The sequence below is a fragment of the Ensifer sp. Root31 genome (assembly GCF_001424825.1).
In the GTDB taxonomy this organism is placed as follows: Bacteria; Pseudomonadota; Alphaproteobacteria; order Rhizobiales; family Rhizobiaceae; genus Ensifer; species Ensifer canadensis.
Window position 1 is genome coordinate 1 of sequence record NZ_LMCO01000006.1, and the last position, 230686, is coordinate 230686.

At 62.1% G+C, this 230686-nt stretch carries 206 protein-coding genes, 1 tRNA gene and 7 pseudogenes (1 of these 214 cut by a window edge); 121 read left to right on the forward strand and 93 right to left on the reverse strand.

Annotated elements, in window-relative coordinates:
• Positions 1-138 precede the first annotated feature (138 nt).
• The 3 genes from ASD00_RS06890 to ASD00_RS41505 form a co-directional block, all read left to right on the forward strand.
• On the forward strand, positions 139-348 hold the full coding sequence (locus tag ASD00_RS06890; protein ID WP_025427963.1) for a cold-shock protein: 210 nt from the start codon (positions 139-141) through the stop codon (positions 346-348).
• Positions 349-533: 185 nt separating this feature from the next.
• Positions 534-758: a hypothetical protein gene (locus tag ASD00_RS06895; protein WP_025427964.1), complete on the forward strand. Its 225-nt coding sequence runs from the start codon at positions 534-536 to the stop codon at positions 756-758.
• A gap of 37 nt (positions 759-795) precedes the next feature.
• Positions 796-1121 (forward strand): DUF6481 family protein (locus tag ASD00_RS41505; protein ID WP_244496022.1); only part of this gene is annotated, 326 nt, incomplete at its 3' end.
• 269 nt (positions 1122-1390) lie between these two features.
• On the opposite strand, the gene leuA is transcribed toward ASD00_RS41505, so the two are convergent.
• Both leuA and ASD00_RS06915 read right to left on the reverse strand, forming a co-directional pair.
• Entirely contained in the window at positions 1391-3100 is a 1710-nt protein-coding gene (leuA, locus tag ASD00_RS06905; protein ID WP_057205726.1) for a 2-isopropylmalate synthase, read from the reverse strand.
• A gap of 451 nt (positions 3101-3551) precedes the next feature.
• Complete coding sequence (locus ASD00_RS06915; RefSeq protein WP_025427968.1) at positions 3552-4130, reverse strand: ATP-dependent Clp protease proteolytic subunit; 579 nt, start codon at positions 4128-4130, stop codon at positions 3552-3554.
• Between the two features lie 244 nt (positions 4131-4374).
• Between ASD00_RS06915 and ASD00_RS06920 the strand changes: the two genes are divergently transcribed.
• Positions 4375-4953, forward strand: a complete 579-nt coding sequence (locus tag ASD00_RS06920; RefSeq protein WP_025427969.1) for a HupE/UreJ family protein — start codon at positions 4375-4377, stop codon at positions 4951-4953.
• 38 nt (positions 4954-4991) lie between these two features.
• On the opposite strand, the gene queF is transcribed toward ASD00_RS06920, so the two are convergent.
• From queF to ASD00_RS06935, 3 genes are all read right to left on the reverse strand, one after another.
• The gene (queF, locus tag ASD00_RS06925) at positions 4992-5456 is read right to left on the reverse strand and encodes a preQ(1) synthase (protein ID WP_025427970.1); all 465 of its coding nucleotides are present in this window, start codon (positions 5454-5456) and stop codon (positions 4992-4994) included.
• Complete coding sequence (locus ASD00_RS06930) at positions 5453-6373, reverse strand: cation diffusion facilitator family transporter (RefSeq protein ID WP_057206125.1); 921 nt, start codon at positions 6371-6373, stop codon at positions 5453-5455. Before ASD00_RS06930 ends, queF begins: the two co-directional genes overlap by 4 nt.
• A 154-nt stretch (positions 6374-6527) precedes the next feature.
• The gene (locus tag ASD00_RS06935; RefSeq protein ID WP_025427972.1) at positions 6528-8072 is read right to left on the reverse strand and encodes an MFS transporter; all 1545 of its coding nucleotides are present in this window, start codon (positions 8070-8072) and stop codon (positions 6528-6530) included.
• Positions 8073-8250: 178 nt separating this feature from the next.
• Here ASD00_RS06935 and ASD00_RS06940 point away from each other — a divergent pair, with 178 nt between their 5' ends.
• A complete protein-coding gene (locus ASD00_RS06940; RefSeq protein ID WP_025427973.1) occupies positions 8251-9168 on the forward strand; it encodes a LysR substrate-binding domain-containing protein in 918 nt (305 codons plus the stop codon).
• Positions 9169-9244: 76 nt separating this feature from the next.
• Here ASD00_RS06940 and ASD00_RS06945 read toward each other — a convergent pair whose 3' ends face one another.
• The 3 genes from ASD00_RS06945 to ASD00_RS06950 all read right to left on the reverse strand — a co-directional run bounded on the left by ASD00_RS06945 (position 9245) and on the right by ASD00_RS06950 (position 13818).
• Positions 9245-11434: an anthranilate synthase gene (locus tag ASD00_RS06945; protein WP_057205728.1), complete on the reverse strand. Its 2190-nt coding sequence runs from the start codon at positions 11432-11434 to the stop codon at positions 9245-9247.
• A gap of 113 nt (positions 11435-11547) precedes the next feature.
• A complete protein-coding gene (trpLE, locus tag ASD00_RS41145) occupies positions 11548-11592 on the reverse strand; it encodes a trpE operon leader peptide TrpLE (RefSeq protein WP_178385073.1) in 45 nt (14 codons plus the stop codon).
• Between the two features lie 120 nt (positions 11593-11712).
• Positions 11713-13818 (reverse strand): TonB-dependent hemoglobin/transferrin/lactoferrin family receptor, encoded by a 2106-nt coding sequence (locus tag ASD00_RS06950; RefSeq protein WP_025427975.1) that lies wholly within the window; start codon positions 13816-13818, stop codon positions 11713-11715.
• A 295-nt stretch (positions 13819-14113) separates the two neighbouring features.
• Between ASD00_RS06950 and ASD00_RS38470 the strand changes: the two genes are divergently transcribed.
• Complete coding sequence (locus tag ASD00_RS38470; protein ID WP_025427976.1) at positions 14114-15058, forward strand: extensin family protein; 945 nt, start codon at positions 14114-14116, stop codon at positions 15056-15058.
• A gap of 96 nt (positions 15059-15154) precedes the next feature.
• Here the strand turns inward: ASD00_RS38470 and ASD00_RS06960 are convergent, their stop codons facing one another.
• On the reverse strand, positions 15155-15607 hold the full coding sequence (locus ASD00_RS06960) for a YiiD C-terminal domain-containing protein (RefSeq protein WP_057205729.1): 453 nt from the start codon (positions 15605-15607) through the stop codon (positions 15155-15157).
• 228 nt (positions 15608-15835) lie between these two features.
• Between ASD00_RS06960 and ASD00_RS06965 the strand changes: the two genes are divergently transcribed.
• Positions 15836-16342, forward strand: coding sequence for a DUF1993 domain-containing protein (locus ASD00_RS06965; RefSeq protein ID WP_025427978.1), 507 nt, complete (start codon positions 15836-15838; stop codon positions 16340-16342).
• 306 nt (positions 16343-16648) lie between these two features.
• Here ASD00_RS06965 and ASD00_RS06970 read toward each other — a convergent pair whose 3' ends face one another.
• From ASD00_RS06970 to ASD00_RS07005, 8 genes are all read right to left on the reverse strand, one after another.
• Complete coding sequence (locus ASD00_RS06970) at positions 16649-18328, reverse strand: formate--tetrahydrofolate ligase (RefSeq protein ID WP_025427979.1); 1680 nt, start codon at positions 18326-18328, stop codon at positions 16649-16651.
• 122 nt (positions 18329-18450) lie between these two features.
• A complete protein-coding gene (locus ASD00_RS06975) occupies positions 18451-19674 on the reverse strand; it encodes a DUF2333 family protein (RefSeq protein ID WP_057205731.1) in 1224 nt (407 codons plus the stop codon).
• A gap of 3 nt (positions 19675-19677) precedes the next feature.
• Positions 19678-20967: a DUF6638 family protein gene (locus ASD00_RS06980; protein ID WP_025427981.1), complete on the reverse strand. Its 1290-nt coding sequence runs from the start codon at positions 20965-20967 to the stop codon at positions 19678-19680.
• A 19-nt stretch (positions 20968-20986) separates the two neighbouring features.
• Positions 20987-22903, reverse strand: coding sequence for an AAA family ATPase (locus tag ASD00_RS06985; protein ID WP_057205733.1), 1917 nt, complete (start codon positions 22901-22903; stop codon positions 20987-20989).
• A 2-nt stretch (positions 22904-22905) separates the two neighbouring features.
• Complete coding sequence (locus tag ASD00_RS06990) at positions 22906-24054, reverse strand: hypothetical protein (protein WP_025427983.1); 1149 nt, start codon at positions 24052-24054, stop codon at positions 22906-22908.
• 72 nt (positions 24055-24126) lie between these two features.
• Positions 24127-25215, reverse strand: coding sequence for a hypothetical protein (locus ASD00_RS06995; RefSeq protein ID WP_057205736.1), 1089 nt, complete (start codon positions 25213-25215; stop codon positions 24127-24129).
• 165 nt (positions 25216-25380) lie between these two features.
• A complete protein-coding gene (locus tag ASD00_RS07000; RefSeq protein ID WP_057205738.1) occupies positions 25381-25767 on the reverse strand; it encodes a cytochrome c family protein in 387 nt (128 codons plus the stop codon).
• 170 nt (positions 25768-25937) lie between these two features.
• Complete coding sequence (locus tag ASD00_RS07005; protein WP_025427986.1) at positions 25938-26531, reverse strand: thymidine kinase; 594 nt, start codon at positions 26529-26531, stop codon at positions 25938-25940.
• A gap of 271 nt (positions 26532-26802) precedes the next feature.
• On the opposite strand from ASD00_RS07005, the gene ASD00_RS07010 reads away from it, so the two are divergent.
• The 6 genes from ASD00_RS07010 to ASD00_RS07035 all read left to right on the forward strand — a co-directional run bounded on the left by ASD00_RS07010 (position 26803) and on the right by ASD00_RS07035 (position 32374).
• The gene (locus ASD00_RS07010; protein ID WP_025427987.1) at positions 26803-27759 is read left to right on the forward strand and encodes a choline ABC transporter substrate-binding protein; all 957 of its coding nucleotides are present in this window, start codon (positions 26803-26805) and stop codon (positions 27757-27759) included.
• A gap of 81 nt (positions 27760-27840) precedes the next feature.
• Complete coding sequence (gene choW / locus ASD00_RS07015; RefSeq protein WP_025427988.1) at positions 27841-28686, forward strand: choline ABC transporter permease subunit; 846 nt, start codon at positions 27841-27843, stop codon at positions 28684-28686.
• A complete protein-coding gene (choV, locus tag ASD00_RS07020) occupies positions 28683-29732 on the forward strand; it encodes a choline ABC transporter ATP-binding protein (RefSeq protein WP_025427989.1) in 1050 nt (349 codons plus the stop codon). Before choW ends, choV begins: the two co-directional genes overlap by 4 nt.
• A 90-nt stretch (positions 29733-29822) precedes the next feature.
• Positions 29823-30566: a HugZ family protein gene (locus tag ASD00_RS07025; RefSeq protein WP_057205740.1), complete on the forward strand. Its 744-nt coding sequence runs from the start codon at positions 29823-29825 to the stop codon at positions 30564-30566.
• A 119-nt stretch (positions 30567-30685) separates the two neighbouring features.
• Positions 30686-31030: a metalloregulator ArsR/SmtB family transcription factor gene (locus tag ASD00_RS07030; RefSeq protein ID WP_057205742.1), complete on the forward strand. Its 345-nt coding sequence runs from the start codon at positions 30686-30688 to the stop codon at positions 31028-31030.
• A 297-nt stretch (positions 31031-31327) separates the two neighbouring features.
• Complete coding sequence (locus ASD00_RS07035) at positions 31328-32374, forward strand: Gfo/Idh/MocA family oxidoreductase (RefSeq protein ID WP_057205744.1); 1047 nt, start codon at positions 31328-31330, stop codon at positions 32372-32374.
• Here ASD00_RS07035 and ASD00_RS07040 read toward each other — a convergent pair.
• Together ASD00_RS07040 and ASD00_RS07045 are read right to left on the reverse strand one after the other, a co-directional pair.
• Positions 32369-33505 carry a Gfo/Idh/MocA family oxidoreductase gene (locus ASD00_RS07040; protein ID WP_057205745.1) on the reverse strand — a complete coding sequence of 379 codons (1137 nt, stop codon included), beginning with the start codon at positions 33503-33505 and terminating at the stop codon, positions 32369-32371. The two genes, ASD00_RS07035 and ASD00_RS07040, sit on opposite strands and share 6 nt — an antisense overlap.
• Before the next feature lie 12 nt (positions 33506-33517).
• Complete coding sequence (locus tag ASD00_RS07045; protein WP_244496023.1) at positions 33518-35776, reverse strand: glycoside hydrolase family 9 protein; 2259 nt, start codon at positions 35774-35776, stop codon at positions 33518-33520.
• Between the two features lie 349 nt (positions 35777-36125).
• Between ASD00_RS07045 and ASD00_RS07050 the strand changes: the two genes are divergently transcribed.
• Together ASD00_RS07050 and ade are read left to right on the forward strand one after the other, a co-directional pair.
• Positions 36126-37454, forward strand: a complete 1329-nt coding sequence (locus tag ASD00_RS07050; protein WP_057205749.1) for an aspartate aminotransferase family protein — start codon at positions 36126-36128, stop codon at positions 37452-37454.
• Between the two features lie 89 nt (positions 37455-37543).
• Positions 37544-39241, forward strand: a complete 1698-nt coding sequence (ade, locus tag ASD00_RS07055; RefSeq protein ID WP_057205751.1) for an adenine deaminase — start codon at positions 37544-37546, stop codon at positions 39239-39241.
• Between the two features lie 12 nt (positions 39242-39253).
• Here the strand turns inward: ade and aac(6') are convergent, their stop codons facing one another.
• Positions 39254-39715: an aminoglycoside 6'-N-acetyltransferase gene (gene aac(6'), locus ASD00_RS07060; RefSeq protein WP_057205753.1), complete on the reverse strand. Its 462-nt coding sequence runs from the start codon at positions 39713-39715 to the stop codon at positions 39254-39256.
• The gene (locus ASD00_RS07065; RefSeq protein WP_057206129.1) at positions 39715-41352 is read right to left on the reverse strand and encodes an alpha-glucosidase family protein; all 1638 of its coding nucleotides are present in this window, start codon (positions 41350-41352) and stop codon (positions 39715-39717) included. The genes aac(6') and ASD00_RS07065 overlap by 1 nt, the downstream gene beginning before the upstream one ends.
• Positions 41353-41531: 179 nt before the next feature.
• Here ASD00_RS07065 and ASD00_RS07070 point away from each other — a divergent pair, with 179 nt between their 5' ends.
• On the forward strand, positions 41532-42446 hold the full coding sequence (locus tag ASD00_RS07070) for a sugar kinase (protein ID WP_057205754.1): 915 nt from the start codon (positions 41532-41534) through the stop codon (positions 42444-42446).
• Between the two features lie 109 nt (positions 42447-42555).
• On the opposite strand, the gene der is transcribed toward ASD00_RS07070, so the two are convergent.
• The 3 genes from der to ASD00_RS07085 form a co-directional block, all read right to left on the reverse strand.
• Entirely contained in the window at positions 42556-43986 is a 1431-nt protein-coding gene (der, locus tag ASD00_RS07075) for a ribosome biogenesis GTPase Der (protein ID WP_057205756.1), read from the reverse strand.
• A 117-nt stretch (positions 43987-44103) separates the two neighbouring features.
• Entirely contained in the window at positions 44104-44772 is a 669-nt protein-coding gene (locus ASD00_RS07080) for a tetratricopeptide repeat protein (protein WP_057205758.1), read from the reverse strand.
• A 93-nt stretch (positions 44773-44865) separates the two neighbouring features.
• Positions 44866-45453 carry an NnrU family protein gene (locus ASD00_RS07085; RefSeq protein WP_057205760.1) on the reverse strand — a complete coding sequence of 196 codons (588 nt, stop codon included), beginning with the start codon at positions 45451-45453 and terminating at the stop codon, positions 44866-44868.
• A 132-nt stretch (positions 45454-45585) separates the two neighbouring features.
• Here ASD00_RS07085 and ASD00_RS07090 point away from each other — a divergent pair, with 132 nt between their 5' ends.
• Positions 45586-46605: a polysaccharide deacetylase gene (locus ASD00_RS07090; RefSeq protein ID WP_025428003.1), complete on the forward strand. Its 1020-nt coding sequence runs from the start codon at positions 45586-45588 to the stop codon at positions 46603-46605.
• A 21-nt stretch (positions 46606-46626) separates the two neighbouring features.
• On the opposite strand, the gene sbmA is transcribed toward ASD00_RS07090, so the two are convergent.
• The 5 genes from sbmA to glpK form a co-directional block, all read right to left on the reverse strand.
• On the reverse strand, positions 46627-47886 hold the full coding sequence (sbmA, locus tag ASD00_RS07095) for a peptide antibiotic transporter SbmA (protein WP_025428004.1): 1260 nt from the start codon (positions 47884-47886) through the stop codon (positions 46627-46629).
• Positions 47887-48038: 152 nt separating this feature from the next.
• Positions 48039-49238, reverse strand: coding sequence for an MFS transporter (locus ASD00_RS07100; protein WP_164474986.1), 1200 nt, complete (start codon positions 49236-49238; stop codon positions 48039-48041).
• A gap of 82 nt (positions 49239-49320) precedes the next feature.
• Positions 49321-50073, reverse strand: a complete 753-nt coding sequence (map, locus tag ASD00_RS07105) for a type I methionyl aminopeptidase (protein WP_025428006.1) — start codon at positions 50071-50073, stop codon at positions 49321-49323.
• 87 nt (positions 50074-50160) lie between these two features.
• A complete protein-coding gene (locus ASD00_RS07110; protein WP_025428007.1) occupies positions 50161-51219 on the reverse strand; it encodes an LLM class flavin-dependent oxidoreductase in 1059 nt (352 codons plus the stop codon).
• Positions 51220-51450: 231 nt separating this feature from the next.
• Positions 51451-52938, reverse strand: a complete 1488-nt coding sequence (gene glpK, locus ASD00_RS07115) for a glycerol kinase GlpK (protein WP_025428008.1) — start codon at positions 52936-52938, stop codon at positions 51451-51453.
• 264 nt (positions 52939-53202) lie between these two features.
• Here glpK and ASD00_RS07120 point away from each other — a divergent pair, with 264 nt between their 5' ends.
• The 3 genes from ASD00_RS07120 to xdhB all read left to right on the forward strand — a co-directional run bounded on the left by ASD00_RS07120 (position 53203) and on the right by xdhB (position 57966).
• Positions 53203-53979: a 3-hydroxybutyrate dehydrogenase gene (locus ASD00_RS07120; protein ID WP_057205762.1), complete on the forward strand. Its 777-nt coding sequence runs from the start codon at positions 53203-53205 to the stop codon at positions 53977-53979.
• Between the two features lie 118 nt (positions 53980-54097).
• Complete coding sequence (xdhA, locus tag ASD00_RS07125) at positions 54098-55588, forward strand: xanthine dehydrogenase small subunit (protein ID WP_057206133.1); 1491 nt, start codon at positions 54098-54100, stop codon at positions 55586-55588.
• A 2-nt stretch (positions 55589-55590) separates the two neighbouring features.
• A complete protein-coding gene (xdhB, locus tag ASD00_RS07130) occupies positions 55591-57966 on the forward strand; it encodes a xanthine dehydrogenase molybdopterin binding subunit (protein ID WP_057205764.1) in 2376 nt (791 codons plus the stop codon).
• Between the two features lie 9 nt (positions 57967-57975).
• On the opposite strand, the gene ASD00_RS07135 is transcribed toward xdhB, so the two are convergent.
• Positions 57976-58224 carry a hypothetical protein gene (locus ASD00_RS07135; RefSeq protein WP_025428012.1) on the reverse strand — a complete coding sequence of 83 codons (249 nt, stop codon included), beginning with the start codon at positions 58222-58224 and terminating at the stop codon, positions 57976-57978.
• Between the two features lie 102 nt (positions 58225-58326).
• Between ASD00_RS07135 and ASD00_RS07140 the strand changes: the two genes are divergently transcribed.
• The 4 genes from ASD00_RS07140 to ASD00_RS07155 all read left to right on the forward strand — a co-directional run bounded on the left by ASD00_RS07140 (position 58327) and on the right by ASD00_RS07155 (position 63295).
• The gene (locus ASD00_RS07140; RefSeq protein ID WP_057205766.1) at positions 58327-59268 is read left to right on the forward strand and encodes a LysR substrate-binding domain-containing protein; all 942 of its coding nucleotides are present in this window, start codon (positions 58327-58329) and stop codon (positions 59266-59268) included.
• Between the two features lie 158 nt (positions 59269-59426).
• The gene (gene puuD, locus ASD00_RS07145; protein ID WP_057205768.1) at positions 59427-60665 is read left to right on the forward strand and encodes a urate hydroxylase PuuD; all 1239 of its coding nucleotides are present in this window, start codon (positions 59427-59429) and stop codon (positions 60663-60665) included.
• Positions 60662-61978, forward strand: a complete 1317-nt coding sequence (gene guaD / locus ASD00_RS07150; protein WP_057205770.1) for a guanine deaminase — start codon at positions 60662-60664, stop codon at positions 61976-61978. The genes puuD and guaD overlap by 4 nt, the downstream gene beginning before the upstream one ends.
• 180 nt (positions 61979-62158) lie before the next feature.
• Positions 62159-63295 carry an alpha-hydroxy acid oxidase gene (locus ASD00_RS07155; protein WP_025428016.1) on the forward strand — a complete coding sequence of 379 codons (1137 nt, stop codon included), beginning with the start codon at positions 62159-62161 and terminating at the stop codon, positions 63293-63295.
• 289 nt (positions 63296-63584) lie between these two features.
• On the opposite strand, the gene ASD00_RS07160 is transcribed toward ASD00_RS07155, so the two are convergent.
• From ASD00_RS07160 to ASD00_RS07185, 6 genes are all read right to left on the reverse strand, one after another.
• A complete protein-coding gene (locus ASD00_RS07160) occupies positions 63585-63971 on the reverse strand; it encodes a VOC family protein (protein WP_025428017.1) in 387 nt (128 codons plus the stop codon).
• Between the two features lie 99 nt (positions 63972-64070).
• Positions 64071-64433: a hydroxyisourate hydrolase gene (uraH, locus tag ASD00_RS07165; protein ID WP_025428018.1), complete on the reverse strand. Its 363-nt coding sequence runs from the start codon at positions 64431-64433 to the stop codon at positions 64071-64073.
• 13 nt (positions 64434-64446) lie between these two features.
• Positions 64447-64944: an ureidoglycolate lyase gene (locus ASD00_RS07170; RefSeq protein ID WP_025428019.1), complete on the reverse strand. Its 498-nt coding sequence runs from the start codon at positions 64942-64944 to the stop codon at positions 64447-64449.
• Positions 64945-65040: 96 nt separating this feature from the next.
• Positions 65041-65544 (reverse strand): 2-oxo-4-hydroxy-4-carboxy-5-ureidoimidazoline decarboxylase, encoded by a 504-nt coding sequence (gene uraD / locus ASD00_RS07175; RefSeq protein ID WP_025428020.1) that lies wholly within the window; start codon positions 65542-65544, stop codon positions 65041-65043.
• Positions 65544-66473, reverse strand: coding sequence for an allantoinase PuuE (puuE, locus tag ASD00_RS07180; RefSeq protein ID WP_025428021.1), 930 nt, complete (start codon positions 66471-66473; stop codon positions 65544-65546). Before puuE ends, uraD begins: the two co-directional genes overlap by 1 nt.
• 78 nt (positions 66474-66551) lie before the next feature.
• On the reverse strand, positions 66552-67352 hold the full coding sequence (locus ASD00_RS07185) for a DUF1045 domain-containing protein (RefSeq protein ID WP_057205771.1): 801 nt from the start codon (positions 67350-67352) through the stop codon (positions 66552-66554).
• 277 nt (positions 67353-67629) lie between these two features.
• On the opposite strand from ASD00_RS07185, the gene ASD00_RS07190 reads away from it, so the two are divergent.
• On the forward strand, positions 67630-68019 hold the full coding sequence (locus ASD00_RS07190; RefSeq protein WP_057205773.1) for a PRC-barrel domain-containing protein: 390 nt from the start codon (positions 67630-67632) through the stop codon (positions 68017-68019).
• Positions 68020-68084: 65 nt separating this feature from the next.
• Here the strand turns inward: ASD00_RS07190 and ASD00_RS07195 are convergent, their stop codons facing one another.
• Positions 68085-69227: an FAD-binding oxidoreductase gene (locus tag ASD00_RS07195; RefSeq protein ID WP_057205775.1), complete on the reverse strand. Its 1143-nt coding sequence runs from the start codon at positions 69225-69227 to the stop codon at positions 68085-68087.
• A gap of 38 nt (positions 69228-69265) precedes the next feature.
• Between ASD00_RS07195 and mnmD the strand changes: the two genes are divergently transcribed.
• Together mnmD and ASD00_RS07205 are read left to right on the forward strand one after the other, a co-directional pair.
• Positions 69266-69985: a tRNA (5-methylaminomethyl-2-thiouridine)(34)-methyltransferase MnmD gene (gene mnmD, locus ASD00_RS07200; RefSeq protein WP_025428025.1), complete on the forward strand. Its 720-nt coding sequence runs from the start codon at positions 69266-69268 to the stop codon at positions 69983-69985.
• 135 nt (positions 69986-70120) lie between these two features.
• A complete protein-coding gene (locus tag ASD00_RS07205; RefSeq protein WP_057205777.1) occupies positions 70121-71707 on the forward strand; it encodes a trimethylamine methyltransferase family protein in 1587 nt (528 codons plus the stop codon).
• 108 nt (positions 71708-71815) lie between these two features.
• Here the strand turns inward: ASD00_RS07205 and ASD00_RS07210 are convergent, their stop codons facing one another.
• On the reverse strand, positions 71816-72265 hold the full coding sequence (locus tag ASD00_RS07210) for a host attachment protein (RefSeq protein WP_025428027.1): 450 nt from the start codon (positions 72263-72265) through the stop codon (positions 71816-71818).
• Between the two features lie 121 nt (positions 72266-72386).
• Positions 72387-73061, reverse strand: a complete 675-nt coding sequence (locus tag ASD00_RS07215) for a YafY family protein (protein WP_025428028.1) — start codon at positions 73059-73061, stop codon at positions 72387-72389.
• Between the two features lie 96 nt (positions 73062-73157).
• Between ASD00_RS07215 and ASD00_RS07220 the strand changes: the two genes are divergently transcribed.
• The 3 genes from ASD00_RS07220 to ASD00_RS07230 all read left to right on the forward strand — a co-directional run bounded on the left by ASD00_RS07220 (position 73158) and on the right by ASD00_RS07230 (position 76429).
• Positions 73158-73457 (forward strand): hypothetical protein, encoded by a 300-nt coding sequence (locus ASD00_RS07220; RefSeq protein ID WP_057205779.1) that lies wholly within the window; start codon positions 73158-73160, stop codon positions 73455-73457.
• A gap of 19 nt (positions 73458-73476) precedes the next feature.
• The gene (locus ASD00_RS07225) at positions 73477-74580 is read left to right on the forward strand and encodes a DNA alkylation repair protein (RefSeq protein ID WP_057205781.1); all 1104 of its coding nucleotides are present in this window, start codon (positions 73477-73479) and stop codon (positions 74578-74580) included.
• Between the two features lie 298 nt (positions 74581-74878).
• Positions 74879-76429: a DEAD/DEAH box helicase gene (locus tag ASD00_RS07230; RefSeq protein ID WP_025428030.1), complete on the forward strand. Its 1551-nt coding sequence runs from the start codon at positions 74879-74881 to the stop codon at positions 76427-76429.
• A gap of 113 nt (positions 76430-76542) precedes the next feature.
• Here the strand turns inward: ASD00_RS07230 and ASD00_RS07235 are convergent, their stop codons facing one another.
• The 3 genes from ASD00_RS07235 to ASD00_RS07245 form a co-directional block, all read right to left on the reverse strand.
• On the reverse strand, positions 76543-77424 hold the full coding sequence (locus ASD00_RS07235; RefSeq protein WP_038576343.1) for a DMT family transporter: 882 nt from the start codon (positions 77422-77424) through the stop codon (positions 76543-76545).
• Between the two features lie 153 nt (positions 77425-77577).
• The gene (locus ASD00_RS07240) at positions 77578-78066 is read right to left on the reverse strand and encodes a GyrI-like domain-containing protein (protein ID WP_057205783.1); all 489 of its coding nucleotides are present in this window, start codon (positions 78064-78066) and stop codon (positions 77578-77580) included.
• A gap of 96 nt (positions 78067-78162) precedes the next feature.
• Entirely contained in the window at positions 78163-79032 is an 870-nt protein-coding gene (locus ASD00_RS07245; RefSeq protein WP_057205785.1) for a LysR family transcriptional regulator, read from the reverse strand.
• Positions 79033-79112: 80 nt separating this feature from the next.
• On the opposite strand from ASD00_RS07245, the gene ASD00_RS07250 reads away from it, so the two are divergent.
• The 4 genes from ASD00_RS07250 (at position 79113) to ASD00_RS07265 (ending at position 83618) form a co-directional block, all read left to right on the forward strand.
• Positions 79113-80201, forward strand: coding sequence for a putative sulfate exporter family transporter (locus tag ASD00_RS07250; RefSeq protein WP_081788880.1), 1089 nt, complete (start codon positions 79113-79115; stop codon positions 80199-80201).
• Positions 80202-80436: 235 nt separating this feature from the next.
• Entirely contained in the window at positions 80437-81831 is a 1395-nt protein-coding gene (locus ASD00_RS07255) for a circularly permuted type 2 ATP-grasp protein (protein WP_081788908.1), read from the forward strand.
• A 4-nt stretch (positions 81832-81835) separates the two neighbouring features.
• Positions 81836-82774 carry an alpha-E domain-containing protein gene (locus ASD00_RS07260; protein WP_057205787.1) on the forward strand — a complete coding sequence of 313 codons (939 nt, stop codon included), beginning with the start codon at positions 81836-81838 and terminating at the stop codon, positions 82772-82774.
• Between the two features lie 16 nt (positions 82775-82790).
• Positions 82791-83618, forward strand: a complete 828-nt coding sequence (locus ASD00_RS07265; RefSeq protein ID WP_025428036.1) for a transglutaminase family protein — start codon at positions 82791-82793, stop codon at positions 83616-83618.
• Positions 83619-83770: 152 nt separating this feature from the next.
• Here the strand turns inward: ASD00_RS07265 and ASD00_RS07270 are convergent, their stop codons facing one another.
• Positions 83771-84145, reverse strand: a complete 375-nt coding sequence (locus ASD00_RS07270) for a hypothetical protein (RefSeq protein WP_025428037.1) — start codon at positions 84143-84145, stop codon at positions 83771-83773.
• Positions 84146-84515: 370 nt separating this feature from the next.
• On the opposite strand from ASD00_RS07270, the gene ASD00_RS07275 reads away from it, so the two are divergent.
• The gene (locus tag ASD00_RS07275) at positions 84516-84857 is read left to right on the forward strand and encodes a helix-turn-helix domain-containing protein (RefSeq protein ID WP_025428038.1); all 342 of its coding nucleotides are present in this window, start codon (positions 84516-84518) and stop codon (positions 84855-84857) included.
• 172 nt (positions 84858-85029) lie between these two features.
• Here ASD00_RS07275 and ASD00_RS07280 read toward each other — a convergent pair whose 3' ends face one another.
• The 9 genes and pseudogenes from ASD00_RS07280 to chvE all read right to left on the reverse strand — a co-directional run bounded on the left by ASD00_RS07280 (position 85030) and on the right by chvE (position 95702).
• Entirely contained in the window at positions 85030-86616 is a 1587-nt protein-coding gene (locus tag ASD00_RS07280; RefSeq protein ID WP_025428039.1) for a GMC family oxidoreductase, read from the reverse strand.
• Positions 86617-86926: 310 nt separating this feature from the next.
• Entirely contained in the window at positions 86927-88666 is a 1740-nt protein-coding gene (gene araD / locus ASD00_RS07285; RefSeq protein WP_057205789.1) for an L-arabinonate dehydratase, read from the reverse strand.
• 162 nt (positions 88667-88828) lie between these two features.
• A pseudogene (locus ASD00_RS41510) lies at positions 88829-89223 on the reverse strand (aldehyde dehydrogenase family protein); the annotation flags it as partial.
• Position 89224: 1 nt separating this feature from the next.
• Positions 89225-89916 (reverse strand): annotated as a pseudogene (locus ASD00_RS41515) (aldehyde dehydrogenase family protein); the annotation flags it as partial.
• A gap of 1 nt (position 89917) precedes the next feature.
• Positions 89918-90549 (reverse strand): annotated as a pseudogene (locus ASD00_RS41520) (aldehyde dehydrogenase family protein); the annotation flags it as partial.
• A gap of 75 nt (positions 90550-90624) precedes the next feature.
• A complete protein-coding gene (gene araD1 / locus ASD00_RS07295; protein ID WP_025428042.1) occupies positions 90625-91620 on the reverse strand; it encodes an AraD1 family protein in 996 nt (331 codons plus the stop codon).
• 171 nt (positions 91621-91791) lie between these two features.
• Positions 91792-93000 (reverse strand): multiple monosaccharide ABC transporter permease, encoded by a 1209-nt coding sequence (mmsB, locus tag ASD00_RS07300; protein WP_025428043.1) that lies wholly within the window; start codon positions 92998-93000, stop codon positions 91792-91794.
• Positions 93000-94535 carry a multiple monosaccharide ABC transporter ATP-binding protein gene (gene mmsA, locus ASD00_RS07305; protein WP_025428044.1) on the reverse strand — a complete coding sequence of 512 codons (1536 nt, stop codon included), beginning with the start codon at positions 94533-94535 and terminating at the stop codon, positions 93000-93002. Before mmsA ends, mmsB begins: the two co-directional genes overlap by 1 nt.
• Before the next feature lie 99 nt (positions 94536-94634).
• Positions 94635-95702: a multiple monosaccharide ABC transporter substrate-binding protein gene (gene chvE, locus ASD00_RS07310; protein ID WP_057205790.1), complete on the reverse strand. Its 1068-nt coding sequence runs from the start codon at positions 95700-95702 to the stop codon at positions 94635-94637.
• Between the two features lie 280 nt (positions 95703-95982).
• On the opposite strand from chvE, the gene ASD00_RS07315 reads away from it, so the two are divergent.
• Both ASD00_RS07315 and ASD00_RS07320 read left to right on the forward strand, forming a co-directional pair.
• Positions 95983-96963, forward strand: a complete 981-nt coding sequence (locus ASD00_RS07315) for a LysR family transcriptional regulator (protein ID WP_025428046.1) — start codon at positions 95983-95985, stop codon at positions 96961-96963.
• Positions 96964-97058: 95 nt separating this feature from the next.
• Entirely contained in the window at positions 97059-97499 is a 441-nt protein-coding gene (locus tag ASD00_RS07320; protein ID WP_025428047.1) for a hypothetical protein, read from the forward strand.
• A 7-nt stretch (positions 97500-97506) separates the two neighbouring features.
• Here ASD00_RS07320 and ASD00_RS42450 read toward each other — a convergent pair whose 3' ends face one another.
• On the reverse strand, positions 97507-98073 hold the full coding sequence (locus ASD00_RS42450; protein WP_309141689.1) for a hypothetical protein: 567 nt from the start codon (positions 98071-98073) through the stop codon (positions 97507-97509).
• A 44-nt stretch (positions 98074-98117) separates the two neighbouring features.
• On the opposite strand from ASD00_RS42450, the gene iolG reads away from it, so the two are divergent.
• A complete protein-coding gene (gene iolG, locus ASD00_RS07330) occupies positions 98118-99110 on the forward strand; it encodes an inositol 2-dehydrogenase (protein WP_025428049.1) in 993 nt (330 codons plus the stop codon).
• 96 nt (positions 99111-99206) lie between these two features.
• On the opposite strand, the gene ASD00_RS07335 is transcribed toward iolG, so the two are convergent.
• Together ASD00_RS07335 and ASD00_RS07340 are read right to left on the reverse strand one after the other, a co-directional pair.
• Positions 99207-101573: an EAL domain-containing protein gene (locus ASD00_RS07335; protein WP_057205792.1), complete on the reverse strand. Its 2367-nt coding sequence runs from the start codon at positions 101571-101573 to the stop codon at positions 99207-99209.
• 132 nt (positions 101574-101705) lie between these two features.
• Entirely contained in the window at positions 101706-102926 is a 1221-nt protein-coding gene (locus ASD00_RS07340) for an ROK family transcriptional regulator (RefSeq protein ID WP_057206137.1), read from the reverse strand.
• A 576-nt stretch (positions 102927-103502) separates the two neighbouring features.
• Between ASD00_RS07340 and xylF the strand changes: the two genes are divergently transcribed.
• From xylF to ASD00_RS07365, 4 genes are all read left to right on the forward strand, one after another.
• Positions 103503-104540 carry a D-xylose ABC transporter substrate-binding protein gene (xylF, locus tag ASD00_RS07345; protein WP_025428052.1) on the forward strand — a complete coding sequence of 346 codons (1038 nt, stop codon included), beginning with the start codon at positions 103503-103505 and terminating at the stop codon, positions 104538-104540.
• Positions 104541-104880: 340 nt separating this feature from the next.
• Positions 104881-106206 (forward strand): sugar ABC transporter permease, encoded by a 1326-nt coding sequence (locus ASD00_RS07350; protein WP_025428053.1) that lies wholly within the window; start codon positions 104881-104883, stop codon positions 106204-106206.
• A 15-nt stretch (positions 106207-106221) separates the two neighbouring features.
• Complete coding sequence (locus tag ASD00_RS07355) at positions 106222-107007, forward strand: ATP-binding cassette domain-containing protein (RefSeq protein WP_025428054.1); 786 nt, start codon at positions 106222-106224, stop codon at positions 107005-107007.
• Between the two features lie 394 nt (positions 107008-107401).
• Positions 107402-107478: transfer RNA gene (locus tag ASD00_RS07365), tRNA-Arg, on the forward strand.
• Positions 107479-107768: 290 nt separating this feature from the next.
• Here ASD00_RS07365 and ASD00_RS07370 read toward each other — a convergent pair.
• Entirely contained in the window at positions 107769-108287 is a 519-nt protein-coding gene (locus ASD00_RS07370) for a GNAT family N-acetyltransferase (RefSeq protein WP_081788909.1), read from the reverse strand.
• Positions 108288-108666: 379 nt separating this feature from the next.
• Positions 108667-110118, reverse strand: a complete 1452-nt coding sequence (locus ASD00_RS07375) for a DUF1254 domain-containing protein (protein WP_025428058.1) — start codon at positions 110116-110118, stop codon at positions 108667-108669.
• A gap of 400 nt (positions 110119-110518) precedes the next feature.
• Here ASD00_RS07375 and ASD00_RS41525 point away from each other — a divergent pair.
• Positions 110519-110740: pseudogene (locus tag ASD00_RS41525) on the forward strand (hypothetical protein); the annotation flags it as partial.
• Positions 110741-110851: 111 nt separating this feature from the next.
• On the opposite strand, the gene ASD00_RS07385 reads toward ASD00_RS41525, so the two are convergent.
• Complete coding sequence (locus ASD00_RS07385; RefSeq protein WP_025428060.1) at positions 110852-111757, reverse strand: AraC family transcriptional regulator; 906 nt, start codon at positions 111755-111757, stop codon at positions 110852-110854.
• 98 nt (positions 111758-111855) lie between these two features.
• Between ASD00_RS07385 and ASD00_RS07390 the strand changes: the two genes are divergently transcribed.
• Positions 111856-112599: an SDR family oxidoreductase gene (locus ASD00_RS07390; protein ID WP_025428061.1), complete on the forward strand. Its 744-nt coding sequence runs from the start codon at positions 111856-111858 to the stop codon at positions 112597-112599.
• A gap of 33 nt (positions 112600-112632) precedes the next feature.
• On the opposite strand, the gene ASD00_RS07395 is transcribed toward ASD00_RS07390, so the two are convergent.
• Together ASD00_RS07395 and rfbC are read right to left on the reverse strand one after the other, a co-directional pair.
• On the reverse strand, positions 112633-114345 hold the full coding sequence (locus ASD00_RS07395; RefSeq protein ID WP_038577375.1) for an adenylate/guanylate cyclase domain-containing protein: 1713 nt from the start codon (positions 114343-114345) through the stop codon (positions 112633-112635).
• Positions 114346-114434: 89 nt separating this feature from the next.
• Positions 114435-114968 carry a dTDP-4-dehydrorhamnose 3,5-epimerase gene (gene rfbC / locus ASD00_RS07400; protein WP_025428062.1) on the reverse strand — a complete coding sequence of 178 codons (534 nt, stop codon included), beginning with the start codon at positions 114966-114968 and terminating at the stop codon, positions 114435-114437.
• A gap of 234 nt (positions 114969-115202) precedes the next feature.
• On the opposite strand from rfbC, the gene ASD00_RS07405 reads away from it, so the two are divergent.
• The 7 genes from ASD00_RS07405 (at position 115203) to ASD00_RS07435 (ending at position 121330) form a co-directional block, all read left to right on the forward strand.
• Positions 115203-115634, forward strand: coding sequence for an acyltransferase (locus ASD00_RS07405; protein ID WP_239637559.1), 432 nt, complete (start codon positions 115203-115205; stop codon positions 115632-115634).
• Positions 115631-116431, forward strand: a complete 801-nt coding sequence (locus tag ASD00_RS07410) for an SDR family oxidoreductase (protein ID WP_025428064.1) — start codon at positions 115631-115633, stop codon at positions 116429-116431. The genes ASD00_RS07405 and ASD00_RS07410 overlap by 4 nt, the downstream gene beginning before the upstream one ends.
• 41 nt (positions 116432-116472) lie before the next feature.
• Positions 116473-117249, forward strand: a complete 777-nt coding sequence (locus ASD00_RS07415; RefSeq protein WP_025428065.1) for a cephalosporin hydroxylase family protein — start codon at positions 116473-116475, stop codon at positions 117247-117249.
• 214 nt (positions 117250-117463) lie between these two features.
• Entirely contained in the window at positions 117464-118231 is a 768-nt protein-coding gene (rfbF, locus tag ASD00_RS07420; RefSeq protein ID WP_025428066.1) for a glucose-1-phosphate cytidylyltransferase, read from the forward strand.
• Positions 118228-119292 carry a CDP-glucose 4,6-dehydratase gene (gene rfbG, locus ASD00_RS07425; protein WP_025428067.1) on the forward strand — a complete coding sequence of 355 codons (1065 nt, stop codon included), beginning with the start codon at positions 118228-118230 and terminating at the stop codon, positions 119290-119292. Before rfbF ends, rfbG begins: the two co-directional genes overlap by 4 nt.
• 7 nt (positions 119293-119299) lie before the next feature.
• On the forward strand, positions 119300-120532 hold the full coding sequence (locus tag ASD00_RS07430) for a class I SAM-dependent methyltransferase (protein WP_025428068.1): 1233 nt from the start codon (positions 119300-119302) through the stop codon (positions 120530-120532).
• A gap of 60 nt (positions 120533-120592) precedes the next feature.
• Positions 120593-121330, forward strand: coding sequence for a hypothetical protein (locus ASD00_RS07435; protein WP_038576354.1), 738 nt, complete (start codon positions 120593-120595; stop codon positions 121328-121330).
• A gap of 192 nt (positions 121331-121522) precedes the next feature.
• Here ASD00_RS07435 and ASD00_RS07440 read toward each other — a convergent pair whose 3' ends face one another.
• From ASD00_RS07440 to ASD00_RS07465, 6 genes are read right to left on the reverse strand one after another with little or no spacing between them, the layout of a single operon-like run.
• Positions 121523-122287 carry an ABC transporter ATP-binding protein gene (locus tag ASD00_RS07440; RefSeq protein WP_025428070.1) on the reverse strand — a complete coding sequence of 255 codons (765 nt, stop codon included), beginning with the start codon at positions 122285-122287 and terminating at the stop codon, positions 121523-121525.
• Entirely contained in the window at positions 122284-123117 is an 834-nt protein-coding gene (locus ASD00_RS07445) for an ABC transporter ATP-binding protein (RefSeq protein ID WP_025428071.1), read from the reverse strand. The genes ASD00_RS07440 and ASD00_RS07445 overlap by 4 nt, the downstream gene beginning before the upstream one ends.
• On the reverse strand, positions 123114-124046 hold the full coding sequence (nikC, locus tag ASD00_RS07450; RefSeq protein WP_025428072.1) for a nickel transporter permease: 933 nt from the start codon (positions 124044-124046) through the stop codon (positions 123114-123116). The genes ASD00_RS07445 and nikC overlap by 4 nt, the downstream gene beginning before the upstream one ends.
• Positions 124043-125086, reverse strand: coding sequence for an ABC transporter permease (locus ASD00_RS07455; protein WP_025428073.1), 1044 nt, complete (start codon positions 125084-125086; stop codon positions 124043-124045). The genes nikC and ASD00_RS07455 overlap by 4 nt, the downstream gene beginning before the upstream one ends.
• A gap of 42 nt (positions 125087-125128) precedes the next feature.
• Positions 125129-126769, reverse strand: coding sequence for an ABC transporter substrate-binding protein (locus ASD00_RS07460; RefSeq protein WP_057205798.1), 1641 nt, complete (start codon positions 126767-126769; stop codon positions 125129-125131).
• A 49-nt stretch (positions 126770-126818) separates the two neighbouring features.
• Positions 126819-127874 (reverse strand): dipeptidase, encoded by a 1056-nt coding sequence (locus ASD00_RS07465; protein WP_057205801.1) that lies wholly within the window; start codon positions 127872-127874, stop codon positions 126819-126821.
• A 334-nt stretch (positions 127875-128208) separates the two neighbouring features.
• Between ASD00_RS07465 and ASD00_RS07470 the strand changes: the two genes are divergently transcribed.
• On the forward strand, positions 128209-129432 hold the full coding sequence (locus ASD00_RS07470) for an alpha/beta hydrolase (RefSeq protein WP_239637579.1): 1224 nt from the start codon (positions 128209-128211) through the stop codon (positions 129430-129432).
• 65 nt (positions 129433-129497) lie between these two features.
• Positions 129498-130514: a substrate-binding domain-containing protein gene (locus ASD00_RS07475; protein ID WP_025428077.1), complete on the forward strand. Its 1017-nt coding sequence runs from the start codon at positions 129498-129500 to the stop codon at positions 130512-130514.
• Between the two features lie 8 nt (positions 130515-130522).
• Here ASD00_RS07475 and ASD00_RS40730 read toward each other — a convergent pair.
• The 8 genes and pseudogenes from ASD00_RS40730 to ASD00_RS07515 all read right to left on the reverse strand — a co-directional run.
• Positions 130523-131052: Gfo/Idh/MocA family oxidoreductase (locus tag ASD00_RS40730; RefSeq protein ID WP_162249718.1), on the reverse strand; the 530-nt coding region annotated here is incomplete at its 5' end.
• Between the two features lie 281 nt (positions 131053-131333).
• Positions 131334-131804, reverse strand: a pseudogene (locus tag ASD00_RS39805) (Gfo/Idh/MocA family oxidoreductase); the annotation flags it as partial.
• Positions 131805-131809: 5 nt separating this feature from the next.
• Positions 131810-132571, reverse strand: a complete 762-nt coding sequence (locus tag ASD00_RS39810; RefSeq protein WP_244496029.1) for a ThuA domain-containing protein — start codon at positions 132569-132571, stop codon at positions 131810-131812.
• Positions 132563-133048, reverse strand: a pseudogene (locus ASD00_RS41530) (ThuA domain-containing protein); the annotation flags it as partial. The gene ASD00_RS39810 and the pseudogene ASD00_RS41530, both read right to left, overlap by 9 nt.
• Positions 133049-133162: 114 nt before the next feature.
• Positions 133163-134191, reverse strand: coding sequence for an ABC transporter ATP-binding protein (locus ASD00_RS07500; RefSeq protein WP_057205805.1), 1029 nt, complete (start codon positions 134189-134191; stop codon positions 133163-133165).
• Between the two features lie 11 nt (positions 134192-134202).
• Positions 134203-135033 carry a carbohydrate ABC transporter permease gene (locus tag ASD00_RS07505; protein ID WP_057205807.1) on the reverse strand — a complete coding sequence of 277 codons (831 nt, stop codon included), beginning with the start codon at positions 135031-135033 and terminating at the stop codon, positions 134203-134205.
• Positions 135033-136016, reverse strand: a complete 984-nt coding sequence (locus tag ASD00_RS07510) for a sugar ABC transporter permease (RefSeq protein WP_057205809.1) — start codon at positions 136014-136016, stop codon at positions 135033-135035. Before ASD00_RS07510 ends, ASD00_RS07505 begins: the two co-directional genes overlap by 1 nt.
• A 187-nt stretch (positions 136017-136203) precedes the next feature.
• Positions 136204-137466 carry an ABC transporter substrate-binding protein gene (locus ASD00_RS07515; protein ID WP_057205811.1) on the reverse strand — a complete coding sequence of 421 codons (1263 nt, stop codon included), beginning with the start codon at positions 137464-137466 and terminating at the stop codon, positions 136204-136206.
• Between the two features lie 362 nt (positions 137467-137828).
• On the opposite strand from ASD00_RS07515, the gene ASD00_RS07525 reads away from it, so the two are divergent.
• A complete protein-coding gene (locus ASD00_RS07525) occupies positions 137829-138848 on the forward strand; it encodes a substrate-binding domain-containing protein (RefSeq protein ID WP_025429608.1) in 1020 nt (339 codons plus the stop codon).
• A 549-nt stretch (positions 138849-139397) separates the two neighbouring features.
• Here the strand turns inward: ASD00_RS07525 and ASD00_RS41535 are convergent.
• Positions 139398-139499 (reverse strand): annotated as a pseudogene (locus ASD00_RS41535) (LysR family transcriptional regulator); the annotation flags it as partial.
• A 116-nt stretch (positions 139500-139615) separates the two neighbouring features.
• Here ASD00_RS41535 and ASD00_RS39815 point away from each other — a divergent pair.
• From ASD00_RS39815 to ASD00_RS07540, 3 genes are all read left to right on the forward strand, one after another.
• Positions 139616-139864 carry a hypothetical protein gene (locus ASD00_RS39815; RefSeq protein WP_146160911.1) on the forward strand — a complete coding sequence of 83 codons (249 nt, stop codon included), beginning with the start codon at positions 139616-139618 and terminating at the stop codon, positions 139862-139864.
• 276 nt (positions 139865-140140) lie between these two features.
• Positions 140141-141700: an ABC transporter substrate-binding protein gene (locus ASD00_RS07535; RefSeq protein WP_057205815.1), complete on the forward strand. Its 1560-nt coding sequence runs from the start codon at positions 140141-140143 to the stop codon at positions 141698-141700.
• Between the two features lie 210 nt (positions 141701-141910).
• Complete coding sequence (locus ASD00_RS07540; RefSeq protein WP_057205818.1) at positions 141911-142450, forward strand: ribonuclease H; 540 nt, start codon at positions 141911-141913, stop codon at positions 142448-142450.
• A 141-nt stretch (positions 142451-142591) separates the two neighbouring features.
• Here the strand turns inward: ASD00_RS07540 and ASD00_RS07545 are convergent, their stop codons facing one another.
• The gene (locus tag ASD00_RS07545; RefSeq protein ID WP_057205820.1) at positions 142592-142900 is read right to left on the reverse strand and encodes a hypothetical protein; all 309 of its coding nucleotides are present in this window, start codon (positions 142898-142900) and stop codon (positions 142592-142594) included.
• Positions 142901-143331: 431 nt separating this feature from the next.
• On the opposite strand from ASD00_RS07545, the gene ASD00_RS07550 reads away from it, so the two are divergent.
• The 4 genes from ASD00_RS07550 (at position 143332) to ASD00_RS07565 (ending at position 147302) form a co-directional block, all read left to right on the forward strand.
• The gene (locus tag ASD00_RS07550) at positions 143332-144939 is read left to right on the forward strand and encodes an ATP-binding protein (protein ID WP_156585491.1); all 1608 of its coding nucleotides are present in this window, start codon (positions 143332-143334) and stop codon (positions 144937-144939) included.
• Positions 144936-145535 (forward strand): response regulator, encoded by a 600-nt coding sequence (locus ASD00_RS07555; protein ID WP_025429612.1) that lies wholly within the window; start codon positions 144936-144938, stop codon positions 145533-145535. Before ASD00_RS07550 ends, ASD00_RS07555 begins: the two co-directional genes overlap by 4 nt.
• A gap of 116 nt (positions 145536-145651) precedes the next feature.
• A complete protein-coding gene (locus ASD00_RS07560; RefSeq protein WP_057205824.1) occupies positions 145652-146140 on the forward strand; it encodes a heme-binding protein in 489 nt (162 codons plus the stop codon).
• 901 nt (positions 146141-147041) lie between these two features.
• Complete coding sequence (locus tag ASD00_RS07565; protein ID WP_025429614.1) at positions 147042-147302, forward strand: hypothetical protein; 261 nt, start codon at positions 147042-147044, stop codon at positions 147300-147302.
• A gap of 164 nt (positions 147303-147466) precedes the next feature.
• On the opposite strand, the gene ASD00_RS07570 is transcribed toward ASD00_RS07565, so the two are convergent.
• On the reverse strand, positions 147467-148270 hold the full coding sequence (locus tag ASD00_RS07570) for an APH(3'') family aminoglycoside O-phosphotransferase (RefSeq protein ID WP_025429615.1): 804 nt from the start codon (positions 148268-148270) through the stop codon (positions 147467-147469).
• Positions 148271-148484: 214 nt separating this feature from the next.
• Here ASD00_RS07570 and ASD00_RS07575 point away from each other — a divergent pair, with 214 nt between their 5' ends.
• The 12 genes from ASD00_RS07575 to ASD00_RS07630 all read left to right on the forward strand — a co-directional run bounded on the left by ASD00_RS07575 (position 148485) and on the right by ASD00_RS07630 (position 156073).
• Positions 148485-148889, forward strand: a complete 405-nt coding sequence (locus tag ASD00_RS07575; RefSeq protein ID WP_025429616.1) for a VOC family protein — start codon at positions 148485-148487, stop codon at positions 148887-148889.
• 144 nt (positions 148890-149033) lie between these two features.
• Positions 149034-149360, forward strand: coding sequence for a metalloregulator ArsR/SmtB family transcription factor (locus tag ASD00_RS07580; protein WP_025429617.1), 327 nt, complete (start codon positions 149034-149036; stop codon positions 149358-149360).
• Positions 149357-149767, forward strand: coding sequence for an SRPBCC domain-containing protein (locus ASD00_RS07585; protein WP_025429618.1), 411 nt, complete (start codon positions 149357-149359; stop codon positions 149765-149767). Before ASD00_RS07580 ends, ASD00_RS07585 begins: the two co-directional genes overlap by 4 nt.
• A 76-nt stretch (positions 149768-149843) precedes the next feature.
• Positions 149844-150056, forward strand: a complete 213-nt coding sequence (locus tag ASD00_RS07590) for a hypothetical protein (protein WP_025429619.1) — start codon at positions 149844-149846, stop codon at positions 150054-150056.
• Between the two features lie 11 nt (positions 150057-150067).
• On the forward strand, positions 150068-150547 hold the full coding sequence (locus ASD00_RS07595; protein WP_025429620.1) for a DUF1801 domain-containing protein: 480 nt from the start codon (positions 150068-150070) through the stop codon (positions 150545-150547).
• Positions 150548-150720: 173 nt separating this feature from the next.
• Positions 150721-150939, forward strand: a complete 219-nt coding sequence (locus ASD00_RS07600) for a hypothetical protein (RefSeq protein WP_128090555.1) — start codon at positions 150721-150723, stop codon at positions 150937-150939.
• Positions 150940-151022: 83 nt separating this feature from the next.
• On the forward strand, positions 151023-151211 hold the full coding sequence (locus ASD00_RS07605; RefSeq protein WP_025429622.1) for a hypothetical protein: 189 nt from the start codon (positions 151023-151025) through the stop codon (positions 151209-151211).
• 415 nt (positions 151212-151626) lie between these two features.
• Positions 151627-151932, forward strand: coding sequence for a hypothetical protein (locus ASD00_RS07610; RefSeq protein WP_025429623.1), 306 nt, complete (start codon positions 151627-151629; stop codon positions 151930-151932).
• A gap of 101 nt (positions 151933-152033) precedes the next feature.
• A complete protein-coding gene (locus ASD00_RS07615; protein WP_025429624.1) occupies positions 152034-152417 on the forward strand; it encodes a hypothetical protein in 384 nt (127 codons plus the stop codon).
• 87 nt (positions 152418-152504) lie between these two features.
• A complete protein-coding gene (locus tag ASD00_RS07620) occupies positions 152505-153179 on the forward strand; it encodes a response regulator transcription factor (protein ID WP_025429625.1) in 675 nt (224 codons plus the stop codon).
• Positions 153176-154639 carry a HAMP domain-containing sensor histidine kinase gene (locus tag ASD00_RS07625; protein WP_025429626.1) on the forward strand — a complete coding sequence of 488 codons (1464 nt, stop codon included), beginning with the start codon at positions 153176-153178 and terminating at the stop codon, positions 154637-154639. Before ASD00_RS07620 ends, ASD00_RS07625 begins: the two co-directional genes overlap by 4 nt.
• 213 nt (positions 154640-154852) lie before the next feature.
• Entirely contained in the window at positions 154853-156073 is a 1221-nt protein-coding gene (locus tag ASD00_RS07630) for an adenylate/guanylate cyclase domain-containing protein (RefSeq protein WP_234907865.1), read from the forward strand.
• Positions 156074-156118: 45 nt separating this feature from the next.
• Here ASD00_RS07630 and ASD00_RS07635 read toward each other — a convergent pair whose 3' ends face one another.
• Positions 156119-156757, reverse strand: coding sequence for an alpha/beta family hydrolase (locus ASD00_RS07635; protein ID WP_025429628.1), 639 nt, complete (start codon positions 156755-156757; stop codon positions 156119-156121).
• A 153-nt stretch (positions 156758-156910) separates the two neighbouring features.
• Positions 156911-157552 carry a hypothetical protein gene (locus ASD00_RS07640; RefSeq protein WP_025429629.1) on the reverse strand — a complete coding sequence of 214 codons (642 nt, stop codon included), beginning with the start codon at positions 157550-157552 and terminating at the stop codon, positions 156911-156913.
• 105 nt (positions 157553-157657) lie between these two features.
• On the opposite strand from ASD00_RS07640, the gene ASD00_RS07645 reads away from it, so the two are divergent.
• On the forward strand, positions 157658-158095 hold the full coding sequence (locus tag ASD00_RS07645; RefSeq protein WP_025429630.1) for a low affinity iron permease family protein: 438 nt from the start codon (positions 157658-157660) through the stop codon (positions 158093-158095).
• A 39-nt stretch (positions 158096-158134) separates the two neighbouring features.
• Here the strand turns inward: ASD00_RS07645 and hutC are convergent, their stop codons facing one another.
• Together hutC and ASD00_RS07655 are read right to left on the reverse strand one after the other, a co-directional pair.
• A complete protein-coding gene (hutC, locus tag ASD00_RS07650) occupies positions 158135-158935 on the reverse strand; it encodes a histidine utilization repressor (RefSeq protein WP_082523472.1) in 801 nt (266 codons plus the stop codon).
• Positions 158936-159483: 548 nt separating this feature from the next.
• Positions 159484-159663, reverse strand: a complete 180-nt coding sequence (locus tag ASD00_RS07655; RefSeq protein ID WP_025429633.1) for a hypothetical protein — start codon at positions 159661-159663, stop codon at positions 159484-159486.
• 402 nt (positions 159664-160065) lie between these two features.
• On the opposite strand from ASD00_RS07655, the gene repA reads away from it, so the two are divergent.
• From repA to ASD00_RS07680, 4 genes are all read left to right on the forward strand, one after another.
• Positions 160066-161262 (forward strand): plasmid partitioning protein RepA, encoded by a 1197-nt coding sequence (repA, locus tag ASD00_RS07660; protein ID WP_025429634.1) that lies wholly within the window; start codon positions 160066-160068, stop codon positions 161260-161262.
• A 3-nt stretch (positions 161263-161265) separates the two neighbouring features.
• Positions 161266-162270 (forward strand): plasmid partitioning protein RepB, encoded by a 1005-nt coding sequence (gene repB / locus ASD00_RS07665; protein ID WP_025429635.1) that lies wholly within the window; start codon positions 161266-161268, stop codon positions 162268-162270.
• Positions 162271-162426: 156 nt separating this feature from the next.
• A complete protein-coding gene (gene repC / locus ASD00_RS07670; protein ID WP_057205828.1) occupies positions 162427-163734 on the forward strand; it encodes a plasmid replication protein RepC in 1308 nt (435 codons plus the stop codon).
• A gap of 1335 nt (positions 163735-165069) precedes the next feature.
• A complete protein-coding gene (locus tag ASD00_RS07680; protein WP_025429638.1) occupies positions 165070-166224 on the forward strand; it encodes an RHE_PE00001 family protein in 1155 nt (384 codons plus the stop codon).
• Positions 166225-166594: 370 nt separating this feature from the next.
• On the opposite strand, the gene ASD00_RS07685 is transcribed toward ASD00_RS07680, so the two are convergent.
• From ASD00_RS07685 to ASD00_RS07700, 4 genes are all read right to left on the reverse strand, one after another.
• Positions 166595-167773 (reverse strand): IS110 family transposase, encoded by a 1179-nt coding sequence (locus ASD00_RS07685; protein ID WP_057205832.1) that lies wholly within the window; start codon positions 167771-167773, stop codon positions 166595-166597.
• Between the two features lie 260 nt (positions 167774-168033).
• Complete coding sequence (locus tag ASD00_RS07690; RefSeq protein ID WP_025429640.1) at positions 168034-169188, reverse strand: amidohydrolase; 1155 nt, start codon at positions 169186-169188, stop codon at positions 168034-168036.
• Positions 169189-169430: 242 nt separating this feature from the next.
• Complete coding sequence (locus ASD00_RS41540; RefSeq protein WP_244496024.1) at positions 169431-170054, reverse strand: hypothetical protein; 624 nt, start codon at positions 170052-170054, stop codon at positions 169431-169433.
• 308 nt (positions 170055-170362) lie between these two features.
• Positions 170363-171187, reverse strand: a complete 825-nt coding sequence (locus tag ASD00_RS07700; RefSeq protein WP_025429642.1) for an IclR family transcriptional regulator C-terminal domain-containing protein — start codon at positions 171185-171187, stop codon at positions 170363-170365.
• A 148-nt stretch (positions 171188-171335) separates the two neighbouring features.
• On the opposite strand from ASD00_RS07700, the gene ASD00_RS07705 reads away from it, so the two are divergent.
• From ASD00_RS07705 to proC, 6 genes are read left to right on the forward strand one after another with little or no spacing between them, the layout of a single operon-like run.
• A complete protein-coding gene (locus ASD00_RS07705) occupies positions 171336-172106 on the forward strand; it encodes an enoyl-CoA hydratase/isomerase family protein (protein WP_025429643.1) in 771 nt (256 codons plus the stop codon).
• Between the two features lie 57 nt (positions 172107-172163).
• Positions 172164-173240 carry an ABC transporter substrate-binding protein gene (locus tag ASD00_RS07710; RefSeq protein WP_025429644.1) on the forward strand — a complete coding sequence of 359 codons (1077 nt, stop codon included), beginning with the start codon at positions 172164-172166 and terminating at the stop codon, positions 173238-173240.
• An 11-nt stretch (positions 173241-173251) separates the two neighbouring features.
• Positions 173252-174331 (forward strand): ABC transporter ATP-binding protein, encoded by a 1080-nt coding sequence (locus ASD00_RS07715; protein WP_057205837.1) that lies wholly within the window; start codon positions 173252-173254, stop codon positions 174329-174331.
• Positions 174328-176094 (forward strand): ABC transporter permease subunit, encoded by a 1767-nt coding sequence (locus tag ASD00_RS07720; RefSeq protein WP_057205839.1) that lies wholly within the window; start codon positions 174328-174330, stop codon positions 176092-176094. Before ASD00_RS07715 ends, ASD00_RS07720 begins: the two co-directional genes overlap by 4 nt.
• Positions 176095-176115: 21 nt before the next feature.
• Entirely contained in the window at positions 176116-177651 is a 1536-nt protein-coding gene (locus ASD00_RS07725; protein WP_025429647.1) for an AMP-binding protein, read from the forward strand.
• 47 nt (positions 177652-177698) lie between these two features.
• Positions 177699-178520, forward strand: coding sequence for a pyrroline-5-carboxylate reductase (proC, locus tag ASD00_RS07730; RefSeq protein WP_057206143.1), 822 nt, complete (start codon positions 177699-177701; stop codon positions 178518-178520).
• Positions 178521-178544: 24 nt separating this feature from the next.
• On the opposite strand, the gene ASD00_RS07735 is transcribed toward proC, so the two are convergent.
• A complete protein-coding gene (locus tag ASD00_RS07735) occupies positions 178545-179471 on the reverse strand; it encodes a LysR family transcriptional regulator (protein ID WP_025429649.1) in 927 nt (308 codons plus the stop codon).
• Positions 179472-179757: 286 nt separating this feature from the next.
• On the opposite strand from ASD00_RS07735, the gene ASD00_RS07740 reads away from it, so the two are divergent.
• Genes ASD00_RS07740 through ASD00_RS07760 form a run of 5 tightly spaced genes read left to right on the forward strand, consistent with a single transcriptional unit; the run spans position 179758 to position 184011 of the window.
• Positions 179758-180534: a 5-oxoprolinase subunit PxpA gene (locus tag ASD00_RS07740; RefSeq protein WP_057205841.1), complete on the forward strand. Its 777-nt coding sequence runs from the start codon at positions 179758-179760 to the stop codon at positions 180532-180534.
• A 16-nt stretch (positions 180535-180550) separates the two neighbouring features.
• Positions 180551-180793, forward strand: coding sequence for an acetyl-CoA carboxylase (locus ASD00_RS07745; protein WP_057205843.1), 243 nt, complete (start codon positions 180551-180553; stop codon positions 180791-180793).
• The gene (locus tag ASD00_RS07750; RefSeq protein WP_057205845.1) at positions 180790-182175 is read left to right on the forward strand and encodes an acetyl-CoA carboxylase biotin carboxylase subunit; all 1386 of its coding nucleotides are present in this window, start codon (positions 180790-180792) and stop codon (positions 182173-182175) included. The genes ASD00_RS07745 and ASD00_RS07750 overlap by 4 nt, the downstream gene beginning before the upstream one ends.
• Complete coding sequence (locus tag ASD00_RS07755; protein ID WP_057205847.1) at positions 182175-183050, forward strand: carboxyltransferase domain-containing protein; 876 nt, start codon at positions 182175-182177, stop codon at positions 183048-183050. Before ASD00_RS07750 ends, ASD00_RS07755 begins: the two co-directional genes overlap by 1 nt.
• Positions 183040-184011, forward strand: coding sequence for a biotin-dependent carboxyltransferase family protein (locus ASD00_RS07760; protein WP_057205849.1), 972 nt, complete (start codon positions 183040-183042; stop codon positions 184009-184011). Before ASD00_RS07755 ends, ASD00_RS07760 begins: the two co-directional genes overlap by 11 nt.
• Positions 184012-184105: 94 nt before the next feature.
• Here the strand turns inward: ASD00_RS07760 and ASD00_RS07765 are convergent, their stop codons facing one another.
• Positions 184106-185116 (reverse strand): GntR family transcriptional regulator, encoded by a 1011-nt coding sequence (locus tag ASD00_RS07765; protein ID WP_025429655.1) that lies wholly within the window; start codon positions 185114-185116, stop codon positions 184106-184108.
• A 563-nt stretch (positions 185117-185679) separates the two neighbouring features.
• Between ASD00_RS07765 and ASD00_RS07770 the strand changes: the two genes are divergently transcribed.
• The 25 genes from ASD00_RS07770 to ASD00_RS07890 all read left to right on the forward strand — a co-directional run bounded on the left by ASD00_RS07770 (position 185680) and on the right by ASD00_RS07890 (position 214974).
• Positions 185680-186756 carry an ABC transporter ATP-binding protein gene (locus ASD00_RS07770; RefSeq protein ID WP_025429656.1) on the forward strand — a complete coding sequence of 359 codons (1077 nt, stop codon included), beginning with the start codon at positions 185680-185682 and terminating at the stop codon, positions 186754-186756.
• Between the two features lie 60 nt (positions 186757-186816).
• On the forward strand, positions 186817-187716 hold the full coding sequence (locus ASD00_RS07775; protein WP_025429657.1) for an ABC transporter permease: 900 nt from the start codon (positions 186817-186819) through the stop codon (positions 187714-187716).
• 2 nt (positions 187717-187718) lie between these two features.
• Positions 187719-188564, forward strand: a complete 846-nt coding sequence (locus ASD00_RS07780; protein WP_057205852.1) for an ABC transporter permease — start codon at positions 187719-187721, stop codon at positions 188562-188564.
• Positions 188564-189310 (forward strand): glucose 1-dehydrogenase, encoded by a 747-nt coding sequence (locus tag ASD00_RS07785; RefSeq protein ID WP_057205853.1) that lies wholly within the window; start codon positions 188564-188566, stop codon positions 189308-189310. Before ASD00_RS07780 ends, ASD00_RS07785 begins: the two co-directional genes overlap by 1 nt.
• Before the next feature lie 14 nt (positions 189311-189324).
• Positions 189325-190098, forward strand: a complete 774-nt coding sequence (locus ASD00_RS07790) for an SDR family NAD(P)-dependent oxidoreductase (protein ID WP_057205855.1) — start codon at positions 189325-189327, stop codon at positions 190096-190098.
• 77 nt (positions 190099-190175) lie between these two features.
• Entirely contained in the window at positions 190176-191408 is a 1233-nt protein-coding gene (locus tag ASD00_RS07795; RefSeq protein WP_057205857.1) for an extracellular solute-binding protein, read from the forward strand.
• 74 nt (positions 191409-191482) lie between these two features.
• Complete coding sequence (locus ASD00_RS07800; RefSeq protein WP_057205859.1) at positions 191483-192589, forward strand: ABC transporter ATP-binding protein; 1107 nt, start codon at positions 191483-191485, stop codon at positions 192587-192589.
• A gap of 91 nt (positions 192590-192680) precedes the next feature.
• Positions 192681-193562 carry a polysaccharide deacetylase gene (locus ASD00_RS07805; protein ID WP_057205861.1) on the forward strand — a complete coding sequence of 294 codons (882 nt, stop codon included), beginning with the start codon at positions 192681-192683 and terminating at the stop codon, positions 193560-193562.
• A gap of 59 nt (positions 193563-193621) precedes the next feature.
• Positions 193622-193954: a hypothetical protein gene (locus ASD00_RS07810; protein ID WP_025429664.1), complete on the forward strand. Its 333-nt coding sequence runs from the start codon at positions 193622-193624 to the stop codon at positions 193952-193954.
• A complete protein-coding gene (locus tag ASD00_RS07815; protein ID WP_057205863.1) occupies positions 193947-195026 on the forward strand; it encodes a GTP-binding protein in 1080 nt (359 codons plus the stop codon). Before ASD00_RS07810 ends, ASD00_RS07815 begins: the two co-directional genes overlap by 8 nt.
• Positions 195023-196243, forward strand: a complete 1221-nt coding sequence (locus ASD00_RS07820; protein ID WP_057205865.1) for an extracellular solute-binding protein — start codon at positions 195023-195025, stop codon at positions 196241-196243. Before ASD00_RS07815 ends, ASD00_RS07820 begins: the two co-directional genes overlap by 4 nt.
• A gap of 11 nt (positions 196244-196254) precedes the next feature.
• Complete coding sequence (locus ASD00_RS07825; protein ID WP_057205867.1) at positions 196255-197622, forward strand: amidase; 1368 nt, start codon at positions 196255-196257, stop codon at positions 197620-197622.
• Positions 197623-197862: 240 nt separating this feature from the next.
• Complete coding sequence (locus tag ASD00_RS07830) at positions 197863-198834, forward strand: helix-turn-helix domain-containing protein (RefSeq protein WP_057205869.1); 972 nt, start codon at positions 197863-197865, stop codon at positions 198832-198834.
• 124 nt (positions 198835-198958) lie between these two features.
• Complete coding sequence (locus ASD00_RS07835) at positions 198959-200998, forward strand: hydantoinase/oxoprolinase family protein (protein ID WP_057205871.1); 2040 nt, start codon at positions 198959-198961, stop codon at positions 200996-200998.
• Positions 200991-202946, forward strand: a complete 1956-nt coding sequence (locus ASD00_RS07840) for a hydantoinase B/oxoprolinase family protein (protein WP_057205873.1) — start codon at positions 200991-200993, stop codon at positions 202944-202946. Before ASD00_RS07835 ends, ASD00_RS07840 begins: the two co-directional genes overlap by 8 nt.
• Positions 202947-203001: 55 nt before the next feature.
• A complete protein-coding gene (locus ASD00_RS07845) occupies positions 203002-203445 on the forward strand; it encodes a GNAT family N-acetyltransferase (protein WP_057205874.1) in 444 nt (147 codons plus the stop codon).
• A gap of 41 nt (positions 203446-203486) precedes the next feature.
• Complete coding sequence (locus tag ASD00_RS07850) at positions 203487-204842, forward strand: aspartate aminotransferase family protein (protein ID WP_025429672.1); 1356 nt, start codon at positions 203487-203489, stop codon at positions 204840-204842.
• A 545-nt stretch (positions 204843-205387) separates the two neighbouring features.
• Positions 205388-207016, forward strand: a complete 1629-nt coding sequence (locus tag ASD00_RS07855; protein WP_244494183.1) for an ABC transporter substrate-binding protein — start codon at positions 205388-205390, stop codon at positions 207014-207016.
• A 20-nt stretch (positions 207017-207036) separates the two neighbouring features.
• Positions 207037-208020 (forward strand): ABC transporter permease, encoded by a 984-nt coding sequence (locus ASD00_RS07860; RefSeq protein ID WP_025429674.1) that lies wholly within the window; start codon positions 207037-207039, stop codon positions 208018-208020.
• Complete coding sequence (locus tag ASD00_RS07865; protein ID WP_025429675.1) at positions 208017-208919, forward strand: ABC transporter permease; 903 nt, start codon at positions 208017-208019, stop codon at positions 208917-208919. The genes ASD00_RS07860 and ASD00_RS07865 overlap by 4 nt, the downstream gene beginning before the upstream one ends.
• A complete protein-coding gene (locus tag ASD00_RS07870; RefSeq protein ID WP_025429676.1) occupies positions 208916-209731 on the forward strand; it encodes an ABC transporter ATP-binding protein in 816 nt (271 codons plus the stop codon). Before ASD00_RS07865 ends, ASD00_RS07870 begins: the two co-directional genes overlap by 4 nt.
• A gap of 5 nt (positions 209732-209736) precedes the next feature.
• Positions 209737-210666 carry an ABC transporter ATP-binding protein gene (locus ASD00_RS07875; RefSeq protein WP_025429677.1) on the forward strand — a complete coding sequence of 310 codons (930 nt, stop codon included), beginning with the start codon at positions 209737-209739 and terminating at the stop codon, positions 210664-210666.
• Between the two features lie 22 nt (positions 210667-210688).
• Positions 210689-211165, forward strand: coding sequence for a GNAT family N-acetyltransferase (locus ASD00_RS07880; RefSeq protein WP_025429678.1), 477 nt, complete (start codon positions 210689-210691; stop codon positions 211163-211165).
• Between the two features lie 17 nt (positions 211166-211182).
• Entirely contained in the window at positions 211183-213207 is a 2025-nt protein-coding gene (locus ASD00_RS07885; protein ID WP_057205876.1) for a beta-N-acetylhexosaminidase, read from the forward strand.
• A gap of 144 nt (positions 213208-213351) precedes the next feature.
• Positions 213352-214974, forward strand: coding sequence for an ABC-F family ATP-binding cassette domain-containing protein (locus ASD00_RS07890; RefSeq protein WP_057205877.1), 1623 nt, complete (start codon positions 213352-213354; stop codon positions 214972-214974).
• A gap of 134 nt (positions 214975-215108) precedes the next feature.
• Here the strand turns inward: ASD00_RS07890 and pepT are convergent, their stop codons facing one another.
• Together pepT and ASD00_RS07900 are read right to left on the reverse strand one after the other, a co-directional pair.
• A complete protein-coding gene (gene pepT, locus ASD00_RS07895) occupies positions 215109-216341 on the reverse strand; it encodes a peptidase T (protein WP_057205879.1) in 1233 nt (410 codons plus the stop codon).
• 197 nt (positions 216342-216538) lie between these two features.
• A complete protein-coding gene (locus ASD00_RS07900; protein ID WP_057205881.1) occupies positions 216539-218074 on the reverse strand; it encodes an MFS transporter in 1536 nt (511 codons plus the stop codon).
• 171 nt (positions 218075-218245) lie between these two features.
• Between ASD00_RS07900 and ASD00_RS07905 the strand changes: the two genes are divergently transcribed.
• Positions 218246-219154: a LysR family transcriptional regulator gene (locus ASD00_RS07905; RefSeq protein ID WP_025429683.1), complete on the forward strand. Its 909-nt coding sequence runs from the start codon at positions 218246-218248 to the stop codon at positions 219152-219154.
• A gap of 133 nt (positions 219155-219287) precedes the next feature.
• On the opposite strand, the gene ASD00_RS07910 is transcribed toward ASD00_RS07905, so the two are convergent.
• From ASD00_RS07910 to ASD00_RS07925, 4 genes are all read right to left on the reverse strand, one after another.
• A complete protein-coding gene (locus ASD00_RS07910) occupies positions 219288-219680 on the reverse strand; it encodes a hypothetical protein (protein ID WP_156585493.1) in 393 nt (130 codons plus the stop codon).
• A 228-nt stretch (positions 219681-219908) separates the two neighbouring features.
• Positions 219909-221150 (reverse strand): saccharopine dehydrogenase family protein, encoded by a 1242-nt coding sequence (locus ASD00_RS07915; RefSeq protein ID WP_057205884.1) that lies wholly within the window; start codon positions 221148-221150, stop codon positions 219909-219911.
• 142 nt (positions 221151-221292) lie between these two features.
• Positions 221293-222390, reverse strand: coding sequence for a carboxynorspermidine decarboxylase (nspC, locus tag ASD00_RS07920; RefSeq protein ID WP_057205886.1), 1098 nt, complete (start codon positions 222388-222390; stop codon positions 221293-221295).
• A 50-nt stretch (positions 222391-222440) separates the two neighbouring features.
• A complete protein-coding gene (locus ASD00_RS07925; RefSeq protein ID WP_057205888.1) occupies positions 222441-223259 on the reverse strand; it encodes a hypothetical protein in 819 nt (272 codons plus the stop codon).
• A 761-nt stretch (positions 223260-224020) separates the two neighbouring features.
• On the opposite strand from ASD00_RS07925, the gene ASD00_RS07930 reads away from it, so the two are divergent.
• The 6 genes from ASD00_RS07930 to ASD00_RS07955 form a co-directional block, all read left to right on the forward strand.
• Entirely contained in the window at positions 224021-225067 is a 1047-nt protein-coding gene (locus ASD00_RS07930) for a LacI family DNA-binding transcriptional regulator (RefSeq protein ID WP_025429688.1), read from the forward strand.
• Positions 225068-225182: 115 nt separating this feature from the next.
• The gene (locus ASD00_RS07935) at positions 225183-226046 is read left to right on the forward strand and encodes an ABC transporter permease subunit (protein WP_244496025.1); all 864 of its coding nucleotides are present in this window, start codon (positions 225183-225185) and stop codon (positions 226044-226046) included.
• On the forward strand, positions 226046-226942 hold the full coding sequence (locus tag ASD00_RS07940; RefSeq protein WP_053247821.1) for a carbohydrate ABC transporter permease: 897 nt from the start codon (positions 226046-226048) through the stop codon (positions 226940-226942). The genes ASD00_RS07935 and ASD00_RS07940 overlap by 1 nt, the downstream gene beginning before the upstream one ends.
• 49 nt (positions 226943-226991) lie before the next feature.
• Entirely contained in the window at positions 226992-228416 is a 1425-nt protein-coding gene (locus ASD00_RS07945) for an extracellular solute-binding protein (RefSeq protein WP_225906381.1), read from the forward strand.
• Entirely contained in the window at positions 228403-229587 is a 1185-nt protein-coding gene (locus ASD00_RS07950; protein WP_057205892.1) for an ADP-ribosylglycohydrolase family protein, read from the forward strand. Before ASD00_RS07945 ends, ASD00_RS07950 begins: the two co-directional genes overlap by 14 nt.
• A gap of 17 nt (positions 229588-229604) precedes the next feature.
• Positions 229605-230686, forward strand: partial view of an ADP-ribosylglycohydrolase family protein gene (locus ASD00_RS07955; RefSeq protein ID WP_244496026.1) — the 5' portion only. 1027 nt of this gene lie beyond the right edge of the window; the window shows 1082 of its 2109 coding nt (coding positions 1-1082); it begins with the start codon at positions 229605-229607; the stop codon falls past the right edge of the window.

Here is a 230686-nt window from a genome sequence, read left to right on the forward strand (position 1 = left end):
ATCGATATTTGCTTGCTGAACTTTGGTTACCGCGCATTTAGCAACTGCGCCCTGACGAACCTTCCTTTCAAAAATCGCTATCTTCATCCGCAGCGCTTGTGCGCGGCGGTCATTCAATATGCTATGAAAGGGTTCATCATGACCACTGGCACAGTTAAATGGTTTAATTCCACCAAGGGCTTCGGCTTCATTCAGCCTGACAACGGCGGTCCGGACGCATTCGTCCACATCTCCGCCGTCGAGCGTGCTGGAATGCGCGAAATCGTCGAAGGCCAGAAGATCGCCTACGACATGGAGCGCGACAACAAGTCGGGCAAGATGTCTGCCTGCAATCTGCAGGCAGCCTAAATCGGTATCGGCTCTCCCTTGACCACGGATGTACTGGCACTGTCGAGAGCATGATACCCATCAAGGTCAGGCAACATGCCTGGCCTTTTTTATTTCCGCGCGCCGACTGCACGATCCCGCAACTGCATTATGCATCGGGAGTGACGTGCAACACCGTAGACGCGCGCCAAAGTCGGGGATATCCCATGACAGAGACACACAACAAATCGCGCCAGCGGGCCGAGATCGCCTTTGCCAAAGAGCAATCGCAGTTCTTTGCCCGCGACAGCGCCGTTGAAGAACTCGACTCCATCGTCCAGGCTCGCGAAGAGAAGACCCTGCGTCTGCGCGAAGCGCGGCTGGCGAAGGAATTGCAGGACCGCCTGGCGGCGGCTGCCGCCCCCGCTTCGAAACGCGTCAGAAAAACCTGACTTTCAGTCAGGGTGACACCTCAACTGGAATAGAGACTTGAGAAACATCAGAAACAGTGAACTCACCGACCGTCGCAGCGCCGCGGCCGATGCGAAGAAAGCGCTTCTTGAAGCCTACCGCGCGGCAAAGGAAGCCGCAGAACCGACCGAACTCGCCCGCCAGGCCGAGCGTCAGGCGGTCGCTGCAGCCCGCGAAGAGCGGCGCATCGAACGCGAACGGGTAAAGAATGAGGAGCGCGAGCGCTTGCAGGCCGAGGCCGCTGAGCGCGAGGCGGCACTCACGGCTGCTGCAAGAGCTGAGGCCGAAGCGCGCGAAGCCGCCGACAAGAACCGCATTTCACGCGTGATCGAGGACGAGGCTGCNGCGCGAGGCGGCACTCACGGCTGCTGCAAGAGCTGAGGCCGAAGCGCGCGAAGCCGCCGACAAGAACCGCATTTCACGCGTGATCGAGGACGAGGCTGCYCGCAAGGCCGAGCGCGACCGGCGCTACGCCAACCGCAAGGCGCGGCAGGCTTAACCGCAGCCCGCAAATGGACTTTGAAGCCCCCACCATGGCGAGCCGTGATTGAGGGTAGCGTCAAGTACCGATCGAAAACGCCGCGCGTCCTCAGGGCGCGCGGCGTTTTGATGATCAGCTACGTTTCATTTCCAACACGCGGTTGGCAGCCGAGACGATCGCTTCCAGCGAGGCTGCAACGATGTTGGTGTTGATGCCGGCGCCAAACAGCTTACCATCAGGGTGCTCCATCTCGACATAGGCGATGGCGGCTGCGTTCGAGCCGTGCTGCAGCGAATGCTCGGAATAGTCGGCGACCGAGAGATCGACGCCGAGATAGATCGACAGCGCGTTAATGAAACCGTCGATCGGACCGGTGCCCTTGCCCTCGATGCGCTTGAGCTCGCCGTTGTCGGTGATCTCGGCCGAAACCACACGCACGCCCTTGTGCTCGCCGACCGGATAGGTGTTGTGATCGACGAATTTGATGCGCGCGCCGGGCTGCTCGACATAACGCTCGATGAAGCGTTCATGGATGCGTTTGGAGGGTAGCTCCTTGCCTTCTTCGTCGGTGATGTGCTGGATGTCCTCGCGGAACTCCACCTGCAGGTTGCGCGGCAGGTTGATGCCGTAGTCTTCCTGCAGGATATAGGCGATGCCGCCCTTCCCCGACTGCGAGTTGATCCGGATGATCGCCTCGTAGGAGCGGCCGACGTCACGCGGATCGATCGGCAGGTAAGGCACTTCCCACAATGGCTTGTTGGCGGTCTTGATCGCCTTCATGCCCTTGTTGATCGCATCTTGGTGCGAGCCGGAGAAGGCCGTGTAGACCAGTTCGCCGACGTAAGGATGGCGCTCGGGGATCACCATCTGGTTGGAATATTCGTAGACTTCCTTGATCCGCTCGATGTCGGAGCAGTCCAGCTGCGGGTCCACGCCTTGCGTGAACATGTTCAGCGCCAGCGTCACCACGTCGACATTGCCCGTGCGCTCGCCATTGCCGAACAGCGTGCCTTCGACGCGGTCGGCACCGGCCATCAGGCCGAGCTCCGTCGCCGCAATGCCCGTGCCGCGGTCGTTGTGCGGGTGCAGGGAAATGATCAGGCTCTCGCGATTGTCGAGGTTGCGGCACATCCACTCGATCTGGTCGGCATAGATGTTCGGCGTCGCCATCTCGACGGTCGACGGCAGATTGAGGATCAGCTTGTTATCCGGCGTCGGCTTGACGATCGCGGTGACCGCGTTGCAGATCTCCAGCGCCACTTCCAGCTCGGTGCCGGTGAAGCTCTCCGGCGAATACTCGAAGCGAAAATCGCCACCGGCCTTGGCGGCCATGTCGGTGATCATCTTGGCAGCATCGGTCGCAATTTGCTTGATGCCGGCAACATCCTTGGCAAACACCACCCGGCGCTGCAACTCACTGGTCGAGTTGTAGAAATGCACGATCGGCTTATGGGCGCCCTGCAGCGCCTCGAAGGTCCGGGTGATCAGCTCCGGCCGGCACTGCACCAGCACCTGCAGCGACACGTCTTCGGCGACATTGCCCTCTTCGATGCACCAGCGGGCAAAGTCGAAGTCCGTCTGCGAGGCCGAGGGGAAGCCAATCTCGATTTCCTTGAAGCCCATGTCCAGGAGCAGCTGGAACATGCGCGCCTTGCGGTCATGGCCCATCGGGTCGACGAGCGACTGGTTGCCGTCACGCAGGTCGACCGAGCACCAGATCGGCGCCTGGGAAATGGTCTTCGACGGCCAGGTCCGGTCGGCGAGCGTGATCTGCGGGTAAGGCTGATACTTCACCGCCGCTTCCGGCATGCCGTTCTTGATGGAATGGGATTTCTGGATCATTGCAGCTTCTCTTCATCACTGAGCGCTCTGGCCGCTTTGCCATAACCGATCGGGGATCGGATTGCGATGGCAAATGCCGTGGCGGGCGCGTTTGTCCTAAAACTCTATTGGATTCGAGGAGCATCTGCCGGCGTGGCTTTTTCGGCCGCCGGGCGCTCCTCAGCGAACCCGGCAACCGCGAGTAAGGCCGAGAAGAAGAAGCGAGGCGAAGGCGTGCAGCGGCGCACGATTGTCATCGTGTGCGGCAGAGATCGTAGCGATCCGATATGCGCTGGCCTTGGTCATGACAAAGCCTATACACGGCTTGCCGAACCGGAGCAAGGCATGCCCGTGCGGAAACGTGAGGAGTGCGACCATCCCTCTGGCGCGAGCCCCGCCAAACGAAAAAGGCACCGGCGCTGCCGCCGATGCCCTTTGCAATTTCAACGCCGTTGCCGACGGTATATCGGTCTCAGATATCCGAAACCGAGGTGATGATGCGCGAGACGAGGCCATAGTTCTTGGCCTCTTCAGCCGACAGCCAATAGTCACGTTCGGTATCCTTGGCGATCTTTTCGACCGTCTGGCCGGTCGCTTCGGAGAAGATCTTGTTCAGGCGCTCGTTCATCTTGATGATTTCGCGGGCCTGGATCTCGATATCCGAAGCCATGCCGCGGGTGCCGCCCGACGGTTGGTGAAGCAGGAAGCGGGTATTCGGCAGGCAGAGACGACGCTCCTTGGGAACGCCGACATAGATCAGCGCGCCGGCGGACGCGACCCAGCCGGTGCCAATCGTCCAGACCTTCGGCTTCACGAACTTCATCATGTCGTGAATGCTGTCGCCGGATTCGACGTGGCCGCCTGGCGAGCTGACGAAGAGGCGGATGTCGTCATCGCTGGCCGACGCAAGCGCCACGAGCTGCGAGCAAACCTTCTGCGCCAACTCCTGGGTGATGGTGCCGTAAATGAAAATCGAGCGCGACTTGAAAAGGTTCGCCTCCGTTTCCTTGCCCAAGGGCAGTTCGGTGTTCTTGTCTTCCTCGTCGCTCATCCGTTGTTCTCCGGCGTCTCATGAATTTCTTTGTCAAAGTCAGATAATGCGACTCGACAGCGAAGACAATGCAACAAACCGAAAGGGCGACAAAGGGCGAAGCGGATTGCACTGCGCCTATGGTAAACGGCGCCACCGCCAAATGCCGTATGGACAGAGACACAGAGCCCAATAAGATCGAGCCGGTCAAAAAACTGCAAGGACAGGGCTCCCTCCCAGGTCCTGTCGATCCATGGGGACAGATATGAACAGACGCATCCTGATTGCAGCGGCCGTGCTGATGGCATCCGCGGCACCGGCCTTCGCTCACCTCAACCCTGATGAGCACGGCTCGTTTGCCGCCGGCTTCTCGCATCCGCTCTTCGGCCTCGACCATATCCTGGCCATGGTCGCCGTCGGCCTCTGGGCCGCACAGATCGGCGGCCGGGCGCTGTGGCTCGTGCCGTCGGCCTTCGTCGCGATGATGGCGGCCGGCTTTTCGCTGGCAACGGCCGGCATCCATTTTCCCTTTGTCGAGCCCGCGATCCTCGCCTCGGTTGTCGCGCTGGGCCTGCTGGTGGCAATGGCCGTGCGCCTCGATGCGGCCGCGTCGGCTGCGGTCGTCGGCCTCTTCGCGCTCTTTCACGGCCATGCCCATGGCGGCGAACTCGGCAGCGCCGGCGCCCTTCCCTTCGCCATCGGCTTCATGCTTGCCACCGCCGCCCTTCACGCGGCCGGCATCGGCCTTGGCGTGGCGCTTGGTCGCCTCTCAGGCGGCGGCACGCTGGCGCGCATTCTCGGCGGCCTTACGGCACTTGCCGGCACGGCCCTGATCTTCGGCTGACGAAACGAACGGGGAATGGCGGGTCATGCCCGCCATTTTTATCCGCGACCGCGATAGGTCGGCACGCCCTGATCGGGCAGCCACAATCCTTCCGGCGGCTTGCCGGTCTGCCAGAAAACGTCGATCGGAATGCCGCCGCGCGGATACCAGTAGGCACCGATGCGCAGCCAGCGCGGCGACAACAGGCTGACCAGCCGTTTGGCGATATCAATGGTGCAGTCCTCGTGGAAGGCGCCATGATTGCGGAAGGAATGCAGGAACAGCTTCAGCGACTTCGATTCCACCAGCCATTCATCCGGCACGTAGTCGATGACGATGTGGGCAAAATCCGGCTGGCCGGTCATCGGGCAAAGCGAGGTGAATTCCGGCGCGGTGAACCGCACCAGGAAGTCCGCGCCCTGATTGCCGCTCGGCACGCGCTCGAGCACCGCTTCGTCGGGGCTCTGCGGCAGGTCGACCTTGGCGCCCAGTTGCGACAGGCCGGATACGTCAGTCTTGCTCATTTGCGTGGTGCTCCACTTACCTTTACGCGCACGCCGTGCGCCTTTTCACCTTCCGGCTCGACATGGATCGCGATCTTGGCGCCGGGGTGAACGGCGCGTATCGCGTCCTCGATGCGATCGCAGATATCATGCGCCTCGCCGACCGGCATCATTTCCGGCACGACCATGTGGAAATCCACAAAAATCACCGGGCCTGCCTGGCGGGTCTTGAGATCGTGCACTCCAAGCGAGCCCTTGCCGTTGGCGGCGATCGCCTGCTTGATCGCCTCCTCCTCCTCGGCCGGCACCGCCCGGTCCATCAACCCGTCAATCGACCGCGAGATCACCATCCAGCCCTGGAACAGGATATTGCAGGCGACGATGACGGCCAGCAAGGGATCAAGGATCGCGTAACCCGTGGCAATGGCAAGACCAAGGCCGATCAAAACGCCGATCGAGGTCACGACGTCAGACAGAATATGATGGCCGTCGGCGCTGAGAGCCGGCGAGCGATGCTTCCGACCGGCGCTGATCAGCACATAGGCCCAGATGGCGTTGACGACACCAGCAGCAAAGTTGATCGCCAGGCCGAGCGCCGGAGCTTCCAACATCACCGGCGCCATCATCGCCGGCACCGCTTCCCAGACGATCAGCAATGCGGCAACGACGATCAGCACGCCCTCGATAACCGCGGAAAAATACTCCGCCTTGTGGTGCCCGAAGGGATGGCCGGCATCCGCCGGTTTCGCCGCATAGCCGATCATCAGATAGGCGATCACCGCCGCAATCACATTGACTGTCGACTCAAGACCATCCGACAAAAGGGCCACCGAGCCGGTAAGCCACCAGGCAAGCAGCTTCAGCCCCAGCACAGCCAGAGAAAGCGGAATGCCCCAGAAGGCAAGCCGCAGGACGGTTCGGTTATCGGATAGAGACATCTTCTTCATTCCTCATGCAGATGCAAACGAGTTGCAAACGCAAGCCCATTGAAACGCAAAACCGCCCGCGCGAATTTCGCGCAGGCGGTCAATGGGAAACATATGTGCCATCGATGCCGGCTTGTCAAAGGTGCGTTCGGCTCCTGCCCGTTTTTTAAGGGTCCGTAATCGTACCCGGCATCAGATCGGTTTCGGCGCTTTCGACTTCTTCGGCGCCCTTGCCGAGGTACAGGAAGACGACCACGGCCGTTGCCGTGGTAATGGCCGTCAACAGCCAGAGCAGCGTCCCGAACGCGCTGCTATAGGCTTGAAGCAGTGCAAGGCGCTCAACCGACGGCACTATGCTGCCGGCCGCAGCCACGTTGCCGGTGACGAGCCTCTGGGCGACATCGGCGGCGTGGCCGCCGGCTGCCGACCCCAATTTGATCTGCGTGAAGACAGAGAGAAGCGCTGTCACCACCGCAAGGGCGATCCCTTCGCCCGCAACACGGGTGGTGCTGAAGATACCCGTCGCCATTCCCGCCCGCTCCTTCGGCACCACGCTGACCGCCAGCCCATCCATCAAACCCCAGGGCAGGCTGATGCCGATGCCGACGAGCAGCAATGGTGGGACCAGCAGCCCCGGCGCCGAGCCCACGGGAAACTGGCTGAGCCAGCCAAGCCCGGCGGCTGAAACCAGCAATCCGGTCCCGCAGATGACGGCCGGCGCAAACCAGCGCGTCAACAGACCGGCGGCGATCGGCAGGAGGAGCAGCGGAGCCGAGAGCGCAATCATCATCCGCCCCCCGGCAATCTCGCTCATGCCTTCGATGCCGATGAACCGCACCGGCAGAAGAATGAGCAGCACGACGAAACCATAAGCCGGCGCCGCCGCGAGCAGTTGTACGCCGACAAAGCGCGGATACTTGAACAAGGACAGATCCAGCATCGGCCGCGCCACGGAACGCTCGATTCGGTAGAAGACAAAGAAGAAGACAACCGCAGCTACCAGCACAGCGAGGACGAAAGGATCGCTCCAGCCGGCCTCGGGCAGCTGCAGGATGCCAAATGTCAGGAATGCCAGCGCCAGCGTGAACGTCACCGCCCCCTTCCAGTCGAGGCCGCCCGCATTCGGGTCGCGCGTTTCCCGCAGGAAAACGGCACCGAGCGCAAAGGCAAAGGCCGCGAGCGCGACGACAAGCAGGAAGATTGCCGGCCAGCCGAGCGCCTCGACCACGAGGCCGGAGGCAATGGGGCCAAATGCCAGGCCGACGCCAAAGCTCGCACCGACGACGCTGAACGCCCGCAGCCGTTGCCCCTCTTCAAACTCCTGTGCCAGTGAAGCCATGCCGCCCGAAAACGCTGCCGCCGCCCCGACACCCTGCAAGGCCCTGAGAATGTCGAACAAGACAATATCGTTGGCGAAGGCAAGGCCGAGCGAGAACAGGCCGAAGGCTGCAAGCCCGCCGAGGAACATGCGCTTGCGGCCATAGCTATCGGCAAGCGCGCCCGCCGCCATCAGGGTGCTGCCGAAGGTCAGCATGAAGGCGTTCGTGACCCAGTTGAGCGCCAGCGGGCTTCCACCCAGCGTCCGGCTGATCGCGGGCAGTGCCACCGCCGGCCCGGTGAAGGTCAGCGGCATGGCGGCGGCCGCACAACAAACAGCAACAAGAACGCACAACCGTCCGGCGTTGCTCCTACTCCTGGTCTTTTCTCTCATGTCTTGCAGTCCCGATGTGTTCGAGCAAGGAAGGACCCGCCGGTCGCACTTCGTGAGGCGACCGGTCGCCGGTCGGTGGGTATCGATTGACTTGAGGAGGATAGATTGGACAGAATGGCTGGGAAATACCGCCATCATTCCACTCTTGGCGGAAAAAAACGCTCGAATAGGAGAGGCAATGGATCGCTTGGGTGGACTGACGGCCTTTGTTCGAACCGCCGATCTCGGCAGCTTTGTCGCTGCCGGACGGGTCCTTGGCCTATCCGCTTCGGCCGTTGGCAAGGCGGTGACCAATCTCGAGAGACAGCTTGGCGTTCGCCTGTTTCAGCGCTCGACACGCAGCATCCGGCTGACGGAGGAAGGGCGGCTGTTTCACGAGCGCTGCCGTCGCGTCCTCGACGATCTAGACGATGCCGAGGCATCGCTAGCCCAAGCCGTCGCGGCTCCACGCGGGCGCCTGCGCGTCAGCGTTCCGATCGTCAGTTATCACCTGCTGCTGCCGGTGCTGCCGGAATTCGTTGAGCGCTATCCCGAAGTCGAACTCGATCTCGATTTCAACGATCGCATCGTCGACCTGATCGATGAGGAGGTCGATGTCGCTATCCGCAGCGGCGATTTGCCGGATTCCCGGCTGATGTCGAGAGCCCTGCGCCCGTTCCGGCTTCTGCTTTGCGCCGCCCCAAGCTACCTCGCCGATCACGGCACGCCCGAATGCCCACGGGATCTCGATGGTCACCGGGCAATCCGCTTCCGGTTTCCCAACAGCCGCAAACTGCAGGACTGGCCGATTGTCATGTCAGGCACCATGCCGCCGATGTGCACAGTGCTGACCTGCAACAATATGGAGGCATTGCGTGGCGCCGTGATCAGCGGTCTCGGCATTGGCTGCATGCCGGACTTTCTGGCGCGCGGGCCGCTTGCCGACGGCGCGCTTAAAACGGTGCTCGACGCCCATCTCAACGCACCCGGCCAGTTTCACCTTCTCTGGCCCTCGAACCGGCACCTCTCGCCCAAGGTCCGGGTCTTCGTCGATTTCCTCAGCGAGCGGCTGTTTGCCGATCGCTGCGAAATTCCGGGCGCGCCAAGCGCCCCATGAAGGCACCTGCCAGCCCGACAACGAAAGCGCCGCCCTTTGATACGGAGGCGGCGCCTGATTGTCTGCGGTTCGTTTCTTAGGCGGCCTTGACCTTCGCCCGCTTGGCCAGATGCGCCACCACGTTTTCGATCATGCGCATGCCGGCATCGCCGCCGAGCGTCATGATCGATTCCGGGTGGAACTGCACGGCTGCCACCGGCTCCTTGGTATGCTCGATGCCCATGATCGTGCCGTCTTCACTTTCGGCGGTGATCATGAAATCGCGCGGCAGGCTCGACGGATCGGCAAAGATCGAGTGATAGCGACCGACGGTCACCTCCTTGCCGAGGCCGGAGAAGACGATGCCGGGTTCGAGCACGCGGATGCGCGACGGCTTGCCGTGCATCGGGATCGCCAGCTGCCTGAGATCGCCGCCATAGGCTTCGGCAAGCGCCTGCAGGCCGAGGCAGACGCCGAAGATCGGCAGATCGCGGGCACGCGCCTTCTTGATCGTTGCCTTGCAGTCGAAATCCTTCGGGTTGCCGGGTCCCGGCGACAGCACGACGAGATCCGGCTTCACCCGGTCGAAGATCTCTTCGGCCACCGGCGAGCGCACCGTCGTCACCGTTGCCCCCGTTTGGCGGAAGTAATTCGCCAGCGTGTGCACGAAGCTGTCCTCGTGGTCGACAAGCAGGATGTTGACGCCGGCGCCTACGGCGGCGACGTCACGGCCGGCCTTGCCGCTGTTGGCGGATTTCGCGTCACGAATGGCTGCGATCATGGCAGAGGCCTTCAGTTCGGTTTCGGCTTCTTCTTCTTCCGGGTTTGAATCGTAGAGCAGCGTCGCGCCCGCCCTCACCTCGGCAATGCCGTCCTTGATGCGGATGGTGCGGAGCGTCAGGCCGGTGTTCATGTCGCCGTTGAAGCCGACCATGCCGATGGCGCCACCATACCATGCGCGCGGGCTCTTCTCGTGGCCTTCGATGAAGCGCATCGCCCAGAGTTTCGGCGCACCGGTGACGGTGACGGCCCAGGCGTGGCTGAGGAAGCCGTCGAAGGCGTCCATATCGTCGCGCAGGCGCCCCTCGATGTGGTCGACCGTGTGGATCAGGCGCGAATACATCTCGATCTGGCGGCGGCCGATGACCTTGACGGAGCCGGGAACGCAGACGCGGCTCTTGTCGTTGCGGTCGACATCCGAGCACATGGTCAGTTCGGACTCGTCCTTCTTGGAATTCAGCAGCTTCAGGATCTGCTCGCTGTCGGCGATCGGGTCGTCACCGCGCTTGATCGTGCCGGAAATCGGGCAGGTCTCGATGCGGCGGCCGGACACGCGCACGAACATTTCCGGCGAGGCGCCGACCAGGTATTCCTGGTTTCCGAGATTGATGAAGAAGGAATAGGGCGACGGGTTGATCGCCTTCAACCGTTTGGAGATCTCCGACGGCTTGCTGTCGCAGCGCTCGAAGAACTTCTGGCCGGGAACGACCTCGAAGAGATCGCCGCGGCGGAAGCTTTCCTTCGCCTTGACCACAAGCTCGGCATATTCGCCGGGCCGGTGGTCCCCATGCGGCGGAATGATGTCGACGGTCTGGAAGGGTTCGCTGGCGATCTCCTCCGTCTTGCCTTCAGTCGAAACACCGTCCTTGGCGAAGTCATAGCGGTCGATCCAGGCCTTGGCGGCATAGTGGTCGACGACCAGGATCTCATCCGGCAGGAACAGAACCATGTCGCGCTGGTCGTCCGGGCGCTTCAGCTTCAGCTCGATGGCGTCGAACTGGAAGGCGAGATCGTAACCGAAGGCGCCATAAAGGCCGAGGCTCGCATCCTCCGCCGAATGGAAGAGGTTGGTGACGGCCCGAAGCACGGTGAAGACCGTCGGCATCTTCGAGCGCTCTTCCTCGGTGAAGACACGGTCGGGCGCGTTGATCGTCAGGTCGAGACGGGTCGCCGTCGAGGTGCCGAGCGTGATGTCGGCGACGGTTTTCAGATGGTCCGAAATGATCGACAGCAGCACTTCGCCGCGGCCGTTATAGGCTTCGATCCAGAGCGAGCGGCCGAAGAAGGAAATGCCGAGCGGCGGGTCGACGACGGCAGTGTCCCAGCGCGTGTAGCGGCCCGGATATTCGTAGTTGGACGAAAACACCGCGCCGCGACGTTCGTCCAGCCTGTCGACATAGCTTGAAATCGAATCCGCATAGGAGGCTTCGCGCCGCCTGCGGGTGACGACGATCCCGCCCCTGGTGGTATAGCTTTCCGCGCCGTCTTCGAGAATTACCGTTGCCATTCGTCTCGCTCCGTAAAAGCCCGGTTTTTCCACGCGGCCAGAATACGAAAAAGCCGCCTCGAAATCTCCGGGCGGCTTGATGTCTCAATCACGCATGACTGGTCAAGGCCGCCTCAGCGAGCCCACCACCAGATCGAAATGTTGCGTGCATTTGTCATGGGCGAAAGTGTTAGCGCGGGTTGCAGCCTTGCGCAAGCGGGAAAAAGTGCCGCCGCAGGAGCAAAAGAAAAGGCGGCCACGAAGGGCCGCCTTTCCGACTGGAGCTCGTCTGCGATCGATCAGAACTTGGCCTTCGCCGTGACCAGGAAGGTCCGGCCGCGACCGGTGTCGATCGTGCTGCCGGCAATGGTGCTCGACGACGGCGTGTAGGCCTTGTCGAACAGGTTCGTGACCGTTGCCGTCACTTCGAAGCCATTCTCGAACTTGTAGTTCGCGAACATATCGACCAGCCCGTAACCCGGAACGGTCGGCGGCGTGCGGTTGATCGCACCGACGTCGGCGCTCGAAACCGCGTAGAAGCGCGTGCCGACCGTCAGGCGCTGATCTTCGAGGAAGCGGGCGCCGAGCGTCGCGCTGACGATAGTGTCCGGCAGGTAGGTCTGCACGCCGAAACCGTTGATCTGCGATGGCAGTTTGCTGTCGGTATAGGTATAGGCGAGGTCGCCGAAGACGAAGCCTGCATCATAGGCCGCCTGCAGTTCGAAGCCCTGAACCGTCGACGTGCCAGGGTTGTTGACGAAGAAGATCTGGCGACCGCCACCAAGCATTGCCGCGGTGATGTAGTTGTCGATCCTGTTGTGGAAGTAGTTGGCCTTCACACGCAGGCTATCGCTGGAGTCGAGCAGACCGTCGAAGGAGAAGTTGGCACCAACTTCCCAGCCCTTGGAGATTTCAGGCTCCAGGAACGGATTGGGGAAGAAGGACTGACCGCTAGAGCCCGGGTGTGTTCCACCGGCAAAGGTTTCGTTGACCGTCGGCGGGCGCGAGGTCTCTGCGTAGGTCACGTAGGGCTGGAACCAGTCCGTAGGGTTGAGCGCAAGCGTGATGCTCGGATTGAGGTGTCCATCGGACTTGTCAACTGTGTAGGGACCTGCCGGAAGGCCGATCGGGTTGCCGGCGACAACGGCGCCCGAGCCGTCGAGGCTGTAGTGGTCGTAGCGCAGCCCGGCCGTCAGGTCGGCGATACCGTAGGTGAAGGTCGTCGTGCTGAAGACGCCGGTCGTGGCATTGCGACCGCCACCGTTGACACCACCGCTCGGCCGCGCCGTGCTGTTGATGACGTCGTAATCATCGCGGAAATACTCGACGCCGTAATTGGCCCTGACCGCAACGTCACCAAGATCGAACAGCGAGGTGTTGGAGATGTCGAAGCCCTTGCCGGTGTCGATGATCTGACGGCCGGCGGCAGTACCGCCACCTCTGACGTCGGTGTCGTACTTCATCTTCAACCGGTTCCAATAGGCGTTGGCGCGGAAATCTATGAGTTCGTTGTCTGGCGTATAGGAATAGCTTGCGGCCAGCGTCTGGTTCTTCACGTTCTGGAAGTAGGAGTTGGCGAAGAAGTCATTGTCATAGGTGATGCCGCTGAACTTGAAGGTATGATCCTCATCCGGCGTAATCTCGAACTTCAGCATGCCAGACAGCAGGTCTTCCTCGGTATAGGGCACCTGAACGCCATTGCCGTTGTCGTAATTGCCAGGGTCGGCCTTGCTGATACCGCCCAGTACCGAAAAGACGTCGTTGAAGCGGTAGGCGCCGATCAGCGATTCCGACCAGCCGGCACCGTTGGTGCCATAGGTGGCGGAGGCAATGCCGCCATAGGTCTTGCCGTCCTGGATCAGGTCTTCGATGTCATAGGTCCTAAAGTTGACCGAGCCGGCCAATGCGCCACCGCCGACACCGGTGACGGCGCCGCGGGTGACGTCGATCTCGGACAGGAACGCCGGGTCGAAATAGGCGAGACCTTGCGCTTCGTGACCGGTGAAGCGGAAGTTCTGGCGCACGCCGTCGATCATCATGTTGACGCGACCGGAACCTTCGAAGCCGCGAATGTTGACGGCCACACCCGGGTTCTGCGGATTGTTCGCCGTCGACGTGCCGGGAACACCGCGCAGCAGGTCATCGGTTTCAAGCCCGGACTGCAGGTCGATCTGGTCGGTCGTCACCACGCTGACCGGGCCGGCCTTTGCATAGGGGTCGCTGGTGCGCGCGCCCTTGACGACGATCGGCGAAAGGAAGGTCTCGCCCTTCTTGGCGGCCTCGGCATTCTGTTCGTTTGCCTTCGGCGCGGTCGTCGCGGTCTGCGCGAAGGCACCAGAGGCGGCGGAAAGAGCAAGTGTAGTCGTGCACGCCAAAAGTGCCAGGCGACGGTGCCGGTTGAGCATGGACCAATCCTTTTGAATTCATGGGCCGGGCTTGCTGTTGAGCGGCGAACTCAAGGGGCTGGCTGGGCGTGGGGTTCGAATACGTGGCGACATTGCGTCGCCTCATTTATGCCGCATAAAAAACATGACTATTATTGTCAAGATAGAAACGCCTCCCCAACAATTTATGGGATCGTCCCAATTCGGGGCGTTGCCGAACTGCAACGCTCTTTGCATCAAGCCGATGAAACCAGATGGCTTCCCATGCGTTCCTCCCCGTCGAGGCCTGCCCTCGCGGACATGTGAAAGGAAACGCATGCGTTGCCATATCCCCCTGATTTTCCTGTCGACATTGCTCCTCACAGGCGCGAGCCTTCCCAAAACCGGCCCCCTTCCCCTACCCAAACCACCTGCGGACGCACAGGCCGAGGCGCCGGTACCCGCTCCTGAAAAGAAGCCGGAAACGCGGGTGAAGGAAGGTGACGAAGACAAGGACCAGCAGCCTCCCAGCGGTCAACAGGGCAGCCAAGCGCCAACGCCTGAGCCGAAGCCGGCGGAAGGCACAGAAACTGAGAAGGACGGCGACAAGGGAGCCGACGGCAAGAAGGGCGACGCCGCCAGCGAGGAGAAGACCACGGACAAGCCGACTGACTACAAGGCGGAAGAGCCCCCCGTCATCTACCCGCCGGTCGAAAACGAGAACCCGACCGAATACGCCAAGTGCCTATCGGAGCTGAAAGCATTGGGTGCCGTTTTCACCGAAGCCAAGCGGATCGACGATGGCAAGGGCTGCGGCATCGACAAGCCGCTTGATGTGACAAGCGTGTTGCCCGACGTGAAACTGGCGCCGAAGGGGCTGATGCGCTGCGAGGCGGCGTTGGCATTGGCGCGCTGGACCAAGGAAGCAGTACAGCCGGCGGCCGACGTGGCGTTTGCCAAGGGTACGACCGTCAAGATGTTGAACCAGGCCTCCACCTATATCTGCCGCCTGCGCAACAACGCCCCGACAGGCAAGATCTCAGAGCATGCCCACGGCAACGCCGTCGACATCGCTTCGTTCACGCTCAGCGACGGCAAGACCATCGAGATCCAGCCTCGCGACGAGGATGGCACCATGACCGGCGCCTTCCAGCGTGCGATCACCGCTTCGGCCTGCCTGTATTTCAAGACCGTGCTCGATCCGGGCAGCGACGCGGCGCATGAGACGCACCTGCATCTCGACGTGATCGAGCGCGGGAACGGATATCGTTACTGCCGATAGAGCGTTTCCGCCTTGTACGGAGTCGCTGAACCGCTCTATCGTTTTGCTTCACGCATTTCCTGACGGAAAACCGCTTCGCGCCTTATCTGGAACGCTTTAATCCGCACCATAGCCAAGGGCGACGAACTCGCCTTCGAAACGCCCGGCAAGCTCACCGTCATCCAGCAACTCGGCGGCAACGACGATCCTTGCCCTGCCCCGACGGTGAAACAGCCGCAGGAAGCTCGGCCATTGCCCCGTGTCCGCAAGGGTTGACCGAGAGGAGAATGCACCGGCAACCGGCTTCAGATACTCCATCCGGTTGCTCTGGATCACGAGGCGGGCCGGAACGCCCGCGTGCGTCGGCCGCACGTGCAGCAGCGACCAGGCGGCAAGGATGGAGAGTGCGGAGGCACTGCCGCCGAACACCGTTTCGCGATGATTGATGTTGGGAGCGAGCGGCGCAGATAGCCGCACGTGCTCATCAATCGCTTCGTCGACATGAACCTGCATCGCTGCCGAAAGCGGAATATGGGCGTGAAGATAAGCTTCAAGGTCCAACGGGGTCATGGCGGCTCAGATCGATTTTGCTCACATCGTATCGGTGGGCAGGCACTCGCAACATCAGCACGGACGCACTGATCAGGACAATACCCTCTCCCTTTCGTCACCATCAAGCGAGCAACCCGCACGGCTTGCACGGCAACAAAGGTGGCGTAGATACCTTGCAGGATCAGGTTTCCTTCCCCAGATAGCAGCCCAGGAATATCACTGCCCCCCAAGCCCGAGGAAACCTCCATGGCGCTCACAATGTACAGGCTCTCCGTTCCCACCTTCGTCCATGGCTTCAATGTCCTCGGCAAATTGCTCGACAAGGCCGAGGCCCATGCCGGCGAAACCGGTCTTTCGCTCGACGATCTGGTCAACGCCCGACTGGTCGCCGACATGCTGCCGCTTGCAGGCCAGGTGCAGCGCGCCAGCGACACGTCAAAGGGCACCATCGCCCGGCTGACCGCGCTCGAGGTGCCGAGCTTTCCCGATGAGGAGAAGACGTTCGGGGAACTGCGCGAGCGCATCGGCAAGACCGTCGCATTCCTGGAGACCGTTCGACCGTCCGATCTCGACGGCAGCGAAACCCGCGAGGTCACCCTGACCTTCACCAAGCTGAAGATGACGTTGAGCGGCGAGGACTATCTGTTGAAATTCGTGCTGCCGAACTTCTATTTCCACCTGACCACGGCCTACGACATTCTCCGCCATAAGGGCGTTCCCGTCGGCAAGGCGGACTTCATCAGCCTCAACTGAGACGTGGCGCCTCGGGAAGCGAAACGGGAGCGGAAACGCTTTAAAATCAATCCATAACGCCTCAAATCGATCTCGGTTTGAGGCGTTATGCCTACAGCGCCGCGCGTCTTGTTAGACGCGCCAAGGTCGCTGTAGCGCTTTAAATTGCCGCTGCTTTTATCCCTAAATCGAATGCGATTTACGGAAACTTACAGTAGCCGGGAGCTCAAGCGTTTCCGATTTAGACGGAATCGCATAAGCGCTCTATCTCTTTGTTTTTACGCATTTCCTGACGGAAAACCGCTTCGCACTTTTCCTGGAACTGCTCTAGAACAGGCCTTCGATATAGCCCTGCTGATTGAGGTAGATCTTCTCCGATGACGGCACCTTCGGCAGGCCCGGCATCGTCATGATTTCGCCGGTGATGACGACGATGAAGCCGGCGCCGGCGGCAAGCCGCACTTCGCGGATCGGCACCGTGTGGCCCGTCGGCGCGCCGCGCAGGTTCGGGTCGGTCGAAAACGAATATTGCGTCTTGGCCATGCAGATCGGCAGGTGGCCGTAGCCCTGATCCTCCCAGGTGCGCAATTGATCACGCACCGACTTGTCGGCGATCACTTCGCTGGCGTGGTAGATGTCCTTGGCGATCGTCTCGATTTTGTGGAACAGCGGCATCTCGTCGGGATAGAGCGGCGAAAACTGCGAGTGGCCGCCTTCGGCGAGTGCTGCTACCTTTCGCGCCAGTTCCTCGATGCCTACAGAACCTTCGGCCCAGTGGCGGCAGAGCACGGCCTCTGCACCGAGCGTTGCGACATAGTCCTTGATTGCCTGCACCTCGGCCTCGGTATCGGAGGTGAAGTGATTGATCGCGACGATCGCAGGCACGCCGAACTTCTTGACGTTCTGGACGTGGCGGCCGAGGTTGGCGCAGCCTTTGCGCAGCGCCTCGAGGTTCTCCTTGCCGAGATCGTCCTTCTTGACGCCGCCATTCATCTTGATGGCGCGCACGGTGGCGACGATGACGGCGGCATCGGGCTTGAGCCCGGCCTTGCGACATTTGATGTCGAAGAATTTTTCCGCGCCGAGATCGGCGCCGAAGCCGGCTTCGGTTACCACGTAATCTGCGAGTTTCAGCGCCGTGGTCGTCGCGATCACCGAGTTGCAGCCATGGGCAATATTGGCGAACGGGCCGCCGTGCACGAAGGCCGGATTGTTCTCCAGCGTCTGCACCAGGTTCGGCTGCATCGCATCCTTCAACAGCACGGTCATCGCCCCGTCCGCCTTGATATCGCGGGCAAGGACCGGGCTCTTGTCACGCCGGTAGCCGATGATGATGTTGCCGAGGCGCTTTTCCAAGTCCTTCAGATCCATCGAAAGGCAAAGGATCGCCATGACCTCGGAAGCAACTGTGATGTCGAAACCGGTCTCGCGCGGATAACCATTGGCAACGCCGCCGAGCGAGCCGACGATGTTGCGCAGCGCCCGATCGTTCATGTCCATCACCCGTCGCCAGGAAATGCGCCGGATGTCGATGTTCTGCTCGTTGCCCCAATAGATATGGTTGTCGAGCAGCGCCGCAAGCAGGTTGTGGGCGGATGTGATGGCGTGGAAGTCGCCGGTGAAATGAAGGTTCATGTCCTCCATCGGCACCACCTGGGCGTAGCCGCCGCCGGCCGCCCCGCCCTTGACGCCGAAACAGGGGCCGAGCGACGCCTCGCGGATGCAGACGATCGCCTTCTTGCCGATGCGGTTGAGGCCGTCGCCGAGACCGACCGTCGTCGTCGTCTTGCCCTCGCCGGCGGGCGTCGGATTGATCGCGGTCACCAGGATCAGATGGCCGTTCTTGCGGTCCTTCTGTGCAGCAATGAATTCCGCGCCGATCTTTGCCTTGTCATGGCCGTAGGGCAGCAGATGCTCCGGCGGAATGCCGAGCTTTGCACCGATCTCCAGGATCGGCCTCTTCTTCGCGGCACGCGCGATTTCGATATCGGACTTGACCTCCACCATGGGTTTTCCCCTCCCCCCAAGCTGCATTTCTGTGCCTGACCCCATTCGGGATGAGGCGTTTCTTGCACCTTCGCCGGAAGGCACAACTCCGGCTGGAGCTGCCGCCCATCAGGCGCTGATCCTTATCGCGCGAGAATGTCGCGCATCTCGACGATGTTGGAGCGCACCCGCAGGATATAGAAGCCCATGGTCGCCAGATGCGTCGGCATGATCCAGCCGGCCTCTTCGCCGTTGGAGATGATGAACGGCTGGATGCGAAGTGCCGAGCGCAGCTGCTTGATCGTTTCCGTCCAGATCGGCGTCAGGCCGCGCTGGGCGACGACGTTCTCGAAGTCGGCGCCGGCAGCCGAAAGGATGCCGTAGTAACCGTAGAGCTGTCCGTAGGCGAACCAGAAACGGTCGTCGGCACGCGTGTCGAACCAGCCGCCATTGTGGTTTTCCGAGCGCTCGCGAATGATCGCCGAGGTGTTGCCGAGATCGTTGGCGATGCGGTCGAGGAACTCCACCAGGTTATCGGCGCGACCGTCAAAGACGGCATCGCACTTGGCAAGCGTGGTGTTGAAGGTGCGCATGTCCCGCATGGCAGCGCGATAGAAGCTCGGTGTCGGGGTCTTCGGGCCAAACGGATTGAGGCCGAAGTACCAGGTCTCCTCGTCGAACTGGATGTTGCCACGCGCCCGCTGCAGATCGTTGTTGATGCCTGACGTGCCGCGAACGCGACCGAGTGAATCGACCAGTTCAACCGAGGTACGGCGAACCGCCTGGTTGATGCCGCGCTGGAACGATGCCTTGTTGTCGAGCCAAGGCGTATCGTCCCAATCGAGACCGAAGAAGCCGACCTTGTAGAGCAGCATCGACGAAATCCAGGCATTCTCATTGACGTTGAAATCGATGAGATCGGCCGCGACATCGACGATCGCCGAGGTCTGGCACTGGGTTCCGGCGGGCAGTTGCACGGCGGCAAGTGCCTCAGGCGTAACTTCGGCCGGCGGCGTAACCGCGGCCGCCTGGTTGGCTGCCGCTGCGCCGGTCGTCGTTTGTCCGGTCGTGGCACCGGGCCCCGCCACAGGCGAACCCGCCGGCACCTTGCGCTCGGCTAGCTTGTAGCGATCAACATAGTCGGCATCGAAATTCGTCCAGGCCTGGGTCTGCCAGATGAAATAGCCGTAGAAAAAGATCAGGCCGAGCAGGATGATGCCGATCGGCCCCTTGATGATCCAGCTGCGCTGGCGATACCAGTTTCCAAGCGCAACGAACGGCCACAGCAGCCAGGCAACGGCCAGGCCGATGCCGCGACCGATCGCGGTAAAGACACGCTGGAAAAACGCGACGATCGGATCAAACATGTCCTATTCCTCTCTGAGGCCGTAAAGCTTGCGGCGGAAGGCCGCCTTGTCCTTGAGATATGTGCCGGTCAAGGTCGTCACAACATATTCCCTGAACTTTTCGCTGTAACGCTCGTAGGCGTCATAAAACCCCTGCTTGTCGAAGACGAAGCGGGAAACGAAATCGCGGGGAACGAGCTGGGCGATCAAGCGGTTGACCAGCCACTGATCGGGATGAACGGGCGCGGCCCTCACCAGCATGAAGCGGTTTGCCGGCGCGACATCCTGCATCCGGATGCTGCCCGTCGTCTGCACCATGCGCTGCATCTCCTGCAGGAAGGGATAGGTGGCATCCTGGGCAACGAGTGCCGCGTTGCGATGCATCCAGGTTTGCAGCCAGATCCGGTCGGCGCGGGCAAGATCCGTCGTCGGATCGGCATCGTTGATCAAACCGCGCACCACCATGTCGGCGCGATGCTGGTAGAGCCCTGAGTCCTCGACCCAGGACGCCTGGGGCAGTTGCAACCGCTTTGTCGAGGCCAGGAAATCGTAGATGCGGGCGTGATCGTCGATCGCGATGTAGCTGACCTGCCAGGGCCGCGACCGGCGGAAACCGGGGACCGACGGGTCGCAGATGACGGTCGTCGTCTTCTCGTCGAGGAAGACATAGACGCCGCCGAAGTGATTGGCCCAGAAGGCATCGTGGCGGAAAACCAGCTGATCCGGCACCAGCGCGTTCTGGCGGATGTCGCCCGTCACCTTCGCCAGTTCGACCATGCGGTTCAGCATCTCGTCATCAGTCCAGGCGGTCGGCACCTTCTTCAGTCGGTCGACCAGGCTCCTGAGTTCGGCCGCCTTGCCCAGCATGTCTTCTGCGGAAAGCACCCGGAAGCGCACCTCGTTGATCGACAGCAGATCATCGATGTCGTCGACGATGGAAACCGAATCCTCGATCTCGCCGTAGAGTGCATCCTTGATCGTCACTGCGTTGATCGCCCGACTGTTGGCGTTGAAGAACTCGTGCATCAACGCCGCCGTGTTGGAAAAGCTTGTGTGCACCACCGGCAGTTCCGCCTGATCCGGCGTCATGATGATGAAACGGCGGTTCACCCGGTTGGGGTCGAGATAGTCGCGATCGCCAAGCTCGTCGGCAATCTCCGGCGAGAACCCCGTCATGTCGATGCTGAAGCGTTCCAGCGCCGTCGGACGCAGGCCAAAGCCCTCCAGCGCCTTGTTGTAGCGCGCGATCAGATGCGGCTCGGCGATATCGAGCAGGCGTCCATAGATAAGCTCGGCTTCGAGCAGACGTTTCATAGCTCAGCGCTCCCCGCCATCAGCCCTGCCACCGGCCGTCGCGTTTCATCGCCTCGATCTCGCGGATCGCCTTTTCGCGCTGGCGCTCGCGGCGGATGATGTCGGTGACGGCGGCATCGTCCGACTTGTCGGTGTAGCGGAATTCGCTGTCGGCGTAGCGGTTGATTTCCTGCAGCACCATCTCGATGGTGATCGGGCCGCGAAGCGCCTCGACCATCGCTTTCTTCTCGTCATAGCCCTTGTGCATGAACGAGCCGGCATCCTTGAACCAGTCGTCGGGCAATTCGACGTCCATCGCCCTGAGCTTGACCGCGTCGGTGATGTTCTTGATCGCCCGGCCGGTAAAGCGCGGCTCTGCCTCCTTGATCATGTGCAGATAGGCGCCGACATCGGCAAGCGTGGCAAGCGCGCCCTTCTCCTTCTGGTACCGCTCCCAGACGGAAACCAGCCCCTCCTCCTGCGGTCGCGAATGCGCCCCGTAGGATTGCGACACGGCGCGCTTGATCTCCTGTCCCTCGAACAGCGCGTGCTCGCCGAGTGGGATCTTGTGGTTCTTGCCGACGAGCAGCGCGAAGATGTCGATATAGTCGTCTTCCGTCTGCGGCCCGTCGACCAGCCAGCGGGCGCCGGCGCGCTGGCGCAGCGCATCGTCGACATTCTCGGGATAGTTGGAGAACATGCCGAAGGTGCAGTTGCCGCGCACCACCGTCGATGCGCCGGCAAAGCTTTCCATCAGCACCGCCGTCACCTCGTGCTGGCCGGCCGATGCCCGGTCGTCGGAACGCTTGGCCGCGACCTGGTCGACGTCGTCGATCGTGCCGAAGCCGATGGCGCGCGGGTTGATGACGTTGTTGACGAACTCCTTGCAGTTCTGGCCGGATTTGCCCTGATAGGAGGAAATCTGGTCGACGCCGAAATTCTCGTAGTGGAAGGCGTAGCCGGCGATCTCGCAATATTCGTTGAGCATGCCGGCGAGCATCTGGATGAGGATCGTCTTGCCGGTACCCGGCATGCCGTCGCCGATGAAGGTGAAGAGGAAGCCGCCCAGCTCGACGAACGGGTTCATCTGCCGGTCGAAGTCATAGGCCATCAGCATCTTGGCGAGCTTCAGCGCCTGATACTTGGCGATATGGTTGCCGATGATCTCTTCCGGTTTCTTGAAGGTCATCACCAGCGGCTTGCGCTTCTGGCCGGGCGCGACGTCGAAGCCGTTCAGGGTGAAGTCGTCCTGGTCGAGCCGGATATGCACGTTCTCGAAGCTCTGCAGGCCGGTAAAGCGGCCCTTGCGCGCAATAAGCCCTTCGATGGCAACGCGCGAAAACGCACGGGCACGCGCCGTCAGCGCCAAATCGTCGGCCGCACCGGAAATGCTGCGGTCGAGCGCCGCGATCAGCCCCTTCAGGGCATCCTGCGGCGTATCGAACAGGAAGTCCGGCTCGACGGCATCGTCCACCGGCTCGCCCTCGCCCGACAGCGTCGAGCCGAGATAGGCGGCCAGCGTGAAGGCGGAGATATAGGCGGAAGCGTTGAGCAGCGCCTTGAACTGGTTGGCGTCCTCGCCGGCAAGCGGCGCGGTCGTGTTGCGCGCCTGCAGCTGTTCGAGGTTCGTCTGGCGCGCGAAGACGTCGGCGACAGCCAGCGCCACCTGGATGCCGCGACGGGTCCTGTAGAGAACCGCATGCTGCGCCGGCGACAGCATCTGGTCGCCCTGCCGCACCGCCTGAACCGTGCGCGCAAGCTCGACCTCGCGGGTGCGGCGCTGGCCGCCGGTCGAAACCGTCGAAACGAACCGTCGCCCGGTGCCGGCGAGCGGTGCGCCGGCTGATCCCTCGTCCCGCTCAAGGATCACCAGCTTGGTCACCAGCCCCTGCGCGACCGCCTGGTGCTTGGCGATCTCGTCCTCGTGCAGCGTCGTCAGCCCGGTATTGAGTGTCATGCTTAAACCTCGCTCACGACCTGGTTTCCGGAGATGACATGCACCTTGTAGTCACCGAACACCTGGGCCGCCTCGCCCGATGCATAGAGCGCCTGATAGGCGTCGTGCGGCACCAGCGCATGTTTCTCGTAGGACGAAACGCCCATGCGCGTGGCCTCCAGATTGTCGGTGTCGATGTGGAATTCCTCCTGCGCCGGCGTCGTCGACCAGAAGCCGCGCTGTGCGGCGCGTTCGGCCTTCGAAAACACCTCCTGCACGGTCCAGGTCAGGAGCCAGGCATTTTCGGGCTTGCGCACCTTGGACAGGATCTCGTTGATCTTCGCATTGTTCTCGGTGATCCCGGCCGAATAGAACGGGCCAAGCACGATGCGCCGCAACTGCTTGGGGTGCAGCTCGGGGAAATCCTTGTCCATATTGGTCGCGATCGTCACCGGCGTCAGCGAGTAGGTGCTGTTCTTGGAGGCAAAATCATCAAAGCGGCTGGCAAGCTCCGGATTGAGCAGGCCGCCGACCGGCAGCGGAATCTCGACCTGTGGGTTGAGCTTGCCATCCGCGGTGACGAGCATCTCGACGATCTTCTCGGAGGAATCCTCGATCGTCGCCATATAGACCATCGGCAGGGTCTGGGTGCCATCGAAGGCGCCCCAGCTTACGATGTAATAGGGCCGCATCGTCTTCGGATTGACGGCGACGCGGATCGTTTCCGGCAGGATGAACGGCGAAAAAATCTCGCCCTTGCCGATCTGCTCGAGATAGAGCCGCTCGGCCATGCGCGACTGCAGCGCCTCAGGAAAAGCCTTCTGCCTCAGGATGAAGTCGGCCATCTCCTCGCGCAGCGCATCGGCGGACGGAATATCCGCAAGCCGCTTCGGTGCCGCCTGGCGGTCGTTTTCCAGTTCGAGCACGTTCTGGAAAACCGGGAAGCCGCTCTCGGCCCGGGAGATCCTGAACTGATCGACGAAGCCGATGCGGTTCTCCCAGCAGGCGATCGAAGCTTTCAGCCGGGCGAGATAGGGAACGATCACCTCACCGACCACCGTATTGCGATAGAGCGGCGAATTGCGGTCACCGAGAAACAGCTCGAGCCCGGCAAGAGCCGAATGGATCGAGGCGAAATACTGCGTCACGGCGGGGGATGCAGCCACTTTCATGCCGTTCCCCCTGGCGCGTGCCGCAAGGCAAACTCGGACCCTATCATGTGCATGCCCGTGCCCTGCCGCCGATCACTGCTTCACGTAGTTGGCGGTGTTGTGCTTGTCCATGACCGTCTGGAAGCGTCGGGCAAACGCATCGTCGGCCAGCTTCTTGCGGCGCTGGATATCCTGCGTCGACAGCATGTTCTTCTCGTGCATTTCGAGCAAGTCGCCGATATGGCGCTGGGCGGCGGCGCCGATGCCCGCCATCGTCTCTTCCGCTGCCGTATCGACCTGGCTTCCGAGCGTATTGATCTTGTGGGCGACATCCTGCTGGGCGGCGGTCTTCAACGAATCCTCCAGCGCCTTGTAGAGCACGATGCGCTGCTCGGTATCGATCGTCAGCTTGTTGATCAGGGTGTTCTGCGCGGCGATCTGGTTGTTGAGCGAATCGACGAACGTCTGGAACATCGAGGTGTAGCGCTCGAGCGTCTGGCTCTCGGCCAGCAGCTCCTGCTCCTTCGCCTGCTTCTCGTTGTATTCCGTCGCCAGCGCCGAGCGCTCGCCTTCAAGCTCGGTGCGCACCTTCTGCTCGGTCGACGCAGCAATGCGGTTCTCGATGTCGAGCAGCAGCGGGTTGAGCTCCTCGATACGCTTCTGCACCGCTTCGAGATTGGACATCGTGCCCTTGCGGCGCTCGATCACCTGGATCAGGCTCTGCTCGGAGGTCTTGTAGCGCTGGTCGAGGATCGACTTCTGGTCCTTGAGGATGCCGACGATGGTATCGGATTTCGACAGCAGCTCCTGCAGGTTGCCGGCGAGCGACATGTTGCGCACCCGGTCGGTGCGCATGCGCTGCATCTTCTGCTTGGAGAACATGCCGATGAATTTCTCGTAGCCGGTATAGTTCTTCATGCTCTCGAATTCGGAGCCGAAGACGTTGGTCGCATCTTCGAGCCCGATGATCAGGTCGGCGATGTTGGCCTCCATCACCTTCTGCTGGCTGATGACGTCCTGGATGCGGGCGTTCTCGATATCGAAATTGACGTCGCCGAGCTTGGTCTCGGCCTTGGCGAATTGCTCCAGCACGACGCCGGATTGCTCAAGCTTGCCGCGCATCTGCTCGACAACGCTTTTCGTCTTCTCGATTTCCGCGTCAAAATTCTGAAGAGTCGCCATATCATCCCCCTGGATCGGTTGAGGCAACAGATGCCATCCGGGCCAAATTGTTCAGCCTTCGATTGCAGGTATATAAAGGGTGTTTATCGAAAGAGAACAAGCCTCGCCGGCCGGCTTTTTTGGTCAGCCGTCCCGTCGAAGTGATTGAGATATCGAAGGCATTGCCTATTTGGCCGCGGATGGGTCCTTGAGATAGGCGATGACGTCGGCAATGTCCTGCGGCTTCTTCAGCCCGGCAAAGCTCATCTTGGTGCCGCCGACCATCGCCTTGGGGCTGAGGAGATATTCGCTCAGCGTCGCTTCGTCCCAGACATGCCCCTCGGATCCGAAGGCCTTCATCGCTTCCGAATAGCTGTAGCTGGAGACCGAGGCGGCCGGACGGCCGATCACGCCCATCAGGCTCGGCCCCACCCTATTGTTGGGCTCGGTCGCCGTGTGGCAGGCGCCGCATTTACGGAAGACTGATGCCCCCGCCTTGGCGTCACCGCCAGCATGGCCGGGCGTCGCTCCGAGACAGAGACAGAGCAGAAGATAGGGAAACAGACGCGGCATCGCGAACCTCATCGGGGAAAACCGGGATCAGCATGGCATCCAGAATGCGTGGCTTTCAAGACGCCATGCAGTCGCACCGCGATGCCGCGCGTCCGATAGAACGAGCGAAGGATGCTGTAGCACTGCAAACGCGCGACATAACGCCCTGAATCGAATCCGGTTTATCGGCTTCAGGCGGGGTCGCAGCGCATCTTGTCTTCCCAATGGCGCCGGCAATAGGAGACATATTTCTCGTTGCCGCCGACCTCGACCTGGGCGCCTTCGCGAACGACGTTGCCCTGCCCGTCGAGACGGACGACCATGGTCGCCTTGCGGCCGCAGTCGCAGATCGTGCGCACTTCGCGCAGCTCGTCGGCAATGGCCAAAAGCGCCATCGAGCCCGGAAAAAGCTTGCCTTGGAAATCGGTGCGCAACCCGTAGGCCATGACGGGAACGCCGATGCGGTCGGCGACCCGCGCCAGCTGCCAGACCTGCTCCTCGTCGAGAAACTGCGCTTCGTCGACGAAGACGCAGGCAATCTGGCCCGCACCATCGGTGTTGAGCTTTTCGATCAACGCGTAGAGATCGTCGCCACCATGGAACGGAATGGCATCCGCATCGAGGCCGATCCGTGACGAAATGCGCCCGGTGCCGGCCCGGTCGTCGAACGCTGCGATCAGCATGACGACGCGCATGCCGCGTTCCTGGTAGTTGTAGGATGCCTGCAACAGCAATGTGCTCTTGCCCGCATTCATCGTCGCATAGCTGAAATAGAGTTTGGCCATATCCTGCCGTTCCCGGAAATCGTCTCGTCGGTTCATGACGAGGCTTGGGCCCGAAGGCCAGAGCCCGTTTGCGCGACCCACAGTTTTTCGCCCAACTTGACCATTTCGTGGGCATTGCGACATTCTGCGTCGCAGCGTGCATCCCGTCCGCGTATTGACGCAATACACTTCCTTCGACATCAAAGCGCTTGAATTCGCTATCCAATGGTGTTTGGCTAAAGCTCCAATGGTGTTTGGCTAAAACAATAATAGAGGCAGGGGAACGACAACGATGAACAAAGCACTCTCTCTCAAATTCATGCTCGCGGGCGCCGTTTCGGTGGCTGCCCTTGTTGCCGGAAACGCCGCGGCAGCCGAGCCTGAAAACTGTGGCACCGTCCGGTTCTCCGACGTCGGATGGACCGATATCACCGCCACCACCGCTACGGTTTCCGCTGTCCTCAAGGGCCTGGGCTACGAGACGGATATCAAGGTTCTCTCCGTTCCGGTCACCTACACCTCGCTCAAGAACAAGGACATCGACATCTTCCTCGGCAACTGGATGCCGACCCAGGAAAACGACGTGCGCCCCTATCTCGACGACAAGTCGGTCGAATCCTTCGGACCGAACCTCGAAGGCGCGAAATACACGCTGGCGACCAACGCCAAGGGTGCCGAACTCGGCATCAAGGACTTCAAGGACATCGCCACCAAGAAGGACGCGCTCGAGGGCAAGATCTACGGCATCGAGCCGGGCAATGACGGCAACCGCCTGATCATCGACATGGTCGACAAGGACACCTTCGGCCTGAAGGGTTTCGAAGTCGTCGAATCCTCCGAACAGGGCATGCTGGCTCAGGTCGCCCGCTCCGAGAAGGATGGCGCGCCGATCGTGTTCCTCGGCTGGGAACCGCATCCGATGAACGCCAATTTCAAGCTCACCTATCTCTCCGGCGGCGATGACATCTTCGGCGCCAATTTCGGCGGCGCCAGCGTCTTTACCAATGTGCGCGCCGGCTACACCACCGAATGCCCTAATGTCGGCAAGCTGCTCACGAACCTCAAGTTCTCGCTGCAGATGGAAAACGAGATCATGGGCAAGATCCTGAATGACGGCAAGGAGCCGGACGCCGCCGCAACGGAATGGCTGAAGGCCAACCCGACGGCGATCGACCCATGGCTTGCCGGCGTCACGACCAAGGATGGCGGCGAAGGTCTCGCCGCTGTCAAGACCGCGCTCGGGCTCTGACCGGCAGCAAGGCGGGGGAAGTCCCCGCCTTTTTTCACCGCATCGCGCGATAGTGTTGATCTGACGAGACGGATTCACCCTGTGGAATTTCTGACAGAATACCGCATTCCCATTGGCGGCTGGGCCAAGGCGTTCGTCGACTGGCTGACGACGAACTTCGAGTTGTTCTTCGACCAGCTCGCTCGCTTCCTGTCCGGCGTCGTCGGCGTTCTGCTTTATATCCTGCAGACGCCGCACCCGCTGATCGTGGTAGCGGTCATCACCGCACTCGCCTGGTGGTTCCGCCGTTCGCTCGGCGTGACACTGTTCACCGGCCTCGGATTGCTGCTGATCATCAACCAGGGCTACTGGAAGGAAACGACGGAAACGCTGGCGCTGGTGCTGGCGGCCAGCGTCGTCAGCATGGCCGTCGGCGTTCCGCTCGGCATTGCCGCCGCGCGCCGGGCCTGGGTCTACTCCGTCATGCGGCCGATCCTCGACCTGATGCAGACGATCCCGACCTTCGTCTATCTGATCCCCGCGCTCATTCTCTTCGGTCTCGGCATGGTGCCGGGCCTGATCGCAACGGTGATCTTCGCCATTCCCGCACCGATCCGCCTCACCCGTCTCGGCATCATCTCGACGCCGCCCTCGCTGGTGGAGGCGGCACAGGCCTTCGGCGCGACACCCGGCCAGGTGCTGCGCAAGGTCGAGCTTCCCTTCGCCATGCCGCAGATCATGGCGGGCCTTACCCAGACGATCATGCTCTCCCTGTCGATGGTGGTCATCGCCGCACTCGTCGGCGCCAACGGCCTTGGCGTTCCCGTGCTTCGCGCACTGAACTCGGTGAACGTCGCCAAGGGTTTCGAGGCTGGTCTCTGCATCGTCATCCTCGCCATCATCCTCGACCGCCTGTTCCGCTCGTCCGACGAAGGAGAGGGTGCATGACCGACGCCGTCGTTTTCAAGAATGTCGACATCATCTTCGGCAACAATCCGCAGACCGCGCTCCAGATGGTTGACCAGGGAAAGACCCGTGACGAAATCGGCGCCGCAACCGGCCTGGTGCTGGGTGTCGCCGGTGCGTCGCTCGCGATCAACGAGGGTGAAATCCTCGTGTTGATGGGGCTGTCAGGCTCTGGCAAGTCGACGCTGCTCCGCGCCGTCAACGGCCTTGCGCCCGTCGTTCGCGGCGAGGTCGAGGTCAAGACCGCAAACGGGCCGCTCAACCCCTATCGCACCACACCAAAGTCGCTGCGCGACTTCCGCATGCACACTGTGTCGATGGTGTTCCAGCAGTTCGCGCTCTTGCCCTGGCGCACCGTCGCCGACAATGTCGGCTTCGGCCTAGAGCTTGCCGGCATGCCCGACGCGGAACGCAAGGCCCGCGTCGGCGAGCAGCTAGAGCTCGTCAACCTGACGAAGTGGGCCGACCGCAAGGTCAACGAGCTTTCAGGCGGCATGCAACAGCGTGTCGGTCTTGCCCGCGCCTTTGCAACCGGCGCGCCGATCCTCCTGATGGATGAACCGTTCTCGGCCCTCGACCCGCTGATCCGCACCCGGCTTCAGGACGAACTGCTCGAATTCCAGCGCCGCCTGAAGAAGACAATCGTCTTCGTCAGCCATGACCTCGACGAGGCGTTCCGCATCGGCAACCGCATCGCCATCATGGAAGGTGGCCGCATCATCCAGTGCGGAACCCCGCAGGACATCGTCAGAAACCCGGCGAACCAGTATGTCGCCGATTTCGTCCAGCACATGAACCCGATCAGCATGCTGACGGCAAAGGACGTGATGCAGACCGGCATCCAACGCGGAGCGGCCGTGGCCGGCGTGACGGCGACCGCCAAGCCGACGACGCCGCTCGTCGATATCCTCGACGCCATGTCCCGACAGCCGGGCAGCGTCGGCGTCGTCGACAACGGCTCCGTCGTCGGCACGATCAACGCGCAAAACATCGTTGAAGGCCTGACGCGACACCGCAACAAAAGTTGACGAAAACGCACAAGAAGCCAATAAAAGCCCGGCACCTGTTCCGGGCTTTTTCGTCTGGAACCGCGCTTGAATTTCTGGAAGGACCGACGAATGACCGACAAACCGAACGTATTGCGCGAAACCGATGACGAGGCGCGCAAGCTTGCGCACACGCTTCTGCGCGGCGCACGCAGCGGCTCGCTTGCGGCGATCGAACCGGAGAGCGGTGGGTTTCCTTTCGTCAGTCGCGTTCTCGTCGGCATGGATGTCGACGGCGTGCCATTGATCCTGATTTCCAAGCTGTCGACCCATACCAAGGCACTGCTTGCCGACACGCGCGCCTCGCTGCTGACGGGCGACCCCGGCAAGGGCGATCCCCTCGCCCATCCACGGCTGACGGTTCAGTGCGAGGCCGAAGCGATCTCGCGTGATTCGGATGCCCATGCCCGCATCCGCGAACGATTCGTTCGCCGCCATCCGAAATCGAAGCTCTATGTCGATTTTCCGGATTTCGGTTTCTTCCGCCTGAACCCGTTACGCGCCAGCCTTAACGGTGGTTTCGGCCGCGCCTATGTGCTGACCGCGCAGGATCTGGTGATCGAATCACCCGCCACCGCATCGCTCGCCGCCATGGAAGCAGGCGCTATCGAGCATATGAACGCCGATCATGCCGAAGCGGTCAGATTTTACGCTGAAAAACTTTGCAACGGCCCGGAGGGTGACTGGAAAGTGGTCGGTATCGACGTTGCCGGCCTGGATCTGGCCCTTGGCGACCAACTGAAGCGGCTCGAGTTCCCCGCGCCAATGCGGGACAGCTCGGAGTTACGGCCACTTTTGCGCGAACTTTACGGTTAATCGCTCGCCAGATACCCCCATTTCTTGCAGTAGGTGGTTGCCCTTTTATGCATCACGACTAATTATCGTCCTTCGTCAACCATAACTACGTGTGATGTAATTTTCGCATGGAGCACGCAATGCAGCCACTTTCGCCTGAAAAACACGATGAAGCTGAGATAGCAGCTGGCTTCCTCTCGGCCATGGCAAATCCTAAGCGCCTTCTCATCCTCGATTCCCTTGTCAAGGAAGAGATGGCTGTCGGCGCATTGGCCAATAAGGTGGGCTTGAGCCAGTCCGCCCTGTCCCAGCACCTGTCCAAACTGAGAGCCCAGAATCTGGTCAGCACTCGCCGTGACGCTCAGACGATCTACTATTCCAGCTCGTCCGACGCGGTCATGAGAATTCTGGGTACGCTCTCCGATATCTACGGCGTCGAAGCAAATGCCGTGGCAGAAAAGACTTTGGTCCGCCGCTCGGCCTGACCTACTCAGTCCGTAACAGGGATCATGCCCTGAAGTAGCCCCACACGAGAAATCGCGCGGGGCTTACTCTTTTCTGGAAGATCGGCAGACGGGGCAAGCCATTGCCCGGCCGAAGTGCCTCGTTGCCCAGGTAACATCGACCGTCAATGTTGCCAGGGGCTTGCCTGCGATGTTTACGCGGCCTTGAGGTTTCGGGGTCAGGATGCGCCCGGACATTACAGCGCCGCGCCTCAAATATGACGCGCAAAGGACGCTGTAGCATTTTGAACCTACTGCCGGGACATCGGGTTTCACGCAATGCAAGACAAGGTCCGTTGGGGCATCGCTGGTACCGGCGCGATCGCGAACAGCTTCGCGTCCGATATCCAGTTTACCGGCAATGCTGAGCTGGCCGCTGTCTATTCCCGGAGCAAGGAGAAGGCCGACGCCTTCGCCGCCCGTTTCGGCGGCATCGCCAGCCATTCCAGCATCGATGCCTTTGCCGCCGATCCAGGTATCGATGCGGTCTATGTCGCCTCGCCAAACGCCGTGCACCTAGAGCACGCGATCGTCTTCCTGTCGGCGAACAAAACTGTGCTGGTCGAAAAGCCGCTGGCAACGTCGTTCGACGATGCGCGCTCGCTCGCAGCCTTGGCTGCAGCCAAAAGCCTTTTCGCAATGGAAGGCATGTGGACCTGTTTCCTGCCGGCGATCGCCAAAGTCCGAACCCTGCTCGGCGCAGAGGCTCTCGGCCGCATTCGGCATGTCATAGCCGAGCTTGCCTATGAAAAACCATTCGATCCCACCAGCCGCTTCTTCGACGCAAGGCTCGGCGGCGGATCGCTGCTCGACCTCGGCATCTATCCGCTGTCCTTGTGCCTCAACCTGTTCGGACAACCACGGGCGGTCGACGGACGCTGGCAAAGCGCACCCACTGGCGTTGACCTGTCGGCGGAAATGCGCCTTTCCTACACCGGCTTCCAGGCTCATCTCTCCTGCGGTTTCGACCGCGACGGCGACAATCGGTTCATCATCGACGGCGATCGCGGCACCCTCGTCATCGACGCGCCGTTTCTGAAGGCGAGCCGACTGTTTCTTGGCGACAACGGTCTTGTCCGCAAGGTCATCGCACCTCGGGGCCAGGGCCTGTGGGCAAAGATGCTGACGCGCATTGCCAGGCGCGTCTCCTTGCCCGGCCTTCAACGCTTCGATCTGCCGTTCCCGGGCAACGGACTGCAATTCGAGATCGAGGCGGCAAGTGCGGCGATCCTGGAGGGCTGGCACGAGCACATCCTGATGCCGACATCGCGCAGCATCCAGGCGATCGAAATCATCGAGACGATCCGCGCTTTACCGCCGTCATAGATCGAGCGGGCGATAGCCCTGACGACCGCTGTTGAGCGCAAGCACGATCTCGGTCAGATGGCGCGCGGTCGCGCCGGAGAAGTGCGGCGTTTCCCCACGAGCGATCGCCTCGGCCTGGGCGGCAATGCCGCCAACAAAATCGATCTTCGAGGGATAGGCGGGCAATGCGGGGGCCGTGGCCTTGGCCGGATACCGCACCCTGCTGCCGGCATAGAGCCGGAGCGGCAGCTTGCGTCCGACCTTCCACTCGACCCAGTCGAGGGTACGGTGTTGCAGCGAGCGCTTCGCCCCGAAGGCCTCCAGATGTATGGGCGAGCGGTTGTCCCAGAGATCGCGCACGACGATGGTGCCCTTGTCGCCGATGATGGTCAGCGAGCGGTCGCGCGGGGCCGCAAGCCCGCAGGTCACACGGGCCGTCACGCCGGAGCGGAAGGAAAGGCAACCGACCGAAAAATCCGGGCCGAGGCTTAAGTTTTCCGTCCCCGGCCCCTTGTCCGGGAATGTCAGGGCGGAGACGGCGCTGACTTCTGCAACCGGTCCGAAAAGCGAAACGAGCCAGCTTGCGGCATAACCTGCATGTTCGAGTGTGCAGCCGACTTCGAACTCATGCACGCCCGGCCAGCGGGCGCCGGAACGGCTGCGCCACTCGCGCCAGTTCGCTTTGAACACCGGACCGTCTTCCATTTCAGCATAGACGAGGCGCGGCGTGCCGATGGCGCCGCTCGCAAGAAGCGAGGTGCAGAGCGCGTGCGCTTCGCTGAGCGCATTGGCCGGCGCACCGGCAAGCACCATCCCCCGCTCTCGCGCCAGATCCACCAGCTCGCTGGCCTGCTCGACATCCATGGCCAGCGGCTTTTCACAATAGACATGCTTGCCGGCCAGAAGTGCTGCGCGATTTACCGTGTAGTGGCTTTCCGGCGTCGTCAGGTTGACGACGATCGTAACAGCCGGATCCGCCAGCACCGCGTCCAGTGAAGCGTAGCGGTTGACCCTCCAGTAGCCGGCAAACGCAGCCAGGCGCGCTTCATCGCGATCCCAGACGCCGGCGAGGCTCAACTGCGGATGATTGGCAAGCGTCGTCATGTAGTAGTCGGCAACGAAGCCAGTTCCGACAAAGGCTATCCCGGTCATTGCTGCAGCCCCCTAGCGTGCGTCGGCAAGGAACGACGCGACATAGACGAGCGGCGCATTCCAGTTGATGGTGATTTCATTGGAGCCATAGGCCTCGATATCGTCGGCATAGCAGGTCTGCGGCGCGCAGCCCTGCAGTCGTTGCTTGGCGATCGCATCCACCGGCGTGGAATTCGGCCCGCCGGCAAGCGAGCCAACCGGCGGATTGGGCAAGGTCGGGTCCACCTGATGCGCGTACCAGCGGCTGTGCTGGTTCTCAGGCGAGCGCGCGCCGTAGCCGGTGATGTAGGACAGCGCCAGGGCATTGCGGCCGAGAATGTAATCCATGCTTTCGCGCGCGGCATTGAGGAAGCTCTTATCGCCCGAGAGGTCGAAGGCCGTCGACAGGACGATGATGTTTTGCAGGATCAGCTGGTTCGAACCCCAGTCGTATTGATGGTTCCTCGGGCGGTAGATCTGCCCGAACGGCTCAGCTGCCTGCAGCGGTAGAAATGCCCGCGCGGCCGTCAGAACCGAACCTCGCACCATGTCGAGGTCGGCCTTGGGCAGGGCTACGCCGTAAAGCGCCAGTTGCAGCCGGGCGAAACCGGCAACATTGCGCCAGTGGAACGCGCCGGTCGACGGCAGCACATCGCCGGACCAGTGCGGAGAAGCGCGCAGCGCATCGAGGTACGTCGCCTCTCCGGTTGTCAGGAACAGTTCTGCCGCGGCCCAATAGAGTTCGTCCGACGCGTCGTCGTCATCGTAATCGCCGCCGCCCGAATTGCCTTCGGATTTCGGCGCGAGCAGGACCGGATTGGCATTGGCCGCCACCCATGCCTTGCGCGCTGCCGAAAGCAGCGTTGCGGCAAAGGTCGGGTTGTCCTTGGCAAAAAGCCGCGAGGCCTGCGCGGCGACCGCCGCCACATCGAAGGTCGCAGCCGTCGAAGGCCGGTGGAGCGCCCGCGGTTTCGGATCCTCGCTCGGCAACATCGGCGGCGCGGTCCACTCTGTGTCGTGGATCTTGTGATGCATCATCCCGGCAAGCGGCTCACCGTCCGGCACCATCATTGCAAGCAGGAACTGCAGCTCCCATCGAACCTCGTCGAGCAGATCGGGAATGCCGTTGCCGCTTTCGGGAATGCGCGAAAGCCGATCGCCGAGGACGGGCGAGGCAGCACCGCCAAAGACACGGCCGCGCTCGAATGTCGCCAGCAGCTGCGCGACCGAGATCGCACCGTTGACCGCGTATTTGCCGTGGTCGCCGGCATCATACCAGCCGCCGGATACATCGAGACGATAGGAGCAGGACCAGTCGCCATAGAGCGCTTTGGCCTCATCGCCAGTCAAGCAGCCGATAGATTTGTCGCCCTCGTTCGGAGCGACGCCGATATGACCGGCTGGCCTGGCATAGGCCTTGCCGGCGATATCGCCGCGGATCTGGATACCGCTGCGCTGCGGGTAGAACCAGGAGAGCGCGTCTACGCGCAGGCGGCCATAGAGATCGTCAGAGATCGAAAAGCGATCGCTGGTCCAGTCACCGGAGACCAGTCGGTACCCGTTGCCGGGAACGGCATAGGCGGAAAAGTCCGCCACGTGCGTCCTGACGCCGGCGGACGGATCAAACCCGCTCGGTCGCGTTGTCCCCTCGCCGACGACGGCATCGCCTGCATCGATCAGTTGGAAGGAAATGGCGCTACGAGCATCGGAGATGACCGTCGCCCGCTTTGGACCATCGGTGAAATAGCCGAGCTGGTTCACCCGAATGGCCGGCCCCTGGTTCGCTCGGCTGGCCGCACCAGCAGAGGCCTCGATCTCCACCAAGGACAAGTCATCGATGCAGAAGCGCCAGGATTTTTCAGCGCCGCCGAGCGGGAAAATCAGTTGGGCCTCATCCTCTTCGGAGGCCATGAAATCTGCCGAAAACGGCGCACGCTCCGGCGCGCCTGCGATGCTGAACTCGCTCTGCACCGTCCAGGGCTCGGCGCCACGCTGGATGCGGGCGGACACGGCACGGGAAGGATCAGCCGCGGTCGACAGCGAGAGCCTGTAGTGAAGGCCGGGCTCGAGTTTCAACCCGTTGACACCAATGAGCCTGTCCCAGGTGTCACCGCCCGCCGAAACGTCGGCACAAAGCTGCCTTCCGCTCCGGGTCAGAGCCACGCCTTCCCCGGCCCAAAAAGTGTCCCGGCCTTGCTCGAAGCGTCCGTCGACGATCAGGTCGGCGGCCGCGGCCATGCCTGGCAGAAAGAGGACGGCAATGGCCGCCGGCGCTATCCCCAACCTCGACACTGTCTCGCCACTCCGCATCTTTCGCCACCGGACCGCACCGTCGGGGGACGGCGGGAAACACTGCCATGGATCCGGCGATACACGGCGCGGTAGCGTTGACGCAAACAGGTTAAACTTGAGAAAACGTTCGGGCCCATAACGAAAAATCCGACCTTTGGAGCTCCTCGAATAGGCGGACGGTTGCCGCCAGCGGAATATACCGCTCTCGAAATCCGAGGCATGCCCTGAGCGATCACACGCCGGCGCTCCAGACTTGACCCGAACCGGCGCCCTGATAGTTTGACCAAAGGGTAAAAGAATCCAAGCGGGCGCGATCGCCCGACACGCGACCATGCCGAGGAGAACTGGAATGTCGAACCGCCTCAACACCACGCCGAACGACCTGCGCGCCTTCTGGATGCCGTTCACTGCCAACCGGCAGTTCAAGAAGGAACCGCGCCTCTTCGTCGGCGCGAAGGACATGCACTATACGACGCATGACGGTCGCACGGTCCTCGACGGCACGGCGGGTCTCTGGTGCGTCAATGCCGGCCATTGTCGCCCGAAGATCACCGAGGCGATCCGCGAACAGGCAGGCGAACTCGACTATGCGCCGGCCTTCCAGCTCGGACATCCAAAAGCCTTCGAACTGGCGAACCGCCTGGTCGATATCGCGCCTGAGGGCATGAACCACGTTCTCTACACCAATTCCGGCTCTGAATCGGTCGAGACCGCGCTGAAAGTGGCGCTCGCCTATCACCGTGCCAAGGGCGACGGCTCGCGCTTCCGCCTGATCGGCCGCGAGCGCGGCTATCACGGCGTCAATTTCGGCGGCATCTCGGTCGGCGGTATCGTCTCCAACCGCAAGATGTTCGGCACGCTCCTGACCGGCGTCGACCACATGCCGCACACCCACCTGCCGGCCCAGAACGCCTTTACCCGCGGCGAGCCCGAGCATGGCGGCGATCTCGCCACCGAGCTTGAGCGCATCGTCACCCTGCACGACGCCTCGACCATTGCCGCCGTCATCGTCGAGCCGGTCGCAGGTTCGACCGGCGTGCTGATCCCGCCGAAGGGCTATCTCAAGAAACTGCGCGATATCTGCACCAAGCACGGCATCCTGTTGATCTTTGATGAGGTCATCACCGGCTTCGGCCGCCTCGGCACGCCGTTCGCCGCACAGTATTTCGACGTGACGCCGGACATCATCACCACCGCGAAGGGGCTGACCAACGGCGTGATCCCGATGGGCGCCGTGTTCGTGACCTCGGAAATCCACGACGCCTTCATGAACGGCCCGGAACACCTGATCGAGTTCTTCCACGGCTACACCTATTCCGGCAACCCGATCGCCTCCGCCGCAGCGCTTGGCACCCTCGACACCTACAAGGAAGAGGGCCTGTTGACACGCGCCGCCGAGCTTGCCTCCTATTGGGAAGACGGCCTGCATTCCCTTAGGGATTGCCCTAATGTCATCGACATCCGCAATGTCGGCCTGATCGGTGCAATCGAACTGCAGCCGATCGCCGGCGAACCGACCAAGCGCGCCTTCAATGCCTTCCTGAAGGCCTACGAAAAGGGCCTTTTGATCCGCACCACCGGCGACATCATCGCGCTGTCGCCGCCGCTGATCATCTCCAAGGCGGAGATCGACGAGCTGTTCGACAAGCTTCGCGACGTGCTCGTCAACAATATCTAATTGCATCGTCCATCTGCGAATACGACCCTTTCCCCGGCAACGGGGAGAGGGTTAATCTTATCTACGGGTCTGAAATGAGGGGTGCAGAGATGTCTAGGGCTTTGGAACGAATGATCGACCAGGGCGTCGGCCGCGAGCCGGCCGACATCGTGCTCAAGGGCGGGCGCTTCTTCGATCTGGTGACGGGTGAACTGATCGCCTCCGATATCGCCATATCGGGTGACCGCATCGTTGGCACCTATGGCGATTATGAGGGACGCGAGGAGATCGATATCTCCGGCCGCATCGTCGTGCCCGGCTTCATCGATACCCATCTGCACATCGAATCCTCGCTCGTCACCCCGCATGAGTTCGATCGCTGCGTGCTGCCGCTCGGAATCACCACCGTCATCTGCGACCCGCACGAGATCGCCAATGTGCTCGGCACCGAGGGTATCCAGTTCTTTCTCGATTCCGCCCTCGAAACCATCATGGATATCCGTGTGCAGCTGTCGTCCTGCGTGCCGGCGACGCATCTGGAGACCGCGGGCGCCGACCTGCCGATCGAAAGATTGCTGCCCTTCCGGGATCATCCGAAGGTGATCGGCCTTGCCGAGTTCATGAATTTCCCCGGCGTCATCCACAAGGACCCGGTATGCCTCGCCAAGCTCGAGGCGTTCCAGGGTGGGCACATCGACGGGCACGCGCCGCTGCTGCGCGGCAAGGACCTCAACGGCTATCTCTCGGCCGGCATCCGCACGGAACATGAGTGCACCACCGCGGACGAGGCGATGGAGAAGATCCGCAAGGGCATGCATATCCTGGTGCGCGAAGGTTCCGTCTCCAAGGACCTGCACGCGCTGATGCCAATCATTACCGAGCGGCTTTCGCCCTATCTGGCGCTCTGCACCGACGATCGCAATCCGCTCGATATCGCCGAGCAGGGCCACCTCGATTATATGATCCGCACCGCGATCGCCGCCGGCGTCGAGCCGCTGGCGATCTATCGCGCCGCCTCGATCTCGGCCGCGCGCGCCTTCGGCCTTCGCGACCGCGGCCTTGTGGCCCCCGGCTGGCGCGCCGACCTCGTCGTCGTCGACAGTCTCGAAAGCTGCCGGGCGCAGATGGTCTTTTCCGGCGGCCGCCGCGTCACCGACGCACTGTTTGCCACCCGCAAGCCGGTCGCCCCCGTCGGCCTCGACAGCGTCAAGGCCGGCCATGTCAATGCCAGCGACTTCGGCGTGCCCTACTCCGACAGCGAGACATCCGTCATCGGCGTCCTGCCGGGCAAGATCATCACCGAGCACCGCCGCTACCGGCTGCCTGCCGATGGCAATGAGACCGGCGTCGACCTCGGTCGCGACATCATCAAGGTGGCGGTGATCGAGCGCCACGGCGTCAACGGCAACCACGCCAACGGCTTCGTACAGGGGTTTGGCCTGAAGAAGGGCGCGATCGCCTCGACGGTCGGCCATGACAGCCACAACATCTGCGTCGTCGGCGTCAACGTCGAGGACATGGCGACCGCCGCCAATCGCCTTGGCGAGATCAAGGGCGGCTTCGTCGTCGTCGAGGATGGCAAGGTCACCGGCGAGATCGCGCTTCCGGTCGCGGGCCTGATGAGCCTGGAACCGCACGAATCCGTGCGCGACACCCTGCACCATCTGCGCCAGGCGGCATTTGCGCTGGGCGCCACGCTGGAAGAGCCATTCCTGCAACTTGCCTTCCTGCCGCTACCGGTAATCCCGCACCTGAAGATATCAGACCGCGGCCTCGTCGACGTCGACAAGTTCATGCTGATCGGCTGAAGCGCGGCTCGCTCAGTTATCCGCGGCGACCGACAGCTCTTTGCGGAAATAGACGACGCGTTCGGTTTCCTCGAAGCCGAGCGCCATATGCAGGCCATGGCTTTCCAGATTGTCGATATCGGTGTCGGATGCAAGCTCGCGGCAGCCGCGACTGATCGCCCAGCGTTCCGCCGCGGTAATCAGCGCCCGCGCAACGACATGGCGGCGATAGCCCGGAAGCACATAGATGCCTTCGAGGAAGGCAACAGGCGATGTCTCGCAGCCGTTGACGTAGTCGGTGCGTAGCGACACTTCGGCGAAGCCTGCCGCGACACCGGCATCGTCCTCGCAAAGAAACGCGGCCTGTCGCTCGGCTGCAGCCAGACTGCTATCGATCTCGTCGCGGTGCACGGCGGCCGGCGTGTCGGACCAGAGCGCAAGCCGCATTTCCAGCCAGCGGCCGACCATCTCCCCGTCCATTAGCAACACACGCATCAGAGCTTCCCGCAATAGGCACTCAGAGCATCGAGTTTCAGCACGCCGCCGGCGACCCGCGCCGATTGACCCGGCAACGGCATGTCTTCGACCGCCGAATCGGAGACGAGGAATTCCTGCTGCTCTCGCGTCAGGTTGAAGACGAAGAGCAGCCGCTCGCCGTCCTTCTCGCGGATGAATGCCAGCAGGTCGCGGTTGCTCTCGATGAACGACATGTCACCATCGTGCAGGGCCGCATGCGACCGGCGAAAAGCCAGCATGGCGCGATAATGGTTGAGCACCGTGCCAGCGCCAGCCTCCTGCGTATCGACCGCCAGGCGGGCCTGCTCTGTCGGCACCGGCAGCCACGGTTTTCCGGCGGAGAACCCGGCATGCCTGGCGGCCGCCTCCCACACCATCGGCGTGCGGCAGCCATCCCTCCCCTTGAACGACGGCCAGAAGCGGATGCCATAGGGATCGCGTAAATCCTCGAAGGCAAGATCCGCTTCCGTCAAACCCAGCTCTTCGCCCTGGTAGAGGCAGATCGAGCCACGCAAGGTCGCCAGGAGGGTGATCGCCAGCTTTGCGACCACTTCCCGCTCCGCCGCGCTTTGCGCAAAGCGGCTGACATGGCGCATGACATCGTGGTTGGAAAAGGCCCAGCACACCCAGCCGTCGGTAACGGCCTTCTGGAAATTGTCAACGCAGCGGCGGATATGGCTGGCGGTGAAATCCGGACCGAGCAGATCGAAGGTGTAGCACATGTGCAGCTTGTCGCCGCCGCTGGTGTAGGCAGCGACCGTCTTCAAAGACCGCGCGCCGTCACCCACCTCGCCCACCGTCGTGCGCCCGCCATAGCCGTCGAGCAGCTTCCGGAACCGCTGGAGAAAGGCGACGTTTTCCGGTTGGCTCTTGTCGTAGAGGTGATCCTGCATGCCATAGGGATTGACGTCGGGCGCATCATTGCTCGTCGCATCCGGATCCGGCACCAGCGGCGGATTGTCCCTGAGATGGCGGTCGTGGAAATAGAAGTTCACGGTATCGAGCCGGAAACCGTCGACGCCACGGTCGAGCCAGAAGCGCGCTGCATCCAGCACTGCATCCTGAACATCAGAATTGTGGAAATTGAGATCCGGCTGCGAGGTCAGGAAGTTGTGCATGTAATATTGCTTGCGCACCCCGTCCCATTCCCAGGCCGGTCCGCCGAAGATCGAAAGCCAGTTGTTCGGCGCGGTGCCATCCGGCTTCGGATCGGCCCAGACATACCAGTCTGCCTTCGGATTCTCGCGGCTGGTCCGGCTTTCGACGAACCAGGGATGGCGGTCGGAGGAATGCGAAATCACCTGATCGATGATCACCTTGAGGCCGAGGCGGTGCGCCTCCGCCAGCATCGCGTCGAAATCGGCAAGCGTGCCGAACATCGGGTCGACGTCGCAATAATCCGAGACGTCGTAGCCCATGTCGGCTTGCGGCGAGGTGAAGAAGGGCGACAGCCAGATGGCGTCGACGCCGAGCGAGGCGATGTGGCCGAGCCGCCGCGTGACGCCCTTCAAGTCGCCGATGCCATCGCCATCGGTATCCTGAAACGAGCGCGGATAGACCTGATAGATCACAGCGCCGCGCCACCAATCGTCACCCGAAACCTGCTGAGACGCCATGCCCTGCCCCCGTGAAACCGATCTGTGCGCCAAGATGTAACCGCGCCCGGCGCGGGAGTAAACGCCGGAGGGCAGCCAAGTCATCGCTCAAATCTCAAGCGCCCTAAAAACAACTCTTGCCGAGACCGGCCTTGAACCTTATCCCGTCAGCACGGCAAATACCAAAGGGAGAGAAGACGTTGGCGGGAACGATGCTTTCGATCGGGGAGTGCATGGTCGAACTGATGCAGGCCGAGGGCGGCCTGTTGCGCAAAAGCTATGCCGGCGACACCTTCAACGCCGCCTATTATGCACACCTGTTCCTGCCGATCGACTGGTCCGTCGCCTATTGCTCTGCCGTCGGCACCGACATGGTTTCCGACGAAATGCTCGCCTTCATGGCCGAGAAGGGCATCGACACGGCGGCCGTCCGCAAAATCGAGGGTCGCACGCCGGGCCTCTACATGATCCATCTGAAGGACGGCGAGCGTAGCTTCTCCTATTGGCGCTCGGCTTCAGCAGCGAGACTTCTCGCCGATGACCCAGAGCATCTGCGCCGCGCCATCGAGGGCGCCGATCTCATCCTGTTTTCCGGCATTACCCTTGCGATCCTGGCGCCCGAGGCGGTGGAAACGCTGCTTGCCGAACTGCGCCGCGCCAAGGCCGCGGGTAAACGCGTCGTCTTCGACCCCAACATCCGTCCTCGCCTTTGGGACGACGCCGAGCGCATGCGCCAGACACTGACGGATGGCGCCCGTGCCGCCAGCCTGGTGATGCCGAGCTTCGACGACGAGGTCACGCATTTCGGTGACGGCTCGATCAAGGCGACGATCGAGCGCTACAAGGCGCTGGGTGTCGCCGACGTGGTCGTCAAGGACGGGGAAAAGGGTGTGACGCTGGCGTTCGAGGGATCAGAAGAAAGCCACGTCCCAGCAACGCCGGTCGAGCGCGTGGTCGACACCACCAGCGCCGGCGACAGCTTCAACGGTGCCTTCCTCTCGCGTCTCGTCACGGGCGACACGCCGAGTGAATCTGCAGCCTTTGCCGCCCGCATCGCTGCCGGCGTCATCGGCCACCATGGCGCGCTCGTCGACAAGAACAAGCTCGTCGACTGAGGCATCGCCGCAGCCGACCGCCGCTTGCGGATTTTGGGCATGATAGCATCCCTTGCGCGTCAAAATCGACGCGAGGGGCTGCAAAGACACAGACGCTGCCGCCGATGGCTCAGCGCTTCTTGCGCTTGTTCTCGAAGGGATTCTCCGACGCGCGATAGTGGATGCGGATCGGCACGCCCGGCAGGTCGAAATCGTTGCGCAAGCCATTGATCAAGTAGCGGGTATAGGATTCCGGCAGCGCGTCGGGCCGCGTGCACGAGATCATGAAGCCCGGCGGGCGGGCCTTCACCTGCGTCATGTATTTCAGTTTCAGCCGGCGGCCGGACACGGCCGGTGGCGGATGCTGCACCTGCTGGGAATCGAGCCAGCGGTTGAGACGCGCCGTCGAGATGCGACGGTTCCAGGTCTTGTCGGTGTCGATGATCGCCTGCATCAGGCGGTCGAGGCCGTAGCCGGTATGGCCGGAGATCGGTATGGCGCGAATGCCGCGCGCCTGCGGCAACAGCCGCTCGGTCTTTTCGCGAAGATCGGCAAGTACGGCCTGCCAGTCCTCGACCAGATCCCATTTGTTGAAGGCAAGCACGGCGGCCCGGCCTTCGCGAATGATGAGATCGACGATCTGCAGGTCCTGCTTTTCGAACGGAATGGTCGCGTCGAAGACGATGACCACCGTTTCGGCAAAGCGGATGGCGCGCAGCGCATCGGCGACCGAAAGCTTCTCCAGCTTCTCCTGCACCCTGGCCTTGCGACGCATGCCGGCGGTGTCGAACATCTTGATGGTGCGGCCGCGCCAGTCCCATTCGACCGAGATCGAATCACGGGTGATGCCGGCTTCCGGCCCGGTCAAAAGCCGGTCTTCGCCGAGGAAGCGGTTGATCAGTGTCGACTTGCCGGCATTCGGCCGGCCGACGATCGCCACGCGCAGCGGCTTGGTCTCGTCATAGGCAGGCTCGGCCTCGTCGTCCTCTTCCGCCGCTTCGCCGGTGGTAGGACGCAGGTCGATGTCGGTTTCGGCGACGTCGTCTTCCGGCGGATAGGCACGGTCTTCGCCGATCGCAGCAACGATCGCGTCGCGCAGGTCGAGCATGCCTTGGCCATGTTCGGCCGAGATCGGGCAAGGATCGCCGAGACCGAGCGTGAAGGCGTCATAGAAGCCGCCGTCGGAACCGCGGGCTTCGGACTTGTTGGCGACGAGCACGACCGGCTTGCCGCGCCGACGCAGCATCTCGGCAAGTGTGTTGTCTGCCGGCGTCAGGCCCCCCTTGGCGTCGACCACGAACAGCGACAGGTCGGCCTCGTCGATCGCGGCTTCGGTCTGCGCCCACATGCGGCCCTGAAGGCTGTCGGGTGCGGACTGTTCCAGGCCGGCGGTATCGATGATGCGGAAGCGCAGGTCGATGAGCTTGGCATCGCCCGGACGGCGGTCACGGGTGACACCCGGCGTATCGTCGACGAGCGCCAGCTTCTTGCCAACCAGACGATTGAACAAGGTGGACTTGCCGACATTGGGGCGCCCGATGATGGCGACGGTGAAACTCATGAACGTATCCGTTTCCGTCCTGAAGCGCTGCACGTCGTCAAGACATACAGCGCTCCAACACTTTGAAAATCAACATATCCTTTCCAAAGGCCGGTGCCGGCCCTCAGGGATATGCGCTTAGGCTTTGCCGCTCGCGGCAATCACGTCGAGCAGCATCTGCGCCCGGCCTGCAACATTGCGCGGGCTCTGGGGATCATCGACGATCTGTTGGAACCAGCTCTTCGCCTTGGCGGTATCGCCGGCCTTGTAGGCAGCAAGGCCAAGCGCCTCACGGGCCGAGTGGCGCATATTGTTCTGCGGCACGGCCAGTTGTTCGACTTCGGCCGAAACCTGGTCATAGGTGCCGGTATCGACCAGCAGATAGGCGGCGCGCAGGCGGGCGGCGTCGCGAAGCGCCTCAGGCAGGCTGGTGTCTTTGCCGATCTCCGAGAACGCCTTGATGGCGGCATCGGTCTCGCCCTTCTCGGCCTGCAGCGTCGCCGCACGAAGGCGAGCCAGCACCGGATAGGCGCCATAGCCGTCCTTCTGCAAGTTGTTGAGGGCGGCCAGCGCCTCGTCGGCCTTGTTTTCCTTGGCGAGGTTCAGCGCCTGGAGGAACTCGTCGCCGGACTTCGACGACGCGTTGTCACGCCAGTAGTCGTAGCCGACCTTGCCGATGGTTCCGAGAACGATGAGCACGGCAATCGCCACGATGACGCTGCCGAAACGGGCCCAGATGTTCTTCATCTGGTCCGAACGCAGTTCTTCATTCACCTCGCGGATAAAGCTGTCGTCTTGGTTCGCCATCGATTGCCCCGGCCTCTCGGCCTTCCCTGCACGCTATTAGGATTTTGCGCCTTCTACCCGATTTTGCGGCTGTTGTAAGGGGGCGCGCGTTATTTAGCCGACAACCATAGGCGAAACACCGATCACCAGTTCGTGCAACTTCCACACAATCACGCCATAAAGGGCCGCACCAAGCACGATGGCGATGAGGTCGTAGCGATAGGAAACGAACGCCGGATAGGTGATTTCGCCGGCGCGCCAGCGCTTTTTCATCGAAATGCGCAGGATCACCGCCCAGACGAGGAAGGTGCCGAAGAGCAGCACCGACGACGTCTCGCCATTGGCAAGCAGGTGGGCAAGTGCCCAGATCTTGATTGCGAGGATCGCCGGATGTTTTGTGGCCGCGCGGATCTTGCCCGGGGGCAGATAGGCGGCCACAAGACAGATGCTGGCGATCAGCATCAGGGTCAGCGCGATGTGTGCAAGAAAGACCGGGGGCGTATAGAGCATGCCGGTGGTGGCGCGCGCCTGATCGAAGCCATAGGCAATCAGACCGAGGCCAACAAGCGCACAGATACCGTGGATCGCATGCCAGGCGCCGGTGCCGCTGCTCGATATCACCGATGCGCGCAGGCCGGGTGCAAAGCTGCGAACGAGATGGATGCCCAAGAAGATCACGATACCCAATATCAGTAGCGCCATGTCGTCACCCGTCCTTCATTATTGTTCTGTCGGCTATCGACATAGCCGGAGTGCACAGAAATTTCCAGACAGATCAAAGGATTGCCGCATTCCTGGATAAAGGGACGGCATACGCAAATCGTCGCAGATATCATGATCCGAACATTTATTGCCCTTTCCCTCGCCCTTTGCCCTGCCCTCGTCGCGGCTGCCGAACCCACGCCCGATATGGCCGCACCGACCGTTCCTGCCAAGGACAAGCAGCTCGTCATCGTGTCTTTCGATGGGGCGCATGACAACGCGCTGTGGGAGAAAAGCCTGGCGATGGCCAAGCGCACCAATGCGCATTTCACCTATTTCCTCTCCTGCACGTTCCTGATGACGCGCGCCGACGGCAAGCAGAGCTACAGACCGCCGGGGCTGAAACCGGGTCGTTCCAATGTCGGCTTTGCCCAGAGCCGAGAGGAAATCGCGGCCCGCGCCGGTCACATCTGGCAGGCCCATCTCGACGGTCACGACATTGCCAGCCACGCCTGCGGCCATTTCGACGGCAAGGGCTGGACGAAGGCCGATTGGCAAAGCGAATTCTCGACATTCGACATCGCCCTGCGCGATGCCTGGAAGAAGGCCGACAGGCCGGATGCCGAGCCGCAAGGCTGGGCGGAATTTGCCCGCACCGGCATCAAGGGTTTCCGTGCGCCCTACCTGTCGCTGAGCGACGGCCTGCTGCCAGCCCTGAAGGCATCGGTCTTTACCTATGACGCGAGCCTGGTGACCAAGGGGCCGGGCTGGCCGATGGAGAAGGACGGTCTGCCGCGCTTCGGCCTGCCGCTGATCCCGGAAGGGCCGTCCAAGCGGCCGGTGATCGGCATGGACTACAATCTGTTCGTGCGCCATTCCATGGGTATCGAAAACAAGAAGGACAGCGCCACCTTCGAAGCGCGCACCTACGAGGCCTACAGACAAGCCTTCGACAAGGAATATGCCGGCAACCGCATCCCGCTGCAGCTCGGCTTCCATTTCGTCGAGATGAATGGCGGCGCCTACTGGCGCGCGCTCGACCGGCTGCTGACCGAGGTCTGCAGCAAGCCTGATGTCGCCTGCGTCAGCTACGCCCAGGCGCTGCCGATGATCGAGCAGGCAAAAAAGAAGGCGGATCGCTCCGCCTTCTGATTGGTCCTCTCCTGGCCCAGCTTAGGCCAGTTCTTCCTCGCCACCAACCGCGATGAACTTCTGCTCGATTTCCGGCAGGGGCTCATCGTCGATTGCCGCTTCGAAGGCGCGCAGACGCTTGTAGATCGAAAGCAGTTCGACAATCGTCGGCCAGGATGAAACCAGGTACTGAAACGACGACGTCACCTGCCCGAAGGCACCCGAGATCTGGTTCAACGCGCCGAGTGTGATCTTGCCGGCGATGATCGACGGCGCCAGGATCAGCAACGAGAAGATGCCGTTGATCTGCAAATAGAAAATGCGGGCGATGTTGAAGTAGAGATAGTGGAAATAGAGCCGGAAATAGTTCCGGCGAACGTTTTCGAAGAGATCGGCGACCGTCGGCGGCTGAGCGCGATCGGCGTGGTCCTCACCATAGACCAGTTCCTTGCGGTAGGCCGCTTCCACACGCTGGTTGCGGAACTCGAGGCCCGGCAGCTTAATGCCGACGAGCGCCAGGAACACCGTGCCGAACAGCGACCAAAGCACAGCGGCCGTAACCAGCGGATAGGGAATGTCACCGACGATCGGCAGTTCGGTGACATTGGCCGAAAGCCGGATCAATACCGGCGTAAACGCAATCAGCGTCATCACGCTGTCGATCAGGCTGACGCCGAGGCCCTCCACCGTCGTGGAGAAGCGCATTGTGTCTTCCTGGACACGCTGCGAAGCACCTTCGATACGACGCAGCTTGCCCCAGTGGGCCATGTAGTACTCGTTCATCGCCGTGCGCCAGCGGAAGATATAGTGGCTGACGAAGAAGCGGGTCATGACCGCGACAGCGACAGCGACCAAGGCGATACCGAGGAAGACGGCGATTTCTCCGTAGAACTCTGCCGCGGTCACCACCTTCGTCTTCGAGACGATCGCCTGAATCAGATCCCAGAACGGCCCGTACCAATTGTTGATCGCGACGCTCACCTGCACCTGGAAATAGGTGACGAAAAGAATGAGGGCTGAGCCGAGGATCGACCAGTTCTGCCAGGGATGTGGCGAATAGACATACCAGAATGCTGCGAACAGCCCGACGACCAGCCCGAAGTAGAGATAGAACCAGAGGAAGGCGGGCGACCAGAAGGCAGAAATCCCGGTGATCGGCGGCGCATCCGAGGGCAAGGGCGGCATTCCGAAGACTGCACCCAACTGCTCGCCTTCACCATACCAAAAGGCGATGGCGACAAGCGACCAGACGACAAAGGAAATGAAAAAGAGCTTCGGCTTCGGGAAGAAAGATAGGAACAAAGTACGGCACTCTCGTTTCGGGGGAGGAGAACAACTCGCCTCTCGAAGCGCCGAAACTAGGGCAAAGCACCTTTTTCAACAATCAGGTAATATGAACGTTACCGTTATTTCATCATGTGTTACGGCAAGCGGCGCAACCTTCCCGCCGCCGCTCAGCGCGGCAGCGCCGCTGCGATCCGCCTGAGTTCGGCAACGATCACCCCGCCGCAGACGAACAGCACCGCGGCCGCGATCAAGGTCGGCGCTGCAAAGCTGCCGGTGCGCTGGGCCAACCAGCCGGCAACCACCGGACCGATGATCTGGCCGATACCGAAGGCCGCCGTCATCAGCGCCAGTGCCTTGCGCGGACTTTCCGGCGCCAGATGCCGGCCGATCTGCAGGCCGTAGGCGGTGATCATCATGAAGGTGGCGCCCAGCATCAGGCCACCGGCAAGCGGCGCATAGGGCAGCGGCAGGCTGACGGTGAGCACAAGGCCGACAGCCTCGGCCAGAAGACCGATCGCGTAAACACCGGCAAGCCCGAAGCGCGGCACGGCGAAGCGCCAGAGATAGACCGACAGCGCTGCACTTAGGCCCGTCAACAGCCAGGCAAGGAACTCGATGCTGTGGCCGCCGCTCGCGTCGCGGGCCATGGCCACCAGGAACGTGGCCGTGATCACGTAACCGAAGCCGAACAACCCATAGGTCAGCGTCACCACCGTCAGGGGGCGGGTCCAGGTCAGCGGCTTTTCACGTGCGGCGCCGTTGCCGGAGACGGGACCGGCCGGCAGCATCAGAGCGACGACGACCGTGCCGACAAGCGCGACAAGAGCGCCGGTGAACCAGTCGGCTTGCGACGCTGAAAGCCCGGCGGCGCCAGCGAGAGGTGCCAACCAGACGCAGAGCGAGGAGAAGACGATGCCGAGCCCGACGCCGCCGAAATGCATGGCCGGCACATGTTCAGACCGCGCCAACAGCCCGTGACCAAGGACGATGCCGGAGATGAAGATCATCGAAAACGCGCTGGCAACGCCGGCGAGAAAGCGGATGAGACTGAGCACCAAGACCGAGGACGTCAGGCCCATCGCCGCCAGCAGCAGTGTGGTTGCCGCGAGCGAAGCAAGCCCGATCCTTCGCTCCTGCCCATGCGCCCAGCCGTAAGCGCCAAGCACGGCGCCGGCGAGATAGCCGACGAAATTGGCCGAGGCGATGAGGCCGGCATCCGCCGGCGATAGGCCGAGGTCCGTCATCATCGCCGGCAGGATCGGCGTGTAGGAGAAGCGGCCGAAGCCCATGGCGACCGCCATGGCAATGGCGCCGGCGGTAGCGGTGGAGGCGAGGCTTGCGTGATGTGGTCTGTCGATCGTGGTCATAAGCAGTTTTATTGCACTGCAAAACGAACACCACAAATCACTATAATTGAATGTCCTATTGAAGGAATCGAACGATGGCCCGTCAGCCGGGCAGCGTCACCACCAACGGACCGCCGCGCGTGACGACGACCGTGTGCTCATATTGCACGGTCGGTGCCCGCGGTTCGCTGTAGAGCGTCCAGTCGTCCTTGTCGCCGCTCTCGGCCCAGTCCGCGCCCATCGAGAGGAACGGCTCGACGGTAAAGACCATACCGTCGGTCATGCGCCGCCGCTCGCTCGGATCCGGCCAGGTCGCGATCTCCTTCGGCTCCTCGTGCAGCGAGCGGCCGATGCCGTGGCTGGCAAGGTTGGTGACCAGCGAATAGCGGTTCTTGCGGGCGAAATCGCCGATCGCATTGCCGATCGCTGCAAGCGACTGGTCCGGACGCACTTGCTTGAGGCCGACCCACATCGCCCGCTTGCCGTCACGGCAGAGGCGGTCGATGGCTGCCGAGACCGGCGGCACCGGAAAGGAAGCGCCGGTGTCGGCGAAGATGCCGTCTTTCTCAGCCGAAACGTCGATATTGACGAGATCGCCGGCGCGGATGATGCGGCTGCCGGGGATGCCGTGGGCGATTTCCTCGTTGACGCTGATGCAGGTGGCGCCCGGAAACTGGTAGCAGAGTTCCGGCGCAGAGCGCGCACCTGCCTCTTCCAGCACCTTGCGGCCGATGGCATCCAGTTCCGCCGTGGTGATGCCCGGCTCGAGCGCTTCGCCCATAGCCTGCAGCGCATTGGCGCAGATGCGGCCGATTTCCTTCAGCCGCAGCAGATCTTCTTCGTTGTTGAGGGTCATCCGTGTCTCGCTTTCGTGCCCACATGTAGCCGGTCGGCGCCGGATTTTCCAGCGCCGACAAGCGAGACATGAACGGCCTGTGGCGGCTCAGGCCGAAACGGTCTGTCCGGCCCCCTGCTCGGCAAGCGCCTTGCGCACCAGCGGCGCGACCTTGGTGCCGTAGAGTTCGATGCCGCGCATGATCTGGGCATGCGGCATCGGGCCGATCGCCATCTGCAGCAGGAAGCGGTCGTTGCGGAAGAGCTTCCAGTTCTCGACGATCTTCTCCGCCACGGTTTCGGGGTCGCCGAGGAAGAGATTGCCGGCAGGGCTGCGCGCCTGGTCGAAATGCGCCCGGTTCGTCGGCCCCCAGCCGCGCTCCCGGCCGATGCGGTTCATCACCTCGGCCTGCGGGCGATAAAACTGGTCAGCGGCAAGATCGGTCGTATCGGCGATGAAGCCATGGACATTGATGCTGGTCTTCAGCTTTGCCGGATCCTGGCCGGCACGACGGGCGGCCTCGCGATAAAGATCGAACAGCGGAGCGAACCGGCGCGGCTCTCCGCCGATGATCGCAAGTGCCACCGGCAGCCCGAGGGCACCGGCACGGGCAACCGACTGCGGCGTGCCGCCGACGGCGATCCACAGCGGCAGCACCTCCTGCAGCGGACGCGGATAGACGCCGCGATCGCTGATCGCAGGGCGCATCTCGCCCGCCCAGGAGACCTTTTCCGCTTCGCGCAGCGCCATCAACAGGTCGAGCTTTTCGGCAAAGAGCTGGTCGTAATCGTCGAGCGACTGACCGAAGAGCGGGAAGGACTCGATGAACGAGCCGCGCCCGGCCATGATTTCGGCCCGGCCGTTGGAGAGAAGGTCGAGCGTCGAAAACTGCTGGAACACGCGCACAGGGTCGTCCGAGCTCAGCACCGTCACGGCACTCGTCAGCCTTATGGTCTTCGTCCTCGCGGCGGCTGCCGCAAGGATGACGGCTGGTGCCGAGGCTGCATAATCAGGGCGGTGATGTTCGCCAAGGCCAAAGACATCGAGGCCGACCTGATCTGCCAGTTCGATCTCTTCCAGCAAATTGGCAAGCCGACGCTGGCCTTCCCGGCCCTTGTCGGCAGCGTTCGGATCGACATCCGCAAATGTGTAAAGCCCGAGTTCCATGATGCCCATCCTATCGTTGTTCTACCGACAGATAGTTGGCCCCGGCGAAAGCAGCAAATGCGCGTCCGGGAAACACTGTGTTTCCCGGATGATGCCAAACGGCGCTTGGATCAAGCCAAGGGTCCGGGGCGAGAGCGTTTCCGGTTTAAGCGGAGTCGCAGAAACGCTCTATCTCCTTGTTTTTACGCATTTCCTGACGGAAAACCGCTTCGCACTTTTCCTGGAAATGCTCTAGGTCAGCGTGCGCTTGACCGCATTGCGCCAGCCCTTGAGCTTCGTCTTGCGCGTCGCTTCGTCCATCGCCGGCTCGAAACGGCGATCGCGCGCCCAGGACTTGGCGAACTCCTCCTGCTTCGGCCAGACGCCGGCGCGGCTGCCGGCGAGCCAGGCAACGCCGAGCGCCGTCGTCTCGAGGATGGTCGGCCGGTCGACCGGCGCATCGAGGAGGTCGGAAAGCCGCTGCATCGTCCAGTCCGAGACGACCATGCCGCCGTCGACGCGCAACACGGTTTCCTTGCCGTTGCTGCGCCAGTCCTTGTGCATGGCTTCGAGCAGATCGCGCGTCTGGTAGCAGACCGCTTCGAGCGCGGCACGCGCAAACTCGGCGGGCCCGGTGTTGCGGGTCATGCCGAAGATCGCGCCGCGAGCGTCGGGATCCCAATGCGGCGCACCGAGACCGGTGAAGGCCGGGACGAGGTAAACCTCCTGCGACGGGTCGGCGCCTTCGGCAAGCGTGCCGGTGTCCGGAGCCGCCTTGATGACCTTCAGGCCGTCGCGCAGCCACTGCACCGCCGCGCCGGCAACGAAGATCGAGCCTTCGAGCGCATAGGTGGTTTCGCCATCCAGCCGGTAGGCAATGGTGGTGAGCAGCCGGTTCTTCGAGCGCACCATGTCCTTGCCGGTGTTGAGCAATGCGAAGCAGCCCGTGCCGTAGGTCGATTTCAGCATGCCCGGCTTGAAGCAGGCCTGGCCGATGGTGGCGGCCTGCTGGTCGCCGGCAACACCGAGGATCGGGATCGCCGTGCCGAAGCGCTCCTTGTCGGTGACGCCGAAATCGGCGGCGCAGTCCTTCACCTCCGGCAACATGGCGCGGGGAACGCGCAGGATGTCGAGCAACTCGTCGTCCCAGGCATTGTCGGCGATGTTGTAGAGCAGCGTGCGCGAGGCGTTGGTCGCATCGGTGACGAAGGACTTTCCGCCTGTCAGCCGCCAGATCAGGAAAGTATCGATCGTGCCGAAGCAAAGCTCGCCCTTGGCAGCTCTGGCCTGGGCGCCCTTCACATTCGACAGCAGCCAGTTGAGTTTGGTGCCGGAGAAATAGGGATCGAGCAGCAAACCGGTCTTCTTGGTGAAGGTCTTTTCGAGACCCTGTTTCTTCAGCTTGTCGCAATAGGCTGATGTGCGGCGGTCCTGCCAGACGATGGCGTTGTGGATCGGCTTGCCGGTTTCGCGATCCCAGACCACCACCGTTTCGCGCTGGTTGGTGATGCCGATGCCGGCGATATCGCTTGGGGAGATCCCCGCCTTCCTGATCGCCTCGTTGACGGTGACGACGACGCTATCCCAGATTTCCTCCGGATCGTGCTCGACCCAGCCGGATTTCGGAAAGTGCTGCCTGAATTCCTTCTGGTCGAGGCCTGCTACCTGCTGCTTGCCGTCGAAGACGATCGCCCGGCTCGATGTCGTGCCCTGATCGATCGCGAGAATATATCCGCCCATATGCCCCTCCCCGGCCTCACATCACGTGTCTCGACGCCCTTCCTCTTGGGCGTGGCGTCCATTTCGAAAAACTTCAATACGATGGCAAAACGAATGTCAAACGAAAACAAAACGCAAGAAATCGTGACAAGGCCTCCCGCCGCAACTCTGCGTCGGCGGCCTGAAAAACACAATTGTCACCTCAGCGGTTTTACGCGTAGGTTGACGCTGTTGCGCCGCAAAAAACGGGCAAGATCAGCGGCGCTGCAAAGGGAGAGATCAGGAATGACGAGAACTGCGGTCATCACCGGTTCGACGAGCGGCATCGGCCTTGCCATTGCCAAGGCTTTTGCCAAGGGCGGCGCCAACATCGTCTTGAACGGCTTCGGCACGCCGGACGAAATCAAGGCTGCGACGGACGAAGTCGGGGCGCTCACCACGGGAACGGTCATCTATCACCCGGCCGACATGACGAAGCCGGACGAGATCGCCGACCTGATGGCAACGGCGGTAAAACGCTTCGGCAGCGTCGACATTCTGGTCAACAATGCCGGCGTTCAATATGTCGAGAAGGTCGAGGATTTCCCGGTCGAGCAATGGGACCGGATCATCGCCATCAACCTCTCCTCCTCTTTCCATACCATTCGCGCCGCCCTGCCCGGCATGAAGGCAAACGGCTGGGGCCGCATCGTCAACATCGCCTCTGCCCACGGGCTCGTCGCCTCGCCGTTCAAATCGGCCTATGTCGCCGCCAAGCACGGCATCATGGGGCTGACAAAGACCGTCGCGCTCGAAGTTGCGGAAAATGGCATCACCGCCAATTCGATCTGCCCGGGTTATGTGTTGACCCCGCTGGTCGAAAAGCAGATCCCGGATCAGGCCCGCACCCGCGGCATCACCGAAGAGCAGGTCATCAACGACGTAATGCTCAAGGGCCAGCCGACCAAGAAATTCATCACCGTCGAGCAGGTAGCGTCGCTCGCCGTCTATCTCGCAAGCGATGATGCGGCGCAGATCACCGGCACGCATGTTTCCATGGACGGCGGCTGGACGGCGCAATAGAGAGCCGCCCGTCCATTGAGACGAGGCGGACGACGCCCTAACTCTATGAAAATGCGCATGGTCCGTCGCCGGGAACGCTTCCGGTTTTTGCGGCCATGCATCAGCAGGAATGAATGGCATGCCTAAGGTTAGGGAACGCAAGGACGACGACAGCATTCGCTTCATCCTCAATGATAGCGAGGTGGCGCTTTCCGACGTCGCGCCGACCGCGACCCTGCTCGACTATCTCAGGCTTGAGCGCCGGCTGACAGGAACCAAGGAAGGCTGCGCGGAGGGCGATTGCGGTGCCTGCACCGTGCTCGTCGGCCGGCTCGCCGGCGAAACGCTGGTCTATGAAAGCGTCAATGCCTGCATCCGCTTCGTCGGATCGTTGCATGCGACCCATGTGGTCACCGTTGAGCATCTCGCCGCCAGGGATGGAACGCTTCATCCCGTGCAGCAGGCGATGGTCGATTTCCATGGCTCACAATGCGGCTTCTGCACGCCCGGCTTCGTCATGTCGCTTTATGGCCTCTGGCTTTCGAACGACAATCCCAGCCGGGCCGACATCGAAAAGGCGCTGCAAGGCAACCTTTGTCGCTGCACCGGCTACGAGCCGATCGTCAAGGCGGCCGAGGCCGCCGCAAGCGCGCGGCCTTCTGCTATCTTCGATCCGATCACGGCTGCGCGCGAGGCCACCATCGCCCGCCTCAAGGCGCTTCAACCCGAGAAAACGATCACCGTCCGCCACGGTGAAAGCTGTCTGATCGTGCCGGCGGATGCCACCGGCCTCGCGACCGCTCTTGCCGAGCACAAAGGCGCGACGGTGGTTGCCGGCGCCACCGATGTCGGCCTCTGGGTCACCAAGCAGATGCGTCCGATCGATCCCGTCATCTTCATCAACGGCATCGCCGAACTGCAGCGCATCGAGGAAAGCGACGGCGGCCTGACCATTGGTGCCGGCGTCAGCTATTCAGCCGCCTTTGCAGCGCTCAGCAAAGCCTATCCAGCCTTCGGCCGGTTGATCGACCGTATCGGCGGCGAACAGGTGCGCAACATGGGCACGATCGGCGGGAACATCGCCAACGGTTCGCCGATCGGCGACAGTCCACCGCCCCTGATCGTGCTGGGGGCAACTGTCACGCTGCGCTCGACGGAAGGGACGCGCACGCTGCCGCTTGAAGATTTCTTCATCGCCTACGGCAAGCAGGACCGCAAAGCCGGCGAATTCGTCGAGAGCGTCTTCGTGCCCGCGCTGCCGGCGGGTGAGCTGTTTGCGGCCTACAAGCTCTCCAAGCGCCGCGACGAGGACATTTCCGCATTACTCGGCGCCTTCCGCATTTCGCTTGACGGCAACCGGGTAGAGACCGCCCGCATCGCCTTTGGCGGCATGGCCGGCACGCCGAAACGCGCTGCAACCGTCGAGGCCGCGCTCATCGGCAAGCCCTGGACCGAGGAAACGGTGCGCGCCGCTCAGGCAGCCTTCGAGGCCGACTATCAGCCCTTGAGCGATTGGCGCGCCACCAGCACCTATCGCATGCTGGCGGCGAAGAACCTGCTGATGCGCTTTTTCCTGGAAAGTGGCGGCCAGCCGGCGGAGCTCGTGCGCTACGCGGCGGGAGAGAGGTAATCATGGACAAGTCGACCTTCGAAGAACGCAAGGCGATCAAGGGGCAGATGCATTCGCACCAGCGCCATGACAGCGCCCACAAGCACGTGACCGGCACCGCCGATTACATCGACGACATGCCGGAACCGGCGGGCACGCTGCACGGTGCGCTGGGGATGACCGACCGCGCCCACGCCGAAATCACCGCCATGGACCTCTCGGCCGTCGCCGCGGCGGCCGGCGTCGTCTGCGTCCTGACGGCCAGGGACATGCCGCATTCCAACGACATCAGCCCCAGCCATCTGCATGACGAGCCAGTGCTTGCCGACGGCATCGTGCAGTTTCACGGCCAGCCGGCCTTTGCCGTCATCGCCGAGACGCGCGACATCGCCCGCCGCGCTGCCCGGTTGGCGAAGATCAGTTATCGCGACCTGCCGCATTTCACCGATATCACCGATGCGGTGGCCCATGGCGGCGAGCTCGTCACCCAGCCCCTGACCTTGCAGCGGGGCGATGCCGACGCTGAACTGGAAAAGGCGCCGCGCCGGCTGAAGGGCCGGATGCGCATCGGCGGCCAGGAGCACTTCTACCTCGAAGGCCATATCGCCCTTGCCATTCCCGGCGAGGACGACGAGGTCACCGTCTGGTCGTCGACCCAGCACCCAAGCGAAATCCAGCACATGGTCTCGCACGTGCTCGGCGTTCCCTCCAATGCGGTCACGGTCAATGTGCGCCGCATGGGCGGCGGCTTCGGCGGCAAGGAAACGCAGGGCAACCAGTTCGCAGCCCTTGCAGCCGTGGCGGCGAAAAAGCTCGGCCGCGCGGTCAAGTTTCGCCCCGACCGCGACGAGGACATGACCGCCACCGGCAAGCGTCACGACTTCCTCGTCGACTACGATGTCGGCTTCGACGACGAAGGCCGCATCCACGCCGTTCACGCCAATTACGCGGCGCGCTGCGGCTATTCCTCCGATCTCTCCGGACCGGTGACCGACCGCGCGCTGTTCCACGCCGACAGCTCCTATTTCTACCCGCATGTAAAGTTGACGTCACAGCCGCTGAAGACGAACACAGTCTCCAACACCGCCTATCGCGGCTTCGGCGGACCGCAGGGCATGGTCGGCGGCGAGCGCATGATCGAGGAGATCGCCTACGCGCTCGGCAAGGATCCGCTCGAAATCCGCAAGCGCAATTTCTACGGCGAAAAAGGTTCGGGCCGGGATATCACGCCCTACCACCAGCAGGTCGAAGACAACATCATCGGCCGGATCGTCGCCGAGCTTGAAGCCGACGCCGACTATCAGGCGCGCCGCAAGGCCATCGTCGAATTCAACCGTGCGAGCCGTGTCATTCGCAAGGGCATCGCGCTGACGCCGGTGAAGTTCGGCATCTCCTTCACCATGACCGCGTTCAACCAGGCGGGCGCCCTCGTCCACATCTATCAGGATGGCTCGATCCACCTGAACCACGGCGGCACGGAAATGGGCCAGGGCCTTTATGTGAAGGTCGCGCAGGTGATCGCCGACAGCTTCCAGGTCGATCTCGACCGCGTGCGCATCACCGCGACCACGACCGGCAAGGTCCCCAACACCTCGGCGACCGCTGCATCGTCCGGCTCCGACCTCAATGGCATGGCCGCCTTCGATGCGGCGCGCCAGATCAAGGAACGGCTCGTCGCCTTTGCAGCCGAGCGCTGGCAGACGACGGCGGAAAACGTCACTTTCGTTCCCGATCACGTGAAGATCGGCGAAGAACTGGTACCCTTCCCGGAATTCATCAAGCTTGCCTATACGGCGCGCGTGCAGCTTTCGGCCGCCGGCTTCTACAAGACGCCGAAAATCCATTGGGACCGCGCGACCGGACGGGGAACGCCCTTCTACTACTTCGCCTATGGCGCCTCGGTGTCGGAAGTATCTGTTGATACGCTGACCGGCGAATACATGGTCGATCGCGTCGACGTGCTGCACGATGTCGGCCGCTCGCTCAATCCGGCGATCGACCTTGGCCAGATCGAAGGCGGCTTCGTCCAGGGCATGGGATGGCTGACAACGGAGGAGCTGTGGTGGGACGACAAGGGCCGACTGCGCACGCACGCACCTTCGACCTACAAGATCCCGCTCGCCTCCGACCGGCCGAAGATCTTCAACGTCAAACTGGCCGAGTGGTCGGAAAATGCGGAAAAGACCATCGGGCGGTCAAAGGCGGTGGGCGAGCCGCCCTTCATGTTGCCTATATCGGTGCTCGAGGCGCTGTCGATGGCGGTGGCGAGCGTTGCCGATTATCGCGAATGCCCGCGCCTTGATGCGCCGGCGACGCCGGAGCGCGTGCTGATGGCCGTCGAACGCCTTCGACAATCGTCTTGGCAACGCCGCGCATCCCGTTCGACGCGCGGCGTGTGAGAGCTCCGGTCAGATCCGGGGCAGCTCGTCGATGTTGACGAGGCGGTGCGCGTCGGCCTGCGCCTCGACATCGTCCCCATAGGGGCCACGGCCATCCATGAAACCCATGTCTCTTTTGATATGGTCGGACAGCGCATTGACGTCGAGCACCGGCTTGGCGACAACGGCACGGCCAAACAGGGTGGACGTGAGCCGCACGACCGCATCCAGCGAAAGAAGCGGTTTTCTTTCAGTATGTTCGATAACGTCGCAAGTCATTTTGAGCACCTGTTCGTCTTGGGAAGTTGACTTGCAGGATGCCGTGGAAGAGGATTGAGTTCCAATCGAACATCCGTCTGCATGCATCAAGAGAACTTATCCATGAAGATGTCCAAGCAGTTTCCGCTGAATGCGCTCCGGGTCTTCGAGGCCGTGGCCCGGCTCGGCAGTTTTACCAAGGCGGGCGAGGAGCTGGGCATGACCCAGACCGCCGTCAGCTACCAGGTCAAGCTGATCGAGGAGAATGTCGGCGAACCGCTGTTCCTGCGCCGTCCGCGCCAGATCGCGCTCACCGATGTCGGCCAGCGGCTGGCGCCGCGGGTCACCGAAGCCTTCGAGATGCTGCAGGAGGCCGTCTCCTCGGCGCGCGGCGACATCGACAGCACGCTGCTGATCAGCTCGACCCCGACCTTCGCCTCGCAATGGCTCGCCCGCAACATCGGCTCGTTTCAGCTCGCCCACCCCACCATCGCCGTGCGCCTGGACACCAACGACAACCTCGTCGATTTTGCCAAGGAGCCCACGGATCTGGCCATCCGCTCCGGCGCCGGCGTCTGGCCGGGCCTCGACACCCATCCGCTGATGCGCGTCGAGTTCAGCCCGATGCTGAGCCCGGCACTTGCCGAAACCGTCGGCGGCATCCACGAGCCGCGCGATCTCCTGAAGCTCAGGATCATCGATGCCGGAGACCCCTGGTGGCGGATCTGGTTTTCGGCCGCCGGCGTCGACGATCCGGACCTTGAGGGTCGCCCGACGAGCCGGCTCGGCGCGCAATCCTTCGAGGCGCGCGCGGCCGTCGCCGGCCAGGGCGTGGCGATCCTGACGCCGGAATTCTATGGCGACGACGTGGCGCTCGGCCGGCTCTACCAGCCTTTCGACCTGCGCTGCAGCGACGGCTGCGACTACTGGCTGGCCTACCCGCATGCGCGCCGCAACACCCCGAAGATCCGCATCTTCCGCGACTGGATCCTCAGCGAACTCTGCCCGTCGGTTCAGTTCGGGGCCGATTGGGTAGAAGAGCGCAAAGCGGCTTCCGCGATCTAGGGTAACCCATTAGAATCCATCAGGTTTATCATTCCGGGTGAATTCACGCCGAAATCGTCCCGATCGCGGCAATTCACGCTCGGAGACGCATTCGCCCCCTTCCCCAACTCCCGGTTTTTGCGCAAGGTGCGCTGACGGAGAGAATAAAGGGGACCTGAATGTACGAGTTCGCCATCGCCTGGGAATGGCTGGCCTTTGCTGTGCGCTGGCTGCATGCCATCACCGCCATCGCCTGGATCGGCTCATCCTTCTATTTCATCGCGCTCGACCTCGGTCTCGTGAAGCGCGACCACCTGCCTGTTGGAGCCTACGGCGAGGAATGGCAGGTGCATGGCGGTGGCTTCTACCACATCCAGAAATATCTGGTCGCTCCCGCCTCGATGCCCGAGCACCTGACCTGGTTCAAATGGGAATCTTACGTGACGTGGCTTTCGGGCTTCGCCATGCTCTGTCTGGTCTATTACGGCGGTGCCGATCTTTTCCTGATCGATCGCCACGTGCTCGATATCTCGGCAACGTCCGCGATCCTGATCTCGCTCGCCTCGCTCGGCATCGGATGGGTCTTCTATGACCTGCTCTGCAAGTCGCCGCTCGGCAACAACACCTGGGGCCTGATGGCGTTTCTCTATGTGGCACTGGTGATCATGGCCTGGGGTTATACCCAGGTCTTCACCGGCCGCGCCGCCTTCCTGCATCTGGGCGCCTTCACCGCCACCATCATGTCGGCCAACGTCTTCTTCCTCATCATCCCCAATCAGAAGATCGTCGTTGCCGACCTGATCGCCGGTCGCACGCCCGACCCGAAGCTCGGCGCCCAGGCCAAGCAGCGCTCGCTGCACAACAACTACCTGACCCTGCCGGTCATCTTCTTCATGCTGTCGAACCACTATCCGCTGGCTTTTGCCACCGCCTTCAACTGGATCATCGCGGCGCTGGTGTTCCTGATGGGCGTTACCATCCGGCACTGGTTCAATACGACCCATGCCCGCAAGGGTAGGCCTACCTGGACGTGGCTCGTCACCGTCCTCCTCTTCATCATGATCATGTGGCTGTCGACCGTGCCGAAGATGCTGACCGGCGAAGAAAAAGCCGAGGTCGCGCCGGTCTTTGCCCGGTTTGCGGAGAATGCGCATTTCCCCGCCGTCAAGGACGCGATCTCGACCCGCTGTTCCATGTGCCACGCAGCCGAACCGGTCTATGAGGGCATCGCCCGGCCGCCGAAGGGCGTGGTGTTAGAGAGCGATCAGGAGATTGCCGCCCACGCCCGCGAAATCTATATCCAGGCGGGGCGCAGCCATGCCATGCCGCCCGGCAACATAACCGACATGACGACGGACGAGCGCCAGTTGCTGGCAGCCTGGTTCGAAAGCGCCGTCGAGGAAGGCAAGACACAATGACAACGACGCTCATCCGCGGTCGCCTCTTGAGCTTTCACCGCGCGCCAATGGCAATCGAGGACAGCGCCGCCTACACCTATGAAAGCGATGGCGCGCTGCTGGTCGCAGACGGCCGGATCAAAACGTCTGGCACCTACGCGACTGTGAAGGCCGAGGCAGCGGATGATATCGTCGAGATCGATCACCGCCCGCACCTGATCGTGCCGGGCTTCATCGACACGCATCTGCATTTCCCGCAGATGCAGGTGATGGCCTCCTACGCCGCCAACCTGCTGGAATGGCTCAACACCTATACCTTCCCGGAAGAGTGCCGCTTCGTCGAGACCGCCCATGCCGAGCGCATCGCCAGCCGTTTCTTCGACGAAATGGTCCGCCACGGCACGACGACGGCGGCCGCCTATTGCACCGTGCATAAGGCATCCGCCGACGCCTTCTTCGCCGAGGCGCTACGCCGCGACATGCGCATGATCGCCGGCAAGGTGATGATGGACCGCAATGCCCCGCAGGGGCTGCTCGATACGCCGCAGATGGGCTACGACGAGACCCGCGCGGTAATCCGCGACTGGCACGGCAAGGGCCGCAACCATGTCGCCATCACTCCGCGCTTTGCCATCACCTCGACGCCGGAGCAGATGGACGTCGCAAAATCGCTGGTGCATGAGTTTCCCGACCTGCATGTCCAGACACATCTGTCGGAAAACCGCGACGAGATCGCCTTTACCTGCGAACTCTATCCGGAAGCCACCGATTATACCGACGTCTACGCCCGTTATGGGCTGCTTGGGCCGAAGAGCCTGTTCGGCCACTGCATCCACCTCTCAGACCGCGAGGCGGACGTGATGTACGAGACGGGATCGGTCGCGGTCTTCTGCCCGACATCCAACCTCTTCCTCGGCTCGGGCCTTTTCCCGTTGCGGGCGCTCAACCGGCGCGAAAAGCCGGTACGCACCTCGGTCGCCTCGGATATCGGCGGCGGCACCAGCTATTCGATGCTGAAGACGCTCGACGAGGCCTACAAGATCCTGCAACTGCAGGGCGAGCGGCTGAACCCGTTCGACAGCTTCTTCATGATGACCCGCGGCAACGCCGAGGCGCTGTCGCTGGTCGATCGCATCGGCACGCTCGAGGCCGGCACCGACGCCGACTTCATCGTGCTCAACATGGCGGCAACACCGGCGATGGCGCTGCGCGCCGAAGTGGTCAACTCACTCGCCGATGAACTTTTCCTGCTCCAGACCATGGGCGACGACCGCGCGATCGTCGAGACCTATGTGGCGGGAAAACCGGCCAAGGCGGCACTCGCTGCTGCCTGACTTCACCGTCATTGGCAAAGAGGTCAAAAAAATTGACCTCTTTGCGTCCGCGCTATTAACAAGCCTCCGGCAAACATGGTAAGGCCTCGGTAGTCATCCCAAGAGTTGGGTGCGGAAAAGTGTCCGCGGCTTTCCGCCCGCATCCCGCTCTAACCTGTGTTTCAGATGAAGGCCGTTTCCATGACGCAAATCCTCGAAATCAGCGACCTCAAGGCCCTTGCCAAGCGCCGCGTACCGAAGCTCTTCTTCGATTACGCCGACAGCGGCGCCTGGACCGAGGGCACCTATCGCGCCAACGAGGAAGACTTCGCCAAGGTGAAGCTGCGCCAGCGGGTGCTGGTCGACATGACCAACCGCTCGCTGGAAACGACCATGATCGGCCAGAAAGTGTCGATGCCGGTGGCGCTGGCGCCGACGGGGCTGACCGGCATGCAGCACGCCGATGGCGAGATGCTGGCAGCCCAGGCGGCCGAAGCCTTTGGCGTTCCCTTCACGTTGTCGACCATGAGCATCTGCTCAATCGAGGATGTCGCGTCGGTCACAACCAAGCCCTTCTGGTTCCAGCTCTACGTCATGCGCGAGCGCGAGTTCGTGCTGAACCTCATCGACCGGGCCAAGGCCGCCAAGTGCTCGGCACTGGTGCTGACGCTCGACCTGCAGATCCTCGGCCAGCGCCACAAGGACCTGCGCAACAGCCTGTCGGCCCCGCCGAAGCTGACCCCCAAGCATCTCTGGCAGATGGCGACACGTCCCGGCTGGTGCATGAAGATGCTCGGCACCAACCGCCGCACCTTCCGCAATATCGTCGGCCACGCCAAGAGCGTCACCGACCTGTCCTCGCTCGGCGCCTGGACGGCAGAACAGTTCGACCCGCAACTCTCGTGGAAGGACGTCGAATGGATCAAGGAGCGCTGGGGCGGTCCGCTGATCCTGAAGGGCATTCTCGATCCGGAAGACGCCAAGATGGCGGCGGCGACCGGCGCCGACGCGATCATCGTCTCCAACCACGGCGGCCGCCAGCTCGATGGCGCCCATTCCTCGATCAGCATGCTGCCGCGCATCGTCGATGCGGTCGGCCACCAGATCGAGGTGCATCTCGATGGCGGCATCCGCTCCGGCCAGGACGTGCTGAAGGCCGTCGCCATGGGCGCCAAGGGCACCTATATCGGCCGCCCCTTCCTCTACGGCCTCGGCGCCATGGGGAAGGAAGGCGTGACCAAGGCGCTGGAAATCATCCGCAAGGAGATGGACATCACCATGGCGCTCTGCGGCAAGCGCGATATCAACGACGTCAACCGCGACATTCTCGCGGATTGATCGAGCGCGCCAACCGGCGAAGCCGGATTGCCTGAAAAGGGCGGCTTCGCGGCCGGCCTCCAACACGTGTGTGGAATGCCTGCAGTTCCAAATTGGTCGCATAAACTAAACGTATGCGATCGTTTCTTGCGGCGAACCGTCCTTTGAGACGGGCGGTTCAGTCGTAAGCTTCAGGATTGATGCAGGTCGCCTTTACAGCGCCGCGCGTCAAATATGACGCGCAAAGGACGCTGTATCGCTTCAAACTTGCTGCATAATTCTATCCTCAAATCGGATCAGATTTGAGGAATTATGCAGTAGATCCAAGAGTTTGCGGCTCTCCGATCTCTATTGCGTGCCCGTCGGGATCATAAAAACGGAACACCCGCTGTCCCCAGGCTTGCCGCTCAATCGGGTGGATCAGCTCCACCTGCGGCGCAATGCTTTCGAAGGCCGCTTCGATATTCTCATGCTCGAAGTAGAGCAGCAGGTTCCCTCGCCCATAGGGTTCTTCCGCGGGACCGACTTCCCGCCAGACTGTTTGTTCCAGCGAACGACCCTCGTGGATCGCAAAACCGGTCTCGAAGAGAACGAAGTTTCCGAAGTCCTTCAACACCGTCAGACCGAGTGTCTCCCGGTAAAAGTCCCTGGATCGATCGATGTCGCGGACGAAAGGGATCGGATTGATGAAACGCATCGAATTCCCCTCGTGAGTCTCAAAATCGTCTCACACAATCCCGATCAAGGCGACGGTTTTCGACTGAATTTTACGCCGCGAACACTCATCCACCCACGCTCAGCTGCCGCGATAGGTCGAGTAGCCGTAGGGCGAAAGAAGCAGCGGCACGTGATAATGGCTGGCCGGATCGGCAATGCCGAAGCGCAGCGGGATCAGGTCGAGGAAGGCAGGCTCCGGCAGGTCCGCACCGACACGACGAAGATAGTCGCCGGCGTGGAAGACCAACTCGTAGCTGCCCGCCATGAAGCCGATGCCTTCGACCATGGGCCCATCGACGCGTCCGTCGCTGTTGGTATGAACGGTGCGGATCAGTTGCCGCTCGTCGCCTTCGAGCCAAAAGAGGTCGATGCGCAAGCCTTCGGCCGGCGTGCCGAGCGCAGTGTCGAGGACATGGGTGGTCAGGCGGCCGGTGCTGCTCATCGCTGCTCTTCCTTCATATTGCGCTCTCGATGACGAAGGGCTCGTCGTAGACATATTCTTCGAGATTGTTTCCCGGCCCATCCCGATCGACGACGATGAAGTCGCTGACCGCGCCCACCGACATCAGCGGATGGTGCCAGACATTGCGCCCGTAGTTGACGCCCTGCCGCCCGTTCGCCCGGAACACCCGCGGCATTCCCGGTCGGCCCCCCTCGTCTTCGGCAACGACGACGAGCCAGGGCCGGTCCTCGAGCGGCGAAAAGCTCTGGCTGCCGAAGGGGTGTCGCTCCATCATCGCCACCGCGTAAGGAAAGGCGCGCGGCTGGCCGCGAAAGATATTGATGATGACATCGGCACCCTCGCCGACAACATCGGCACGCGCCAGGCCATGGAAGCGTTCGGTGGTCCCGCCATTGATGTACCGCATCGAAGCCGGATCAGCCTCGATGACCGTGCCGAACGGCGCGAAAGCATCCTGCGTCAGGGGTTCGATCGAAAGAATACGCGACATCAGGCCATCGCCCCGCGGTGCTCATTGCCGGCGGCGTCGGCATGGTCCGGTTCGACTGCCCTCGGTAAAGATGAGCGCAGATAGCGAACGGGTATGTCAGGCATTTTCGTCTCCTGGAAGCATGGATTGCAGCCGCAGGCGGGCGATCTTCTCCACCTGCGCACAGGCGGTTTCAAATTCCTCTTCGGTCGAATTGTCAATGCGCCTTTCGAACGAGGCGAGAATGTCGTTCTTCGTCAGGCCCTTGACCGCGATGATGAAGGGAAAGCCGAATTTCTGCGTATAGGCCTCGTTCAGCGCCGTGAACCGGGCATGCTCGTCGGCCGAAAGGCGGTCGAGGCCGGCCGACGCCTGCTCCGCCGTCGAGTCCGCCGTCAGCTTGCCGGCGATCGCCAGCTTGCCGGCAAGATCCGGGTGGGCGCGCAGCACCGCCAGCCTTTCGCGCGGCAGACCGGCGCGAAAGGCCTGGCAAAGTGCCGAGTGCACGTTGCCGGCCGAAAGTCCCGTTGCGGCCGCCCGGTCGTAGGCCCGTTCGGCAACCCATGGAGAATGCTCGAACACGCCGCCGAAGCGGCTGACGAAGGCGTCGCGATCGGACATCAGAGAGCCCCTTCCGGCTTGTGGTGTTCATACCAGTGACGGGCGATGTCGATGCGCCGCGGCACCCAGACCTTGTCGTGCGACATGACATAGTCGATGAACCGCGCCAGCGCCGCGGCGCGGCCTGGACGCCCAACGAGGCGGCAGTGCAGGCCGATGTTCATCATCTTGGCGTTGCCTTCCTTGCCCTCCTCATAGAGCACGTCGAACGTGTCTTTGAGATAGGTGAAGAACTGGTCGCCGGAGTTGAAACCCTGGTTCGTCGCAAAGCGCATGTCGTTGGCGTCGAGTGTGTAGGGGATGATCAGATGCGGCTTGTCGGCCGTCAGCCCCGCCACCCAATAGGGCAACTCATCCGCATAGGAATCGGAGGAATAGAGGAACCCGCCCTCTTCGAGAACGAGCTTCAGCGTGTTGCTTGAAGGCTTGCCCTGGTAAAGGCCAAGCGGGCGCTCGCCGGTCAGTTCGGTATGCAGCCGAACGACTTCGCGGATATGCTCGCGCTCCACCTCTTCGGGGAAATCCTTGTATTCGAGCCAGCGCAGGCCGTGGCTGGCGATCTCCCAGCCCGCTTCCTTCATGGCGGCGACCGCTTCGGGATTGCGAGCCATCGCCAACGTCACGCCGTAGACCGTCAACGGCACGTCGCGGCTGGTGAACATGCGCCAGAGCCGCCAGAAACCGGAGCGCGAACCGTACTCATAAATCGATTCCATGTTGAGGTTGCGCTGGCCCTGCCAAGGCTGTGCACCAACGATCTCCGAGAGCAGGCTCTCGGAGGCCAGGTCGCCATCGAGGATGCAGCTTTCGCCGCCCTCTTCATAGTTGAGCACGAACTGCACGGCGATACGCGCATCGCCCGGCCAGTTTGCCTTGGGCGGGTTGCGGCCATAGCCGACGAGGTCACGCGGATAGGAAGTCTCAGACATCAAATCACCCTTCGAATTTTCCGGAACGGTATCACCGCCGACCGGATTGTCGAGACAAAATGACGTCGGTGCAGACGGTTAGCGGCCGGCCATCAGCGAGGCGACCATCCGCGGCAGTGGCGGGATAGGGCCTGGCGCAAGCGTCGCCTCGGCTGCCGGCCGCTTGATCCGTTCGGCCCGCTTGGCCGCCGAAATCTTGCCGAGCGGGTGTTGCGAGTGGACGCGCATCGGCGCGCCCGATTCCTGCTCGACGAACAGCGCCAGGCTGCCGATCGTCAGCGGCGGCGCCAGGCATGGTTCGAACAGGTCGCGAAGCGGTGCCTCGATGCGGCGCATCGCGTCCAGATTGAGCGGCCCGGTCAGCATCATGTGAAAGCGATATTCATCCATCACATGAGGATCGCCCCAGCGATGCAGGTTGGAAAATTGCGGCGCCGTCAGCCTGTCGGGGTCGGAGCGCTCGATGTCGTCTTCGCTGAGCGGCGCGCGGAACGCGTCGAATTCCTGGATGATGCTGGCGGCCAGCAGATGCATCGCCGTGCTCGGGATCTGCGGCATCAGTCCCCAGCAGTGGCCGAGCCGGGCCACTTCCAGGCGCTCGATCTCGAACGGCGTCTGGGCGCCGGCAAAATGCATCAGCGCCTTGAGTAGCTGCGCCTCGTCCATATCGGGGTGAAGCCGGAAGGGCGACATCACCACCGCCTGAAAGCCGAAGCGACGCGGGACAGCCGTATGGAAGGCGATCTCGGATGCGGTCAATCCGGAGATCGATGGTAACTCGGTGGGCTCGCCGGAATAGACATTGCGGCCGAGCCAACTGGCGGCAACCGTTGAAAGCGGGTCGGCCATCGGCGGCGTGAAACAAATGGCGTAACGCATGCGCATGCTCCGGAAATCCGTTCTGGCACAGACCCGCGACAATCGATCTCGATCGTCGCCAGGGTGCGCAGGTTCAAAATCTTAGAGCTTCAACAATACCCTCCCCGGGAAGACGCGACGCTCTATTGCCCGCGTCTTAGGTGATTTGCGTGACAGCTTGACGAAGTGGAAGGGGCAATACCACGCGATTACCGTCCGGATCGCGCCCGCAGCTTTTTCGGAACCATCCACCGACCAGCCGTTCCCCTGAGGTAGCAAACAACGATGGAGAAGAAGCGTGACCTATCACAATGCGAACCTTCAGGACGCCGGGATCAAGGAAACCCATGACCTGATCGCCAGCGACAAGGTTGAAGGCACGAAGGTTTATGGCGCCGACAACAAGCACATCGGCTCGATCGAGCGCGTTATCGTGGAAAAGCGCAGCGGTCGCGTGGCCTATGCCGTGCTCGGGTTCGGCGGTTTTCTCGGCATCGGGGAAGATCACTATCCACTGCCTTGGGCCAAGCTGACCTATGATGAGAACCTCGGCGGCTATCGGACTGATGTGACTCGCGAACAGGTCGAGCGGGCGCCGAAATATCACGGCAACGAGGAATACGACTGGAACAGCGAGAACGGACGCCGGGTCTATGACTATTACGGCGTGCCGCCTTACTGGATGTAAGGATCGGGTTTACGATCGTCCCGACATGGCTCCGCCGATGGCGGGGCCGTTCTTATGCCGCCAGCTTAAAGATGTTTCTCGCGAAGTGCCGCTATGTGATTCTGGCACAAGAAGGATCCCGGAATGTCGATCAACGGCTGGCCGGTGATCTCGTCGACGACGAAGCGCGCGAGGCGGTGGGCGATGCCGAAGCTCACCTTGAAGCCGCCTGTCAGGACCGACAGGTTTTCGTGATCCGGATGGCGCCCGGCGATCGGCTCCCGGCCGGTCGATTTCGGCCGGATGCCGGCCCAGCGCTCGACCACCTCCGCCCCGCGCAAGGACGGGACCAGCGCCTCGGCGCGCACCAGCAGCTCATTCAGCAGTTCATCCGTCGACTGCGGATCGGCATATTTGTTCTCGCTGGTGCTGCCGACCGCGATATGCCCGTCGTCATGGGCGACGATATAGACGCCGTCGGTGAAGATGACGGGCAATTGCGGATCGACATCGGCCAGAAGCAGCGCCGCCTGGCCCTTGACCCCCGTGCCGCTCGGTCCACGGAGAGGTCCCGACAGCGCATCGACGAGCGGAAAGCTGTCGACGCCGGCAGCAACTATGCAATGGCCGAAGGCGATTTCCGTGGCGTCATCGAGTTCGGCGCGGCCCTGGCCCGGATGGATTGCTCGAACGCCCGTCCCCTCGACGATCCGCACGTTCGGCGATTGCGCCAGTGCCGCACGCAGAACCGCCAGCATCTGGCGTGGAGAAAGCCGACCGCCAAGCGTATCGAACACCAATCCGCAAGCCGCCGCCTCGGCACTGAGCCATCCGGACGGCAGCTCGTCGCGCACGTGCCAGAAGAACTGGCGGTCGCCTGCCCGCCAGTTGCGCGTCGCATCCTGCTCGTGGCGAAGAGCGATCTCGCGCAGATGCGGCTTCGCAAGCGGCATGATCCGCCCGCTGCGGCGGTAACCTGCCGAAAGTCCGGTTTCGGCCTCGAGCGTTTCGATCTCGCTTTCGAGCGACACCAGGGCGTCGAACTGGAATTGTTTCTTGGCGTTCCATTTGTCCGGCATGTGCGGCATCAGCGCGCCGAGTATGCCGCCACTGGCGCCGGCCCCGATGCGATGCTCGTCGACCAGTTGCACGTCCATGCCGGTCCGTGCTGCCGTAAGGGCTGCCCAGAGCCCCATGATGCCGCCGCCGACGATCAAAAGTTCGCGCATCGATTGACCTTCTCCGGTGGCGGGATTATCGCCATCGCATGACAGGATCCGCCGCAGAACCGAACCAGCCCCCGGCCCATCAAAGCCTCGATTGGCACGAGGGCGATATGCCCTATTCCAGGGAGTTTGGCGATCATTTTTATTGCCGCACCGACGGTCGGCTCGAATGCGGACATGTGTTCCTCGCCGGCAACGGCCTGCCCGAACGCTGGGCCTCCGGCGGGGCATTCACCATCGGCGAACTGGGCTTCGGCACCGGCCTCAATTTCTGTGAAACCTGGCGGCAATGGAAAGCTACGGCGACCACGGACGGCACGCTGCATTTCGTCAGTTTCGAGCGCTTTCCCATGCAGGCGGAGGAAATCTCCCGCGCCTTGTCCCATTGGCCGGAGATCGACGCCGAACGGCTGGCCCTCACCGATCGCTGGCCGGCAACCAACGACGGCAGGATCGAGATCGATCTTGGCGATGGCGTTCGCCTGACCGTCGTTTGCGGCACAGCACTGGAGGGGCTCGCCCAAGCGAAGGAGCGCTTCGATGCCTGGTTCCTCGATGGTTTTGCACCGTCCCGCAATCCCGACATGTGGTCGGAGGAGCTGATGCGGCTGGTGTTCGACAAGACCGCGGCCGGCGGCAGCTTCTCCACCTATGCCGCCGCCGGCTTCGTTCGCCGCAATCTGCAGGCGGCCGGCTTTGCCGTCGAGAAGCGCAAGGGCTTCGCCGGGAAGCGCGAGATGCTGCGCGGAGACAAGCGCTGAGCGAGGCGAGCAGTCGGCGTCCGCGGGCATTTTGACGGCCTTTACTCCACCAGAGAACTGAACTGTCGCAAATGGCAGGGGCATGACCGCGAAAAATCTGCGACAGAAATCCATCGGCAACGCGGTGGGTTTTTCATGAACGACGATCAGTTTCCGGATGCTGCCACAGGTGAAACTTCCTCAGCCCCGCTCGAGCGGCGACGCCGGCCCGGCGGCCGCAGTGGCGAGCGCACACGAAAATCCTCAGGCGGTAAATATCTCAATCTCGTCAACACCCAGAGCAAATCCTCGGTACTGTCAGAAGACGCGCTCGAGGCGATCCATCAGGCGTCGCTGACGATCCTGGAAGAGATCGGCATGGATGTCATCCTGCCCGAGGCGCGCCAGCGCATGAAGGCAGCGGGCGCCGATATCACCCCCGGCACCGACCGCGTGCGCTTCGATCGCGGGCTGATCATGGAGATGATCGCTTCGGTTCCCTCCTCCTTCACCATGCATGCGCGCAATCCGGCCCGCAACGTCGCGATCGGCGGCAACAATCTGGTCTTCGCCCAGATCGCCAGCGCCCCCTTCGTGGCCGACCGCGAAGGCGGCAGGCGCACCGGCAATCAGGAGGATTTCCGCAAGCTGGTGAAGCTCGCCCAGTCCTACGACATCATCCACACCACCGGCGGCTATCCCGTCGAGCCGGTCGACCTGCACGCATCCGTGCGTCATCTCGACTGCCTCTCCGACATGGTGAAGCTCACCGACAAGGTCTTCCACGTCTATTCGCTCGGCCGCGAGCGGAACACCGACGGCATCGAGATCGCCCGCATCGGTCGCGGCATATCCATGGAGCAGATGGAGCGCGAACCGTCGCTGTTCACCATCATCAACACCTCCTCGCCGCTGCGCCTCGACGGGCCGATGCTGCAGGGCATCATCGAAATGTCGTCGCGCAATCAGGTGGTGGTGGTCACGCCATTTACGCTCGCAGGCGCCATGGCGCCGGTCACGATCGCCGGTGCCCTGGTGCAGCAGAATGCCGAGGCGCTGTGCGGCATCGCCTTCACCCAGATGGTCCGGCGCGGCGCGCCGGTCATGTATGGCGGCTTTACCTCGAATGTCGACATGAAGACGGGCGCACCCGCCTTCGGCACGCCGGAATACATGAAGGCGGTCATTGCCGGCGGCCAGCTCGCCCGCCGCTACAACATTCCCTACCGCACGTCCAACACCAACGCCGCCAATACGCTCGATGCGCAGGCAGCCTACGAGTCCGCGCTATCGCTCTGGGCACTGACGCAAGGCGGCGGCAACTTCGTCATGCATGCGGCCGGCTGGACCGAGGGCGGACTGACCGCCTCGTTCGAAAAATTCATCCTCGACGTCGACATGCTGCAGATGGTGGCGGAATTCCTGACGCCGCTCGATGTCAGCGAGGATGCACTCGGGCTCGACGCGGTGCGCGACGTCGGCCCCGGCGGGCACTACTTCGGCACGCTGCACACGTTGCAACGCTATGAGACAGCGTTCTATTCGCCGATCCTTTCCGACTGGCGCAACTTCGAAACCTGGACGGAGGCGGGCCGGCCGACGACCTATGACCACGCCAACCGTGTCTTCAAGCAGAAGCTCAACGAATACGAACGGCCGCCGCTGGACCCGGCGATCGAAGACGAACTCGACGCCTTCGTTGCAAAACGCAAGGAGGAAGGCGGCGTCCCGACGGATTTCTGACGGGACGCCTTGTTACATCAAGATGCGGCATGCGTATGAGAGCATTTCCGCCCTCTGCCTTACGCATGCCCAGACGGGAAACCGCTAAGCACTTTCCCTGCAAAAGCTTCAGGGATAAACGGCCGAGCGGGCGGTGGCGATCAGTTGCTCGATCGGCACAGTGACGCAGTTGCGGTCGATTTCGGCCACCGTCTTCTGCCTTACATTGGCAGAAAGCAGCTTGCGCAAATCTCCGAGCGTCCTTGGCGCCGCGCAGATCACCAGGCTGTCGAAGGCGTTGTCGTTCAGATAGCCTTCGAGCCTGCTGGCCACATCGACGGCAAAGCGATGCTTTTCCTCGCGTACCGGATCACTGCTGTATTCCATCGCCGACCGGCCATGACCGACGGACGAATGGCTGCGTCCCGGCTTGTCGGCCATGATATCCTGGGCGCGTTTCGGGTCGGTGTGAATAACCTCTTCTTCCGGGTGCTGACGTTCGTCCTTCCGCAGGTTGACGCCCTTGACGAAGCGCGCCGTATTGCCATCCGCGGCCAGTATCCAAGTCCGGTTCTGCACGATTGTCTCCCATGCAATGATGTTGCTCGTGGGCAGGCCAGAATAAGCCCTTAATAGAAACGGATGAAGCCCGATCCGGTTCCATCTTTTCCTCGATCGCGCGCACTTTTACGGTGTCATCCTACATGCGCGAGAGATAGGCGTCGAAGCTGCGCTCTGGTGACGACTGGAAATGATCGCGCTCGAGTTTCATCTCCCGGATGCGATCCACCCGGAAGTCGCGAAAGTCCTGGCGCAGCTCGCACCAGGTGGTCAGCAGCCAGTGATGGCCGAAGACGCTGAGGCCGAGCGGCCAGACGGTGCGCTCCGAGCTCTGATCGGCGAGGCTTTCATAGGCCATGCGCACCTTGCGCTCCTCGGCGATCGCCCGGCGCAGGTCACCCAGCATCGGCGGCGGCTTCGGCTGCAGCGCCGAACGGAAGGCGCGGATCGGGGCGCTGCGCAGCCGCGCCACGTGCTCGGGCGGAAGTCCGTGTTCGATCTTTTCCATGGCCTCGCGCGCGGCCTGCGCCAGCCGGTGGTCGCCAAGCATCTGCACGGCCCGCGCGCCGAAGGCCAGCGCTTCGAGCTGCTCGAAGGTGAAAGCGAGCGGCGGCGCGTCAAAGCTCTCGCGCAGGAGGTATCCGACACCGCGCTCGCCGTCGATCGGCGCACCCGAAGCCATCAGGTGTTCCATGTCGCGGTAGATGGTCCGCCGCGCCACCTCCATCTTGTCGGCGATTTCCTGCGCCGTCATCGCCCGGCCGGTCGCCCGCATGAGCTGGATGATTCGAAACAGCCGGTCGGCAGGTCTCATTCGCGTATTCCCATCGCATGTCGATGTAAGGCTATGGCCATAAGGCTGTCAGTTGCACTGTGCTTTAGTCAAGCGGCAATCAACATGGAGCATGACATGACCACCAAGAGCATCCTCGAACTCGCCGTCTGCATCGTTGTGGACAAGCCCGCGGCCGCAGCCGCGCGCCATCGGGCGATGCAGGCCGTTTCAAACTATCCGGGCTTCATTTCCTGGCGCGCCGTCGGCTCGTGCGAAAAGCCCGACATGCTCGCGGATCTGGTCGAGTGGGAAACGCTCGATGATGCCAGATCGGCAGGCGAACGCGTGCGTCGCGACCCGGATTTCGCCCCTTACATGGCGGCAATCAGCGCGGTAATGCTGATGCAGCATTTTGCTGTCGAACGGCAGATCTGAGCCGGGAGAGTACCGAGAGATGGCGGAGCCACTGAAAAACCTGTTGCATCCGGGCGTCGTCACCGCCATCGCAGACCGCCTGAGCGCGGTCTGCCCGACGTTCGACCGCAAAAGGTTCGAGGCGCTTGCCAGCGACAATCTCGAGGCACTGGAACTGATGCAACGATCGCTGCAGATCCGCGATGCGCTCATCGAAACCCTACCGCAGTCCTTCCCGCAAGCCGCGGCAAAGCTTGGCGATTGTCTGCACACCGACGAGAGGCCCGGCCTCAGCGGCTGGACCCTGTTGCCCGTCAGCCAATATGTCGCCGCACGCGGGCTTGGCGATTTCGAGCTATCGCTGTGGCTGCTGCGCGCTTTGACGCCGCACTTCACCTCCGAGTTCGGTATCCGCGTGTTCATCGACACGGACCAGGAGCGGGCGCTCACGATCATCGGCTCATGGGTAACGGACGCCAATCACCATGTCAGGCGTCTGGCGAGCGAAGGCACCCGCCCGCGCCTGCCCTGGGCAATGCGGCTGCCGAAGCTCATCCGCGATCCCCAGCCGATCCTGCCGATCCTGACGGCCCTCCTCGACGACCCCGAGGACTATGTGCGCCGCTCGGTTGCCAACAGCCTCAACGACATTGCCAAGGATCACCCGGATCTGGTGGCCGGTTTCGTGGCCGAACACATGGTGGGTGCCTCGCCGGAGCGGCAGCAATTGCTGCGCCATGCCTCGCGAACGCTTCTGAAACAGGGACATGAGGCAGCTCTTTCGAACTTCGGCTTTGCCGCACCCGCCGGCATAGACGCAGCCTTCTCGCTCGACCGGTCGGACATCGCGCTCGGCGAAAGCCTCGTCTTCAAGCTTTCGGTCAGGCACACCGCGAAGACCACCCAGAAGATCATGATCGACTACGCCGTACACCACCGCAAAGCGAATGGCACGACCTCGCCCAAGGTGTTCAAGTGGACATCGGCGACGCTGGAGCCGGGCGCGACGATCAGGATCGAAAAGCGTCACGCGATTCGGCCAATCACAACCCGTCGTTACTATTCCGGCACCCATCGCGTGGTGATCCTCGTCAACGGCCAGGAGGCTGCCGACGCCGATTTCGAGCTGTCGGTCGCCGAATAGCCCCCACCTCATTTCGCACCTGCGAAAAGATGGACCTTGACTTTTGGGGCCAAAACGACGACATGGACGCAGCGTCACCTTCAGGCCGCCGCGTGAGCGCGCCCTCGGCAACACAGAAAGCCGTGAAGAAGGAAAAGCGCAACCATACGCCGTAACCGGCGACAGCACAGGCGCTTGACGACTTTTTTCTTAACCCACAAGTTCCCAATTCACGCGGGGTTCTTGACGCCAAACGACACCGGAACAGCAGATAGCGGTTCCGGCGAATGCGTTTGGCGCCCCCAAAAGGTATATACATTTGTCCACCTTCAAAGATCTTGGTCTTTCCGAACACATTCTGGAGACCCTGTCCGCCAACGGCTTCGAAAAGCCGACGCCGATCCAGGCGCAGGCCATTCCGCTGGTGTTGAAGGGCCACGACCTCATCGGTCTCGCCCAGACCGGAACCGGCAAGACGGCCGCCTTCGGCCTGCCGATGATCGAAAAGCTCGTTGCCGACGGCAAGCGCCCCGACCCGCGCAACATCCGCGCCCTGGTGCTGGCGCCGACCCGCGAACTGGTCAACCAGATCGCAGCCAATCTCAAGCTGTTCGTCAAGAAGTCCCCGCTGAAGATCGGCGTTGTCGTCGGCGGCGTCTCGATCAACAAGCAGACCGAACAGCTCGCCCGCGGCGTCGACATCCTGGTCGCAACGCCGGGCCGCCTGCTCGACCTCATCAACCGCAAGGCCGTGACGCTGACCCAGGGTCGCTACCTCGTGCTCGACGAAGCCGACCAGATGCTCGATCTCGGCTTCATCCATGACCTGCGCAAGATTTCGAAGCTCGTGCCGAAGAACCGCCAGACGCTGCTGTTCTCGGCGACGATGCCGAAGCTGATCGCTGAACTCGCCGGCGAATATCTGACCGACCCGGTCAAGGTTCAGGTGACGCCTCCGGGCAAGGCCGCCGACAAGGTCGAACAGTATGTTCATTTCGTCCCCGGCAAGGACCTGAAGACGACCATCCTCAAGAAGACCCTGACCGACAATCCGGATGGCCTGTCGCTGATCTTCAGCCGTACCAAGCATGGCGCCGAGAAGCTGATGAAGCATCTCGACCACGTCGGCTTCAAGGCCGCCTCGATCCATGGCAACAAGAGCCAGGGCCAGCGTGAGCGTGCGCTCAAGTCCTTCCGTGACGGTGAGATCCGCGTGCTCGTGGCAACCGACGTCGCTGCCCGCGGCATCGACATCCCCGGCGTCACCCACGTCTACAACTACGACCTGCCGGAAGTTCCCGATGCCTACGTTCACCGCATCGGCCGTACTGCCCGCGCCGGCCGCGACGGCATCGCGATCGCTTTCTGCGCACCGGACGAAATCCGCCTGCTTCGCGACATCGAGAAGCTGATGGGCATCAACATCGCGGTTGCCAGCGGCGAAGCGCCTGCCGACCAGGCCCGTCCGTCCAAGGGACGCGGCGGTCGCGGCAACGGCAATGGCAACGGCCAGCACCGCGGCAATGGCGGCGGCGGCCAGCGTCAGGACGCCCGCCCGCGCCGCGAACGCCCGGCTCGCCAGTCGGCACTGGCTCCAAGCAGCTTTGCCGGTGACGATCTTCTGCGCGACGACCGCCCGAAGCAGGACCGCCGCGATCAGCGTCCGGCTGGCCAGCCCCACGCCGACGGCCGTTCGGAAGGCAACCGCAACCACGAACCCAAGAAGCACCACGGTCGTCCCGGCCAGAAGCCGGGCGAATGGCGCAACAAGGGCCCGCGCCCTGAAGGCCAGGCCGGCGACCGCCGCGAAGGCGGCCAGGGCGGCATGCGTCGTGGCGCCGGTGGCGGCAACCGCGGCCAGCAGGGCTGATCGGCAAGACATTGCCTAGCGCATTTTCAGAAAGCCTGCGAAGCAGGTTTTCCATCAGGAAATGCGTAAAAACAAAGTGATAAGAACGGCGGGTCGCTTCGGCCCGCCGTTTTTTATGCCTGCTGTTTGCGGTTGGTGAGATAGACGCCGGCAACGGCAATGACCGTGCCGATGATCATCGGCAGCGTCAGCGCCTCGCCGAAGAACAGCCATGCCTGCACGGCCGCAAGCGGCGGCACGAGATAGATGAGCGAGGCTGCGCGCGATACCTGGCCGCGGCGGATCAGATAAAGCAGCAGCGCGATCGCGCCCATGGAAAGCCCCAGCACCGACCAGGCGAGTGCCGCAAAGATCTGCAGGTTCCAGGTGACGTGCAGATCCTCCAGCACCAGGGCCAGCGGGACCGTGACGATCAGGGCGCCGAGATATTGAAGCGCTGCGATCGTACGGATGTCGCCGCTCTGGAGATGCCGCTTCTGGTAGAGCGTGCCGTAGGTCACGGCGGCCATGCCGAGCACGTTGATGATGACAGGGAAAAGGTGGATCGGCGTTGCGCCGGTGTCGATCGAAAACACCTTGGGCAGCACGGCAAGCGCGATGCCGAAGAAGCCGAGCACCAGTCCGAGTTTCTGCTGAACGCTGAGCTTCTCGTCGATGACGACGGAGGCGGCGACGGCCGTCATCAACGGCTGCAACCCGGCGATGATGCCCGAGATCGCAGCCGGCACGCCCTGCCCGATCGCCCACCAGACGGCGCCGAGATAAAGCCCGTGCAGAAACATGCCGGAGACGACCGCATGGGCCGCGGCCGACCACGACTTCGGCCATTTCGCCCCGGTCACCAGGCAGAAGCCGATGAACAGCAGGATCGCCAGGGTGTAGCGCAGCACCAGAAACGTCAGCGGATCGGCATAGACGGCCGCATATTTGGCGACGACCCAACCGGTCGACCAGAGCAGTACGAAGATGGCCGGAGCCAGGCGGGCGAGTGTCATTGACCTATCCGAATGGGCAAAGGGAGGTCAGCCGCGATAGACGCGGGGGCGTTGATGGTCAAAGCAATTTTTCTGATACTGACGATCAGCTACTGCATAGTTCCTTAAATCGGAATCGATTTAATGGCAAACTTATGCAGCAAGTTCAAAGTGTTACAGCTTCCTTTGCGCGTCATGTTTGACGCGCGGCGCTGTAATCGGAACCATCAACCTGAGCGACGACAGCGAGAGAGAGACGAAGCCCGGCTCGTACTCTTCGCGATAGTGCAGCCTGCCGGTATCGACCACGAGCCCTTCAGACCCGATCCAGTCAAACATGTGCTGATAATGCGCGAAGACGTCGCCATCATCAGGGTGGTGCATGGCGCTGACGAAACGCATGGCCGGTAGGTCCGCATGGCCAGGGTGACGCGTCGTTTCCGCCGTCTGGGAAACAAAGTCGACGAGATAGCGGAAGCCATCAGGACGGTCGTTCCACGACAGACCGACGAGCGTCGGATGGTCCTTCGGATGGACACGCAGGTGATGCTCCTGCATCTCAGCGATCAGCCGGCGAACGGCCCCGTCGGCCGCCTCGACGAAGGTCCCCTCCCAGAAGGAGCCGGCAATCCGCTGCGCCGGCCTTTCGACGATTTCGAACACGGTGCACCTCCTGGCAAGACCAGAACCGGCCCGCCCGGGACCGGCGCGACTATTGTTAGGGCAGCCGAACCGGATGGCAATCGCCTTCGCGTTCGCCTAGAGCAGATCGACGAAAGCGCGGGCCGCGCGGCTGAACTGGCGGTCGCGATGCGTCAACAATTCGAAGCTGCGCTCGGCAAGTTCGAACGGCAATTCCACCAACCGGCCGCTATCGGCGAAAGGCTGGGCGGCGAGCCTGGAAACGGCGGTGATGAAGGGACCGCTCCCGACGGCCGTCAGTACCGCCTCGTTCGACGGCAATTCGAGTTCGACCTTCAGCTGATCGATATCCGCACCATGTGCCCGCATCGATTGCAGGAACATTGCCCTCGTCCCCGATCCTTCCTCGCGCAACACCCACCGTGCGGCAAGCAGCGCTTCGAGATCGACCGGCCTTCCGGCAAGCGGGTGGCGGGGTGGCGCATAGATCGCGATGCGGTCGACCGCCACGCTGCGATGGTCCAGCTTTTCCGCATCGACCCTGCCCTCGACGAAGCCGAGCTGCGCCGTTCCCTCCTCGACCGCCTCGGCGACCACCGCCGTGTTGCGCACGGTCAGCTTCACGTCGATATGCGGATAATCATGGGTGAAGCGGGCGAGACGTGCCGGCAGCCAGTAGCTTGCCACCGTCTGGCTTGCGGCGATCGCGAGCGTGCCGCGGCGCAGATGCGAGAGGTCGTTGAGGCAAGCGGTCGCAGCCGTCGCGCGCGCAAGCACGGCTTTCGCCTCCGGCAGAAACGCCTTCCCCGCCTCCGTCAGCGCCAGCCCGCGGCCGATGCGATCGAACACCCTGACGTTGTGTTGCGTTTCAAGCGCCGCGATCGCCGCGCTGGCGGCAGACTGCGTGACGTTCATTGCCTCGGCCGCGCGTGTCATATGCAGACGCTCGGCGACAGCCACGAAAATGCGAAGTTGATCAAGGGTCATGGAAAATCAATCGCAAAAAGCGATCGAATTGACAAGAACAATCCGTTAGACTGATTCATCAATCGGACTAGGTTGCGGCCATGTCCAGATCGCATTCCCCATCGGCCGCCCCCGCACCCACGCTCTCTTCCCGCATAGCGCGCATCGCGCCGGGTTTGATCCTCTGTTGTCTCGTAGCACTCGCCGCCTTCGGCCTTGAGCGCCTCGAGGCAAGCTGGACCGGCCGGCCATGGCTGGAAGCGCTTGTTATCGCCATCCTTCTCGGTGCCCTGCTGCGCACCTTCTGGACACCGGGCGATCGCTGGATGGCCGGCATCCGCTTTTCCTCCAGGCTGCTGCTGGAGGCGGCGATCGTCCTCATCGGCGCGACCCTCAGCTTCAAGGCGATCCTGGCAAGCGGCCCGGTGCTGCTCGCAACCATCGTCGGCATCGTCTTTCTGTCGATCGTCTCCGGTTATCTGATAGCGCGGCTGCTCGGCTTGCCAAAGCGGATGGCGACCCTGATCGCCTGCGGCAATGCCATCTGCGGCAATTCGGCGATCGCCGCCGTCGCGCCGGCCATCGGTGCTGAGGGCGATGACGTCGCCGCCGCCATCTCGTTCACCGCAATTCTCGGCATTGCCGTCGTTCTATCCCTGCCGCTGATCGGCGGCTGGTTCGACATGTCGCCCTATGGCTTCGGCGTTCTGGCCGGCATGACCGTCTACGCCGTACCGCAGGTACTGGCCGCTGCCGCTCCGTTCAGCGCCCTGTCCGTCCAGGTCGGCACGCTGGTCAAGCTCGTGCGCGTGCTGATGCTCGGCCCGGTCGTCTTGTGCTTCTCGATCATCAACCGCGAGAGCGAGGCGCATCCCCTGGCGCCTAACCTGCCTGCCGGCAATCGCCGCGTGCGCCTTGCCACGTTTGCGTATTTCGTGCCCTGGTTCATTCTCGGCTTCCTCGCCGTGGCGGTCGCCCGCAACAGCGGGATGATCCCCGACGCGGCCGCCGCCGGTGCTGCTCACCTCGCCACATGGCTCACCGTCATCGCCATGGCGGCACTCGGGCTGGAGGTCGACATCCGCAAGCTCGCCGATGCCGGGCCGCGCGCCAGCGCCGCCGCCATGCTGTCGCTGCTGGTTCTGGCCGGTCTGGCAGCCGCCGCAATCACCGTGTTCGGCCTGGGCTAGCTTCCCAGACACGCCCAAATTTCAAGCATTTGCTTATTTTCTAAGACGCCAAAGTCGGGGCCGATCGGGTGACTGGCCGTCCCCGCCCCATTGTTGAGCATCGCCTTGCCCGGAAGCGGCGGGATAACGCGCCAAAACTTTCTTGTCCCGCGACTGTGCACGCTTCTTGCATTGCATCCAGCGTTGTACTCAAATGGTCAAAAATAAGGGGATCACGCCTTTGGCATTTGACGAAATGATGAATGCGGACAGCAGTCCGCGCCAGCCATATTCGACCTATCATGAATGGTATGCCAGCCAGGACAGAAATCGGCTCATAGCGAAATCAAAGGACGCCGAGAACATCTTCCGGAAAACCGGCATCACCTTCGCGGTCTACGGACACGCAGACAGCTCCGAAAAGCTCATCCCCTTCGACCTCATCCCCCGCATCATTTCAGGTCGAGAATGGCGCAAGCTCGCCCAGGGCATCGAACAGCGGGTCATCGCCCTCAACGCCTTCCTCGACGACATCTACCACAAGCAGGAGATCATCCGCGCCGGACGGGTGCCGCGCGAGTTGATCGAGAAGAACGTGGCGTTCCTGCCGCAGATGATCGGCTTCCGGCCGCCGGGCGGCGTCTACACCCATATCGTCGGCACCGACATCGTGCGCACCGGCGAGGATCAGTTCTACGTGCTGGAGGACAATGCCCGCACGCCGTCCGGTGTCAGCTACATGCTGGAAAACCGCGAAACGATGATGCAGATGTTCCCCGAACTCTTCCATCAGAACCGCGTGCGCCCGGTCGAGAACTATCCCAACCTGCTGCGCCAGAGCCTGGCGTCGCTGGCGCCCCCCGGCTGCAGCGGCAAGCCGCGCGTCGCCGTTCTCACCCCCGGCATCTACAATTCCGCCTATTACGAACATGCCTTCCTCGCGGACATGATGGGCGTCGAGCTGGTCGAGGGATCGGACCTGCGCGTGATCGACGGCAAGGTGAAGATGCGCACGACCCGCGGTTACGAGGCGATCGACGTCCTCTATCGCCGCGTCGACGACGACTTCCTCGATCCTCTTACATTTCGCCCGGAGTCCGCGCTCGGCGTTCCCGGCATCATGGATGTCTACCGCGCCGGCAACATCACCATTGCCAACGCGCCCGGCACCGGCATCTCCGACGACAAGGCGATCTATTCCTACATGCCCGAGATCGTCGAGTTCTATACCGGCCGCAAGCCGCTCTTAGAAAACGTGCCGACCTGGCGCTGTTCCGAGCCGCAAAGCCTGAAATACGTGCTCGAACACCTGGAAGAACTTGTCGTCAAGGAGGTGCACGGCTCCGGCGGCTACGGCATGCTGGTCGGCCCGACAGCCAGCAAGAAGGAGCGCGCGCTCTTCGCCGAAAAGCTGAAGGCACGCCCGACCAACTACATCGCCCAGCCGACACTGTCGCTGTCGACCGTTCCGATCCTCGTCAACAAGGGCATCGCGCCCCGGCATGTGGATCTTCGTCCCTATGTCCTTGTCTCCGACAAGGTGCAGATCATTCCCGGCGGCCTGACGCGCGTCGCCCTCAAGGCTGGTTCGCTTGTCGTGAATTCCAGCCAGGGCGGCGGGACCAAGGACACCTGGGTGCTGGAGGACTGAGACCATGTTGGGAAGAACTGCAAACGGTCTCTACTGGATGTTCCGCTACATCGAACGCGCCGAAAACAGCGCCCGGCTAATCGATGCCGGCCTGCGCATGGCGCTGACGCGCAGCGGCGCAACGGAAGGCGATTGGGACGGCGTGCTGCAAAGCGCTGGTGTGCGCGAACTCTACGACGAAGTGCACGAGACGCTGACGAGCATCGATGCCATCGACTTCCTGCTGCGCGACCGCAGCAATCCATCGAGCGTGATGTCCTGCATCGAGGCGGGCCGCCACAACGCCCGCATGGTGCGCACGGCGCTGACGCGCGAGACGTGGGAAGCGACCAACGAATGCTACCTCGAGATGAAGGCGATGCTCTCCAGGAAAGCGCGTCCGACCGACATGCCGGAGATCATCGACACGATCAAGCGTCGCGCCGGCCTCATCCGCGGCGCCTTCCACGGCACGATGCTCAGGAACGAGATCTTCAATTTCTCACGCATCGGCACTTTCATCGAGCGGGCCGACAACACCGCGCGCATCCTCGACGTCAAATACTACGTACTGCTGCCGGCGGTCGCCGCCGTCGGCTCGTCGATGGACAATGTGCAGTGGGAATCGATCCTGCGCTCGGTCTCGGCCCACCGCGCCTACGGCTGGGTCTATGATGCCGAACTGAAGCCGGCGAATATCGCCCATTTCCTGATCTCCAACGGTCGCATGCCGCGTTCGCTTGCCTATTGCTATGAAAAGATCGCCAGCAACCTCGGCTATCTCGAGCGCGAATATGGCGAGCGCCACGAGGCGCACGAAACGGCGGAACGTACGCTGGCCGCGCTGCGCAGCCGCTCGATCACCGACATCATGGACCAGGGCCTGCACGAATATCTCGAGGATTTCATCAGCCAGAACAATCTTCTGGGACAGGAAATCTCCGACGGCTATCGTTTCAACTGAATTTCGGGAGGACAGCATGCACCTGAAAATCAGCCATACGACCGAATACCACTACGACGAGCCGGTGCAGTATGCGCTGCAGCGGCTGCGCCTGACGCCGATCACCGGGGTCGGCCAGACCGTGCTCGGCTGGCAGACGCTCGTCGACGGTGCTGTGATGGAGGTGAGCTACGACGATCACTTCGGCAATCGCGTCCATCTCGTCAGCGTCGATGGCGACCGCGAGGCGATCCGCATTACCGCCAGCGGCGAAGTCCACACCGAGGACCGCCACGGCGTCTTGGGCCCGCATCAGTCCTACGTCCCGCTTTGGCTTTATGCCCGCGAAACGCCTTTGACCAAGGGGGGCAAGCTGATCCGCGACCTGGCGAAATCGGCCGAGGGCGACACCGATCTTGCCCGCATGCATGCATTGATGGCGATGATCCATGAGGCGGTGGAGTACAAGGCCGGCGAAACCCACGCCGAGACGGCGGCCGAGGATGCGCTCGAGGCCGGCCACGGCGTCTGCCAGGACCATGCCCATATCCTGATCTCGGCGGCACGTTCGCTCGACATGCCGGCGCGCTACATCTCAGGCTACCTGATGATGGAAGGGCAAACGGAGCAGACAGCAAGCCACGCCTGGGCCGAGATCCATCTGCCGGGCCTCGGCTGGGTCGGCTTCGATGCCGCCAACAAGATCTGCCCGGATGACCGCTATGTGCGCATCGCCTCCGGCCTCTGCTACCGCGATGCGGCCCCGATATCGGGTCTGATCCATGGTGAGGCCAACGAGACGCTGAAGGTATCGGTGACCGTCGAGCAGCAGGCGCAAAGCCAGAGCCAGACGCAAAGCCAATAAGGTTGGCGATGGGGCGCACCGCAGTGCGCCCCATCGAACTCCGTCCGGCATCAATTCTCGATCTCGTTCGACGATATCGAATGCCGAAAACGCCGGTGCATCGGGCCGACACCCTCTTTGCAGATCGGCTTCCACAGCACGCCATTGGGGGCCTATGCCCCTGAAGACCTTACCAACGGCCCGAAAAAGCCCACGACCCGTGTTATCCGCTCCTGCCCAGGGTGGAGGAAGATGATGTCCAGCCCCTCAGGGAAGGATGATCCGTCCGGCATCACAAACCTCCACGCGAAGCGTGCGATCCCATGATGAACATCCACGTCGCTTGTCCGTGCAATGCGTGCACCAGGATGCTTGGCCTGTATTCCTGCGATGTGCGCGAGCAGTTCTTCTGCGCCAGCAGCATGAACTGTTGGATCCGTATACGTTGCGCCGTCGGCCCAGATCGGCAGCAGCAACGCCCGCCGCTGCTCGCCGTCCTCGTTCGACCATGCAGCGCAGTACGAATCGATGAGATGCGCTAAAGGCATTTTATTCTACTCCTATGGATCATTGGTCTGACTACAGCGCCGCGCGTCTTATTTGACGCCCAAAGGTCGCTGTAGCACTTTGAATTGCTGCGCAGGCAACAAGACCCGAGCGCGTCCTCCTTCTTTTGCCGGAACCAGCTGGCCGTCATGGGGTCGGCTGGCTGGCCGCAAGATGCTGTTCGGTCCCTCGATCCCATGCGTCCGGTCCCCAAAACACTGATTGCAGGCCTCATTCCGACACCCCATATTGGTCGGCACAACGCTCGGTACGCTTGCCGTTGAGAGAGCTACGATGTGAAGAGTACTGTGCCAATACGCACAGAAGCGTAAGTGGTTACCCGCAGGTAAGGCGAATGGGACGGACTGGCCTATGGACAATGGTTTTTCGACAGCGATGAAGATGGTCGCCGGCAAGTGGAAGATAACTATCCTTTGCGAGCTCGGCACAGCGCCCCGTCGATTTGGCCGGCTGCGGCAGTCTATCCCTGCGGTCAGTGAAAAGATGCTGACGCAGCAATTGCGTGAACTGGAGGCCGACGGGCTTGTGAACCGAAAAGTCTATCCGGGTTCCCCGACCAAGGTCGTCTATTCACTGACGGAAAGCGGGACAGCGCTCAACGCTGGAGCGGTGGGGTTATGCCATTGGGCTGAGCAATTCCATCTCGTGCCTGTGCCTAAAGGTCCCCCAGAACCATCTCCTGAAACGCCGTAAATTCAGCTTAGGGTCGTCCGCATGACGCGGCTTTCCGGATTTGGCCGGCGCCAGCGCGCCGACGGAAAAATGAAGCCGTACGATCGCGGCGCAGCTGTTTTTCCTGGGGTCGGATGAAAGTTTGAGAAGGATTGCGCTGGCTGGTGCGTCGACCGCCCCAGTCACCGACAAGCTATCCGCCAACCACCTGCAGCAGATGGTCGGCGAGGCGGTGGGCGAGCGCCACGACGGTAAGGGTTGGCGTATCATTTCCAGCCGTCGGAAAAACTGAACTGCCAGCGATGAAAAGGTTATCCGTTCCGTGGACCTTGCATTGCGTATCCACGACCCCTTGACCGGGGTCCACGTGCATCCGTGTCGTGCCCATGTGGTGCCAGGTCCACATCGGCTTTTCGAGCCCGGTCAATTCCTCTGGTTTCACGATCAGCTTGCCCAGGCCGGTCTTCGTCAACTCGCTGCCTAAAATTGTGATCGTACGCATGACGGAATCGACCGTTTTGGCCGAAAGCTGCCAGCGCAGATTGACCATCGGCAATCCGAAACGGTCCTTCTTGTTCGACAGCATGACGCGGCTTTCCGGTTCCGGTTCCGGCTCCACGATGTGAAGCAGGCGAAAGGAACGCAGAAGGCTTGAGGGCCGCACGAGATGCATGAGCCAGGTCCAACTGACCAGACCCTCCTTGCCCGCCGCGCGGACCGCCGACTTCGCCTCCACGCCATGCAGCCGCTGCTCCCTGTAAGCGAGCAGTTTCTCTTTCATCGCCTGCAGCTTGGCTGTGTCCTGGCCGATGAAGCATGGCTCGAGCCATGCTCGATAATTGAGAAGCTCCTCGCGCTGCTGCAATTCCGCCGGCAGCGTCAGCCCGTTGACGAGATACGGGCGCTGTCGCGTGTAACTCAACGCATCGCGGATCCGCTGGCCGCGCGCGATCCGGATTCGATCAAGAGCGTTGAGAGTTCTCAGAACACTGCCATTGGCCGGCACCAGCGTGCCGATGGAAAATCGCGGATGATCCATGAAAAACCGCCCAGTGGTTCTGTCGTCGCTCCCCGGTCCGCCGCTCAGCAACAAGAGACGCGCGTTCTCGATGCCACCGGCGGCAAGCACGAACGTCCGCGCTCGGATGTGAATGGTTTCGTCAGCCCCGTTTTTGACGACAGCCGATCCGACCGTGCGCTTTTCTTCATCAAACGAAAGATAGAGCAGCGTGGAATGCAGAAGGATACTGATATTGTCAGCGTTTTCGAGGGCATGACGCAGGCGTTTGCCGGGCCGATTGTGCCGACAGAGCTCGAGATGATCGACGGAGATGATGTCGGACCTCCCCGGAAACAGCGGCTGCCGCTGGCCAAGCGCCTCGACATCCGCAATCCCTAGCGTTTTCTGCGCGCGTCGGTAATAGGGAAGGAGATGCTCGCGGCCGAAGGGCCAGCCGCTGTGCCGGACCCAGGGGCGTACCGCGAAATCCTGCTCGTCGAGCGGCTTGCAGAGACCACCCCAGCCCAGGGCCTGGGTGCTGCCGCCCAAGCCGCGCAGCCTGCATGTATCGAGTTCGGCATAGGTGAGCCCGGTGCTTTCGCCCGCCGAGAGATCACTGGCCGTCGGGATCGCATCGGCCCCTCCGCTTTCGAGCACGCAGACGGAAACGCGTCCACCGGCGAAATCCGACGCGATCGTCAATCCACTCGCACCGGCCCCGACGATGCAAATGTCGAACGTTTTGTCGGCAGGAATATCGATCCGTTCACGTAGGATCATGCATCACCCGCTTTGCTGCAAGTGAACGACCGGCACCACGGCAGAGCAACACACACCTCCCGCGAATACAGACGAAGCTTAAATCAATAGTCTGAGATGCAATGCTGCGACGCTCGTCTGCCTCCTGCGGACAGGAAGAGAGCAAAGCGTCACGGTCCCCAAAATTCTACTCCGCTTGCATCATTACACCGGATACCGGCGGCGTGAAACTCGCGAACTCGACAATCTTAAGAATGCGCTAAAATAAAGCCACCACGGCCCGCCGAAGCCGGGATAAATCGGCATCGGCGGGCCGTGGCGGCTCAAACTGCTAGTGGCTGTCGCGTTCGACGACAGAACCGCGCGTGCCGACAAGGAAGTCGAGGTCGGCGCCGGTGTCGGCCTGCATCACCGTGTTGACGTAAAGGCCGCCATAACCGCCCTTTTGCGGCTTCACCGGAGAAACCCACGCCGCCCGACGCCGAGCCAGTTCGTCATCGGAAACATCGAGCCGGATGGTGCGGGCGGGAACATCGACCGCAATCATGTCGCCGTTCTCGACCAGCGCCAGCGGGCCGCCGTCCGCCGCTTCCGGTGCGGTGTGTAGGATGACGGTGCCATAGGCGGTGCCCGACATGCGCGCATCGGAAATGCGGATCATGTCGGTAATGCCCTTCTTCAGCACCTTCGGCGGCAGCCCCATATTGCCGACCTCGGCCATCCCGGGATAGCCCTTCGGGCCGCAGTATTTCAGCACCATGACGCAGGTCTCGTCGATGTCGAGATCGTCGCGGTTGATGCGGGCGTGGTAGTCCTCGATGCTTTCGAAGACGACGGCGCGGCCCGTGTGCTGCATCAGGTGCGGCGACGCAGCCGAAGGTTTCAGTACGCAGCCCTTGGGCGCCAGATTGCCGCGCAACACGGCGATGCCGCCCGACTGCGTCAACGCCTTTTCGCGCGGCACGATGACATCGTCATTGTAGTTGGTGACATCCTTGACGCCGTTCCAGATCGTATCGCCGGTAACCGTCAAGGCGTCCTTGTGGAGGAGGCCCATCTCGCCGACCGCCTTGATGACCACCGGCAGACCGCCTGCATAGTAGAACTCTTCCATCAGGTGCTTGCCCGACGGCTGCAGGTTGACGATCGTCGGCACGTCGCGGCCAAGCCGGTCCCAGTCGTCCAGCGTCAGGGCAACGCCGATACGACCGGCGAGCGCCAGAAGATGCAGCACGGCATTGGTCGAGCCCCCGACGGCACCGTTGACGCGGATGGCGTTTTCGAAGGCTTGCCTGGTCAGGACATCGGACGGCTTCAGATCTTCCTTGACCATGTCGACGATGCGGCGGCCGGAAAGCTGGGAGATCACCCGCCGGCGGGCGTCGACAGCGGGAATTGCCGCATTGCCGGGCAGCGTCATGCCGAGCGCTTCGGCCATCGACGCCATGGTCGAGGCCGTGCCCATGGTCATGCAACTGCCGGCCGAACGGGCCATGCCCTGCTCCGCATCCATGAATTCGGCCAGAGACATCTCGCCGGACTTCACCATTTCGGAAAACTGCCAGATGGCGGTACCGGACCCGACGTCCTTGCCGCGCCACTTGCCGTTCAGCATCGGGCCGCCGGAGACCAGAATGACCGGGATGTCGACGCTCGCCGCCCCCATGAGCAGGCTCGGCGTGGTCTTGTCACAGCCGCCGAGCAGCACGACGCCATCGACCGGATTGCCGCGGATCGCCTCTTCGACATCCATGGCCGCGAGGTTACGGAACATCATCGCCGTCGGCCGTAGCGTGCTCTCGCCCACGGAAAACACCGGGAATTCGACCGGGAAACCACCCGCCTCGTAGACCCCGCGCTTCACTCGCTCGGCGAGATCGCGCAGATGCGCGTTGCACGGCGTCAGTTCCGACCAGGTGTTGCAGATGCCAATGATCGGCCGGCCGTCGAACGTATCGGCGGGCAGACCCTGGTTCTTCATCCAGGAGCGATGCATGATGGCATTCTTCCCCGTGCCACCGAACCATTCCTGCGAACGCAGCTTGCGCGGCCACTCAGCTTTCTTCTTCATCTTATCCTTCCTTGAGCGGCCCGCGCCGTAACGCGGGCCTGCGACGGCGCCCATTAAGCCAGGGTGTATGCGGTCTTGACGGTTGTGTAGAATTCGGCGGCGTAGCGACCCTGCTCGCGCGAGCCATGGGAGGAGCCCTTGCGGCCACCGAAGGGCACGTGNGTGTATGCGGTCTTGACGGTTGTGTAGAATTCGGCGGCGTAGCGACCCTGCTCGCGCGAGCCATGGGAGGAGCCCTTGCGGCCACCGAAGGGCACGTGGAAATCGACGCCGGCGGTCGGCAGGTTGACCATCACCATGCCGGCCTCGGCATTGCGCTTGAAATGCGTCGCATGTTTCAGGCTGGTGGTGGCAATGCCCGACGACAGCCCGAACGGCGTGTCGTTGGCGACGGCAAGCGCCTCGTCATAATCCTTCACCCGGATCACCGAAGCGACCGGTCCGAAGATTTCTTCACGCGAGATGCGCATCTGGTTGGTTGCCTCGGTAAACAGCGCCGGCTGCAGGTAGAAGCCGGGCGTGTCGCGCTTCAGAAGCTCGCCGCCGAAGGCGAGTTTNGAGATGCGCATCTGGTTGGTTGCCTCGGTAAACAGCGCCGGCTGCAGGTAGAAGCCGGGCGTGTCGCGCTTCAGAAGCTCGCCGCCGAAGGCGAGTTTSGCGCCTTCCTGTTTGCCGATGGCGATGTAGTCGGTGTCCTGGTTGAGCTGGCTCTGGTCGACCACCGGRCCGATATGGGTGCCGGCCTTSAGCGCRTCGTCGATGGTGAGCCCCTTCATGCGCTCGCCCATCGCCGCCACGAACCGGTCGTGAATGCCTTCGGTCACGATCACCCGCGACGASGCGGTGCAACGCTGGCCGGTGGAGAARAAGGCGGAATTGACGGCGGCTTCGACGGCAACGCCAAGATCGGCGTCATCGAGCACCACGAACGGGTTCTTGCCGCCCATCTCCAGCTGGTAYTTGCGATTGTGYTCGACCGAGGCCAGTGCCACGCGTTTGCCGGTGCCGGTCGAGCCGGTAAAGGTGATCGCCTGGAYGTCGGGGCTGTCGAGCATCGTCTGGCCGACGACCGAGCCCTTGCCCATCACCAGGTTCAACACGCCCTTCGGCAGGCCGGCACGATGGAGAATGTCGACGATCGCCCAGGAGCAGCCGGGCACCAGTTCGGCCGGCTTGAAGACGATGGTGTTGCCATAGCAGAGCGCCGGCGCGATCTTCCAGGCGGGAATGGCGATCGGGAAATTCCATGGNCCGGGCACCAGTTCGGCCGGCTTGAAGACGATGGTGTTGCCATAGCAGAGCGCCGGCGCGATCTTCCAGGCGGGAATGGCGATCGGGAAATTCCATGGCGTGATGATGCCGACGACGCCGACCGGCTCGCGGGTGATCTCGACGCCGATATCAGGGCGCACCGAGGGGATGACCTCGCCAGCCAATCGCAGCGCCTCACCGGCAAAGAAGTCAAAGATCTGGCCGGCGCGCACGGTCTCGCCGATGCCTTCCGCCAGCGTCTTGCCCTCTTCGCGCGACAACAGCCGCAGCGCCTCACCGGCAAAGAAGTCAAAGATCTGGCCGGCGCGCACGGTCTCGCCGATGCCTTCCGCCAGCGTCTTGCCCTCTTCGCGCGACAACAGTCGCCCGAGCTCGTCCTTGCGCGCCAGGATCTCGTCTGCGGTCTTTCGAAGGATAGCATGACGCTCGAGGATGCCGGAGCGTGACCAGGCCGGAAAGGCGGCCTTGGCCGCGGCAATCGCCGCCTTCGCATCGTCGGCCGAGGCGCGGGCATATTCCCCGATCACGTCGTTGGTGTCGGACGGATTGATATTGGCAACGCCATCACCGCCAACCCATTCGCCGGCAATCAGGTTTTGGTGCAATGTCATGGGCCTCAGCCTCCTTCATCTACTTTTCGCGGGCAACCGCGCCTGTCGCGGCCTGCCACTGGCATACCGCATATGTCAGAGCTGATGTATGGCGACCGGTTCGGCGGCGGCGATTGCGAGCGGATTGCGCAAGGGAAGGCCGAATTCGGCAGCCTCGATCTCGAAGACATCCCCCTCTTCCGTGCGGATACCATCGCCGAAGGAGAGCGTCGCCGTGCCGAACATGTGGACGTGGATGTCCCCCGGCTGGCGGAACAGGCCATATTTGAAATGGTGATGCTCGAGGTTGGCAAAGCTGTGCGACATGTTGGCTTCGCCCGATAGGAACGGCTTTTCCCACAGAACCTTGCCGCTCCGCAGGATACGCGAGGTGCCTCTGATATCGTCGGGTGCTGCGCCGACGCGGATTTCCGGCCCGAAGCTCGCCTGGCGCAGCTTCGAATGCGCGAGCCAGAGATAGTTGACCCGCTCGGTCTTGTGATCGGAAAACTCGTTGGCGACGGCAAAGCCGATACGGAACGGCATGCCCTTGTCAGAGATCACGTAGATGCCGGCCATCTCCGGCTCCTCCCCACCGTCTTCGGCAAAGGCCGGAGAGACGAGCGCCGAACCGGGCGCGACGGCGGAGGTGCCGTTACCCTTGTAGAACCATTCCGGCTGCACGCCGGTTTCGCCCGGTTGCGGCTTGCCGCCTTCAAGGCCCATGCGGAACATCTTCATCGAGTCGGTCAGCGTCTCCTCCGCCGCCTCGGTCGTCTTTTTGTGCATGGCGTCGCGGGTCGCGGCTGAACCAAGATGCGTCAGCCCCGTTCCGGTCAGATGCAGGTGCGCGGGGTCGGGGTGGGTGATCGGCGGCAGAAGACGGCCTTCGGCATAGGCCTTTTCGAGATCGACGGCAGCACCAAGACCCTTTGCCTCGATCGTGTCCTTGAGGCTACGCCCGGCATTGGCCGCGTCCATCGCCAGTGCATAGACGCTCGCCGCGCCGTTGACTGCGCGGGCAACCTCGCCCGGCGCGCGTACCGCGACCGTTGTCGATCCGTCTTCGTTCCTGATCTGAGAAATCAGCACGATCCTGTCCTTCCTTGCATCGTTCGGGCCTTGCTCGCGCCTGATCTCAGGCAAACCGCGGCCCCTCGGGTGGCTCTCGCCACCCAATCCTGACAGTCCGGGCTGTCACTCCCGGCAGCCGGAGCTGCCCGTTCAATGGTACTGGTTCGATCCGGGCCGTTCGGTCGCTGGTCAGCCCTTGTTCTTGTTGTAGACGTCGAAGAAGACGGCAGCGAGCAGCACCAGACCCTTGATCAGCTGCTGGTAGTCGATGCCGATGCCCATGATCGACATGCCATTGTTCATCACGCCCATGATGAAGGCCCCGATCACCGCGCCGATGATCTTGCCGACGCCGCCGGACGCTGAGGCGCCGCCGATGAAGCAGGCCGCAATCACGTCGAGTTCAAAGCCTTGGCCGGCCTTCGGCGTTGCCGAGTTGAGGCGGGCGGTGATGATCATGCCGGCAAGTGCGGCCAGAACACCCATGTTGATGAAGGTGTAGAACGTCAGCCGCTCGGTGTTGATGCCGGAGAGCTTCGCCGCCTTGACGTTGCCGCCCATGGCATAGATGCGACGGCCGATCGTCGAGCGCGTGGTGACGAAGGTATAGAGCGCGATCAGCACGCCCATGGCAATCAGCACGTTGGGCAGGCCGCGATAGGTCGAAAGCTGATAGCCGATGAACAGCGCAACGACGGCGATGACCGCCATCTGGATGGCGAAGAAGACGAAGGGCTCGTTTTCGCTACCGTGCTGCTCGTTGACCCGGCGATTGCGCACGCCCGCATAGATGGCGTAGCCGACGAGTGCCAGCACCGCCACCAGCGCCACCATGTTCTGGATGAGGTCGGGCCTCGGATTGAGGAAGTAGAGGAAATCCGGAACGAAGCCTGTCGAAAGCAGCTGAAACTCCTTCGGGAACGGACCGATCGGCCGGCCGCCGAGCACCACGTAGGTGAGCCCGCGGAAGACCAGCATGCCGGCAAGCGTGACGATGAAGGACGGGATCTTCTGATAGGCGACCCAGTAACCCTGCGCCGCCCCCATGATGCCGCCGACAACAAGACAGGCAGGAATGACGACGAAGGCCGGCAGGCCCCACTTGACCAGCATGATCGCCGATATCGCCCCGATGAAGGCGACGATCGAGCCGACCGAAAGGTCGATGTGTCCGGCGACGATGATCAGCAGCATGCCCAGCGCCATGATGACGATGAACGAGTTCTGCAGCACCAGGTTGGTGATGTTGACCGGGCGGAACAGCACGCCGTTGGTGACGAACTGGAAGAACAGCATGATGACCACGAGCGCGACCAGGAGGCCGTATTCGCGGATGTTGTTCTTGAGATAGTCCCCGATCGAGGGTTTGTTCGGTTGGGTGCTCGTATCGGCGACCATTAGTGTTTCTCCCCTGAACGCATGATGGCACGCATGATGGATTCCTGGCTCGCTTCGGCCTTTGAAAGCTCGGCGACGATGCGGCCCTCGTTCATGACGTAGATGCGGTCGCAGGTTCCAAGCAGTTCCGGCATCTCCGATGAAATCATCACGATGCCTTTGCCCTCGGCTGCAAGCTGGTTGATGATGGTGTAGATCTCATACTTCGCGCCGATATCGATACCGCGTGTCGGCTCGTCGAGGATGAGGACTTCCGGATTGGTGAACAGCCACTTCGACAGCACCACCTTCTGCTGATTGCCGCCGGAAAGATTGACCGTTTCCTGATAGATCGAGTGCGAGCGGATGCGCAGCTTCGAACGATAGTCGGAGGCGACCTTGACCTCCTTGCGATCGTCGATGACGCCGTTGGACGCCACCGCCTTCAGGTTGGAGAGCGTGGTGTTCTCCTTGATGTTGTTGATCAGCACGAGACCCAGTTGCTTGCGGTCTTCGGTGACATAGGCGAGACCAGCGTCGATGGCGCGGGGGATGGTGCTGACGTCGACCGGCTTGCCGCGCATCAGGACGTCGCCGGTGATCTTGTGCCCCCAGGACTTGCCGAAGATGCTCATCGCCGTTTCGGTTCGCCCCGCCCCCATCAGGCCGGCGATGCCGACGACTTCGCCGGCGCGCACGGTAAAATTGACGTCGTGCAGGAACTGCCGGTCGCGGTGATGCTGGTGGAAGACGTTCCAGTTCTTCACTTCCAAGAGCGTCTCGCCGATCTTGGGCTCGCGCGGCGGGTAACGATCTTCCATCGCACGACCGACCATGCCCTTGATGATCCGGTCTTCGCCGATATCCTCGGTCTGACAGTCGAGCGTTTCAACGGTTCCGCCGTCGCGCAGGATGGTGATCTGGTCGGCGACCTTGCGGATCTCGTTCAGCTTGTGCGAAATGATGATCGAAGTCATGCCCTGCGCGCGAAACTCCATCAAGAGCTTCAAGAGCGCGTCAGAATCGTTTTCGTTGAGCGAGGCGGTCGGTTCGTCGAGGATCAGCAGCCGCACCTTCTTCGACAGCGCCTTGGCGATCTCGACCAGCTGCTGCTTGCCGACGCCGATGTCAGTGATCAGCGTGGCGGGCGGCTCGCTCAGGCCCACCTTTTTCAGAAGTTCCTGCGTGCGGGCAAAGGTCTGCGGCCAATGGATCACCCCATTGGTGGCGATCTCGTTGCCGAGAAAGATGTTTTCGGCGATCGACAGCAGCGGAACCAGCGCCAGTTCCTGGTGGATGATGATGATGCCGAGATGTTCGCTGTCAGAGATGGTCGAGAAGCGGCGAGGCTCGCCGTCGTAGTAGATCTCGCCGTCATAGGTGCCGGCGGGATAGACGCCGCTCAGTACCTTCATCAGCGTCGATTTGCCGGCACCGTTTTCACCGACCAGAGCGTGGATCTCACCTTCGCGAACCTTGAAGCTGACATTGTCCAGCGCCTTGACGCCCGGAAACGTCTTGGTGATGCCACGCATTTCGAGAATGATATTGTCCATGTTCAGTCATTCCAGCGGCAGTCGGCAAGAGAGTACAGGCTCCCTCACCGGGATAAAAGGGTCCGCGATGGATCGCGGACCCTCAGGTGCGTCATCCTATCAGTTGTTGATCTGATCTTCGGTGTAGTAACCGGAGGAGACCAGCACATCCTTGATGTTGGACTTGTCGACCGCGACCGGCTTCAGCAGGTAGGACGGAACGACCTTGACGCCGTTGTCATAGGTCTTGGTGTCGTTCACTTCCGGCTCCTTGCCTTCCATGATCGCATTGACCAGGCCGACCGTGACCTTGGCGAGTTCGCGCGTGTCCTTGAAGATCGACGAATACTGTTCGCCGGCAAGGATCGACTTGACCGAAGGCAGTTCGGCGTCCTGACCGGTAACGGCAGGCATCGCCATGTCGCCGGAACCATAGCCGACGCCCTTCAGCGCCGAGATGATGCCGATGGACAGGCCGTCGTAGGGCGACAGAACGCCATCGACCTTGGCATCGGTGTAGTTGGAGGACAGCAGGTTTTCCATGCGGGCCTGGGCAACGGCACCATCCCAGCGCAGCGTGCCGACCTGGTCCATGCCCTTCTGGCCGGACTTGACGACGATCTTGTTGCTGTCGATCAGCGGCTGCAGGACCGACATCGCACCGTCGTAGAAGAAGAAGGCGTTGTTATCGTCAGGCGAACCGCCGAAGAGTTCGACGTTCTTCGGCTCGGTCGCGCCGTCGAGCTTCAGGCCCTGCACCAGCGACGTTGCCTGCTGCACGCCGACCTGGAAGTTGTCGAAGGTGGCGTAGTAGTCGACATTGCCCGAATCGCGGATCAGACGGTCGTAAGCGATGACCTTGACGCCGGCGTCATGGGCCTTCTGCAGGATGTCGGAAAGCGTCGTGCCGTCGATGGCGCCGATGACGAGAACCTTGGCACCCTTGGTCACCATGTTTTCGATCTGGGCGAGCTGGTTCGGAATATCATCGTCGGCAAACTGCAGGTCCGGCGTGTAACCGGCTTCCTTGAACAGCTTCTCCATGGTCTCGCCATCGGAGATCCAGCGGGTCGAGGTCTTCGTCGGCATGGAAATGCCAACCGTGCCTTTGTCCTGTGCGAAGGCGGGCGCAGCAAACGACGCGACGGAGATCGCGGCCGCTGCGAGAAGCGAAGTAATCAATTTCATCTGGTCTCTCCCAAAAGTGTTGAAGCCGGCAGGCCCGCAGCCTCCCCGTCCTATGCGCAGCGATCCACCGGCCCGGAGATCGCGTCTCCGGCGGTGGATCCAGGTGAAGGAAGTCCTCCCCGCCCGCATGCTCCCACATGCACTGGCACATGGGGAAAAACTGGAATCAAAAGCCATAACTGTCAAATACAATATCGCTTTGCTACCATACCAATATTGATATACTACTCGAAAACAGTGTGATTTTTGAAACATCCTGAAAACTGGATTGCCCACGATGATGAAAGAAGGAAAGCCCGGCACGACAGGGATTGCCGCCGAACAGTTCGACAGCGGGCTCTTTCGCTCAGGGCTGAAGATCAATCACCTCCGGCTGATCCTGGCGATCGACGATCATCGTCGCATCAGTGCGGCCGCCGAGACGCTCGGCATCTCCCAGCCCGCCGCCTCGCGCATGCTGGCGGAGATCGAGACGATCCTGAAGGCGCCGATCTGCGAGCGAGTGGCACGCGGCGTAGAACTGACCCGCTACGGCCAGGCGTTGGCGCGGCGGGCGCGCACGATCTTTCTGGAACTGCGGGAGGCCTCGCGCGAGATCAGCGAACTGAAGACCGGCAGCGGCGGCTCGGTGTCGATCGGCTCGGTGACCGGGCCGGCGCTCAACCTCGCCGTTCCGGCAATCCGCCAGGTCATCACCGCCTATCCCGGCATCGAGATCAACATCCAGATCGAAAACAGCAATGTGCTGACGCGCGAGCTGCTCGCCGCCCGCCACGACTTCGTCGTCGGACGCATCCCAGACGATCTCAGCCCGCGGCTCTTCAACATGGTCGAGATCGGCTACGAGGAGGTCTGCCTGATCGTGCGCGACGGCCATCCGCTGCTCGACAAGCCCATTGCCGGCGCCGAAGATCTGCCCGCCTACGACTGGGTGTTCCAGCCGCCGGGAACGCTGCTGCGCCGCGCCGTCGAAGACAGCTTCATGTCCGCGGGTGTGCGCCTACCGGCGACCGTCATCAACACCTCGTCGATCATCCTGACGCTGTCGATCGTGCGCAACACCAATGCGATTGCGCCGGTGGCGCTCGATGTCGCCAACCTGATCGCCGACAACGGCACGCCGGCCGGCGAGATCCGCATCCTCAAAACCGAGATCCCGATCCGCATCAAGCCCTATGGGTTGATCACCGCCGAGGGACGCGCGCTGCCGCCGAGCGCCAAGCTGCTCTACGACCTCATTCTCAAACAGGGACGAGCATGATCAGCCAGCATTGGTTGATCAGCCTGGGCATGATCAAGTTGATCAGCCTGGGATAATCTCCATCCGGCATTTTGCGCCGGGATAGCGGAGGCTGCATGTTCGGAATGTCGGTGTTTCAGTCCGTGCTCGAGCGGCTGAAGACGGAAGAAGACGAGGAAGAGACCGCCAATGCGGAGGTTTTCGCGACGTCGCGCACGCCTCTGTTCGCAACCACGTTCGTCGCCGGCGGCGCCGACAGCGCGTCTGCTGCGCGCAGCGCCGTCGAGCGAGCCTATTTCGATGCGTCCTTCGTCGAGCCGCCGCCGATAGAGCCGATGCCGGAATTTCTCAACCGCATCAGCCTTGCCGAAGTCGCCGAGGAACTTGACCTTGGTGAAGGGGAGACATTGACGACGCTCGCTGCCAAGCGGCGAAGCTTCGCCGCCGCCAATCATCCCGATCGCCTGCCGCAGGACTACCGCGCCAATGCGACGGTCCGGATGAAACTCGCCAACATGCTCATCGACGAGGCGTCGCGCCAATTGCAGGCGGCCTGACCGCCGCTCACGCGTCGTTGTCAGCCTTGGGCGTCTCGTCTTTTGACGCCGAGCCCTCAGCACCGGCAGTCTTGTCTGTCGGCTTGTAAAACAGCAGCAGAGAGGACCCGACATAGGCGGCGATCGCCAGAGCGATGATGCTGAAGAACGGCTGGTCGTGATAGAATTCGAGCGCCGCCCAGCCGGCGCAGACTAAAAAGATCAAAACCCGCCGCCACAAGGGACGGTAAAAGGCGTGGTCCGGGTCGATGAGTTTGATCATCCTGTCCTCTGGGTGCTTGCGCTCGTGATCGGCAACGGATGTCTTGTAGGGGAAATCCACCGGCCGCCGCAAGCCCGCGACCGCATCACGCCCTTGACGGGCACCATGAAAATAGAATAAAAATTCCGAAATTGTTTTCTTCGACCATTTCATTCCGAACAGATGGCGCCGGACGCCCGCACGGAAGAAACGGTCGGGCAAGGGAGAGGAAAGCGCGCGGCATCCGCTCGGGCACCATCGCTGACAACCACCTTGCAACCCAATCGCGGAATTGCCCCTCCGCGGCGCCTTTGCGCGATGAGCGCCGATCATCACGCACCTTCCCGGTCGAGGACCGGATTTCGAGAGAGACAGAGATGACAGTGAGATTTGGTCTTCTGGGCGCCGGACGCATCGGCAAGGTTCACGCAAAGGCCGTCAGCGGCAATCCCGATGCCGTGCTCGTCGCCGTGGCCGACGCCTTTCCGGCCGCCGCCGATGCCATCGCCAAGGCCTATGGCTGCGAGGTCCGCACCATCGAGGCAATCGAAAAATCGGCCGATATCGACGCCGTTGTCATCTGCACGCCGACCGATACCCATGCCGACCTGATCGAGCGTTTCGCCCGCGCCGGCAAGGCGATCTTCTGCGAAAAGCCCATCGATCTCGATGTCGATCGCGTGCGGGCCTGCATGAAGGTGGTGGCCGAGACCAAGGGCAAGCTGATGGTCGGCTTCAACCGCCGCTTCGACCCGCATTTCATGGCCGTCAAGCAGGCAATCGACGCCGGCAAGATCGGCGACGTCGAGATGGTGACGATCACCTCGCGCGATCCCGGCGCGCCGCCGGTCGACTACATCAAGCGCTCGGGCGGAATCTTCCGCGACATGACGATCCATGACTTCGACATGGCGCGCTTCCTGCTCGGCGAAGAGCCCGTATCGGTAACGGCGACCGCCGCCGTCCTCGTCGACAAGGCAATCGGCGAAGCCGGCGACTACGACAGTGTGTCCGTCATCCTGCAGACCGCCTCCGGCAAACAGGCGATCATCTCCAACTCGCGCCGCGCCACCTACGGCTACGACCAGCGCATCGAGGTTCACGGCTCCCAGGGTGTCGTCTCGGCGGAAAACCAGCGCCCGGTGTCGATCGAGATCGCCAATGGCGAAGGCTACACCCGCCCGCCGCTGCACGATTTCTTCATGACCCGCTACACCGAAGCCTATGCCAACGAGATCGAGAGCTTCATCTCCGCGATCGAAAAGGGCACGGAAATCACCCCGTCGGGCAAGGATGGCCTGGCAGCGCTCGCGCTTGCCGACGCAGCCGTGAAGTCGGTCATCGAAAAGCGCCAGATCAGCGTCGCGTAAAGCATTTCGAGGAAAAGTGCGAAGCGGGTTTCCGTTTGGCAAAGACAAACGGCCGGGCGCGACACGCCCGGCCGTTTCGTGTTTCAGTTCATTGCCTCAGCCGTCCGCGCGCAATGGCGCATTCTCCCATCCGCCTGACTGCTCCTCCTGCCCGGTGCTCGGGGCAACGCCGGGCCTGCCAGTGAGAAAGCCCTGAACCTGGAGGCAGCCCTCGTCGACCAGGATCTGCCTTTGCCGCTCCGTTTCCACGCCTTCGGTTACGACAGGCAGGTTGAGGCTGTTGCCAAGCGCAATGATCGCCCTGACGATCGCGTGCGCCGAAGGGTCCTTGTCGATCACGGCAGTGAAGCTGCAATCGATCTTCAGCTTGTCGAACGGGAACGTCTGCAGGTTGCTGAGCGAGGAATGCCCGGTGCCGAAATCATCCATGACGATGCGCACCCCATGTATCCTCAGTCGTCCGAGGGTGGCGAGAACGTCTTCGCGATTGTGCAGAAGGGCCGCCTCGGTGATCTCCAGCTCCAACCGGCGCGGCTCCAGCCCCGTTCGCCGCAGGATACCAAAGATCTGATCGAAAAGATTGGGAAGCAGGAACTGCACCGGCGAGATATTGACCGAAACCGGTAGAGGCTCGTTCCATTTCGCCGCCTCCCTGCAGGCCTGCTCCAGCACCCATTCGCCGATCTGGATGATCGAACCGCTTTGCTCGGCGATCGGGATGAAGACATCGGGGCTGATGAGGCCACGCTCCGGATGCATCCAGCGCAAGAGCGCCTCGTAGCCCAGGATCCGATCGCCGCGCAGATCGACAAGCGGTTGATATTCAAGGAAGAGCTGCCGGCGAAGCACGGCATGGCGCAGGTCGTTTTCGATCTGCCGTCGCGTGCGCACGGTCTCGTCCATTTCCGTGTCGAAGAAGCAGGCGATCCCCTTGCCCGATTGTTTGGCGCGGTAGAGAGCGGTGTCGGCATTGTTGCGCAGCCGGTCAGCCGTGTCGCCATCAGCAGGGTAGATCGCAGCACCGATGCTGACGCCGACGGCGGTCGGATCGCGGTTCGTATCCATCTCGGCGGCAAAATAAGTCAGGATGCGGTCCGACAGGTGACGCGCCGCGTCGGGCTGTTCGCCACCCACCTGAAGAATGGCAAACTCGTCGCCGCCCAGCCGGGCGACGGTATCCCCCTCGCCGACCGCCTTGCGCAGGATGTCGGCGACCTTCATGAGGATGCGGTCCCCCTCGCCATGGCCGAAAATGTCGTTGACGGCCTTGAAGCGGTCGAGGTCGAGGCAAAGGATGGCAAGCTGCTCGTTCTTCGCCGCCGCCACCGTCATGACCTGGGCCAGGCGCCGGTCGAAGAAACCACGATTGGGAAGATCGGTCAGCACATCGTGGTGGGCCAGATGCTCGATAGTGCGCTCGGCTTCCTTGCGCGCGCTGAGGTCGCGCACGAAGATCACCTCGCATTCGCGGCCGCGATACTCGACCGTCCGGCACATGAACTCGACCGGCACGGACTGGCCGGCCACATTGATCAGATCGATTTCGCCGGGGCCGTCGCCGCGATGATGGCTCTGCAGCCCTTCCTCACCGAAGGCGAAAACCTCCGCCGGTTCTCGGCCGGTGAGCTCCGAAACCTTCCATCCCGTCAGGCGCGCAAAACGCTCGTTGGTGTCGATGATGCGGCCTTCATGCACGATGGCCATGCCTTCCAGCGATGCATTGGCAAGCCCGCGCAGGTCGGTCAGATGCCGATCGACGAACAGCGCGCCGAAGGCCAGGATGATCAGCATGGTCGAGGCAGCAATGACCCCGCCGGCAAGCCAGGCCGGATGGATGGTATCGGCTGCCGGAATATCCGGCGCCGGTACCAGCGTGATGCCACTCATCGAGGTGAAGTGCAGGACGCAGATGGCAACGACGAGCAGCAGCGTCGAGACGACAAGCCTGCGGGCGTTGCGCAGCACATGAAACGCATGCAGCGCTGCCATCGCCAGCAGGGTGCCGGCGACGATGCCGAAAACCGTGAACCTTGCATCGTAGACAATGTGTCCCGGCATCTCGAGCGCCTGCATGCCGGTAAAGTGCATGGCGGCAATGCCGCCGCCCAGGATGACACCGCTAGATGCAAGGGCGTAGTGCGAGCGAGCGCCAAGCCCGACCGTGAAAGCAACCCAGGCGGCCGCGATCGCGAGAACGATCGAAAGCGTCGTCCCCCAGGCGCCATAGGAAACCGTCATCCCGCCATCATAGGCGAGCATGGCAATGAAATGAGTGGACCAGACGCCGATGCCGCAGGCAAAACCACTGACGGCGGTCCAAAGACCGCGCTGACTGGCTTCGCTTCGCTGGGCACGCAGCAGCAACAGCATGGTTGCGACGCAACCGGCCAGGCAAACCACGGCCGCCACCAGCACCAGACGCCAATCGTGATCATCGCGTATGCATGCAATCACTGAAAACATCATCGTCTCCCGCGTCAATGTCACATTGACAAGGAGTTGCTAAATAACTGTAAATTGTATTAGCTGGTTTGTTCGCCCTTGATACAACCCCAAAAATGGTTGCCTCGCCCGTCTCGCCAAAGCGGCTGTTCCTTAGTGCGATCCGGCCGTAGCAATCTCGCTGTCGATCTTGCCCAGAGCACGCTCGAGATGGCCGTCGAACACGAGCCGCTGTTCGTCGAGCACGACCGATATCTCGGGCGCGCCCTGAAGCCTGAGCTGGAGTGACTGGGATACGCCCTCCTCCAACCCGCCGCGCAAGAGATCGAAGTAGCGCGTGCCGGGGCCGGTAACGTAGATCGGCATACGCTCGTAAAGACTGAGCATGCGCGAGACGCCGTTGCCGAGCGCGATGCCAGCTTGGCGAAAGGCATAGCCGGCCATGCGATGCCCCTGGCGCGCACTCGCTGCGATCTTGTCCATTTCGGCAATTGGCACGAATTTCGCCGGGATCGTGTCGGCCGGCACTTCGAAGGCGGCCCGCAGAATGCCGTAGAAACCGGCAGCCGCTTCGATGCAGCCATAGGCGCCGCAACGGCACAGTCCGGCCGATGGCGCATGCAGCATGTGGCCGAAATTCGGCGCCGTCACGTCGATCTCGCCGAACCTGCCCTTGCTGGCAACGCCGAGGCCGATGCTGTGGCCGAGCGAGATGGCGGCAAGCGATCGAAATCCGCCGTCCGGCGCGCGCTCCGCTTCGGCCGCCAGCGCCTGTGCCACCAGCAGGGTCTCATTGTTGAGCATCACCCTCGCTCGCCATTCCGGCGCAAGCAACGCGGCAAAGTCGAGCTGCTCGCTGCCGAACACCGGAGACCAGAGCAGCCGTGCCGCGTCCGTATCGGCGTCGACCAGCCCCTTGCTGCTGATGGAGATGGCCAGCACGCGGTCGCGCGTCAGGCGCGAGCGCTGCAGCAGGCGCTCCAGCGCCTCGACGAAGGTGCGCGCAAACGCGTCCGTGCCGCGCTGGTCGTGATTGCGGCCCTCCTCGAAGCGGTCGAGCAGCGTGCCGCCATAGTCGGTCAGCGAATACTGCACCACATCCGAAGAGATACGCACGACGACGATGTAACCGCAGTCGCGACGTGGCGTGAACAGGACGCGCGGGCGCCCTCGTCCGCCCTGCACATGCTGTTCCGCCTTGGCGATCACTCCGGCGCGCTCGAGCTCGGCCGTGATCGCCGACACCGTCGCCGAGGCGAGCCCGGTTGCGGCGGAAATTTCGGTATGCGAGAGATTGCGGGCGCGCCGGAGCGCGGCAAGGACCAGCGCACTGTTCTGCTGACGCACGAGCTCAGTGCTGGACTTGGTCAGCATCATACGTCCTTGCCGGTGGCGGGTCCTTCGAACACATGCCCTCCCAAAGCATCTGTTGCACGGCGAGGCAAGGCACTGATCGCCTTGTCGACACCTCGTCAATCTCTGCCATTGATTTTCTCGACTGTCGAGAAATAATCCACAGACCCTTTCCGGCAGCGATGAGTGGCAATGAACTTGCTCGGCGCTGAGCGAGAAGGCTGTCATCAGAGCTGAAACGCACGGCCATTGATCAAGACCGAGCGGGGTCGCCGGCAAATCACGCGGCACCCGACCCGAGCTTGGCGGCCGGAACTGTTGAAATGACACAACAATCCCCTTCCCGCCTGCGTCCGTTTCACCCGGACCCTCACCGCACCCCCGGTGACGAGCCCAGGAAACCGGCGCATCGGCAGTCCATACGCAACCGGGTCGGCCGTGTTGACAGGCCGTGGATTCTCTGACATTCATTTTCTCGACTGTCGAGAAAATAAAACCGGACGATGTTTACGGTGGCATTTCGACAGCGTTGCAAGGCTGGTCGAGGATGGTGCGGGAGGTTCGCACGCTCAGCCGGCCGCCACTCGGGAGGATGAAATGAAATCCGTTTTGAAGCTGATGGCAGGGGCTGCCATCATCGCGTCGATGCATTCCGCAGCCATCGCCAAGGATCTGGTGGTCGGCGTTTCCTGGTCGAACTTCCAGGAAGAGCGTTGGAAAACCGACGAAGCCGCCATCAAGGCAGCACTTGAGGCATCCGGCGACAAGTACATTTCCGCTGACGCCCAGTCTTCCGCTGCCAAGCAGCTGACCGACGTCGAGTCGCTGATCGCCCAGGGTGCCAACGCTCTGATCGTGCTTGCACAGGATAGCGACGCCATCGGCCCGGCCATCGAAAAGGCTGCCGCCGAAGGCATTCCGGTTGTCGGCTACGACCGCCTGATCGAAAATCCGGCCGCCTTCTACATCACCTTCGACAACAAGGAAGTGGGCCGCATGCAGGCTCGCGAAGTGTTCAAGGTCAAGCCGGAAGGCAACTATGTCTTCATCAAGGGCTCGTCTGCCGACCCGAACGCCGACTTCCTGTTCTCCGGACAGATGGAAGTGCTGAAGGAAGCTGTCGACGCCGGCAAGATCAAGAGCGTCGGTGAAGCCTACACCGACGGATGGAAGCCGGAAAATGCCCAAAAGAACATGGAGCAGTTCCTGACCGCAAACGACAACAAGGTCGACGCGGTCGTCGCTTCCAACGACGGCACCGCTGGCGGTGCGATTGCAGCCCTCGATGCCCAGGGCCTCGCCGGCTCCGTTCCGGTCTCCGGCCAGGACGCCGACAAGGCAGCCCTCAACCGCGTCGCCCTCGGCACCCAGACCGTTTCGGTCTGGAAGGACTCGCGTGAACTCGGCAAGCGCGCAGCCGAAATCGCCGCCGAACTGGCGAGCGGCAAGAAGATGGAAGAAATCGCCGGCGTGACGGCCTTCAATGGCGGCCCCAAGGGCGTCGCCATGCAGTCGGTCTTCCTCGCACCGCTTCCGATCACCAAGGAGAACCTCAACGTCGTCATCGACGCCGGCTGGATCTCCAAGGACGAAGCTTGCCAGGGCGTCAAGGGCGACGTCGCTGCGTGCAAATAAGCCGCCCGGACAGAGTTGAGCTCTAACCTTCGACAAGCGCCGCAACGCAACCCGTTGCGGCGCTTGCGCAAGGTGTGACCGGGGCGGACAATGCCCGCTGCATGATCCCTTAAATCGGAAGCGATCTGAGGAGAGGATCATGAAGCATGCTTGAAGTTTTACAGCGTCCTTAGCGCGTCATATTTCACACGCGGCGCTGTAAGACCTTCAGGCACGCGTTGGCACGAACGAGAGAAGCGCTCGACAACTGTCTTCATCATCAGACTTGTCGCGTCCCATTCCGGTCTTTGGCGCCGGCGGATGCGGTGACATCAACAGAAAGTGGGGGGAAGGCACGTCCATGGCCGACATCACACAAGGCAATCAGACACAGAGCCAGGCCAACCGTGCCCGCAACGCGGACGAGAACCCGGTGAAGCGCTTCTTCCGCGCCACCGAGATCGATACCCGCTTGCTCGGCATGGTCGGCGCGCTGGCCATCATCTGGCTCGGCTTCGAGATCATGACCGGCGGCCTGTTTCTGACGCCGAGAAACCTTTGGAACCTGACGGTTCAAACCTCGTCCGTCGCCGTGATGGCGACCGGCATGGTACTGATCATCGTCACCCGCAACATCGATCTGTCGGTCGGCTCCGTGCTTGGCTTCTGCGGCATGATCATGGCGGTCATGCAGGTCAAGGTCCTGCCGCAATATCTCGGGCTCGAGCATCCCGCCATCTGGATCATCACGCTTGCCTGCGGCATCGCCGTCGGCGCCGCGATCGGCGCGCTCCAGGGCTCGATCATCGCCTTCCTCAACGTGCCGGCCTTCATCGTCACGCTCGGCGGCCTGCTCGTCTGGCGCGGTGCCACCTGGTTCGTCACCAGCGGCCAGACTGTTGCACCGATGAATTCCACCTTCCGCCTGATGGGCGGTGGCACCGAGGGGTCCATCGGGGCGACAGCCAGCTGGATTGTCGGCATCATCGCCTGTATCGCCATCGTCGGGGCCATCCTCAACTCGCGCAAGCAGCGCAAGCGCTTCGGCTTTCCGCTGCGCCCGGTCTGGGCCGAATATTTCCTCGGCATCCTCGGCTGCATCCTGGTGATGGGCGCGGTGGCGATCGCCAACCACTATTACTGGCCGGTCAACATTGCTCGCAAATATGCCGACGCCAACGGCATCGCCTGGCCGGACGGCGGCTTGCTCATCTCGCACGGTATCGCCATCCCCGTGCTGGTCGCCATCGCCGTCGGCATCGTCATGACATTCATCGCCACTCGCCTGCGCTTCGGCCGCTATGTCTTTGCGCTCGGGGGCAATCCTGAGGCAGCCGAACTGGCGGGGATCAAGACCCGCTGGGTCACCGTCAAGATCTTCATGCTGATGGGCGTGCTCTGCGCCATCGCCGCGGCGATCTCGACGGCCCGCCTCAACGCCGCAACTAACGCGCAAGGCGAGCTCGACGAGCTCTACACGATCGCAGCCGCGGTCATCGGCGGCACGTCGCTTGCCGGCGGCGTCGGCACGATCGCCGGCGCGATGATCGGCGCACTCGTCATGCAATCGCTGCAGTCGGGCATGGTGCTCTTGGGGATCGACTCGCCGTTCCAGCGCATCGTCGTCGGCGTGGTTCTTGTCGTCGCCGTCTGGCTCGACACGATCTACCGCGCCCGTGCCAAGTAAGAAGGAGTCCGACCAATGAAAGACCAACGCACTCCGCTCGTGGAAATGAAGAACATTTCCATCTCCTTCGGCGGCATCCATGCGGTCGACAACGCTTCCGTCGACCTCTACCCCGGCGAGGTCGTGGCGCTTCTCGGCCACAACGGCGCCGGCAAGTCGACGCTGATCAAGATCCTGTCGGGGGCCTACAAGCGCGACGGCGGCGAGATCCTGATCAATGGCGAAGCCGCCGACATCAGCAACCCGCGCGACGCCAAGAAATACGGCATTGAGACGATCTATCAGACGCTTGCCGTCGCCGATAACGTCGATGCGGCCGCCAACCTCTATCTCGGCCGCGAGCTGCGCACCCCCTGGGGCACGCTCGACGACGTGGCGATGGAGGCCAAGGCCCGCGAAGTCATGGGGCGTCTCAACCCCAACTTCCAGCGCTTCAAGGAACCGGTGAAGGCGCTTTCGGGCGGCCAGCGGCAGTCGGTGGCGATCGCCCGCGCGATCCTGTTCGACGCCCGCATCCTGATCATGGACGAACCGACGGCAGCCCTCGGGCCCCAGGAAACCGCCCAGGTCGGCGAGCTGATCAAGCAGCTGAAGCGCGAAGGCATCGGCATCTTCCTGATCAGCCACGACATCCACGACGTCTTCGACCTCGCCGACCGCGTCTCGGTGATGAAGAACGGCCAGGTCGTCGGCCAGGCCCGCACAGAGGATGTGACCAAGGACGAGGTGCTCGGCATGATCATCATGGGCAAGGTCCCGCCCAAGGCGATCCCCGGCCCCGGCGCCATGCAGACCGCCTAACCAACGACGCCACATGGCCCGGCAATCGCCGGGCCATGTGTTTCATCGGTTTAAGCGGAACCGAGTAGCAAGCTTCAAGGGCTTCAGCTCGCTTTACGAGTCATGTTCGACTCCGGTGCAGACCACCTCGACATCCCCACTGATCCATTCTGCATGCCCGACCTTTCCCCTCACCCGCACCGCCATGCCTGACACAAAGGGCACAGCTTGTCCCGCCCCGCCCGGCAGCCACATCAGGCCCATTCCAAAGCTCGACCATCGGCTGGCTTCCGCATCAATTTGTGAGCCGCTCGCAAATTCCCCTGCGAACTCCGTCATTTCACCATTGAAGCGACGCGCAAGCTAAGCTATGAACCGCTCACAGTCCGCTTCGGCGGCCTTGCTGCAAACGGATGCACCCGTAGCTCAGCTGGATAGAGTGTTGGATTCCGATTCCAAAGGTCACAGGTTCGAATCCTGTCGGGTGCGCCATCTTTCCACCATTCCAGAACAATGATGGTGCTAGGTCCGCGCCCGCCGCCGACCGGACGTTTTCCTTCTATCAGTTGCCCAGGGCCGTATTTCCGCCGAAGACGTCATGAACTGCCCAGCCAGTATGTCCGTGACAGGCTGACGTGGCTCGCGCGCCTTGAGCATCCTCACCCCCTCAAGAAGACGATCCTCTGCGAGCCCGCTCGTTACCGCCAGCCGCTGCCATTTGTCCTCGTGTTGTCGCCGAGTTGATACAAACGCGGTATCTGCGGCCATGGCGTGCCAAGAAGCTATCCCGCCAGAGGGGCTTCCATGAAGATGAGATGGTTGCACAGTTCAGGAGGTGCGTCGTAATAAGGCGCGATCTCCTGGAATCCGAGAGAGCGGTAGAGGCTCAGCGCCTCATCGTGGTTGCGGCCGGTATCCAGCCGCATGGTCGCGTAGCCCCGCTCAGCAGCCACGCGCACGATGTTTTCGGCGAGACGGCGGCCCAGCCCTAAGCCTCGGCCCTCGGGGCTGATGAACATGCGCTTCATCTCGCATGTGTGTTCATCGATCCGCTGCATCATAACACAACCGACCACCTTTCCGTTCAGGCGGGCAACAAGGATCTCGCCATGTGGAGCCGAGTGGATCCTCGGCAGGCTGTCCAGGAGCGCGGCCCATTCTTCTGGTGTGTAATAGCGGTCGACGAACCAAGCGTTTTCGCCGTAGCGTGACCGGCACCAGTCGATGAAGCTGTTGCACAAGGCTCGAATGGCAGGGAAGTCGTCAGGCCCGGCTGGGCCGATCTCCGAGTTCTGTTCCACCTCTGTGCCCCACTCACAAATTTTGCATCGGCAAAGCGGGCGCTCCTTCCCGAGTTCCATGGACGCCGAAAAGGAGGCCGGGATCGAGTCGGGCTCAAGCAATCGCCCGCTGGCATTTGGAAATTTTCCTGCCCAGTGGCTCCATCGAACTTCGTGGATTGTGCTCACGCTATAATCAACTGTAGTCGAAAAAGGTCTTGCTGACTATCTGCCAGCGCTTTTCGGTTGTCAGACGAAGACCGCCGAAAATTCGAGCTGTTGGTTGAAGAGTTGCGGATTGCCACAAACTAGGTTTTTGCCAGTAGCCGTTCACACGGCCACTGGCAAAACACATCTCAAGCCCGAGTTGTCTCCCAGCCGAGGTTTGCTGTTCGAAAACTCACTGAGTAGCCAGGGCCGGAAGCTGCACCTTCCTGACGGGCGGCGGATTCCATTTTCCGATCAGCGCTTCGGATTTCGGAGCGTACATGCGCATCGTCAGAGTGAACGCTCCCTTCGGTGTAGGCAGCCAGTTGGCCTCCTTATCCGGACCGGGGGACTCGTTTTGAATGTAGAGATCAAGCGAGCCATCTGCGTTGTCTTTGAACGGCATCCAGCTACTGAGTGCGAAACGTTCGAGGCTGTTGCCAACCTGAAATCCGGCTGCGTCGTACAGCGTGATCGACCAGAAAGCGTTGACGGGCGGCATGGCATTCTTTTCGAACGCTATCGTGTATTTATTCGCGCCATCGAGCGGCTGCCCTGACTCGTCGGCGAGATTGAGAGGGTAGATGGCATCTTCCGGCAGATTCGCGCCAAGGCCTTGCTGCGCAACAATGGCCCGCTTCAAATAGTAGTTGCCGTATACTCCCATCGTATCGGTATTCATCGACCAGCCGTTCTCTACCCTCGCCAACGTCGCCAGCTTCCATTCCATCAGTCTCTGGGCGACTTGCGGCGCGCTCTCCAAGGCTTTCTGTACGGTCGGATCGAGCTTGCTCATGTCAAAGCTCTTGCCGGGTTCGATGCCGATCTTCTTCATCTCCGCGAGGATCGGTTGATCGGTCAGGTGGGGCGGCTCGACCTTGAGCAGTTCGGCGGCATATGCGAAATACTTGCCAGCGTCCATCGTATCGACCTGGATCTTTGGCGGTGTCTTCATGTCGACGCTGGGATCGATTTTAACCTCAACCGGCTTCGCTGACTTGCCCCAGTCCGATAGGAGCGTAACCTTGTACCCCGCTTGGATCTTGTGTACGGCATCGTAGTCAGCCGGGCCGTCGGTCTTTGTCCGACCGATAACCCAGACATGCGTCGTCGGCGCTTCAATTCGCTGGGTGTTCTCGGGGAGCTTGAACTCCTCAATGAACTTGTCGCGCAAGTCGGGTCTCCAGCCCGGCGGCGTGACAAGGAATGTCCCTGCGGTTGTGCCCGTGGTCCGCCAACCCGGCGACGCAAAAACATCCGTCCACATGTCCAGCATCGGAAGCAGGTAATAGCGTCCGTCGGTATCCGGAGCACTGATGACTACGGGCTCCTTCGTCATGTCGAGCCACGCGGAGGAATACAGCGTGTCGAAGTTTGGGCGGACCACACCCTTGAAATCCGCCGGAGGATACTCGGGAACGTTGGTGAAGACGTTCATCGGACCCTTCCCGAATTCCTTGCCGGGTTCGACGTTGGTGAATGTCTTTCGGCTGATGTCCATGGACAACAGCGGGTAGAAATACACATAGGCGTCCACGGCAATAGAGTGCGCCTCTGCCTCGGTAAGAGCGGGCTGCGCGGCCTGAGCCATCGCTGACTGCCCTAAAACTAGTCCTAGGGACAGACCGATCACGTGCCTGTTCATGGTGTTCTCCCGTTGCTTTATTTAACGGCTCACGTGGGTGATGCCCGCCCGAGGCAGCCTTTTCGCAAAGCTCCGTAGTAGCAAGTACGTTACGGTAACTTACGGCGTTCGCCCCCTCCTTGGCGGCCCATCGTCCTGCGGGGCCGGAGTATCATGAATGCTCTGGACGACTGAGGGTGGAGCGTACTTTGGCTCAGCGACCACTGGTTAGCGTGTACGTTTTCAGGAATGCGCGAAAGAGCCCCCTCATCGTGTTAGCGCGATGTGTGTCGCCTGCGCCTTAAAGGGCTTGCCCTGTCGCGTCATGGCGGTGTTAAAACAGAGCGTTCGCCGTGGGAAAGTTCTACGAGATCTTCTTTCTGCGCGGGAGAAAGCACCGGGCATCCGACGCTTTCAGCCTAGAGGTATCATGCAGTCCAGCTTCTGGGCGATGCTGGGCGCCGCCGACGCCTTGTCCCATGCCGCAGCGACAGCAGAAATCACCGCTCAGCAGGCGCAAGACGAACTCTTTGAGATCATCGTGGCCATGGTCAGCAGGACACCAGGAAGCGCGCAACGAGTTGATTTCCAAGTAACGTTGGAAACCAAATCCCTTCTGCCGTCCCGATTACTCCGACACTGAGCCGCGCTGCACGACACCCAAGGCTATAGCGAGCCAAAACACTCAAGGGCAGAACAAATCTATCGATACGCATCGGGAGATTGGCACAGCATATCGGCTGGCGCCGAGCGACTACCCCTCTGCACCCGCCCGCGCATACCGTCCCGGCGCCTGTCCAACGTGCCGGCTGAAGGCGGTGCTGAAGGTGCTGGCCGAGCCGTAGCCGACCCGTTCGGCGACATCGGCGATTTCGGCGTTGTGGCTGCGCAGCAGGTCCTTTGCCATCGCCATGCGCCAGGCGAGCAGGTATTCCATCGGCGCCAGGCCAACATTGCGCGTGAACCTTTCGAAGAACGCCGAACGAGAGAGCCCGGCCGCCTTCGCAAGCTCGGCCACTGTCCAGGAGCGCGCCGGGTTGCCGTGCATCACCCTGATCGCTTCCGCCAGCCGTTGATCGGCGAGCCCGCGCAACAATCCCGGCGGAGCGTCCGGCCGCTGGGTCAGCCGCAGCGCCTCGATGAGCAGCACTTCGACCAGGCGCGCCAGTACCAGATCGCGACCGGCGCGCTGTTCGGCGGCTTCTTCTGTCAACAGCCGAACCAGGATCGAAAGTCGCTCGGCGCCGCGCACATGCACCTGCGCCGGCAGCAGCGACACCAGCAATCCCGCATCCTCCGTTGCAAAGACGAAGTAGCCGCCGAGCAGCCGCACGCTTGGCGGTCCATCGAGGTCGCCGTGGCGAACCTCGTCGCCCGGATCAGGTGTTGCCTTCGGGTCGATGAATTCAGGGGTAACCGGCTCGAAGCCCGACATGGTGAAGCCCGGCGTTGTCGGCAGCAGGACGAAATCGCCCGCCTCAAGCGCCAGCACGTCCTGACCGTCGACCGCCAGACGGCAGGCACCTTCGAGAACGGTGCAGAAGCCGGGATGACCGAAATCGGAATAACGCACGCCCCAGCGGCCGGCACCGCTGATGCTTTTCGTAAACACTGCGCGGGGTCGCAGCAGCGTGATGATTTCCGAGAGTGGATCGATCATTTCCGGACTATCGCAAATCAAATACGGACTTTCAATTATATATCGTCCGGTTTTCGCTCGGTATCATGACACCATCTGAACCGAACAAGGAAATTGTCATGAAAACCGTATTGATCACTGGCTGCTCGTCCGGCTACGGCCTCGAAACCGCCCGCCTCTTTCACGCCAACGGCTGGAACGTGGTCGCGACCATGCGCACGCCGCGCGAGGATATCCTGCCCCGGTCGGAGCGCATGCGTATCGTGCAGCTTGACGTCACCGACCCCGACAGCATTTCGGTGGCACTGGAGGTAAGCGGTCCGATTGATGCGCTCGTCAACAATGCCGGTATCGGCGTGGTCGGGGCTTTCGAGGCAACGCCGATGGCTCATGTGCGGAAGATCTTCGAGACCAACACGTTCGGCGTCATGGCAATGACACAGGCGGTGATCCCGCAATTGCGCCGCAGGCGGTCCGGCGTCGTGGTCAATGTGACATCAAGCGTGACGCTCGCCGCCATGCCTCTTGCCGCCGCCTATACCGCCAGCAAGACGGCAATCGAGGGGTTTACCGGGTCGCTTACCCACGAGCTTCGCGCCTTCGGCGTGCGCGCCAAACTGGTCGAGCCCGGCTACGCTCCGAGCACGCGGTTTTCGCAAAATGTCGGCGTGCGCATCGAAGATCTGATCCCTGAAACCTATGCGGCCTTCGCGCAGCCGATCTTTGCCGCTTTTGCAAACCCGGCCCTGATTACCACGGAGAGCGATGTGGCGGACGCGGTATGGCGCGCTGCAAATGATACGTCGGAACAGCTGCATTTCCCGGCGGGGGCCGACGCCGTGGCTTTGGCGCGCGCGAGCTGAAACCGAGGGCGGCGTCATCCGCCGACAGCGCCATCAGGCCAATGGCAAGCCCGCGGCATGCACGCGATCGACAAGCGCTTCGGTGATCGTCCGATCCCTAAAGAACTCCTGGGTGCGGATATAGCCGGCCGTCAGTTTTGGATCGAGCGCCTGGATCTGCGCCACCAACTGGCGCGCCCGGTCAATATCGCCGCGCGCCATCCGCGCGGCGATACGATAGATCAGCGTGCGCCGGGTCTGATAGGGAAGCGCCCGCGCCACGGCAAAAAGCTCGTCATGCCGGCCGAGCACATAGAGCGAGGCGACGCGCTCCTCTACAATCCACACCGGTAGAAACGGGTCCAGCATCTCCGCCCGGTCGAGCAGCTCGAGCGCCCGCTCCGCCTCGTTCGCATAGGTGTAGAAAGCCGCACAACGGCCCGCGATGTAGGCATCGTTGGGCGCCAGGTCTATCGCCCGCTCGTGATGATGCCGCGATGCCGCGAAGTCGCCTTCCATGCACTTGATCGCACCCATGATGCGATGGGAGTCCGGGTCGGTAGGATCGAGATCGAGCGCGTGTGCGACCTGCTGCTCGCCGGCCGAAAGGTCGAAATCGGGCAGGTTGCTCCAGGCGCACACATGCATGGCGACCGGCCGTCCGAAGGTTGGATCCGCATCCATCGAGCGCTCGAACCAGTGCATGGCTTCGCCGATATGCCGATCGGCGACACCGATCAGGCGATGGTGGTCGAGGCCAAGCAGGTAGTACTCGTAGGCCGACATGTTGTCCGGCCGCTTCAGCCGCGCGGCGACCAGCTCCGCCTGCTCTATCCGTCCTGCCACTGTTGCGGCGATGCGGGCGGTCACCTCGTCGATGATGGCAAGCAGCTCCTCGAACGGCCGCTCGATCCGGTCGGACCAGACCAGATGCCCGTGGGTCGTCTCGCACAGCGACACGTTGAGCCGCACGAGGCTACCCAGTTTGCGCACGGAGCCCGAAACGACATAGCGCACCCCCAGTGCCCTCCCCACCTCGACGGGATCACGGATGGCAAGGACCACGGAGGCCGACCGCGAGCTGACGAACAGGCTCTTCAGCCGGCCGAGCTCCAGCGTGAGGTCGTCGGTCAGCCCCTCCGTCAGGAAGGACTGGTCGTCTTGACCGGCAGCGAAGGCGACGAAGGGCGTGACGATCACCGAATTGGGCCGCATCGCGGCCGGCGGCGCCTCGCGCGTCGGCGCCGAGAGAAACCGATGCCTGTCGATCGTCGTCCCGACCCGATAGACACGCATCGGCTCGCTGACACCCTTGAAGCGACGCTCGCCGATCTCTTCGAAGGCGCAGGGCGAGACCCGCCGCACCTGCTCGTACAGAGCTTGGGAAACTTCGATTTCGCCGGCGGCAGCACTCGATTGCAGCCTGGCGGCGAGATTGACACCGTTGCCCCTGAGGTCGTCGCCGACGGCAAGCACATCGGCAAGATGCAACCCGAAGCGCATGTGGTTGGGCGTGGCATCGGGGATGGCCGCAAGCGAGCTGCGCGCCTCCATGGCTGCGCGAAGGGCGTTGACCGGGCTCGTGAACTCCGCAAGCACGGCATCGCCGGCGGTGTTGAAGACCCGGCCATCATGGCGCGCGACCGTGTCGCCCACGGCCTTCAGGCACGCAGAGACGCATTCGACGGCTTCTTCCTCATGGGATTCCATCGCCGCGGTCGACCCGACGAAATCCGCCACCATGATCGCAACCAGCTTGCGCTGCATCTCCATCGCCTCGCCGACACTCGGCCGCCAGCGCGAGAGGATAGCACAATGCAAGGGATCAGGCAGCAGACGCTATTTTAGCAATCGCTTCATATATAGGTGAATGCCTGGTCGCGCGCCGACATCTGGGCGACAGGCAACGGCCAGCCGATCGCCAGCTTCGGATCGAACGCATTGAGCCCGCCCTCCGCCTCCGGCGCATAGGGTTTGTCATGCAGGTAGATCAGTTCGCAGTCTTCGCAGAGCGTCTGAAATCCATGCGCAAATCCACCGGGGATCATCATCGATCGCGCGTTCTCTGCGCTCAGAACCTCGCCGTGCCATTGCAGGTAGGTGGGCGAACCCGGGCGCAGATCGACGGCGACATCGAAGACGGAGCCGGCGAGACAGGACACGAACTTGGCCTCGTCATGCGGCGCACGCTGAAAATGCATCCCACGGATCGTGCCCTTGAGGTGCGTCATCGTGTGGTTGATCTGGGCGATCGTGCCATCGGCGCCGAAATCGGCAAGCTCTTCGCGGCAAAAGAAGCGCGAGAGGAACCCGCGCTCGTCGCCAAAGCGCTGACGCTCGATGACCAAAAGATCGGGGATAGGTGTGGCGATACGATTGAAACGCGACATCGGCTTTCTCGTGGAACGGGTCGGTGGGCAGAACAAGGGTCGTGTTCCAGCCCGCAGATATTGACGGCCAACAAATTCTCAGGACATAAGACGCGCGGAAATGCAAGCACGGACAAGCGTAGTGTGACCCTGCAGGGTGCGACTGGTGCAGGCCGTGCACAGCGAACGGCTTGAACAATGATCGAGGCACACCTCACGGCGCGGATAAGCGGCCTGGCTGATTTGGAAGCCTCCGTGCGCGGTTCGAAATACGTGATCGGCGAGAACTCGGTCATCGACAGTTTCGTGAAGTTCAAGCCGGCCGGCGGCAGTGGCGACATCGTGATCGGCCGCAACTGCACGATCAACAGTGGATGCGTTTTCTACAGCGGTCACGGCATCACCATCGGCGACAATGTCTTGATCGCCGCGAATTGTACGCTTGCACCCGTCAATCACGAATTCCGCGACAAGAGCCGCCCGATACGTGAGCAGGGCTTCCAGGAAAGCAGAGGCGGTATCGTCATCGAGGACGATGTCTGGCTTGGGGCCAATTGTGTGCTTCTCGATGGAACTATCCTGCGCAAGGGCTGCGTGATCGCGGCAGGCAGCATCGTGCGCGGCACGGTCGAGGCCTATTCAATCACCGGCGGGAATCCATTGAGAACCCTGGGATATCGATCTTGAGATTTACCCTGCTCGGCGCCCGCGGCTTTGTCGGGCGCCACCTGTTGACCTATCTGACGTCACTCGGCCACGAAGTGATCGCCCCTGCACGCGACGCCCGCCTGACCGAGGCCTGCCATGGCACGCATGTGATCTACGCCATAGGGCTTACGGCCGACTTTCGGCAGAGACCTTTCGATACGATCGAGGCGCATGTCAGCTTGGCCGCCGAACTGCTGCGAGACTGCGACTTCACGTCGTTTCTCTATTTGTCGTCGACGCGGGTCTATGCCGGCAGCACGAACACGGACGAATTGGCAGCTTTGACCGTTCGCCCCGGCAACCCATCGGATCTGTACAATCTCTCCAAGCTTTCAGGTGAGGCAATCTGCAATGCGTCCGGCAGGCCGAATGTGCGCATCGCCCGCCTGTCCAACGTCGTCGGGCCGGCATCGGCCACATCGGAGAGTTTCATCGGCGATCTCTGTCGGGAAGCAGCGGCCGGTCACATCACGCTGCGGAGCAGTATGGCGTCGGCCAAGGACTATATCTGGATCGACGACGCGGTTAAACTCTTGACGCAAATTGCCGAAAATGGACAGGAAACGATCTACAACGTGGCGAGCGGTCAACAGACCAGCAATGCTGACTGGGTGACTGGGCTCGCTCGCCACACGGGCTGCCGGGTTGACGTCGCCGACCATGCTCCGACAATCACATTCCCACCGATAGACATCGACCGCATACGGGCCGAGTTCGCGTTTAAACCAGAGCGCGTTATCGACAGAATTGCGGACATACTCTCGTTTGCCCCTTAAAACACGCTGGCGATCCTCAGCATCGACCGAAAGGACTTCGGATGGACCCGATCAAGCAATTCTCCGCAGAGCGCATGGCTGCCATTGCCGGCTACGGCACCGACGAGGCGTTCACCGCGCTGTCGTCGCAATGGCGGCAGATGTCCATGGACAAACGCTACGTCTACAATTTCGACTGGATGGGGCGCCCGATCATCCAGTATCCGCAGGACATCCAGGCGATGCAGGAACTGGTCTGGGCGACAAAGCCGGACCTGATCATCGAGACCGGTATCGCGCATGGCGGCTCGATCGTTCTGAGCGCCTCGCTGCTGGCGATGCTGGATATGTGCGATGCGATCGAAAAAGGCGTCACGATCGATCCGAAGGTCTCGAACCGCAAGGTGATCGGCATCGATATCGACATCCGCAAGCACAATCGCAAGGCCATTGAAGAGCATCCAATGGCGTCGAGAATCCAGCTGATCGAAGGTTCCTCGATCGCCAAGGACGTCGTTGACCAGGTTCAACAGGCGGCGCAGGGATACGAACGGGTAATGGTGTGCCTCGACTCCATGCACACGCACGATCACGTGCTCGCCGAACTGGAAGCCTATGCCCCCCTCGTCACCTCGGGATGCTACTGCGTGGTGTTCGATACATTCGTCGAGGACCTCCCACGGGACTTCTTCAATGACCGTCCGTGGAACGTCGGCGACAACCCCAAGACGGCCGTGCGCGCCTATCTGGCGGACCATCCCGAATTCAGCGTCAATGGCGAAATTGACGGCAAGCTTCTGGTGACCGTGGCTCCGGAGGGCTTTCTTCTCAGGGCCTAGCAGCCCGTTGGAGAACCCACTCGTCAGCGTATCGATCGAAAGTGTGCGTCAAAAAAAGCGATTTCTCGCTGCCAATAAACCGAAATTGCGTAAGCGATTGCAGATGTAGATCGGGCAAGCGGCTGCTGATATAGAGGGGCCGTCCGCGGCAGATAGCGCTATTGGAGCAATCCTTCACGGTATTATATCGTAAACTGCGTCAAGGGGCAGTCGTATGAAAGTTGTCATTCTTGCGGGTGGCTACGGGACCCGCATCTCGGAAGAGAGCCATCTGCGCCCGAAGCCGATGATCGAGATCGGCGGGCGGCCGATCCTCTGGCACATCATGAAGATCTATAGCCACTATGGCTTCTCGGACTTCGTCATCTGCCTCGGTTACCGTGGCTATATGATCAAGGAGTACTTCTCCAACTACATCCTCCACTCATCCGACGTGACCTATGACATGGCGACGGGTGAAACGCTGTTTCACTCCAACAAGGCTGAACCTTGGCGCGTGACACTGGTAGATACGGGCACGGAATCGATGACCGGTGGACGGCTGAAGCGCGTGGCGGACCACTTGGGTGATACGTTCTGCCTGACCTATGGGGACGGCGTTGCCGATGTCGATATCAAGGCGCTGACCGACTTTCATCTTCGCCACGGCAGAGAAGCAACGGTTACCAGCGTCATGCCGCCGGGGCGTTACGGTGCGCTGGCGACCCATGACGGCGAGGTGCGAAGCTTCACGGAAAAGCCGGCCGGCGACAACGGCCGCATCAATGGCGGCTTCTTCGTGCTGAACCGAAGCGTTCTCGATCGCATCGAGGGCGACAGCACGTCCTTCGAGGGCAAGCCACTGGAGGGCCTTGCCAGAGACCGGCAACTGATGGCCTTCCCCCACGATGGCTTCTGGCGACCGATGGATACCCTGCGCGACAAGACCCAACTCGAAGAGCTCTGGCAGCAGGGCTCGGCGCCGTGGAAAATCTGGGCATGAGCCGCCTGGCAAACCGGAACTTCTGGGCGGGCAAGCGCATCTTTCTAACCGGGCATACCGGGTTCAAGGGAAGCTGGGCGCAGCTGTGGCTCAGGCAAATGGGTGCCGACGTCACCGGCTATGCGCTGGCGCCGCTCGCCGAGCCGTCGTTGCACACCCTTTTGCGACAGGCTGACGGCAAGGAGCATCTCGGCGACATCCGCAACGCCGATGCGCTCGCGGCCGCGGTGCAAAAGAGCAATCCCGAGATCATCCTGCACATGGCGGCACAGCCGCTGGTGCGAGAAAGCTACAGAACCCCTGCCGAAACATTCGATGTCAATGTCATGGGCACCGTGCGCCTGCTCGAGGCAGCACGCATTGCTCCGGCATTGAAGGCAATCGTCGTGGTCACGACCGACAAGGTCTACCGCAACGACGAAAGCGGAAGGCACTTTCCCGAAGATGCGACGCTCGGCGGGCACGATCCCTATTCCGGCTCCAAGGCCGCCTGTGAACTGGTCGTCTCGACTTGGCGTGATGCCTTCCTGCGTGAGCGCGGCATCCGGGTAGCGACAGCACGCGGCGGCAACGTGCTCGGTGGCGGCGATTTTTCGACCGACCGACTGGTGCCCGACATTGTCCGCGCTGCTCTGTCCGGCAAGGCGCTCGATATTCGCAGCCCCATGGCGACGAGGCCGTGGCAGCATGTGCTTGACTGCCTCAACGGCTATTTCGTCTATGCCGAAGCGCTCTATGCCGGCGAGACTGCCGTTGATGCCCTGAACTTCGGCCCCTCGCCTGCCGAGCGTCAGATCCCCGTCCGTGACGTCGCCTCAGCGGTCCAGGCCGCGATGGGCCTGCCGCCGCAATGGCGCGATGTTTCCTCGACCGACCAGCCGCGGGAAATGCAGACGCTCGGGCTCGATCCGGCGCTTGCCGCCATGACTCTCTCTTGGGCCTCCCGACTTTCGCAAGACGAAGCGATCGCGTGGACGGCAAACTGGTACGACGGTTGGCGCAAGGGCGGCGACGCTCGCGCTCTGACGCTCGACCAGATCGACGCATTCATGAAAGGCTGACGACCCAATGTCCCACAACTGCCGCTTCTGCTCGACCCCGCTTAAGACCGTCGTCGCCGATCTGGGATCGACCCCCTGGTCCAACTCCTTCCTGGAGCCGACCGAGGAAGCGATCGCGCGTGAACGCGCCTTCCCGCTAAAGGCAATGGTCTGTTCCGAGTGCCTGCTCGTTCAGACGACGGAAACCGTGCCGGCCGATGAAATCTTCACCGATGGCTATGCCTATCTCTCCTCCTTTTCGAGCAGCTGGCTCGATCACGCCCGTCGCTACGCCGATGCCATGACCGAGCGCTTCCAGCTCGATGGAGCCTCGCAGGTGGTGGAGATCGCGTCCAATGACGGCTACCTGCTGCAATATTTCGTCGCCAAGGATATTCCGGTTCTGGGCATCGAGCCCGCAGCCAACGCGGCCAAGATCGCCGAGACCCGCAACGTTCCGACCGAGGTCGCCTTTTTCGGCCGGAAGACGGCAACGGACCTGGTTGCCCGCGGCATCCGTGCGGACCTGACTGCCGCCAACAATGTGCTGGCGCACGTGCCCGACATCGCCGATTTCGTCGCCGGCTTTGCAATTCTGCTGAAGCCGGATGGCGTCGCAACATTCGAGTTTCCGCATCTGCTGCGCCTGATGGAAGGCGTCCAGTTCGACACGATCTATCACGAACACTATTCCTATCTCTCACTGGCGGCGGTTGAACGCATTTTTGCAGCATCCGGCCTGAAGGTCTTCGATGTGGAAGAGTTGCCGACCCACGGCGGCTCGCTACGGGTTTTCGCCCAGACCGAAACCGGCACGCGCCCGGCGACGGAGCGCCTGGCATCGATACGTGCGAGCGAAGAGGCCGCTGGCCTCACGCAGATGGAGACCTACGCGAAATTCGATACGCGCATCGCCGCTGTCTGCCAGGGATTCCGTGACTTCCTCGCTCTCGCCAAATCCGAGGGCAAGACGGTCGCTGCCTATGGTGCAGCCGCGAAGGGCAATACCTTCCTCAATGTCTGCGGCGTGAAGCCCGGCGAGATCGCCTTTGCGGTCGATCGCAACGACCTCAAGCAGGGCAAGCTTTTGCCCGGCACCCACATCCCGGTGCATGCGCCGAGCCACCTGGAGGTGGCCAAGCCGGACTATCTCGTTATCCTTCCCTGGAACCTGACCGACGAGATCGTCGCTGACAATGCCACCATCCGCGCCTGGGGCGGTCGTTTCGTCGTCGCCATACCATTCGTCCGCTTGATCTAGGCCAACTCTTCATCAAAATCCGCGATAACGGCGAAGGAAACGGCATCGGGCAGGAGCACAATGTCCAGGATCGATCTTTGCATTGTCGCAACCAGGCGACCGGAGTTGCTTTCAGCAACGCTGAACAGCTTCCGTGAAAAGGTCCTATGCCGTTTTGATGTGGGGATCGCCCATCTCAATCTCGATCCCGTCTTCGGCTCGCCGGAGGATCATGCCGCCTGCGTCGACATCGTTCGCGGCCATTTCCCCGACGCGACGATCTCCGAACCGCAGCATCCGGGTTTTTGCGCCGCAGTCGCAAGAGTATGGGCCGCGACCACGTCGGACTATGTCTTCCATCTGGAAGACGACTGGGTCGCGCTGCGCGACGTGGGCGAGGATCTGCTGGCCCCCTTTGCCGATCCGTCGATCATGCAGGTGTCGTTTCACACCGCCGATCAGAACTGGGATATCCGCCGAAAAGGGCACTTCCATCAGCGAAACGAGTATGGCCGCCTGCTTGGGATCAAGATCCCGCTCTTCCGCACCTTCCCGAAATTCACGACCTCGCCATCTATCCTGCGCGGGACGTTCGCGCGCCGCTGCGCCGAGATGATGGACTTGTCGCGCGACCCGGAGAAGCAGTTCTATTCCGGCGTCAACCCGGCATTGGAAGGCTACGTCGCAGGCTACCGCAACTACATCTTCTCGCCGGAAAGAAAGCCGGTCATTCGCGACATGGGACGCGAGTGGCGCGAGCAGCGCAACATCCGCAAGGTCATTGCCAACGCCACATCGATCTGGGAGAAGGCAAGCTAACGCCTTATTTTTCTTCCAAAATCGGAATCGGTTGCGGGAGAAATCAATGCCACGTGCTTAAAGGCGCCATGGCGTCCATATGTGACGCGCGCTCCTCGTCGCGCGCTGCGCGCCTCAACGAGAGGCCCAACTATTCCAGGGTCCTTGGACCACAGTCGGGCCCTGTCAGGCCCAACTGTGCAACCCTTGAAGTCAGGCAGCGGCACCCTTGCGCTGGAAGCCCTTGCTCGCAACCATCAGGTTGCGCGTGTACTCTTCGCCGATCCGCCCGGCGACAAGATCCGCCGAGGACAGGCGTTCGACCACCCGTCCGTTCTGCATCACCGCCAGGCGGTCGCACATGTGCGTGACGACGCCGAGGTCGTGGCTGACCATGATGAAGGTGAGCTTTCGGTCGCGTCGAACCTGTTCGAGCAGGTTCAGGACCTCGGCCTGCACGGAGGCGTCGAGCGCCGAAGTCGGCTCATCGAGAAGCAGGATCGAGGGCTCGAGGATCAGCGCCCGGGCAATGGCAATGCGCTGGCGCTGGCCGCCGGACAGCTGATGCGGGTAGCGGAAGCGGAAGCCCGAGCCGAGGCCGACTTCATCGAGCGCCTTCAGAATGCGGCGTTCGCCATCGGCAACGCCGTGAATGGCGAGAGGTTCGAGCAATTGGCGGTCGATCGTCTGGCGCGGATGCAGCGAACCATAGGGGTCCTGGAACACCATCTGCACGTCGCGATAAAACGCCTTGTCCCGGCGGTTGCCGATCAGAACCCGGTCATGCACGCGGACCTTGCCTGACGTCACCGGCGCAAGGCCGGCGACCGCGCGAAGCAAGGTCGACTTGCCCGAACCGGATTCACCGACGAGCCCGAAGGATTCACCGGGCGCGACGTCGATGCTGACGTCGTCCAGCGCCTTGAACTCGTCATAGGTGACGACAAGATTTTCGACGGATACGGTGGCGGTCGTCATAGGGCCCACTCCGGTTTGCGATCAAGAACCGGCAGGGGATGGCGATCGGAACCGATCGCCGGCATGCAGTTCAACAGGCCCTGGGTATAGGGATGTTTGGCGTTTGCGAGGTCGGAAGCGGCCAGTTCCTCGACGATCTTTCCGGCATACATGACGATGACGCGGTCGCAGAACGACGACACCAGCCGCAGGTCGTGCGAAACAAAGATCAGGCCCATGCCGCGATCGGCGACCAGCTTGTCGAGGATCGACAACACTTCGAGCTGGACCGTCACGTCGAGCGCCGAAGTCGGTTCGTCGGCGATCAGAAGTTCCGGGCCAGCCACCAGCATCATCGCGATCATCGCGCGCTGCCCCATGCCACCCGAGACTTCGTGCGGGTAGAGATCATAGACGCGCCCGGGATCACGGATCTGCACGGCCTCCAGCATGTCAAGCGCCCGCTCACGCGCTTCCGCGCGGCTGACGCTCTCATGGCGTTTGAGGGTCTCGACAATCTGCCGGCCGATGCTCATCACCGGGTTCAGCGAGTATTTCGGGTCCTGCAGGATCATGGCGATGCGCTTGCCGCGCAAATCCCGACGCACCTTCGGCGCGGCCGAAAGCAGGTCGATGCCTTCGAAGGAAAGCGTCTTGGCCGTGACCCGCGCATGCGCCGGCGTCAGACCCATGATCGCCCGCCCCGTCTGCGACTTGCCGGAGCCGCTCTCGCCGACAATGCCGAGGCGCTCGCGGCCGAGCGTGAACGAGACCCCGCGCACGGCCTCAACCACCCCTGTGCGGGTTGGAAACGAGACCTTCAGGTCGTCAACGGTCAGAAGCGGGTTCATTGTCCGCTCTCCCGCGGGTCGAGCGCGTCGCGCAGGCCGTCGCCAAGCAAGTTGAAGCCGAGGCTGACGATCAGGATCGCGACGCCGGGCATGGTGGCAACCCACCACTGGTCGAGGATGAAGCGGCGACCGGATGCGATCATCGCGCCCCATTCCGGCAGCGGCGGCTGTGCGCCGAGGCCGAGGAAGCCGAGGCCCGCGGCCGTCAGGATGATGCCGGCCATGTCGAGTGTGACGCGCACGATCAGCGACGACATGCACATCGGCATCACATGCCGGAAGACGATGCGGGTCGGCGACGCGCCCATCAGTTGCACCGCGGCGATGTAGTCGGAATTGCGCACCGTCAGCGTCTCGGCGCGCGCAATGCGGGCATAGGGTGGCCAGGAGGTAATGGCGATGGCGATGACGGCATTCTCGATGCCCGGGCCAAGCGCTGCCACGAAAGCGAGAGCCAGAACCAGCTTCGGAAAGGCGAGGAAGATATCGGTGATGCGCATCAGCACCGCATCGACCCATCCGCCGGCATAGCCAGCGACCGCGCCGACGATGAGGCCGACGGGTGCGGCGATGATCGCGACCAAAAGCACGACGGCAAGCGTCAGCCGCGAGCCGTGGATGAGCCGAGAGAGAATGTCTCTTCCGAGATCATCGGTGCCGAGCAGATAACCCTGGGTGCCGGGCGGCAGCAAGCGGGCATTGGCGAGGTCGCCGATATAGGGCGAATGCGGTGCCAGCACGTTGGCGAAAGCGGCGACGAACACCAATGCCAGCAGGATCAACAGGCCGAGAACGGCCAGCTTGTTGGCGGAAAAGCGCTGCCAGGTCATGTAGGCGCGGCCGAGGCGCGCCTGGGTGCGCGATTGCGGCCGGTCGGACAACAGCCATTCGCGGCGTGTCATCGGGCGTGTTTCAGTGACGGTGCTCATCGCTGGCGCGTCCTTGGGTCAAGCGTCCGATAGAGAAGATCGGACAGCAGATTGATGCCGATGAAGACCGAACCGATGACGATGGTGCCACCGAGAACGGCATTCATGTCGGCATTCTGCAGCGAATTGGTGATGTAGAGGCCAAGGCCCGGCCAGGCGAAGACGGTTTCGGTCAAGACCGAACCTTCGAGCAGCCCGGCATAGGAAAGCGCAATCACGGTCACGAGCGGCACGGCGGCATTTCGCAGCGCATGGCCCCAGATGATGCGGGATTCCGAGAGCCCCTTGGCGCGGGCGGCAACGATGTATTCCTGCTGCAACTCATTGAGCATGAAGCTGCGCGTCATGCGGCTGATATAGGCCAGCGAGAAATAACCGAGCAGCGATGCCGGCAGGATGATGTGGCGGAAGACGTCCCACAGCACATCCCACTGACGTTGCCAGAGCGCGTCGAACAGGTAGAAGCCGGTGATCGGCGTGAAGGTGTATTCGAAAACGATATCGATACGGCCGGGATAGGCGACCCACTTCAGCCGGGCGTAGAACACGAGGAGCGACAGCAGCGCCAGCCAGAAGATCGGCACGGAATAGCCGACAAGGCCGATAATGCGCACGATCTGGTCGGCGATGCTGCCGCGCTTGACGGCAGCGAGAACACCGAGCGGCACGCCGAAGATGGCGCCGAGCAGGGTGCCGAGCGTCGCAAGCTCCATGGTCGCCGGGAACACGCGGCGGATATCGGTCATCACAGGGTTGGTCGTCAGCACTGAAATACCGAAGTCGCCGGTCAGCGCCTGGCGCACATAGATCAAGAATTGTTGGTACAGGGGCAGGTTCAGCCCCATCGCCTCGCGCGTCCTTTCGACGACATGCGTCGGCGCCCGGTCGCCGAGGACGGCGAGCACCGGGTCGATCGGGATCACCCGGCCGATGAAGAAGGTCACGGCCAGAAGGCCGAGATAGGTGGTGACGACGATCACGAGGAAGCGCAACACGGCGCCCATGATCTTCGCCGGACGGGCGCGTCGGCGCCCGCCCATCCGTTCTGTTCCGCTCATGCTCAAGGGAACTATCCTTTCGGGTTATTCCTTCGAGATGCCAGCAACGAAGTTGGTGTCGAAGCTCGGGCCGAGCTTCAGGCCCTTGACGTTGCCGCGGTAGCCGGCAACTTCGGTCTGCTGGAAGATGATCACGAACGGGCTTTCGCCGAGAACGGTCTTCTGCAGTTCCTTGTAGGTTTCCGCACGCTTGGCGCTGTCACGCTCGAGCAGGGCATCCTTGGTCTTCTTCGTCAGTTCCGGAACGTCCCAGGCATTGCGCCAGGCAAGCGTCTTGTTCTTGCCTTCGTCGGAGTTGTCCGGGTTGCTGGTGAAGGTTTCGGCATTCGAGTTCGGGTCGAAATAGTCCATGCCCCACTGACCGATATACATGTCGTGGTTGCGGGCACGGTACTTCGTCAGCGTCTGCTTGCCGTCGCCGGGGATGATCTCCAGCTTCACGCCGGCCTGGCCGAGTGTCTGCTGGAAGGATTCGGCAATGCCGGTGACCGGCTGGCCGTTGCGCACGTCCATGGTGACGGTGAAGCCGTCAGCGAGACCGGCCTTGGCCAAGAGTTCCTTCGCCTTGGCGACGTCGAACTTGTAGGGGTTCTCGTCGAGGGCACCCAGCACGCCCTTCGGCAGGAAGCTCTGGTGGATCTCGCCGATGCCCTTGATGATCGTCGAGCCGATCGCATCGTAATCGACCAGATACTTGAAGGCCTCGCGCACCTCGGGCTTGGCAAGGTTGGCATTCTTCTGGTTGAGGCTGATGTAATAGACCGTGCCCTTCGGCGCATTGGTCGTGCCGAGGTCGGCATTCTTCGCAACGGCGTCGAAATCGCCCGGCTCCAGGTTGCGCGCGATGTCGATGTCGCCGGCTTCCAGCGCCAGGCGCTGGCCCGAGCTTTCCTTCATGTGACGATAGATGACGCGGGCGAGCTTGGCCTGTTCGCCATAGTAGTTGTCGTTGCGCTCGAGAACGATGACTTCGTTGGCGCGCCATTCGCGCAGCTTGAACGGACCCGAACCGGCATAGCCGGTCTTCAGCCATTCGTTGCCGAAGTCGTTGTCGTACTTGTAGTCATCCGTTGGCGTGACCGGCTTGACGTTTTCGAGCACCAGCTTCTTGTCGAGCACGGCACCAACGGTCGCCGTCAGGCAGTTCAAGACAAAGCTCGGCGCATAGGGTTGGTCGACGGTGAAGACGAAGGTCGTATCGTCTGCGGCCTTGGCCTTTTCCGTCACGTTGTCGCCGGTAAGGCCGAACTGGGTGAGGATGAAGGCGGGGCTCTTGTCGAGCTTGACAGCGCGCTCGAACGACCAGGCGACATCAGCAGCGGTTACCGGGTTGCCGGAGGCGAACTTCAGGCCGGACTTCAGCTTGAACGTATAGGTCAGACCATCATCGGAAACCGTCCAGCTGTCGGCGAGATCGCCGACAATCTTGGTGGTGTCGTTGATGTCGAGGCGCACCAGCATGCTGTAGGTGTTGCCGGTGATTTCGGCCGCGGTCAGCTCGAAGGCTTCGCCCGGATCCATGGAAATAACGTCGTCGATCGCAAAGGCTTCGACCAGCGTGTCCTTCGGCGTTTCGGCAAAGGCCGGTGCGGTCGCGGCCATCACCATGGCCAGCGCTGCCGAAGCGGTCAGAAGACGAAGACGTCCATTGAGCTTGTGCATCATTTTTTTGCAGTTCCCTCGTTTGTGCCCTTTGGGGGCTCTTCTTCATGGATCAGGCGGCCTCGTGCCAAGCCTGCCCCAGAACTCTCAGCCAGTTCTCCCGGCATATCTTTGCCAGTTCGGCGTCACCATATCCGGCGCCACTAAGCGCGGCAACGAGCTTCTGGCTGCCCGCAGCGTCGGCGATGTCTTCCGGTATCGTCGCGCCGTCGAAGTCCGAACCGAGCCCGACGCAGTCGATGCCCATGCGCTCGACCATGTAGTCGATGTGGCGGACCATATCGGAAAGCGGTGTCGCCGCATTTTCCTGCGCGTCGGCGCGCAGCATCGTGGTTGCGTAGTTGAGGCCGACGAGCCCCTTGCTCTCGCTGACGGCATCCAGCTGCTTGTCTGTGAGATTACGCGCAACCGCCGTCAGTGCATGGGCGTTCGAATGGCTGACAACCAGCGGCTGGTCGCTCGTCTTGGCGACATCCCAGAAGCCCTTCTCGGTGATGTGGGCGAGATCGATCAGGATGCCCAAGCGGTTGCACGCCTTCACCAGTTCGAAGCCGGCCTCGGTCAGGCCAGGCGCCGTATCGGGCGACATCGGGAAGGCAAAGGGCACGCCGTGGGCAAAGACGTTGTGGCGGCTCCACACCGGTCCAAGCGAACGCAGGCCAGCGGCGTAGAAGGTTTCGAGTGCGGACAGATCGGCACCAATGGCTTCGCAGCCTTCCATGTGCAGAACGGATGCAAAAGTGCCCTGCCCGGCTGCATCGCGGATCTCCGCCGTCGACCGGCAAAGCTTCCAGGCACCGGCGCGGTCGAGACGAACCGCAATATCGGCCATCTCGACGGCAACGCCGAGCGACGGCAAATGCTCGAGCGGTGCCGAGAGCGGCGTGACATAGTGGCCGTTCTCGTCCGGCCCCGCCAGCACCAGATCGCCGGAGGGCACGTAGATGGCGCAGAGACCGCCAATGAGACCGCCGGCTTTCGAACGTGGCGCATCGATATGCCCCTTATCGGTACCCTCGACGAACTCGGCAACGGGGTCGCTTCCCTTGCGTGCGTTCTGCCACAGCCGCAGAAGCACGTCATTATGGCCATCGAAAACCGCCTGCATTCCGGATTTCCTTATGTTTTCAGGGAGATCAGATGAGGCATGCGATGCCGCACCGAAAGAAGGAAGATCGGATGCTATTGAAAGGTCAAACCCTTTTCAATGAATATCGAGGGGTTTTACCCAGGGCCGCCTGTCGCGAAATGTTGCATGTTTGCCGCACGTGCGACGCCAGAAAGGTCCCGAACAGGCCGAAAAGCTATTCCGAGGGCAGAAATCCTGCCATTTCTCAGGCAAGAGAATTGCCTGGTCCCGATGACGGATCGGCACGCCGCATGATGCGGCATTGGGGGTTTTGTTGCTGCGTTTGTTCTCTCTGGCTGGCCGACCGGGCCAAATCAGCCGCGTCGCCAGCATATTGTTCCTGGCATCCTTTCTCGCAGCCTGCGCCAGCCGGCCCGTCGGCGTGCTCGTTCCCTCGGGAACGGCCGGCGGCGCTTCGGAGGTCGACCTGCTGGTCGCCACCACCCGCGCGCCCTCTACTGAGCCGGGCGTGCTTTTCAGCGGTGAGCGCTCGGACGAACTCTCATTGACGGAAATCGTCGTCTCGATCCCGCCGGGCAAGAACCGCGAGGTCGGTCAGGTTCAATGGCCGAAGAAACTGCCGGCCAATCCCGAACGCGAGTTTTCAACGGTCAGCGTAACGCCGCTCAAGGGCAAGGATGATGCGCAGTCCTGGCTGAAGGGCAACCTGCCGAAAAGCCGGCGCGTGCTGATCTTCGTTCACGGTTTCAACAACCGTTATGAGGATGCGGTCTATCGTTATGCCCAGATCGTCCACGATTCAGGAACGGACGTCGCGCCGGTGATCTTCACCTGGCCGTCGCGCGCCAGCGTCTTCGACTACAATTACGACAAGGAAAGCACCAACTATTCCCGCGATGCGCTGGAAGATTTGCTGCGCCGCGCTTCCCGCGACCCGAAGGTCGGCGAAATCACCGTCATGGCCCACTCGATGGGATCCTGGGTCACGGTCGAGGCGCTCAGACAGATGGCAATCCGCGACGGCCGCATTGCACCGAAGATTACCGACGTCATTCTCGCCTCGCCGGATCTCGACGTCGACGTGTTCGGCAAGCAGATCCAGGCGATGGGCAAGGCACGGCCGAAATTCACGCTGTTCGTGTCACGCGACGACCGCGCGCTCAACCTCTCGCGCCGGATCTCCGGCAATATCGATCGGCTCGGGCAGATCGACCCGACGGTCGAGCCTTATCGCACCCAGCTGGAACAGGCCGGTATCACCGTTCTCGACCTGACGGCACTCAAGGGTGGCGACAAGCTGAATCATGGAAAATTCGCCGAAAGCCCTGAGGTTGTGCAACTGCTCGGCAACCGGCTGATCGCCGGGCAGACGGTGACCGATTCCGATGTCGGCCTCGGCGAACGCGTCGGCGCGGTGGCGCTGGGCACCGCCCAGACCGTCGGCAGTGCTGCCAGCATCGCGGTGTCCACGCCGATCATGATCTTCGACCCGCGTACCCGCGCCAACTACGGCAATCAGGTCCGTCGTCTTGGCCAATCAGTGGAAAATACCGTCGGCTCGACTGTTGCCCCCTGACGCCATGCCTTGTTGCACGGGCAAAGCCCGGTAGGCTATGATCTCCACGGCAACGGGAAAATGAAATGAATCTCAAGGAGTTCGCAGGCCGGCTGGGGCTATCTCAAACGACGGTCAGCCGCGCGCTCAGCGGCTATCCGGAAGTCAAGAAGGCGACGCGCGAACGGGTGCTGAAGGCGGCGGCCGAACTTGGTTACCGACCGAACACCAGCGCGCTTGGGCTTGCGACCGGACGCGTCGGCACCATCGGCATCGTCTTTCGCGGCGGCGGCGATTTCGGCCCGCACACCAGCGAGTTCATGGGTGGGCTCGGTAGCCGGCTGCAACAGGCCGACGTCGATATCCTGCTTTCAACCGTCGACAGTCGGGAAGCGGAGCTTGCGACCTATCGCCGGCTTGCAGCCAGCAAGCGCGTCGATGCGGTGATCCTGCATTCGCCCGCGGTCGACGATCCCCGCATCGCTCTGCTGACAGACCTGCGGCTGCCCTTCGTCCTGCACGGACGAACCGAGACGGCAGGCAATTTCGCCTTTCTCGACATCGACAATTACGGCGCGATCCGCCAGGCAACCGACCTACTGACCGCGCTCGGTCATCGCCGCATCGCGCTCGTCAACGGCCATCGCGGCTATACCTTTACCGAACACCGCCAGGATGGCTATGCGGCGGCGCTTGGCGCTCGCGGCATCGGCATCGATCCCAACCTGCTCGGCAACGGCGATTTCACCGACGAGATGGGCTTTCGCCTGATGCAGGGGTTTCTGGCTCAGGAGAACCGGCCGACGGCGGTGCTGGCCGGCTCGATGATGTCGGCACTCGGCGCCATGCGGGCAATCCGCAGCGCCGGAATGACGGTCGGCGAACATATCTCGCTGATCGCCCACGACGACGTCTTTCCGTATCTCAGCCCCGAGAACCTGATCCCAACGCTCACCACCACACGCTCGTCAATCCGCGCTGCGGGAACGCGGATCGCCGAAATGGTTCTGGATCTGCTTCAGGGCACGCCGGCCGCCGACCTCAACGAGGTCTGGCCGGTGGAGCTGGTCATGCGCAACTCCACCGCCCCGCCGGCCGGCTGAGGCGTTTATCAGACCGAGAGTTCGCGCCTTTCCGCCTCGGTCTCCATCGCCAGATCGAGCACCTTCTGCAGGTTTGCCGCATGGCGGAAGCCGGGCTCGACCGTCTTGGCATCCCGAACCGCGGCGACGAAGCGCTGGTAGTTGGTCGGCACCGTGCCGGCATCGACATCACGCCAGGTTGCCGTTTCAACATCCGTGCCGAGGCAGGCGCGAAGCGTCGAGCCATCGGGCGTATGAACCACTTCGAGCGCCCCCTTGTCGCCATGCAGCCGCAGCCGCAACTCGTTGAGATGGCCGGTGGCCCAGCGGCTGGCATGGATCACGCCCATGGCGCCGTTGCTGAACTCGGCCGTCATGACGAAGCTGTCATTGGCGTCGAGATCATATTCGCCGATGCGGTTGCCTGGCGCCTTGTCGAAGGTCTTCAGCCGCGCAAAGACCCGCTCAGCGTCGGTGCCGGCGCCATAACCGGCGAAGTCGAGGATATGGATGCCGACATCGCCGAGCACGCCGTTCGAGCCGTGGTTGGTCGACAGCCNCCGCTCAGCGTCGGTGCCGGCGCCATAACCGGCGAAGTCGAGGATATGGATGCCGACATCGCCGAGCACGCCGTTCGAGCCGTGGTTGGTCGACAGCCGCCAGAGCCATTGCGATTCCGTCGCCCAGTCGCCCCACGCCTTGGAGACGAGCCAGCTCTGCAGATAGGACGCCTCCAGATGGCGCAACTGGCCGACATCGCCGGCCAGCACCATCGCCCGCGCCTTTTGCAGCGGCGCGACRTTGCGATAGGTCAGRTTGACCATGGTCACCAGCCCCGATCGAGACGAGCCAGCTCTGCAGATAGGACGCCTCCAGATGGCGCAACTGGCCGACATCGCCGGCCAGCACCATCGCCCGCGCCTTTTGCAGCGGCGCGACGTTGCGATAGGTCAGATTGACCATGGTCACCAGCCCCGATCGCTCSGCGGCATCGGCCATTTCCGCCGCCTTGGCGTAGTTTTCCGCCAGCGGCTTTTCGCACAGCACATGTTTGCCGGCAGCAAGCAATGCCAGTGTCGTCGGGTGGTGCGCCTTGTCCGGCGTCACGTTCGTCGCCGCATCGAACTTGCCCCAGGCAATCGCTTCGTCGAGCGAGGTGAAGGTATTGGCTATGCCGTGTTTCTCGGCAAAGTCTTTGGCGCGCTTGGGGTCGACATCGACCGCKCCSACCATTTCCACGCCTTCGATCTGAGCGAAGGCTTGGGCATGGCTGTTGGCCATGCCGCCGGTTCCAACAACGAGAAGACGCATGATGCTCACCTGTAACCCGCTTCGCCGCGCTCGACGATCGGCTCCAGCGCCTTTTCGACCGGAACGTTCGGTGCGTCATGGATCGCCGTGTAGCGGTTGTCGGCGTTGTAGGCCCACTTGACCGARTTGCGCAGCACCTTCTGCACRTTGGCGTCGTGATAGGTCGGATAGGTCTCGTGACCCGGGCGGAAATAGAAGATGTTGCCGGCGCCCCGACGCCAGGTGAGACCCGAACGGAACACTTCACCGCCGGCAAACCAGGAGATGAACACCGTCTCCAGCGGTTCCGGCACGGAGAACTGCTCGCCATACATCTCTTCGTTCTCAAGCACGAAGTTCTCGCCGATCCCCTCGGCGATCGGATGACGCGGGTTGATCGCCCASAGMCGTTCACGCTCGCCGGCCTCGCGCCACTTCAATGCGCAGGGCGTGCCCATCAGCCGCTTGAAGATCTTGGAGAARTGGCCGGAATGCAGSACGATCAGGCCCATGCCTTCCCAGACGCGCTTGGCAACGCGCTCGACGACCTCGTCGCTGACGGCGCCGTGGTCCTTGTGCCCCCACCACAGAAGCACATCGGTCTTCGCCAGTCGCTCCTCGCTCAGGCCATGCTCCGGTTCCTGCAGCGTCGCCGTCGTYGCCTCGATCGAAACGTCCGTGTTCAGCGCCGCCGCGATGGTGTTGTGCATCCCGTTCGGATAGATGCTCCTGACCACCTCATTGGTCTGCTCATGGATATTCTCGCCCCATACGACTGTTTCCGGCACGGAGAACTGCTCGCCATACATCTCTTCGTTCTCAAGCACGAAGTTCTCGCCGATCCCCTCGGCGATCGGATGACGCGGGTTGATCGCCCASAGMCGTTCACGCTCGCCGGCCTCGCGCCACTTCAATGCGCAGGGCGTGCCCATCAGCCGCTTGAAGATCTTGGAGAARTGGCCGGAATGCAGSACGATCAGGCCCATGCCTTCCCAGACGCGCTTGGCAACGCGCTCGACGACCTCGTCGCTGACSGCRCCGTGGTCCTTGTGCCCCCACCACAGAAGCACATCGGTCTTCGCCAGTCGCTCCTCGCTCAGGCCATGCTCCGGTTCCTGCAGCGTCGCCGTCGTYGCCTCGATCGAAACGTCCGTGTTCAGCGCCGCCGCGATGGTGTTGTGCATCCCGTTCGGATAGATGCTCCTGACCACCTCATTGGTCTGCTCATGGATATTCTCGCCCCATACGACTGTTTTGATAGGCACGGTCATTCTCCCTGCGTGTTCGCCCGTCACGGGCATGTCGTCTTACGATTGATCGGGTCGCCATGAATTGGCGACCCCGAAGCTTAAGGCCGTCTCAGTGTTCACCAGGGCTTGTCAGGCGGCCCCTCTCATGGGCGCACGGCCCAGGGCCAGCCCCGACGCATCAAAGCGGTGAATGTTGTCGCCGACCGGCGAGATCTGTACGATCTCTCCCGGTTGGTGAAGCGAGGTGCCACCTTCCCGGACGATGACCGGTTCGGCGGAGCCGATATCGAGATAGATGTAGCTGTCGGACCCCAGCATCTCGGAATGCACCACCGTCCCGGACCATTTGCCGTCACCCGCCCTGATTTCCAGATGCTCGGCCCGGATGCCAATCGTGTGGGCGTCGTAGGGAGCAGCAAGAGCGCCCGAGAGGAAGTTCATCTTCGGCGAGCCGATAAAGCCGGCGACGAACACAGAATTCGGGCTCTCGTAGAGTTCGAGCGGCGTGCCGATCTGTTCGACCACGCCATCCCGTAGCACGCAAATGCGATCTGCCAATGTCATCGCCTCGACCTGATCATGCGTGACATAGACCATCGTCGTCTTGTGCATACTGCGATGCAGCTTGGCGATCTCGATCCGGGTCGCGACCCGAAGTGCCGCATCGAGATTGGAGAGCGGCTCGTCGAACAGGAAGACCTTGGGGTCGCGTACGATCGCGCGGCCGATCGCGACGCGCTGCCGCTGGCCACCGGAGAGCTGCCGGGGCAGTCGCTGTAGATAGGGTGTGAGCTGCAGCATCTCTGCCGCCGCTTCCACCCTCTTTTTGCAACTCTCCTTGTCCTTGCCCGCAAGCTGCATGCCGAAAGACATGTTCTCGAAGACCGTCATATGCGGGTAAAGCGCGTAGGACTGGAACACCATCGCAATGCCGCGCTTCGACGGCGTCAACTGGTTGACCACCTGCCCGTCGAAGGAAAGCGTGCCGCCCGTGATTTCCTCGAGCCCGGCAATCAAGCGCAGCAGCGTGGACTTGCCGCAGCCGGACGGTCCGACGAAGACCATGAACTCGCCGGCCCGGATATCCATGCTGACGCCCTTGATCACCTCGAAGGCGCCGAAGGACTTGCGCACGTTGCGCAATTGAAGCTCTGCCATGTTTTTCTCCCCTATCCTTTGACGCCGCCGGCCGTGAGCCCGGAAATGATCCGCCGCTGAAAGATCAAAACGAGGATCACCAGCGGCACGGTGACGATGATCGATGCGGCCATTATGTTGCCCCACGGAATTTCGTACTGGCTGTTGCCCGAAAGAAGCGCGATCGCGACCGGCACGGTGCGCTGGCTGTCTGAGGACGTGAAGGTCAGCGCAAACAGGAACTCGTTCCAGGCGGCGATGAAGGCGAGCAGGCCCGTCGTCACCAGCGCCGGCCACATCAGCGGCAGGAACACCCGGGTGATGATCACCCAGGGTGTGGCGCCATCGACGATCGCCGCTTCCTCGATCTCGATCGGCAGATCCCGCATGAAGGTGGTGAGCACCCAGACCGTGAAGGGCAGCGTGAAGATCATGTAGGAAAAGATCAGCGCCAGCGGCGTGTTGAAAAGCCCGACCGAGCGGATGAGTTCGAACAGACCGGCAAGCACGGCGATCTGCGGAAACATCGACACCGACAGGATCGTCAGAAGCAAAAGCCCGCGTCCGCGAAACCGCACCCGTGCCAGCGCATAGGCAGCGGTGACTGCGAGCAGCAGCGACACCGCGACGACGACGGTTGCGACCAGCAGGGAGTTGGCGAGGTTGCGCAGGAAGCCACTGCTCGAGACGATCCCTGCGTAGTTCTCGAAGGAGATCTCAGTCGGCCAGTAATCGACCCGAAAGAGCGCGGTTCCGGATTTAAAGCTCGTCAGGACCGCGTAATAGAACGGGAAGACGGCCATGATGATAATGGCGGCGACGAGGGCATAGAACGCCGTGCGTCTGGTAAGAGTGGCGATCATCAGCGCTCTCCTTCGAGATTGACCCGGCCGAACCACATGTAGGCGACGGTGATCGCCGCAATGATCAGGAACAGCATCGTCGAGGCGGTGGCGCCATAGGCGAACTTGTCGAAGTCGAACAGGTTTTCGCGCGCCAGTACCGACATGGTCTTGGTCTGCGCATTGTTGGGCGTCAGCACATAGATGAGATCGAAGATGCGCAGCGCATCGAGCATGCGGAAGATCACGGCGACCATCAGAGCGGGCCGGATCAGGGGCAGCGTCAGCCGCCAGAAGACCTTGACGGGATGGACCCCGTCGATTTTGGCCGCCTCGTAGATATCCGACGGCACCATCTGCAACCCGGCGAGGATCAGCAGCGCCATGAACGGTGTCGTCTTCCAGACGTCGACGATCAAAACCGCGACCATCGCGGTCTCCGGATTGGCCGTCCAGGCGATCTTCTGGCTGATCAGACCAAGGCCGAGCAGCAGGTCGTTGAGAATACCGAACTGGTCGTTGAGCATCCACGCCCACATCTTGGCGGAAACGATCGTCGGAATGGCCCACGGGATCAGGATCGCCGCCCGCACCAGCCCGCGCCCCGGGAAATGGGCGTTCAGCACCAGCGCCACAACCAGTCCCAACACCGTCTCAATGGTGACGGATAGCGCCGAGAATTTCAGCGTGTTCCAGACGGCGTTCCACCAGGCGGGATCGGCAAGCAGGCCGTTATAGACCGTGCGCCCGCTCTTCAGCGTGATCCAGCTCAGATAGTTCTTGAAGCCTACGAACTCGGCGCCCTCAAGGTTGGTCAGCGACGCATTGGTGAAGCTGAAATAGATGGTGCGCAGCAGCGGCCAGCCCGCCACCAACGCCAACACCAGCAAGGTCGGCGCGAGAAAGACCCAGGCGGAACGAATGCGCTGAGCATTGAGGTCGGAGCCGATTCTGGCACCACTCTCGAGTGTTCCAGGAGGCTCTGCGAGGGAAAGGTCGGTCATGTCTATACTCACCCTTGCCATTCGGCGCACGGCCGAGCGGTTGGCCTGAGAGGAACGGCGCCGCCAAGGCAATTCCGGGGAAAGTGTGAAACTGTTCTCTGTCCGGAATTTCCTGTATTCCAGCGCGCCGGAGTGGCTCGGTGGAGCGAGGGAAGGCCCTGAAGCACTTCCCTCGCCCCCGGGAGGATTACCAGCTGTCGCCCTTCATCTCCGTGAGTTCGACTTCGAGCAGTTCCAGGTTTTCTGCCGCCGTGCCGTTGCCGGACAGCGTGTTGTGAACGGCATTCCAGAACTTGGCGGAAACCTCGTTGTATTTGACCTTGGTGACCGCCGACGGCCGCGGCACGGCACTTTCGAAGATCGGCTTCCAGGCCGGCATGAACGGCTGTGCCTTGGCAATCTCCGCATCGTCGTAAAGAGCAGCAACCGTCGGAAGGTTAGAGAGCTGGATGGCCCGCTGCTTCTGCACCTCAGGCGATGCGAGGAACTTGACGAGAGAAATCGCCGCTTCCTGATCGTCGGAATATTTGGAGACGGCAAGGTTCCAGCCACCGAGCGTCGAGGACGGTTGATCGCCATCAGTCGCCGTCGGCAGCGGCGTGACGGCGAACTTGGCCTTCACCGCGCTGTCGTCACCATTGCCAAGCGCATAGGCATAGGGCCAGTTGCGCATGAAGACGGCGTTGCCGGTCTGCCAGACACCGCGCGATTCTTCTTCCTGATAGGCAAGCGCGCCTTGCGGCGAAATCGTGCCGATCCATCCCTTGATGCGGTCGATGGCTGCCGCCGCCTTCTCGTTGTTGATCGAGATTGTGCCGTCCGGCTCGACGATCTGGCCGCCACCTGAAGATTTGACCCATTCGAGCGCATTGCAGGTCAATCCTTCATAGGCGTTGCCCTGGAAGACGTAGCCCCAGAGGTCTGCCTGGCCGGCGGCGCGTTCCTTCTCCTGGATTTCCTTGGCGGTCGCCGCCAGTTCGTCCCAGGTCTTCGGCGGCGCCTTGCCGTATTTTTCCAAGAGGTCCTTGCGATAGTAGAGCGCCGGCGCATCGGTAAAGGCCGGCAGGGCCACCAGGCGGCCGTTGACGGTCTGCGAGGCAATGATCGACGGGAAGTGCTGACCGACGACATCCTTGGTCGCTTCGGTCAAGTCGACGAACTGGTCGGCGAGCTGCGGCGCCCAGACGACGTCGGTCTGGTAGACGTCGACGTCCTTGTTTCCGGCGGCAAGCCACAGACGGTACTGGCTGAACTGCTCGCTGCTCGACGGCGGCATGGTGACCAGGCTCACCTTGTGCCCGGTTTGCTTCTCGAAGACGTCGAGTTGCTCGCGGATGAAATTGACGTTCTTCCCGGTCGTGTTGGCCGCCAGCGAAAGCTCGGCGGCTACGACGACATCGGCTGCGGCGATGGCCGTGCAAAAACTCAAGGCGCTGAGAATGGCTCTCATGTCGGTTGACTCCTCCTGGTTCCCCTATGCCGCTCGAAAACTCCTCAGTAATTCGAAAGCGGTTTGGTTGGAAAAAGCTGCCAGAAGCAGAAAAATCTGTCAACCCTTTCGAGAAACCCCCTGCAAATACATGGGTACTCAGAATTTTATTATTATGATTCAATATATTGCCGAGTGCATGATCGTTTATGATGGAGACAAGCGGCAAATATGGATTTACGCATGTTCGGTCAAAATTTAAAACGCTTTGGTTATTTGCTCGCGAGGAGATGCATGTGGGAACGCGCCGACAATTGGATTGTTACCGGCGGTGAAGGCGTATATTCCTGCAGGATAATGAGGGCTGAGGATACGAGTATCGCATGAAGCTAAGGGAGTTCGCGCAACAACTGGGCCTTTCGCCGACGACAGTCAGCCGTGCTCTGAGCGGCTATCCCGAGGTCAGCGAGAAAACGCGAACAAGGGTGGCCGAGGAAGCCGCCCGCCTCGGCTATCGTCCGAACATCAATGCTGTGCGGCTCGTCACCGGGCGCGCCGGCGCCATCGGCGTCGTCATGGGGCGGTCCGGTGAATTCCACTTCTCCGAGTTCATGAGTGGCATGGCGGAGAGATTGGGAACCCAGGACATCGACATCCTGGTCAGCCCAATGGACGAGAAAGCCACCAAGGGCGAGATCCAACTCTACAGCCGGCTGGCCGTAAGCGGCCGGGTGGACGCCGTGATTGTGCATTCGCCGGAACCGAATGATGAACGCATCACCTTGCTGCACAGGCTCGGCATGCCCTTCCTGGTCCATGGCCGTTCCGAAACCGACGTGCCCCATGCCTGGCTCGATATCGACAATGAGGGCGCCATTCACCGTGCAACATCACATCTGCTCGATCTCGGGCACCGACGCATCGCGATGATCAATGGGCGCGAGGGCCGAACGTTCTCGCTTCATCGCGACAAGGGATACAGAGATGCATTGCAACAGCGAGGCATCCCGTTTGACCCGCGTCTCGTCGCCCACGGCAACTTTACCGACGAGCTTGGCTTCCGCTTCGCACGTTCCTTCCTCGAGCAGACCCCCCGCCCGACGGCGTTCGTCGCCGGCTCAATGATGACGGCACTTGGAGTATACCGGGCAGCGCGCTCCATCGGGCTCGAAATCGGACGCGATATCTCCGTGATCGCCCATGACGACGTCTTTCCCTATCTGACACCCGAGACCATGGTCCCCTCGCTCTCCGCCACTCGTTCGTCCATGCGCGCCGCCGGCGCGCGCACCGCCGATCTCGTGCTGCAACTGCTCGCCGGCAGACCCGCATCCGAGATCCACGAACTCTGGCCGGTCGAGCTTATTCTTCGTGAATCGACCACGCCCCTCCGCCAAAGCTAACAAGGAACGCTGGCCATCGGCTGCTACAGGCCGGGCTTCGGCAGCTTCTTCGAAGGCTACATCTTGCAATCTTCGGCTATCCCTCCGCGGTTCGACCAGGCAAGAAGGCCGCCGCCCAAACAACGATTCGCAAACCTGGGACCAGGACCTCCAAGGCTCAGTCTCGTCCCTGCGCCAGACGGCAGTTATGCCTCCTTTCTTGCCGAGCTCCGAGCGCTCCGCAACAAACGATCACCGTAATACAGACTGTCCCACCGCCCCTTAAGCCACCTCAAGGTAACAATGCCGGCGCTGCCCTCATAGCCAAAAGCGGGTGGTCTTAGGGGTCGCTCGCATGCCGTCGTGCGCATAGAGACGACCGGGGGCTTCCGGGTGACGAAGGAAGTGGAGTTCCTTGCCGGCCGCGGCGTAGGAATGGGGCGAGAATTGTTCGAGGTACTCGGGGACCGGGTTGGCGGCCTTGACGCCGAACCAGTTCAGAGCGTCCTGCGGGGAATAAGCCTCCGCGACGAGGAGGGCACCGCTCGGCTGAAGGGCCACGGTCAGCGTGATACCCCTCACCTTCCTGAGCTCGAAATTGCGGTTGGGCAGATCCAGCGTCCATTCCGGCGCAAAGCCGATGCCAAGACTGGCCGTCCTGATTGTCAACAAATCAGTTATAAATAGTACTCAACATTGTCGACAATTACGTTGACAAATGCTGTCTGTGTGCGATGGTCCCGGTTAGCAGGCACGAGCTAGGGAGGAGCAGTGTTGATGCAAGGTCCTTGGAAGACCGTCGCGACAGCGTATCCGCTGGGCTTTTTGCGAGTGGCGCACACCCAACACGCTCCGCTGAGCCGATCGGCGTGCATCTTCTCACTCTATCCCCATTCCGCATCGAACGTTCCTCAACCACGTCGATGGTGTTTGCGCTGGCTATCGACTGGCAGCTTATCGACAACAAGATTTGGCGTTTCAAGCGACGCAAGGTGGCGAGTTTGGCAACGATACGGATTTCAACGCTGACAACTTGATTACCTTGCTGGCTAAGGAGCTCGACCGCCAAAGCGTCTGGCGATCGAAACGGGGGCGCTCAGTTCAAGCACGCGTTGCTCATGTTCCCGCTGTAGCGGCAGCCGGTGGCCTCGGGCGATGACCGTCAGGATTGAGCAGATCGTGTCCGCGCCGACAACAAGCCGCGCCACTGGCTGACCCGGCGATCCGACGTATCGGCTGCGAGCCGTCCGTGCCTTTTACGAAAAAGATTCCCGTCAAGGGGATAGGTGACCTCAACCAGGGAGAACTGCAGAATGCTCAAGAAACTGACCCTCGCGGCCGTCATGTCGGCTGCGCTTTCCGCGGCTGGTCACGCGGAAACGCTCAAATGGGGCGCCTCGCGCGACATCTATTCGCTCGACCCTTATTCTTATGGCGACAGCTACACGCTGTCTTTTCTCAATCACGTCTATGAGGGGCTTGTCCGCTTTGACGCCGAACTGAAGATCGAGCCGGCGCTGGCGATATCCTGGGAGACCGTATCGGATACGGTCTGGCGGTTCCATCTGCGCGAGGGCGTGAAGTTCCATGATGGCGCCGACTTCACCGCGGACGACGTGATTGCCTCTCTTACTCGGGTCAGCGATCCGGTGTCCCCGCTCCGCGGCAACCTTCCGGCCTACAAGTCGGCGAAGAAGGTCGACGACCACACTGTCGATATCGAACTGGTCGGACCCTCCCCGCTGCTGCTGAACGACCTGACGAATATCCACATTTTCGACGCTACCTGGCTCACCGACAACAACTCGCTGAAGCCAACGGATGTCGGCAAAAGGATCGAAGGCTACGCCACCTACCACGCCAACGGCACTGGTCCGTTTGAGCTCGAGAGCCGCGCGCCCGACAGCAAAACCGTTCTCGTCAAGAACGCCGAGTGGTGGGACGCGTCGCAGTCCAACATCGATCGCATCGAGTTCACACCGATCATCTCGGCAGCGACGCGAGTAGCCGCGCTGTTGTCGGGCGAGATCAACTTCACCGAGAATGCGCCTGCACAGGATATCCCGCGCCTTGTCGCGCAGCCGGACCTGAAGGTCATGGAGCGCACCGACCTGCGCACCATCATGGTCGGTTTCAACCGCAAACCGAACCTGGCCAACGGCGTCGACAACAAGTTCAACGACCTGCGTGTCCGCCAGGCTGTCGCCCATGCGCTGGACAAGGACCTCATTCAGAAGCGGGTCATGCGCGGCAAGTCGAGGATCGCGGGGACGATCATTGCGCCTGAGATTCCCGGGTATGCCGAAGCACTGGACATGGTGGTGCCGTTCGATCCCGAATTGTCAAAAAAGCTGCTCGCCGAAGCCGGCGCCAGCGATCTCCCCTTCACCCTCGTCTGCACGAACGAGGCCTATATCAACGAGGAGGAGCTTTGCCAGAGTATCGTCAACATGCTGAGCCGCGCCGGTTTCAAGCCGCAGCTCGACATAGGCCCGACGGCTGCACAGGCGCCCAAGCGCACGGGGGGTCTATCTGATGTCTACCTCATCGGCTGGGCGAACGAGCCGATGCTCGACAGCTACTCGATCCTGCTCCAGATGATCGAGACGAGGAGCGACAAGGCGGGCGTTTTCAACTGGGGTGGCTGGAGCTATCCAGATATTGATAGGCTGATCATCCAGGCATCGACCGAAATGGATCGAACGAAGCGGCTCGAATTGCAGACCAAGGCACTCCAGATGGTCAAGGACGAAATGATCATGTTGCCGTTGCACCAGCAGCCAATGGCCTGGGCGATGAGCAATGAGATCGACCGGGTCGCTCAGCTGGCGGACAACAAGCCGCGCCACTGGCTGGCTCATTTCGCCGAGTAACCGCCGTGAGGAGCTGGAACGACAGGCGTTCCAGCTCCTGCCCAACTTGCGTTTTCAGCGCGTCCCAATCGCGATCGTGGCGTCGCCAGCCTATTTCGAGCGGCATCCGCTTCCACAAACCCCGTATGGATCGTACGGCGGCTTCTGCCTTGAGCCCACTTCAGAATGTAAAACGTTAGGCAGATGTACGCGACAGGATTAAATGGCAAGATGAACGGCATTTTCACCAAGCTCTGTGCTCCCGATCACACCGCCGAGATACTGCCCATTTCCGAGGGCCTTCACGTCTTTACGGACGGCTCGTATGAACCGACCTCTGCCAAAGGCGGATGGGCATTCGTCGTCTATCGCAATGGCGCGGAAATAGCATCCGAGTTTGGCGGCGCCCGACCTTCCGCCGACAACACAATGGAGTTGACCGCGCTCTTCAAGGCAGCGCTGTGGGTCAACGGCAATGCCTCAGGCGAACGCGCAATCGTCTGGTCCGATTCCGTTTACGCGGTAAATGGCTGCAACAGCTGGCGCCAGATCTGGAAGAACAACGGCTGGAAAAAGATTGTCCCGAATGCGAAGGCCAGAAGCCGGACAATAGCCAATGCCGAGCTTTGGATGGCGATCGATCTTCAGCTGTCTCGCAATCCCCAACTGGCTATCGCGTGGTGCAAGGGCCATTCCGGGCTCGTTGGCAACGAGCGTGCGGATACCCTTGCGGGACTTGCGCGCCAATCTGCCCGGTGCAGCGACCGTTGAAACCGTCAGTGTCTTTCGCCAATTCGGCGATGCCAATGACGGCATTGCCAGGACGGCCAGAGCGTTTCCGCGAAACGCTCTAACGCCATGTTTTACCCATTTCCGGACGGAAAACCGCTTCGCGCTTTTCCTGGAAATCCTCTAATGGCAGGCTTCCGGTGTGTGGGTCATCACAGCAGCCACGGCAGCAGTTGATCTCGTCGAGGACAGATGCACGAGCGTAATCCCCAGCTCGAGAAGAAGCTCGGCAGATTTGAGATCCTGCGTTCCGAGGTTGTCGGCATATCCGCGGATCGTGCATGCAACACACTTCGAGTTGGCGGCAAAACGGGCGTCGCCCAGGTCTTCGGCCTCTTCGGCGACAGCATCGAGCGCACCGGCGACCGTTTCGAGCATGCAGCACCGTTCGCGCATGCTCATGTCTTCAAGCGTTTTTGGGATCCCGACCATGTTATCTCCTTCGCGCCCGGCAGGATGAGCCGCGGCGCTGGTATCACGTTCGAATTCTGGTGTTGCACCTCATATGGAAATCGCAGCGGCTATAAGCAAATCATGCCGGCCATGCGGCTGCTGCATGGCACGCGCAGCAATTCAAAGTGCTACAGCGACCTTTGCGCGTCTAATAAGACGCGCGGCGCTGTGGGGCTGCAGCGGTGTGTGCCACCGCGCGTCAGGTTCCGCCAGGTTTCATCATCACGTGCGTGTGGTATGACGTCTCACGGCCCCAACGTTTTGGGGTCAATCATCAGATTGGGATGCGGTAGCCGGCGAAGCAGAGACATGTTTGAATTGAGTGCTCATTTTACGCTACGCGTGTTGGATCAGGCCGAAGACATCGGCAGCAGACCAGCCACGTCATCTTTGACCCTGGTTGAGTTTGAGTGAGCAACACCCTCTTGAAGTCCTGGTTGTTCGGCGTGGCGTTGTGGCTCGCTGCGGTCTCGGCATTTGCGCTCTATTCCGTCGAAGCGTCGCGGCAGCGGCTGACCGATGAACTGGCGGTGACGGGCCGGACCCTGCACCGCTTGATATCCCAGCGTGCCGCGCAGCACGACGCCCACATGACCAGCTTGATCGCATTGACCAGCGACACGGACCCCACACGATTGGACGCCACCCGGCAGGTGATGGAAAGTGTTGCGCGTTTCTATCCGCGCATCGCCTGGCTCGCGCTTGTTTCGCTCGATGACAAGGTCGGACTGCAAGGCGCCGCAACGGCACAAAGTGGCGGTGCACCTAAACTGTTGCTCGAAGTCCCCTCCGGCGGGGGCGAAGATCTTTCCCCGTTGCGCGACGCAATCACGCGACAACAGCGCGGCAAGGGAGGGGCCTATGTCGGCAGTAATGGCCGGTATCTGCTGGCCAAGCGGGCACAGGCGCCTTCGGACACCGCGCTGGTGATTTCCATCGACGCGCGCCATCTGCTGGAGCAGGAGGAACAACCGCGATGGGCGCACGTCAGGCTTACGCTCAACGAGCAGCTGTTGCTCGACCTGCCGGCCGAGGATGCCGTCAGTGGCAACACATCTTTCGTCGCGCCCGCCCATTTCGAATCGACGATCGACAGTGAGAGCCAAAGGATCTCGCTGTCACTCGACCGGCCGATGCCGACTGAGGCGCTCCTGCCTTTGAGACCGTTGATCGGCTTTGCGGCAATGGCCGGACTGGCGTCGTTCGCGCTAGTGTTCGCATTGCGCCAGCGCGCCGCCGTCCAGAAATCCCAGAAGTCGACGCGAGAGGCCGAAGCCCGAGCGCTCTTGCAGGAGCGACAGGCGCTGCTTGCTCATGCTTCGCGTGTCAACGCCATGGGCGAACTGGCGTCAGGCATAGCGCATGAACTGACGCAGCCCTTGACGGCAATGCTCAGCCGCAGCCAGGCGGCGCTCAGATTGGCCGGCACGGACAAGCCCGATATCGGGCTGATCTCAGACGCGCTTGAAGTCAATGTCCGCGAGGCGAAGCGTGCGGGAGAGATGCTGCGGCGGATGCGCGACTACGCCTCCAACCGCACGCCCGAGCCCGTCACCAGCGCGATCAATGGTATCGTTGCCGAAATCGCGGCGCTTACCGGCTCCGATCTTCAGCGACGCGGCATCCAGTTTAGCCTCGACCTGACGAAGGATCCGCTTGCAGCCGACGTCGACCCGATTGAGCTGGAGCAGGTATTACACAATCTGATCCGCAACGCGGCCGACGCGCTGGAGGGCGCAGGGACCAAAGACGCGCAGGTCGAAATCGAGACACGAGCCATTGGCGACGAGGTAAAGATCATCGTGCGTGATAATGGACCGGGGATCGCCGCAAATGCTTTTCCGAAGCTGTTTCAACCGTTTTTTACGACCAAGCCCGATGGCATGGGCCTGGGGCTCTCGCTGTGTTCGACCCTGATCGAGCGCGTCGACGGCCGAATAGAAGCGGAAAATGCTGCAGGTGGCGGGGCGTGGTTTACGATTACGCTGCCACGTGCGCAGGAACAGGAGCCGCAGTGAGCAAATACCGGGTCTATCTGATCGACGACGATGAGGCGGTACGGACAGCGATCGCCTTTCTGCTCAGCACCTATGGCATCAATGTCGAAACATTTGGCGATCCCCAGACTTTCCTGACGCATATCGATGAGGAGAAGCCGGGATGCCTTATCGTCGATCTGCGCATGCCCTTGGTTTCGGGGCTGCAACTGCACGCGAAACTGGCCGCGCGCGGCATTGATTGGCCGACGATCATGATCACCGGCCATGGCGACGTCGCAGCCTGTCGACGGGCGTTCAAGGCCGGTATCCAGGATTTCCTGACCAAACCGGTGGACGGCGAGGTGTTGGTGGAGGCGCTGCAGCAGGCATTCGCCAGCTTCGATGCACGGCTCGAAAAGCGCGAGGCACGACTGCAGCTCGCACGGCTGACCGAACGCGAGCGCGAGGTTCTCGATATGGTCGCCTTGGGTTGGGCAAGCAAGGAGATTGCGGCAGCGCTCAACATATCGGCACGAACCATCGATGCGCACCGGGCGAAGATAGCCGAGAAGCTTGGCACCAGTTCGGTGGCCGAGTTCGTGCGGCTAACGCTCGCGGATAAGGGACCGGCATAGGTTGTCCTACCTATGCCAGGTGGTGCCATCGCGGATTCAGCAGGCGGGGCCGATTGGATAGTTCTGGTTTCGGAAAAGCGAAACGCTTCCTCCGGAAAAAGGACAGGAACCACGCCATGATCAAGACCCTTCTCGCAACGGCTTCCGCGCTCGTCATCGTCAGCGGCACCGCCCAGGCCGAACTGCTGACCGAAAAGAATATCCCGTCGAACCTCGCCGTCGAGATCGCCACGAATGCGGTCCAGGCCTGCGCCGCCGATAAGTACAACGTGACGGCAGCAGTGGTCGATCGCGCCGGCGTGCTGCGCGCGCTCGTGCGCGCCGACAACGCCGGACCGCATACGGTTGAGGCGGCTCGCGCCAAGGCGTTCACGTCCGCATCCTCGCGCACACCGACCTCGAAAATGGCAGAGAACGTCGCCAAGAACCCGGCCGCAGCCGAGCTGGTCAACATCGAAGGCTTTCTCGTGCTCGCCGGTGGTGTACCGATCAAGGCCGGTGACGTCACGATTGGCGCAATCGGCGTGGGTGGCGCTCCTGGTGGCAATCTCGATGAGGCCTGCGCAGCGGCCGCGATCGAAAAGGCTGCCGGCCAGCTGAAGTAATTCAGAAGCATGTCGCGCAAAAAAGCCCAGCAGTTTTGCGCGACATGGAAAGACAAGGCGCAGAGCGCAGCGACTGAATTTTTGACATCGCGACGCGCTTAGGCGACCGCAGGTGGGACCGGCCCTTCCGGTGCGATCGGCGGCCTTTGCTCACACTCCTATGCATGGTCTCGGCCAGGCTGGCATCGCTCGAACAGCGAAGCCGGCCTGGCCTGCCACTGTCTAGGCGCGGGTAGCGGTCGCCATCCAATGCAGGGATCATCCCCCTTGGGTCCCGGCCGATAAATGCGGTCGCCATCAATCGGCCAACAGGTGCCACGCTCCGGAAAAGCACACCCGACCAGACAAGCCTCGTCCTTCCGGTTTCACTAAGAAATTCGGCAAGCAAAGGCAGCGAGAAGAACGGCGGAACGCTTCCGCGATCACCGCTCCAGGCGACGGGCGCCAGCGGCCGTTAGCACAGAGACAGTCTTTGCGGCAGCAGCCTTGTCTCATAGAAACGGCAGAGCAAGCGTGCGCTGGTTTATCGATGCCCGGGCAACAGAACGGTGTTGCAACTCAGCAACATATCTCACATCAATATTTGCAATTCGAAATTGCGACTTGCGGAGAGAATACTCTCATGCGACGTTGCATTGTCAGCAACCCACACTATAGGAGGCGTGAGATGACATATACTCTCTTTAATATGCGCACTTCTGGTGGATTCGTTGCTGTGCTCGGGATGCATCTCGCATCCTGCGTCGACCCATCGGGTTCACGAAGCGCCTAAACGCTGACCTTCGACGGCTCGGCATTTCCCAACTGACCTAACGCTACCGGCCCACCGCGAGACCATTCGCGTCCAAGCCCAAATCAACTTTTAGAGGACCCGATCGCGTCGCAGCATCGGGATGAACACATGCGTGAAACATCATTTCCGGTTGTCGGCACCCTGCCGGCAGCCCTCGACGAACTGTGCCGTACATTTGGCATCTGGAGAACAACAGCCGGCCTCGTCAGGGCAGCCTGGCGGCATCACCGACTGGTCAACCAGACAACCGGCCTCTCCAACCGGATGCGCCGCGATATCGGGCTTCCCGAAGTCGACGAACCGCCCGACGACCCCTGGATCGCTGCGTGGGGATCACCTCGGTGGGCCCCCTCGGTTCTGATCAACTGAGGTGGAAGGCAACCGCCAAGCCCGACGGGCAAGACGGTTGTCGCCATAGCGCAACACGGGCACGATGCAAGTCGTGCCCGTGACCTGCCGCGCGGACGCGACGTAAACATCATAGCCGAGCCATCAGGCTCACGCTGGAACCGGCCCATCGACGGGTGGCGCCATCAGCCCCACGTCAGTGGATCGAGACGCAGGTAGAAATCGAGACGCGCACGATCGGGTGCTACAATTCCCAATGTATCAAACAGGATGGCAAAAGCCCGCTGCTCCTGATCCGGACTCGTCCAGCTTTCACGGGCGTTGGCTGTCATCAGCGCCAGATCGGCGTAGCGGTCCGCCGTTCCGAGACGACCGAGATCGATCATGCCGCTGCAGCGAAGGGTTCGAGGGTCAATCATGAAGTTCGGCATGCACGGATCACCGTGACAGACGACCCTGTCACCCGTTTCCTGCTCGAGGCGAACCGCAAGTTCGCGCTCCACGCGCGCCAAAAGGTCGTGGGCGGGTGTCTCCTGATCATCGACCGCAAGAAAATCGGCGTTCACGGCATCCCGGGCCACCACGTCCGCGGCGCGCGCGAACATGGGCGCCAGACCGCGGTCGAATGGGCATTGGCCGACATCGAGCGCGTGGAGAGAGCCGAGTTGCCAGGCCATGGACGGCCAGGCCTCGAGTAGGTCGGCAGCCGAAAGATCCACTGCCGGGATGCCTTCGATTGCAGAAATGATCAGGCAGGCACCTTCGTCGGCAATGTGCCAATCAGTCACTTCAGGCGTCAGGATGCCTTTGCCCTGCAGCCACAGGAGCCGATCGCGCTCTCCGGAAAGCTCGGCCGACCGGGCCGCCGTCGCGACCTTGGCATAGGCTCGTCCGTCGCTGCGCTGATAGACGAAATCTCCGGACTCTCCCGTGACGACCGGCACCCATTCGAAGGGCGAACGCCCGAAGAATTCATGTGACAAACTCAATGCGAAGACTCCCGCGACCTCAAAAGTGCTTGTGTTAGCTGGGTACCGCCAGCAAAGATTGCAACATCGTAGATCCGACAAATTAGACGCCGTCTGCTGCCTCATGCCCGGCCGCGCCGATCACCGATGGTGGCTTTCCACAGAACGCTGGCCGATGCTCGATCAAACTGACGCCGGCAACGCCGCGCACTTCCAGCACAGGACAGAGGGTAAAATGAACCAGACGCTCGCACTCATCGCTATTGTTGTTCGAGACTATGACGAAGCGATCGATTTCTATGTGAACAAGCTGAAGTTCGCCTTGGTCGAGGACAGCTATCAACCGGAACAGGACAAGCGCTGGGTCGTCGTCAAACCGGTCGGCGACGGCAGCACCTCCTTGCTACTCGCCCGCGCTTCCAGTCCCCACCAGGAAAACTATATCGGCGACCAGGCGGGTGGCCGCGTCTTTCTCTTCCTGCGGACCGATGACTTTGTGCGCGACTACGCCGATCTGGTGGCACGCGGCGTCGAATTCGTCAGGGAACCCAAGGATGCACCCTACGGGACCGTCGCGGTCTTCAAGGATCTCTACGGCAACCTTTGGGATCTTGTGCAGTTTACGGATGGCAGGCCCTGAGGCCCTCGAGCACGAAGGGTTCCAACGCCACGGACTTCCGCAAGGATTGCCACTGTACCTAACGTCGACGACGTCAGAACCGGGCTTGACTACCCATAGCTCGGCGGTTATTGATCCAATCCATAGCCAACGAGTTATTGAATTGTGACGCCACAGCCGCACGAGATCCTGTTCAAAACCCTTGCCGATCCGACGCGACGGGCGCTCTTTGAGCGGCTGTGCCGCGACGGCGACCAGACGGTCGGGGCACTTACGGCGCACGCCGGGATATCGCAGCCGGCCGTTTCCAAACATCTCGGGATCCTGAAGCGCGCCGGCCTGGTGCAAGATCGGCACGAAGGCCGCCTGACCCACTATAGCGCGCAGCACGGCGCGCTTGACCCGTTGATCGGCTGGGCAAACCAGATGGCCGGGTTCTGGCACAACCGCTTCGACGACCTCGAAGACTTGCTCAAAAGGATGGACCAATGACCGAAACATCAACCGAAACGCTCACCGTCATCGTCGAACGGGAGGTACCCTATCCGGCGGAGAAGATCTGGCGCGCGCTCACCCAGCCTCACCTGATCGAGGAGTGGCTGATGAAGAACAATTTCAAGCCAGACCGTGGGCACCGCTTCAATCTGACTGCCGACTGGGGCGCCGTCGACTGTCAGGTGCAGGCGGTCGAACCCAACAAATCGCTATCCTATAGCTGGGACACCAAGGATCTGAAGAGCCTCGTGACCTGGACGCTCACCCCGACGGGCGCCGGTACCCGGCTGCGCATGGAGCAGTCCGGTTTCCGGCCAGATCAGCAGCCGTACTATCAGGGTGCAACGGCCGGATGGCCGAGATTCCTTTCGGCGCTCGAGGCGGTCCTGGGCCGGATGGACTGAAGACCAACCCTATTCTTTGAGTTCGCGCCACGCGGATCGCCCGATCCGTTGCGGCTGGTATTGTGAGGAGGTGCCAATGAACTGGAACAACTGGATTCGTCAAATTCACCGCTGGACGTCGCTTGTCTTCGCAGTGGTGGTCGCCGCCATCTTCATCGCCTTGGGCGTAGGCAAGCAGCCCGCCGAATGGGTCTATTTCCTACCCCTGTTCCCACTCGCCATTCTCGTGCCCACCGGTCTCTACATGTTCGTGCTGCCTTACCTTAGCGGGCGACGCACCGCCGGATAGGAGAAAGCGCGATGGCCAGCAAGACATCCAAGAAGCCGGCGGCGGCAAAGGCAGACAAACCACGCGCCGCGGCACCGGCTCAGGCCGGCGACGTGCCCCTGCTGTCCGGTGGCAACCCGCAGATCGCCAAGGGCTATGGCGACGCCCCCGTCCAGGCCTATATCACCGCGATGCCGGGCTGGAAGAGCGATGTCGGCCGGCGCCTCGACGCGCTGATCGAACGCACAGTCCCCGGCGTCTACAAGGCCGTCAAATGGAACTCTCCGCTCTATGGCATTGAGGGTGAGGGCTGGTTCCTCGGCATCCATGTCTTCACGAAGTACGTCAAGGTGGCGTTCTTCCGCGGCTCGTCTCTCAATCCGATGCCGCCCGGCCAGTCGAAGCACAAGGAGGTTCGCTACCTCGACATTCGCGAAGACGACCAACTCGATGAAGAGCAGTTCACCGACTGGGTAGGGCAAGCCAGCCAACTGCCCGGCGAACGCATGTGACGGCCATGAGGCTGCGTGGCCCGACTCCGCCGATCTTCGGCAGTTCACCGCGCGCGTTAAAGGTTCATTAAGCATAGCTTGAATCGGGCCGCCCGATGCACTTGGGGACGCGCACAGCTTCACCTAAGTACACGCTCCTCACCCGATGCTGGGTGATTGAATGGAGTGACATGATGTCAATGGAAAATGAGGCAGCCGCCCAGGCGCTGGCGCTCGACCGTTCGGTCAGCGATGCCGAAATCAGTATCGCCATCTCCCACGCACAGAACGCGATCGAGGCCGCGGGCGAGACCCAGTCTCCGGGGCTTCGCCGCGCGATGCAGGTCAAGGATGCACTCGAAGGCGCTCTGCGTATCCGCGGTCGGACCACCGGCCGGCCGGTGAACGGATGAATTCCGTAGGTCCCATCCACGGCGGTCCGTTCAAGATCACCGCGCGCGCCCGATAGATTCCGCACCGTCAAACAGGATTCACGATGCAGCTGATGTCCATGCCGGTTGTCGCCGGCATATCCCTGGGCGTTGCGATCATCACGATCTTCTCCCGAAAGCACCGTGGCAAGGCCGCCGGCGAAAGGGCGCTTGTCTCCCTCGGAAGCTTTCTCGCGACCCTTCTTGTGCTGTTCATTCTCAATTTCGCGATCTTCTGCGTCCAGCAATCCTAGTGCACGTCCGGTCGACCCTGTTGAGCGATGCCGCCGTAGCATGTCGCGCAAAAAGTGTGCGGCGACACCGGCGCCGCAAACAGCCTCGATAGCGCCCCGTCAACGTCGCGCGCCAAGACCACTTGCCCCGTTGACACGGATGGTCTGTAGCTCCGCGCTTTACGGTCTCCTTATTCCCACCTCCCCTCTTCCCAAGCGATTTTCTATACACGCTCGCGCTAAGTGTTGCCGCGCCCCGACGCGTGATCAGCCAGTGCGCCAATGAAATGACAACCGAGGCGGCGCTCGAACGCCGCTGCCATGCTTGCGCGGCTTTCGGGTGGCTTGAGACGCCGGCCCCCTTTCCTTTGCGGCGTCACGGCCAGCAGCGATGCCTCAAGGAGCAAACGACAGATCCTATGACGAGTATCAGACGATGAAGATGAGAAACGCATTCAGGCTTGCGCCAAAACAGAGCCGGAGATTGCCCACCGAGTATTTCATTCTGGCGAATGTGCGTTTCGAAGGGCAGGTCGTCGGATACCTCGCCGGACGGCCAATCCGCGAAATAGCGACCGACGGCGGCGGGCTTCGATACCAGTTCGTCGGCGTCGCCGCGCGCAACGCTGCCGGAGGTCCGGACGTACAGTCGCTGCGCAAGGGCGAATGGATCGTTCAACCGGGGCTGGTCTATGCCAGTATCGGCGACGACGTCGTCGCTTCTGCAGACCGCGCCGCCTGACACCGGTCGAAGTGTCGGGGAAGCTATCGAATAGGACCGCAATGTCTATGTAATCTTGGCAGATTAGCTCCGGGGTAGACAATTCGAACCCGGGATCGAACATGCCCTTTTGCAAAGCGCGCGGCACCTTCGCCGCCATCGCTATCACCGCAGCCCTCATTCTGACCGGCTGCGCCTCCACCGTGATGAAGAACTATATCGGCCAGCCGGTGGAATCGGTCGTCATCGACTACGGACCGCCGACCGCCGTTCTTGACCTCGGATGGGATCAGCGCGCCTACCAATGGCGCAAGATCTCCACCAACGTCGTTTCCGGCTCGACGAGCGGTGAGATTCGCGACACGCGGCGCGGCCAGCGCTATGAAGAGACCGTAACGCCGGGCTATGTCGAGGAGCAGGAGTGCTTCTATACATTCTACGCCCGACAGCAGGGCGGCCGCTGGTATGTGACGAACTTCCGTCAACCGAAGCTCGAATGCGAGTGAGCGCTTCAACTCGCCCCCGATTTGAGAAATGATGCATTCGACACCGCGGCTCCGGCGCTTTCGGAACCGCATTCAGGAGAGATCGGCATGCGCATCCTGCTGCTAGAGGACGAGCCCGAAATGGCGTCGGCCCTGAAGGCCGCGCTCGAGCGTCGGCAGGTGATCGTCGATCATGTTTCGACGCTCGCCGACGCAGAGGCCGTGGTCGAGCTCTGGTCCTATGACGTGATCGTGCTCGACCGTCGCCTTCCCGACGGCGAAGGCCTCAGCCTTATTCCGAAGCTGCGCGCGCTGCGCGTCGAAGCACCCATCATGATGTTGACGGCGCTCGGCGCCATCAACGACCGCGTCGCCGGTCTCGATGGCGGTGCCGACGACTATCTCGCCAAACCGTTTGCGGTCGAGGAACTGATGGCGCGCCTTCGTGCACTTGGTCGCCGTCCCGTCACGCTCAAGTCCAACCAGATCATGGTTGGCCGCCTGACCTATGATTTCCGCCATCGCGAAGCGGTCGTCGACGACAAGCCGCTCGACCTTCTGCGGCGGGAAAGGCTGGCGTTGGAGGCGCTGATGCGCCGCCCGGGCCGCACGGTCCTGCGCGCAACGCTGGAAGATTCCGTCTATGCCATGGAAGACGAGATCGATTCCAACGCGCTCGATTCCCACCTTTCGCGGCTGAGACGAAAGCTCGAAGAGGTCGCGGCCGGCGTCGAGATCAGGGCAATCCGCAACCTCGGCTATCTCCTGCGCGCAACGGCATGAGAAAACCTCGCTCGCTTCAATGGGTCCTGGTGCGCCGCCTGATCCTGCTGCAGGCGGCAACGTTCGTCGCCTTCATCGCCCTGCTGGCTGCGATCCTGACGATCGCCCAGCCTCGGCTGATCATCGACAACGAGGCGGCCATCAAGCACCTGTCCGAGGCGGTGGCGCACGACAAGAGCGGCGGCCTCATTGTGCGCGACACCGAGGAGCTTCGTGCGTTCCGGGAAGACTTCCCCAATCTCTGGTTCATCATCCGCGATGCCGACGGGCATGTGGTCGAGCAAGGCAGCATTCCGGCCGCCTATGAAGCGGCTGGTGGAGAGCTGTTGAAGAATATCGGCCGCGCGACGCTGCGGTTCGATCAGGGCGACCTTCGACCGGAAGCCGCCCTTGCCAATGTCGACACCGATGTCGGCCGAGTGCAGATCCTTGCCTCCTCGATCTCGTCGCGCGACGAGAACGATGGGCTCGAAGTCGAGATCAACGTGAACGCCGAGATGGCAAAGGATGCCAATGGCAATCCGGACTGGCTTCGCGTGCTGCCGGTCCTGGCGCTGCTTATCCTTTGCCTGCTGCTGCCGATCATCCTGGTGATGGGCGTCGCCACGTTGGTCACCACGCCGGCCGTTGTGCGCCGCTCGCTTGCCGGTCTCGTTGCGACAGCCGATCAGGCCGGGCGGATCGATATCGACAATCGCGCGGTGCAGCTCGAAACCGCCCAGGTGCCGACGGAAATCGCGCCGATGGTGCATGCCTTCAACAACGCGCTTTCTCGTCTGGACGAGGGTTACGACCAACGCAATCGGTTCCTGACAGACGCGGCCCATGAATTGCGCACGCCGATCGCCATCCTTCGCACCCGCGCCGAATTGCTGCAGGAAGATCCGCAGAGTGCGCGGCTAAGGAAAGATATCGAGCGGCTGTCGCATCTGGCCCAACAGCTTCTGGAACGCCAGGTGCTTGAGCACGGCAGCGGCACCCGCGAGGTCGTCGACCTTGTGGCGCTCGCCAAAACGTTGGCCGCCGACTTCGCGCCGCTCGCCTTCGAGGCCGGCTACGAACTGGCCTTCGAGACGAATGCGACGCGGCCAGTGCCGGTCAGCATTCATGTTCAGCAAATCGAGCAGGCGGTCGCCAATCTCCTGCGCAACGCCGTCGAGCATGGCGCCAATCGCGGAACGATCACCGTACTGGTCGACGCCCGCGGCGGGATCGAGATCCATGACGAGGGTCCCGGTATTCCTGAGGACGAGCGAGACCGTGTCTTCGAACCCTTCTACCGCCTGCGCCCGCGTTCGAGCGGCGCTGGCCTCGGGCTCAATCTGGCCCGCGAAATCGCCCGGCTGCATGGCGGTCGTATCGATATCCTCTACGGTTCGTGGTCCGGCGCGCGGATCAGGCTGCAATTGCCGGTGGTCGACGGGCATCACCTCGCGGCGCTTTCGACCACCTCCGCCTGAACAGCACCGGGCGGCAGTCGGTCGGTCGAACAAGGCGTCAACGGCTTTGCAACTTTTCAGATCACTTTTCGCCTTAGCCCTTATCAACGGTCGGCCGATGGTCCACATATGTCTCGGCGTTTCGAGGTCAGCGTTCTCCGGAGCTTCCGCTTCGAGAGCAGCAAGGCCGTCAGAACAGAGTGGAGAATTGCGATGCAGACTTCATCCGAGGCAATGGCCGGACCGCTGCACGACAGCGGCGCCCGTCCCATCGACAGCAAGGGAATTCTCGACTGGCTGATCATGGAGACCCGTGACCAGCGCTTCATCGACAATATTTTCGTGGATCTGTGCGAACGACTGGTCCGGGCCGGCGTTCCGCTCGCGCGGGCCACCCTGCATTTCCGGATCCATCACCCGCAGTGGCTCGGCGCCCGCATCCTTTGGCGCAAGGGCCTGACGGAGGCGGATATCCGCATGTTCGATTATGGTGTCGAAGACACGACGCAGTATCTCAACAGCCCGCTCTATGCCGTCAACAACGGCGCCAGCCAGGTTCGCAAGAACCTCGAGGCGGCAACCGACGATGAGGTGCCGAACTCGCTCTATGAAGAACTCCGTGCCGACGGCTTCACCGACTACGTCGCCTTGCCGCTGGAACACACGCTCGGCAAGCGCCACGTGGTGACCTTCGCCAGTGATCGCAAGGGCGGCTTCGAGACGGTTCATCTCGAGGTTCTCACCAGTCTGTTGCCGGTTCTGGCCCTTGTCAGCGAAATCCGGCTGAAGAACCGGATGGCGCGAACGCTGCTCGAAACCTATGTCGGGCCGCATGCAAGCGAGCAGATCCTTGCCGGTGCGACGACACGGGGGAGCGGCGTGACCGTCAGCGCCGCGATCCTGATCTGCGACCTTCGCGACTTCACCAAACTATCCGACCTCTGGCCGCGCGACGATGTGATCGAGTTGCTCAACGGTTACTTCGATGCCATGTCCGAGCCGATCGAGCGGCATGGTGGCGAGATCCTCAAATTCATGGGCGATGGCCTGCTGGCGATCTTCCCGCTCAGCAATCCGCGGGCCTGCGAAAACCTGCTGCAGGCAATCGGTGAGGCGGAGGTCGCGATCGCCACCCTGAACCAGGAAAATCTGGCAAGGGGGCGCGAGGCCCTCGGCTACGGCATCGGGGTCAACGTCGGCGATGTGATGTACGGCAACATCGGCTCTCGCCGGCGGCTCGACTTCACAGTGATCGGACCGGCCGTCAATATCGCTTCGCGCCTAGAGAACCTGACAAAGCAGGCGAAGCGCCCGGTGCTGCTGTCACGCGCCTTCGTCGAATTGGCGGGACGCACGCGCGACATGGAGCATTTGGGCGCCTTTCCCGTGAAGGGCCTCGACGATCCGATTGACGTCTTCGCATTTTCGTCCGGCACCGCTCAGGCGGCGGAATGATCGGTGCAGAGTCTTGGTTTTTGCTAATCGGGCGGGCGCGACCGTTTAAGGCAACCGCTCGCCGACCCAACGCGCCACGGTCTGCGCCATCGTTTTCAGATGATCTGCAGCGGAATAGCCGGAGATCGTCTTGCGTGGTTTGAGATCGTGGTCGCCATCTTCGAGCCAAAGGATTTCTATTGCACCGGACAGGGGGTATCCGGGGACCTCCTCGCGCGTGCCGAATTCGTCGCGCGTGCCCTGGCAGATCAGCGTCGGCGTCTTCAACTCCCCGAGGTGTTTGGTGCGCAGCTGATCGGGCTTTGCTGGAGGATGGAACGGATAGCCGAGGCAAAGCAGGCCGATGATTTTGCCTTCGGCATAGAGCTCGTCAGCAATCATGCTGGCGACACGCCCACCCATCGATTTGCCGCCGATTAGCAACGGGCCGACCGCACCAAGAGACGCCACGGCGGCCCTGAACTCCGGATTGAGCGTTTCGGCGCGCGGTGGCGGTTTGCGGCCGCCTGATCGACGCCCCGCCATGTAGTCGAATTCGAACCGGGCCACACGAAAGCCTTCGGCAGCCAGCGCTTTGGCCGATGCGGTCATCGAAGCCGAATCCATCGGCGCGCCGGCACCATGCGCCAGCAAGATGGTCACCGGCGCATTCTCTGGCCCATCAAACAACATCGTCTTTTCCATCTCGACACCATCCGGCGTATCCGCCAATGAAATGCTGACTTTTATGCTGCGCCAGCGTCTTTTGGTCGACGTGGCTCGTGGGTCAACGTGTTTTCTACTGCATGTTTCCTTAAATCGTATCCGATTTAAGGAAACATGCAGCAATTCAAAGTGCTACAGCAACCTTTGCGCGTCTAAATAAGACGCGCGGCGCTGTAGCATGTCGAGCGCCGTGAGCCAGGGGTGCAGCGTACCATAAGCAGTCACGATCGATTGCCGCAACCAGTCGCGCTGCAACGCACTCAATAGCGGTAGGCAGGCCCCGAAATCGAACTCGTCTTTTTGTCGGGGCGTTTTTGCCTTGTAGAACAACTGGACCTCAACAGCGAGGAACGGTGGATCCCCGCCAGCCGCCATCGCGCTGATCGGCCGGGTCACCAGAGGATTTCGGCGCGAACGCCAGCTTTCCCCATTACTGTGGTCGAACATCAGTTGAAAGCGCCATGGCCCTTGCCGCTCGCCACGGCACCAGACATCGTTTACCGTTTTCGGCAGGCTTTCCGTTTCGCTCCACCGGCGCAAATGCCCCGGCGGATCCGCAGCCCAGCAATCCCATTGCCGAAGAAAGGAACGAACGTGCGCGCTGTCTCTCTGCAGCACGAGGATATCGATGTCGCCGTGACTGCGAAAAGGGCGACCGACGAAATGCTCGATCGCATACCCACCAGCGATCCACCAGGGAAAGGGTGCGGGCGCGAAGAGTACCGCGATGTCTTCGGGCAACAGCGGCTCCCACGGTTTTTCATGTTCCTTCATCCGCAGATCATTCCCGTCTTGCTATTCTGGCCGCTGTGACACTGAACGGAACTTTCTTCGTGACTTGCCTGTTAAAGAACAGTTGAAAGCCGTTCAGGTGCTCAGATGTCCGGCAAGATCGATGCCTTTTCCCGATTTGCCAATGCCGTTTCGAAACAGTCCGGCAAGCCAGGCACATTCGCATTCGCAGTCGGTGCCGTTCTCCTGTGGGCGGCCACAGGTCCGATCTTCGATTTTTCCGAGACCTGGCAATTGGTGGTGAACACGGCGACGACGATCATTACATTCCTGATGGTCTTCGTCCTTCAGAACTCTCAGAACCGCGACAGCGCCGCCCTTCAGGCCAAACTCGACGAACTGATCCTGACCAGCTCGGCCGAAAACGAATATATCGGGATCGAGAGACTTGAGGAACATGAGCTGGAACGACTGACGGAACTCCTGAAGCAGCATGCGCGAGATGCGCACGATCACGCGCTTCACCAGAAAATTTCAAATGCCGTCGGCAAGAAACGCAAACGGCGAGCCGACCCAGCGGCGTGAGACAGCGCGTCGTGTCGCGGCAACCGTGCGGCGCTCGATCTAACCGAGCGGGCTCGGCGCAAATTGCGCCACCAATTCATGTCGATCACCCGGATAAGTCAATCGCACATGGGTGACCGGGGCGCGACCGCTCCAGGTGCGCCGCTCGATGACGAGACAAGCGGCGCCTGTCGAAATGTCGAGCGCCTGCGCCGCGTTGCGTCCTGCCGCCACGGCCCGGATGCGATGTTCGGCCGTACTCCACGGCACCTTTCCGAGCAGCCAGGAACCGGGCGCTGACGTCTCGAAAAGCTCTGTCTCGGCTTCGGGAACAGCCGCCAGGCTGATAAGCCGCTCCTCGAAACAGAAGGGGCGACCGCCGGCGAAATGCCGGCAACTCACTTCGAGCAGTCTTGCAGACGGCGGCAGGTCGAGCCGACCGGCATCGCTGCCCTCGGCCTTGCGGATGCTGCGTTCATCCAGGTGAAAACTGTAATCCAGTCCAAGGGACTGAACCTCCAGCTTGACATCGTGGATTTCCATCACCGCCGACTGCACATGCGGGAAAGTGACGTAGCTCCCCGACTTGCGCCGCCGCTCGATCAGTCCGCGTTTGACCAGTTCGGTCAGCGCCTTGTTCACGGTCATGCGCGAACAGCCATATTGCTCGGTCAATTCATGCTCGAACGGGATGCGATGTCCAGGTGGCCACGCGCCGGAAAGAATGTAACCTTCCACATCCCCGAGGATTCTCTGGTGCAACGAAAGCGACTGGGGCTGGTTGCCCACTTCGTCGGCTGGCTGATCGCTCGGAATGTCGGCACCCTCAAATGGTTTGCTGTTGCCGGCAAGCTTAAACATTTCCCGGCGCCGCGACAGCCCTCCCCTCGCCCTTTCCCGCTTTTTCGCCAAAGCTTCCTCGGCCCTCGGGTTACGCGACGGGTGGCTGCAGCTTATGTAAGCGGCGCACGCACTTCCAACCGCGGACGCAAATCCTCGCGACACAGCTAACGGCAGCACCAATGACGCTTGCCGAGATCAGCCTCACTTCGGCGGCGTCCACCCCAAGCTGGGCGATAACTGCCCCGCGGCTCGCCCATTCCGGCGCCGGCCTCCACCATACTAACTTATTGTAATTTATGGCTTTATTTTCGTGTTCGGCATTGTTCGAAGCCGAGCGTTCAGCCGTTGCCGCCGAGTTGGCTCGATATCGCTTCTTGGACAAGAAGAGCGCGGGCGGTTGACAGCTGTCAACGTTGACGGCCAATCATTTTGGGCGCGTCATAAGCTCCCTGTTTCGCAACGAGGAGACGCAATCAAAAGAAGGTCCAGCGGCAAAGCGGCGTTCGGGCCGGACCCTGTGCGACGGCTGCATTGGCCACCGCACATTTTGGGCAACCAGGGTCGTATCAATAAAACAGATGCCAGGGCGTCAGGAAGGCGCGGGCCCATTCCTGATCGCGCTCGCGCTCACGATCGTCAGCCGGTTCGTGTGGCGTCAATTCAATGCGCGGCTTTACCGACTGCACGACGGCCTTCGGCGCTGGCGGCTCGAGGTAACCAAGTGTCATCCCGCCGAGATAGAACATGCTGCATCCCTTCCAGTCCACCTGACATCATCGTCATCGCACCACGATCTTGCCACAATTCAACTCGCTGTCAATAGTCGACTAAATCCATATTTTAATAGCCACAGTTTGCGATGGAGCATCAAGGCAGCGTTCTTCTCCCCCTCGGCTGCAAAACAGGTGCGCGCGCCGTTCACGGGGAGCTGTAGTTGCTGGTTGGAATCGGGCCGACATGTTAACAACCTGGTCGGCCGTCGCACGAGTTGTCCGCGGACAACTGGCGCCATTGCGCGCCCTCCGTTGCTTGAACCGGCAACACGGCCATTCGGCTATCCATTTGTACATTCAGGCCGAATCGGATCATAGTGCATCTGCGCATATTGCCTCGATATGACAATATTTGCGCAGTTTTTGGAGAACTCGATGTTGCAGCAGAAAATCCACGGCCTCGATGTACAGGAGCATTTGCCAACGCTCCTGGCTGCCGATGCCATGGAACTTGCGCACCAACTCCAGCAGCATCAGAAGAAAATCTTCCCGCCGCAAGCGCAAAAGACGTTGCGACTTTTCAGTCCGGCCGAGGCGGCCGCCTTTATCGGGATCGCCGAAGGCTACCTGCGCCAGATCGCCTCGGAGGGCCATGGGCCCGAGCCGTTGCCGAATGGACGCCGCATGTATGCGATCTCGGATATCGAGCGCATTCGACGTGTTCTCGACGAAGGTGGCAAGTCGGGAAAATACATTCCGCATCGCCGCGGCGACGAGCGGCTGCAGGTCATCTCGGTCATGAACTTCAAGGGCGGATCGGCGAAGACGACGACCTCGGCGCATCTTGCGCAATACCTCGCACTTCGAGGTTACCGCACGCTGGCGATCGATCTTGATCCGCAGGCTTCACTTTCGGCCCTGTTCGGTCACCAGCCGGAACTGGACGTTGGCGAGGCGGAAACGATCTATGGCGCCATTCGCTATGAGAACCCTCGCCCGATCGCAGAGATTGTCCGTTCCACCCATTTGCCCAATCTGCATTTGATCCCCGGCAACCTCGAACTGATGGAATTCGAGCACGAAACGCCGAAGGCCATGACCAGCGGTTCGGCGGAAACCATGTTCTTTGCGCGTATCGGCGACGTGCTGGCCGATATCGAGAGCTTTTACGACATCGTCATCATCGATTGCCCGCCGCAGCTTGGCTTTCTCACCATGTCGGCGCTGTGCGCGGCGACATCGGTGCTGATCACCGTGCACCCGCAGATGCTCGATGTCATGTCCATGTCCCAGTTTCTCTCGATGACCAGCGAATTGATGCGCGTCGTCGAGAACGCCGGCGGCCGGACCAGCTATGACTGGATGCGCTACCTCGTCACCCGGTTTGAACCCAATGACGGTCCGCAAAGCCAGATGACCGGTTTCATGCGCTCCATCTTCGGCAATCGCATGCTGCACAACGCCATGGTCAAATCGACGGCCGTTTCCGACGCCGGCGTGACCAAGCAAACGCTATATGAGGTGGAACGCTCGCAGTTTGTCCGCGGCACCTATGACCGCGCGATGGATTCCCTGACGCTCGTCAATGGCGAGATCGAGGACCTCCTGCGCAAGGTGTGGGGAAGGAAGTAACCCATGGCCCGCAAGAACCTGATCGGTGTTTCAGACAGTCATGCTGCAGATGGCGAGGATAATCGTCCGCTGGCCGGACGGCCGATCATCGGCCTCGATCCCGGCCAGCGACCACACGGCCCGATCGGCGGCATCACCCGGTCTCTGTCGAACATCACGCAGAAGGTGGAGCGAGCTCAAGAACTTGAACGCCAGCTTGCAGAAGGCCTGGCGGTGATAGAGCTCGACCCGGATCTGGTTGACGTTTCCTTCGTCGTCGATCGCCTCGGCGTCGCGGCCGATGTCGAACGCTCGCTGCTCGAACAGATCCGGGATCACGGACAACAGGTGCCGATCCTCGTGCGCCCGCATCCCAACGAGGACGGGCGTTATCAGGTCGCTTACGGCCATCGTCGTCTTGCCGCCACGCGTGAGCTTGGCAGCAAGGTCAGAGCTGTCGTCCGCGACCTCAGCGACGAACAGCTGGTGATCTCGCAAGGGCAGGAAAACAACGCTCGGACGGACTTGTCCTTCATCGAGCGGTCGCTGTTCGCCACCCGTCTCGAAGACCGCGAATTCTCGCGTGACGTCATCATGTCATCGCTTGGCGTCGACAAGGCGGCCCTGTCGAAGATGATTGCGATCGTGCGCCGGCTACCCATCGATGTGATCGAGGCAATCGGTGCCGCGCCGGCCATCGGACGGCGGCGCTGGGCGGAGCTTGCAGAGCTTGTTGAGAACGACGATGCGCTCATCAAGACCAACGCGTTCTTAGGGCGCACTGAATTCCTGGCAAGGGAGAGCGATCAACGGTTTGAGACGCTGTTTTCCTTCCTGAGCACTGTGAAGGCCCGGAGCCAGGCAGTTCCTTGGGTGGCGCCAGATGATACGCGCCCGGTGCGCATTCGAGAAACAAACAGCGAAACGACGCTTTCCTTCAACAAGAAGGTCGCGCCCGGTTTTGCAGATTTCGTGAGGCAGAGGCTCAAATCTCTGTACCTCGAATATCAAGAGGAAACAGGAGACTAACAGAGCAAAAGAAAAAGGCTTCCGAACGACTAGCGCAGCGGAAAACCCTTCTCTCGTGTAGCAACTAGAGAATCCCATTTCCGCGAATCACTGTCAAGCGTTTTTAACGTCGTTTCGGCGAACGGACTTCTTTTGCCTTTGAAAAGGTGAAGAGAGATGGAGCGTGGAAATGTGACGACGCCCTTTGGGCGGCGCGCGATGACGCTTGGCATGTTCGCAAGCCAAGTCATCGCGAGCGAAATCGATTCGCAGCAGCCGATCGATAAATGGAAACTGTTTCGGACCGTCTGTGAAGCCAAGGCTGTCGTCGGCGTGTCCGACCGTGCTTTGGCCGTACTCAATGCGCTGCTCAGCTTCTACCCTAAGGTCGAGCTGACGTCAGGCAAGGGGTTGGTGGTGTTTCCATCAAACAACCAATTGGCCCTGCGCACCCATGGCATGGCAGGCACCACACTGCGTCGCCACCTGGCAACATTGGTGGAGGCCGGCCTTATCCTTCGCAAGGATAGCCCAAATGGCAAGCGTTACGCCCGTAGAGATACAAAGGGCGCCATCGGCGACGCCTTCGGGTTCGATCTGTCACCGCTGCTTGCACGCGCCCATCAATTGCAAACGGCCGCAGCCGCAGTCGCTCTGGCCCGACAGGAGGCGCAGCTTGCCCGTGAGCGTCTCAGCCTTTGCCGTCGCGATCTGACTAAGCTCATAGACGTGTTGCGCGAAACCGACCAAACTTCCAACTGGGACGACCTTCAAAGCCGTTATCTTCTCGCCGTCGACACCCTTCCGCGGAAACCTGGCCTCGCTGAAATCGAGCCTGTTCTCAAGCAACTGGACGCGTTGCGCGCGGAAGTGCTCAACCAATTGGAAAAACTGGTAAATCTTGAAAATTCGGACACCAATGATAGCCAAAATGGCTGCCACATACAGAGTTCACATCCAGACTCTTCTACTGAAGCTGAACCGGGCTTTGGAAGTGAAGCTGTGACGTTTTCGAACTCACGCCAAACGTCCGACAGCATGGCCGTTGTGCAGGCAAGCAATCGGACGGCAATTGCAACAGACGCGGCCTCCCAGACCGAAACACCGGAGGTAACCCGGGGTAAAACGCATCGACCTCCGCAAACCTTCCCGCTATCAACCGTGCTGAAAGCCTGCCCTGATATCGTCGACTATGGTCCTGGCGGGAAGGTGCAGTCCTGGCGTGATCTGATGATAGCTGCCGCTGTGGTCCGTTCCATGCTCAATGTCAGTCAGGGAGCGCATGATGAAGCGTGCCGGGTGCTTGGCCCAGAAGCGGCCGCGACGGTGCTCGCATGTATCCTGCAGCGCTCGCCGCACATCGCGTCTGCCGGTGGTTACCTGCGGGACCTGACGCGGCGATCTATGCGACAGGAGTTCGTGGTTGGGCCGATGGTCATGGCGTTGTTGCGTGCCAATCCCGGCAGTATGGCGCTAGCCAGCTGAGCTAGAACAACGCGGCTGTTTCGACGGACGTTGACAACTGTCAACTGCGGCTAGTTGTGCGCCTCATTCGGCAATCAATGTCCAATGAGGCGGACTGGTGGCCGACCTGTGCAGGATGTTGAGATCGAGTTTGCCGGGTCCAACACCTCGCAGCAGCTGATCCCGATCCCTGCCAAATTGCAGCGTGCGCGGCGCTGAGTACCGGCTTGCGACGGGCAACGTTAGATCGGTCCCTTGGTGAGTTGACAGCTGTCAACGGTTTCACGTCAGGCCATTCGAATGGAAAATACCACAACCACCAGCCCGCTGCAGATCCGTACACTTAACCTCTATCGACGAGAGGGTCGTCCAGTTCGCGGACTTCTGATCAAGGTCTGCCCCACCGGCTCCTGTCCTCCCCGGCAGAAAGATGGCACAAACGCTGAGGCTGCAAGGTGTCTACACCCGCAAGCGGTCACAACCTCAACCGCGTCCTGAGGCCGTGCAGGCATGAAGCTGCCCAACCGCACCTTCAGACGAGCATTATTCTGTCAGGCATTGCATTGGGTGATTTTCCCCACGCGCTCGGGGTGTGACGGGGCGAAACGCGATCCGGCAAAGTTCTAATGCATTGAGGCTCCGGACATGCCGGAGGGTTGCCATATAAACCGTCGATAGATGTGATTGGTCGTTGGCCTGAGTTTGTTGTTACCCTCTGGCGGGGCCGATGTTGACAGCTGTCAACGCGTGACGGGCCGTTTTGTCGGAAAGTATCGCTCCTACACATTCGGCAGCATGAACGAACGCAAGCTGCTGCGTGGGCGCCATGCCCATCGCGATGCTAAGGCGAGTTAGTTTCGCCAGAGCGAGAAAGCGCCTGCGTGATAGGTTGCGCAATGCCTTTTCGGCCCAGAGAAGGGCAGGGGCCACCTGTCGCATAGACGCGTGTTGACAGCTGTCAACACGCAGGCGTTCGTCTGGCATCCCCAGCTCGAACCGCTATCCGTCCGCAATCCTGTCCGGCCTGACCCCTGTCGACTTCGATGACCAAAATCCCTTCACGACCGTCTTTCGAGACGTTAGCCGAATGGAAAGGAAATGCTGCTATGTTGGCAATGCTGGCCTTCCTGCGTTGCGAATGGCCCTCAAGAGCGTACAATGTGATGGTCGAATTCGTCGATTCGAATCCGGTTTGCGCTCATTTGAAGCGCTAAGAAGGCGATTCTACCCTTCCGTACTGGTCAACGCAGAAACCCGACGACAAACATCCCGGTATCCGCTAAAACGGCATGTCATGTGTGTCGGAAGAAAACTGTCCGTTTTCCTTCCGTTTGCCAGAAATAGCGTGTGATTGTAATGCGATACCAAATCCCGGAATTAGTGCTGCAGACGCTGTTTTCCGCAACGATCGAAGCTGAAGATCGGTTGGCGCGGCTGGATGAGCGTGCCGGCCGCCATCCCGTCGCCGAAGGCTTTCGCGAGCGTGGTCAGTTCTTCGATGCGGCCGGTGCCCTCTGGGTTGCCGGCGAGTTGGTCCATGTCGAGGATCTGGTGCTGCATGATGCGCATATGGATGCCCGTGCGCCGACACACGAGTTGACGATCGCGCATGCAGTCTTGCGTGCGCGCCGGAGGATCTGGTTGTCCGACCCTGATTGGGCGCTATCGTCCGCCGGTCTGGCGGTCCTTCGCGGCGAACAAGTCGGCGGCGAGACACCGTCGATCGAGATGGACCGAGGCGTTCCGCCGGGGACGGCGGATGACGATAATGTCATCGCTGACGGCGATGACGACGACAATCCGCTTTCCCTCGAGTTCGCGGAGATCGATGCTGCGATCGCGCGATCGCAACGTCTGCTCGATGAACAGGCGGATGAAGTCGGTGACAGCGGATTTGGGGGGACAGAGCGCCCGTCCGCCTCAGAGCCCAAGGGACAGTTGGGGCTGCTTTTCGATGACGAATGGGACGAGGGCGCGCGGCTCGAGGCGTGGCGATCCCTGATTGCGGCTGCGGACCGAATGCCGGCCTGCCTTGGCGCGGCGATGCTCTTCGATGCCTGGGAGCAGATCGAGCCGCTTCGCAGGCAGCATTGGCTGGGAGGGTTGCTCGTTGGCGCCTACCTGCGCGCGCGTGGTAAAGTGACGTCGCATCTCATCAGCTTCCATACGGGCCTGAAGACAATTCGCCACGAACGGCGTCGTGCAAGAGATCAGGAGGTTCGGCTGAGGGCGTTTCTGGAGGCTCTAGTCCTCACCGGCGAACTTGGCCTCAAGGAGTTGGATCGACTGTTTCTCGCCAAGACCCAGATGGAAATGCGCGTGCGCGACCGTCGCTCAAATAGCAGCCTGCCAGGCCTGATCGAGCTTCTGCTGTCTCGGCCGATCGTTTCCGCCGGGCTGGTGGCGCGTCATGTCGGCGTCACCCAGCGGGGCGCGCTCAATCTTGTCCGCGAACTTGGGGCCAAGGAAATGACCGGCAGGGGGCGTTACCGCGGTTGGGGGATATTGTAGCCGGTTGCGCAGTTGCACAGGCGGCAAACGGTCTTGACCGGATGTTCGGCTCACCGCGGCTTACATGGGGAACTTCGGGTCAAGAACTTTTAAAGGTCCATCGCATGTTTCCTTCGGTCGCTCTTTCGGCATCCAAGGCTGAGCCTGTTCGCGTGAACGGGCCTGTTTCCATTGCCGGTTCAAACTCACATTCGGTCGCCGCGCCGAGCGGCTGCACCATCATTCCGCTTGCGTTGCGGCAAAGGCTCAGGAGGACGAGACCATTCTTAGTAGCGGCGTTTGAAGCCATGTCGCGGATCGGTTCGTCCCCCCTGGATCCGCCAGGATTGATCGCTCCTGGAAGATTAGAGAATGTGGCTTGTGTGCATTGTCAGGCCGTCTTTAACACCGCGCCCTCGATGACAACGCCGGCGATCACATATTTCCATAGAGCAACCAACAATTTGCGTGCCAGCGCCACGATCGCGCTCTTCTTCGCGCGCCCACCGCTGGATTGCACGCGGGCCGTAAACCACTGGCTCAACGCTGATTGCGGCTGATGGCGCAACCACAACCACGACAGTTGGATCATCGTGGTACGCAGGCGCGGGTTGCCCGCCTTCGAGACGCCTTGCTCGTGATCGATGGTTCCACTCTGCCAGGGTGTCGGTGCCAGCCCCGCGTACGCAGCAACCTGTCGCCGGTTGTCAAAATGGCGAAACAGCCCTTCGGTCCAGAGAACAGCCGCGAATTCCAGACCAACGCCTTTGACTTCGCACAACATCGCCCCAGTTGGGATCAGCGTTGCCGCCACGCTGTTCTTTTGCGCCGCCAGGAGCGTATCGCGCTCGTTCTCCACCGCTGTAATTTGCTCTAGCAACAATTCAAGGCGATCAAGTTCACGGCTTATTTGAGTTTTGAGGTGGGTCGGCAAAGGACGGCCATCACCCGTGTGAAGCTCGTCCAGTTGCTTGCGCCGGTTCTTGCGCAGCGGCTCGTAACCACTTATGCCCTGACCGAAGAGCAGGCCTTTAATGCGATTGACATGTTTGACGCGCTCGGCGATCAGAACCTTGCGCTCCCGGCAAAGGCGACGGCGATCTTCTTCCTCGGGGCTTGGCGCATTGACCATGGCGCACACCCGCGGCTCTCCGCGTTTGAAAGCCAACAGCGCTCGGACCAGCGCCTCACCATCCAATTTGTCCGTCTTCGCTCGCCGGCGCCTGCGCGAGGTTGCTATCGAGGCTGGATCGACGACGTATCTTTCTATCCCGTTCGCCTTCAGCACACGATCGATCCAGAAGCCGTCAAGCCCGGCTTCCTGAATGCTCACGATCGGAACCTGATTGCCCGTACGAGATCGCACCTTCTCCTGGAGCTGAGTAAAACGACCCAGCAATGCCGTCACATCGCCGCCAACCACAGAGTGCTTCGACATCTTCTCGCCGTTTCCCGGCGACAACGATGTGATCGGCCAGGTTGAGCGAGAGAGTTCCAACGACACGAAAATTGCGGCAAGATCAGTGCGGATAGCGGTCGGCGAATGCGGTTGGGAAGTTCCAGCTTCCATGACGGCGTCTCCTATGAGGTGAGTGCGTTATTGCAGCCTCACTCTGCCAGAGCGCCGGCCGCTATTCACTCCCCATGGAATCTTTGTAGGTCAACTCAGGCGTCAGCTCTTGATCCTTGAACGACGGTGCCACGGTCGACGGCGGGCAGCAAAGATCGCAGCGCAGCCCGATTATTCGGCATAGTCCTACAGGTGATCCAGACCACAGTCTTGATCCGGGGGGCAACGAATGCCTGCCGCTCGCTGCTCCCTGTCGGCAATCAGCCTAGCAGGTTGCGGATCGTCCGCATGAAGGCGCGAGCGCCCACCTCGATCAGTGCATCGGGAAAGTCGTAGTCCGGATTGTGCAGGCGAGGGTGGTCCTCACCTGCACCGAGGAAGAACATTGCTGAGGGGGCGACGCGGCCGAAAAGGCCGAAATCTTCCGATGCCTTCATCGGCAGGGCGGTCGGGCCCGCGTCGTGGCTGATCCGCTCCTCGCCAAGAGCGCGGCGCAAATGGTCGACGGCCGCCGGCGCGTTGCTGCACTGATGGAAGATATCTTCGTAGCTGATCGACGATGTGAGCCCGCCGGCCGTCGAATGTTTATGGACGAGAGCTTCGGCACGCCTCACCAGCTCACCCATCCGCTCGTCCGTCAGCGTGCGCAATGTTGCCCAGATCTCGGCATGGCCGGGGCTGATGCCGAAGGCGGGTTCGCCGAGGCGCGCGTGGGTCACGGTTACCAGCGTGAAATCGGCATCGAGCGAACCGCCGGCGCCAAGTGCAGTCAACTCACTCAGGAGATGAGCCATGGCGGAGGTCGGGGCGACGCCATCTTCCGGGCAGGACGCGTGCGCGGTCTTGCCCGAAAGCACGAACCTCATGCCGCGCGAGGCGCAATTGACCGGCCCTTCGGCCAACGCAACGTGCCCCAGCGGCAGGCCGGGAAAGTTATGCAGCGAAAACACAAAGTCCGGTTTCAGCGGCTCGAATTTAGGATCCGCCAACACGGCGGCGGCACCGGCACCATTCTCTTCGGCCGGTTGGAAAAGCAGGATCGCCCGCCCGCGTGCCGGTCTTTTCCGGGAGAGCCCTTTGGCGAGCGCCATTAGGATTGCCGTGTGGCCGTCGTGTCCGCAGAGATGCCCCTTGCCGGTGATCTCGGATCGGTGCGGCGAAGTTGAAAGTTCTTCGATCGGCAAGGCATCGAGTTCGGAGCGGATCATCACGGTCGGACCATGGGTCGCTCCGTGATAAACGGCCGCCACCCCATGCCCACCGAGGTCAGTGACGATCTCGTCCGGTTGGCTCGACCCCAGCGCCCGTGCGACCATTCTGGCCGTCTCGACCTCTTCGCCTGATAGCTCCGGCTTGCGATGGAGTTCACGCCGAAACGCGGTGATCTCGTCCAGTTCGCCACCATTCAAAAACATGCGCAATATCCCAACCAGTGTCCGCCTCGGTGGGGCGTGTCGATCGAGCCCCGGTATCGGTGGGGAATGTGAAGCGGCGCTCCAGCTCTGTCTAGTCGGGAAAGTGCAAGTCGGCGAAGTGTCTGCATCGAGACCGCGAGTGCCGGGTAGTGTTGGAAGACGATATCGGTCGGGACCGCTGTAACCCAATCGACTTTCTCCACCGCCCGGAAAGCAGGCGGTGGAGAGATCGAGGAGGGCCGCTAAGGTCCCCATTCTCCCGAGGCGGCGTCCGCCACCAGACGCACCAGCATCTTGCCGTGGTTGGCACCCCTGAAGAGGTCGATGAAGGCGGAGGGAGCATTTTCGAGACCGTCGACCACGGTTTCGCGGATTTTGACCTGCCCCGCCTTCAGCCAACCGACCATATCGAGGAGCGCCTGGGCGTCTCGGTTTTTGAGATCGAGGGCCGCAAGGCCCTGCTGACGCGCCAGGGCCATGTGCTCTATCGGCGCGGCAAATCGCTCGTCGACGAAGCCACAAGACTGGAGCGTGCGGCGAGAAACCTCGCCAAGGGCCAGGAGCAGGAACTTCGCCTTGCGGTGGAGGGGCTGTTTCCCACATGGCTCTTGCTGCGCTGTTTGGACCAGTTCGCAGCCGAATACCCGGAGACGCGGATCGAGCTTTTCGAAACCGTCATGGGCGGCACGGACGAAATGCTGCTCTCGGGCGCCGTCGATCTTGCGATCTGCGCCGATACCCTGCCGGCCGGCCACAGGGGCGAGGTGCTGATGCGCTATCGGGCGATCGCGGCTGCCGCCCCGTTCCATCCGCTGCATCAGATCGGCCGCGAACTGGCAATGGAGGATCTGAAAGGGCACCGCCACCTCGTCATCCGTGACAGCGGGCTGCAACGCGTGCGCCATAGCGTCTGGAATGTGACTGACAGCGGCTCACCGTCAGCCACAAATCAACATCCATACGGGCGGCCTGCATTGGCATGGGTTTTGCCTGGTATCCGGAAGACTGGATCCGCGAAGAACTGGCCGCAGGCCAGCTCAAGCCCTTGCCGCTCAGGGAAGGGGCGGAGCGCTGGGGCGCGATGTATCTGGTTTATCCCGATCCTGATGGTGCCGGACCGGGCGCCCGCCGGTTGGGCGATATCATCATCCACGCGGCACAGGGCGTCGAACAGCTATCTTCGGGCGCCACCAACGAGCGAGATCGAGCGCGCCGCGGCGGTCACCAGCGGAGCAAAGCGTTCTTCCGTTTCCTCCGGCGTGTAGCGGCTGCGCGATACCGCGATGTTGATCGCGCCGTAAGGCGTGCCATTGGCATCCAGCACCGGTGCGGCGATCGACAGGTCGCCGTGGAAATATTCCTCGAATGCGGTGGCATAGCCCTTGGTCGCCGATTGTTTCAGCTTTGTCTTCAGCGCATCGATGTCCCATGTCGTGTGCGGCGTAAACGGGTAGAGATCCGATTTTTCGAGGATTGCATGGGCGGTCTCCTCCGGCAGGCCCGAGAGGATGGCGATCCCCGGAGCCGTGCAATAGGCCGGCAGCCGCGTGCCAGTGATGACGTCGTTGTTCAGCACGTGACGGCTCATGAAGCGCGACACGAAAACAATGTCGGTATCGTCGAGCACGGTCAGGTTGACGGTTTCTTCGGTGGCTTTGCTCAAGTGCAGAAGATAGGGCATGCCCCTTTCGACGAAGCCGCTGGCGCGGGTGTAGTGATAGCCGAAATCAAGCGCCTTCACCGTCAGCTCAAAGCGCTTCGTATCGGCGTTTTTGCCGAGATAGCCGAGCTTGGCGAGCGTGTGCGTGAAGCGCTGGGCGGCGCTCATGTCGAGCCCGGTTTCCTCGGCGATCTGTGACAGGCTGAGGTTCGGGCGGCGACCGTCAAAGGCTCTGAGAACCCTGAAGGCTTTCTCGACCGACTGCACCAGCAAGGGATCGCGGTCTTCTCCCGGCGTTTCGTTTTCGTCTGTCGCAGCCTTGTTCGCCTTGCGCGCCATGTATCCCCGTTCCCTGCGGTTTCCCACATATCGATAACAGAATCGCCAAGCATCGGAAAAGGTGCTTGACAGCTAAAATAAACCTAATCACACTATGACATAACAATTATCGCATTGCAATAGTTGTTTAATTGCAACGGAGAAAATCATGGACCGCTTCATCCTGACAGAACGGCGTGGCGAGGTCGGCGTCATCACGCTGAACCGCCCCGAAATCCTCAATGCCTGGCACAGCCCGATGCGCCAGCAGCTGGTTGCTGCCTTCACGTCGTTCGAAGAAGACGAGACGGTCCGCGCCATTATCCTGACCGGTGCCGGTGATCGTGCGTTCAGCGCAGGCCAGGATCTGAACGAGACGCGCACATTCGACGGTGCCCGTGGCCAGGAATGGGTGGGCGAATGGGAACGGCTCTATGATGCGATGCGCTCGCTGTCGAAGCCGCTGATCGCGGCACTCAACGGCGTTGCTGCCGGTTCTGCGTTTCAGGTGGCACTTCTCTGCGACTTCCGCGTCGCTCATCCGGGCGTGCGTATGGGGCAGCCGGAAATCAATTCCGGCATCGCCAGCACCACAGGCCCGTGGATGATGCGCGAGATGATCGGTCTTTCCCGCACCATCGACCTGACGCTCAGCGGTCGCCTGATGCAGTCGGATGAATGCCAGGCCATCGGCATCATCAACCGTATCGTTCCGCAGGAACACGTCATGGATGAAGCCCTCTCGCTTGCCCGCGAACTCGCCGCCAAGCCGCCGGTCGCCATGCGGCTTGACAAACAGCGCTTCAGGGAGATGACAGAGGCTGGTTTCCGCGACTGCCTCGAAGCCGGCGCTCGCATCCAGCGCGAAGCCTACGCCTCCGGCGAACCGGCGCGGATGATGGAACAGTTTCTCGCACGGCGTGCGGCAAGCAAGGCCTGACAAGGGCCAGGTCGCTTATGGGAGGCGGCGCGCAATCCAAAACAAGAGGGTAGAACAATGACCAGCAACAAACGCATACTGATTGACCGCCGCAGCCTGTTGAAAATCGGCGGAGGCCTGGGCGTCGCCCTGGCCGCGCCTGCCGTCTTCACGCGGTCCGCATTTGCCGCCGAAACCCTGACCGTCGCCGATCCCGGCGGCCCCTACAGCCCCGGTTACCGCAAGGCATTCTACGATCCCTTCGAACAGGCGACCGGTATCAAAGTTATCAATGTTGCCCGCGACGCCGAACCGACCGCCCAGTTCCGGGCGATGGTCGAGACCCAGTCCTATAGCTGGGACGTCTGCACGCTGACGCTTTCCGCCCGCGACATTCTCGAAAAGCGCGACCTGCTCGAGCCGATCAACCTGCCGGCAGCCGACGTTCCCGGGCTGATGCCCGACGCCCTGACCGAGCTATGGCTTGGCGTCGACGTCTATTCCACCATCATGGCCTATCGCACCGACCACTTCGACGCGGCCAACGGTCCGAGTTCCTGGGCCGATTTCTGGAATGTCGAGAAATTCCCGGGGCGGCGTGCCCTGCGCAAGAACCCGATCGATACGCTGGAGCAGGCGTTGCTGGCCGATGGCGTGCCGATCGCCGAACTCTACCCGCTCGACATCGAGCGCGCCTATGCCAGCCTCGAAAAGATCAAGCCGCATGTCGATGTCTGGTGGACAGGCGGCGCCCAGTCGAGCCAGTTGATCCAGAGCGGCGAAGTTGACCTGATCGCCCTGTGGAACGCCCGGGCCCAGGCGGTGATCGACGGTGGTGCGCCGGTCAAGATCGGCTGGAACCAGGGGCTCTACTCGATCGAGGGCTGGGGCATTCCGAAGGGCTCGCCGCGTGCCGATATCGCCCGGCAGTTCGTCAAGTTCTGCGCCGATCCGAAGCAGCAGGCGCTCTTTACCGAGTTCCTCGCCTACGGCCCGACGAACCTGAAGGCCTATGAGCATATTCCGGCAGAACGCGCTGCCGCCCTGCCCACCTCCGAGGCAAATCTGAAGGTCATGACCATTGCGCGGGAAGACTGGTGGAGCGCCAACCGTTCCGAAATGACCGAGCGCTTCAACGCCTGGATCCTGGGTTAAGGGGAAATCTGATGCTCGCGAAGCCCGAACAAGCCACTCGCCCAAAACTTCTCGTCGACGGATTGGCCAAGAGCTACGGCGCCACCGTTGCTCTCAAGCCCACGCACGTCGCGGTCCAGACCGGCGAGTTCCTGACGCTTCTCGGGCCTTCGGGCTCCGGCAAGACCACCTTGCTGCAGATGATCAGCGGGCTGGTCCTGCCAACGGAGGGCCGCCTGTTCATCGACGGCAGCAATGAGACGGAAACGCCGGTACACAAGCGCGACATCGGCCTCGTTTTCCAGCACTACGCCCTGTTTCCGCATCTGACGGTCGCCGAGAATATAGGCTTTCCCTTGAAGATGCGCGGCAAGATCACTGCCGAGATCGACAGGCAGGTCAAAGGCGCACTCGACATGGTTCAGCTCGGCCATCTGGCCGGGCGGTTCCCGCGCGAACTTTCCGGCGGGCAGCAGCAGCGCGTGGCGCTTGCCCGCTGCTTCGTCTACCAGCCGTCGATCATCCTGATGGACGAGCCGCTGGGCGCGCTCGACAAGAAGCTTCGCGAGCATATGCAGTTCGAGATCAAGCGGCTGCACCGGCAGACCGGCGCCACGATCATCTATGTGACGCATGACCAGGAGGAGGCACTGGCGCTCTCCGACCGCATCTGCCTGATGAATCATGCCATGGTCGAGCAGATCGGTCCGCCGCAGGAAATCTACGCCCGGCCACGCACCGCCTTTGCCGCCGATTTCATTGGCATCTCCAACATCTTCCGCGGCCGCGTCGAGCTTGGCTCGGGCGGTGTCGCGCACCTTTCGACCCCGAGTGGACGCTTCCGGATCGATGGCACCGGCCTTTCCAACAATGCCGAGATGGCGCTGGTGGTGCGGCCGGAGCATCTCGAACTCGGCTCGACTGGCGCAAACGAGATCAGCGGTCGCGTCGCAGAGGTCGTCTATGCCGGCTCTGAAACCCGACTGCTCGTCGACATCTCTGTCGGTGAGCTGGTCACGGTTCGTGTCCTTCCCGGTAAGCCGTTGCCTGGTATAGGCGACAACATCACGCTGAACTGGGCGCCGGAAGCCGCCGTGTTGGTGACGCCATGACCGCGGCGGCTGTCTCCACTCCGCGCTCTGTGCGCTCCAACCGCTTCCGCTTTGGGCCGCTTTGGCTGGCAGCGCCCGGCCTTGCCTTCCTTCTGATTTTCTTCCTCGTTCCCGTCGCAAGGCTGATGGGCCTCAGCCTCGAGGACGCCGACACCGGCGCGATGACCGCCAGCCACTATGCGAGGATCTTCGAGACCGACGTCTATTTCCGCGTTCTGTTGATCACCTTCCGCATCGCCGGACTGACGACGCTCTTCTCTCTGCTTCTCGGCTATCCCCTGGCCTACTGGTTGTCGCGCTTGCCGGATCGGACGCGCGGCACGATGATCCTGCTCGTGATGGTGCCCTTCTGGACGAGCTACCTCGTCAAGAGCTTTGCCTGGGTCATCGTGCTGGGACGCACCGGGATCATCAACCAGATCGGCCTGGGATCAGGTGTGCTCAGCCAGCCGCTGGAGCTGTTGCACAATGAACTCGGCGTTATGATCGGCATGGTTCATGCCATGGTGCCGCTCGCCATCCTCACCATGCTGCCTGTCATGACCGGCATCGACCGCCGGCTGACGCAAGCATCGGCAACGTTGGGCGCGACGCCTGCGAAGGGCTTCTGGCTCGTCTATTTCCCGCTTTCGCTTCCGGGTGCGGCGGCTGCCGGCCTGCTGACCTTCATCTCCTCGCTCGGCTTCTTCATTGTTCCGGCCCTGCTTGGTGGGCGTCAGCAGACGATGCTCGCTCAATTGATCATCGTCCAGGTTCAGGAAATCCTGAACTGGGCCTTCGCCGGGGCTCTTGCCGCGATGATGCTGCTGGCGGCACTGGTGACGTGCTGGGTTTACGATCGGGTGTTCGGGCTCTCCAGCCTTTCGGGCGAGCCGTCCGACGGCAAGGCCGGCAAAACCGGTTTCCTGCGCGCCCTTGGCCTGGCGATCCTCGATCGGGTGGCGAGCATCAGCAGCGCCATTGCGTCCGGCAGCCACCGGCTGTTGGGAGCGGCGGTTTCAAGCCGCATGCTCGGCATCTACAGCGTCTTGCTGTTCGCCTTCCTGATGCTGCCGACGCTCGTCGTCCTGCCGATCGCCTTTACCAGTTCGCAGTTCCTCGAGTTCCCGCCGCCGGGATATGGCCTGGAATGGTTCCGGACCTATTTCACCTCCGACCTCTGGGTCGCGGCCACCATCCGCTCGTTCGGCGTCGCCTTCGCGACCGCCATCGTTGCAACGGTGATCGGTGGCTTTGCGGCGCTGGCGCTTGCCCGTTCGCGTTCGCGCTGGCGCGGCATCATCTTCGCCTTCTTCCTGGCGCCGATGATCGTGCCGCGTATCGTCATTGCCGTCGGCCTGTTCTACCTCTTTGCCCAGATGGGACTTGTTGCCACCGACCTTGGCCTGGTGATCGGTCACACGGTGCTGGCGCTGCCCTTTGCCTTCGTCGCCATTGCCGCTGTGCTGAAGAGCTACGACTGGCGGCTCGACCAGGCTGCGGCAACCCTTGGGGCAAATCGGGTTCAGGCCCTGCGGTTCGTGACCGTGCCGCTGATCAAGAGCGGCCTGACGGCAGCGTTCCTCTTTGCCTTCATCACCTCGTTCGACGAGCTGACCGTGGCGATCTTCGTCAGCGGCGGCGTCAAGACGACCCTGCCGAAGCAGATGTGGGATGACATGATCCTGCAGCTCAACCCGACGCTCGCGGCGGTTTCGGTCGTCGTCTTCATCGTCGTGACAACACTTCTCCTGGCGGCGGAAAAACTCCGCCGCTCCACCTGACACCATATCCGAGATCCTCCCATGACCGTATCTCTCGAAGGCTTCCTCGGAAGCTTCACGACCAAGGCTGCCCGCAAACCGGAACAGGTGTTCGCCCGTTTCAATGGCGAGCCGATCACCTTTGCCGCCCTCGATACGATGTCGGCAGCACTTGCCGCCGACCTCCGCCAACGCGGCCTGAAATCCGGTGACCGCGCCGCCGTGATGATGCGCAATTCGCGCCTGTCGCTGGCCGTGCTCTTCGGACTTGCCAGGGCCGGTGTCGTCTGGGTCCCGGTCAACGCCCAGCTTCGCGGCGAAGGCCTGCGCTATATCCTGGAGCATTGCGAGCCGGGCGTCGTCATCTGCGACGCTGAGCTTGCCGAAACCATCAATGAAAGCGGTGCTGCTGTGCCCGCTGCCGGGATAATCCTTGCAGGCGAACAGGCTGGCCCGGCGTCGCTGGAAGCAATTCTGTCGTCGGGTGGTGTCGCTTTCAATGAGGAGCCGCCTGCGGCCGACGATCTGTTTGCGATCATGTATACTTCCGGCACCACCGGCCGACCGAAGGGCGTGCTGGTGACCCACGGCATGATCCGGCTTGCGGGCGAGGCGGTGCGCACGCTTTCGGTGGGAGGGCCGGGCGACGTCTTCTTCGTCTGGGAGCCGCTCTATCATATCGGTGGCGCCCAATTGATCGTGCTGCCGATCATCGAGGACCTGTCGCTCGCCATGGTCGACAAGTTCAGCGCCAGCCGCTTCTGGGATCAGGTGCGCACCTATGGTGCCACCCATATCCACTATCTCGGCGGCATTCTGCAGATCCTGCTGAAGCAGCCGGAAAGCGAAGATGACCGCAAGCATCCGGTGCGCATCGCCTGGGGCGGCGGCTGCCCGAAGGAGGTCTGGCCGCAGTTCAAGGAACGCTTCGGTGTCGAAATGCGCGAATGCTACGGCATGACGGAGGCCTCCAGCATCACCACCTGCAACGCCACCGGCGTCGTCGGCGCCGTCGGGCAGCCGATGCCCTGGTTCTCGGTCGATATTCTCAACGAAAAGGGCGAGCCGGTGCCGGCAGGCGACAAGGGCGAGATCGTCGTGCGCACCTCGCTTGAGGGCGCACTGTTCAAGGGATATCTGCGCAATCCGGAAGCGACGGAAAAGACCCTTCGCAACGGTGCGCTTCATACTGGCGATTCCGGCTCCTTCGATGTCGACGGCAATCTCTGGTTCCACGGTCGGCTCACCGACAGTGTGCGATGCAAGGGCGAAAACGTCTCCGCCTGGGAGGTCGAGCATGTTGCCGCCGCCTACCCAGCGGTCGAGGATTGCGCCATGATCGGCGTTGCCGCCGATGTCGGCGAGCAGGACATCAAGCTCTTCGTCAAGCCGAAACCCGGCAGCGCCATCGATCCGATCGATCTGTCAGGATGGCTGGCCCATCGGCTCGCGCCCTACCAGAACCCGCGCTACATTGCCGTCGTCGACGAATTCGAGCGCACGCCGAGCCAGCGCATCATGAAACACCGGCTGCCCGCCGGTCTCGACAATTGCTGGGATCGGCTGGCACGACAGTAGGACCGAGGTGTCTAGGGCGAACACGGCGAATGAAGAGAGGCGACGAGATGGAACAGTCAGAGGAAATCGTGTTGGTCGGCTGCGGCAACATGGGTTTTGCCTTGCTCGAAGGCTGGCTTGATCGGGCCGGTATTCCTGCAGCCCAAATTCATGTGGTCGAGCCTGCGGAATCTCTTCGCCACCGCGCCGCCGCGCGTGGCGCAACGGTTTATGATGATGCGGCCGGCTTGCCGGCTGCCTTGCGGCCGCGCGCCGTCATAATCGCCGTCAAGCCGCAGGTCGTCGGCTCGATGCTTGGCGCCTACCGCCGGTTCAGGGACACGTCGGTGTTTGTAAGCATCGCCGCCGGCGTGCCGATCTCGACCTTCGAGAATACCCTGGGCAACGCCGCGATCGTGCGCGCCATACCCAATATGCCGGCCTCGATCGGCATGGGGGTGATTGCAGCCTTTGGCAGCACTCACATCGACGACAATCAGACGGGTTTTGTCACCGATCTTCTGGCGGCCGTCGGCAGTGTTCACTGGCTGGCGGAGGAACGGCTTGTCGATGCGGCAACGGCGATATCCGGTTCAGGGCCGGCCTATCTCTTCCATTTCATCGAGTGTCTGACCGACGCGGGAATTGCCGTCGGCCTGCCGCCGGAAACCGCTCTTGCCTTGGCAAAGCAGACGGTCAATGGCGCCGCTGCTCTTGCCAGCACCAGCGCATTTTCGCCGGCAGAGCTGCGCCAGCAGGTGACCAGCCCGAACGGCACGACCGCCGCCGCGCTCGAGGTCCTGACGGCTGAGCCAAGTCTGGCCGATCTGGTGAAGCGGGCGGCCGCGGCTGCGCATCGCCGGGCGTTGGAACTGGCCCTCGGCAACTGATCGCCAGCCGAGGATGTTTCCGCATCAGGGCGTGGTAAACGACGCGTCGCGCACGCCCGGAATGTGAAACGTCTGCTGGAAATAGGACCGCAGCGCCTGCATCGGCGGCGTGAATTCCGCTCCCCGCCGCCAGGCAAGGCCGACATCCATCGCTGGGACGGGATCGCGCACGTTGATCGTCTCGATGCGCCGGCCCTCGAGCGACCAGGGGCGATGGACCATGTCGGAGAGTATGGCAACGCCCTGGCCATTGGCGACCAGCGAGCGCACCGCCTCCACCGACGAGGTCCTGAGGATGACGCGCGGCTGGTAGGTCGACGTGCTCCAGTATTTCAGCGACGAATGCGCGGCCTCGTCGACCGTCAGCATGATGTAGGGCTCCTCGGCGATCTCGCGAAAACCGACGCTGTCGCGTTGCAGTAGCGGATGCTGGGCCGGCACCCAGAGCCGTCGCGTCGAGCTCATCAGCTTTTCGGTCGTCAGTGCCGGGTTGAGAATGTTCGAGCTCAAAAGCACCGCCATGTCGTAGCGGTTGGTGAGCAGGCCCTCCTCGATCGATTCCCGCTTGAGTTCGAACAACTGCAGCTCGAGTTTCGGAAACAGGCGTCGCAGCCGCTCGATATGCTGCGGCAGGAAGTAGCCGATGACGGTATAGGTGGCGGCGATCGCAAGTGTACCCTCGACGGCGCTGCTGACGATGTTCAGATGGGTCGCTTCGTCCACCTTCTTCAGGATCTCGTAGGCATGGGAGAGAAACTGCCGCCCCGCCATCGTCAAGTCCATGCCGCTTGGCGTGCGCAGGAACAGGTTGGTGCCGACGATGCGCTCCAGCTCCTTGATCGCCGTGGTCACCGCGGACTGGGAGATCGAGAGATCGACCGCCGCCTGGGATATCTGACCAAGTTCTGCCGTCGCGACGAAATAGCGAAGCTGGCGAAGACTGATCGACAAAGCCCATCTCCCATCTGATTATTTTATACAGCGGCTCGGAAAATCAGAAAGTCTGCCACGTCTTTGAGCAGTCGTCTGGTCATCCCTCAGGCATTTCACCGTAAGCCGCTCTAAACACGCTAATTTTCGCAGGCGTTTTTTGCAACTGCGAATTCTGAAATTCAGATACTCGGCATGTGAAAATAGAATTTTTCAAATGCTCTGTTTCACCCTAGCGTTCCCTGGAGGTCAGGGTTGCCGGGAGAGCAATCTCCAGGAGAGCGACCTGCAACAGAGGGATGAGGCATTGCTCGACGTCGTCGATATCAATTGCGATATGGGAGAAGCATTCGGCCGCTGGCGCATCGGCGATACCGACGATGCGGCACTGATGCCGCTGATCAGCTCCGCCAATATCGCTGCCGGCTTCCATGGAGGCGATCCCAATCTGATGGATGAAACGGTCCGGCTCGCCGCCGAACATGGCGTCGGCATCGGCGCCCATCCCGGCTATCGCGACCTGCAGGGTTTCGGCCGCCGCAAGATAGCAGGCACTGCCCGCGAGCTCGTCAACGACATGGTCTACCAGGTCGGCGCGATCCGCGAATTCGCCCGCCGGCACGGTGCCCCTCTGCAGCATGTAAAGCCGCACGGAGCGCTCTACATGGAGATGGCCGTCGACCGCGAACTCTCCCAGATCTTCATGCAATACATGCGCACGGTCGCGCCCAATGCTTTTGTCTTCTGCATGGCCGGATCGGCGACGGAGCTTGCAGCTCAGGAAGTCGGCCAGCCAGTCATTCGCGAGTTCTATGCCGACCGCGACTATGACGACAGCGGCTCGATCGTCTTTACCCGCGATGCCGGCCGGCCCGATGCCGCGGCGATCGCCCGCAAGGTCGTTCGCGCCTGTCGGGAAGGGCGGGTGCGCACGGTCACGGGCGCCGATATCGCGGTTCCGTTCGAATCCATTTGTTTTCATTCCGATACGCTCGGCGCGCTCGATATCGTGCGCCTCATGCGGGAGGGGCTGAGTGCCGAGGGCATTCGCATCGCTCCCGTCTCTCAGGTCAAAACCAGATAACATAGCGGAGGCAACCATGAGCAAGCACGAAATCCGATCGCCCCTTCCAGGAACCTTCTATCGCTCGTCTGCTCCGGATGTCCCGCCCTTCAAATCTGATGGCGACGATGTTTCTTCCAGCGATGCCATTGGCCTGATCGAAGTCATGAAGACCTTTCAGGAGATCCAGGCCGGTGTCGCGGGCGGCAGCATCCGCTTTCTCGTCGACAACGAAGAACCTGTGATGGCAGGCCAGGTGATCGCCGAGGTCGAACAATGAAACTTCGCTCGGTCCTTATCGCCAATCGCGGAGAAATCGCCGTCCGCATCATCCGCGCCGCCAAGGCGCTCGGTATCCGCACGGTTCAGATTTATAGCGCCGCCGATGCCGACATGCTGGCCGTCAAGCTTGCCGACGAGGCGATCGAGATCGGACCGCCGGCGCCGAAGAAATCCTATCTCGACATCGCGGCCGTGATTGCGGCGGCCAAACGCGCCAATGTCGATGCGGTTCATCCCGGCTATGGCTTCCTGTCGGAGAACGGCGACTTCGCCGACGCCGTGGTTGCCGCCGGCCTGATCTTCATCGGGCCATCAGGCGATGCGATCCGCCTTCTGGGTGACAAGGTCGCCGCCCGTGCCGTTGCCGAGAAGGCCGGCGTGCCGACCGTTCCCGGCAGCGACGGCCGTATCTCCAGCCTTGCCGATGCACATCAAGTGACCGAGCGCACCGGCTTTCCCGTGATGATCAAGGCGGCAGCCGGCGGCGGTGGTCGTGGCATCCGCATCGTCAACAATGCGGTCGAGCTGGAGACACAGTTTCCCCAGGCATCGGCCGAGGCGCTGGCCTCCTTCGGCGACGGCGGGCTCTATCTGGAAAAGGTGATCACCCGCGCCCGCCATGTCGAGGTCCAGATCCTTGGCGACGGCAACAACGTCGTGCATTGCTTCGAGCGCGAATGCTCGCTGCAGCGCCGCCGGCAAAAGGTCTGGGAGGAGGCTCCGTCCTTCCTGCTTCCGCCCGAGGTCAGGCAGAAACTCTGCGACAGCGCCGTCGCGTTGGCGCGCTCCGTCGGCTACCGCGGGGCCGGAACGGTGGAATATCTCTACGACGACGAGACCCGCGAGTTCTACTTCATCGAGGTCAACACCCGCATCCAGGTGGAGCACCCGGTGACCGAGATGATCACCGGCATCGATCTGGTCGAGGAGATGTTCCGCATCGCCGCCGGCGCGCCGCTCTCTGTCCGCCAGGCCGACATCGCCGTCAACGGCCACGCCATCGAATGCCGGATCAATGCCGAGGATCCGAGGCGCGGTTTCATGCCGGCGCCAGGCAGGATCGAAAGGCTCGACGTACCTGAGGGGGAAGGCATCCGTTTCGACACCATGCTCTACGAAGGCTACGTCATCCCGCCGTTCTACGATTCATTGCTCGGCAAGCTGATAGTCTGGGGCGAGAACCGAGCGGCGTGCCTCGCCCGCCTTTCGCAGGCGCTGGCGCAGCTCACGATCGAGGGCGTGCCGACCACGATCCCGTTGCATCGGGCATTGGCTGCCGACGCGCAGATCGCCAAGGGCGCCTTCCATACGCGCTTTCTCGAGACATGGCTTGAAACTGAATTTGCCGCCGATGGCGGCTGTGCCGCGGAGGTCGCGTGATGCCGACACGATACACGTTCGGAGGCGACGAGCACCTGTTCGTCGAATGCAGCGACGAGATGTCGTTGGAAGCCTTCTTCAAGAGCCTCTCCATGGCCAACGGTGTCAAGGAGAGCTGCGTCAAGGGGATCACCGAGATCTGCCCGGCCAATGCGTCCTTCCAGATTAAATTCGACCCGGATCAGATCAAGCCCGATGACGTGCTGAGGGAAGTGCGGGCGATCGAGGGCGCGGCCGAGCGGGCCGAACCCGTCATCCGCACCCGTATCGTCGAAATCCCGGTCTTCTACAACGACCCCTGGACGCACGAGACGCTGATGCGCTTTCGCGAGCGCCACCAGGAACCGTCAGGAACTGACCTCGACTATGCCACGCGGATCAACGGCTACGGTGACGTCGACGATTTCGTCGCCGCCCATTCCGGCTCGCCCTGGTTCGTGTCGATGGTCGGCTTCGTTGCCGGCCTGCCGTTCATGTACCAGATGGTCGAGCGGCAGCGGCAGATCCAGGTGCCGAAATATCTGCGCCCGCGCACCGACACGCCGCGGCTGACCGTCGGCCATGGTGGCTGCTTCGGCTGCATCTATTCGGTGCGCGGTGCGGGCGGCTACCAGATGTTCGGCATCACGCCGATGCCGATCTTCGACCCGACGCAGACCACCAGCTATCTCCGCGATTTCATGGTGTTCTTCCGTCCGGGCGACATCGTCAAGTTCAAGCCGATCGACCGGGACGCCTATGATCAGGCAGTCGAGGATGTCGACAAGGGGCGCTTCAGCCCGCCGGTCCGCGAGGTCAGCTTCGACCTGCGCGAGTTCCAGAAGGATATCACTGGCTACAACACCCGGCTGGAGGGCATGCTCAATGGCCATTAAGGTTCTGCATCACGGTCTGGCAACCACCGTCCAGGACCTTGGCCGTCCCGGTTACTTCCATCTCGGCATTCCACTCGGTGGAGCGATGGATCGCTATGCGATGCGGGCCGCCAACCTGCTGGTCGGAAACGACGAGGGTGCTGCCGGGCTGGAAGCGGTGTTCCTCGGCCCGAAGCTCGAATTTACCGAAGACACGCTGGTTGCGGTCACCGGAGCGGACATGCCGGCAAAGGTCGACGGGGTCGAGCAACCCGGGTGGACGGCTTTCCCCGTTCGCGCCGGCCAGACGCTGACGTTCGATTTTCTCAAGTCCGGCGCCCGTATCTATATCGCGGTTGCGGGCGGCATCGACGTGCCGCTGGCGCTTGGCAGTCGCTCGACCTACCCGATCGGCGCGCTCGGCGGCTACAACGGCCGGCCGCTGGCACCGGGTGACGAACTGCCGGTTGGTGCCGGCAATACCTCCGGTAAGGGTCGCTCGGTCGGCGCGCAGTTGCGGCGCCTGCCGGCCGCACCCGTGGCGCTGCGTGTCCTGCCCGGTCTCTACTGGGATCGTCTTTCCGACGAGGCGAAACAGAGCTTCTTTGCCGACGAATGGAAGGTGGCGCCGGAAGCCGACCGCATGGGGTACCGCTTCCGCGGCGGCCGCAAACTCTCCTTCGTCGAGCGCGAGCAGCCGTTTGGTGCCGGTTCCGACCCGTCCAACATCGTCGACAGTTGTTATCCCTATGGCTCGATCCAGGTTCCCGGCGGAACCGAGCCGATCATCCTGCATCGCGACGCGGTTTCCGGCGGCGGTTACTTCATGCTCGGAACCGTGATCTCCGCCGACATGGACCTGATCGGCCAGATGCAGCCGCATACACCGACCCGGTTCGTGGAGGTGACGATGGATGAGGCCCTCGCCGCACGGGCTGAGGAGAACGACCGGCTGGACGCGCTGCGCGCGTCGCTGAGCTGACGGTTCAGGGAAAACGGAGGGAAAGATGGAGCGCGGGCATCGAAGCAAGAGATCGGCAGCCGCGCTCGCTCCCTCGGGTCGCAATTGCGGGCGGCTATTCGACCACGCGTGTCAGATAGGCGGCGGTGACGCTCGGGCCCGGAATGATTGCGACGATCTTCATCTGCGCGATCGTGCGGTTCATCGAGGCGTCGATATGGTTCTCCAGCATCGCCGCCGCTGCGGCGGTCGCGCCACGCGTCATCAGTTCCACGATCAGCCGGATTTCCGCAATCACCGCGGGATCGCCGGGAAGGCCCAATTGCCGCAGCAGCCGTTCGGTCGCGGTGACCGGCAGCAGGTTGTTGCGGATCAGTTCGCGCAGCCGCTCGTTCGGCATCGCCAGCACGCAGCATTCGGTAAACTGGGTGCGGATTTCCTCAAGGCTCTGCCAGGCGTCCGCCGCCTGCGGGCCGTCGAGTTCCGTCAACCGGACGAAGAGGGCCGCAAGTCGCTCACGGTCGATATGGCCGGCGCCGAGCGCAAGCGCCTGCGGCTCGAGCAGGCGGCGCAGCATGAAATGGTCCTTGACGGTCTGGGCCGTCAGCGGGCCGGCAATCCAGTGCGAACTTTGGTTCTTGCGCACCAGCCCGCGCTCGCGCAGCCGTGTCAGCACATCGCGCACCACGGTGCGGCTGACGCTGAAGTGGTTGGCGAGTTCGTTTTCGATGATGCGATACTGGCCGAAGATGACGCAGCCGGCGACGTCGTTCTCGATCTCGGTGTAGATGCGCTCCCAGGACGAGCGGCTTTGCAGCGCCTCGTCGGCGTGTTGCGGAATGGTGAGCCCGAGCGATTTGATGTCGGTGCGGTTGGGTTCGATCGCGCGGCCTGGTGGGCCGACGAGATAGCCGCGCCCCTTGAAGCGGTGGACGAGCCCGTCGCTTTCCAGTTGCAAGAGCGCACGCTGAACCGGCGCACGCGAAATCTGCAGGATCTCGGCAATCGGCCCTTCGAGAAGAACGAGGCCGGGCGGCAGGATGCCTTCGGCGATGTTGCTGCGCAGAACGTCCTCGGCAATTTCGTAGCGGCGCTGGGTATTCTGGCCGAGGCGTGGCTCGCTCATGCGGTCGGGCGTCTTCCGTTTGGCTGGCAATTTCGTCCTCTTTCTTTACGCCACTTGCCGGGGAATGTGACAGCTGAAAATAAATGCATTTTGCATACACGTTGGCAAATTAAATGTGCATCTGTTTGCGGCATTTGGTGTTGATGGGGTGGATGCCTGCTGCCGGTGAATGGATTTTCGGTGAGTCAGGCGCAATCCGGTAGCGCCCACACGGAAGGGTGGAATCGTTCTACCTTCGGGATTGCAGGGTGTTTAGGGCGGCTTGATGCGTGTTCTAGCCTGGATGGCTGCCAGCGGAGCGAAGCCGTATTTCATTCCGGTCTAAATGACGAATAAAAGTCTATTGCATACAAAAATCATTCATGTCATTGTTCGTGACATGCAAGCGCTCAGAAGAAGCGTGCAGGTGGAACTTATTTTTTGAACCGCAAAGGACCTTCATCCCCGACGCGCATGTGACCATGCGCGAACGCGATCGCATGTCCGTTCGGATGCCTCGTCGGCTCCAGCGACGGCGAAGCTTTGGGCGGAGAACGTCCGGACGGCAAACTGGCAGGAAACCAATGTCGACGGTCCTTCAGCTCAAGAACATCACCAAAACCTACGGCGACATGCGCGCGCTCAACGGCATCGATCTTGCCTTGCCCGGCGACGCCTATATCTCGCTTCTGGGGCCGAGCGGCTCCGGCAAGACGACGCTCCTGAGGGTCATTGCTGGTTTTGAACATCCGGATGGCGGCGCCATCCTGTTTGACGGCAAGCGCATCGACACCGTGGCGCCGCACAAGCGCGGCATCGGCTTCGTCTTCCAGAACTTCGCGCTCTTCCCGCATCTCTCCGTCGCGCAGAACATCGCCTTCGGCCTGGAAAACAGGGAGGACGAGCCGGTCACCGACCGGCGCGTCGTCGAAGCCAGGGTGCGCGACATTATCAGCCTCGTCGGCCTTTCCGGTCTGGAAGGCAGGGCCGTCACCCAGATCTCCGGCGGCCAGCGCCAGCGCGTCGCCTTGGCGCGCACGCTGGTCACCGAGCCGCGCATGGTGCTTCTCGACGAGCCGCTCGGCGCGCTCGACGCCAATCTGCGCGCCAGGATGCGGGCGGAGTTGAGGGCTATCCGCGAGCGCTGCGGCGTCACCTTCCTGCATGTGACCGGCAGCGAGGCCGAGGCCTTGGCCATGGGCGACACGGTGCTGGTGCTGGAAAGCGGCCGCATCGCCCAGTCGGCGGATTCAGACACCGTCTACAACAGGCCCGCCTCTCCGGCGGTTGCCCGCTTTCTCAACTGCTACAATCTCTTTCCCGGGCGGATCGAAGGCGGCGCCTTCGTCGGCGGCGTCGGCCGGTTTGCGCTTGGGGCAGCGGCGCCGACGCGGGCGACGTCGCCGGCCTATGCGATCCGCTACGATCGTGTTTCGGTCCGGCCGCCCGAGGCAGCCATCACTGAGGACGAGATCCGCATTGAGGCCAATTTCGTCGCCAGCGAATATTCCGGCGCGGCGGTCAATTCCTTCTTCGCGCTCGATGACGGCCGGGTTTTCGAGGTCGAAAGCCATCTCAGCCATGCAGCGCCCGAGACCTATGCCGAAAAGGGCCGCTACGCGCTCGTGTGGAAGCGGGAGGACGCCCTTGTCTACGTCTGAAATCCTTTTGGAAAAACCCGGCGCCTGCGCGCCGCACCGTTCCTGCCCGGAGAATGAGAGATGAGCATGATGGCCGTTGCGGAGCAGACGGAAACAGAGACCGTCGCCGAGAAGAAACCACCGGGAAAGGCGCTTTGGCTGCTGGCACCCGGTGTCATCTGGATGACCCTGTTCCTCGTCCTGCCCATGCTGATGATGGTCTACGTCTCCTTCTGGACGCAGACGACCTTCACGATCGAACCGACGCTGACGCTGAAAAGCTGGATTACCTTCTTCACCAGCGACACCTATCTTGGGGCGCTGTGGACGACGGTGCGCATCTGGCTGATCGTGCTCGTTGCCACCGTGCTGGTCGGTTATCCCGCAGCCCTTTTCGTCGGGCTGTTCGTCAAGAACAAGGCGCTGCAGACGGTGCTTCTGGTGCTGTGCGTCATCCCCTTCTGGACCTCGTTCCTGATCCGCGTTCTCGCCTGGCGGCCGATGCTCGGCAAGGAGGGCGCGATCAACATGATCCTGATGAACCTCGGCATCACCGACGCGCCGATCGAGGTGCTGCTGTTTTCCGAACTGTCGGTGATCATCGGCATGACCCAGATCTACTGCGTCTTCATGGTCGGTCCGATCGCCTTCATGCTCGGCCGTATCGACACCTCGATCATCGAGGCCGCGCAGGATCTCGGTGCCGGCTTCTGGCGGATCTTCCGCACGATCATCCTGCCGCTGTCGATGCCGGGCGTGGTCGTCGGGGCGATCTTCGTCTCCGTCATGGTTCTCGGTGAATTCGCAACCTCGGCCGCCCTCTCCGGCCGCAAGGTCAACCTGCTCGGAAACATCATCGTCACCCAGGTCGGTTCGCTGAAATGGGCCTTCGCGGCGGTCGCCGGGGTCGTGCTTACCATTCTGATGGGCGCGGTCGTGGCCGCGCTGCTCAGGGTCGTCGATCTCAGGAAGGAGCTCTGATCATGAATGCCAGCGGCATGAAACTCAGCCTTGGCGCCTACACAGCGCTCTTCCTCGTCTTCCTCTATGGTCCACTCGTCGTGCTTGCCATCCTGTCCTTCCAGACGGGGCCGGAAGGCGGGCCGCAGTTTCCGATCATCGAATGGTCGACCTATTGGTACAATCACCTCTTCGGCCTGACGCCGCCGTCGCGCATCGCACCGTTGCCGATCGAGCAGGCGCTGGTCCGCTCATTGGGGCTTGCGGTGATGACCATGATCGTCTCGACGGTGCTGGGTGTCTCGGCGGCCCAGGCCTTCCGCCGCAAGTTCCGCGGCTCGGGCGTGGTCTTCTACCTGATCGTTCTCGGCATGATGGTGCCGGGCGTGCTTGTCGGCCTCGGCATGGCGCTCGTCGCCAATACGCTCGGCGTCGACCGTCACTGGTGGAGCACGGCCTTCGTGCTGCACGTGGTCTACACCTTCCCCTTCGCATTCCTGGTGATGTTGGCAATCTTCAACCGGTTCGATCCGAGCATGGAGGAGGCGTCCTGGTCGCTCGGCGTCACGCCGGCGCGCACCTTCCGCAAGGTGACGTTCCCGCTGATCTTCCCCGGCGTGCTCTCCGCCATGCTCTTTGCCTTCACGCTCTCCTATGACGAGTTCTCGCGCACGCTCTTCGCTTCCGGCCGCGACTTGACGCTGCCGCTGGCAATTTACGGCACCTTCTCCGTCGAAGTGCATCCGAACGTCTTTGCCTTCGGCGTGTTGACGACGCTGTTCTCCTTCGCGCTGCTCGGCACCTATGCGGCGCTGATGATGCTTTCGGTGCGCCGCGCCAAGCGTATGGCGATCCAGGAGGAGGCGTGATGGCCAGCTCTGCTCTTGGTTCGGCAATCGTCACCGGTGCCGGTTCCGGCATCGGTCGCGCCATCGCGCTGCGGTTGGCGGCCGACGGTTATGCCGTCGTCGTCAATGATCTCTCGCCGGAGCGCTGCGAAGCGGTTGCGGACGAGATCGCTGCTGCCGGCGGAGTGGCGCTCGCGATATCAGGCGACGTATCAAGCGAAGCCGACGCCGCCGCGACGGCCGAGAAGGCAGCGCAATTCCACGGCCCCGTGGCGCTGCTCGTCAACAATGCCGGCATCGCCCATCAGGCGCTGTTCGAGAATCTCGAGGTCGCCGATTTCGACCGGATGTTTGCGGTGCATGTGCGCGGCACCTTCCTGATGACCAAGGCGGTGCTGCCGGCCATGCTTGCCCGCGGCGAGGGTGTGATCGTCAACATGGCCTCGCAGCTCGGCCAGATCGGTGGCGTCGAACTCGTGCATTACTCGTCGGCCAAGGCCGCGATCATCGGCATGACCAAGGCGCTGGCGCGCGAGGTTTCGAGACGCGGCGTGCGGGTGAATGCGGTCGCGCCCGGCCCCATCAATACGCCGCTGGTCATGGGGCTGTCCGAGGATTGGCGCGCGGCCAAGAAGGCGCAGCTGCCGCTCGGGCGTTTCGGCGAGCCGGACGAAATCGCCGCGACGGTCGCGTTTCTGGCCTCGCCGTCGGCGAGCCTGTTCGTCGGCCAGACGCTCGGACCGAACTCCGGCGACGTGATGCTCTGACAGGAAAGATGAAAATGCCAAATCCTCCCAAGACGTCCCGCATTGTCATCGTCACCGGTGCCGGCATCGGCATTGGCCAGGCGACCGCCAGAGCTTTTGCCGCCAAAGGCGACCATGTCGTCGTGACCGATATTCTCGAGCGTGAGGCATCGGCCACGGTCGACGCCATCCGGCATGCCGGCGGCTCCGCCGAGTTCGCCTACTACGACGTCCGCTCGACGTCGGCGACCGACGCGCTGGTCACTGATCTGGAAAAACGCCACGGTCGCATCGATGTCGTCGTCGCCAATGCCGGCATTGCCCATCGCACCCCGCTTGCCAGGCTGACCGACGACAAGTGGGATCTGACCTTCGACATCGACCTCAAGGGCATCTTCCGACTGGCGCGTGCCGTCGCACCCGGCATGCGCCAGCGCGGCGAGGGCAGCATCGTCGCGCTCTCCTCGATCATGGGCGTTGCCTATGGCTGGGACGAGCACGTGCATTACTCCGCCGCCAAGTCCGGCGTCGTCGGTCTAGTGCGTGGGCTTGCCGTTGAGCTTGCCGGCGACGGGGTTCGCGTCAACGGCGTTGCGCCTGGCTACATCCGCACAGCCCAGCTGCTTTCGGAGGAAAACTCGCTCGGGCCTGACGGCGCGGAAGCCGCTGCCGCCTTCATCCCGATGAAAAGGCTCGGAACGCCTGAGGATATCGCCGACGTGATCGCGTTCCTGGCATCCAACAGCGCGAGATACATGACCGGCCAGGTGCTGGTTGTGGATGGGGGCCTCCTGGTGGGGCGTTACTGAAACGCTGCGCGATGCGGCGAATGAACATGGGGCGCGTGGCAAACGGGCTCCGGGGAACAACAACTGGAGAAGAGACAATGCCAAATATGGAAATCAATCGCCGCTCCCTCCTCAAACGATCCGCCGGGATGATGGCGCTGGCGATGGGCGGCGGCACGCCGTTCCTGTCGTCGCGCGCTGCCTTTGCGCAGGCCGCCGACCTCGCAGGCCAGCAGCTGCGCACCATCGGCCTTTCGGTCACCGTTCAGGAGCGCATCCTCGAGCAGTTCAAGGCTGCTGCCGGCGTCGGCGGCACGTCCGGAACGGCAGCAACTTTCCCGGACGCTCAGACGAAGATCCTCTCCGGCTCCAAGGACTATGATTGCTGGGAGATCATCGCCGAGCGCCTGCCGTCGATCGTCATGACCAACAATGTCGAGCCCATCCCGGCCTCGGCGCTGAAGAATTGGGCCAACATCCGGGATACCTTCACGACCGCCAGTGACAAGTGGGACCGTAGCGCGCAGATCATCGGCCAGATCTGGACAGACGAAAGCCAGACGGCGCTGAACATGGTGCCCGCCGTCTATAACTACGATTCCATCGGCTACAATCCCGATGTGCTCTCGGCCGAGGAAGCCAACAGCTGGACCGCGATCTTCGATCCGAAGTGGAAGGGCAAGTCCGGCATCAACACCGACCCGCTGATCGCGATCGGCCAGGCGATGATGGCGATGAACTCGCTCGGCCTTTCCGACGTCAAGAACCCGGGCAATGCGACCGCAGCCGAAATCGACGAGGCTGCCGCCTTCCTGATTTCCAAGAAGAAGGAAGGCCAGTTCCGCGCGCTCTGGGGCGATTTCGGTGAACTCGTCAACCTCATGGCGTCGGGCGAAATGGTCGTCTGCGACGCCTGGCAGCCGGCGGTCATGGCGGTCAAGGCGCAGGGCAAGCCCTGCCGCTACGCCGTGCCGAAGGAAGGCTATCGCGGTTGGGCGATTGGTCCGGCGATGATTGCTGGCACTGCCAACAAGGAGGCGGTCATTGCCTATGCCGACTATTGGCTTTCGGGCGAGCCGGGCATCACCGTCTCCGAGCAGGGCTACTACTCGCCGTCGACCAACATCAAGAACGTCATGGCGCCGGAGAAATATGCCTTCTGGTACGAGGGCAAACCCTGGGTCGGCGCCGAGGAGCGCGGCATCAAGGAAGGCGACCTGCGCGACGGCGGCTCGCTCGAAGAACGCGCCAAGAACGTCGCCTACTGGCACCAGTGGCCGGACGAATACGACCACCTGATCCAGAAGTGGGACGAATTCCTCAACGCCTGATGAAGGACGGCCGGGGCGCAAACCCGCCCCGGCCTTTCCCCCAACGCATCCGCTATTAGAACCGGAGAACGACCGTGATCTTCGACCTCGAACTCAACAATGTCGGCAAGGTCTACGACAACGGCACCCCCGCCGTGATCGATTTCAACCTGTCGGTTTCCAAGGGCGAGTTCATCGCGTTCCTCGGCCCGTCCGGCTGCGGAAAGACGACGACGCTGCGCATGATCGCCGGCTTCGAGCAGATCTCTTCCGGCGAGATGCTGATCAAGGGCAAGCGTATGAACGACATCCGGCCGGAACACCGGCCGACGTCGATGATCTTTCAGAGCTACGCGCTCTTTCCGCACATGACCGTGCGCCGCAATGTCGGCTACGGGCTCGACGTCAAGGGCATGGCCAAAGCCGAACGCGACGCCAAGGTCGATCGTATCCTGGCAACGCTTGGGCTCGAGGATATCGCCGAGAAGAAGCCGGACCGGCTCTCCGGCGGCCAGCGCCAGCGCATCGCGCTTGCCCGCGGTCTTGTCGTTGAACCGGATATTCTGCTTCTCGACGAGCCGCTGGGCGCGCTCGACGCCAATCTGCGCAAGGCGATCCAGAACGAACTGAAGCTGCTGCAGAAAACGCTCGGCGTCACCTTCGTCTTCGTCACCCATGCGCAGTCCGAGGCGCTCGCGCTTTCCGACCGTATCGTGGTGATGAACCAGGGCAGGGTCGAGCAGATCAGCCCGCCACACCAGCTCTACACCCGGCCAAACACCGCCTTCGTTGCCCAGTTCATCGGCAACAACACGATCTTCCAGGGCGAAGTCGAAGGCGCATCGGACGACCGGACGCTGGTTTCGACGCCGCTCGGGCAGCTTTCCGGCCGGCCGAACGGGGCCCTTTCCAAGCGGTCACGGGTCAATGTCGTCATCCCGGCCGAAGCGATCGAGGTGCATCCGGCGGCCCTGGTTTCGCGTGACCAGATTGCCCATGCGGTCGGCGGCAACGTCGTCAGCGCCAGTGTGCGCCGCTTCGACGTGGTCGGCCATGTATCCCACCTGACGGCGGGACTTGCGGACGGACGCACCGTTTCGCTCGAAGCCCATGTCGACAAGTACCAGCCCGACGCCTTCCCCGTAGGCGCGGACATTCTTTTGAGCTGGCAGCCGGGCGAAGCCACGGTCATCCCAGCCTGATCACGCGAGCGGGATGAGGAACAATGTGTGCGGTTTTCCGCCCGCATCCCGCTCTGACTTACGAGAAGAGAAAACACGAAGGAGACATACCATGGCCAAGGAAATCCTCTGCAGCTTCGGCGTCGACGTCGACGCGGTCGCCGGCTGGCTCGGGTCCTACGGGGGCGAGGATTCGCCCGACGATATCTCGCGCGGCCTTTTTGCCGGCGAGGTCGGCAGCCCGCGACTGTTGAAACTGTTCGAACGCTTCGGCATCAAGACCACCTGGTTCATTCCCGGCCACTCGATCGAGACGTTCCCGGAACAGATGCAGGCTGTGGCGGACGCCGGCCACGAAATCGGCATTCACGGCTACACCCATGAAAACCCGATCGCCATGACGCGCGAGCAGGAGACCGAAGTCCTCGACAAGAGCATCGATCTCGTCACCAAGCTCTCGGGCAAGCGCCCGACCGGCTATGTCGCGCCATGGTGGGAGTTCTCCAACGTCACCAACGAGCTGCTGCTGGAACGCGGGATCAAGTACGATCACTCGCTGATGCATGACGACTTCACGCCCTATTATGTCCGCGTCGGCGACAAGTGGACGAAGATCGACTACTCCAAGAAGCCGTCCGAATGGATGGTGCCGCTGCAGCGCGGCAAGGAGACCGATCTCATCGAAATTCCGGCCTCCTGGTATCTCGATGACCTGCCGCCGATGATGTTCATGAAGAAGGCCCCGAACAGCCACGGCTTCGTCAATCCGCGCGACATCGAGCAGATGTGGCGTGATCAGTTCGACTGGGTCTATCGCGAGATGGACTATGCGATGTTTCCGATTACGATCCATCCTGATGTTGCCGGGCGGCCGCAGGTGCTGATGATGCTGGAGCGGCTCTATGCCCACATGATCAAGCATCCGGGCGTGAAGTTCGTGACCATGAACGAGATCGCCGACGATTTCGCCAAGCGCTTCCCGCGCAAGAAGTGAGCGACTGACGGGGGCGGTCCGAGCGCCGTCCCCGCTTTTTACACCGATTGGATCAAACGATGTGCTCTCTCTGCGGCGTCCTTGGAGGCAACGAACACTGGGCCGATGCGGTGGCGCGGCCAGGCGTCTATACCCGCAATGTCGAGCGCATCGATCGAAGGCGCGAGCGCGCCAACCGGGTGCGCATCGCCAATGCAATGCTGGCGCGCTTCGGTCTGACCATCTCCGATTGGCAGGGCGCGTCCTTCGTGTTGTCCACACGGACGGGCAAGACTGAGATCATCGAGGATCTCGGTCATCTCTGGCCGGCCGCCGAACGGCTTTGCGGCCGTCCCTGCGATCCGCTCGATGTGGCCCTGGTTACTGCTGCTGAGGCCGCGATCGATGACTGAGCCGCAGATCCCGCTGCTGACCCCGATCAACCTGCTCACGGGCTTCCTCGGCTCCGGCAAGACGACTCTGCTTGCGCGACTGCTCGCCGATCCGGCTCTTTCGGATGCAGCGGTCCTCATCAACGAATTCGGAGAGGTCGGGCTCGACCATCATCTTGTCGAGCGCATCGACGATACCATGGTGCTCTTACAATCGGGCTGTCTCTGCTGCACGGTGCGCGGCGAGCTTGCCGATGCCATCAAGGATCTGCATTCGAAGCGGGAGCGCGGGCTGGTTCCACCTTTCCGCCGCATCGTCGTCGAAAGCACCGGGCTTGCCGATCCGTTCCCGGTGCTGTCGACGATCAAATCCGACCCGGTGCTGCGCCACCATTTCCGCCCGGGCAACGTCATCACCACCGTCGATGCCGTCAACGGGCTCGGCCAACTCGGCACCTATGTCGAATCCAACCGGCAGGCTGCTGTTGCAGACCGGCTGGTCGTCACCAAGGCCGATCTGGCGCTGCCGGCCGATGTCGCCCGTCTTGTCGAGAAATTGCGCAACATCAATCCGGACGCGCCGCTGCTGATGGCGACCGATCTGTCCTTCGCCGTTGCCGAGCTTGTCGACGAGAACCTCGGCCTGCGCGCCGCCGCGCTGCAATCGACCAGCGGTTTCTATTGCGAGGCGCCGGTTCAATTGGCAACTGCGGAAGGCTCCGTGCACCAGTCCGCGGTGACCTCCTTCGTCATGACCGTGGAGCGCGCCATCGACTGGACGGCTTTCGGCCTCTGGCTGACAATGCTGCTCAACCGTCACGGCGAGAAGGTGCTGCGGGTGAAGGGCATTCTCAACATCGCAGGCGAGGAGCGCCCTGTCGCCATTCATGGCGTTCAGCATTTGGTCCACACGCCTGTTCATATGGAGCGCTGGCCGGACGAAGATCGCCGCTCGCGCATCGTGTTTATTGTTGACGGTCTGGATGTCGAACTGCTGAAACGGTCGTTCGAGGCTTTTGCCCTCGACCGGTCCTCCGTCGAGGATGCGGCCGTCCCGAAACGCAGTCTTCAGGAACGTCAGTCGTCTTCATGAACAAGCACCTGCCTGACCAAGCGACGATGGCGACGCCATCCCTCCATCTCTCCGGTCGCCCACGCCTGCGCGTGCTTGGCACGGCGATTTCTCTGCTCGAGGAGTTGCGGGTTCGCGCCGAGGCCGATCTCGGCATCGAGGTCGTATTCGACAACAACGACTTCCTGACCACTCAGCACAAGGCGGCGCAGGAGCCGGATAGTTACGACATCTACGACCAGTGTTTCCATAATCTGGATATCGTCTGGTACTGGCGGGCGATCCAGCCGATCGAGATTGGCCGCATCGCGCTCTGGGACGAGATCAACGATCTGACGAAGACCGGCCATATCGGCCCGAATGCCAGGCTGGGGCAGGGGGATGCGCCGGTAAAGAAGCTGTTCGTGCAGCCCAATCTCGAACTGGGCGACACGCCGTCGAGCACGATCTCGATGCTGCCGACGACGCATAATTTCGACAGCTTCGCCTACAGGACCGACGTTGCCCCCAATATGGTTTCGATGAACAGCTGGGCGGCGCTGCTCGACGAGCGCTGGGCCGGACGCGCGGCGCTTGTCGACGAGCCGGCGATCGGTATCTTCGATGCAGCCCTTGCCGCGCAGGCATCCGGCCTGATGTCGTTCGACAATATCGGCGCCATGACTGTTGACGAGATCGACCGGCTGATCGGTCTGCTTGAGGAGCGCAAGAAGAACGGCTATTTCCGCGCCTTCTGGCGGACGGCCGAGGATGCAGCGCGGCTGATGGTGCGCGGCGAGACCGATATCCAGAGCATGTGGTCGACGGGCATCAGCATCCTCAACGGCCAGGGCGTTCCGGTGGAACAGGCGGTGCCGGCTGAGGGATATCGTGCCTGGCATGGCGGCCTGTGTCTCGCACGCCATCTGTCGGGCCGCATGCGCGACGTCGCCTATGAGTATCTCAACTGGTGGATATCCGGCTGGCCGGGCTCGGTCGTGGCGCGGCAAGGCTACTACATCTCGACGCCGGAGCGTTCGCGGCAATTCATGTCGGTGGCCGAATGGGACTACTGGTACGGCGGTCTGCCGGCGGCATGCGACCTGCCGGGCCCGGACGGCACCATACGCATTCGGGCAGGATCGGTCAGGAGCGGCGGCTCCTACTGGCAGCGTGCCAACTGCATCGCGGTCTGGAATACCACCATGGACGAGCACAATTATCTGGTTCGCCGCTGGATGCAGCTGGTCGAACGATAGAGGGAAACGGGATGACGCAGGACTTCAGTGGACGGTCGATCGCGCAGCTGTCAGTGCTGCTGCAGTCCGGTGCGCTCGATCCGCGTGAGCTGACACGCTGGACGCTTGAGCGGATCCGCAGTCACGACGACCAAGCGATCTTCACCACGATCCTGCCGGAGCGGGCGATGCGGGAGGCGGAGGCCTCCGCCCGGCGCATCGCCGCCGGCCGTTCATTTGGGTTGCTCGACGGAATTCCCGTTGCGTGGAAAGACCTGTTTGCCATCAAAGGCGTGGCGACGACGGCGGGATCGGTGGTGCTGAAGGACGCGCCGGCGGCACAAGAGGACGCGGCGATGGTGACCGCGCTCGGCCATGCCGGCATGGTCAGCGTTGGTCGCGTCAACATGAGCGAATTTGCCTTCTCCGGGCTCGGCATCAACCCGCATTACGGCACGCCGCGCAATCCGCGGGCGCGCGATGTCGACCGCCTGCCGGGCGGTTCGTCCTCCGGCTCCGGTGCCGCCGTAGCCGCCGACCTCGTGCCGGTTTCGATCGGCACGGATACGGGCGGATCCATCCGCATTCCGGCCGCCTTCAACGGTATCGTCGGCTACAAGGCGACGCGCGGCCGCTATTCCATGCGTGGCGTCTTTCCGCTCGCCAAGAGCCTCGATTCGCTCGGTCCCCTCTGCCGGACGGTGCAGGACGCCGTCTGGGTCGATGCGGCGATGCGAGGTCTGCCCGCGCCGGAAATCCGGCGGGGCAGTCTCGACGGCCTGTCGCTCATGGTGCCGACAACGGTGGTTTTCGACGGTGCGGAAGACGGTGTCGTTTCGGCCTTCGAGGCAGCACTCGACCGGTTGCAACGGGCAGGTGCCCGTGTGCGCCGCCAGCCGTTTCCGGCATTCGAGCGCATTTTCGAGACCATGGCGCGGCACGGACCGCTGGTCACGGCCGAGGCCTTCGCGCTCCATCGCGACCGGCTCGAAGGGTCGCAGGCGGCATCGATGGACCAGCGCGTCGTGGCACGGGCCCGGCTCGGGCAAAACATAAGCCTCTCCGATTATGTCGAGACGCTAAACACGCGGGAGGCGCTGATCGCCGAGATCGCCGCCCATATTGGGTCGAACGAGCTTGTCGCTTATCCCACCGTTGCCCATGTGGCGCCACCCACGGCGCCGCTTCTCAATGACGACGCCCTGTTCGTCGAAACCAACGCCCGGACCCTGCGCAACACCTCGATCGGCAATTTCCTTGACTGGTGCGGCGTCTCTCTACCGTGCGGCATTGGCGCCGCCGGTATGCCGGTCGGCCTGCTGCTTTCCGCCCAGCCGCATCACGATGCGCATCTGTTGTCGATGGCGCTTGCGGCCGAGGCAATCGTTCGTGCCGATTGAGGGGCAGGTCGCTCGGAAACTACGCCTACCGACAAGAGCGAGCGCACTTTGCGACTAGCCGGGGCGGGAAAGAGATAGTCTACTGCTTGACGACCTTCCGGAAACGCCGGTCGCAAAGGCCCTGAAGAGGCCGCGACATTCAAGGCAGCCGGTCAGGAAGAATAGGCCGCGATCGGCCGTCGCCTTGGCAACACGGGAACAGCTGAAGCAGACGGACGGCGGACTGGATGGGAGCTTCGCATGGACGTGAGTTATTCCACGGCAGGCACGGTTGCGTTCGAGCGCAAGCGCTATTGGGACGAGGCGGTATCGAGCACCTACTTCCCGCTCGATCTGCGCTTCCAGAACTCGGCGGAGTTTTCCGGCGAGTTGAACGTCTGGGATCTCGGCGCGGTATCGCTGTCGCGGCTTGAATCCGACGGGCTGCTCTATCGCCGACAGAAACGGCACCTGCTGCATGAGCGCGAAGAAAGCTATCTGATCACCGTGCCGGAGACGGCGGAGATCAGCTTCGAGCAGGCCGGTAAGGCAGTGCGCTGCAAGCCGGGGGCCTTCCTCGTCGAGCGCAGCCATCTGCCGTACGAATTCAGCTATACGGCCAAGAACACGCTCTGGGTGCTGAAGGTGCCGATTGCCACGCTGCGTCCGCGTGTCGGCCTTCCCGAACGTATCGCGTCGCTCAGCTTCGATTCCACCCGTGGCACCGGCGCATTGTTCGTCGACATGATCCGGCTTGTTGCGCCGCGGCTTGTCGAGATGGATGCGCCCGCCCGCGACATGACCGGCAAGCACCTGGTCGATATCCTCGCGATGTCGCTGATCTCCGACGAACGCATGCTGACGTCGGACGCAGGCTCGGTTCAGGTCGGCCACCTGCATCGCGTCGAGAGCTACATTCGCGCCAATCTCGCCCGGGCCGATCTCGGTCCGCAGGTGATCGCCGATGCCTGCGGCATCTCGGTGCGCTACCTGCACCAACTGATGAAGAGGCAGGGCACGTCCGTGTGCCATTGGATCCGGGTCCAGCGGCTTCTGCGCTGCGACGAGATGCTGCGCGATCCCACCTGCCGCAAGCTGGTTTCGGAAATCGCCTATGCACTCGGCTTCAGCGACCACGCGCAGTTGAGCCGCCACTTCAAGGCGCATTTCGGCTACAGCCCGAGCGAAGCGCGCGAGCGCTCCCATCTGACGAGCCCGAGCAGCCCCGGCTGAGCCGGACGGCGACAAACCCCAGACGGACGTGAGCGGTCGCACGCCCGACCGGGCGAAGGGCGAAGCCTTGCCCGATTTTCAACGGATGCCCGCTTTTAAACGGATGAAAGACAGGAGACGGATTTTGCAGAACCTTCGAGTTGCGGTCGATGTCGGTGGCACCTTTACCGACATCTGCATCATGGACGAGACCACGGGCCGGATCCGGGTCGAAAAGACGTCGTCCTCCGCCGATCCGATCGACGGGATCATGTCTGGCGTCGAAAAAGCCGGCATCGACCTGTCGAAGGTGGCGCTGTTTTCGCATGGCACCACCGTTGCCACCAACGCCCTGATCACGCGGCGCCTGCCGCGCACGGCGATGGTTTGCACGAGAGGTTTCCGCGACGTCATCGAGATCCGCCGCGCCAACAAGGAAGACCTCTGGGATACCTACAAGGACGTAGTGCCGCCCTATGTGCCGCGGCGCGACCGGTTGGTGGTGACGGAGCGTGTCGACGCGCAGGGCGGGATCGTCGCCACGCTCGACGAAGACGAGGCCCGGGAGGTCGCACGCATTCTCAAGCGCCGCAATGTCGCGGCCGTCGCCGTCTGCTTCATGAACGCCTTCATGAACGGCGCCAACGAGCGCCGCATGAAGGAAATCTTGATGGAGGTGATGCCCGGCGTGCCGGTGTCGACCTCGTCGGAAGTCCTGCCCGAGATCTTCGAGCATGAGCGGTTCTCCACGACCGTCGCCAATGCGGCGTTAAGCCCCGTTGTCGTCGACTATACATCGCGGCTCGGCAAGCGGCTGCAGCAGGAAGGCTATGAACGCGATCTTCTGCTTTTGCACACAGGCGGTGGGGTAATGACCCCGAAGAGCGTCGAGGACTTTGCCGCACGGCTTGCCGGTTCCGGCATTGCTGCCGGTGCTATCGCCAGCAAATACATCGCCGAGCTCTGCGGCTTCCGCAATTCGATCGGGCTCGACATGGGCGGCACATCGACCGACGTGTCGCTCGCCTATGACGGCCAGTCGCGCATCACCAAGGACTGGTTCATCGAATTCGGCTATCCGATCCGCTTCTCCTCGATCGAGGTTCTGACGATCGGTGCCGGCGGCGGGTCGCTCGCCTGGACCGACGAGGCGGGATCGCTGCGCAACGGTCCGCAATCGGCCGGCGCCAGTCCGGGCCCTGCCTGCTACGCCAAGGGCAACCGCCAGCCGACCAACACCGACGCCAATGTCGTGCTCGGTCGCCTCGGTACCAGCCTTGCCGGCGGCAAGATCACGCTTGACGCGAACCTTGCCCTCGAGGCCGTCCGCGAAGGGGTCGCCGAGCCGTTCGGGCTAGAGCCGCATGCGGCCGCCGATGCGATCATCCGTGTTGCCAATGCTAATATGTCGGACGCGGTGCGGCTGATCTCGATCAGCCGTGGGTACGATCCACGCGATTTTGCGCTCGTCGCCTTCGGCGGTGCCGGAGCCCTGCATGGCGCGGCGATCGCTCGCGAACTGTCGATCCCCGCGGTCATCGTTCCGCCGAACCCCGGCGTCACTTCGGCGCTCGGCTGCCTGCTCGTCGACATGCAGCACGATTTTTCCGAAAGCTACCTGAAGGCGGCCGCCGACGCCGACGCAACGGCGATCGAAGAGGCCTTCCTCCGCCTCGAACAGGAAGCATCGGAGCGGCTTGCCCATGAAGGTGTCGCGGCTAAGGACGTGGTGCTCCAGCGCAGCATCGACATGATGTATCTCGGGCAGTGGCGTTCGCTCTCCGTCACCGCACCAGCGCCGGTCACCGACATCGCGCCGCTGGTCGAAGCCTTCCACCGTGAGCATCAGCGCGAATACAATTTCCGTCGCGACGAAACGCCGGTCAGCCTGTTCCGCATCAACTTGAAGGCCGTCGGCATGGTGCCGAAGGCGTCGCTGGCACGCCACGAGCCGACGGGAGTGATCCCCGAGCCGAAGACGCGGCGGAGCGTATGGTTTGAAGCCGAGGCCGCGCTCAATACGCCCGTCTACGATCGCGAAACCTTGCCCGCAGGGTTCGTCTTCAAGGGCCCTGCCATCGTCGAGCAACTCGATTCGACCGTCGTCGTCCCGCCGGGAACGACCGCGGAAGTGGACACCTATCTCAACATCATCATCCGCATCGAAGGTGAAGCGAATGTCTGAACAGCAAAACCTTGACCCGGTGACCTTCGAGGTCCTGAAGAACTCCTTCATCACCAGCGTCGATCAGATGGCCGAGCAGATCCTGAGAACCTGCTATTCCTTTGTCATCTACAACCGCGACTTCTCCAGTGCCCTTCACGATGCCGAAGGCAATTCGGCCGCTCAGGGCAACCAAGACATCGCGGTGCATGTCGGCACCCTGCATTTCACCTGCAAGGACGTCATCCGCGCCTTCGATGGCGACATGCATCCCGGCGACGTCTACGCCATCAACGATCCCTATGCCGGCGGCACGCATTTCAACGACGTCCGGCTGATCCGGCCGATCTTCGTCGACGGCAGGATCATCGCCTTCAGCCAGTCGAACGGACACTGGTCGGATCTCGGCGGCAGCGTCCCAGGCTCCTTTGATGTCGCCGCCAAGGAGATGTTCAGGGAGGGGATGCGCATCACCCCGATCCGCCTGTTCGACAAGGGGCGGTTCTGCAAGGATGTCGCCCACCTCATCGCTTCCAACACCCGCGACCCCGCCTCGATCATCGGCGACATCCATGCCCAGGCGCAGGCGACCCAGGTCTGCGAGCGCGAGATCCTGCGGCTGGTCGGCAAATACGGCGAGGGCACGGTGAAACAGGGGCTCGGCGCCGTGCAGGACTATGTCGAGCGCGCCATGCGCCAGCGGATCGCCGCACTGCCGGACGGCGAATGGGAAACGCAGGACTTCATCGACCGTGATCCGGCGGGCAACGAGGGCATGATCCCGATCAAGGTCAAGCTGACGATTAGGGGTGACCGGGCGATCTACGACTTCACCGGCAGCCACCCGACCATCGGCTCGATCTACAATTCCGCCTTCGGCGCGACCTTCTCGGCGGTCGCCGCGGGGATGAAGACCTTCTTCCCCGACCTGCCGCTCAACAGCGGCTTCTACCGGGTGTTCGAAATCATCGCGCCCGAAGGCTCGATCGTCGATGCGAAGTGGCCGGTGGCCGTCACCGGCTTCCTCATGCCCTTCGAGAAGATCATGAACGCGATCTACGAGATCTGGTCGAAGATCATCCCGGAGCGCGCCATCGCCTGTGCCTTCAACCTCGAATACCTGCTGACCGGCGGGCGTGATGCACGCGCCGCGGAAAAGCCGATCTTCATGTTCTACGACTGGCTTCCCGGCGGTTGGGGCGGGCGCAACGGCATGGACGGCTGCAATGTGACGACGGCCTGCTTCGGAACCGGCCTGATGGCCCAGCCGGTCGAGGGACAGGAACGGGCAAATCCGATCCTGACCACCGAGTTCGAGGTGCTGACGGATTCTGCCGGCCCCGGAAAGTGGCGCGGCGGTGCCGGTGTGCTCAAGACTTCCCGCATGCTCGAAGCCGAAAATACCGTCATTTCCTATATCTGCGACCGCGAGCGCGCCATCGTTTGGGGCATCGAGGGCGGGCTGCCGTCGATGCCGCACGGGCTAACGCTGACCCGTGAAAAGACCGGCAAGACGGAATGGCTCGGCGCTACTTTCTCCGATGTGGCAATCGAGGCGGGGGACGTCTTCTCGCGCCCGACCGCGGGCGGCGGCGGCTTCGGCGATCCGCTCGAGCGCGATCCGCAACGGGTGCTGGCCGATGTCATCGACGACTACGTCTCGGTCGAGCGGGCGGCGAAGGATTATGGCGTCGTCATCGATCCCGTCGATCCGGAAATCTGCGCCTACGAGATCGATGCCACCGCGACGGCCGAACTGCGGCGACAGATCCGGGCAGACCGGTTGGGTTGGCTGGGCGCAGATCCGGCCGAGGTCTCGGCAAAGTTCAAGGCGGGGGAAATCAATGCGCTCGACGCGGTGCGCCGCTATGCCGTGATCCTCGACTGGGATACGGGCGATCTGCTACCCGTCTCCACCGAACAGTTTCGCAACATGTATCGCAAACGCTCAGTGGCTGCCTGGCAGTAGCAACGCAAATGCTTGGTGGGTGGGCGGTTCGCCTACCCGAATACGGGGGGATGTCATGGCGGGTGTTACGATCGTTGCGGCCGCTGAGGCCGATAGGTCCGCATGGAACGAGCTTCATGCGGGATTTGCCGCCTTCTACGGGGTTGATCAGACCGACGAGATGCGGGATCGGGTCTGGGGCTGGATCCGCGACGGCCAGCTCGAATGCCGGCTGGCGCTCGATGGCTCGGGTCGCCCGATCGGGTTGACCCATTTTCGCGAATATATCCGGCCGCTGATGGCGGCGCGCGGGGGTTTTCTCGACGATCTCTTCGTTGCGCCCGAGGCGCGCGGCAGCGGCGCAGCACCGGCGCTGATCCGCGCCGTTGCCGATATCGGGCGAGAGCGCGGCTGGTCCGTCATCCGCTGGATCACGCGCGACAACAACTACCGGGCTCGCGGCCTTTATGATCAGCTGGCCACCAGAACGGATTGGCTGACCTATGATATCGCCTTGTAACCACGCACCAGAGTGATCATGCATCAAAACGGGAGACGCCGATGACCGCACAGCCTAATTCCACCGAAGCGCGGGACATGGCCTACCATCTCCATTCCTACACCAATCCGCGCAAGCTGGAGCGGGAAGGGCCGCTGATCATCGACCGCGGCGAGGGCATCCACGTCTTCGACAACAGCGGCAAGCGCTATATCGAGGGCATGGCCGGGCTTTGGAGCGTGGCCGTCGGCTTCGGCGAGAAACGGCTGGTCGAAGCCGCGCGCAGCCAGATGGCGAGGCTACCCTACTATCATACCTTCTCGCAGAAATCGCACGGGCCGGTGGCGGATCTGGCGGAGAAGCTGGTCGGCATGGCGCCGGTGCCGATGTCCAAGGTTTACTTCGCCAACTCCGGATCCGAGGCGAACGATACAGCGATCAAGCTGGTCTGGTATCGCTCCAACGCGCTAGGCAAACCGGAAAAGAAAAAGATCATCTCGCGCATCAAGGGTTACCACGGCGTGACGGCGCTGAGCGCCAGCCTGACGGGCCTCCCCAACAACCATCGATCGTTCGATCTGCCGTTTCCCAACATCCTGCACACGACCTGCCCGCATTATCGCACCGGTGCGGAGCCGGGGCAGGATGAGCTTGCCTTTTCGCGCTGCTGTGCAGAAGAGCTGGAGGCGCTCATCCTCGAGGAGGGGCCGGAGACGATCGCCGCCTTCATCGGCGAGCCGGTTATGGGGGCCGGCGGCGTCATCGTTCCGCCGGAGGGCTATTGGGCGGCCATCCAGGACGTGCTGCGGAAATACGATATCCTGCTGATTGCCGACGAGGTGATCTGCGGTTTCGGGCGCACCGGCAACATGTTCGGATCCGAGACCTTCGGCATGCGGCCGGATATCATGACGCTCTCCAAGCAGCTGTCATCGTCCTATCAGCCGATCGCGGCTCTCATGATCAACGACAACGTCTACGAGCCGATCGCCAATGAGGCAGATCGGATCGGTGCGCTCGGGCATGGATTTACCGCCAGCGGCCATCCGGTCGCCGCTGCAGTCTCGCTCGAAAACCTGGCGATCATCGAGGAGAAGGACCTGGTCGGCAATGTCCGCCGTCTTGCGCCGCATTTCCTCGGTCGGCTCAATGCGCTCGAACGGCATCCGCTGGCTGTCGAAGCGCGCGGCGTCGGCCTCATCGGTGCGCTCGAACTCGAGGCGGCGGATGGGGCGGCCGCAGGCGCAACGGGCGCGCGGGTTGGTGCGATCCTGCAGAGGAACGGCCTGATCTGCCGCAACATCGGCGATTCCATCGCCTTCTGCCCGCCGATGATCATCACCGCCGCCGAGATCGACGAGATGTTCGATATCGTCGAGGCGAGCCTTGAGCAACTCGGTAGGCAGGCGGCGGCATAAGCATCCCGGCATCGGGCCCGCATCATAGTGCGGGCTCACGGTACGCCGGGCTGCGGGCGTCTTCACGACGACGAAATCAGGAACGCCAGAGGCCGCCATGACGTGGCGACCATACCTGTGAGCCATCGCCCTTCGATCAGAACCGATATCCGACGAACAGCGACCCGGTCGGCTGCAGCTCGCGCTCGACAGTCCCGTTTGCCGTACCCCCAAGTCGCTGCAATCGCAGAGATCTTGATGGCTGCGATGCCTTCATTGAGCCGGCTTCCAGCCATTGGCATCCGCGCCGCCGGCGATCGAAGCCTCAGCAATGATGCCTGTCCTCGACCGCTTCTTCATCCTTAGTCGTAGCGAAAAGACGCAGATTGACACGCGTTCAATCCTGGACATATCATTAAGTCAAATTACTTGACTTATTAAATGCGTCATCGAAACCTGGAGGGGAGTTCGTCATGCCGGCAGTCGAGGAAATGCGGTCCAGACCAATTGTAACGGGGACCGGAAACATCATCAGCAGAGTTTCGGCAAGGGTGTTCGGCGGGGTCATGGCCGCGTCATTCGCCATGCTTGCAGCGGGCCAGGCGCAGGCCGAGTCCGTTCTGACCATGCATATCGAAGAGCAGACGAGCTGGGTGCAGAACTTCAACCCGTTCGACCTCGGCGGGCGGCGCCAAAGCACCATGGACTTCGTCTATGAGCCGCTCGTGATCTTCAACGACTATGACAGCGGCAAGCCGGTCTGGCGGCTGGCAACCGGCTACAAGTTTGCCGACGATCTGAAGTCGATCACCTATACGCTGCGCGATGGCGTCAAGTGGTCGGATGGCAAGCCGCTGACATCGGCCGACATGAAATTCACCCTCGAACTGATGCTCAAGAACCCGGCGGTCGACATCGTCGGCGTCGGCGAGAGTGTCGCTTCGGTCGAGGCGGTGTCGCCCACGGAGGTCAAGATCAACCTCAAGGGCGTCGATACACATTTCCCGGAATCGCTCGCCGACTTTCCTGTCGTGCCCGAGCATATCTGGAAGGATGTTGCCGATCCGCTCGCCTTCAAGAACGAGAAGCCTGTTGGTTCCGGCCCGATGACCGAGATCCGCCGCTTCACGCCGCAGGTCTACGAGCAATGCCGCAATCCCAACTACTGGGACGCAGCGACCCTGAAGGTCGATTGCCTGAAACTGCCGCAGATTGCCGGCAATGACCAGATGCTGGCGCTTCTGCCCGAGGGGGGCCTTGACTGGTTCGGCTCGTTCCTGCCGCAGATCGACAAGACCTATGTCGGCCTCGACCCGGAGCACAATGCCTATTGGCAGCCACCGGCCGAAACGGTTTCCTTCCAGATGAACCTCAAGTCGGCCAATGCCGGCAACGCCGAAGCCTTCAACGACATGACCTTCCGCCGCGCCTTCAGCCTGGCGATGGATCGCGTTTCCATGGTCGACATTGCCGGCTTCGGCTATCCCGTCGTCAATGCGCATGCGAGCGGCCTGCCGCCTCGCTTTGATAGCTGGCGCAACAAGGCGGCCGAGGGCGCCCAGGACGAATGGCTCGCCTACGACATCGACAGGGCCAACAAGCTGCTCGACGATGCCGGCTACAAGAAGGACGGCGAAGGGTTCCGCACGACGCCGAGCGGCAAACCCATCACCTTCCCGATCATCGTCCCCAACGGCTGGACCGACTGGATCGATGCGGTCCAGATCGCCACCGAAGGCCTGCGCAAGATCGGGATCAATGCTTCGGTGGCCACGCCCGAATACGAGCAATGGCAGAAGCAGATCCTCGACGGCTCATTCGAGGCCGTGATGAATTCGCGCGCCGACGGGCCGACCCCCTTCCGCGGCTATTTCCAATCGCTGTCGACCGCCTTCGGCGGACGGATCACCAGCGCGCCTTCGCGCTACTCCAATCCGGAACTCGACAAGGTGTTTGACGCATATCGCCGGGCGACGACGGACGAGGACCGCAAGAAGCTGTTCGACCAGGTGCAGCTGATCGTTGCCGACAATCTGCCCGTCGTTCCCGTCTTCAACGGTCCGACCTGGTACCAGTTCTCGACCAAGCGCTTCACCGGATGGGTCTCGAAGGAAGAGCCCGCGATGAACCCCGAGGATCACGACAACAACCGCATGCGGTTGATGCATCTGTTGCGGCTGAAGCCGGCCGAATAGGCTCAGGGAAGGGCTGACTGATGCGACTTCCTCGCCGACGGCTTGCCGTCTACTGCGTCGCGTTCCTGTTTGCGATCGTGATGAACTTTGCGGTTCCCCGGTTGATGCCGGGTAGCCCCGTCGACAGCATGATCGCCCAGCTCGGACCGCGGGCAACGCCCGCGGCGATCGAGGCGATCAAGGCGCGGTTCGGCGCCATCGAACAGCCGATGTGGCAACAGTTCGTCGACTACATAGTCGGGCTGGCGCATTTCGATCTCGGCGTATCGGTGAAGTACTACCCGCAAACGGTGCTCGAGGTTCTCGGGCGGTCGGCCGGCTGGACGGCGTTCCTGGTGGTAACCGCAATCGTCTTTTCGCTGTCGATCGGGGTCTCGCTTGGAGCCTTGGCAGCCTGGCGTCGCGGCGGCCGGTTCGACAGCTTCGTCTCGCCGTTCTCGGTGGTGATGATCGCTGTGCCGCCCGTGATCATCGCGCTGGCGACGCTGTTCATCTTCGGCGTCACCCTTCGCCTGCTGCCGGTCGGCTATGCCTACGATCCGAGCCTCGATCCGGGGTTCAATTTCACTTACTTCGGCAGTGTCTTTCTGCATGCGATCATGCCGGTGCTGACGCTCTCTCCCTACCTGATCGGCGAGTTCCAGACGACCATGCGCTCCAGCATGATCTCCGTGCTCGGCGAGGATTATGTCACCATGGGTCGCGCCAAGGGGCTGTCCGAATCCGCTGTCATGTTCGGCTATGCCGCCCGCAATGCCATGCTGCCGGTGCTGACCAACCTCGCGCTGATGCTCGGCGCCGTGTTCGGCGGATCGATCGTGACCGAAATCGTCTTCAATTATCCCGGCCTCGGCCTCACGCTCTATACCGCCAGCGTCGCGCGCGACTATCCCGTCATCCAGGGGCAGCTGCTGTTAATGACGATGGCCACGCTCGGGGCAAACCTGCTTGTCGACATTCTCTACGGCGTCGTCGACCCGCGTATCCGGGAGGGGCGCGCATGACCTCGGGTCTTACATTGTTATGGCGGCAGAAGAAGGCCGTTGCCGGTCTCGCCATCATCGTCGCGCTTTGCCTGATGGCGCTTCTGGCGCCGCTGATCGCCCCCGGCGATCCCGGCGAACGGGTCGGGCGCTCGCATCAGCCGCCAACGGTCGAGCATGTCTTCGGCACCACCAAGATGGGGCGCGACGTCTATTCCCAATTCGTCTGGGGTGCACGTCCGTCGCTCGCCGTCGGTTTTGCGACCGGCCTTGCGATCACAGCACTCGGCACGATCGTCGGGCTGGTGGCCGGCTATTTCGGCGGGCGCACCGATGCCACGCTCGATCTCGCGACCAACGCCGTGCTGGTCATTCCCAACATACCGCTGCTGATCCTGCTCGCGTCCTTCGCCGGCACGGTCGGGCCGCTGGCGATCATGGCGATCATCGCGCTCACCTCCTGGCCTTGGGGCGCCCGCATGACCCGCTCGCAGACTTTGGCGCTGCGCAACCGCGAATTCGTCGTTGCCGCCCGCATGGTCGGCGAGCCGCACTGGCGGGTGATCTTTGTCGAGATCCTGCCCAACCTCGTGCCGTTGATCGGCATCAACGTCGTCGGCAGCATCATCTACGCCATCGTCGCCCAGACGACGCTCGAATATCTCGGCTTCGGCGATCCGCTGCGCGTCACCTGGGGCACGATGCTCTACAACGCCCAGAACTCGTCGGCGATCATCATCGGCGCCTGGTGGGATATCGGTGCGCCGGCGGCCGGCATCGCGCTGGTCGGGCTCGGCCTCGCGCTTCTCAATTTCACTTTCGACGAGATTGCCAATCCGCAGCTTCGTTCCGGCCCTGCGCTCAGCCGTTGGCTGCGGCTCAACAGGCGGCGTAACCGCGCGCTGGAGGTGGGACGATGAGCGAGCCGCTGCTGCAGGTCCGCAATCTCGATGTCGATTACCTGCTCGACGACGGCGCCTTTCGTGCGGTCAGGAACGTTTCCTTCGACATCAACCGCGGTGAGCTGTTCGGACTTGCCGGCGAGTCCGGTTGCGGCAAGAGCACGATTGCCTACGCGATCACCCGCCTGTCGAAACCGCCGGCCTGGGTGGCCGGCGGCGAAATCCTGCTCGAGGGCCGCAACCTGCTGCAGATGCCGGAGACGGCCTTGCAGGACGTACGCTGGCGGCGCATCGGCATGGTGTTCCAAAGCGCGATGAACTCGCTCAACCCGCTGATGCGGGTCGAGGCGCAGTTCCATGACGTGCTGCACCGGCACACCGGCGCGACCCGGGCACAATCACGGGCGCGGGCCGAGGAGATGTTTCGCCTGGTCGGCATCCCGGCCAGCCGGCTCGATGACTATCCGCACCAGTTCAGCGGCGGCATGCGACAGCGCATCGTCATTGCCATCTGCCTTGCGCTCCGGCCCCAGTTGATCATCATGGACGAGCCGACGACGGCGCTCGATGTGGTGGTGCAGCGCGAAATCCTGGAGCAGGTCGTTGATCTTCAGAGCACCCATGGCTTCTCTGTCCTGTTCATCACCCACGACCTGCATCTGATGGCGCAGCTCTGCCATCGCATCGGTGTGATGCTGAAAGGCGAACTGGTCGAGGTCGGCGACGTCCGTCAGATCAGCCGTGCGCCGGCTCACGACTATACCCGCAAGCTCTGGGGCGCCATTCCGCAGCTGCCTGCTTCCGTCAAGAGAGTGGGGGCCGTAGAATGAACGTCATGCCCGTTGCTTCCCCTCTTGCGCCCGTGCCGACGGACGCCATCGTCCAGCTCGATGCGATCACCCGCAGCTTTGGTCACGTCGAGGCGCTGCGCGGTATCTCGCTGGCGTTGAGACCGGGGCGGGCGCTGGCGCTGGTTGGCGAATCCGGCTGCGGCAAGACGACATGCGCCCGCATCATTGCGCGCATGGACGCCCCGACGGCGGGGTCGATGCAATTTCGTGGCCGCGATATCACCGCCACCGGTAGTGCGGCTGCAGAGAAGGCCTATCGCCGCGCGGTGCAGATGGTGTTTCAGGACCCATTCGCCTCACTCAACCCGGTGTTCACGGTCTATCATCATCTGGCAAGACCGCTCGCCCTTCACGGGCATGCCAGGGGCAGGGCGCAATTGCGCGAAGCGGTCGACACGCTCTTGAGCGATGTCGGCCTCGATCCCGGCTTGACCGCACACAAGTTTCCGCACGCGCTTTCCGGCGGACAGCGCCAGCGCGTCAACATCGCCCGGGCGCTTGCGGTTCGGCCCGACGTTCTGGTTGCCGACGAGCCGACATCGATGCTCGACGTCTCGATCCGCCTCGACATCCTCGAACTCTTGGCCGGCATCAAGCGCGATCGCGATCTCGCCATGCTCTACATCACCCACGATATCGCCACCGCCGCGCATATTGCCGAAGACGTCGTCGTCATGTTTGCGGGCCAGATGGTCGAGTGGGGCGCGACGGAAGCCGTGATCGGTGATGCGCGCCACCCCTATACGCAGCTGCTGCTCTCCGCCGTGCCCGACCCGGATCGCCCGTTCGTGCCCGGCGCCAGCGCCCGCTTTCTCGGTCACGCCGAAGAGGTTCGCCGCATCAGCCGGCCGGTCTCGAGCGTGGTCGAACAGGTCGGTCCCAACCACTTCGTGCGCGCACTCGGCGTCGCCTAATTCCAACATCACAGGTTTGCTCATGGATTATCTCGTCAATCTGTCTCTGCTTCGCCCAAAGCCCGACCTCGACCAGCGGATGGATGCGGCAGGGGTGACGATCAGGCGTGCCCTGGCACCCGAGTTCGAGCTGGTGATCGCGTGGGTCCGGGAAAAATTCGGATCGGGCTGGGCCGGCGAGACCGCCGTCGCGCTCACCCGCCAGCCGCCAACCTGCCTTCTCGCCACGCGTGATGGAAAGCTCATCGGCTTTGCCTGTCACGAGGCGATCGCGCGCGGGTTCTTCGGCCCGACCGGCGTCGATGAAGCAGCACGCGGCGAAGGAATAGGCCACGCGTTGCTGCTTGCTTCTTTGCTCGATTTGAAGACGATGGGCTACGCCTATGCCATCATCGGCGATGTTGGTCCGTCGGCGTTTTACGAGCGGACCGTCGGCGCCATGCCAATCCCGAATTCCGCGCCCGGCATTTATGCCGGCATGCTCAAGATCGACGACTAACCCTTCTGGAGATGATGATGACGATCGCTACGAAACCGGTATTCCGTCTGGAAACGCTCTGGACGCCGGCAAAGACGGACACCCCAGCGGTTTATTCGCTGACACTGACGAACGCCTCCGATCGCCCGCTTCGGGATTTTCGACTTTGCGTTTCGGGACCTGCACGCATCGACCCTGCCGCCGCCGTCGAAGGCGGAGAGTTGTTGAGCCGGCTTTCCAACTATTCCGAGTTCGCGCCGCCGGCTGACCTGGTGCTTCAGCCGGGAAGCGTGTGGATCGTGAAGGCGCACGGTATGAGCTTCGAGCCGCAGCACTGGACCGACGGAGCCAACTCCGCCTATCTCGTCCTTGCCGACGGCAGCACCGCGCCGATCTCGGTCGTGCCGTCGCGCGCCCACGGCGACAACGCCGAGCTGAAACGTGGCGCGGTCATCTATCCCGTGCCAAAGGTAGCACCGGTTGCCGTTTCGGTCGTGCCCTGGCCGCAGGACGTATCCGTCTCCGGCCGCCTGACGCCGCCATCAGGGCTCGACCTTGCGCCGGAAGGGGCAGAAGCCGAAGCCGCAGCACGCGCATTTGCCGAGCTGACGGGGAGCCTGTTTCCGGTCGAAGGACTTGTTCGGCCGGTAGCGGAAGGCGGCCTTCCGGCCGCGCTATCGCTTTCGGGCGACCTTGCGGAGGAAGCCTATGTCATCCGCTTCTCGCTAGCTGGCGTCGCTGTGACCGGCGGCACGCGCACCGGTCTCCTCTATGGCCTGATCACGCTCGGGCAGATCCTGCGGGGTGCTAAGCTTCATCCCGGCACATTCCTGTTTCCGGCAGGCGGCGAGATTCGGGACGAGCCGGCGCTCGGCTGGCGCGGCACGCATCTCGACGTTGCCCGCCAGTTCTACAGCACCGCCGAGGTCTCGCGGTTCCTGCGGCTGATGGCCTGGAACAAGCTCAACCGCTTCCACTGGCACCTCTCGGACGACGAGGCCTGGCGGATCGAGATCGACGCCTATCCGGCGCTGACCGAGGTCGGTGCCTGGCGCGGCCATGGCCGCAAGATCCCGCCGTTGCTCGGCTCCGGCCCGCAGGTGACGGGCGGTTACTACACCAAGGCAGCCATTCGCGAGATCGTTGCATTGGCGGAAACCTTGGGGATCGAGGTGATGCCGGAGATCGACGTGCCCGGACACTCCTTCGCGATGCTGCAGGCCATTCCGGAGCTGCGCGATCCCAACGAAGCCGGCAGCTATTATTCCGTGCAGGGCTTCCCGGACAATTGCCTCAACCCGGCGCGCGAAGAAACCTATCGTGTGCTCGAAGTCGTCTTCGACGAACTGATCGAACTCTTCCCGTCGAAGATCATCCATGTCGGTGCCGATGAGGTGCCGCTCGGCGCCTGGTCGGGCTCGCCAGAGGCACTTGAGCGGTTGCGGGCGGTGGCTGGCGAAGAGGTGGCGACGACCCACGCCAAGCGGCTCAATGTCGTCACCAACACCCACGGGGCCGACGAGATCGACGGATCGGGTGCCGCCGTGCTGCAGGCGGAGTTCCTGGCGCGCGTCCAGGGGTTCCTCGCAAGCCGTGGCTGCGTTACCGGCGGCTGGCAGGAGGCGGCCCATGGCAACGTCATCGACAAGCAGAAGTCGCTGCTCTTCGGCTGGCGAACGGTCGAAGCCAATGCCGAGCTTGCCGGCGAAGGCTACGACATCGTCGTTTGCCCGGGACAGGTCTACTATCTCGACATGGCCAACAGCCCGGCCTGGTCAGAGCCCGGCGGCAGCTGGGCCGGCTGGTCGGACCCGGAAAAACTCTACCTGTTCGACCCGATCGAAGGCTGGACCGATAGCCAGAAAAAGCATCTGCGCGGACTGCAGTGCTGCATCTGGTCGGAGCCGATGACCGATCGCGGTGTGTTCGATCGCCTGGTGTTCCCGCGGCTGTCGGCGCTGGCCGAAACCGGCTGGACCCGTCCGGAGCGCAAGAATTTCAAACGCTTCGAGGCGCTGGTCGGGCTGATGCCGGTTCTCTACGGCTTTTACTCTGACCAGTAATCCTGTGGCTGAACGGGGGTGTCAAAGCCGTTTGATGCCCCGTTTCCCGTGCGTTTTTGGGTGGGCAGACGTCGCGAATCAACGTTTGCGGCGCGACTGCCACCCGTGACATAAGGGCGCCGCAACGTTTCGGGCCCCTAAAATATGATTCGTATCGAGAATATCAGCAAGCAGCTCAGCCACCGGATCCTCTTCATCGAGGCATCCGCGGCGCTCAACAAGGGCGAGAAGGTCGGCCTCGTCGGCCCCAACGGCGCGGGCAAGACGTCGCTCTTCCGAATGATCACCGGAGAAGAGATGCCGGACGAAGGCCAGGTCGCCGTCGATAAGGGCGTGACGATCGGCTATTTCAACCAGGATGTCGGCGAGATGTCGGGGGGCAGCGCCGTTGCCGAGGTGATGAACGGTGCCGGGCCGGTGAGCACGGTTGCCGCCGAGCTGCACGCGCTTGAAGCCGCCATGGTCGACCCCGACCGTCTCGACGAGATGGATGCGATCATCGAGCGCTACGGTGAGGTGCAGGCACGCTACGAAGAACTCGACGGCTACGCGCTGGAAGGCCGTGCACGGGAAGTGCTGGCGGGCCTCAGCTTCTCCCAGGAGATGATGGACGGCGACGTCGGCGCGCTTTCTGGCGGTTGGAAGATGCGCGTCGCGCTCGCCCGCATTCTGCTCATGCGCCCTGACGTGATGCTGCTCGACGAACCGAGCAACCACCTGGATCTGGAAAGCCTGATCTGGCTTGAGGCCTTCCTCAAGGGCTACGAAGGCGCGCTGCTGATGACCTCGCACGATCGCGAGTTCATGAACCGGATCATCACCAAGGTGATCGAGATCGATGGCGGCTCGCTCAACAGCTATTCCGGCGACTATGCCTTCTACGAGCAGCAGCGGGCGCAGAACGAAAAGCACCAGCTGGCGCAGTTCGAGCGCCAACAGGCGATGCTCGCCAAGGAGATCAAGTTTATCGAGCGCTTCAAGGCGCGCGCCTCGCATGCAGCCCAGGTGCAGAGCCGGGTCAAGAAGCTCGAAAAGATCGACCGGGTCGAACCGCCCAAGCGCCGTCAGACCGTGACGTTCGAGTTCCGGCCGGCGCCGCGCTCAGGCGAAGACGTGGTCAACCTCAAGAACGTGCACAAGAAATATGGCGAGCGCAGCATCTATGAGGGCCTTGATTTCATGGTGCGCCGTCGTGAGCGCTGGTGCATCATGGGCATCAACGGCGCCGGCAAGTCCACGCTTCTGAAGCTGGTGACCGGCTCGACCGATCCGGATGAGGGCAGTGTGGCGCTCGGCGCCAGTGTCAAGATGGGCTATTTCGCCCAGCACGCCATGGATCTGCTCGATGGCGAGCGCACGGTCTTCCAGTCGCTGGAAGATGCATTCCCGCAGGCAGGGCAAGGTCCGCTCAGGGCGCTGGCCGGTTGCTTCGGCTTTTCAGGCGACGACGTCGAGAAGAGATGCCGGGTGCTTTCTGGCGGCGAGAAGGCACGATTGGTGATGGCGATGATGCTGTTCGATCCGCCGAACCTGCTGGTGCTCGACGAGCCCACCAACCACCTCGATCTCGACACCAAGGAAATGCTGATCAAGGCGTTGGCGCAGTACGAGGGTACGATGCTGTTCGTCTCGCACGACCGCCATTTCCTGGCGGCGCTGTCGAACCGCGTGCTGGAGCTGACGCCGGACGGCGTGCATCAATATGGCGGCGGTTACACCGAATATGTCGCCCGCACCGGCCAGGAAGCGCCGGGTCTGCGCAGCTAAAATCAATCGGTCGCGGCGTCGCCGTGACGACTCTCCGAAACGACAAGAGCCGAAGCACGTTGCGCGTGCTTCGGCTCTTTTTGCTTCCGACGATCCTATCTCGAAAAAAGCTGCGCTCGTTCGGATGACAAGCGTCAGGCGCGTTCTTCCCAGACCTTTGCCAGCTCGACCAAGGTCTTGACGGCCCGTTCCATATCCTGGCGGCTCACCCATTCCAGCGGCGAGTGGAAGGCATGGCCGCCGGCGAAGATGTTGGGGCAGGGCAGGCCCATGAACGACAGGCGCGAACCGTCGGTGCCGCCGCGGATGCTGCCGCGCACCGGCGTCATGCCCGCACGCCGCACCGCCTCGAGCGCATTGTCGGCGATCTCGGGATTGCGGGCGAGGATCGCCTTCATGTTGCGGTACTGCTGCTTGACCTCGAAGGTGTAGGATGACCCCGGATAGGCGGCGATCACGTCCTTGACGATGCCTTCGAGCATGGCTTCCTTGGTCGCCAGGCCCTCGTCCTCGAAATCGCGGACGATCAGGCTGAGGCTGGCCTTTTCCATCGTGCCGGTGACGCCGGTCGGGTGAATGAAGCCTTCGCGGCCTTCCGTGCTTTCAGGGGCGATGTCCTTCGGCAGGCGATCGATGATGGCGCCGGCGATCTTGATGGCGTTCTCCATCTTGCCCTTGGCAAAGCCCGGATGGATGGCAACGCCTGAAATGGCGATCTCGACACCGTCGGCGGAGAAGGTCTCGTCTTCGATATGGCCGGCGGTTTCGCCGTCGATGGTATAGCCGAACTGGGCGCCGAGCTTCTTCAGGTCGACCTTGTCGGCGCCGCGGCCGACTTCTTCGTCGGGGGTGAACAGGATGCGGATGGTGCCGTGCCTGACGTCGGGATTGTCCATCAGGAATTGTGCTGCCGACATGATTTCGGCAACGCCGGCCTTGTCGTCGGCACCCAGGAGCGTCGTGCCATCGGTGGTGATGATGTCATTGCCGATCTGGTCGAGCAGCACAGGATGCTCGCTGACGCGAATGACCTGCTGCGGGTCGCCCGTTAGCCGGATGTCGCCGCCCTGGTAATTCCTAACGATCTGCGGCTTGACGTTGGTACCGGTGAAATCCGGTGCCGTGTCCATATGAGAACAGTAGCAGATGACCGGAACCGGCTTGTCGACGTTTGAGGGAATTGTTGCGTAGACATAGCCGTGTTCGTCGAGATGCGCGTCCGATACGCCCATTGCCAGCAGCTCTTCGACCAGCAGTCGGCCGAGCGTCTTCTGTTTCTCGGTGGTGGGCGTGGTCTTCGACTTGGCATCCGATTGAGTGTCGATAACGACGTAACGGAGGAAGCGATCGATAACAGTGTCGGTCATAAGCAACGTGTCCAATATATCTGCGTCAACGATGGTCCCGATATAACCGTCGCCGGCGTGCCCGTGAATGGACTTTTCGCCGCGCCGACGCGTTTTGTCGGCGAGGCGAAGGTCGAGATGACCGCAAAAGCCGCTTCGAGCCAGTCTACTTGGCCCGAAGCGCTGATTTGCCCTCAGTCATTGGCCGGCGATATGTGTTACGACGATTTCGCCGTCGAACACGCAAGCACCGCTTCCGTCTTGGCGCGGAGACCGAAGACGAGCAGGCTTGCGGCGGCCGACAGCCAGACACCGATGGCGCCATAGAGCATGACCCAGCCGAAACCCTCGCCGAGCGCCGTATGGATGACCGTCTCCGACAGGCCATAGTCCGAAGTCAGCATGCCGCCGGCCGAGATCTTCTCGGCGAGCGTACGCAGCTCGGTGTCGGTCACTCGCCCGAAAAGCGAGCTTTGCAGCGAAGACAGCACGCCTTCGACCAGGATCAGCCCCATCAGCGCGATGTTGATCGCCAGCGAGATCATCCGCGCGCTGGTGTCGATGCCCGAGGCCATGCCGGCGCGCTCCGCGGCGACAGCGCCGGTCGCGGCGTTGGTCACCGTGGTATTGGTGAAGCCGAGGCCGATGCCGGCCAGCACGCACCCCGGCAGCATCGTTAGCCAGCTGGCATTCTCAACGCTGCTGCCGATCTTCATCATGAGGAAGCCGAGACCGATCGTGAACAGGCCGGCCGGGATGACGATCCCTGGACGAAAGCGAAGCATCAGCCGTTCGGCAAAAGGCGGGACGATAAGCGGGGGCAGCGTGTAGGCGAGCAGGGCGATGCTGGCGGTGACGCCGTCATAGCCGAGGCCCGCCTGGAACCAGATCGGCAGATAGATCATGAACGGCCAGAAGCTGATGTTCATGCCCACCGAACCGAACAGCGCACCTGAGAAGCTGCGGATGCGGAACACCGAAAAGTCGAACATCGGCCGGGCGCTGACTTTCTCGGCAATCACGAAGCCGATCAGGCTGACGATGGCAATGCCGAGGATTGACAGTGCGGTCGGGCTGGCAAAGCCGAGTTCGGGGCCTTGGGTAATGAAATAGGCGATGCAGAAGACCGCGGCCGACAACGTCACGATGCCGGCGACGTCGAGGCTCTCGGCGCCAGGATCGCGCGATTCCTTGACGCCTGCGAGCGCAAGCGCCACCGTCACGCCTGAAAGCAGGACGTGGACGAGAAACACCCATTCCCAGCTCAAGAGCGCGACCGTCGCGCCGCCGACGATCGGACCAAAACCGAGGCCGATCCCGAAGATGATGCCCCACCAGCTAAACGCGATCCCGCGCTGGCGGCCGGACTGGAACTGCTGCGACAGGACGGCGATCTGGCAGATGAGCATCACGCCGCCGGCCATGCCCTGGAGGAAGCGGGCGACGATCAATACTGATATGTTGTCGGTCAGCCCGCAGATCAGCGAGGCGATGCCGAAGGCGATGATGCCGGCGACGAAGATGCGCTTGCGGCCGTAGCGATCGGCCAATGTGCCTGCTCCCATCAGAACCGCCGTGACGGCGATGGTGTAGGCGTTCATGATCCATTGCAGCTGCTTGAAATCTGCGCCGAGCACCTGCTCCAGCGTCGGCAAGATTGCCGGAATGCTCGAAATCTCCAGGCCGAACATCAGCGAGGAGAGGCAGACGGCTGCCAGTGCCAGCGCACTGCGGCGGGTTATGGGTTCGTTCATGCTCACGGTCTTTCGATGCTTTGGCGGGCATCGCGGAAAACCGGTTCCGGCCTTTCCACACGCTCCGCCCGAATTGAAATCGCTTGGGGACCGGGGCACCATAGTCCGGCCTTGATCACAACTGAATTGGATGGTTAGGTATTTCAGAGATAACAAAATCGGATGGTTGCGATGACGACGCTGGATGTGGATGCGGTGCAGGCCTTTGTCGCGATCGCCGATTTTCAAAGCTTTACTCGTGCTGCGGAGTTCCTCGGCAGCACGCAAGGGGCAATCAGCGTCAAGCTGAAGCGGCTCGAAGATCGGCTCGGCGTCAGGCTGCTGGAGCGTACACCAAGGCAGGTTCGGCTCTCGGCGCAGGGCGCTGTCTTCATCGAGGGCGCGCGCGAATTCCTCGCCGCCCATGAGCGCGCGCTGGCAGGGCTGTCGTCGACACGTCGCCGCTTCGGCCTCGGCATTGCTGCCCACGTCGCCGGCCCGGAAGTGCCGACATTGCTGGCGCGGCTCTATGCCCATGACCCCGGCCTGTGCATCGAGGTCAGGCTCGAGACATCGCGAAACCTGCTTGGCGCGTTCGACCGCGGAGAGCTCGATGCCGTCATCATCCGGCGCGACGAAGACCGGCGCGATGGCGAGACGCTTGGGCCGGAACATTTCGGCTGGTTCGCCTCACCCGGCTTCAAGCGCGGGCCGGGTGAGCCGCTGCGACTGGCAGCGCTGGCGCCGCTCTGCGGCGTGCGCGACATCGCCACGCGCGCGCTCGACGCGGCCGGCGTTCCCTGGGTGGAGGTGTTCGTCGGCGTGTCGACCGCTGTCAACGCTGCAGTCTCGGCGGGGCTCGCCGTCGGCCCATTCTCCTGTCGCCTTGCGCCCTCCGACACGATCGAAGTCAGCAAACAGTTTGGCCTGCCGCCGCTTCCGTCCTCGGAGATCGTTCTGCATTCGACCCTGACCGACGCGCGATCCCGCAAGGCCCTGCAAACCCTTGCTGCCGCCTTCCGCGAGCGGCATTCGGTAGCGATCGAGACCGACCCATCGGTCCAAAAGACCTGGCCGAAGATCGAGCTGTCGGCATCCTGAGTGCGGCGGGCGAGACTGATCGTGGAGGCCCTGCCCGCTGCTGTTATGTAATGATTCTAAAAGCTACAGCGCTGAAGTCTGCAGCGTCCCGGCCTGAATCAAAAGCGATTTCGGGGACGCCATGGGCGGAAAATTACCGCGTGGTGGCGAAACGCCGTTGCTCCAAGCCGATCCTGCGCGCCGGTGCCGCAGGCGCCTTGACCCACCCCTGGGCGGGCGGCGCCTTTCTGTCGGGCTTGCTGGCGCTCGGCCCCTTCAGCCAGCGAATGATGGCCTCGAAGCCGTGCTTGGCCAGGCGCTTGGTGATCCGCAGGCTGTCGTCGTCGAGATCGCAGGCAAGGCCGATTTCCTTCCAGTCGAGCTTGTTGCCGGTCTGCGGCGGCATTGCCCGCCGGGTGACGAAATCAAGCATGTAGTGACGGAGGTTGTCGTAGTCGTGCTTGGGAAGGGCGCGGGCAAGCCGGAGCTCGCAAAACGATGCAATCTTTTGATGAAAACTGTGAACCGGGGCAGTCAATGGGGGCATGTCAGTTGGAACTCATACGTGGTTGGCCGGCGAGACGCCGGGGTACGGGCAGCTAAGTGAATCGCGTTAACGAAGCGTTTCGCTAGCCGGGTCGATTCATCGACGTGCCGCGCCGAGAAATCGTTAGAAACGTTGGAAGCCCAATCACCTGGCGATGACTGGGCTTCGTCCATGTACCAGCCAGCCGCCCTAAATGACGACCGACCGGAGATGGTTCGGCTTATTGTTTCAGGAGAACGTCAATGCGCGGTCGCCGTCCGCATCCTTGATGCGGGTGGGAAGTCCGATCCGGTTGAGGATGTCGAGGAACGGGCGCGGCGGCAGTTCTTCGACGTTGACCATCTGCTTCACGTCCCACTCGCCCGAGGCGATCAGCATGGCGGCGGCGACCGGCGGTACGCCTGCGGTGTAGGAGATACCCTGCGAGCCGACTTCTTCAAAGGCTTCCTTGTGATCGGCGACGTTATAAATGAAGACTTCGCGTTCCTGCCCGTCCTTGAGGCCCTTGACGAAATCGCCAATGCAGGTCTTGCCCTGATAGTTCGGAGCCAGCGACGACGGATCCGGCAGCACCGCCTTGACCACCTTCAACGGCACGACCTCGAGGCCTTCGGCCGTCTTTACCGGCTGTTCCGACAGGAGGCCGAGGTTCTTCAGGACGGTAAAGACGTTGATGTAGTGATCGCCAAAGCCCATCCAGAAGCGGACGTCGGCGCCGTCCATATGCTTTGCCAGCGAATGAACCTCGTCATGGCCGGTCATGTAGGCCTTGCATTTGCCGACCACCGGCAGGTCGTATTCCTTGCCGACCTCGAACATCGAATTGGTCTGCCACTGGCCGTTCTGCCAGGAATAGACGACGCCGGTGAATTCGCGGAAGTTGATCTCCGGATCGAAGTTGGTGGCGAAATATTTGCCGTGGCTGCCGGCATTGATGTCGACGATATCGACGGCGGTGACCTTGTCGAAATACTCATCCTTGGCGAGGCGCGCATAGGCGTTGACCACGCCCGGGTCGAAGCCGACGCCGAGGATGGCGGTGACGCCCCTTTCCTTGCATTCCTGCGCGCGCTTCCATTCGTAGTTTCCGTACCACGGCGGCGTCTCGCAGATCTTCTTCGGATCTTCGTGGATCGCGGTGTCCATGTAGGCAGCACCCGTATCCATGCAGGCACGCAGCACCGACATGTTGACGAAGGCGGAGCCGACATTGATGACGATGCCGGCCCTGGTCTTTTCGATCAGCGCCTTTGTCGCCTCGACATCCATGGCGTCGAGCGCATGCGCCTCGAGCGTCACTTCGGTTTTCAGGCTCTTTTTCTCGTGGACCGAGTCGACGATCGCGCGGCACTTTTCGACCGTCCTGGATGCGATATGGATGTCTCCCAGTACATCGCAGTTCTGTGCGCATTTGTGCGCCACGACCTGAGCCACGCCACCGGCGCCGATGATGAGAACGTTCTTTTTCATTTCGGGGGATGTCTCCTTTTCCCTTGGGATATGACGAGCCTAGAGCGCCGTGCGTTCAGAAGAACGCGCTAAGGGCGCTATAGCCCTTTGATTCTAAAGCATCTTATCCGCCTTAAGTGATGCCACTTAAAGGCGGGATGCTTTAGGAAAGGCTCTGTTCGTAGTCGGCGAAGGTGAATTCGCGGACGAGCCTGACGCTGCCGTCAAGGTCTCGGATGGCGATCGATGGCATGCCGACGCCGTTGAACCAGTTCTTCTTGACCATGGTGTAGCCGGCCGCATCCTGGAACGAGACGCGGTCGCCGACCTTCAATGGCTCGGGAAAGCGGAACTCGCCGAAGATATCGCCGGCAAGGCAGGATTTGCCGCAGATCATGACGCTGTGTTGGCCAGCATTGGGCTCGACCTTTGCGCTTTCGCGGTAGATCAAGAGGTCCAGCATATGCGCCTCGATCGAGCTGTCGACGACGGCGAGATCCTTGCCGTTGTTGAGTGTGTCGAGAACGGTGGTCTCGAGCGTCGTGCTCCGGGTGATCGACGCTTCTCCGGGCTCGAGATAGATCTGGACGCCATGGCGGCCGGAAAAGGCCTTCAGGCGCTCGCAGAAGGCATCGACCGGATAGTCGTCGCCGGTGAAGTGAATACCGCCGCCTAGGCTGATCCACTCGGCGCGGGAAAGTAGCGCGCCGAACTTTTCCTCGATCTCCGACAGCATCCGGTCGAACAGGCCGAAGTCCTTGTTCTCGCAGTTGTTGTGGATCATGAAGCCGCTGATGCGGTCCATGACGGCCTCGACCTTGGCCGCATCCCATTCGCCGAGCCGGCTGAAGGGGCGGGCGGGATCGGCAAGGTCGAAACTGGATGAGCTCATTCCCGGATTGAGGCGCAGGCCGCGGGCGATGCCGGATGCCTTGTCCGCGAAACGGTCCAGCTGGCCGATCGAGTTGAAGATGATCTTGTCGGCATGGCCGATCACCTCTTCGATTTCGTTGTCGCCATAGGCGACGCTGTAGGCATGGGTTTCGCCGCCGAATTTCTCGCGCCCGAGCCGCACCTCATAGAGCGACGAAGAGGTCGTGCCATCCATGTATTCGCGCATCAGATCGAAGACCGACCAGGTGGCGAAACACTTGAGCGCGAGTAGCGCCTTGGCCCCCGATTTGTCGCGCACGTAAGCGATCTTCTCCATGTTTCGAAGCAGCTTCGCCTTGTCGATCAAGTAATAGGGGGTCTGGATCATGATGTGCCTTGTGTCTTCAAAAGCTCGCGGTGTCGGTGAAAGGAGTAGGGCTATCTGATGTGCAGCCCGAGTGCCCGTCGTTTCATGGCGCGGGCGGCAAGCGAGATATTGACCGAGCGCTTCGAGCGATAATTCGTGGCCAATGTCGCCGCGCTGCCTGCGTCGCCCAACAGGATGGAGGTGGGCAAACGCTCGGGAGCGTGAGAACCGTTTGGCGCCGACGTCGGTTGGAACACTTCGTCTCCCGTCGAGCCCAACCAGATCAGCTCGTGCTCGGCGGGGCGCCGGAGAAAGGCCGCGGCCTCAAGAAAGTCGGCTTGAGCGGCCGCATCCTGCGGGTCGAGAAGAAGGCGTTCCTGGCTGGCGTGGATCGCCGTCCCGATCCTGTGCGGATCGTCCTTCGGTTTGCGCCACAGCAGATATCGTCCGTCGATCAGGTCGATATATTCGTCGATCCTGCCGACGGGCAGAGGCTCTTCGGCAAACGGCCCGAAGAACTGGAAGGGATCTGTGGTGGATGCCGGTTCGCGGCTTGCGCATCTGTCCTCGCAAGCTTCGCGCTCGAAGTCGACAATACGTGCGACCGAGACCGCGATTTGCGGCCAGTTCGAAAGCGCTTGCTCGGCTACGCAAAGCGGCAGACCAGCGGCGCGCCAGAGGGCGTGGAGGATGGCAAGGCTGACACGCGCCGTTGCCGACAGGTCGAAGCACTCCGGATCGCCTGCGTCGGCCGGGCGTCGCACGCCCCTCAGCATGTCGCAATCGAAAAGTTCGCCGAGCGCTGCCCGACTTTCGCCGAATGCGGTGACGATTTCGAGCTCGGTGAACAGGCCCGAGTGCCAGCTGTCAATTTGCGGGATGTTTTTCATATACGCTGTCGAGAACTAAGGGCCTGCTCGCTATCAGGAAGTCCGCTCAAGGCGGCACGAGCCGGCGATCGATTTCATCGTCTCAGCCAAAAGAGAGATAGCTGGGATGGAGTGACATACCCCGGTCGCGTACGACAAAAGCCGCGGCCGGGTTACGATCCCGTTTTCAGGCGCGCGGGTTCTCGAAGGGCATATGAAGTCACGATCAGCATGCCACTATCGTAATTGCGACGGCGCGTATGTCAAGGCGATGCGCCGGATGTGCGGAACCGCCGCACTTTCCCCATGACCTTCCGCCCAATGGTGCCAGCCGCTCCCGTCCGGTCTCAGCCCAGCAAGGTTGCTGACTGCGGCGCAGCGGCCGAATTGAACGGAAATACGGTGGACGCTGGTTTGGCCGTGCTCGGATCTGAAGGTGAGACGGGAGCCTCACGAGATGGAACAAAATCGCGGCCGCCGTGCGAATATTGGAAGAGCGATCCCGCTCTGGCTTCCGTTCTGGTTTTGCATTGATTGAGAACCGGCGCCCGAGCTGTCACATTATCAGGGTCGCTTGACGTGCAGCCATCCTCCCGGCTGCGATAGCGATGTTCCCTCTGGAGGTTATACACCTCTCAATTTGAGGCCGCCGTCTGAACGGTGGCCTTTTTCTTTTTCTGTGTTCGACCGCTGGCAAAGCCGCATCCGAAGGGGTGGACTTGCGAACCCGAAATCTCCGTGGTAACGTTCCCACGAGTTCATGCCATGGGAGGGCGTGTTTGATGCAGCGGAGGCGGCCGACGATCATTGACGTCGCGCGCAAGGCAGGGGTGTCCAAGAGCACCGCCGGCCGGGCACTCTCCGGCGCGTCCAATGTCACGGACGAGGCGCGCGAGCGGGTTCTCGATGCGGCCCGTGCCGTCGGCTATGAGCGCAACGATCTCGCCGTCGGCATGCGGTCCGGCCGCACCGGTTTGCTTGGTCTCGTCATCCCTGACATTACCAACCCGTTCTGGGCCGAGGTGGCGCGCGGTGCGCAGGATCGCGCGGTCGAAAACGGGGCCTCGCTGCTGGTGTTTTCTTCCGATTGGGATCACAGCCGCGAAGCCAGCCACCTCCGGGCCCTGCGGCAGGCACGGGTCGATGGCGCGATTATCAATCCGGTCGCCGACAATTTCGACGATCTCGACAGGTTCGGACTGCCCTTCGTGCTGATCGGCTCGAGTGCCGAGCGTTTTCCGGCGACCTCCAGTGTCGGTTCCGATATCGCCCAGGCGGTACGGCTCGGCATGGACCATCTGGTTTCCAAGGGGCATCATGCGCCGGCGCTGATCCTGGGGCCGAAGTCGCGTATCGCGCGGGCCCGGTTTCTGCGGACTTTCCACGAACATTGCGTCGACCGCGACATCGACCCGACAGCACTTCCAATGGAAGACGGTGAATATACCGTCGAAGGCGGGCGCACGGCGATGATGCGGTTGCTGCAACGCGACCGGGTCGGCCATCTCGCGGTCTTCGCCGCCAACGATCTGATGGCGCTTGGCGCCATGGTCGCAGTCCGCGAAGCCGGGCTTCGCTGCCCGGAGGATGTCTCGATCCTCGGTTTCGACGGCATTCCCGCAGGCGCATTTTCCTGGCCGGGACTGACGACGGTTGCCAAGCCCGGGCGTGAGATCGGCGTGCGCGCCGTCGACTGCCTGTTCGATGAAATCGCCGGCCGTCCCGAGCATGGCCGGGTGTTCATGCCATGCCGGCTGATCGAGCGCGGCTCGTTGGCCGATCTGTCGCTTGACCAGCCCAGACGCGCAGCAAGCTCCGGGAGGGGGTAGGAATGACCAATCGTGACGAGGTGGTGATCTCGCCTAAGTTTGGGAACGTTCCCAAATCAAGCGCACGCCGCAAGACGGGACGCGTTGCGCTCGCCGCCGACGGCTGGCGGCGCTGGTGGCCCTATTACGTCATGATGGCGCCGGGCTCCTGTTCTTCCTCGTCTTCCATTACCTGCCCATCTGGGAGGCGCGCATCGCCTTCGAACAGGTCCGGATCGTGCCGCCCAACATCTGGGTGGGCATCAAGCATTTCCAGGTGCTGTTCTCCTCACCGGTGTTCTGGCAGGTGCTCGCCAACACGCTGATCATCTCCGCGATGAAGATGGTATTCTTCCTGCCGGTGCCGATCATCGTCGCGCTGCTCCTGAACGAGGTTCGCGGCGGGTCGCTGCGCAAGTTCATCCAGTCGGCGATCTACCTGCCGCATTTCCTGTCCTGGGTGGTGATCGCCGGCATCTTCATCGCGGCGCTGTCGCCGACCGACGGTGCCGTCAACAATCTCATGGGCATGGCCGGCATGGCGCCCCGCTCGTTCATGACCGATACCGGCGCTATCCGCTGGGTACTCGTCTTCACGGAAATCTGGCGTTCGGCCGGTTGGGACAGCCTGCTCTATCTCGCCGCCATTATCGCTATCGACCAGCAGCTCTATGACGCAGCCGAGATCGACGGCGCCAACCGCTGGCAGAAGATCAGGCATGTCACCCTGCCGGGCATCGTGCCGACGATCGCGACGCTGTTCATCCTCAACGCCGGCATGTTCCTCAACGCCGACCTCAACCAGGTGATCAACCTCTCCAACGACGTAGTGCGCAGCAAGATCGATATCGTCGACACCTATGTCTACCGCATCGGTTTGCAGACCGGCGAATACTCGTTGGCAACGGCCGCCGGCCTGTTCAAGGCCGTGCTCGGCACGATGATGATCGTGATTGCCCACTTCGTTTCCAAACGCCTGACCGGGAAGGGAGTCTGGTAATGGCCCTGTCACGCAAGACCCCGATCGAACGCATCGAATATGCGATCATCGTTTCGACGCTGCTGTTGCTCGTCGTCGTCACGGTCCAGCCGATCCTCAACCTGCTCGCCGTCTCGCTGTCGGAGCCGGCAAAGGTGCCGGGCATGAGCGGGCTGACCATCATACCCAGGGGCTTCTCCTTCGAGGTCTGGAGCGTTCTCCTGCAGCACCCCAATGTGCAACGCGGCATCTTCAACTCGATCTTCATCACCGCCGTCAGCACCGTGATCGGCGTCGTCGGCACCGCACTGATGGCCTGGGGCCTTTCGCGGCCCGGCCTGCCTGGCCGCAAGGCGCTGTTCATCCTCGTTCTCGTCACCATCGTGTTCGAGCCCGGCATCATTCCGGACTACTTCGTCAACAAGCGCCTCGGCCTTCTCGACAGCTACTGGTCGGTGATCCTCTTCAAGGCGGTCAACGCCTGGTACCTGATCATCCTCATCCGCTTCTTCGAGGAAATCCCGAAGGAGCTGCTGGAAGCCGCCGAACTCGATGGCGCCAACCCTTTCCAGGTGTTCTGGCATCTGGTCCTTCCGCTCGCCAAGCCGGCGCTCGCGACCATCTCGCTGTTTTATCTCGTCTTTCACTGGAACGAGTTCTTCCGCGCGATGATCTATCTGAACGATCAGGGCAAGTGGCCGTTGCAGGTGGTGCTGCGCCAGTTTGTCATCGACGGTGACAAGGTCGCGATCGTCGGCGCCAACAACGCCAGCAACAATACCGGCGCGAGCCAGATCGATCTGAGGTCGCTCAAGGCCGGCATGATCCTTCTGACCATCGTGCCGATCCTGGCGATCTACCCGCTGATCCTGAAATTCTTCACCAAGGGAACCATGAGCGGCGCGCTCAAGGGCTGACGACGACACGAGACACGACAAAGAAGCCTATCTAAACGGAGGAGACGAAATGCTTAGAAAAATGGTCCTGCTGGCATCGACAGCCCTGGCGCTCAGCCTTGGTGCTGCCGCCCCGACAATGGCCGAACCGGTCAAGATCCGGGTTGTGTCCAAGGACTTCACCCCATCCAACCCAGACGACGTCAAGCACCTGCAGCGTATTGAGGAAGCGCTCCGGGCGCAGGGCACCGATCTCGACATCGAACTCGTCGACCTGCCGTCTTCCGGCTATGCCGACAAGCTGTCGGTCATGCTGCTTTCGGGCGATATCCCCGACCTGATCTATTTTCAGGGTGGCGACGCCAAGATGGTCGAGCAGGGCGTGCTTGAAGACCTCGGCCCGATGTTGGCCGACACCAAGTACCTGAAGGACGCGCTGTGGCCGCACAATGTCGAGCGCCTCAAGAACTATCCCTACCTGCTCTACGTCTATCCGGTGCGCGGACCCCAGCCGGTGATCCGCAAGGACTGGCTGGAAAAGACCGGCCTCAAGGCGCCCGAAACCGTCGAAGACTATGTGACTTTGTTCAAGGCCATCAAGGACGGTGATCTCGACGGCAATGGCGTCGCCGACAGCTACGGCGTGACCACGGCCGACAACACCAACGAGCTCGATTCGATCTTCAACCAGGCCTTCGGCATCACCGGAACCTGGATGAAGAACGCAGGCGGTGAGTGGGTGCAGTCGCGCATCACCTCCCAAGAGAAGGATAAGATCGCCTTCTACGCCTCGCTGCGCGAGCAGGGCCTCTACGATCCCGAATACATCACCACCAAGTTCGACGTGAAGGAAGACAAGTTCTACACCGGCCGGGCGGGCGTGATCTTCGGCTCCTCCGGCGAAGTCATCGACATCTATGGCGGCAAGATGCGCCAGGTCCATCCGGGTACCGAACTGGTGCTTCTGGCGCCACCGAAGGGACCGGGCGGGCAGGGCCTTGCAGCGGTCGACGTCTCCAAGGAATCGCGCGGGCTGGCGATTTCCGCCATCTCCGAGCACAAGGCCGAAGTGATGAAGCTGCTCGACTTCATGGCGAGCCCCGAAGGCCAGATGTTCGATCGCCTCGGCTTCGAGGGTCAGGAATACACCAAGGACGGCGACAGCTACAAAGTCACCGACAAGATCGCGACCTGGTACGCCCGTTTCATGGTTGCGGCCAACTGGACCCCACCCGTCGTTTGGCAGTCCGAAGCGGCGCAGCAGTCGCTGGCGACGATCCAGAAGGACTTCAAGCCGGACAACACCTTCGTGTGGCCGGCGGACTACGCGGCCGATCTCGACGCGACCGAAAACGTCTATCGGTCCTGGGTCTACAAGTTCATCTCCGGCGCCGCCAAGATGGATCAGTGGGACCAGTATGTCGCGGAGTGGGAAGCGGCAGGGGGAAAACGTCTCAACGAGTATGCAAGGACAGTTCTAGATGCAGAAAAGTAGCGTTCAAGGGCTCTCCCTGAAGGGGAGGGTCCGCGCGCTCATCCATGGCGTCGCGCTCGGCGACGCCATGGGGGCGCCGGTCGAAAAGCTGCCGGCCGCGGAGATCGCGGCCAGGTATGGGCGGGTGACGTCGCTTAACACCGAGTGGCACAAGATGTCGCTGGATGCCACGGCCCGCAACGGCCGGGTGCGCGGCAACGGCATCGTCACCGACGACACGCTGATGACGCTCTGCCTGATGGATATCTATGGCGAGGTCCGCAGGCATCTCGATGCCTGGGACATGGCCGACGGCATGGTCAAGCAGATCGCCTGGGTGCCGCGCTACGTGCCGGAACTGCAGCGCGAAGCGATGCTGATCGAGCGGCTGTTCTATCCCGAGAAGTGGATATTCCAGCGCCACCAGCTTACCTCGTGCGATCCGCGCCAAGGTGGCATCGGCAACATGGTCAATTGCGGCGCGGCGATGTATGTGGCGCCGATCGGCGTCGTCAATGCCTGCGATCCGAAGGCCGCCTATGACGAGGCGATCGCATTCGCCTCCGGCCACCAGGAAAGCTTCGGGCTTGAAGCTGCCGGCGCGTTTGCCGCCGCAGTCGCCGCGGCCTTCATCCCGGGAACGGATATCGAAGGCGTGATCGAAGCGGTTCTGGCACTGGCCAAGGACGGCACGCGCAACGCCATTGCTGACATCGCCGAAGTTGCCCGCAAGCTCAAGGCGCAGGGTGCTGACTATCAGACAGTCGTTGCCGCGTTTCATGCGGCCATCGCGCCCTATTCTCCCATGGGCGACGACGTCAACCACACGCCCGCCAAGGCAGGGCGGCTGACTGCCGCCTATCAGCCAAGCCGCCTCGGCTCGATCGAGGAACTGCCTTTGGCACTTGGATTCTGCCTGTTCAACGACGGCGATTTCCGCCGGTCGATCGAGGATGGCATCAATTCCGGCCGCGATACCGACTCCATTGGCGTCATGGCTGGCGCGATCCTTGGCGCGATGCATGGCGAAGGCGTCATCGATGCCGCCGACCACGCCCTGCTCGACGATGTCAACAAGCTGGACCTCACCGCCTCCGCCGATCGGTTCTCCGAAACGGCGACCATCATCCAGGCCGCCGACCAGGCGGTAGCCGACCGGCGGACCAGCTTCCGCGCTGCCCTCACATTCTGATTGATAACGAAAGACGCATGATGCCCAAGCTCAGCAAAGAGACGATTTACGAGAAGATCTATGCCGGTTTCATCGGCAAGGCCATTGGCGTTCGCCTTGGTGCGCCGGTCGAACCGACGATCTGGAGCTATGAGCGCGTCCAGAAGACCTATGGCGAAGTTACCCAGTACCTGCGCGATTTCAAGAATTTTGCCGCCGATGACGACACCAACGGCCCGGTCTACTTCATCCGTGCTCTGCGCGACTATGGCCTCAAGGCCAGTGCGGCCGATGTCGGCAAGACCTGGGTGAACTATGCCGCCGAAGAGCATGGCATGTACTGGTGGGGCGGTTTCGGCGTCTCGACCGAACACACCGCCTACCGCAACCTGCGCGCCGGCATCCCCGCGCCGCAGTCCGGATCGATCGCCCAGAACGGCGCAACCGTTGCCGAACAGATCGGCGGCCAGATCTTCATCGACAGCTGGGGCTGGGTGCATCCGGGCGAGCCGCAGAAGGCGGCTGACGCTTCGGCCCGTGCGGCAAGCGTCGCCCATGACGGCGACGGCCTGAATGGCGCCCGCTTCTGCGCCGCCGCAATCGCCAAGGCATTCGAGGCGACGTCGATCGCCGAGGTGATCGACGCTGCCATGGCGACCATTGACGCAAAATCGACCTATGCCCGCGTTGCGCAGGCCGTGATCGACTTCCACAAGGCCAGCCCCGGCAACTGGCGCGCCTGCCGTGACATGCTGACGGCCGAATGGGGCTATGACCGCTATCCCGGCGTCTGCCACATCATCCCGAACGCCGGTGTCACTGTCATGGCGATCCTTTATGGCGAAGGCGATCTGCCGCGCACCGCCGAGATCGCGACCATGGCCGGCTGGGATACCGACTGCAACGCCGGCAATGCCGGTGCCATCGTAGGCACGTTCCAGGGGCTTCAGCCGAACTGGCACAAGTACCGCAAGCCAATCAACGACTTCATCGTCGCCTCGGGCGTCGTCGGCTCGATCAACATCGTCGATATTCCGTCTTTTGCCCGGGAACTGACCGTGCTGGCGCTGCAACTGCGCGAAGACGATGTGCCGGCCCTTTGGTTCGAGGACTTTACCCG

Excerpts from the sequence above, each read along its gene's own strand:
- ASD00_RS06890 (WP_025427963.1), top strand. The coding sequence starts at position 139 with ATGACCACTGGCACAGTTAAATGGTTTAATTCCACCAAGGGCTTCGGC.
- ASD00_RS06895 (WP_025427964.1), top strand. The coding sequence starts at position 534 with ATGACAGAGACACACAACAAATCGCGCCAGCGGGCCGAGATCGCCTTT.
- leuA (WP_057205726.1), bottom strand. The coding sequence starts at position 3,100 with ATGATCCAGAAATCCCATTCCATCAAGAACGGCATGCCGGAAGCGGCG.
- ASD00_RS06915 (WP_025427968.1), bottom strand. The coding sequence starts at position 4,130 with ATGAGCGACGAGGAAGACAAGAACACCGAACTGCCCTTGGGCAAGGAA.
- ASD00_RS06920 (WP_025427969.1), top strand. The coding sequence starts at position 4,375 with ATGAACAGACGCATCCTGATTGCAGCGGCCGTGCTGATGGCATCCGCG.
- queF (WP_025427970.1), bottom strand. The coding sequence starts at position 5,456 with ATGAGCAAGACTGACGTATCCGGCCTGTCGCAACTGGGCGCCAAGGTC.
- ASD00_RS06930 (WP_057206125.1), bottom strand. The coding sequence starts at position 6,373 with ATGTCTCTATCCGATAACCGAACCGTCCTGCGGCTTGCCTTCTGGGGC.
- ASD00_RS06935 (WP_025427972.1), bottom strand. The coding sequence starts at position 8,072 with ATGAGAGAAAAGACCAGGAGTAGGAGCAACGCCGGACGGTTGTGCGTT.
- ASD00_RS06940 (WP_025427973.1), top strand. The coding sequence starts at position 8,251 with ATGGATCGCTTGGGTGGACTGACGGCCTTTGTTCGAACCGCCGATCTC.
- ASD00_RS06945 (WP_057205728.1), bottom strand. The coding sequence starts at position 11,434 with ATGGCAACGGTAATTCTCGAAGACGGCGCGGAAAGCTATACCACCAGG.
- ASD00_RS06950 (WP_025427975.1), bottom strand. The coding sequence starts at position 13,818 with ATGCTCAACCGGCACCGTCGCCTGGCACTTTTGGCGTGCACGACTACA.
- ASD00_RS38470 (WP_025427976.1), top strand. The coding sequence starts at position 14,114 with ATGCGTTGCCATATCCCCCTGATTTTCCTGTCGACATTGCTCCTCACA.
- ASD00_RS06960 (WP_057205729.1), bottom strand. The coding sequence starts at position 15,607 with ATGACCCCGTTGGACCTTGAAGCTTATCTTCACGCCCATATTCCGCTT.
- ASD00_RS06965 (WP_025427978.1), top strand. The coding sequence starts at position 15,836 with ATGGCGCTCACAATGTACAGGCTCTCCGTTCCCACCTTCGTCCATGGC.
- ASD00_RS06970 (WP_025427979.1), bottom strand. The coding sequence starts at position 18,328 with ATGGTGGAGGTCAAGTCCGATATCGAAATCGCGCGTGCCGCGAAGAAG.
- ASD00_RS06975 (WP_057205731.1), bottom strand. The coding sequence starts at position 19,674 with ATGTTTGATCCGATCGTCGCGTTTTTCCAGCGTGTCTTTACCGCGATC.
- ASD00_RS06980 (WP_025427981.1), bottom strand. The coding sequence starts at position 20,967 with ATGAAACGTCTGCTCGAAGCCGAGCTTATCTATGGACGCCTGCTCGAT.
- ASD00_RS06985 (WP_057205733.1), bottom strand. The coding sequence starts at position 22,903 with ATGACACTCAATACCGGGCTGACGACGCTGCACGAGGACGAGATCGCC.
- ASD00_RS06990 (WP_025427983.1), bottom strand. The coding sequence starts at position 24,054 with ATGAAAGTGGCTGCATCCCCCGCCGTGACGCAGTATTTCGCCTCGATC.
- ASD00_RS06995 (WP_057205736.1), bottom strand. The coding sequence starts at position 25,215 with ATGGCGACTCTTCAGAATTTTGACGCGGAAATCGAGAAGACGAAAAGC.
- ASD00_RS07000 (WP_057205738.1), bottom strand. The coding sequence starts at position 25,767 with ATGCCGCGTCTGTTTCCCTATCTTCTGCTCTGTCTCTGTCTCGGAGCG.
- ASD00_RS07005 (WP_025427986.1), bottom strand. The coding sequence starts at position 26,531 with ATGGCCAAACTCTATTTCAGCTATGCGACGATGAATGCGGGCAAGAGC.
- ASD00_RS07010 (WP_025427987.1), top strand. The coding sequence starts at position 26,803 with ATGAACAAAGCACTCTCTCTCAAATTCATGCTCGCGGGCGCCGTTTCG.
- choV (WP_025427989.1), top strand. The coding sequence starts at position 28,683 with ATGACCGACGCCGTCGTTTTCAAGAATGTCGACATCATCTTCGGCAAC.
- ASD00_RS07025 (WP_057205740.1), top strand. The coding sequence starts at position 29,823 with ATGACCGACAAACCGAACGTATTGCGCGAAACCGATGACGAGGCGCGC.
- ASD00_RS07030 (WP_057205742.1), top strand. The coding sequence starts at position 30,686 with ATGCAGCCACTTTCGCCTGAAAAACACGATGAAGCTGAGATAGCAGCT.
- ASD00_RS07035 (WP_057205744.1), top strand. The coding sequence starts at position 31,328 with ATGCAAGACAAGGTCCGTTGGGGCATCGCTGGTACCGGCGCGATCGCG.
- ASD00_RS07040 (WP_057205745.1), bottom strand. The coding sequence starts at position 33,505 with ATGACCGGGATAGCCTTTGTCGGAACTGGCTTCGTTGCCGACTACTAC.
- ASD00_RS07050 (WP_057205749.1), top strand. The coding sequence starts at position 36,126 with ATGTCGAACCGCCTCAACACCACGCCGAACGACCTGCGCGCCTTCTGG.
- ade (WP_057205751.1), top strand. The coding sequence starts at position 37,544 with ATGTCTAGGGCTTTGGAACGAATGATCGACCAGGGCGTCGGCCGCGAG.
- ASD00_RS07065 (WP_057206129.1), bottom strand. The coding sequence starts at position 41,352 with ATGGCGTCTCAGCAGGTTTCGGGTGACGATTGGTGGCGCGGCGCTGTG.
- der (WP_057205756.1), bottom strand. The coding sequence starts at position 43,986 with ATGAGTTTCACCGTCGCCATCATCGGGCGCCCCAATGTCGGCAAGTCC.
- ASD00_RS07080 (WP_057205758.1), bottom strand. The coding sequence starts at position 44,772 with ATGGCGAACCAAGACGACAGCTTTATCCGCGAGGTGAATGAAGAACTG.
- ASD00_RS07085 (WP_057205760.1), bottom strand. The coding sequence starts at position 45,453 with ATGGCGCTACTGATATTGGGTATCGTGATCTTCTTGGGCATCCATCTC.
- ASD00_RS07090 (WP_025428003.1), top strand. The coding sequence starts at position 45,586 with ATGATCCGAACATTTATTGCCCTTTCCCTCGCCCTTTGCCCTGCCCTC.
- ASD00_RS07100 (WP_164474986.1), bottom strand. The coding sequence starts at position 49,238 with ATGACCACGATCGACAGACCACATCACGCAAGCCTCGCCTCCACCGCT.
- map (WP_025428006.1), bottom strand. The coding sequence starts at position 50,073 with ATGACCCTCAACAACGAAGAAGATCTGCTGCGGCTGAAGGAAATCGGC.
- ASD00_RS07110 (WP_025428007.1), bottom strand. The coding sequence starts at position 51,219 with ATGGAACTCGGGCTTTACACATTTGCGGATGTCGATCCGAACGCTGCC.
- glpK (WP_025428008.1), bottom strand. The coding sequence starts at position 52,938 with ATGGGCGGATATATTCTCGCGATCGATCAGGGCACGACATCGAGCCGG.
- ASD00_RS07120 (WP_057205762.1), top strand. The coding sequence starts at position 53,203 with ATGACGAGAACTGCGGTCATCACCGGTTCGACGAGCGGCATCGGCCTT.
- xdhA (WP_057206133.1), top strand. The coding sequence starts at position 54,098 with ATGCCTAAGGTTAGGGAACGCAAGGACGACGACAGCATTCGCTTCATC.
- xdhB (WP_057205764.1), top strand. The coding sequence starts at position 55,591 with ATGGACAAGTCGACCTTCGAAGAACGCAAGGCGATCAAGGGGCAGATG.
- ASD00_RS07135 (WP_025428012.1), bottom strand. The coding sequence starts at position 58,224 with ATGACTTGCGACGTTATCGAACATACTGAAAGAAAACCGCTTCTTTCG.
- ASD00_RS07140 (WP_057205766.1), top strand. The coding sequence starts at position 58,327 with ATGAAGATGTCCAAGCAGTTTCCGCTGAATGCGCTCCGGGTCTTCGAG.
- puuD (WP_057205768.1), top strand. The coding sequence starts at position 59,427 with ATGTACGAGTTCGCCATCGCCTGGGAATGGCTGGCCTTTGCTGTGCGC.
- guaD (WP_057205770.1), top strand. The coding sequence starts at position 60,662 with ATGACAACGACGCTCATCCGCGGTCGCCTCTTGAGCTTTCACCGCGCG.
- ASD00_RS07155 (WP_025428016.1), top strand. The coding sequence starts at position 62,159 with ATGACGCAAATCCTCGAAATCAGCGACCTCAAGGCCCTTGCCAAGCGC.
- ASD00_RS07160 (WP_025428017.1), bottom strand. The coding sequence starts at position 63,971 with ATGCGTTTCATCAATCCGATCCCTTTCGTCCGCGACATCGATCGATCC.
- uraH (WP_025428018.1), bottom strand. The coding sequence starts at position 64,433 with ATGAGCAGCACCGGCCGCCTGACCACCCATGTCCTCGACACTGCGCTC.
- ASD00_RS07170 (WP_025428019.1), bottom strand. The coding sequence starts at position 64,944 with ATGTCGCGTATTCTTTCGATCGAACCCCTGACGCAGGATGCTTTCGCG.
- uraD (WP_025428020.1), bottom strand. The coding sequence starts at position 65,544 with ATGTCCGATCGCGACGCCTTCGTCAGCCGCTTCGGCGGCGTGTTCGAG.
- puuE (WP_025428021.1), bottom strand. The coding sequence starts at position 66,473 with ATGTCTGAGACTTCCTATCCGCGTGACCTCGTCGGCTATGGCCGCAAC.
- ASD00_RS07185 (WP_057205771.1), bottom strand. The coding sequence starts at position 67,352 with ATGCGTTACGCCATTTGTTTCACGCCGCCGATGGCCGACCCGCTTTCA.
- ASD00_RS07195 (WP_057205775.1), bottom strand. The coding sequence starts at position 69,227 with ATGCGCGAACTTTTGATCGTCGGCGGCGGCATCATGGGGCTCTGGGCA.
- mnmD (WP_025428025.1), top strand. The coding sequence starts at position 69,266 with ATGACAGGATCCGCCGCAGAACCGAACCAGCCCCCGGCCCATCAAAGC.
- ASD00_RS07205 (WP_057205777.1), top strand. The coding sequence starts at position 70,121 with ATGAACGACGATCAGTTTCCGGATGCTGCCACAGGTGAAACTTCCTCA.
- ASD00_RS07215 (WP_025428028.1), bottom strand. The coding sequence starts at position 73,061 with ATGAGACCTGCCGACCGGCTGTTTCGAATCATCCAGCTCATGCGGGCG.
- ASD00_RS07220 (WP_057205779.1), top strand. The coding sequence starts at position 73,158 with ATGACCACCAAGAGCATCCTCGAACTCGCCGTCTGCATCGTTGTGGAC.
- ASD00_RS07225 (WP_057205781.1), top strand. The coding sequence starts at position 73,477 with ATGGCGGAGCCACTGAAAAACCTGTTGCATCCGGGCGTCGTCACCGCC.
- ASD00_RS07235 (WP_038576343.1), bottom strand. The coding sequence starts at position 77,424 with ATGACACTCGCCCGCCTGGCTCCGGCCATCTTCGTACTGCTCTGGTCG.
- ASD00_RS07245 (WP_057205785.1), bottom strand. The coding sequence starts at position 79,032 with ATGACCCTTGATCAACTTCGCATTTTCGTGGCTGTCGCCGAGCGTCTG.
- ASD00_RS07250 (WP_081788880.1), top strand. The coding sequence starts at position 79,113 with ATGTCCAGATCGCATTCCCCATCGGCCGCCCCCGCACCCACGCTCTCT.
- ASD00_RS07255 (WP_081788908.1), top strand. The coding sequence starts at position 80,437 with ATGATGAATGCGGACAGCAGTCCGCGCCAGCCATATTCGACCTATCAT.
- ASD00_RS07260 (WP_057205787.1), top strand. The coding sequence starts at position 81,836 with ATGTTGGGAAGAACTGCAAACGGTCTCTACTGGATGTTCCGCTACATC.
- ASD00_RS07265 (WP_025428036.1), top strand. The coding sequence starts at position 82,791 with ATGCACCTGAAAATCAGCCATACGACCGAATACCACTACGACGAGCCG.
- ASD00_RS07270 (WP_025428037.1), bottom strand. The coding sequence starts at position 84,145 with ATGCCTTTAGCGCATCTCATCGATTCGTACTGCGCTGCATGGTCGAAC.
- ASD00_RS07275 (WP_025428038.1), top strand. The coding sequence starts at position 84,516 with ATGGACAATGGTTTTTCGACAGCGATGAAGATGGTCGCCGGCAAGTGG.
- ASD00_RS07280 (WP_025428039.1), bottom strand. The coding sequence starts at position 86,616 with ATGATCCTACGTGAACGGATCGATATTCCTGCCGACAAAACGTTCGAC.
- araD (WP_057205789.1), bottom strand. The coding sequence starts at position 88,666 with ATGAAGAAGAAAGCTGAGTGGCCGCGCAAGCTGCGTTCGCAGGAATGG.
- mmsB (WP_025428043.1), bottom strand. The coding sequence starts at position 93,000 with ATGGTCGCCGATACGAGCACCCAACCGAACAAACCCTCGATCGGGGAC.
- mmsA (WP_025428044.1), bottom strand. The coding sequence starts at position 94,535 with ATGGACAATATCATTCTCGAAATGCGTGGCATCACCAAGACGTTTCCG.
- chvE (WP_057205790.1), bottom strand. The coding sequence starts at position 95,702 with ATGAAATTGATTACTTCGCTTCTCGCAGCGGCCGCGATCTCCGTCGCG.
- ASD00_RS07315 (WP_025428046.1), top strand. The coding sequence starts at position 95,983 with ATGAAAGAAGGAAAGCCCGGCACGACAGGGATTGCCGCCGAACAGTTC.
- ASD00_RS07320 (WP_025428047.1), top strand. The coding sequence starts at position 97,059 with ATGTTCGGAATGTCGGTGTTTCAGTCCGTGCTCGAGCGGCTGAAGACG.
- ASD00_RS42450 (WP_309141689.1), bottom strand. The coding sequence starts at position 98,073 with ATGATCGGCGCTCATCGCGCAAAGGCGCCGCGGAGGGGCAATTCCGCG.
- iolG (WP_025428049.1), top strand. The coding sequence starts at position 98,118 with ATGACAGTGAGATTTGGTCTTCTGGGCGCCGGACGCATCGGCAAGGTT.
- ASD00_RS07335 (WP_057205792.1), bottom strand. The coding sequence starts at position 101,573 with ATGTTTTCAGTGATTGCATGCATACGCGATGATCACGATTGGCGTCTG.
- ASD00_RS07340 (WP_057206137.1), bottom strand. The coding sequence starts at position 102,926 with ATGCTGACCAAGTCCAGCACTGAGCTCGTGCGTCAGCAGAACAGTGCG.
- xylF (WP_025428052.1), top strand. The coding sequence starts at position 103,503 with ATGAAATCCGTTTTGAAGCTGATGGCAGGGGCTGCCATCATCGCGTCG.
- ASD00_RS07350 (WP_025428053.1), top strand. The coding sequence starts at position 104,881 with ATGGCCGACATCACACAAGGCAATCAGACACAGAGCCAGGCCAACCGT.
- ASD00_RS07355 (WP_025428054.1), top strand. The coding sequence starts at position 106,222 with ATGAAAGACCAACGCACTCCGCTCGTGGAAATGAAGAACATTTCCATC.
- ASD00_RS07375 (WP_025428058.1), bottom strand. The coding sequence starts at position 110,118 with ATGAACAGGCACGTGATCGGTCTGTCCCTAGGACTAGTTTTAGGGCAG.
- ASD00_RS07385 (WP_025428060.1), bottom strand. The coding sequence starts at position 111,757 with ATGATCGATCCACTCTCGGAAATCATCACGCTGCTGCGACCCCGCGCA.
- ASD00_RS07390 (WP_025428061.1), top strand. The coding sequence starts at position 111,856 with ATGAAAACCGTATTGATCACTGGCTGCTCGTCCGGCTACGGCCTCGAA.
- ASD00_RS07395 (WP_038577375.1), bottom strand. The coding sequence starts at position 114,345 with ATGCAGCGCAAGCTGGTTGCGATCATGGTGGCGGATTTCGTCGGGTCG.
- rfbC (WP_025428062.1), bottom strand. The coding sequence starts at position 114,968 with ATGTCGCGTTTCAATCGTATCGCCACACCTATCCCCGATCTTTTGGTC.
- ASD00_RS07415 (WP_025428065.1), top strand. The coding sequence starts at position 116,473 with ATGGACCCGATCAAGCAATTCTCCGCAGAGCGCATGGCTGCCATTGCC.
- rfbF (WP_025428066.1), top strand. The coding sequence starts at position 117,464 with ATGAAAGTTGTCATTCTTGCGGGTGGCTACGGGACCCGCATCTCGGAA.
- rfbG (WP_025428067.1), top strand. The coding sequence starts at position 118,228 with ATGAGCCGCCTGGCAAACCGGAACTTCTGGGCGGGCAAGCGCATCTTT.
- ASD00_RS07430 (WP_025428068.1), top strand. The coding sequence starts at position 119,300 with ATGTCCCACAACTGCCGCTTCTGCTCGACCCCGCTTAAGACCGTCGTC.
- ASD00_RS07435 (WP_038576354.1), top strand. The coding sequence starts at position 120,593 with ATGTCCAGGATCGATCTTTGCATTGTCGCAACCAGGCGACCGGAGTTG.
- ASD00_RS07440 (WP_025428070.1), bottom strand. The coding sequence starts at position 122,287 with ATGACGACCGCCACCGTATCCGTCGAAAATCTTGTCGTCACCTATGAC.
- ASD00_RS07445 (WP_025428071.1), bottom strand. The coding sequence starts at position 123,117 with ATGAACCCGCTTCTGACCGTTGACGACCTGAAGGTCTCGTTTCCAACC.
- nikC (WP_025428072.1), bottom strand. The coding sequence starts at position 124,046 with ATGAGCACCGTCACTGAAACACGCCCGATGACACGCCGCGAATGGCTG.
- ASD00_RS07455 (WP_025428073.1), bottom strand. The coding sequence starts at position 125,086 with ATGGGCGGGCGCCGACGCGCCCGTCCGGCGAAGATCATGGGCGCCGTG.
- ASD00_RS07460 (WP_057205798.1), bottom strand. The coding sequence starts at position 126,769 with ATGATGCACAAGCTCAATGGACGTCTTCGTCTTCTGACCGCTTCGGCA.
- ASD00_RS07465 (WP_057205801.1), bottom strand. The coding sequence starts at position 127,874 with ATGCAGGCGGTTTTCGATGGCCATAATGACGTGCTTCTGCGGCTGTGG.
- ASD00_RS07475 (WP_025428077.1), top strand. The coding sequence starts at position 129,498 with ATGAATCTCAAGGAGTTCGCAGGCCGGCTGGGGCTATCTCAAACGACG.
- ASD00_RS07500 (WP_057205805.1), bottom strand. The coding sequence starts at position 134,191 with ATGGCAGAGCTTCAATTGCGCAACGTGCGCAAGTCCTTCGGCGCCTTC.
- ASD00_RS07505 (WP_057205807.1), bottom strand. The coding sequence starts at position 135,033 with ATGATCGCCACTCTTACCAGACGCACGGCGTTCTATGCCCTCGTCGCC.
- ASD00_RS07510 (WP_057205809.1), bottom strand. The coding sequence starts at position 136,016 with ATGACCGACCTTTCCCTCGCAGAGCCTCCTGGAACACTCGAGAGTGGT.
- ASD00_RS07515 (WP_057205811.1), bottom strand. The coding sequence starts at position 137,466 with ATGAGAGCCATTCTCAGCGCCTTGAGTTTTTGCACGGCCATCGCCGCA.
- ASD00_RS07525 (WP_025429608.1), top strand. The coding sequence starts at position 137,829 with ATGAAGCTAAGGGAGTTCGCGCAACAACTGGGCCTTTCGCCGACGACA.
- ASD00_RS07535 (WP_057205815.1), top strand. The coding sequence starts at position 140,141 with ATGCTCAAGAAACTGACCCTCGCGGCCGTCATGTCGGCTGCGCTTTCC.
- ASD00_RS07540 (WP_057205818.1), top strand. The coding sequence starts at position 141,911 with ATGAACGGCATTTTCACCAAGCTCTGTGCTCCCGATCACACCGCCGAG.
- ASD00_RS07545 (WP_057205820.1), bottom strand. The coding sequence starts at position 142,900 with ATGGTCGGGATCCCAAAAACGCTTGAAGACATGAGCATGCGCGAACGG.
- ASD00_RS07560 (WP_057205824.1), top strand. The coding sequence starts at position 145,652 with ATGATCAAGACCCTTCTCGCAACGGCTTCCGCGCTCGTCATCGTCAGC.
- ASD00_RS07565 (WP_025429614.1), top strand. The coding sequence starts at position 147,042 with ATGCGTGAAACATCATTTCCGGTTGTCGGCACCCTGCCGGCAGCCCTC.
- ASD00_RS07575 (WP_025429616.1), top strand. The coding sequence starts at position 148,485 with ATGAACCAGACGCTCGCACTCATCGCTATTGTTGTTCGAGACTATGAC.
- ASD00_RS07585 (WP_025429618.1), top strand. The coding sequence starts at position 149,357 with ATGACCGAAACATCAACCGAAACGCTCACCGTCATCGTCGAACGGGAG.
- ASD00_RS07590 (WP_025429619.1), top strand. The coding sequence starts at position 149,844 with ATGAACTGGAACAACTGGATTCGTCAAATTCACCGCTGGACGTCGCTT.
- ASD00_RS07595 (WP_025429620.1), top strand. The coding sequence starts at position 150,068 with ATGGCCAGCAAGACATCCAAGAAGCCGGCGGCGGCAAAGGCAGACAAA.
- ASD00_RS07600 (WP_128090555.1), top strand. The coding sequence starts at position 150,721 with ATGTCAATGGAAAATGAGGCAGCCGCCCAGGCGCTGGCGCTCGACCGT.
- ASD00_RS07605 (WP_025429622.1), top strand. The coding sequence starts at position 151,023 with ATGCAGCTGATGTCCATGCCGGTTGTCGCCGGCATATCCCTGGGCGTT.
- ASD00_RS07610 (WP_025429623.1), top strand. The coding sequence starts at position 151,627 with ATGAAGATGAGAAACGCATTCAGGCTTGCGCCAAAACAGAGCCGGAGA.
- ASD00_RS07615 (WP_025429624.1), top strand. The coding sequence starts at position 152,034 with ATGCCCTTTTGCAAAGCGCGCGGCACCTTCGCCGCCATCGCTATCACC.
- ASD00_RS07620 (WP_025429625.1), top strand. The coding sequence starts at position 152,505 with ATGCGCATCCTGCTGCTAGAGGACGAGCCCGAAATGGCGTCGGCCCTG.
- ASD00_RS07625 (WP_025429626.1), top strand. The coding sequence starts at position 153,176 with ATGAGAAAACCTCGCTCGCTTCAATGGGTCCTGGTGCGCCGCCTGATC.
- ASD00_RS07630 (WP_234907865.1), top strand. The coding sequence starts at position 154,853 with ATGGCCGGACCGCTGCACGACAGCGGCGCCCGTCCCATCGACAGCAAG.
- ASD00_RS07635 (WP_025429628.1), bottom strand. The coding sequence starts at position 156,757 with ATGGAAAAGACGATGTTGTTTGATGGGCCAGAGAATGCGCCGGTGACC.
- ASD00_RS07640 (WP_025429629.1), bottom strand. The coding sequence starts at position 157,552 with ATGAAGGAACATGAAAAACCGTGGGAGCCGCTGTTGCCCGAAGACATC.
- ASD00_RS07645 (WP_025429630.1), top strand. The coding sequence starts at position 157,658 with ATGTCCGGCAAGATCGATGCCTTTTCCCGATTTGCCAATGCCGTTTCG.
- hutC (WP_082523472.1), bottom strand. The coding sequence starts at position 158,935 with ATGTTTAAGCTTGCCGGCAACAGCAAACCATTTGAGGGTGCCGACATT.
- ASD00_RS07655 (WP_025429633.1), bottom strand. The coding sequence starts at position 159,663 with ATGTTCTATCTCGGCGGGATGACACTTGGTTACCTCGAGCCGCCAGCG.
- repA (WP_025429634.1), top strand. The coding sequence starts at position 160,066 with ATGTTGCAGCAGAAAATCCACGGCCTCGATGTACAGGAGCATTTGCCA.
- repB (WP_025429635.1), top strand. The coding sequence starts at position 161,266 with ATGGCCCGCAAGAACCTGATCGGTGTTTCAGACAGTCATGCTGCAGAT.
- repC (WP_057205828.1), top strand. The coding sequence starts at position 162,427 with ATGGAGCGTGGAAATGTGACGACGCCCTTTGGGCGGCGCGCGATGACG.
- ASD00_RS07680 (WP_025429638.1), top strand. The coding sequence starts at position 165,070 with ATGCGATACCAAATCCCGGAATTAGTGCTGCAGACGCTGTTTTCCGCA.
- ASD00_RS07685 (WP_057205832.1), bottom strand. The coding sequence starts at position 167,773 with ATGGAAGCTGGAACTTCCCAACCGCATTCGCCGACCGCTATCCGCACT.
- ASD00_RS07690 (WP_025429640.1), bottom strand. The coding sequence starts at position 169,188 with ATGTTTTTGAATGGTGGCGAACTGGACGAGATCACCGCGTTTCGGCGT.
- ASD00_RS07700 (WP_025429642.1), bottom strand. The coding sequence starts at position 171,187 with ATGGCGCGCAAGGCGAACAAGGCTGCGACAGACGAAAACGAAACGCCG.
- ASD00_RS07705 (WP_025429643.1), top strand. The coding sequence starts at position 171,336 with ATGGACCGCTTCATCCTGACAGAACGGCGTGGCGAGGTCGGCGTCATC.
- ASD00_RS07710 (WP_025429644.1), top strand. The coding sequence starts at position 172,164 with ATGACCAGCAACAAACGCATACTGATTGACCGCCGCAGCCTGTTGAAA.
- ASD00_RS07715 (WP_057205837.1), top strand. The coding sequence starts at position 173,252 with ATGCTCGCGAAGCCCGAACAAGCCACTCGCCCAAAACTTCTCGTCGAC.
- ASD00_RS07720 (WP_057205839.1), top strand. The coding sequence starts at position 174,328 with ATGACCGCGGCGGCTGTCTCCACTCCGCGCTCTGTGCGCTCCAACCGC.
- ASD00_RS07725 (WP_025429647.1), top strand. The coding sequence starts at position 176,116 with ATGACCGTATCTCTCGAAGGCTTCCTCGGAAGCTTCACGACCAAGGCT.
- proC (WP_057206143.1), top strand. The coding sequence starts at position 177,699 with ATGGAACAGTCAGAGGAAATCGTGTTGGTCGGCTGCGGCAACATGGGT.
- ASD00_RS07745 (WP_057205843.1), top strand. The coding sequence starts at position 180,551 with ATGAGCAAGCACGAAATCCGATCGCCCCTTCCAGGAACCTTCTATCGC.
- ASD00_RS07750 (WP_057205845.1), top strand. The coding sequence starts at position 180,790 with ATGAAACTTCGCTCGGTCCTTATCGCCAATCGCGGAGAAATCGCCGTC.
- ASD00_RS07755 (WP_057205847.1), top strand. The coding sequence starts at position 182,175 with ATGCCGACACGATACACGTTCGGAGGCGACGAGCACCTGTTCGTCGAA.
- ASD00_RS07760 (WP_057205849.1), top strand. The coding sequence starts at position 183,040 with ATGGCCATTAAGGTTCTGCATCACGGTCTGGCAACCACCGTCCAGGAC.
- ASD00_RS07765 (WP_025429655.1), bottom strand. The coding sequence starts at position 185,116 with ATGAGCGAGCCACGCCTCGGCCAGAATACCCAGCGCCGCTACGAAATT.
- ASD00_RS07770 (WP_025429656.1), top strand. The coding sequence starts at position 185,680 with ATGTCGACGGTCCTTCAGCTCAAGAACATCACCAAAACCTACGGCGAC.
- ASD00_RS07775 (WP_025429657.1), top strand. The coding sequence starts at position 186,817 with ATGAGCATGATGGCCGTTGCGGAGCAGACGGAAACAGAGACCGTCGCC.
- ASD00_RS07780 (WP_057205852.1), top strand. The coding sequence starts at position 187,719 with ATGAATGCCAGCGGCATGAAACTCAGCCTTGGCGCCTACACAGCGCTC.
- ASD00_RS07785 (WP_057205853.1), top strand. The coding sequence starts at position 188,564 with ATGGCCAGCTCTGCTCTTGGTTCGGCAATCGTCACCGGTGCCGGTTCC.
- ASD00_RS07790 (WP_057205855.1), top strand. The coding sequence starts at position 189,325 with ATGCCAAATCCTCCCAAGACGTCCCGCATTGTCATCGTCACCGGTGCC.
- ASD00_RS07795 (WP_057205857.1), top strand. The coding sequence starts at position 190,176 with ATGCCAAATATGGAAATCAATCGCCGCTCCCTCCTCAAACGATCCGCC.
- ASD00_RS07805 (WP_057205861.1), top strand. The coding sequence starts at position 192,681 with ATGGCCAAGGAAATCCTCTGCAGCTTCGGCGTCGACGTCGACGCGGTC.
- ASD00_RS07810 (WP_025429664.1), top strand. The coding sequence starts at position 193,622 with ATGTGCTCTCTCTGCGGCGTCCTTGGAGGCAACGAACACTGGGCCGAT.
- ASD00_RS07815 (WP_057205863.1), top strand. The coding sequence starts at position 193,947 with ATGACTGAGCCGCAGATCCCGCTGCTGACCCCGATCAACCTGCTCACG.
- ASD00_RS07820 (WP_057205865.1), top strand. The coding sequence starts at position 195,023 with ATGAACAAGCACCTGCCTGACCAAGCGACGATGGCGACGCCATCCCTC.
- ASD00_RS07825 (WP_057205867.1), top strand. The coding sequence starts at position 196,255 with ATGACGCAGGACTTCAGTGGACGGTCGATCGCGCAGCTGTCAGTGCTG.
- ASD00_RS07830 (WP_057205869.1), top strand. The coding sequence starts at position 197,863 with ATGGACGTGAGTTATTCCACGGCAGGCACGGTTGCGTTCGAGCGCAAG.
- ASD00_RS07840 (WP_057205873.1), top strand. The coding sequence starts at position 200,991 with ATGTCTGAACAGCAAAACCTTGACCCGGTGACCTTCGAGGTCCTGAAG.
- ASD00_RS07845 (WP_057205874.1), top strand. The coding sequence starts at position 203,002 with ATGGCGGGTGTTACGATCGTTGCGGCCGCTGAGGCCGATAGGTCCGCA.
- ASD00_RS07850 (WP_025429672.1), top strand. The coding sequence starts at position 203,487 with ATGACCGCACAGCCTAATTCCACCGAAGCGCGGGACATGGCCTACCAT.
- ASD00_RS07855 (WP_244494183.1), top strand. The coding sequence starts at position 205,388 with ATGGCCGCGTCATTCGCCATGCTTGCAGCGGGCCAGGCGCAGGCCGAG.
- ASD00_RS07860 (WP_025429674.1), top strand. The coding sequence starts at position 207,037 with ATGCGACTTCCTCGCCGACGGCTTGCCGTCTACTGCGTCGCGTTCCTG.
- ASD00_RS07865 (WP_025429675.1), top strand. The coding sequence starts at position 208,017 with ATGACCTCGGGTCTTACATTGTTATGGCGGCAGAAGAAGGCCGTTGCC.
- ASD00_RS07870 (WP_025429676.1), top strand. The coding sequence starts at position 208,916 with ATGAGCGAGCCGCTGCTGCAGGTCCGCAATCTCGATGTCGATTACCTG.
- ASD00_RS07875 (WP_025429677.1), top strand. The coding sequence starts at position 209,737 with ATGCCCGTTGCTTCCCCTCTTGCGCCCGTGCCGACGGACGCCATCGTC.
- ASD00_RS07880 (WP_025429678.1), top strand. The coding sequence starts at position 210,689 with ATGGATTATCTCGTCAATCTGTCTCTGCTTCGCCCAAAGCCCGACCTC.
- ASD00_RS07885 (WP_057205876.1), top strand. The coding sequence starts at position 211,183 with ATGACGATCGCTACGAAACCGGTATTCCGTCTGGAAACGCTCTGGACG.
- ASD00_RS07890 (WP_057205877.1), top strand. The coding sequence starts at position 213,352 with ATGATTCGTATCGAGAATATCAGCAAGCAGCTCAGCCACCGGATCCTC.
- pepT (WP_057205879.1), bottom strand. The coding sequence starts at position 216,341 with ATGACCGACACTGTTATCGATCGCTTCCTCCGTTACGTCGTTATCGAC.
- ASD00_RS07900 (WP_057205881.1), bottom strand. The coding sequence starts at position 218,074 with ATGAACGAACCCATAACCCGCCGCAGTGCGCTGGCACTGGCAGCCGTC.
- ASD00_RS07905 (WP_025429683.1), top strand. The coding sequence starts at position 218,246 with ATGACGACGCTGGATGTGGATGCGGTGCAGGCCTTTGTCGCGATCGCC.
- ASD00_RS07910 (WP_156585493.1), bottom strand. The coding sequence starts at position 219,680 with ATGCCCCCATTGACTGCCCCGGTTCACAGTTTTCATCAAAAGATTGCA.
- ASD00_RS07915 (WP_057205884.1), bottom strand. The coding sequence starts at position 221,150 with ATGAAAAAGAACGTTCTCATCATCGGCGCCGGTGGCGTGGCTCAGGTC.
- nspC (WP_057205886.1), bottom strand. The coding sequence starts at position 222,390 with ATGATCCAGACCCCCTATTACTTGATCGACAAGGCGAAGCTGCTTCGA.
- ASD00_RS07925 (WP_057205888.1), bottom strand. The coding sequence starts at position 223,259 with ATGAAAAACATCCCGCAAATTGACAGCTGGCACTCGGGCCTGTTCACC.
- ASD00_RS07930 (WP_025429688.1), top strand. The coding sequence starts at position 224,021 with ATGCAGCGGAGGCGGCCGACGATCATTGACGTCGCGCGCAAGGCAGGG.
- ASD00_RS07940 (WP_053247821.1), top strand. The coding sequence starts at position 226,046 with ATGGCCCTGTCACGCAAGACCCCGATCGAACGCATCGAATATGCGATC.
- ASD00_RS07945 (WP_225906381.1), top strand. The coding sequence starts at position 226,992 with ATGCTTAGAAAAATGGTCCTGCTGGCATCGACAGCCCTGGCGCTCAGC.
- ASD00_RS07950 (WP_057205892.1), top strand. The coding sequence starts at position 228,403 with ATGCAGAAAAGTAGCGTTCAAGGGCTCTCCCTGAAGGGGAGGGTCCGC.